Origin of the sequence: Nitrosomonas sp. HPC101, assembly GCF_009833125.1 — a bacterium.
Lineage (GTDB): Bacteria > Pseudomonadota > Gammaproteobacteria > Burkholderiales > Nitrosomonadaceae > Nitrosomonas.
Map to the genome: position 1 here is coordinate 173,014 of NZ_QRCC01000010.1, position 212,797 is coordinate 385,810.

The 212,797-nt window shown below is 49.9% G+C and carries 188 protein-coding genes, 1 tRNA gene, 7 pseudogenes and 3 riboswitches (1 of these 199 cut by a window edge); of the genes and pseudogenes, 110 read left to right on the forward strand and 86 right to left on the reverse strand.

Annotation, left to right across the window (positions count from 1 at the left end):
• Together zapD and ABO04_RS07810 are read left to right on the forward strand one after the other, a co-directional pair.
• Window positions 1–771, forward strand: partial view of a cell division protein ZapD gene (zapD, locus tag ABO04_RS07805; protein ID WP_240141476.1) — the 3' portion only. It extends 39 nt beyond the left edge of the window; 771 of the gene's 810 nt are visible here — the last part of the coding sequence; its start codon lies off the left edge, out of view; the stop codon is at window positions 769–771.
• Between the two features lie 16 nt (window positions 772–787).
• A complete protein-coding gene (locus tag ABO04_RS07810) occupies window positions 788–973 on the forward strand; it encodes a DNA gyrase inhibitor YacG (RefSeq protein ID WP_160810113.1) in 186 nt (61 codons plus the stop codon).
• Window positions 974–1,041: 68 nt separating this feature from the next.
• Here ABO04_RS07810 and argA read toward each other — a convergent pair whose 3' ends face one another.
• Window positions 1,042–2,385, reverse strand: coding sequence for an amino-acid N-acetyltransferase (gene argA, locus ABO04_RS07815; protein WP_160810114.1), 1,344 nt, complete (start codon window positions 2,383–2,385; stop codon window positions 1,042–1,044).
• A gap of 25 nt (window positions 2,386–2,410) precedes the next feature.
• Complete coding sequence (locus tag ABO04_RS07820) at window positions 2,411–3,169, reverse strand: 16S rRNA (uracil(1498)-N(3))-methyltransferase (RefSeq protein ID WP_160810115.1); 759 nt, start codon at window positions 3,167–3,169, stop codon at window positions 2,411–2,413.
• A gap of 105 nt (window positions 3,170–3,274) precedes the next feature.
• Between ABO04_RS07820 and ABO04_RS07825 the strand changes: the two genes are divergently transcribed.
• The gene (locus tag ABO04_RS07825) at window positions 3,275–3,832 is read left to right on the forward strand and encodes a thioredoxin family protein (protein ID WP_160810116.1); all 558 of its coding nucleotides are present in this window, start codon (window positions 3,275–3,277) and stop codon (window positions 3,830–3,832) included.
• 2 nt (window positions 3,833–3,834) lie between these two features.
• Window positions 3,835–4,638, forward strand: a complete 804-nt coding sequence (locus tag ABO04_RS07830; RefSeq protein WP_160810298.1) for an inositol monophosphatase family protein — start codon at window positions 3,835–3,837, stop codon at window positions 4,636–4,638.
• Between the two features lie 58 nt (window positions 4,639–4,696).
• Here ABO04_RS07830 and ABO04_RS07835 read toward each other — a convergent pair whose 3' ends face one another.
• Complete coding sequence (locus tag ABO04_RS07835) at window positions 4,697–6,307, reverse strand: multicopper oxidase domain-containing protein (RefSeq protein ID WP_160810117.1); 1,611 nt, start codon at window positions 6,305–6,307, stop codon at window positions 4,697–4,699.
• 261 nt (window positions 6,308–6,568) lie between these two features.
• Here ABO04_RS07835 and ABO04_RS07840 point away from each other — a divergent pair, with 261 nt between their 5' ends.
• Window positions 6,569–8,230 (forward strand): alginate export family protein, encoded by a 1,662-nt coding sequence (locus ABO04_RS07840; protein ID WP_160810118.1) that lies wholly within the window; start codon window positions 6,569–6,571, stop codon window positions 8,228–8,230.
• Window positions 8,231–8,273: 43 nt separating this feature from the next.
• A complete protein-coding gene (locus ABO04_RS07845; RefSeq protein ID WP_160810119.1) occupies window positions 8,274–8,594 on the forward strand; it encodes an NrfJ in 321 nt (106 codons plus the stop codon).
• A gap of 205 nt (window positions 8,595–8,799) precedes the next feature.
• Here the strand turns inward: ABO04_RS07845 and ABO04_RS12120 are convergent.
• The 8 genes and pseudogenes from ABO04_RS12120 to ABO04_RS07895 all read right to left on the reverse strand — a co-directional run.
• Window positions 8,800–9,529: pseudogene (locus ABO04_RS12120) on the reverse strand (IS3 family transposase); the annotation flags it as partial.
• Between the two features lie 29 nt (window positions 9,530–9,558).
• Window positions 9,559–9,870, reverse strand: coding sequence for a BON domain-containing protein (locus ABO04_RS07860; protein WP_240141477.1), 312 nt, complete (start codon window positions 9,868–9,870; stop codon window positions 9,559–9,561).
• A 413-nt stretch (window positions 9,871–10,283) separates the two neighbouring features.
• Complete coding sequence (locus ABO04_RS07865; protein ID WP_160810123.1) at window positions 10,284–10,679, reverse strand: PRC-barrel domain-containing protein; 396 nt, start codon at window positions 10,677–10,679, stop codon at window positions 10,284–10,286.
• A 467-nt stretch (window positions 10,680–11,146) separates the two neighbouring features.
• Window positions 11,147–13,531: a sucrose synthase gene (locus tag ABO04_RS07875; RefSeq protein WP_160810124.1), complete on the reverse strand. Its 2,385-nt coding sequence runs from the start codon at window positions 13,529–13,531 to the stop codon at window positions 11,147–11,149.
• A 10-nt stretch (window positions 13,532–13,541) separates the two neighbouring features.
• Window positions 13,542–15,680, reverse strand: a complete 2,139-nt coding sequence (locus ABO04_RS07880) for an HAD-IIB family hydrolase (RefSeq protein WP_160810125.1) — start codon at window positions 15,678–15,680, stop codon at window positions 13,542–13,544.
• A gap of 10 nt (window positions 15,681–15,690) precedes the next feature.
• Window positions 15,691–16,620, reverse strand: a complete 930-nt coding sequence (locus tag ABO04_RS07885; RefSeq protein ID WP_160810126.1) for a carbohydrate kinase — start codon at window positions 16,618–16,620, stop codon at window positions 15,691–15,693.
• A gap of 426 nt (window positions 16,621–17,046) precedes the next feature.
• Window positions 17,047–18,390, reverse strand: coding sequence for a 30S ribosomal protein S12 methylthiotransferase RimO (gene rimO / locus ABO04_RS07890; RefSeq protein WP_160810127.1), 1,344 nt, complete (start codon window positions 18,388–18,390; stop codon window positions 17,047–17,049).
• Between the two features lie 118 nt (window positions 18,391–18,508).
• The gene (locus tag ABO04_RS07895; protein ID WP_240141478.1) at window positions 18,509–18,781 is read right to left on the reverse strand and encodes a PepSY domain-containing protein; all 273 of its coding nucleotides are present in this window, start codon (window positions 18,779–18,781) and stop codon (window positions 18,509–18,511) included.
• 753 nt (window positions 18,782–19,534) lie between these two features.
• Between ABO04_RS07895 and ABO04_RS07900 the strand changes: the two genes are divergently transcribed.
• Window positions 19,535–20,707 (forward strand): type III PLP-dependent enzyme, encoded by a 1,173-nt coding sequence (locus ABO04_RS07900; protein ID WP_160810128.1) that lies wholly within the window; start codon window positions 19,535–19,537, stop codon window positions 20,705–20,707.
• Between the two features lie 91 nt (window positions 20,708–20,798).
• Here ABO04_RS07900 and fghA read toward each other — a convergent pair whose 3' ends face one another.
• From fghA to apaG, 4 genes are all read right to left on the reverse strand, one after another.
• Window positions 20,799–21,659 (reverse strand): S-formylglutathione hydrolase, encoded by an 861-nt coding sequence (gene fghA, locus ABO04_RS07905; RefSeq protein ID WP_160810129.1) that lies wholly within the window; start codon window positions 21,657–21,659, stop codon window positions 20,799–20,801.
• Window positions 21,660–21,662: 3 nt separating this feature from the next.
• Window positions 21,663–22,769 (reverse strand): S-(hydroxymethyl)glutathione dehydrogenase/class III alcohol dehydrogenase, encoded by a 1,107-nt coding sequence (locus ABO04_RS07910; protein ID WP_160810130.1) that lies wholly within the window; start codon window positions 22,767–22,769, stop codon window positions 21,663–21,665.
• Window positions 22,770–23,008: 239 nt separating this feature from the next.
• On the reverse strand, window positions 23,009–23,722 hold the full coding sequence (locus tag ABO04_RS07915; RefSeq protein ID WP_160810131.1) for an SAM-dependent methyltransferase: 714 nt from the start codon (window positions 23,720–23,722) through the stop codon (window positions 23,009–23,011).
• 9 nt (window positions 23,723–23,731) lie between these two features.
• Window positions 23,732–24,115 (reverse strand): Co2+/Mg2+ efflux protein ApaG, encoded by a 384-nt coding sequence (apaG, locus tag ABO04_RS07920; RefSeq protein WP_160810132.1) that lies wholly within the window; start codon window positions 24,113–24,115, stop codon window positions 23,732–23,734.
• 175 nt (window positions 24,116–24,290) lie between these two features.
• Window positions 24,291–24,372: riboswitch (cyclic di-GMP riboswitch) on the forward strand.
• 76 nt (window positions 24,373–24,448) lie between these two features.
• On the opposite strand from apaG, the gene ABO04_RS07925 reads away from it, so the two are divergent.
• The 3 genes from ABO04_RS07925 (at window position 24,449) to ABO04_RS07935 (ending at window position 27,986) form a co-directional block, all read left to right on the forward strand.
• The gene (locus tag ABO04_RS07925; protein ID WP_160810133.1) at window positions 24,449–26,323 is read left to right on the forward strand and encodes a S8 family serine peptidase; all 1,875 of its coding nucleotides are present in this window, start codon (window positions 24,449–24,451) and stop codon (window positions 26,321–26,323) included.
• 184 nt (window positions 26,324–26,507) lie between these two features.
• Complete coding sequence (locus ABO04_RS07930) at window positions 26,508–27,206, forward strand: PEP-CTERM sorting domain-containing protein (protein ID WP_160810134.1); 699 nt, start codon at window positions 26,508–26,510, stop codon at window positions 27,204–27,206.
• A 402-nt stretch (window positions 27,207–27,608) separates the two neighbouring features.
• The gene (locus ABO04_RS07935) at window positions 27,609–27,986 is read left to right on the forward strand and encodes a DUF393 domain-containing protein (RefSeq protein ID WP_160810135.1); all 378 of its coding nucleotides are present in this window, start codon (window positions 27,609–27,611) and stop codon (window positions 27,984–27,986) included.
• A 50-nt stretch (window positions 27,987–28,036) separates the two neighbouring features.
• Here the strand turns inward: ABO04_RS07935 and ABO04_RS07940 are convergent, their stop codons facing one another.
• The 4 genes from ABO04_RS07940 to ABO04_RS07955 are packed head-to-tail and all read right to left on the reverse strand — an operon-like array spanning window position 28,037 to window position 31,651.
• On the reverse strand, window positions 28,037–29,239 hold the full coding sequence (locus ABO04_RS07940; protein WP_160810136.1) for an ABC transporter permease: 1,203 nt from the start codon (window positions 29,237–29,239) through the stop codon (window positions 28,037–28,039).
• Window positions 29,240–29,242: 3 nt separating this feature from the next.
• Complete coding sequence (locus ABO04_RS07945; RefSeq protein WP_160810137.1) at window positions 29,243–29,914, reverse strand: ABC transporter ATP-binding protein; 672 nt, start codon at window positions 29,912–29,914, stop codon at window positions 29,243–29,245.
• Window positions 29,911–31,065, reverse strand: coding sequence for an efflux RND transporter periplasmic adaptor subunit (locus ABO04_RS07950; protein WP_160810138.1), 1,155 nt, complete (start codon window positions 31,063–31,065; stop codon window positions 29,911–29,913). Before ABO04_RS07950 ends, ABO04_RS07945 begins: the two co-directional genes overlap by 4 nt.
• 19 nt (window positions 31,066–31,084) lie before the next feature.
• Window positions 31,085–31,651, reverse strand: a complete 567-nt coding sequence (locus ABO04_RS07955) for a DUF2062 domain-containing protein (protein WP_160810139.1) — start codon at window positions 31,649–31,651, stop codon at window positions 31,085–31,087.
• Window positions 31,652–31,795: 144 nt separating this feature from the next.
• Here ABO04_RS07955 and ABO04_RS07960 point away from each other — a divergent pair, with 144 nt between their 5' ends.
• The 6 genes from ABO04_RS07960 (at window position 31,796) to ABO04_RS07985 (ending at window position 43,432) form a co-directional block, all read left to right on the forward strand.
• Window positions 31,796–33,451: a DNA mismatch repair protein MutS gene (locus tag ABO04_RS07960; RefSeq protein WP_160810140.1), complete on the forward strand. Its 1,656-nt coding sequence runs from the start codon at window positions 31,796–31,798 to the stop codon at window positions 33,449–33,451.
• A gap of 215 nt (window positions 33,452–33,666) precedes the next feature.
• Entirely contained in the window at window positions 33,667–34,770 is a 1,104-nt protein-coding gene (locus ABO04_RS07965; protein WP_160810300.1) for a 3-deoxy-7-phosphoheptulonate synthase, read from the forward strand.
• A 38-nt stretch (window positions 34,771–34,808) separates the two neighbouring features.
• Window positions 34,809–35,288 (forward strand): hotdog fold thioesterase, encoded by a 480-nt coding sequence (locus ABO04_RS07970; protein WP_160810141.1) that lies wholly within the window; start codon window positions 34,809–34,811, stop codon window positions 35,286–35,288.
• An 8-nt stretch (window positions 35,289–35,296) separates the two neighbouring features.
• Entirely contained in the window at window positions 35,297–39,055 is a 3,759-nt protein-coding gene (gene hrpA / locus ABO04_RS07975) for an ATP-dependent RNA helicase HrpA (RefSeq protein WP_160810142.1), read from the forward strand.
• Window positions 39,056–40,043: 988 nt separating this feature from the next.
• Window positions 40,044–42,251 carry a TonB-dependent receptor gene (locus ABO04_RS07980; RefSeq protein WP_160810143.1) on the forward strand — a complete coding sequence of 736 codons (2,208 nt, stop codon included), beginning with the start codon at window positions 40,044–40,046 and terminating at the stop codon, window positions 42,249–42,251.
• A gap of 62 nt (window positions 42,252–42,313) precedes the next feature.
• Window positions 42,314–43,432 (forward strand): alkene reductase, encoded by a 1,119-nt coding sequence (locus tag ABO04_RS07985; protein WP_160810144.1) that lies wholly within the window; start codon window positions 42,314–42,316, stop codon window positions 43,430–43,432.
• Between the two features lie 445 nt (window positions 43,433–43,877).
• Here the strand turns inward: ABO04_RS07985 and ABO04_RS07990 are convergent, their stop codons facing one another.
• Genes ABO04_RS07990 through ABO04_RS08000 form a run of 3 tightly spaced genes read right to left on the reverse strand, consistent with a single transcriptional unit; the run spans window position 43,878 to window position 46,788 of the window.
• Window positions 43,878–45,602 (reverse strand): TonB-dependent receptor, encoded by a 1,725-nt coding sequence (locus tag ABO04_RS07990; protein WP_160810145.1) that lies wholly within the window; start codon window positions 45,600–45,602, stop codon window positions 43,878–43,880.
• A 13-nt stretch (window positions 45,603–45,615) separates the two neighbouring features.
• On the reverse strand, window positions 45,616–45,954 hold the full coding sequence (locus ABO04_RS07995) for a TonB-dependent receptor plug domain-containing protein (protein WP_160810146.1): 339 nt from the start codon (window positions 45,952–45,954) through the stop codon (window positions 45,616–45,618).
• A gap of 15 nt (window positions 45,955–45,969) precedes the next feature.
• Window positions 45,970–46,788: a DJ-1/PfpI family protein gene (locus tag ABO04_RS08000; RefSeq protein WP_160810147.1), complete on the reverse strand. Its 819-nt coding sequence runs from the start codon at window positions 46,786–46,788 to the stop codon at window positions 45,970–45,972.
• A gap of 510 nt (window positions 46,789–47,298) precedes the next feature.
• On the opposite strand from ABO04_RS08000, the gene ABO04_RS08005 reads away from it, so the two are divergent.
• Both ABO04_RS08005 and ABO04_RS08010 read left to right on the forward strand, forming a co-directional pair.
• Window positions 47,299–48,618, forward strand: a complete 1,320-nt coding sequence (locus ABO04_RS08005) for a sialidase family protein (protein ID WP_160810148.1) — start codon at window positions 47,299–47,301, stop codon at window positions 48,616–48,618.
• A gap of 35 nt (window positions 48,619–48,653) precedes the next feature.
• Window positions 48,654–49,151 carry a hypothetical protein gene (locus ABO04_RS08010; protein ID WP_160810149.1) on the forward strand — a complete coding sequence of 166 codons (498 nt, stop codon included), beginning with the start codon at window positions 48,654–48,656 and terminating at the stop codon, window positions 49,149–49,151.
• 431 nt (window positions 49,152–49,582) lie between these two features.
• Here ABO04_RS08010 and ABO04_RS08015 read toward each other — a convergent pair whose 3' ends face one another.
• The 4 genes and pseudogenes from ABO04_RS08015 to ABO04_RS08030 form a co-directional block, all read right to left on the reverse strand.
• Window positions 49,583–49,840, reverse strand: a complete 258-nt coding sequence (locus ABO04_RS08015; RefSeq protein ID WP_240141479.1) for a Txe/YoeB family addiction module toxin — start codon at window positions 49,838–49,840, stop codon at window positions 49,583–49,585.
• 1 nt (window position 49,841) lies between these two features.
• The gene (locus tag ABO04_RS08020; RefSeq protein ID WP_160810150.1) at window positions 49,842–50,084 is read right to left on the reverse strand and encodes a type II toxin-antitoxin system Phd/YefM family antitoxin; all 243 of its coding nucleotides are present in this window, start codon (window positions 50,082–50,084) and stop codon (window positions 49,842–49,844) included.
• Window positions 50,085–50,226: 142 nt separating this feature from the next.
• Window positions 50,227–50,469, reverse strand: a pseudogene (locus tag ABO04_RS08025) (IS3 family transposase); the annotation flags it as partial.
• 55 nt (window positions 50,470–50,524) lie between these two features.
• Window positions 50,525–50,751: pseudogene (locus ABO04_RS08030) on the reverse strand (transposase); the annotation flags it as partial.
• An 11-nt stretch (window positions 50,752–50,762) separates the two neighbouring features.
• Between ABO04_RS08030 and ABO04_RS08035 the strand changes: the two are divergent.
• Window positions 50,763–50,900, forward strand: a complete 138-nt coding sequence (locus ABO04_RS08035) for a hypothetical protein (protein ID WP_160810151.1) — start codon at window positions 50,763–50,765, stop codon at window positions 50,898–50,900.
• Between the two features lie 288 nt (window positions 50,901–51,188).
• On the opposite strand, the gene ABO04_RS08040 is transcribed toward ABO04_RS08035, so the two are convergent.
• The gene (locus ABO04_RS08040; protein WP_160810152.1) at window positions 51,189–52,721 is read right to left on the reverse strand and encodes a hypothetical protein; all 1,533 of its coding nucleotides are present in this window, start codon (window positions 52,719–52,721) and stop codon (window positions 51,189–51,191) included.
• Window positions 52,722–52,730: 9 nt separating this feature from the next.
• Window positions 52,731–54,224 carry an MBOAT family O-acyltransferase gene (locus ABO04_RS08045; RefSeq protein WP_160810153.1) on the reverse strand — a complete coding sequence of 498 codons (1,494 nt, stop codon included), beginning with the start codon at window positions 54,222–54,224 and terminating at the stop codon, window positions 52,731–52,733.
• A 153-nt stretch (window positions 54,225–54,377) separates the two neighbouring features.
• Between ABO04_RS08045 and ABO04_RS08050 the strand changes: the two genes are divergently transcribed.
• Complete coding sequence (locus ABO04_RS08050; protein ID WP_240141480.1) at window positions 54,378–54,680, forward strand: transposase; 303 nt, start codon at window positions 54,378–54,380, stop codon at window positions 54,678–54,680.
• 399 nt (window positions 54,681–55,079) lie between these two features.
• On the forward strand, window positions 55,080–56,345 hold the full coding sequence (locus tag ABO04_RS08055; RefSeq protein WP_160810154.1) for an NAD(P)-binding domain-containing protein: 1,266 nt from the start codon (window positions 55,080–55,082) through the stop codon (window positions 56,343–56,345).
• Window positions 56,346–56,571: 226 nt separating this feature from the next.
• On the opposite strand, the gene ABO04_RS08060 is transcribed toward ABO04_RS08055, so the two are convergent.
• The 6 genes from ABO04_RS08060 to ABO04_RS08085 all read right to left on the reverse strand — a co-directional run bounded on the left by ABO04_RS08060 (window position 56,572) and on the right by ABO04_RS08085 (window position 64,446).
• Window positions 56,572–57,564 (reverse strand): multicopper oxidase domain-containing protein, encoded by a 993-nt coding sequence (locus ABO04_RS08060; protein ID WP_160810155.1) that lies wholly within the window; start codon window positions 57,562–57,564, stop codon window positions 56,572–56,574.
• Between the two features lie 249 nt (window positions 57,565–57,813).
• Window positions 57,814–58,347 carry a DUF2325 domain-containing protein gene (locus ABO04_RS08065; RefSeq protein WP_160810156.1) on the reverse strand — a complete coding sequence of 178 codons (534 nt, stop codon included), beginning with the start codon at window positions 58,345–58,347 and terminating at the stop codon, window positions 57,814–57,816.
• A 301-nt stretch (window positions 58,348–58,648) separates the two neighbouring features.
• The gene (locus ABO04_RS08070; RefSeq protein WP_160810157.1) at window positions 58,649–58,837 is read right to left on the reverse strand and encodes a hemin uptake protein HemP; all 189 of its coding nucleotides are present in this window, start codon (window positions 58,835–58,837) and stop codon (window positions 58,649–58,651) included.
• A gap of 116 nt (window positions 58,838–58,953) precedes the next feature.
• Window positions 58,954–61,044: a TonB-dependent hemoglobin/transferrin/lactoferrin family receptor gene (locus tag ABO04_RS08075; protein ID WP_160810158.1), complete on the reverse strand. Its 2,091-nt coding sequence runs from the start codon at window positions 61,042–61,044 to the stop codon at window positions 58,954–58,956.
• Window positions 61,045–61,353: 309 nt separating this feature from the next.
• Window positions 61,354–63,078: a CbiX/SirB N-terminal domain-containing protein gene (locus ABO04_RS08080; protein WP_160810159.1), complete on the reverse strand. Its 1,725-nt coding sequence runs from the start codon at window positions 63,076–63,078 to the stop codon at window positions 61,354–61,356.
• 51 nt (window positions 63,079–63,129) lie between these two features.
• The gene (locus tag ABO04_RS08085; RefSeq protein ID WP_160810160.1) at window positions 63,130–64,446 is read right to left on the reverse strand and encodes a DUF2325 domain-containing protein; all 1,317 of its coding nucleotides are present in this window, start codon (window positions 64,444–64,446) and stop codon (window positions 63,130–63,132) included.
• 264 nt (window positions 64,447–64,710) lie between these two features.
• Between ABO04_RS08085 and ABO04_RS08090 the strand changes: the two genes are divergently transcribed.
• Window positions 64,711–65,919: a sialidase family protein gene (locus tag ABO04_RS08090; RefSeq protein WP_240141481.1), complete on the forward strand. Its 1,209-nt coding sequence runs from the start codon at window positions 64,711–64,713 to the stop codon at window positions 65,917–65,919.
• Between the two features lie 62 nt (window positions 65,920–65,981).
• Window positions 65,982–68,480, forward strand: coding sequence for a TonB-dependent receptor (locus tag ABO04_RS08095; protein ID WP_160810162.1), 2,499 nt, complete (start codon window positions 65,982–65,984; stop codon window positions 68,478–68,480).
• Between the two features lie 88 nt (window positions 68,481–68,568).
• Here the strand turns inward: ABO04_RS08095 and ABO04_RS08100 are convergent, their stop codons facing one another.
• From ABO04_RS08100 to ABO04_RS08110, 3 genes are all read right to left on the reverse strand, one after another.
• On the reverse strand, window positions 68,569–69,786 hold the full coding sequence (locus tag ABO04_RS08100) for an amidohydrolase family protein (protein WP_240141482.1): 1,218 nt from the start codon (window positions 69,784–69,786) through the stop codon (window positions 68,569–68,571).
• A 129-nt stretch (window positions 69,787–69,915) separates the two neighbouring features.
• Window positions 69,916–70,188 (reverse strand): MoaD family protein, encoded by a 273-nt coding sequence (locus ABO04_RS08105; protein ID WP_160810164.1) that lies wholly within the window; start codon window positions 70,186–70,188, stop codon window positions 69,916–69,918.
• A 59-nt stretch (window positions 70,189–70,247) separates the two neighbouring features.
• The gene (locus ABO04_RS08110; protein WP_160810165.1) at window positions 70,248–70,691 is read right to left on the reverse strand and encodes a M67 family metallopeptidase; all 444 of its coding nucleotides are present in this window, start codon (window positions 70,689–70,691) and stop codon (window positions 70,248–70,250) included.
• 621 nt (window positions 70,692–71,312) lie between these two features.
• On the opposite strand from ABO04_RS08110, the gene ABO04_RS08115 reads away from it, so the two are divergent.
• The 3 genes from ABO04_RS08115 to ABO04_RS08125 all read left to right on the forward strand — a co-directional run bounded on the left by ABO04_RS08115 (window position 71,313) and on the right by ABO04_RS08125 (window position 75,331).
• Window positions 71,313–73,430, forward strand: a complete 2,118-nt coding sequence (locus tag ABO04_RS08115) for a TonB-dependent receptor (RefSeq protein WP_160810166.1) — start codon at window positions 71,313–71,315, stop codon at window positions 73,428–73,430.
• Between the two features lie 114 nt (window positions 73,431–73,544).
• Window positions 73,545–74,837: a sialidase family protein gene (locus tag ABO04_RS08120; RefSeq protein ID WP_240141483.1), complete on the forward strand. Its 1,293-nt coding sequence runs from the start codon at window positions 73,545–73,547 to the stop codon at window positions 74,835–74,837.
• Window positions 74,834–75,331 carry a redoxin domain-containing protein gene (locus tag ABO04_RS08125; RefSeq protein ID WP_240141484.1) on the forward strand — a complete coding sequence of 166 codons (498 nt, stop codon included), beginning with the start codon at window positions 74,834–74,836 and terminating at the stop codon, window positions 75,329–75,331. Before ABO04_RS08120 ends, ABO04_RS08125 begins: the two co-directional genes overlap by 4 nt.
• An 80-nt stretch (window positions 75,332–75,411) precedes the next feature.
• Here ABO04_RS08125 and ABO04_RS08130 read toward each other — a convergent pair whose 3' ends face one another.
• A complete protein-coding gene (locus tag ABO04_RS08130; protein WP_160810167.1) occupies window positions 75,412–75,582 on the reverse strand; it encodes a hypothetical protein in 171 nt (56 codons plus the stop codon).
• Between the two features lie 12 nt (window positions 75,583–75,594).
• On the opposite strand from ABO04_RS08130, the gene ABO04_RS08135 reads away from it, so the two are divergent.
• Together ABO04_RS08135 and ABO04_RS08140 are read left to right on the forward strand one after the other, a co-directional pair.
• Window positions 75,595–78,105, forward strand: a complete 2,511-nt coding sequence (locus tag ABO04_RS08135) for a 3-hydroxyacyl-CoA dehydrogenase/enoyl-CoA hydratase family protein (protein ID WP_160810168.1) — start codon at window positions 75,595–75,597, stop codon at window positions 78,103–78,105.
• A 69-nt stretch (window positions 78,106–78,174) separates the two neighbouring features.
• Window positions 78,175–79,377 (forward strand): acetyl-CoA C-acyltransferase, encoded by a 1,203-nt coding sequence (locus tag ABO04_RS08140; protein ID WP_160810169.1) that lies wholly within the window; start codon window positions 78,175–78,177, stop codon window positions 79,375–79,377.
• Between the two features lie 143 nt (window positions 79,378–79,520).
• Here the strand turns inward: ABO04_RS08140 and ABO04_RS08145 are convergent, their stop codons facing one another.
• Window positions 79,521–79,862, reverse strand: a complete 342-nt coding sequence (locus ABO04_RS08145; protein WP_160810170.1) for an MliC family protein — start codon at window positions 79,860–79,862, stop codon at window positions 79,521–79,523.
• Window positions 79,863–80,582: 720 nt separating this feature from the next.
• Here ABO04_RS08145 and ABO04_RS08150 point away from each other — a divergent pair.
• From ABO04_RS08150 to ABO04_RS08185, 8 genes are all read left to right on the forward strand, one after another.
• Window positions 80,583–81,947: a hypothetical protein gene (locus ABO04_RS08150; protein ID WP_160810171.1), complete on the forward strand. Its 1,365-nt coding sequence runs from the start codon at window positions 80,583–80,585 to the stop codon at window positions 81,945–81,947.
• Window positions 81,948–82,055: 108 nt separating this feature from the next.
• On the forward strand, window positions 82,056–82,670 hold the full coding sequence (locus tag ABO04_RS08155) for an SCO family protein (RefSeq protein WP_160810172.1): 615 nt from the start codon (window positions 82,056–82,058) through the stop codon (window positions 82,668–82,670).
• Entirely contained in the window at window positions 82,667–83,299 is a 633-nt protein-coding gene (locus ABO04_RS08160) for a DUF1292 domain-containing protein (protein WP_160810173.1), read from the forward strand. The genes ABO04_RS08155 and ABO04_RS08160 overlap by 4 nt, the downstream gene beginning before the upstream one ends.
• Window positions 83,300–83,595: 296 nt before the next feature.
• Entirely contained in the window at window positions 83,596–83,748 is a 153-nt protein-coding gene (locus ABO04_RS08165; protein ID WP_160810174.1) for a hypothetical protein, read from the forward strand.
• 488 nt (window positions 83,749–84,236) lie between these two features.
• Window positions 84,237–84,863 (forward strand): response regulator transcription factor, encoded by a 627-nt coding sequence (locus ABO04_RS08170; protein ID WP_160810175.1) that lies wholly within the window; start codon window positions 84,237–84,239, stop codon window positions 84,861–84,863.
• A complete protein-coding gene (locus tag ABO04_RS08175; RefSeq protein ID WP_160810176.1) occupies window positions 84,860–85,015 on the forward strand; it encodes a hypothetical protein in 156 nt (51 codons plus the stop codon). Before ABO04_RS08170 ends, ABO04_RS08175 begins: the two co-directional genes overlap by 4 nt.
• A 47-nt stretch (window positions 85,016–85,062) precedes the next feature.
• Window positions 85,063–86,037: a hypothetical protein gene (locus tag ABO04_RS08180; RefSeq protein WP_205012767.1), complete on the forward strand. Its 975-nt coding sequence runs from the start codon at window positions 85,063–85,065 to the stop codon at window positions 86,035–86,037.
• Window positions 86,038–86,141: 104 nt separating this feature from the next.
• Window positions 86,142–86,852 carry a hypothetical protein gene (locus ABO04_RS08185; RefSeq protein WP_160810177.1) on the forward strand — a complete coding sequence of 237 codons (711 nt, stop codon included), beginning with the start codon at window positions 86,142–86,144 and terminating at the stop codon, window positions 86,850–86,852.
• A gap of 285 nt (window positions 86,853–87,137) precedes the next feature.
• Here the strand turns inward: ABO04_RS08185 and lon are convergent, their stop codons facing one another.
• Together lon and ABO04_RS08195 are read right to left on the reverse strand one after the other, a co-directional pair.
• Window positions 87,138–89,483 carry an endopeptidase La gene (gene lon, locus ABO04_RS08190; RefSeq protein WP_160810178.1) on the reverse strand — a complete coding sequence of 782 codons (2,346 nt, stop codon included), beginning with the start codon at window positions 89,481–89,483 and terminating at the stop codon, window positions 87,138–87,140.
• Between the two features lie 147 nt (window positions 89,484–89,630).
• Window positions 89,631–90,080 (reverse strand): CBS domain-containing protein, encoded by a 450-nt coding sequence (locus ABO04_RS08195; protein ID WP_160810179.1) that lies wholly within the window; start codon window positions 90,078–90,080, stop codon window positions 89,631–89,633.
• 207 nt (window positions 90,081–90,287) lie between these two features.
• Here ABO04_RS08195 and ABO04_RS08200 point away from each other — a divergent pair, with 207 nt between their 5' ends.
• The 5 genes from ABO04_RS08200 to ABO04_RS08220 all read left to right on the forward strand — a co-directional run bounded on the left by ABO04_RS08200 (window position 90,288) and on the right by ABO04_RS08220 (window position 95,313).
• Entirely contained in the window at window positions 90,288–91,448 is a 1,161-nt protein-coding gene (locus tag ABO04_RS08200; protein ID WP_160810180.1) for an ABC transporter permease, read from the forward strand.
• Window positions 91,448–92,155 (forward strand): ABC transporter ATP-binding protein, encoded by a 708-nt coding sequence (locus ABO04_RS08205; RefSeq protein ID WP_160810181.1) that lies wholly within the window; start codon window positions 91,448–91,450, stop codon window positions 92,153–92,155. Before ABO04_RS08200 ends, ABO04_RS08205 begins: the two co-directional genes overlap by 1 nt.
• 181 nt (window positions 92,156–92,336) lie before the next feature.
• Window positions 92,337–93,299, forward strand: coding sequence for an HlyD family efflux transporter periplasmic adaptor subunit (locus tag ABO04_RS08210; protein WP_160810182.1), 963 nt, complete (start codon window positions 92,337–92,339; stop codon window positions 93,297–93,299).
• A 66-nt stretch (window positions 93,300–93,365) separates the two neighbouring features.
• Window positions 93,366–94,079 carry an arginine N-succinyltransferase gene (locus ABO04_RS08215; RefSeq protein WP_160810183.1) on the forward strand — a complete coding sequence of 238 codons (714 nt, stop codon included), beginning with the start codon at window positions 93,366–93,368 and terminating at the stop codon, window positions 94,077–94,079.
• A 52-nt stretch (window positions 94,080–94,131) separates the two neighbouring features.
• The gene (locus ABO04_RS08220) at window positions 94,132–95,313 is read left to right on the forward strand and encodes an NAD(P)/FAD-dependent oxidoreductase (RefSeq protein WP_160810184.1); all 1,182 of its coding nucleotides are present in this window, start codon (window positions 94,132–94,134) and stop codon (window positions 95,311–95,313) included.
• 152 nt (window positions 95,314–95,465) lie between these two features.
• On the opposite strand, the gene ABO04_RS08225 is transcribed toward ABO04_RS08220, so the two are convergent.
• Window positions 95,466–96,554 carry a DUF3644 domain-containing protein gene (locus ABO04_RS08225; RefSeq protein WP_160810185.1) on the reverse strand — a complete coding sequence of 363 codons (1,089 nt, stop codon included), beginning with the start codon at window positions 96,552–96,554 and terminating at the stop codon, window positions 95,466–95,468.
• Window positions 96,555–96,802: 248 nt separating this feature from the next.
• Complete coding sequence (locus ABO04_RS08230) at window positions 96,803–97,162, reverse strand: hypothetical protein (RefSeq protein ID WP_160810186.1); 360 nt, start codon at window positions 97,160–97,162, stop codon at window positions 96,803–96,805.
• A 388-nt stretch (window positions 97,163–97,550) separates the two neighbouring features.
• Here ABO04_RS08230 and ABO04_RS08235 point away from each other — a divergent pair, with 388 nt between their 5' ends.
• Window positions 97,551–99,038 (forward strand): helicase HerA-like domain-containing protein, encoded by a 1,488-nt coding sequence (locus ABO04_RS08235; RefSeq protein ID WP_160810187.1) that lies wholly within the window; start codon window positions 97,551–97,553, stop codon window positions 99,036–99,038.
• An 8-nt stretch (window positions 99,039–99,046) separates the two neighbouring features.
• On the opposite strand, the gene ABO04_RS08240 is transcribed toward ABO04_RS08235, so the two are convergent.
• From ABO04_RS08240 to ABO04_RS08260, 5 genes are all read right to left on the reverse strand, one after another.
• Window positions 99,047–99,283: a hypothetical protein gene (locus tag ABO04_RS08240; protein WP_160810188.1), complete on the reverse strand. Its 237-nt coding sequence runs from the start codon at window positions 99,281–99,283 to the stop codon at window positions 99,047–99,049.
• 639 nt (window positions 99,284–99,922) lie between these two features.
• Window positions 99,923–100,408, reverse strand: coding sequence for a CYTH domain-containing protein (locus ABO04_RS08245; RefSeq protein WP_164504301.1), 486 nt, complete (start codon window positions 100,406–100,408; stop codon window positions 99,923–99,925).
• Complete coding sequence (locus tag ABO04_RS08250; RefSeq protein WP_160810189.1) at window positions 100,386–101,129, reverse strand: AAA family ATPase; 744 nt, start codon at window positions 101,127–101,129, stop codon at window positions 100,386–100,388. The genes ABO04_RS08245 and ABO04_RS08250 overlap by 23 nt, the downstream gene beginning before the upstream one ends.
• Window positions 101,129–102,646 carry a CHAD domain-containing protein gene (locus ABO04_RS08255; RefSeq protein ID WP_160810190.1) on the reverse strand — a complete coding sequence of 506 codons (1,518 nt, stop codon included), beginning with the start codon at window positions 102,644–102,646 and terminating at the stop codon, window positions 101,129–101,131. The genes ABO04_RS08250 and ABO04_RS08255 overlap by 1 nt, the downstream gene beginning before the upstream one ends.
• A 132-nt stretch (window positions 102,647–102,778) precedes the next feature.
• Complete coding sequence (locus tag ABO04_RS08260) at window positions 102,779–103,489, reverse strand: SIMPL domain-containing protein (protein WP_160810191.1); 711 nt, start codon at window positions 103,487–103,489, stop codon at window positions 102,779–102,781.
• Window positions 103,490–103,781: 292 nt separating this feature from the next.
• Here ABO04_RS08260 and ABO04_RS08265 point away from each other — a divergent pair, with 292 nt between their 5' ends.
• Both ABO04_RS08265 and ABO04_RS08270 read left to right on the forward strand, forming a co-directional pair.
• A complete protein-coding gene (locus ABO04_RS08265) occupies window positions 103,782–104,102 on the forward strand; it encodes a type II toxin-antitoxin system RelE/ParE family toxin (protein WP_160810192.1) in 321 nt (106 codons plus the stop codon).
• Complete coding sequence (locus tag ABO04_RS08270; protein ID WP_160810193.1) at window positions 104,099–104,422, forward strand: helix-turn-helix domain-containing protein; 324 nt, start codon at window positions 104,099–104,101, stop codon at window positions 104,420–104,422. Before ABO04_RS08265 ends, ABO04_RS08270 begins: the two co-directional genes overlap by 4 nt.
• Before the next feature lie 43 nt (window positions 104,423–104,465).
• On the opposite strand, the gene ABO04_RS08275 is transcribed toward ABO04_RS08270, so the two are convergent.
• From ABO04_RS08275 to ABO04_RS08285, 3 genes are all read right to left on the reverse strand, one after another.
• A complete protein-coding gene (locus ABO04_RS08275; RefSeq protein ID WP_160810194.1) occupies window positions 104,466–104,714 on the reverse strand; it encodes a hypothetical protein in 249 nt (82 codons plus the stop codon).
• 80 nt (window positions 104,715–104,794) lie between these two features.
• A complete protein-coding gene (locus ABO04_RS08280) occupies window positions 104,795–105,151 on the reverse strand; it encodes a YraN family protein (protein WP_160810195.1) in 357 nt (118 codons plus the stop codon).
• Window positions 105,152–105,206: 55 nt separating this feature from the next.
• On the reverse strand, window positions 105,207–107,084 hold the full coding sequence (locus ABO04_RS08285) for an ABC transporter ATP-binding protein (protein WP_345853224.1): 1,878 nt from the start codon (window positions 107,082–107,084) through the stop codon (window positions 105,207–105,209).
• A 45-nt stretch (window positions 107,085–107,129) separates the two neighbouring features.
• Between ABO04_RS08285 and rsmI the strand changes: the two genes are divergently transcribed.
• Window positions 107,130–108,014 (forward strand): 16S rRNA (cytidine(1402)-2'-O)-methyltransferase, encoded by an 885-nt coding sequence (gene rsmI, locus ABO04_RS08290; protein ID WP_160810196.1) that lies wholly within the window; start codon window positions 107,130–107,132, stop codon window positions 108,012–108,014.
• A gap of 125 nt (window positions 108,015–108,139) precedes the next feature.
• Here rsmI and ABO04_RS08295 read toward each other — a convergent pair whose 3' ends face one another.
• The 5 genes from ABO04_RS08295 to ABO04_RS08315 all read right to left on the reverse strand — a co-directional run bounded on the left by ABO04_RS08295 (window position 108,140) and on the right by ABO04_RS08315 (window position 111,465).
• A complete protein-coding gene (locus ABO04_RS08295; RefSeq protein WP_160810197.1) occupies window positions 108,140–108,856 on the reverse strand; it encodes an RES family NAD+ phosphorylase in 717 nt (238 codons plus the stop codon).
• A 12-nt stretch (window positions 108,857–108,868) separates the two neighbouring features.
• Window positions 108,869–109,264, reverse strand: a complete 396-nt coding sequence (locus ABO04_RS08300; RefSeq protein WP_160810198.1) for an antitoxin Xre/MbcA/ParS toxin-binding domain-containing protein — start codon at window positions 109,262–109,264, stop codon at window positions 108,869–108,871.
• 224 nt (window positions 109,265–109,488) lie between these two features.
• Entirely contained in the window at window positions 109,489–110,952 is a 1,464-nt protein-coding gene (locus ABO04_RS08305; protein WP_160810199.1) for a putative sulfate exporter family transporter, read from the reverse strand.
• A 21-nt stretch (window positions 110,953–110,973) separates the two neighbouring features.
• Window positions 110,974–111,252: a DUF5395 domain-containing protein gene (locus ABO04_RS08310; protein ID WP_160810200.1), complete on the reverse strand. Its 279-nt coding sequence runs from the start codon at window positions 111,250–111,252 to the stop codon at window positions 110,974–110,976.
• A gap of 3 nt (window positions 111,253–111,255) precedes the next feature.
• A complete protein-coding gene (locus ABO04_RS08315) occupies window positions 111,256–111,465 on the reverse strand; it encodes a hypothetical protein (RefSeq protein ID WP_160810201.1) in 210 nt (69 codons plus the stop codon).
• 227 nt (window positions 111,466–111,692) lie between these two features.
• On the opposite strand from ABO04_RS08315, the gene pyrC reads away from it, so the two are divergent.
• The 4 genes from pyrC to ABO04_RS08335 all read left to right on the forward strand — a co-directional run bounded on the left by pyrC (window position 111,693) and on the right by ABO04_RS08335 (window position 116,634).
• Complete coding sequence (pyrC, locus tag ABO04_RS08320) at window positions 111,693–112,739, forward strand: dihydroorotase (RefSeq protein ID WP_160810202.1); 1,047 nt, start codon at window positions 111,693–111,695, stop codon at window positions 112,737–112,739.
• 215 nt (window positions 112,740–112,954) lie between these two features.
• Window positions 112,955–113,614: a DUF4198 domain-containing protein gene (locus ABO04_RS08325; protein WP_160810203.1), complete on the forward strand. Its 660-nt coding sequence runs from the start codon at window positions 112,955–112,957 to the stop codon at window positions 113,612–113,614.
• Complete coding sequence (locus tag ABO04_RS08330; RefSeq protein ID WP_160810204.1) at window positions 113,611–114,363, forward strand: PepSY-associated TM helix domain-containing protein; 753 nt, start codon at window positions 113,611–113,613, stop codon at window positions 114,361–114,363. Before ABO04_RS08325 ends, ABO04_RS08330 begins: the two co-directional genes overlap by 4 nt.
• Window positions 114,364–114,444: 81 nt before the next feature.
• Window positions 114,445–116,634, forward strand: coding sequence for a TonB-dependent siderophore receptor (locus ABO04_RS08335; protein WP_160810205.1), 2,190 nt, complete (start codon window positions 114,445–114,447; stop codon window positions 116,632–116,634).
• 268 nt (window positions 116,635–116,902) lie between these two features.
• Here ABO04_RS08335 and ABO04_RS08340 read toward each other — a convergent pair whose 3' ends face one another.
• Window positions 116,903–117,043 carry a hypothetical protein gene (locus ABO04_RS08340; RefSeq protein ID WP_160810206.1) on the reverse strand — a complete coding sequence of 47 codons (141 nt, stop codon included), beginning with the start codon at window positions 117,041–117,043 and terminating at the stop codon, window positions 116,903–116,905.
• Window positions 117,044–117,148: 105 nt separating this feature from the next.
• Window positions 117,149–117,841, reverse strand: coding sequence for a response regulator transcription factor (locus ABO04_RS08345; RefSeq protein ID WP_160810207.1), 693 nt, complete (start codon window positions 117,839–117,841; stop codon window positions 117,149–117,151).
• Window positions 117,842–117,985: 144 nt separating this feature from the next.
• Between ABO04_RS08345 and ABO04_RS08350 the strand changes: the two genes are divergently transcribed.
• Window positions 117,986–120,124, forward strand: coding sequence for a TonB-dependent siderophore receptor (locus ABO04_RS08350; RefSeq protein WP_240141486.1), 2,139 nt, complete (start codon window positions 117,986–117,988; stop codon window positions 120,122–120,124).
• A gap of 150 nt (window positions 120,125–120,274) precedes the next feature.
• Here the strand turns inward: ABO04_RS08350 and ABO04_RS08355 are convergent, their stop codons facing one another.
• A complete protein-coding gene (locus ABO04_RS08355; RefSeq protein WP_160810208.1) occupies window positions 120,275–122,347 on the reverse strand; it encodes a PhoX family phosphatase in 2,073 nt (690 codons plus the stop codon).
• Between the two features lie 300 nt (window positions 122,348–122,647).
• On the opposite strand from ABO04_RS08355, the gene ABO04_RS08360 reads away from it, so the two are divergent.
• The gene (locus tag ABO04_RS08360) at window positions 122,648–123,169 is read left to right on the forward strand and encodes a DUF1269 domain-containing protein (protein WP_160810209.1); all 522 of its coding nucleotides are present in this window, start codon (window positions 122,648–122,650) and stop codon (window positions 123,167–123,169) included.
• Window positions 123,170–123,522: 353 nt separating this feature from the next.
• On the opposite strand, the gene ABO04_RS08365 is transcribed toward ABO04_RS08360, so the two are convergent.
• From ABO04_RS08365 to selD, 5 genes are all read right to left on the reverse strand, one after another.
• On the reverse strand, window positions 123,523–124,341 hold the full coding sequence (locus ABO04_RS08365; RefSeq protein ID WP_160810210.1) for an alkaline phytoceramidase: 819 nt from the start codon (window positions 124,339–124,341) through the stop codon (window positions 123,523–123,525).
• Between the two features lie 102 nt (window positions 124,342–124,443).
• Entirely contained in the window at window positions 124,444–124,833 is a 390-nt protein-coding gene (locus ABO04_RS08370; RefSeq protein ID WP_160810211.1) for a PIN domain nuclease, read from the reverse strand.
• Window positions 124,830–125,024, reverse strand: coding sequence for a type II toxin-antitoxin system VapB family antitoxin (locus ABO04_RS08375; protein WP_160810212.1), 195 nt, complete (start codon window positions 125,022–125,024; stop codon window positions 124,830–124,832). The genes ABO04_RS08370 and ABO04_RS08375 overlap by 4 nt, the downstream gene beginning before the upstream one ends.
• Window positions 125,025–125,195: 171 nt before the next feature.
• Window positions 125,196–126,392 (reverse strand): tRNA 2-selenouridine(34) synthase MnmH, encoded by a 1,197-nt coding sequence (gene mnmH / locus ABO04_RS08380; RefSeq protein ID WP_160810213.1) that lies wholly within the window; start codon window positions 126,390–126,392, stop codon window positions 125,196–125,198.
• Window positions 126,385–127,434: a selenide, water dikinase SelD gene (gene selD / locus ABO04_RS08385; RefSeq protein ID WP_160810214.1), complete on the reverse strand. Its 1,050-nt coding sequence runs from the start codon at window positions 127,432–127,434 to the stop codon at window positions 126,385–126,387. The genes mnmH and selD overlap by 8 nt, the downstream gene beginning before the upstream one ends.
• Window positions 127,435–127,697: 263 nt before the next feature.
• Between selD and ABO04_RS08390 the strand changes: the two genes are divergently transcribed.
• From ABO04_RS08390 to ABO04_RS08405, 4 genes are all read left to right on the forward strand, one after another.
• Window positions 127,698–128,579, forward strand: coding sequence for an alpha/beta hydrolase (locus tag ABO04_RS08390; protein WP_160810215.1), 882 nt, complete (start codon window positions 127,698–127,700; stop codon window positions 128,577–128,579).
• Between the two features lie 181 nt (window positions 128,580–128,760).
• Entirely contained in the window at window positions 128,761–130,704 is a 1,944-nt protein-coding gene (locus ABO04_RS08395) for an ATP-binding cassette domain-containing protein (RefSeq protein WP_160810216.1), read from the forward strand.
• A gap of 153 nt (window positions 130,705–130,857) precedes the next feature.
• Complete coding sequence (locus ABO04_RS08400) at window positions 130,858–131,142, forward strand: cytochrome c (RefSeq protein ID WP_160810307.1); 285 nt, start codon at window positions 130,858–130,860, stop codon at window positions 131,140–131,142.
• 31 nt (window positions 131,143–131,173) lie between these two features.
• Window positions 131,174–131,500 carry a cytochrome c gene (locus ABO04_RS08405; RefSeq protein WP_160810217.1) on the forward strand — a complete coding sequence of 109 codons (327 nt, stop codon included), beginning with the start codon at window positions 131,174–131,176 and terminating at the stop codon, window positions 131,498–131,500.
• Between the two features lie 69 nt (window positions 131,501–131,569).
• Here ABO04_RS08405 and ABO04_RS08410 read toward each other — a convergent pair whose 3' ends face one another.
• Window positions 131,570–132,007, reverse strand: a complete 438-nt coding sequence (locus tag ABO04_RS08410) for a DUF1841 family protein (protein WP_160810218.1) — start codon at window positions 132,005–132,007, stop codon at window positions 131,570–131,572.
• Window positions 132,008–132,268: 261 nt separating this feature from the next.
• Between ABO04_RS08410 and ABO04_RS08415 the strand changes: the two genes are divergently transcribed.
• The 20 genes from ABO04_RS08415 to ABO04_RS08510 all read left to right on the forward strand — a co-directional run bounded on the left by ABO04_RS08415 (window position 132,269) and on the right by ABO04_RS08510 (window position 152,153).
• Entirely contained in the window at window positions 132,269–133,090 is an 822-nt protein-coding gene (locus ABO04_RS08415; RefSeq protein ID WP_160810219.1) for a class III extradiol ring-cleavage dioxygenase, read from the forward strand.
• 104 nt (window positions 133,091–133,194) lie between these two features.
• Complete coding sequence (locus ABO04_RS08420; RefSeq protein ID WP_160810220.1) at window positions 133,195–133,521, forward strand: cytochrome c; 327 nt, start codon at window positions 133,195–133,197, stop codon at window positions 133,519–133,521.
• 15 nt (window positions 133,522–133,536) lie between these two features.
• Entirely contained in the window at window positions 133,537–134,481 is a 945-nt protein-coding gene (locus ABO04_RS08425) for a hypothetical protein (protein WP_160810221.1), read from the forward strand.
• 12 nt (window positions 134,482–134,493) lie between these two features.
• Window positions 134,494–136,038, forward strand: a complete 1,545-nt coding sequence (locus ABO04_RS08430) for an FAD-binding oxidoreductase (protein WP_160810222.1) — start codon at window positions 134,494–134,496, stop codon at window positions 136,036–136,038.
• Window positions 136,039–136,087: 49 nt separating this feature from the next.
• Window positions 136,088–137,200 (forward strand): NAD(P)-dependent alcohol dehydrogenase, encoded by a 1,113-nt coding sequence (locus tag ABO04_RS08435; RefSeq protein ID WP_160810223.1) that lies wholly within the window; start codon window positions 136,088–136,090, stop codon window positions 137,198–137,200.
• An 830-nt stretch (window positions 137,201–138,030) separates the two neighbouring features.
• Window positions 138,031–138,462: a ribosome maturation factor RimP gene (rimP, locus tag ABO04_RS08440; RefSeq protein ID WP_160810308.1), complete on the forward strand. Its 432-nt coding sequence runs from the start codon at window positions 138,031–138,033 to the stop codon at window positions 138,460–138,462.
• A 52-nt stretch (window positions 138,463–138,514) separates the two neighbouring features.
• Window positions 138,515–139,987, forward strand: coding sequence for a transcription termination factor NusA (gene nusA, locus ABO04_RS08445; protein ID WP_160810224.1), 1,473 nt, complete (start codon window positions 138,515–138,517; stop codon window positions 139,985–139,987).
• Between the two features lie 115 nt (window positions 139,988–140,102).
• Window positions 140,103–142,745: a translation initiation factor IF-2 gene (gene infB, locus ABO04_RS08450; protein WP_160810225.1), complete on the forward strand. Its 2,643-nt coding sequence runs from the start codon at window positions 140,103–140,105 to the stop codon at window positions 142,743–142,745.
• A 53-nt stretch (window positions 142,746–142,798) separates the two neighbouring features.
• On the forward strand, window positions 142,799–143,152 hold the full coding sequence (gene rbfA, locus ABO04_RS08455; protein ID WP_160810226.1) for a 30S ribosome-binding factor RbfA: 354 nt from the start codon (window positions 142,799–142,801) through the stop codon (window positions 143,150–143,152).
• Between the two features lie 224 nt (window positions 143,153–143,376).
• Window positions 143,377–144,297 (forward strand): tRNA pseudouridine(55) synthase TruB, encoded by a 921-nt coding sequence (gene truB, locus ABO04_RS08460; protein ID WP_164504302.1) that lies wholly within the window; start codon window positions 143,377–143,379, stop codon window positions 144,295–144,297.
• Between the two features lie 133 nt (window positions 144,298–144,430).
• On the forward strand, window positions 144,431–145,045 hold the full coding sequence (ccmA, locus tag ABO04_RS08465) for a cytochrome c biogenesis heme-transporting ATPase CcmA (protein WP_160810227.1): 615 nt from the start codon (window positions 144,431–144,433) through the stop codon (window positions 145,043–145,045).
• Window positions 145,046–145,051: 6 nt separating this feature from the next.
• A complete protein-coding gene (ccmB, locus tag ABO04_RS08470) occupies window positions 145,052–145,711 on the forward strand; it encodes a heme exporter protein CcmB (protein WP_160810228.1) in 660 nt (219 codons plus the stop codon).
• A 99-nt stretch (window positions 145,712–145,810) separates the two neighbouring features.
• Window positions 145,811–146,554: a heme ABC transporter permease CcmC gene (gene ccmC / locus ABO04_RS08475; RefSeq protein ID WP_160810229.1), complete on the forward strand. Its 744-nt coding sequence runs from the start codon at window positions 145,811–145,813 to the stop codon at window positions 146,552–146,554.
• Window positions 146,555–146,583: 29 nt separating this feature from the next.
• On the forward strand, window positions 146,584–146,733 hold the full coding sequence (gene ccmD, locus ABO04_RS08480) for a heme exporter protein CcmD (protein ID WP_345853275.1): 150 nt from the start codon (window positions 146,584–146,586) through the stop codon (window positions 146,731–146,733).
• Window positions 146,730–147,167 carry a cytochrome c maturation protein CcmE gene (gene ccmE, locus ABO04_RS08485; protein ID WP_160810231.1) on the forward strand — a complete coding sequence of 146 codons (438 nt, stop codon included), beginning with the start codon at window positions 146,730–146,732 and terminating at the stop codon, window positions 147,165–147,167. The genes ccmD and ccmE overlap by 4 nt, the downstream gene beginning before the upstream one ends.
• A 49-nt stretch (window positions 147,168–147,216) precedes the next feature.
• Complete coding sequence (locus ABO04_RS08490; RefSeq protein ID WP_160810232.1) at window positions 147,217–149,274, forward strand: heme lyase CcmF/NrfE family subunit; 2,058 nt, start codon at window positions 147,217–147,219, stop codon at window positions 149,272–149,274.
• Window positions 149,271–149,795, forward strand: a complete 525-nt coding sequence (locus ABO04_RS08495; RefSeq protein ID WP_160810233.1) for a DsbE family thiol:disulfide interchange protein — start codon at window positions 149,271–149,273, stop codon at window positions 149,793–149,795. The genes ABO04_RS08490 and ABO04_RS08495 overlap by 4 nt, the downstream gene beginning before the upstream one ends.
• 7 nt (window positions 149,796–149,802) lie before the next feature.
• On the forward strand, window positions 149,803–150,312 hold the full coding sequence (locus ABO04_RS08500) for a cytochrome c-type biogenesis protein (protein WP_160810234.1): 510 nt from the start codon (window positions 149,803–149,805) through the stop codon (window positions 150,310–150,312).
• Between the two features lie 5 nt (window positions 150,313–150,317).
• Window positions 150,318–151,661: a c-type cytochrome biogenesis protein CcmI gene (ccmI, locus tag ABO04_RS08505; protein ID WP_160810235.1), complete on the forward strand. Its 1,344-nt coding sequence runs from the start codon at window positions 150,318–150,320 to the stop codon at window positions 151,659–151,661.
• A gap of 30 nt (window positions 151,662–151,691) precedes the next feature.
• Entirely contained in the window at window positions 151,692–152,153 is a 462-nt protein-coding gene (locus ABO04_RS08510; protein ID WP_160810236.1) for a peroxiredoxin, read from the forward strand.
• 55 nt (window positions 152,154–152,208) lie between these two features.
• Here ABO04_RS08510 and ABO04_RS08515 read toward each other — a convergent pair whose 3' ends face one another.
• The gene (locus ABO04_RS08515) at window positions 152,209–153,192 is read right to left on the reverse strand and encodes a malate dehydrogenase (protein WP_160810237.1); all 984 of its coding nucleotides are present in this window, start codon (window positions 153,190–153,192) and stop codon (window positions 152,209–152,211) included.
• Window positions 153,193–153,418: 226 nt separating this feature from the next.
• Between ABO04_RS08515 and ABO04_RS08520 the strand changes: the two genes are divergently transcribed.
• Window positions 153,419–154,834: a dihydrolipoyl dehydrogenase gene (locus ABO04_RS08520; RefSeq protein WP_160810238.1), complete on the forward strand. Its 1,416-nt coding sequence runs from the start codon at window positions 153,419–153,421 to the stop codon at window positions 154,832–154,834.
• A gap of 107 nt (window positions 154,835–154,941) precedes the next feature.
• On the opposite strand, the gene ABO04_RS08525 is transcribed toward ABO04_RS08520, so the two are convergent.
• A tRNA-Met gene (locus tag ABO04_RS08525) sits at window positions 154,942–155,017 on the reverse strand.
• Window positions 155,018–155,121: 104 nt separating this feature from the next.
• On the opposite strand from ABO04_RS08525, the gene ABO04_RS08530 reads away from it, so the two are divergent.
• A complete protein-coding gene (locus ABO04_RS08530; protein WP_160810239.1) occupies window positions 155,122–155,949 on the forward strand; it encodes an RNA methyltransferase in 828 nt (275 codons plus the stop codon).
• 79 nt (window positions 155,950–156,028) lie between these two features.
• On the opposite strand, the gene lplT is transcribed toward ABO04_RS08530, so the two are convergent.
• Window positions 156,029–157,294, reverse strand: a complete 1,266-nt coding sequence (gene lplT / locus ABO04_RS08535; RefSeq protein WP_160810240.1) for a lysophospholipid transporter LplT — start codon at window positions 157,292–157,294, stop codon at window positions 156,029–156,031.
• Between the two features lie 339 nt (window positions 157,295–157,633).
• On the opposite strand from lplT, the gene ABO04_RS08540 reads away from it, so the two are divergent.
• The 8 genes from ABO04_RS08540 (at window position 157,634) to ABO04_RS08575 (ending at window position 165,734) form a co-directional block, all read left to right on the forward strand.
• Window positions 157,634–157,879, forward strand: coding sequence for a hypothetical protein (locus tag ABO04_RS08540; RefSeq protein ID WP_160810241.1), 246 nt, complete (start codon window positions 157,634–157,636; stop codon window positions 157,877–157,879).
• 27 nt (window positions 157,880–157,906) lie between these two features.
• Window positions 157,907–158,704, forward strand: a complete 798-nt coding sequence (locus ABO04_RS08545) for a carbonic anhydrase family protein (protein ID WP_160810242.1) — start codon at window positions 157,907–157,909, stop codon at window positions 158,702–158,704.
• 231 nt (window positions 158,705–158,935) lie between these two features.
• A riboswitch (glycine riboswitch) is annotated at window positions 158,936–159,031 on the forward strand.
• A 151-nt stretch (window positions 159,032–159,182) separates the two neighbouring features.
• Window positions 159,183–159,280, forward strand: a riboswitch (glycine riboswitch).
• Between the two features lie 94 nt (window positions 159,281–159,374).
• On the forward strand, window positions 159,375–160,466 hold the full coding sequence (gene gcvT, locus ABO04_RS08550) for a glycine cleavage system aminomethyltransferase GcvT (protein ID WP_160810243.1): 1,092 nt from the start codon (window positions 159,375–159,377) through the stop codon (window positions 160,464–160,466).
• A 71-nt stretch (window positions 160,467–160,537) separates the two neighbouring features.
• On the forward strand, window positions 160,538–160,921 hold the full coding sequence (gcvH, locus tag ABO04_RS08555; RefSeq protein WP_160810244.1) for a glycine cleavage system protein GcvH: 384 nt from the start codon (window positions 160,538–160,540) through the stop codon (window positions 160,919–160,921).
• A gap of 142 nt (window positions 160,922–161,063) precedes the next feature.
• Window positions 161,064–162,419: an aminomethyl-transferring glycine dehydrogenase subunit GcvPA gene (gcvPA, locus tag ABO04_RS08560; RefSeq protein WP_160810245.1), complete on the forward strand. Its 1,356-nt coding sequence runs from the start codon at window positions 161,064–161,066 to the stop codon at window positions 162,417–162,419.
• A 75-nt stretch (window positions 162,420–162,494) separates the two neighbouring features.
• Complete coding sequence (gene gcvPB / locus ABO04_RS08565; protein ID WP_160810246.1) at window positions 162,495–163,946, forward strand: aminomethyl-transferring glycine dehydrogenase subunit GcvPB; 1,452 nt, start codon at window positions 162,495–162,497, stop codon at window positions 163,944–163,946.
• A gap of 36 nt (window positions 163,947–163,982) precedes the next feature.
• Complete coding sequence (locus tag ABO04_RS08570) at window positions 163,983–164,918, forward strand: carbohydrate kinase family protein (RefSeq protein WP_160810247.1); 936 nt, start codon at window positions 163,983–163,985, stop codon at window positions 164,916–164,918.
• 12 nt (window positions 164,919–164,930) lie between these two features.
• Window positions 164,931–165,734: a lysophospholipid acyltransferase family protein gene (locus tag ABO04_RS08575; RefSeq protein WP_160810248.1), complete on the forward strand. Its 804-nt coding sequence runs from the start codon at window positions 164,931–164,933 to the stop codon at window positions 165,732–165,734.
• Here the strand turns inward: ABO04_RS08575 and ABO04_RS08580 are convergent.
• The 3 genes from ABO04_RS08580 to ABO04_RS08590 form a co-directional block, all read right to left on the reverse strand.
• A complete protein-coding gene (locus ABO04_RS08580; protein ID WP_160810249.1) occupies window positions 165,676–166,482 on the reverse strand; it encodes a symmetrical bis(5'-nucleosyl)-tetraphosphatase in 807 nt (268 codons plus the stop codon). The genes ABO04_RS08575 and ABO04_RS08580 overlap by 59 nt on opposite strands.
• Before the next feature lie 75 nt (window positions 166,483–166,557).
• Window positions 166,558–167,364, reverse strand: coding sequence for a 4-hydroxy-tetrahydrodipicolinate reductase (gene dapB / locus ABO04_RS08585; RefSeq protein ID WP_160810250.1), 807 nt, complete (start codon window positions 167,362–167,364; stop codon window positions 166,558–166,560).
• The gene (locus ABO04_RS08590) at window positions 167,361–167,849 is read right to left on the reverse strand and encodes an outer membrane protein assembly factor BamE (protein WP_160810251.1); all 489 of its coding nucleotides are present in this window, start codon (window positions 167,847–167,849) and stop codon (window positions 167,361–167,363) included. The genes dapB and ABO04_RS08590 overlap by 4 nt, the downstream gene beginning before the upstream one ends.
• A 192-nt stretch (window positions 167,850–168,041) precedes the next feature.
• Between ABO04_RS08590 and fur the strand changes: the two genes are divergently transcribed.
• Together fur and ABO04_RS08600 are read left to right on the forward strand one after the other, a co-directional pair.
• A complete protein-coding gene (gene fur / locus ABO04_RS08595) occupies window positions 168,042–168,482 on the forward strand; it encodes a ferric iron uptake transcriptional regulator (protein WP_160810252.1) in 441 nt (146 codons plus the stop codon).
• A gap of 153 nt (window positions 168,483–168,635) precedes the next feature.
• Window positions 168,636–169,115, forward strand: a complete 480-nt coding sequence (locus ABO04_RS08600; protein ID WP_160810253.1) for a prepilin-type N-terminal cleavage/methylation domain-containing protein — start codon at window positions 168,636–168,638, stop codon at window positions 169,113–169,115.
• A gap of 489 nt (window positions 169,116–169,604) precedes the next feature.
• Here the strand turns inward: ABO04_RS08600 and ABO04_RS12255 are convergent, their stop codons facing one another.
• Entirely contained in the window at window positions 169,605–169,736 is a 132-nt protein-coding gene (locus ABO04_RS12255) for a hypothetical protein (protein ID WP_275689227.1), read from the reverse strand.
• A 293-nt stretch (window positions 169,737–170,029) separates the two neighbouring features.
• On the opposite strand from ABO04_RS12255, the gene ABO04_RS08610 reads away from it, so the two are divergent.
• Window positions 170,030–171,523, forward strand: coding sequence for a histidine kinase (locus tag ABO04_RS08610; RefSeq protein WP_160810254.1), 1,494 nt, complete (start codon window positions 170,030–170,032; stop codon window positions 171,521–171,523).
• A gap of 50 nt (window positions 171,524–171,573) precedes the next feature.
• Window positions 171,574–172,211 (forward strand): annotated as a pseudogene (locus ABO04_RS08615) (response regulator transcription factor).
• Window positions 172,212–172,285: 74 nt separating this feature from the next.
• Here the strand turns inward: ABO04_RS08615 and ABO04_RS08620 are convergent.
• Window positions 172,286–173,200 carry a LysR family transcriptional regulator gene (locus ABO04_RS08620; RefSeq protein WP_240141487.1) on the reverse strand — a complete coding sequence of 305 codons (915 nt, stop codon included), beginning with the start codon at window positions 173,198–173,200 and terminating at the stop codon, window positions 172,286–172,288.
• A gap of 156 nt (window positions 173,201–173,356) precedes the next feature.
• Here ABO04_RS08620 and ABO04_RS08625 point away from each other — a divergent pair, with 156 nt between their 5' ends.
• The 4 genes from ABO04_RS08625 (at window position 173,357) to ABO04_RS08640 (ending at window position 179,056) form a co-directional block, all read left to right on the forward strand.
• Window positions 173,357–174,223, forward strand: coding sequence for a pirin family protein (locus ABO04_RS08625; RefSeq protein WP_160810256.1), 867 nt, complete (start codon window positions 173,357–173,359; stop codon window positions 174,221–174,223).
• 30 nt (window positions 174,224–174,253) lie between these two features.
• Window positions 174,254–174,634 (forward strand): DoxX family protein, encoded by a 381-nt coding sequence (locus ABO04_RS08630; RefSeq protein ID WP_160810257.1) that lies wholly within the window; start codon window positions 174,254–174,256, stop codon window positions 174,632–174,634.
• A 220-nt stretch (window positions 174,635–174,854) separates the two neighbouring features.
• Entirely contained in the window at window positions 174,855–177,191 is a 2,337-nt protein-coding gene (locus ABO04_RS08635) for an acyl-CoA dehydrogenase (RefSeq protein ID WP_160810258.1), read from the forward strand.
• On the forward strand, window positions 177,188–179,056 hold the full coding sequence (locus tag ABO04_RS08640; RefSeq protein WP_160810259.1) for a long-chain fatty acid--CoA ligase: 1,869 nt from the start codon (window positions 177,188–177,190) through the stop codon (window positions 179,054–179,056). The genes ABO04_RS08635 and ABO04_RS08640 overlap by 4 nt, the downstream gene beginning before the upstream one ends.
• 124 nt (window positions 179,057–179,180) lie before the next feature.
• Here the strand turns inward: ABO04_RS08640 and ABO04_RS08645 are convergent, their stop codons facing one another.
• The 6 genes from ABO04_RS08645 to ABO04_RS08670 are packed head-to-tail and all read right to left on the reverse strand — an operon-like array spanning window position 179,181 to window position 185,843.
• A complete protein-coding gene (locus ABO04_RS08645; protein ID WP_160810260.1) occupies window positions 179,181–179,609 on the reverse strand; it encodes a type IV pilin protein in 429 nt (142 codons plus the stop codon).
• 16 nt (window positions 179,610–179,625) lie between these two features.
• Entirely contained in the window at window positions 179,626–183,054 is a 3,429-nt protein-coding gene (locus tag ABO04_RS08650; RefSeq protein WP_160810261.1) for a PilC/PilY family type IV pilus protein, read from the reverse strand.
• Window positions 183,055–183,073: 19 nt separating this feature from the next.
• Window positions 183,074–183,694: a PilX N-terminal domain-containing pilus assembly protein gene (locus ABO04_RS08655; protein ID WP_160810262.1), complete on the reverse strand. Its 621-nt coding sequence runs from the start codon at window positions 183,692–183,694 to the stop codon at window positions 183,074–183,076.
• Between the two features lie 24 nt (window positions 183,695–183,718).
• Entirely contained in the window at window positions 183,719–184,771 is a 1,053-nt protein-coding gene (locus ABO04_RS08660; RefSeq protein WP_164504304.1) for a PilW family protein, read from the reverse strand.
• Between the two features lie 8 nt (window positions 184,772–184,779).
• The gene (gene pilV, locus ABO04_RS08665) at window positions 184,780–185,223 is read right to left on the reverse strand and encodes a type IV pilus modification protein PilV (protein ID WP_160810263.1); all 444 of its coding nucleotides are present in this window, start codon (window positions 185,221–185,223) and stop codon (window positions 184,780–184,782) included.
• Window positions 185,217–185,843 (reverse strand): GspH/FimT family pseudopilin, encoded by a 627-nt coding sequence (locus ABO04_RS08670; RefSeq protein WP_240141488.1) that lies wholly within the window; start codon window positions 185,841–185,843, stop codon window positions 185,217–185,219. The genes pilV and ABO04_RS08670 overlap by 7 nt, the downstream gene beginning before the upstream one ends.
• A gap of 205 nt (window positions 185,844–186,048) precedes the next feature.
• Between ABO04_RS08670 and hslV the strand changes: the two genes are divergently transcribed.
• The 8 genes from hslV (at window position 186,049) to sucD (ending at window position 196,116) form a co-directional block, all read left to right on the forward strand.
• Window positions 186,049–186,570: an ATP-dependent protease subunit HslV gene (gene hslV, locus ABO04_RS08675; RefSeq protein ID WP_160810264.1), complete on the forward strand. Its 522-nt coding sequence runs from the start codon at window positions 186,049–186,051 to the stop codon at window positions 186,568–186,570.
• A 32-nt stretch (window positions 186,571–186,602) separates the two neighbouring features.
• Window positions 186,603–187,934 carry an ATP-dependent protease ATPase subunit HslU gene (gene hslU / locus ABO04_RS08680; protein ID WP_160810265.1) on the forward strand — a complete coding sequence of 444 codons (1,332 nt, stop codon included), beginning with the start codon at window positions 186,603–186,605 and terminating at the stop codon, window positions 187,932–187,934.
• Between the two features lie 10 nt (window positions 187,935–187,944).
• The gene (locus ABO04_RS08685; protein WP_160810266.1) at window positions 187,945–189,123 is read left to right on the forward strand and encodes an acetyl-CoA C-acyltransferase family protein; all 1,179 of its coding nucleotides are present in this window, start codon (window positions 187,945–187,947) and stop codon (window positions 189,121–189,123) included.
• Window positions 189,124–189,152: 29 nt separating this feature from the next.
• Window positions 189,153–190,787, forward strand: a complete 1,635-nt coding sequence (gene pgi / locus ABO04_RS08690) for a glucose-6-phosphate isomerase (protein ID WP_160810267.1) — start codon at window positions 189,153–189,155, stop codon at window positions 190,785–190,787.
• A 113-nt stretch (window positions 190,788–190,900) separates the two neighbouring features.
• Window positions 190,901–192,385, forward strand: a complete 1,485-nt coding sequence (glgA, locus tag ABO04_RS08695; RefSeq protein ID WP_160810268.1) for a glycogen synthase GlgA — start codon at window positions 190,901–190,903, stop codon at window positions 192,383–192,385.
• Between the two features lie 408 nt (window positions 192,386–192,793).
• Window positions 192,794–193,744: a CoA ester lyase gene (locus ABO04_RS08700; RefSeq protein WP_160810269.1), complete on the forward strand. Its 951-nt coding sequence runs from the start codon at window positions 192,794–192,796 to the stop codon at window positions 193,742–193,744.
• A gap of 283 nt (window positions 193,745–194,027) precedes the next feature.
• On the forward strand, window positions 194,028–195,200 hold the full coding sequence (locus ABO04_RS08705) for a malate--CoA ligase subunit beta (RefSeq protein WP_160810270.1): 1,173 nt from the start codon (window positions 194,028–194,030) through the stop codon (window positions 195,198–195,200).
• A 28-nt stretch (window positions 195,201–195,228) separates the two neighbouring features.
• A complete protein-coding gene (gene sucD / locus ABO04_RS08710; protein WP_160810271.1) occupies window positions 195,229–196,116 on the forward strand; it encodes a succinate--CoA ligase subunit alpha in 888 nt (295 codons plus the stop codon).
• A 147-nt stretch (window positions 196,117–196,263) separates the two neighbouring features.
• Here sucD and ABO04_RS08715 read toward each other — a convergent pair whose 3' ends face one another.
• On the reverse strand, window positions 196,264–196,959 hold the full coding sequence (locus tag ABO04_RS08715; RefSeq protein WP_160810272.1) for an FAD-dependent oxidoreductase: 696 nt from the start codon (window positions 196,957–196,959) through the stop codon (window positions 196,264–196,266).
• 428 nt (window positions 196,960–197,387) lie between these two features.
• On the opposite strand from ABO04_RS08715, the gene ABO04_RS08720 reads away from it, so the two are divergent.
• Window positions 197,388–197,831 (forward strand): CBS domain-containing protein, encoded by a 444-nt coding sequence (locus ABO04_RS08720; RefSeq protein WP_160810273.1) that lies wholly within the window; start codon window positions 197,388–197,390, stop codon window positions 197,829–197,831.
• Between the two features lie 1,755 nt (window positions 197,832–199,586).
• On the opposite strand, the gene ABO04_RS08730 is transcribed toward ABO04_RS08720, so the two are convergent.
• The 5 genes and pseudogenes from ABO04_RS08730 to ABO04_RS08750 form a co-directional block, all read right to left on the reverse strand.
• A complete protein-coding gene (locus tag ABO04_RS08730) occupies window positions 199,587–200,003 on the reverse strand; it encodes a hypothetical protein (RefSeq protein WP_160810274.1) in 417 nt (138 codons plus the stop codon).
• A gap of 428 nt (window positions 200,004–200,431) precedes the next feature.
• On the reverse strand, window positions 200,432–200,794 hold the full coding sequence (locus ABO04_RS08735) for a hypothetical protein (protein ID WP_193565789.1): 363 nt from the start codon (window positions 200,792–200,794) through the stop codon (window positions 200,432–200,434).
• A 251-nt stretch (window positions 200,795–201,045) separates the two neighbouring features.
• Window positions 201,046–201,291: a hypothetical protein gene (locus ABO04_RS08740; RefSeq protein ID WP_205012768.1), complete on the reverse strand. Its 246-nt coding sequence runs from the start codon at window positions 201,289–201,291 to the stop codon at window positions 201,046–201,048.
• 268 nt (window positions 201,292–201,559) lie between these two features.
• A pseudogene (locus ABO04_RS08745) lies at window positions 201,560–202,051 on the reverse strand (transposase); the annotation flags it as partial.
• 181 nt (window positions 202,052–202,232) lie between these two features.
• Window positions 202,233–202,421 (reverse strand): hypothetical protein, encoded by a 189-nt coding sequence (locus ABO04_RS08750; RefSeq protein ID WP_160810276.1) that lies wholly within the window; start codon window positions 202,419–202,421, stop codon window positions 202,233–202,235.
• Between the two features lie 169 nt (window positions 202,422–202,590).
• On the opposite strand from ABO04_RS08750, the gene ABO04_RS08755 reads away from it, so the two are divergent.
• From ABO04_RS08755 to ABO04_RS08785, 7 genes are all read left to right on the forward strand, one after another.
• Window positions 202,591–202,824 carry an MbtH family NRPS accessory protein gene (locus ABO04_RS08755; RefSeq protein WP_160810277.1) on the forward strand — a complete coding sequence of 78 codons (234 nt, stop codon included), beginning with the start codon at window positions 202,591–202,593 and terminating at the stop codon, window positions 202,822–202,824.
• Window positions 202,825–202,847: 23 nt separating this feature from the next.
• The gene (locus tag ABO04_RS08760; protein ID WP_160810278.1) at window positions 202,848–203,708 is read left to right on the forward strand and encodes a phosphopantetheine-binding protein; all 861 of its coding nucleotides are present in this window, start codon (window positions 202,848–202,850) and stop codon (window positions 203,706–203,708) included.
• Window positions 203,709–203,854: 146 nt separating this feature from the next.
• Complete coding sequence (locus tag ABO04_RS08765; RefSeq protein WP_160810279.1) at window positions 203,855–206,146, forward strand: TonB-dependent receptor; 2,292 nt, start codon at window positions 203,855–203,857, stop codon at window positions 206,144–206,146.
• A 16-nt stretch (window positions 206,147–206,162) separates the two neighbouring features.
• A complete protein-coding gene (locus tag ABO04_RS08770) occupies window positions 206,163–206,840 on the forward strand; it encodes a class I SAM-dependent methyltransferase (protein ID WP_160810280.1) in 678 nt (225 codons plus the stop codon).
• Window positions 206,841–206,925: 85 nt separating this feature from the next.
• A complete protein-coding gene (locus ABO04_RS08775; protein WP_160810281.1) occupies window positions 206,926–208,869 on the forward strand; it encodes a pyridoxal-phosphate dependent enzyme in 1,944 nt (647 codons plus the stop codon).
• Complete coding sequence (asnB, locus tag ABO04_RS08780) at window positions 208,811–210,691, forward strand: asparagine synthase (glutamine-hydrolyzing) (RefSeq protein ID WP_240141489.1); 1,881 nt, start codon at window positions 208,811–208,813, stop codon at window positions 210,689–210,691. The genes ABO04_RS08775 and asnB overlap by 59 nt, the downstream gene beginning before the upstream one ends.
• A gap of 169 nt (window positions 210,692–210,860) precedes the next feature.
• Window positions 210,861–212,357: an MFS transporter gene (locus tag ABO04_RS08785; RefSeq protein WP_160810283.1), complete on the forward strand. Its 1,497-nt coding sequence runs from the start codon at window positions 210,861–210,863 to the stop codon at window positions 212,355–212,357.
• A 79-nt stretch (window positions 212,358–212,436) separates the two neighbouring features.
• On the opposite strand, the pseudogene ABO04_RS08790 reads toward ABO04_RS08785, so the two are convergent.
• Window positions 212,437–212,541, reverse strand: a pseudogene (locus ABO04_RS08790) (IS481 family transposase); the annotation flags it as partial.
• Window positions 212,542–212,543: 2 nt separating this feature from the next.
• Here ABO04_RS08790 and ABO04_RS08795 point away from each other — a divergent pair.
• Window positions 212,544–212,666 (forward strand): annotated as a pseudogene (locus tag ABO04_RS08795) (IS3 family transposase); the annotation flags it as partial.
• Between the last annotated feature and the right edge of the window lie 131 nt (window positions 212,667–212,797).

Genomic DNA, 212,797 nt, shown 5'->3' on the forward strand with positions numbered 1-212,797 from the left:
GCCATCCTGTTTACCGTGATCTGTTACGAATTACCGCTGAACGAACGAATTCGCATGTTGCTGAGACTGGAGGATTTGTTCGATAAAATTGATTTTTTTTCGACCAGGGACACCTCTTTTGAGCACCATGCTGCTCTGGTTGCGCTGTTTGAAATTCTTGATGTGACCAGCCGCTCTGATCTTAAATCGGATCTTCTGCAGGAGCTGGACAAACAGCGAACCATGCTGGAAGGTCTGCAGGATAACCCGGATGTATCGGAAAAAGCACTCGTTCATATACTGCAGGATATTCGAGCAGCTTTTCGCGGATTGCTTGATATACCAGGCAGAATTGGCGGACATTTGCGGGATGACGAATGGCTGATGAGTGTCAAGCAGCGCATGAACATTCCGGGAGGAGCATGCGAATTTGATCTGCCAACCTACCATTACTGGCTGAATATGGCTCCGGAAACTCGCAGAACAGATCTCAGGAATTGGATTATACCGCTTGCCTCTATCCGGAACGGGATCAATATCGTACTGAACATGCTGAGAAATAGCGGAAAGAGTTTTTGCTACCTTGCTGTTCAGGGGGTGTTCCAGCAGGCCGGCTCAGAGCATCATGGACATCTGTTGCGTCTGCATATCAGTGATGAATTTTCATGTATTCCGGAAATCAGTGCCAACAAATATGCGATCAATATACGATTTGTTCCATGGCGGTCAGATCGCAAAACGGAGGTGTATGAAGAAGATATTCCCTTTGAACTGACTTTTTGTAGTCTATGAGAAATGGTGTGGTTGAATGGAAAAGCAACCAGGTAAATCTCCAGTCGTAAATTGTCCTCAATGCGGTGAGATTGTTGTATGGGAAAAATCAAGCAAATATCGTCCATTCTGCTCTGAGCGGTGCAAGTTGCTTGATTTGGGGCAGTGGGCCACGGATTCCTACCGGATACCGGATGAAGAAGAACCTCAGGAAGATAAATAATCCTCCAGGCTGATCTTGATGCATAACCCGCCCGATTTGCATCCTTGACGCCGGTTTTCAATGATCCATCAGATTGATTTGACGAAAACTTTTGAGCGTCGCTGGTAGTTGTAGAGATGCTGTTTTGATTGCGGAAGCTGGTCCGGGGTGGTTTCCGAAAAACCGCGTTCGACAAACCAGTGAGCGGTGCGGGTCGTGAGGACAAATATACGGTGATAGCCTTGTTCTCTGGCTTGTTCTTCCAGATGATCAATTAATATCCGGCCGATTCCTGCTTTGCGATAGGCTGGGTGTACCGTGACACAGGCCAGTTCGCATGCCTTGTCATCCGGGAAAGGATAGAGGGCTGCACAGGCAATGATCATATTGTCATGTTCGATCACGGTAAAACGCTCAATTTCCATTTCCAGCAATTCACGGCCACGCCTTACCAGCGTACCCGTATTTTCCAGCGGTTCGATTAATTGCAGTATGGCACCGATGTCTTGGATTTCAGCCTGACGGATACTCTGTAATGGATCACGTGTGATCATGCTGCCAATGCCACCGTGTGTGAACAGCTCAAGCAGCAGTGCGCCGTCAGTATGACGACTGATGAGATGAACGCGCTCCACCCCCAGTTCACAGGCGTGCAATGCCCATGGCAAGTAGAGGCGGATATCTTCATTTGGCTGATTTGGCGCAGTATCCATCGTATCCATTGCAGCAAGCAACGTTTTGCCTTGCTTGACAGTCAGCTCGTGCAACAATGTATTGCCTGATTCTGTTTGCTGTTGGATGCCGGGTGTATCCACTAGAAAAATCAGTTTGTCGGCTTTCAGGGCGATAGCGACTTCAGCGGCAGTATTTTCGACTGTCAGATTAAAAATTTCCCCCGTTGGCGAGTAGCCCAAGGGCGAAAGCAATACGACAACGTCTTGCTCAAGTTGATCAAGGATAGCTGTAGCATTGATGCGACGTACTTCTCCGGTATATTGCAGATCCACTCCTTCCAGTACGCCGATTGGGCGGGCAGTTACAAAGTTTCCGCTGACTACCCGAATGGCGGCATTGGCCATAGGGGAATTGGGTAGCCCCATTGACAGCAGTGCTTCGATTTCAACCCGGACTTTGCCGACAGCTTCTTTCACATATTGCAGCGCGGTAGCATCGGTGACACGCATGCCCTGTACGTAACTTGTTTCCTGCTGATCTGCCTGTAATCTGGATTCAATTTGCGGGCGGGCGCCATGTACCAATACAAGCCGGATACCGAGACTGGCGAGCAGGTTGCAGTCCTGCACCAGTTCAACGAATTTTCCATTCGCAACAACTTCGCCGCCGAAGGCAATTACGTAGATTTTTCCACGGCTGGTGTGGATATGCGGCGTAACGGAGCGGAACCAGGTGACAAATTCGATATCCGATTTCATTGTTAATCAAGGTGGAAGTGTGTTATCAATAATCGCCCCAAAGTGTCTGGGCGGCGGCAATGGCTGCCAGTGCCGCGCTTTCAGTACGCAGAATACGGTTTCCCAGGCGAATGGGAATAAATCCGGCGTGAAGTACAGCGCCCGTTTCTTCTTCGGTAAACCCGCCTTCCGGGCCTGTCAGCAATGTGATGCTTTCTCCGGATTCTGGAGGAGACAGCTCGGTCAAACGCAGGCGAGCAACAGGAGAGAGTATTATATCGTGCCCGGATGGGTTGTTATTTTTCTGTTTTCGCATCAGTTTTTTTTCCAGCCAATGGGATAGGGGGATGGCTGGTAACAGCTGGGGAATTCTGTTTCGTCCACATTGTTCACAGGCGGAAATAATGATTTTCTGCCAATGCAATCCACGTTTACGGGCGCGTTCTTCTGTGAGCCGGACGAGTGTCCGGCCGGTAATCAGAGGTTGTATACGGACGATTCCCTGTTCAACGGCTTTCTGGATGATCCAGTCCATTTTTTCATTGGCACAGACTGCTTGTGCGAGCGTGATTCTCAGAGGGGATTCACGCTCGATCGGCTGATAATGCTCGATTTTGACTACGCAGGCGGACTTGCTGATTTGTGCAATATAACCGAAAAATTCACCCCCCGTACCATCGAACAAGGTCACCCGATCCCCCTGCCTTAGCCGGAGTACCTGTGCAGCGTGGTGACTGGTATCACTGTCTAGCGTAATCTGTTCAGCACCATGGATGGAAGTGGCATGAAAAAAGCGTGCTGTCATATAATCGTCATATAAAGTGGGGATGATCCGGAGGAGAAAAGTAGCAAAATATTTCTATGATAGTATAAGCAGGCACGAGATTGATTAGTGAAAAGGAGGGGATGGATGGCAAGTCTTGAAACACCGGTTTGTGATTTTGGTTGGAAGGCAGTGGACTTCGATCTTCCTGGAGTGGATGATAAACGTTACAACCTGGCATCCGTGCGAGGTGAGAACGGGTTGCTGGTCATGTTTATATGTAACCATTGTCCTTATGTAAAGGCTGTGCGCGATCGAATTATTCGGGATGTCAAGGAACTTGCCGGGCATGGCATCGGCGCGATTGCCATTATGTCTAATGACCCGGCGGATTATCCGGAGGATTCATTCGAGAACATGGGTAAAATTGCCCGGGAATATGCCTATCCATTTCCCTACGTAATGGATGAAACCCAGGGAGTTGCCAAGGTATATGGCGCAGTCTGCACCCCTGATTTTTTTGGTTTTAACAATCGCCTGGAGCTGCAGTATCGTGGCCGGCTGGATGCTTCCCGCAAAGAGGCTGCGCCTGCTGATGTACGCCGCGATTTGTTCGAAGCCATGGTTCAGGTGGCAAAAACCGGGCGCGGGCCGGAGGAGCAGATTCCCAGTATCGGTTGTTCGATCAAGTGGCGAGCAGATTGAGCGTGCTGGAGCGCGTCGTCACGGCAGTGCGGGAGGTTGCACGCAAGGAAATTGTTCCGCGTTATCTGCAGGTAGAGCGTATCTATAAAGCGGATGGCAGTTTTTATACTGAGGCAGATCTGGCTGCACAAGATAGTTTGCTGGAAAGATTATACGAAATCTCTCCGGTTGCGATGCTTGGCGAAGAAATGCCGGAATCGCAACAGTTGGAACAATGGGAAGCGGGTCAGGATGGCGTATGGAGTATCGACCCGATCGATGGCACATCCAATTTTATGAATGGATTGCCTTATTTTGCTATTTCAGTGGCACTGATGCGGGAGGGTAGAAGCGTGCTGGGCGTTGTCTACAATCCTGCGACGGATGAAATGTTCTACGCTGAGCATGGGAAAGGGGCTTTTCTTAATGGTAAGGCGTTACCTTTTTCCAGGCGAAAAATTCCATTGAATAAAGCGATAGCCAATGTCGATTTTAAGCGGCTGGATCGCAGACTGGCTGTGGAAATCGTTTCCAGACCTCCTTATGCCTCGCAGCGTAACTATGGCACTTGCACGTTGGAATGGTGTTATACCGCAGCAGGATATTTTGATCTGTATTTACATGGAGGCCAGAAACCTTGGGATTATGCCGCTGGTTGCCTGATACTGGAGGAGGCAGGCGGTCATCGGTGCACGCTGGATGAAGATGATTACTGGGCGAGCTATCCCTGGCGTCGTTCGGTTATCGGTGCACTTGATCATGATTTGTTCATTCAATGGCGTGACTGGATCAGGGCGCGTTTGCCAGTTGCTGACTCTAGCCGCTGATTTAAGGATTCTATGGCTCTGTACACGCACGCCATCCGGATTCAGGGATCCGTTGAACTTAACTTACAAAGAAGTTGCGCATCATGCCCATATCCTCATGTTCCAGGTTGTGGCAGTGATAAAGAAATAACCCGGTATAGCCCATGAATGGCTTGATGATTTCAACTTCTTCTCCCGGCATTACCAGCACGGTATCTTTCCAACCGCTGTTGATAAATCCATCCTTGACCGTAGCATAAGCATTGTCAGCGTAACCGGGTTTACGTGACAGAATCTGGAATTGCTGACCGTGCAAGTGAATCGGATGCGGTTGTGCCATCATCATGCCCATCATTCCACCCCCCTGGCCGCCGCGCATTCCTCTTCCCATTCCTCTACCCATTGCCGGGTTGGCATTGGATATCCGCATTTTTTGCACGGTGTTCAACGGGATTTTTTCCTGTTCGGTGTAATTCAGCATCTCAAAGGTTCTGCCATTGAGATTGAAGGTCATGCGATGCATACCGATGTTGATCGGTACAGTCTTATCAGAATTGGAAATATCTTTTACGGTCAGGCGGCGCATGGGAACCAGGGCATCTGGCAATTCAGGTGAGTCACTGACTTGTTCTGTGATGGTGAATCTGATGAGCGTACCCTGACTGCCTTGTTCAGTTGCGCCACCTCTCACCCCCATTCCACCACCTCTGCCGCCTCCCATGCCCATGGCCGCTCCCTGAAACGGCAGTGTTCGCAGCGCCAGCTCGGTTCCGGTTTTGTATCCGCTGAAATCCACCCAGAGTTCCACTCGTTCAGCCGGAGCGAGCATGATGTAGGGGAGAGTTTCCGGCTTTTCCAGTAACCCGCCATCCGTGCCAATGGCGGTAAGCGGAGAGCCATCACTCCAGCCCAGTTTGTAGATGCGGGCATTGGAGCCATTCAGGATACGCAGGCGATAGGCACGTGTTTTTACAGGGATAACATGGTTACGTTGGCCATTGACCAGAATGGTATCGCCCAGGAAACCCTGCATGCGCTGATGCATGTTCAGCGCGTAATACAGTTGGTTTCCGGAGGTAAAGGCCCGATCCTGGATGATAAGCGGAATATCATACTCTCCACTGGGCAGATTTAGCCTGCGTTCGGTTTCATCTGTAATGGTGATGAGCCCGGCAAGTCCCTGGTACACCTGCCTGGCAGTCATTTCGTGCGTGTGGGAATGGTACCAGTTGGTACCGGCAGGGTTTTTTACCTCGAATTCATATACATACTGCTCACCCTGAGGGATGGCATATATCGGATGTCCATCCATGATTTGTGGCACATGCATACCGTGCCAATGAGTTACACAGGGTTCCGGTATTTGATTGTAGAAGAATATCCGGATTTTCTGTCCCTGTTCGAAATTGAGAATGGGCCCCAGATAGCTGGGCAGTTGTTTGATGGCAGTCTGCGGGCCTCTCAACAATTTCCCGGTGTATTTAAGTACACGAGTGGCAGCGCCTGGCAGAATCGGGATCTCGGCTGTTTGTGCAGTCAAGGCAATTTCGACATCCGGTTTAAATGCCCTGTCGGGTGCCTGATTGAGGTGACGGTTTACTGTGGATGCAAAACCCGGAATGGAAGTGGCGAGTGTTCCCAATGTTGCATATTGCAAGAACCGACGACGATTGAAATCGATATTTGTCATGGCAGTCAGTTGTCTATTTTAGATGATTGTTTGAATCTTTCATTTCCGGATATCAAGCATGACAGCTTACATAAAGGATGCATCGGCGTGGTGAAAAATCCATATAATCTCAGAAAACGTGGATTTCGCCTTCTGGTTTATTCCGGAATACAAAGCGAATACGTGTAAAATTTACGGAAAAATTGATTCCGGGATGTTTCAGGAGCTGGTGTCGTCACCGGGAGCTTGTGACGATCCTTTTTATAGGGTGATTATTTTAAAATGCATACAACTGACCCTGCAGGATGTCGTTCCAATCGGAACGGTTTGATCAGGAAGTTGCTGATAGCGTTTATCGGCAACTCATCTGGAGCAGTCAAAATCTGCCGGAAAGCGGTAATCGTTTCTTGTATCTTTGCAGCTGGAAGCAGCCCGCTATTTGCGAGCGAGGGTAGTCTCGCGGCAACCCAGGTGGACTGGGCCAAGGCACCACCGGTTACGACGCCTCCCCGCTCCGGTATTTTTGTCAAACCTCCAATGGGGCCGGGCTATTTTTCATTGCTGGATCTGGTCAATGGGCATGAACGGGAAAAGCCGCAAGTGGATCCTTTTCCTCCTTCCGCGCTGACCACGACCCCGGCTTACGATTTTGATTTTCGTTATCTTGAACAGCCGGGTCACGAAAAGGATTTTTTTGATCCGGTCAAACGGATTCATTTGGGTACTGACTGGCTGCTGTCCTTCGGCGGTAGTTTCTGGTATCGCTACATGCGCGAAACAGACAGTCGCCTGAATGCTACCGGAATCAATAATGACTACCATTTGTTGCGCACGCGGCTGCATGCCGATCTCTGGTATCAGGATCGCTTCCGGCTGTTTGCCGAGATGCTGGATGCCCGCGCTTTTGGATTGGATTTACCGAGTCTGGCGATCGATCGGAACCGTACGGACATGCTCAACCTGTTTGCCGATATCAAACTGGGGCAGGCCATGGATGGTTCGGCTTATCTGCGGGTAGGGCGGCAGGAGCTGCTGTATGGCTCGCAGCGGTTGATATCAACGCTGGATTGGGCAAATACCCGCCGGACGTTTCAGGGAGTAAAAACGTTTTGGCAAAACCCGACGTTTAATCTCGATGCTTTTTGGGTGCGACCGATGACAACCGAGCCCAATGATTTCGATAACTGGGATAAGGATCGCAACTTTGTCGGTTTGTGGGGAACCTATAAGGCCATTCCAGGACAGGTGTTCGATCTGTACTACCTGAACCTGATCGACAACCGTATGGTTTCTCCGGCCAATGTGGCTGTGGGCAATGTACTGCAGGGAGATTCAGTGTTGCATACCGTGGGTGCACGCTGGGTGGGAGACTACGAGCGTATTCTCTACGAGCTGGAGGGCATGTATCAGTTTGGCAGACGCTCTCATCTCGATATTTCGGCGTTCTCGATTGCGTCTGGAGTGGGTTATCAGCTACCGCTGCCGATGAATCCTCAATTCTGGCTGCGCTATGATTTTGCTTCGGGAGATAAAAATCCGGAGGATGGACGCAGCGGTACATTTAACCAGTTGTTTCCATTCGGTCATTACTATTTTGGATATACGGATCTGGTAGGACGACAGAATATTCATGATTTCAATGCCCAGTTCTCAATGAATCCGCAGCCATGGGTGTCGTTCACCGGGCAATACCATCGTTTTTATCTGGCAAACAAGCATGATTATCTGTACAACGCGGCAGGGATGGGGTTTGTGCGTGACATTAGTGGCCAATCAGGCCGCCATGTCGGCGATGAAATAGATTTTGTGGTCAATTTCCATATTGATCGCCATCATGATATTTTATTGGGCTATTCCAAACTTTTTACCGGCACATTCGTCAAAAATCAGCGCCCGGGCGTTTCGCCTGACTTGTTCTATGCGCAATATAATTTCCGGTTCTGATGAATGCGCCGGAAGATATTTCTTAATTTCAAAAAGGAAAAATATGTCCAAAACGCTGCCAGCTGTCATTCTGACTGCTTCGCTTATTTATCTGAGTCCTTCCTTTGTCCACGCAGAAGCAACTTATCCGGATAATGAAGGGGTTGTGACTTCTATGATTGATACCGCTGGTTATACCTATATGGAACTGGCAAATGGTGACAGAAAATTCTGGATAGCTGCACCAACCACCAAGGTTAAAGAAGGGGATCATATTCGTTTTGTGGAGAATATGAGAATGCATAATTACACCAGCAAAACGCTGAATCGAACATTTAACGAAGTAATTTTTGTTACCTCTACACAAGTGGAAGTAAAGAAGTAATTCAGACTCCGCGGGTGTATTTTTCAGGCTTTACGTCTTAATGATGTAGAGCCTGCTGAACCAATTTGTCGATCAACGGTCGTGGGAGATTGCTAAAAAGTGTGACCAGGAAGTAATCAGAATGGGTTACTTCTCTCAGATTGAGGAAACAGTAAGTAATTTAAACCTGTCTTCAGGGAAATACTGAAGACAGGTTGTGTAGTGGTCAACTAATTCCGGACACGGTTTTAAGTTTCTCTTCTGCCACTGTCGGAGCGAGTCCGCCATTAAAGGAATGGGGCCGCTGCTGATTGTAATACCCCATCAGATAGCTGCCGATATCCTTCCGGGCAGCCGCGAGACTGTGGTAGCCCATTGACGGTACCCACTCTGTTTTCAAGCTGCGAAACAGCCGCTCCATCGGCGCATTGTCCCAGCGATTACCTCAGCGGCTCATGCTCTGCACCATGCGATAACGCCAGAGCCGCTGCCGGAACTTGCGACTCACATACTGCGAGCCCTGATCCGAATGGAATATGATCCCTTCAGGGCGTCCACGCTGCTCCCAGGCATGCGGACGACCAGATCTGCATCTGCAGTCTCAGACACGGCCCAGCCGACCGCGTGACGGGCGTACAGGTCCAGCACTACCGTCAGATGGCTCCAGCGCTGCCCATCCAGATGTAGATGATGTCACCATACCAGCCCCGATCGGGCTGTTCCACATCAAACTTGCGATCCAGTTGGTTGAGAATATTCAGCCGCCCCACAGTTGTCCGCTTGTACGTATGGAAACCTGGCTGCTTGCAGACCAAGCCCAGCTCGCCTGTCACGTACGTTTCCAGGCGTCCGACATCAAGAGAGCGGTAGCTTTTTAGTATGGCTTTCTCTATTTTCAGGCGCCAGCATCGCTCTTCCAACTCCTGAATTCATTGCTGCTCTGGCGTCATTGCCTTACCGGTTGATTTATACGTTCATCAAGGCTTTACTTTACGATCAGATCGTTATGGACTTTGGTGACGCCTTTGACAGAACGGGCCAGCTCAGCTGCGCGGTTTTTTTCCGCTTGTGAGTTGGTAAATCCAGACAGTTGCACTTCACCGCCTTCTATAGTTTTGACGTTGATATTAGCCGCGGAGGTTTCGGAATCATTTGCCAATTTGGCTTTAACCTCTGTGGTGATAACCGACCCGTCTACGTATTCGCCCATAGACTCTTGATGCCGTGCGACTGAACAGCTGGAAACCATTACTATGGAAGTACTGGCAATAATCATGGTTGCAATTACACGAGACATTATCATGATATTTCTCCTTTTTGAAAAATGTTTCTGATTAAGCAATCTCTGCCAGCCGGATCACCCACAAAAGTTATGGGTCTTATCCGACTGCAGCCATGCGCAACTGAGTATGGAGTGTGCGCAGATCGAAATAAATGATTTTTAGAAGCTGATGGCATGGTAGCTTCTGCTTAATCTGTTTAACCTGGTCTTGAGATTGTCGAGTTCACTACCGTCACCGCAGTAAGGCAGGCCAGTCCATCAGTGAACATGATACTGACTACAACCAGATATATCTGAGTTTGTTGACTGATTGCATTCACCTTGAACCCCGAAACAGGGGTTGGTTTTGTGTACAGCGGATAGTCTTCCTTGCTCAGCGGGACGGCAGTGACAGTTTAAATTGAAATTGGATCTGATCCAGCTGTTTTTTACGATCCAACTCCATAGTAAGAATGGATATTACTCTCCCAGGCTTTGTCTGCCATGTCTGGCCAATCATCTTTATCGAATCCGGGTGCGTTTTTCAAACGTTCTTTATCCGCGTTAAGTATGAAGCGCTTATTTGTTGTATCGAGCGTTAACGCCTTCCAGGGGATGGCAAAAAGCTTTTCGCCTATTCCCAGTAAGCCGCCAAAGGACAATACAGCGTAGCGAACGTCACCGTCAGCTGTATCAAGCATGATTTCTTTGATTTTACCCAGATTTTCTTCTGCATTGTTACAGACTTCATTTCCAATCAGGGTATCAGCTCCCATTAATCTGGGTCCGGGTCCTTGATTATTATTTTTGTAAATACCATAAGTATCACGGTCTTCGTAATTCATATATACCTCGGTAATCCCCCATTTTTAACAGCACTCAGAAGTAGCAACGCTATGCAGCCATGGCCAGCTGCTGTTTTGGGGTGATTCCGCCCAATGCCATATTTGGACGCTCGTAATTGTAGGACCACATCCACCCGCTTGAGCGCTTCCATGATCTGACTATCCGTGAATCTCGACCGCTTCATCTTGTAGATCTCCTCAATAAGAAAATTCTACTTCCGAATGCTCCGCTTTTGCGGGCGGATTACCGAAGGAGAAAGCTGACGCGAGCATATAGGCTCGGCTAGCGCCATCCTTATGGCTATCTCAACGTCGATCCTCTGTGTTAATAGATATTTCTCTCTGATAGAGAAGAGAATATCTGCATCTGCGAAAAAATGTGCTGCAATAACTTGCAGGTGTAGTTCATATTGAGCAATCTAATGGGGGAATGATTGTTAATCCAGATATTCCCCTGGATGTTCTGATCAGACATGTCCGTTCAGTTTGTTTGCCAGTGGCCGGAACTGCAGGTGGTAGAACATGTTGAGGTAGCGATCGGTTTCTTCTCGCTCAAGTCCGCTGGCAAATTTCCAGAAACTGTATATGCGTGATAACGTCATCATGCGTTCCGCGTAGAGTTTCCAGGTGTAACGGCTGGCAACGCGGTCTAGCGCGCCTTGTGAAAGGCGTTCCCATTCCGCTGGATTTTCCTGGCTTTTTTCGAGAAAATCTGCAATCAGATCGGCAGTTTCTTCACTCTGATTGGGGTTGATATGAAAACCGGAACGATGGTGCTGGATGATTTCCAGCGGACCACCATAGCGGGTAGCGAAGGTCGGTAAGCCGGATGCCATGGCTTCGATGATAGTCAGGCCGAATGCCTCGAACAAGGCGGGTTGTACGAATACTCCGCGCTTGTCAGCAATGTAGCGGTACAGTTCTCCCGCCAGATTTTTGTCGAGACGCACGCCCAGCCAGCGAACCTGTGGGTCGAGCTGATATTCATCCATCAATTGATGCATCCGGTGTATCTGTGCCTGTTCTTCATGATCGGATGAGTGTTGCGGATCTGTTTTTCCTCCCACGACTACCAGGTTGGCAAGTGAGCGTAAGCGTGGCGAAGCGCCGTACAATTCCACCAGGCCGGTGATGTTTTTGATGTGGTCCAGGCGCGCCATGGTGAAGATCAGGGGCTTGTCCGGATCCTGCAATGCGCCTCGGGCCGAAAGGTTTGCGGCATCGTCAAAGAGCAGGGATTCAATTTCCGGGATCAGGCTGTGCAGACGTCTGGATTGATCAGTATAGGGAAAATAGACTTCTGCATCGGCACCCGGAGAAACGATATTGAATTTTGGATCGAACAAGTCAATTCCGTTAATGACCCGATAAAGACCAGGCATGGAAAAAGCCCGGTAGCTTTCGTACTGACCTTCTGCTTCTCGTGTTCCGGTGATTTCCTGATAGGTGCTTGTCACAATAAAGTCAGCAGCATTCATGGCCAGCAAATCTGCGGTGTACTGGCAGGAAAAATGGTATTTATCTTCATTTTCCTGCCAGTAAATGTCCGAGTGCAGATACTTGGTTTTCTCAAGTGCGTGTGCGATGTTGCACTGTGTAACGCCCAGTTTTCTGCTGAGCAGGGTGGCGACCAGATTGCCATCCGAGTAATTTCCGATGATGAGATCGGGGCGTCCGCCCAGTTCCGCCAGTGCTTCCCGTTCAACATCCAGCGCAAAGGTTTCGAGATGAGGCCATATCTCAAAGCGTGAGATCCAGTGTGGAATAACCTCTCCGTTTTGTTTGCGAAATGGAATGCGCAGAATCCAGGTATTGGTACAGCCGTTGACCTTTTCCAGTCGCTGATTACAAGCGGTGTCACCCGCGTCAGGAATCAAACGGGTGACAATCAGTATCTGGGGTTCGACCTGTACGCCTTGCAGTTGTAAACGATCGCGCATTTCCTGTTCCAGTGCGCGTACCTGATCAAGAATATAGACAACCTGGCCGCCAGTATCAGGCAGTCCGAGCACATTATCCTGGCCGAAATAACCATGGGGGGAAAGAATCAGCAGGCGGGAGATCATGGGGATACGTGCCAGAAACGCTTCGAGTGCAGAAGGGGAAGGTGCTTCCAGAATATCCATCAGCATGTTCATGGTTTCAGCCACCCGGGCAGCGTTATATCCCCAGCCTGGCGCAAATCCGAGCCTGCTCATTTTAGGTGCAAGTTCACTCCAGGGTGTTTCGTCATCCACTGTTTCCAGTATTTCCAGTGCCTGTCGCAGCTGGCTGCGCAGGGGGATGATACTGAGCGAATTGCTGCTGAACATTAATTGTTGTCCATCGATGGCATGAACTCCCAGAAAATGCAGCAATCCGGTATTGCCTGTTTCGATGCGGGCAAACATTTCACTGGATAGCTGGCGGTTGAGAAAGATCATTCCCTGCCCGATTGAACGGGATTCCTTCAGTTTGGGAAATCCCCGGTTAAATGGGCCGAAATCGACTTCCAGAACAGGTTCAGTGGTTTCACCTTTGATAATTGCTTCCTTGAATCCGAGAAATTCGCTAACTGTGATCTTTTCCGGGATCAGGTGTTCCTGATGGATACGTACGAATTCCAGTTTGGCAATATCGGGACGTAATGCCAGATAGGCCCAGGGAGAATTGAAGACACCTTCTTGCAGGCGGAATATAAATTTGTTGAGTGTATCAATCTGGCCACAATCTTTTTCCATTTCCAATAATTCGTATCGCAGGTCGGATTGCAGAAGTAGAGGACGATCCATTGAGAAATAGCGGCGCAGTAATGTATAAACAGCATCTCTGTTCTGCTGGGTACAAATGGCAAGGTTCTCAGTCGTGATCATGGCAAAATCCTTATTGTGCAAAATTGTAATGCTTCAGTCCCTCGAGGATTCCACGGGCATAAGTGTTGTTCGCAAAGTATATTTGCTCCAGTCCGCGTAGCGATTCCAATTCCGGGCTATGGTTTCCTACTACCACTCCCAGCGTATCGCCCACCAGCATTTCTTCATCGTTACCAGAATCTCCGGCGATCAGAAAATTCTGTAGCGACAATCCCCATTTATAGGCCAGATAACGTACTGCCAGGCCTTTGGAAGCGCGTGTCGGCAATACATCCAGGAATGTTTCGTGTGAATGGATCAGTTTGGCATGTAGATTTAGCTGGTGCAGATGTTGGTACAGTTGTTCAAGTGGAGGCATGTGTTCGGGGGTAGTCAGATAACTCAGTTTGAATTCGCGCTGGTTTTCCCGGGGTTGAAGCGTTAATCCCGGAATTTCCTGTAGTGCTTCAGCCAGTGCTTCCCGTCGCCATTGATGGCGGATGTGGTTACTCCAGCCTTGATCCGGTCGCAGGGATGGCCAGTAGTTAATTTCACTGCCAACCGAGGTGATCAGGATATCGGGCATGGGTACATGCCATTTTTTGAGAATTTTTACTGCACTTTCCACTGATCTTCCGGTAGCAATCCCAAATGAGACGGTGTTGGCATGTGCCCGCAGCCATCGCAACAGCTCTGCCAATCCCTGTTCATCACCGAGTAGAGTGTTGTCAATATCACTGATGAGCATTTTTCTTGTTAATGGAATAGGAGCCCGATCGGCATGTAGTGTGGCCGCAAGCTGGCGGCGCAGACGTTTGCGATCTTTGCGCAGCAATTTATTGACTTCCTTTATATATTTTGTGACATGAGCATCCCAGGTGTAGTGACGTCTGACGTTGGTGACACCGTTTTTGGACCAGTCGCGCCAGCGTTTTTTGTCGGATAGCGCTTCTTTCAGTGCATTGGCGATATCTGTATGGTTGAGTGTATTTACGAGCAGTCCGTTGCGGCAATTGGCGATGATGTCACGCGGGCCGCCATCTTCCGGCGCAATGATGGGCAGGCCACTGGCTGCAGCTTCAATCAGGGTCAGTCCGAAGGGCTCGGTCAGGGCGGGGTTGATAAAGACACCACGGCTCCGGACAGCCAGACGATAGATCTCGGGGATGTCTTCTGTCGTGAAATGTTTGGGGATTGCCACCATGCCCCATAAATCATAAAGATCAATATCGAGCAACAGATGCGTCATGACCTCGCGCTGAGATGTTTCCATCATCCGAATGTTTTCACGGGAACCGGCAATGATCACCAGATTGGCAATGTTCTGCAATGATTGATCCGAGCCGTATGCCTCGATTAGCCCATCGAGGTTTTTGCGCGTGTCCGGACGACAAATAGCCAGGATGACCGGTTTCCGGGGATTGCTGAGAAACCGGTCTACGCCTGCCTGTATGGCTGAATCAATGTGTTTACGCCCGGGTGGCGAGAAGCGTGAGGTGTCAGTTCCTGGCGGGATGACCCGGCAGCGGCGAGGATCGGTATTTTCATACATTCCGTACTGATCCTCGATTTCCTGAGAAGTGCTGGTGACGATCAGTGAAGCGTGAACCAGTACTTCTTCTTCGGCCGCAATGCGCCGGGAGAGGTTGAATTGTCGTTCAATTGCTTGCTCCTTGCGTCCGGCTGCGAGTAGACGCTCCCGTTTGGGGCGGCCAAGCGAATGGCCGGTATGTATTTGCGGAATGCCCAGTAGGTTGGATAGGTGCAGGCCTATGTAGCCAGCATCCGCATAATGTGTATGAATCAAGTCGGGCAGGTGTCCCTGTTGGCGCAGATAATGCAGGCAGCGATCCACCATCTGATCCAGATATGGCCACAATGATTCCTTGCGCAGATATTTGCGGGGGCCGAAAGGTAACCGGATGATGCGTGCCTTTGGTCCGAGCGCTTCGATGCCAGCTGCATAGTCGGGAGAGACTTTTGAGTCCTCAATCTGGCGTGTCAGCAGATCGACCTGAGCTATCTTGCCATTGCGCCCCAGTGCGCGTGCCAGTTCGACAACATAGGTAATCTGTCCACCGGTATCCGCATCCCGCCCCAGTTCCATATCATGACCACGTATCAAGCCATGTGCACTGATCATCAGAATGTAAAGTTTCTGACCTAACATCGTTTTATCATCATGGCAAGTTCCAGTCTTTGAGAAAAATATCATAGAATCCCGCTGTTTCCGGGGTGGCGCCACGTATCCCGCACAAGGCAGCGGCAAACCGGTTTGCGCGTTCCAATGTCAATGCGTTTGGCCAGCCGAGCAGCAGTCCGAGAATGAAAACTGCGCAGAATCCGTCTCCTGCGCCAACGGTGTCGATGACCGATACATGGGTGATACCGGCTATTTCAGTACGATTGTCAGCCTGGTCAAGCAGCCATGCGCCATCGCCTCCGCGCGTCACCAGCAAGGCTTTTAACCGGAAGTTTTCTATCAGGCGTAATGCAGTGTCGCGAGCGCTCAAGGTTTGCAGAGCCAGCAAGTCGGATAATTCGATCAGTTCGTCTTCATTGACCTTCACGTAATCTGCCTGGGTCAGTGAATACTGTATGGTTTCCAGGCGATACCAGGGTTTTCTTAAATTGATATCGAGCAGGTGGGGCGTTTGCAGGGTGCGTCGCAGGATTTCTTCCAGCGCCGCGCCGGATACCGGGTTGCGTTGCGCTAACGTTCCGAAATACACCAGCTCAGGTTTAACGGTCGAAGCGATATCACCAGCAGCATGCAGATCAATAAAATCGTAAGCCTGGTCTGCCAGGATTTCGAATATATGGCCGTCTTCACCGGGTTTGACCTGAACTTGTCCGGTGGGGTAGTGTGAATCACACTGGACACCGGCTACAGACATTCCGGCATCCTGCATCAGCTTGATCAGCTTCTCGCGAAGGGGATCGGTGCCTGTGCGTGTCACCAGGATGGGATACAGGCCGAAAGCTCGCAGATGATAGCCCACATTGAAGGGCGCTCCTCCCATTACCGGGCCATCGGGAAAAATATCTGCCAGTACTTCGCCAAACAGAATGACGTTCTTTGCAGATGTATTGTCGTGATCGGCAGGCATATTCTGTTGAGGCTCCTGTCAGTGGTCGCCGGTCATTTTCCGGCGTGTTGCAGATATGTTGCTTGTCTTGGAATCTGTGCGATACCCCGCTGCAGTGTGTGTTGTGGCGTTAAATCGAATTCGGAAGCTCGTTCGCATGCTTTAGGCATATTCCGCTCTCTCGTTCAATTTTGTCTTGCATGACTGCTCTTGATTGAGATCTTGAACAGCTTTCCGGAAAGTTCAGCATCTGTGGAAAACAGGGATGAAATCATCGTAAAGCGCTGTTTCCAGCCGGATGTCTTTTTTATTGTGGCATGGATAATGGATCTATGCAAAATTTAGCAGAGCAGGGATGTGCCCGACCAAAATGGGGAAATCAATGTTCAGGTGGGCTTGGGGGACGGCTGGAAGCGACCAATTGCCGGATTCAGGTGATAATGAGCTTCAGATTTTCTCTGCCCACAGGTCGTGAATATCCGTATCGGTAATGCGCACATCTGCCCAGTCACCCGGTTTGAGGGTGGTAGCATCGTCGATGTAAACGACACCGTCTATTTCCGGCGCATCGGCATAGCTTCTGGCGACGGCGCCATTTTTATCCACCGTATCTACCAGCACCCGTAGTACTTTTCCTTGTTTAGCAGCCAGACGTTTTTGGCTGATAATTTCCTGCCATTGCATTAATCTTTCCAGTCGCTCCTGCTGTACATCCGGCGGGACAGGATCAGGCAGAGCATTGGCAGCAGCCCCCTGGACCGGTGAATAAGCAAATGCACCGACTCGATCGAGCTGTGCTTCTTCCAGAAAGGCCAACAGTTCCTCGAACTCCTGTTCTGTTTCACCCGGAAAACCGACGATAAAGGTACTGCGCAATGCCAGATCCGGGCAGATGTTGCGCCATTGTCTAATGCGTGCCAGTACATTTTCACTGTTGGCCGGGCGCTTCATCAGCTTGAGTATTCGTTCATTGCCATGCTGAAAAGGAATATCCAGATAGGGCAGGAGCTTGCCTTCCGCCATCAGTGGAATCAGCTCATCGACATGTGGATAAGGATAGACATAATGCAGACGGATCCAGATTCCCAATTCTCCCAGCGCATGTGCCAGTTCGGTGATGCGGGTGCGGATGGGTCTGCCTTGCCAGAAGCCGGTGCGGTATTTGATATCTACCCCGTAGGCGCTGGTATCCTGCGAGATGATCAATAGCTCCTTGACGCCGGCATCAGCCAGGCTTTGTGCCTCCTGCAGCACACCTCCCACTGGCCGGCTGACCAGATCTCCACGCATGCTGGGGATGATGCAGAACGTGCAGCGATGATTACAGCCTTCAGAGATTTTGAGGTAGGCATAGTGCTTTGGCGTCAGCTTGATTCCCTGGGGTGGGATCAGATCAAGATGGGGATCATGTGGCTTAGGCAGATGATGATGGATGGCTTGCATTACTTCTTCGGTTGCCTGCGGACCGGTCACCGCCAGTACGCTGGGATGTACCTGCCGGATCACCTCTTCTTTTGCGCCCAGGCAACCGGTCACGATCACCTTGCCATTTTCTGCCAGTGCTTCACCAATAGTTTCCAGCGATTCCGCCACGGCACTGTCAATGAAACCACAGGTGTTGACGACAACCAGATCGGCATCAGCGTAGCTGGGTGAAATCAGGTAACCTTCGGCCCGCAGACAGGTCAGGATACGCTCGGAATCCACGGTGGCTTTGGGACAACCCAGTGATACAAATCCCACGCGTGGAATTCCGGAGCGTTGTGCTGTTAAAGATGGAGCAGATGCCATTCAGGTTTCTATATGCAATGATTTACCCGTCGCTGATTTTCCGGTTTCGGATAAAAGACGGTATGGTGCCACCAGGCAGCGTATTGCACAAGATGCATAAAATTCAACACAAGATTATTTACGGTATGACTGCATTTTCTGCCGGATCGATTTTTACTTTAATTTTCTTGCCATCAGCATTGATGATTTTGACCTCAACAATCAGTTTTCCCCGTTTTTGTTCAACTTCAACTTCGTGGATGTTTCCGGGATTTGCGGCAACAGCTGCCTGAATCGCAGAAATGACCTGATCTGCTGGCAATCCTTCGTCGCTAGCAAAAGCAAAAGCGTTATTGAACGAAAAAAGCATCGCTGCGGTGAGGATGGCAGCGCTGGTAATTTTTTTCATCATCACGATCTCCTTTCAGTTTGTTTGGGTATGCCGGTTCTTTTGCAGAGCTGGCTGTTCAAAATGTTAGTCTTGCGCTGCATCATGTGCAAGCGATTTGTGTCAAGAGTATTTTCGTCCCCAACTATCTATTTGATATATCTTGTTATTATGCGCCATGCAGCGTGCACCTCATCCCGTATAACCAGATTTCCGGAGATATCCCATGAGAATATTATCCGGATTTTCTTGTCTAATTTGCTAAGGAGTCTCTGAAAACGTCAGCGAGATAGTCAGCTCAAGGCAGAAATCGACGAAATGACGAAGTTTATATGTAATAAGTGAGCATTCTGAGCTGATTTTTAACGCAAAAATGGCAACGCAGGTGGTTTTGCCACACCTCAGTTTTGCAGACAGGCCGCAGCGTTGAACTCGTTGTGAAAGGGTCAACCATTCACTGCTTCGCTCACTTGCATTCCATCTACAGAACACAATGTGCAGCCATAGAGGACTTGATTAGAGGTTCCTTAAAGTAACTTTCAAACACAATAGAAATGATTTTGTCTTGTAACATTATGATTTTAAATCATTAATTTTGAGAAAAATAATGCAAAAAAATACTTGATTCTGAAAAAATCAAGCCTATAATGCGTCCCTTTAGAAATTTCAGTAGCCCCATAAGGAGGTCATCATGAAAAGCAAGATAAATCCGTTTGTTCCAACTGATTGGATTCAAATTCACATTCCCGAAACGTAGCGATCCCAGGAGAAACTCTTATGAAAAAACGATCCGCAGCCATACAGCAGCAAGCAGAAAACACTATTTTCGATACTCATCCCGAGGTTAGTATCGATCTCTCCCTGGTGAAAGCCAGATTAAAGCAAGGCTATCTGAAGCCTTTTTTAATGGTGGATACCGCCATCATTCGCAACAAGGCCCGACGCTTCAAGGCAGCCATGCCGCGCGTACACCCGCATTACGCAGCCAAAGCCAATCCTGATCCGCGTGTATTGAAGACATTGATTGAAGAAGGTGTGGGTTTTGAAATTGCATCTATTGCCGAGCTTGATCTTTTGATGAGTCTCGGTGTGCCGGCTGTCGAAATCTTTTACAGCAATCCGATGAAGTCGAGCGCCTATATCAAGTACGCTGCTGCGAAAGGTGTGGAATGGTACGTGCTGGACAGCGTTGAAGAGCTGCGCAAGATTGTTGGCATCAAACCGGATGCCAAGCTGTATCTGCGAATCGATACGCCTAACATCGGAAGTGACTGGCCACTGGCAGGAAAATTCGGAACACATCTGGCGGATGTGCGCGAAATTATTGATGAAGCTGTGAAGTTGGGTGCGGATCTGGCCGGTGTTACTTTTCATGTGGGTTCTCAATGCCGCAATCCGCAAAACTGGCGGGTTGGGATCGAGCGTGCCAAAACCGTGTTTGCCAGCATGCGCGAAGCGGGTCTTAACCCGCGGTTGCTGAATCTGGGAGGGGGCTACCCGGTACGTTACGTCAAACCGATTCCATCCATTGAAATCATTGCCGAGGTGATTAACGAGGCCATTGCCGATTTGCCGGAAGATATTCGGATCATGGCGGAACCCGGGCGTTATCTGGTATCCGATTCAGCGTGTTTTGTGTGTCGCGTGGTTGGTACTGCAACGCGCAATGGCAAACGCTGGATGTACTGGGATGCTGGAATTTTTGGTGGCATTATCGAGGTGAGTGAAGGGCTGCGTTACGAAGTCCTGACACAACGTACTGGTTCTTTGGTTCCCTGGTCAGTTGCCGGGCCTACTTGTGATTCTGTTGATGTATTGATGCACGATGAAATGCTGCCTGAAAATGTGCAGGAAGATGATTTCATCTTTATTCCCAATGCCGGCGCATACACAACTTCATACGCCAGCAATTTTAACGGTTTTCCATTACCGGAAGTCGTGGTTGTTTGATTATCCGAAAAATGTCTTCGCTATGGGAATGGCAGCTGTTGCAAGAGAACCTCTGATCAAGTTCTCCATGTGGGATTTAATCAGAGGTTCCTTAGCGGTGGTCTATTGTAAGCTGACTGTGATGGTGTCGCAGATGATCCTCAATGAAGGTGCTGATAAAGAAATAGCTGTGATCATACCCTGCATGGCGCCGCAGGATGACAGGTTGCCCGGCGTGCTGGCAGGCTGCTTCAAAATAGCTGGGATGCAGTTGTTCGGCAAGAAAAGGGTCATCCAACCCCTGGTCAATGAATGGTATTGACAACAGCCGATGGCCTGCTTCAATCAAGGCGGTGGCATCGTGTTTACGCCAGTTTTCCGGCGATTCTCCCAGATAGTGGCTAAAGGCCTTTTGCCCCCAAAGACAATGGGTGGGTGCTGCGATGGGTGCAAAAGCAGAAACTGACCGGTATAGTCCGGGATGCCGCAGCGCCAGGGTGAGCGCGCCATGTCCTCCCATTGAGTGCCCTGAAATACCGACACGCTCCGGATCCACCGGGAACCGATTCAGGATGATGTCGTGCAGCTCTCTCGTTATATAGCTTTCCATACGAAAATATCTGGACCAGGGCGCTTCCGTGGCATCGAGATAGAATCCAGCGCCTGATCCAAATTCCCAATCGTCCGCTTCACCCGGAATGCCCGTATTGCGCGGACTGGTATCCATACTGACCAGCACCAGTCCGAGTTCGGCAGCATAACGTTGTGCCCCCGCCTTGATCATGAAAGTCTCTTCCGTACAGGTCAGCCCGGCCAGAAAAAACAGCACGGGCAAACGTTGCTCACCCGCTTCGGGGGGGGTGTACACCGAGAAGCGCATGGGCAGGCCGATAATCTCGGAATGGTGCTGATAATAGCTCTGAATGCCACCGAAACAGCGGTGTTGACTGCGAGTTTCCAGTTTAATTGTCATAAGTCAGTAAACAATTACCGATCGAATCGATTCGCCAGCTTCCATCAATTTGAAGCCTTCGTTGATGTCTTCCAGCTTCAATGTGTGTGTGATCAACGGGTCGATGCTGATTTTGCCATCCATGTACCAATCGACAATGCGCGGCACATCCGAGCGGCCGCGTGCGCCACCAAAGGCAGAGCCTTCCCATTTTCTGCCGGTAACGAGCTGGAACGGACGGGTACTGATCTCGGCGCCGGCTTCTGCCACGCCGATGATGATGCTGCGCCCCCAGCCCTTGTGCGTACATTCCAGCGCCTGGCGCATGACCGTGGTGTTGCCGATGCATTCAAAACTGTAATCTGCACCACCGTCAGTCAGTTGTATCACCGCGTCAATTGTGTTTTCCACCTGGCCCGGATGAATGAAATGCGTCATGCCGAACTGGCGACCCAATGCTTCCCGCTCGGGATTGATGTCAATACCGATGATTTTGTCAGCACCCGCCATGCGTGCACCCTGAATCACGTTCAGACCGATTCCACCCAGTCCGAATACAGCGACGTTCGCTCCGACTTCTACTTTGGCAGTAAACAGTACTGCACCAATGCCGGTAGTCACACCACAGCCGATATAACAGGCTTTATCAAAAGGTGCATCTTCACGAATCTTTGCCAAAGCAATTTCAGGAACAACAATGTAATTGGAAAAAGTCGAGGTCCCCATATAGTGCATAATTGGTTTGCCGTTGAGCGAGAAGCGCGAGGTCCCGTCCGGCATCAGGCCGCGTCCCTGTGTTGTGCGAATCGCCTGGCACAGATTGGTTTTACGCGAGAGGCAGTATTTGCAGGCCCGACATTCCGGCGTATATAGGGGAATAACGTGGTCACCCGGACGGAGCGATTTGACGCCCGCACCGGTTTCAACCACGATACCGGCACCTTCATGGCCGAGGATGGCTGGGAACAGCCCTTCCGGATCCGCGCCGGACAGCGTGTAATAATCAGTATGACAAATCCCCGTCGCTTTGATTTCAACCAGCACTTCGCCTGCGCGGGGGCCGGCGAGATCGACTTCTTCAATGGTAAGTGGCTGGCCGGCCTGCCAAGCGACTGCTGCGCGTGTTTTCATGACGGAAAAGTCCTTATGGGAAGTTGGATGAAAGGGGTCATTGTATGTGACTGATGCGACCATGTAACCCGATTCTTTTAAGGAGCCTCTGCAAAAACCGTAGATGTGCCATGTGCACCATATTATTTACTAATCGGGAATTCAAGCATAGGGTAACGGCGAGGGTATGATGTCATTGCATGTCGTTTGGTAAAACTGCGGATGGTGGGCTTGTGTTTCAACATGGTGCCCGTCCGCTTTTACCCGTGTAGTAAAAATACCGTTGGTTTTTTTTGCATATCCGGCCAGTTGCCGGATCGCCACTCGCCTATTGTCCGGGTCAGAACCAGCTCATTGCTCTGTGTCAGGTTGCAGGCCACACATAAATCCGTTTGCGTGTGGCATTGCTGCGCCAGCGCCTCCAGCAATTTCAGGTTACGGTAAGGCGTCTCAATAAAAATCTGGGTTTCATCTGCCGCAATGGCGCTTCTTTCCAGTTCGAGAATCTTGCGATTACGCGAATCCCGGGCAACTGGCAGATAGCCATGAAAACGAAATCGCTGGCCGTTCAATCCAGAGGCCATCAATGCCAGCAGAATGGAAGAAGGGCCAACAAACGGCACCACTCGGATTTGCCTGCGATGCGCCAGCCGCACAAGCGCTCCGCCAGGGTCAGCAACCGCCGGGCAGCCCGCCTCGGATAACAAACCCACATCCTCCCCGGCCAGCAGAGGCACCAGCAACGCTTCCAGTTCGCCAGCCGGGGTGTGTTCATCCAACACTTCCAGCTTGAGTGTTTGCACTGCCCGCTGCGGGTTGATCAATTTGAGAAAATGGCGAGCCGTTTTCGGATGCTCAACAATGAACTGATCCAGCAAATTCACGCGCTGTATCACTTCTGTCGGCAGTATTTGAACGAGATCGCTTTCACCCAGGGGCGTCGGGATCAGATAAAGGGTACCGTGGGGCTTCACACTTGCCAATCAGTGCAGCACGCGCGGCACGCTCAGAATGAATTCCGGAATATCCGCCGAAAAATGGAGACCGTCTTCCGCCACCATCTGGTAGGAACCCTTCATTGTGCCTGCCATGGATGAAATAGCAGTGCCACTGGTGTATTCAAAGCTACTACCCGGCTTGAGCAAGGGTTGCTCGCCCACCACACCCAGGCCACGCACCTCGCGCACCTCTCCTTCTCCGTTGTTGATAATCCAGTGGCGACTCATCAGTTGCGCAGCCACGCTGCCGATATTGTGGATGGTAATAGTGTAGGCGAACACATGCTGTTCTGCCTCTGGATCAGACTGATCCGGCAAATACGTCGTGCGTACTTCCACCTTGATGTTATATTTCTGTTCGTTTGTCATGCGGCGTATTCCACACTATTTTGTGGCTGGCAGCAAGCCGTCCATCTGCCAAAGTTACTTGTCACATTACTGCAACGCAATTTTTCATCATGATATCAATATATTAGATTCAATTTCTAATCATGCAGTAAAGATTTCCAGTCCTCCTGCCGTACTCACGCCAGCAACATGCTGTAACCGACAAAGGCTAACCAGTCGTAAGGCTGGGGCGCAAAGTCACCGATCCTGATTGATCTCGGGAAAGCGGGGCTGCCGAAGTTTGCAACCATTGTTCAATCCGGTATGCGTGCTACAGAGTCGGTTTTTGTAATCCATCTCTACAAGGAGCCACGCATGTCAAATGCAAAAGTGACCCGCTTGCCGTTTTTCAGCGCTTTTCACAATGGCCATGCCATCATTTTTTATCGTTTTTTCAGCTTTTCTTTTCTGTTGATTCTCTTGATTGCTTTCTCCGGCAGCGTTTACGCCACCCCGGACAAGGAAATCTGGACAGCAGCCAAAGAGAAGTTTGCAGCGGCCAAAGTGAAATTTGTCAGTAAAGCGACTGCTGCTGCTTCCCGCTGGGCAAAAGGTCGTTTGTTAGTTATTCCGCGCGCCGGATTAACCGCAAAGGAATTTGATAAATCTCTCAAACTGTATGGCGTGAAATCCAGACACAAACTCGCCGGACTGAATGCACAGGTTTATGAACTGTCCGATGGCGTGGATGAAGTCAAGGTGCTGGAAAAACTCAAGAGAGATCGTCGTTTCAAAGCGGCTGAGCTGGATAGGCTGGTTGAACCGGCGCAAACTGTCACTGACCCCGCCTTCAACAACAGCTGGGCGCTCCCCAAAATTCAGGCACCCACCGCCTGGGATCTGGCCACTGGTGATGGCGTTACCATTGCCATCCTGGATACCGGTGTGGATAGCACACACCCGGATCTTGCCGCCAACATGATTCCGGGATGGAATATTTACAGCAATAACGAAGATACCAGCGATGTTTATGGTCATGGCACCAAAGTAGCCGGCGCAGCCGCTGCGGCTGCCAATAATGGCACTGGCAGTGTCGGAGTTGCCTGGAATGCGCGCATCCTGCCGGTACGTATTTCCATGCCTGATGGCCGCGCCTATTTGAGCGACATAGCCAGAGGTATTTACTGGGCGGCGGATAACGGCGCCAAAGTGGCCAATCTCAGTTACGGCGGCGTGGATAGTATTACGGTGCAATCCGCCGCCAACTACATGCGCAGCAAGGGGGGGGTCGTCGTCATGTCCGCCGGCAACTCCGGTACGCTGAACAGCTTTCCGCCCAGCGAAGCCATCGTCGTCGCCTCCGCTACGGATCGCAACGATGCCCGTGCCAGCTGGTCCAGTTACGGTCCTTATGTGGACGTGGCAGCACCCGGCGTCAGTATTTACACCACTACCAGAGGTGGTGGATATGCCTATGTTTCCGGTACTTCTTTCTCCAGCCCGATTGTGGCTGCCACCACCGCGCTGCTGTTTTCCATCAACCCGGATCTCGCTCCGGCGGATATTGACCAGATACTGGTCACCGCCTCGGAAGATCTCGGTGATCCCGGATTTGATCAAATCTTTGGCAACGGCCGCATCAATGCCGCCAATGCTGTTAACGCCGCTCACACCCGTCTGAGCGCGGACCAAATCGCTCCGGCCATCAGTATTGCTTCCCCCACGGGCGGCACTGCCTCGGGTAACGTACCGGTAGATGTCAATTATTCTGACAACAAAGGTGTGGTGCGTGTCGATCTGTATATCAACGACCGCAAAGCCATCGAAGACACCCAACCACCTTTTGCCTTCGCCTGGGACACTACCACCGTGGCCAATGGCAGTTATACACTGGTTGCGTATGCCTTTGATGCTGCCGGCAACCAGGGCGCCTCTTCCCCGGTAACAGTCACTGTAAAAAATTCCGACATCACCACTACCGAGCCGCTGACGAAAATTAGGCGATTCAACCTTAAGGATGGCCAGAAAGTCAGTCGTTATGAAAATATCAGGGTAGCTGCCGACAACAACGCCAGGAAAATCAACTTGAGAATCAATGGCAACCTCATCGCCACCGTTGACAATAAATCATTAAATTATCGCTGGAATTCCTGGGAAATTCAGCCGCTTGGCAGCAATATCGCCGTAACCGCAGAAGTACTCAATGCCAGTGGAGATATCGCCAGCGTAACAGCCATTGTCCAAAACTAGCCGCGCATTTTTCATCTCTCTCCTCAAACGCCCTGTTTCCGCAGGGCGTTTTTTGTCGGTGAAATTTACATTCACAAAATAAAATAATTGTAAAAGCCAATCAAAACAATAAATTATATTTTTGGCATGCTTTGTGCATTATGTTAGTTGAAATAATTTCAATAATATACAAGGAAAATTTTCCATGAATACAAACTATTTTGGCACGAGTTTGGCCACACTGATTGGCTCAGCCCTGCTGCTGGCCAATACGGCGTACGCAACGCCTTTCACCATCACGTCACAGCTGACGGGTGATCCGCGCCCGGGAAATCCCGATAACCTGATTGTAGATGTCACAATTACTGGCGATACTACCTCCAATCAAACTTCCTGGTTAATTGATATTAATTCGACAGCACACCCAAATATCAAGCTGGGTGCGTTTTACTTTAATCTGACCGGGTCATATGCTGACTATAGCTTTAGTGGCTTTGATCCAACAGGATGGGCAGTGACATCCGGCAGCAACGCAGCTGGATCGGGAAGTGCTGATTTCTTATTTGCAGCGAGTAAATCGACAGGAAACGTAGAAAATGTTACCAATATGCAGCCTCTAAGCTTTACAGCTACATATACTGGCGCTGGCGGTTTGTTCACCGAAGACATGTTTCTGAATGCCTCCAATGCAATCTCTAATGATACGGTTCTTGGCCAGGGACAATTAGGCGCGCACTTGCAAAGTCTTACCCCAGGACCAGGAGAGAGTACAAGCGGATTTGCCTTTGGGAATTATAGAGGCGGTATTACTGATCCTAAGGAGATTCCTGAGCCCACCAGCCTGTTGTTGTTTGGCGCTGGCCTGCTGGGATTGGGCCTGAGCCGCCGCCGCAAACAGGTCTGATCGAAACGGACAACTAATAATCATAAAAGAAACAAACACTCAGGCGCCGGGAAACCGGCGCTTTTTTTGTGCGTTTCGTTATTCTGCTCTGTAAAGATAGCGCACATTATTCCATTTCCAGGTCAAAACTGGCCTCGTCGGCTTCATCTTGCCGTATTATTCATACTGTCTGCAGTTTGCCTGCATGTCATTACTGACGAAGCAATCCAGTCACTTCATTTCTTTGAATAATGAATGCATCAGGAGAAAGGAATTGAATGTATTCGGGAGTTTTGAGCAAAATTTTACAGTGACGCAAAATCCATCCACTGCTTTTTCCGGATTGTGCGGAGAGGAATACAGGGTGCGATACTCAGGCTCAGGCCGGGGACTTGGCATGCCTGCCTGGATTGCCGTTCTTGCATGCCCGTCAAGCCGGAAATAAAGGTTTATTACAACTCCGCCTGTCCGGTATGCAAGGCCGGGATTGAGCGTCAGATGAAGAAAGGCAGCAACTGCGCGATCCAGTGGAACGATGTACACAAGAACAACGGTCTCGTTGCTGAAATCGACTCCGGTCCTGATCTCGAATTCGTCCGGGAACGTCTGCATGTGGTTGATGAGAACGGTAATGTCTGGACGGGTTTTGATGCCTTTCTCGTGATTTGGCGAAATTCGCCCGGCGAAGCCTGGAAATCAGCCGTGCTGGGCCAGCCCGGCATCCGGCATGCGTGTCGCGCTGTCTATAATATCTTTGCGGCAGCGCTGTACAGATGGAACAGATCAGAAAATCACTGGTAGCCCAACAGCATATTAGAGTAGTGCATATTCGCCGATCACGGTTTCTGGGCTCATCGCTTGCCGAGTGCATTGACTGGATCCAGCTTCGCTGCGCGGACTGCTGGCAATAATCCCGCCAGAATACCGGCCAGTAGCGCAACAGCAATCCCGGCAAAATTGGCCCAAAGAGGGGGCCAGGCGGGTAACTGTGGATATGCCAGACGCAGCGCCCAGCTGCCCGCCTGTCCCAGTATGAATCCGCCCAGTGCACCGGCCAGGGAGAGCCAGATGGCTTCAGCCAGAAAAATATAGCGAATGATGGCGGCTGGAGCGCCGATTGCCTTGAGCAGGCCGATTTCCGCCGTGCGCTGACTGACCGATACCAGCATGACGTTCATCACCAGAATGCCGGCAACAGCGAGGCTGATGATGGCGATGCCGGCAACTCCCAGTGTCAATGCGCGCAGGATGCGTTCAAATGTGGCCAGCACGGCGTCGTGGGCGATCACGGTGACATCGTCCTCGCCATCATGACGCTGGATGAGTGTTTGACGGATCGCTTCCCGAGCGCTGTCGATCTCATCGTGATAGCGGATTTCGACCAGCAGCCGGAACAGCGAGGTGGTGTTGAGCAATGTCTGGGCATGCTGGATTGGAATAATGACCAGTTCGTCCGAGTTGTATCCCATGGATTCGCCTTGCACGGCCATCACGCCGGTGACCAGAAAGCGTCGGTCACTCAGGCGAACACGCTGCCCCAGTGCATTGCCATCCGGGAAAAATTCCTGTGCGATCTTTGCACCTAATACAATCTGAGCACTGCTTTCACTGCTGCTAGAAAGAAACTTGCCCAGAGCAAGTTTCATGTGGCGAATCGGAAAAATATCAGCCGTGGTTCCCATCAGGGTAACTTCCCGCAGTTTGCCCGCAGCAGAAAGCTCAGCTACACCGACATTCAGGGGCGCGTAACGACTGACTTGCGGCAGTCTTCCCACCCAGTGTGCGTCATCCAGTGTCAGATCTCTGGGTGTCTGACCCATGACCGCACCCGGAAAACTGCCGGCCGTTTCGGCGCGGCCAGGCATGACAATGACCAGATTGGTGCCGATCGAGGAAAACTCATTGACGACATACCGGCGTGCGCCATCTCCCAATGCAGTCAGCATGATGACTGCAGCCACACCCAATGCCATGGCCAGTACGATCAGGAACGAGCGGGCAGGGTGGCTGGTGAGGGTTTTAAGGGAAAAGCGCAGCAGATCCTGGAATTTCATCACTCATCGCTCGTCGGTTTCGATGCGACCATCGCGCATGGCAATCCGGCGCCGGGCGCGTAACCCCAGTTCGCGATCATGCGTTACCACGATTAGCGTGGTGCCCGCTTGATTCAGTGCTTCCAGTAATACCATGACTTCCGAGCCGATGCGATGATCCAGGTTGCCGGTCGGTTCATCCGCCAGCAACGCAGTGGGGTGCAGGATAGTTGCGCGCGCAATGGCAACTCGCTGGCGTTGTCCGCCGGACAGTTCGGCCGGCCGGTGATGTGCGCGATCGCTCAGGTTGAATGCCTGCAATGTTTCCGCAATACGCGCTTTACGTTCTGCCGGAGACATGCCAGTCAGTATCAGGGGAACTTCAATATTTTCTGCGGCAGTCAGACGAGGAATCAGATGGAAAGATTGGAAAACAAAGCCGATTTTTTCCCTGCGCACTTGTGCTTGTTCTGTTTCCGACAGTGCAGTGACATCTTTATCATCCAGCAGGTAATGTCCGCTGTCAGGCCGGTCGAGCAGTCCGATGACATTCAGCAGCGTTGATTTACCCGATCCGGAGGGCCCCATGATGGAAATGTATTCGCCGGAGTCAATCGTCAGATCAATGTGATCGAGCGCATGGATCGCCTGATCACCCATGTGGAAAATGCGGGTGATGCCGGAGAGTTGTATCATGGCTGCGGCGGTTTGGGGGTGACGAGGGTGCCGGCTGTGATTTCTCCATTATCGCTGGACAGCAGCACCTGATCTCCTTCCGACAGCCCCGCAAGTATTTCGGTGTAGGCCCAGTTGGCCAGTCCGGTTTTCAGAGTGCGTTCTTCAAGCTGACTTTCCCTGTCCAGCGTCCATACCTTGTTATCCTGCCGAATGACCTGGGTGGGAACGCGCAATACATTTTCACGATGCTCGATAATGGCTTCGATATCGGCGCTGTAACCCACCAGCAGAGCCGCCTGATCAGGATTGACGAATTCGGCTTCTACATCCACTGTACGCGCCTGTTTCTCAACTTCAGTTACATAAGGTGCAATGCGGCGTATTTTTCCTTCAAAAGTCTGGCCGGGGAGGGCATCCAACATGATGCGTGCGGTTTGTCCCACACGAATTTTGGGTGCATCGACTTCATCCATCGGTGCACTGACATACAGACAGGAATCATCAATCAGATCGACTGCCGGCGGGGTTGGAATTCCCGGCGGGGAGGGTGTGACATATTCGCCCAGCTCTCCGGTAATCTGTGCAATGACTCCATCAAACGGAGCGATAAGCTGCGTTCGATCCAGATTGGCCTGACTGACTGCAATTTGTGCGCGGGCGCGTCTGGTTTCTGCGGTAGTAGCGGTACAGGCTGCCCGGTTGGCTCTGGCGGTGGCATTGGCATCATCGGCACGCTGTACGCTGACAAATCCTTTTTCAACCAGTTGCCGGGTGCGGATATATTCACGTTGCGCATTCTCAGCCAGGATACAGGATTCCTGCTGCCGACTTTCCGCTGTAGCCAATTGCTGTCTGGCCAGATCATATTGTGCCTGCAGATCAGCGTTCCATAACGCCAGCAGAACCTGTCCCTCCTTGACCCGATCTCCTTCTCTGATTTCCATGCGGATGACCTGGCCGCCTGCCTGGGGAGATAATTTGGCTCGCCGGCACGCCTTGATCGTGCCGGCGCGCGTATTGACCACGGTGGCTTCAACAGCACCGCGGCTGACGGTCGCCAGCTCCACTTCCAGAGGCTGGCTTCGGGTTAAATACCAGGCAAGATACCCGGCTACGGTAATCAGCAGAAGAATGCCTGCCGTGCGAAGCGATGAACGTGTTCCAGGCATGAGGATGAAAGGTCAGAAATTATTTATTAGAGTTGCGTCTGGCGCGCTTGTGCCAGGCATGAATGATGTAATAGCGCCAGAATACGCGCACTGCAAAGTAGCCACTGACAGATAACAGAGACGCTAGCGCAAACAAACCAATAATCAGTGGCCCCCCGAATGTTGCCAGATAATCTGTCAGGACGGGACCCCACTCGGAAAGATCTCTGTCTAGCAGATGCAGTTCCAGAGGGGGCAGATCATCTATGCTGCTCACGGTGCTGCCGGTTATCCAGCTGCCCAGAAAATACGCTGCCATATAAAGCGGTATGATTGTAAAGGGATTGGAATACAATGTCATAAATACTGCGATAGGCAGATTGACCTTGAAAATCACGGAAAACAAGGTGGCAAAAAAGAACTGCACCGGATTGCTGCCGGGAATCAATCCGGCAAACAGGCCGGCCGCTACACCTCCCGCAACCGAACGGCGATGGAGATGCCAGAGGTTGTGATGATGCAGCAGCGTGCCAAAGAATTTCACAAAACGGCTCTGCTGAATACTTTCGTGAGAAGGTAGATATTTTTTGAAAATCTTGCGCAGCACGATCTTGCCCGTAAAAATGAATGGTTGAACGTTGGATAATAAAGTCAGGAGATGGTTTTATCATCATTAATCCCTGCATGAGAGAGTAAAATCGTCTAAAGTTGCATGAACCGAGTCTAATTGCAACGTATCAATATACAAAATATGAATGATATATCACAAGCTGTTATCACCCCCGTCTGGCGTGGAAGCTTCATTTTGTCATCCGGCAAAAATCAGGCGCAGATACGGGATACGCAACCAACTGCAGAGAATTATGGAGCACTGGATGCCAAGACTTTTGCCGCGGTGGAAGCCGATGCTCTGTTTGACGAAATTAATCATGCACAGACTCGGGTAGGGCAATCTGTACTTTACCGTTCAATTGCACGCCCGGTCAGCGATGCTGCGTTATTGCAAAGCAAGCAGGAGGCGTTGCGTGAACTGGAATCCAATCCGGAGCTGCTGGATGCCCTGGAGAAATACATCAAGCGAATGGCGCTGGATGAAACCTCACTGTATCACCTGCTTTACGGCGAATTTGCGGGAGGATTCACGACTGATGATCCTAGGGATAAAGCGGGTAAGGAAAGGCTGGAATTTGGTGGATACGGCTATCGTCAGTTTATCGACGGGACCGGTTTCGTTGTGGATATGGTGGATCAGGCTGAAGCGCTTCCCACACCCACCAGCGATTATCTGCGTACACTGGTGCAAGCACTGCGTGACTTCGCCCGGACACACACGTATTCGCTGATGCACGGCCCCATCTACGTTTCGGAAGGGAAATTTCTGACCCGGACGGAGAAATCGCGTCTGCCTGTTCCACGTTTTCGCCCCTCCGTATTCAAATGGCCGTTTATCAGTCTTTTTTTGATTTTTATGGCCGGATTACTGTTTTTCTTTGAGAGTACGTTGAGCGAACTGGGTGCCAGCTATATTGGCTACGGGGTTCTGATCCTGCTTGTTCCGATCATTCCGATCATTTTGCAGGCGGTCAGTGCCTCCGACCGGGATTCGGTCATCTATCCGCTGCAAAAACTGTTCCGGCATAGCGAAGATCTGGCTCGGGCAATCGAAGCGCTGGGCATGATCGATGAATTGCTGGCACTGCGCCGGCATGGGCATTCCATACCAGGAGATTCTGTTCTGCCGGAGATTCACATGAATGAACGACATGCCCTGGTTGCTTCTGCTGCCAGAAATCCATTGCTGGTGCGGGCGCGTCCTGATTACGTGCCCAACGATATTACGCTGGATAACGATAAACGCCTGCTGATCGTGACAGGGCCAAACAGTGGTGGAAAAACCGCCTACTGCAAAACGGTAGTCCAGATTCAGCTGTTGGCACAAGCCGGAGCGTATGTTCCTGCTGCGCAGGCACGGGTAATCCCCGCGGAACATATTTTTTATCAGGTACCGGATCCCGGTCAGCTGGAGGAGAGCATGGGGCGTTTTGCACATGAATTGAAACAAACCCGTGAAATTTTCTTCAGTTCAACGTCACGCTCTCTGGTGGTACTTGATGAATTGGCAGAAGGCACCACATTCGAAGAGAAGATGACGCTGTCGGAATATGTGCTGAAAGGATTTCATCAGCTGGGCGCAACAACTATCCTGGTAACGCATAACCATGAATTGTGTGAACGTTTGCAGCAGGAACAAATCGGAGATTATCTGCAGGTTGAATTCGATTCGGATCAACCAACACACCGGCTGATCCCGGGTGTATCGCGTATCAGTCATGCGGATCGTATTGCCAGCGCGCTTGGTTTCAGCAAGGAAGATGTGGCCAGTCATCTGGCTTCATTACAGGAATGATGGAGATTGGCGCAACATCGCAGTAAAATATACCAATTTTGATAAATTAGTAAAACAGAGCCGAAATACTCATGTAAAGAAGCCTCTGAAAACGTCAGCGAGGTAGGCAACTCAAGCAAAAAAACGGTAAAAAAGCAGAGTTTCCTGAACATGGAGAGTGTGCTTTCGTGCAATACAAGGACAAATGGAGAGAAATCATCATCGAGGAATTATCAGTGGAACATAAGACTGACGATCGGCGTATTATCCGTGGGGATGAGCTGATTACGCCGGTAAAGCTGCTGCGTGAGCACCCCTTGACCGAACAGGCAACCGAAACCGTAGTCACTGCCAGGCAGGAATGTCACGATATTTTACGGGGGGAGGATGACCGGTTGCTCGTCGTCTGCGGCCCGTGTTCAATTCATGATGTGGATGCGGCAGTGGAATATGCTTCCCGGCTGAGTCGTCTGCGTCAGGAGCTGAAAGGCCAGTTACATATCATCATGCGGGTTTATTTCGAGAAGCCTCGCACCACAGTGGGCTGGAAAGGTTTGATCAACGATCCGGATCTGGATAACAGTTTCAACATCGATAAGGGATTGCGACTTGCCCGTGACCTGTTGTTGAAACTGGGCAATATCGCTATGCCGGCCGCAACCGAATTTCTTGATCTGATCAGTCCGCAATATGTGGCTGATCTGATCAGTTGGGCGGCTATTGGCGCACGGACCACGGAAAGTCAGGGACATCGTGAACTGGCCTCCGGTGTTTCCTGTCCGGTTGGATTCAAAAACGGTACCTACGGGAATCTGAATATTGCAATTGATGCGATCGGCGCCGCATCTCACCCACACAATTTCCTGTCGGTCACCAAGGAAGGACGGGTTGCCACTTTCACAACCAGAGGGAATGAAGATTGTCATATCATCCTGCGCGGTGGAAGAGCACCGAATTATGATGCAGAAAGTGTCGCCTTAGCAGTTGAGTCACTGCAGAAAGCTAAACTGCCGCCTTATCTGATGATCGATTGCAGTCATGCCAACAGCCACAAGGATTACCGGCGTCAGCCGGAAGTGGCAATCGAGGTTGCCCGGCAGATCACAGCAGGCAATCGTTCAATCAGCGGTGTCATGCTTGAAAGCCATCTGGTGGCGGGCAGGCAGAATGTGGAAGGCAGACAGCTAAAACAACTGGTCTACGGGCAGAGTATTACAGACGGCTGTATTGGGTTTGATACAACAGAGCAGGTACTTTCCGATCTGGCTGAAGCGGTGGAAAAACGTAGAGCCAAACAGAGTGCTGAGCCGGTATTGATTCACTCTGCGGCGTTTTCCTGAGTACTTGATCAGAGGTTCCTTAGGTACGTGGAGACAAAATGAATTCGAGTCAAACAGTCTGGTTTAAAAACTATACCATTGATTATCTGGAAGGGTTGCGTAATGCCAATATGGGTATACATATTGGCATTCAGTTCATGGAAGTCGGCCCGAATTTCCTCAAGGCCAGCATGCCGGTCGATCATCGTACCACCCAGCCTTTCGGTATTCTGCACGGTGGGGCCAGTTGTGTGCTGTCTGAAACACTGGGCAGTGTATCCGCCTGGATGACCATCGATCCCGAGCAGTACCGGGCAGTTGGTATCGAAATCAATGCCAATCATATCCGGGCGGTAGCGCAAGGCAATGTCATCGGGGTATGTACGCCGCTGCACGTCGGCAGGCGTACCCAGGTCTGGCAGACAGATATTACCGAGGAGGAAACCGGCAAGCGTGTCGCCATTTCCAGACTGACAGTCGCCATCATCGAACAGGGTACGCTCAGCACCCAGAAAGAAGCTGTCATCGTAAGCAAGTAGCACTTTTATTGGCACCTCCCTTCGAATCAATTATCCGTATCACCTACCCGGAAGATTTGCCGGTTGTCGCACGGCGCGAGGAGATTGCGCGTGCGATCAGCCAGCATCAGACCGTCATCGTCTGTGGCGAAACCGGATCCGGAAAAACGACGCAGTTACCGAAGATCTGCCTGGAACTGGAACAAAACATTGGAGAACAGGGCACCGGATATCTGATCGGCCATACCCAGCCGCGACGTATTGCCGCCAGAACCGTGGCAGCACGTATTGCCACAGAACTGAATAGCCCGCTTGGGCAACGGGTGGGCTACAAAGTACGTTTTTCTGATCAAACTCACCCTGACACCCGTATCAAACTGATGACCGATGGCATTCTGCTGGCAGAAACACAGCAGGATCCGTTGTTGCGCGCTTATCAGATCATCATCATTGACGAAGCGCATGAGCGCAGCCTCAACATCGATTTTCTGCTCGGCTATCTCAAGCAATTGCTGCCACGCCGCCCGGATCTGAAACTGATCATCACATCTGCCACCATCGATGCCCAGCGGTTTGCTTCTCATTTCAATGATGCACCTGTCATCGAGGTATCTGGCAGGCTGTTTCCGGTAGAGATTCATTACCGGTCATCTGATGATCCGACTGAGGGCGAGGATCGCGATTTGTCCCGGGCTATTCTCGGTGCGGTGGATGAGGCCATGCGCATGGGGGAGGGCGATATGCTGGTCTTTCTGCCGGGTGAGCGGGAGATACGGGAAACGGCCGAAGCATTGCGTAAACATACCTTTGCCAGCCCCGGAGGCAAGGCCGGTTTGGAGATCCTGCCGTTGTTCGCCCGGCTGTCTCATGCAGAACAGATTCGCATCTTTACTGCCGGCCGACAACGGCGCATCGTGCTGGCAACCAATGTGGCTGAGACCTCACTCACGGTTCCAGGCATCCGTTATGTAATCGATACGGGATTGGCACGAATCAACCGTTACAGCTACCGTAACAAGGTGGAGCAGCTTCTGGTCGAGAAAATTTCCCAGGCGTCGGCCAATCAGCGTGCCGGGCGTTGCGGGCGAGTGATGAACGGTGTGTGTTTCAGACTGTATTCAGAAGAAGATTTTGCTGTGCGCCCGGAATATACCGATCCCGAGATTCTGCGTTCCTCGCTGGCTGCGGTCATTCTGCGCATGAAATCACTGAAAATCGGGGAGGTGGAACAATTTCCGTTTATCCAGCCCCCTGCGCCGCGCATGATCGCGGATGGTTATCAGCTGTTGGCGGAGCTGGGTGCACTGGATGAGCGCAAGGGGCTGACGCAAATTGGCCATCAGTTGGCAAAATTCCCCACCGATCCGAGAATCGCCCGCATGATCATGGCGGCCAGACAGGGAAATTGCCTGAGCGAAGTATTGATCATCGCTTCTGCACTCAGCCTGCAGGATCCGCGTGACCGGCCGTTTGAACACCAGCAGGCTGCCGATCAGGCGCACCAGCCGTTCCGTGATGATCGCTCCGATTTCATGAGTTATCTCAAATTATGGGATTTTTATAACGAGCTGCTCAAGCATAAAAAATCCAATAAGAAACTGATCGAGCAGTGCCGGAAAAATTTCATTTCCCATCGCAGAATGCGCGAGTGGCGTGAAATCCACGGCCAGTTGCATATACTGATCAGTGAGATGGGGTTGCGCCCCAATCAGGTTCCCGCCGGTTATGATGAAATTCACCGTGCACTGCTGTCTGGGCTGTTGGGCAATATTGGTTTCAAATCGGATGAAAAAGGAATTTATGAGGGCGCACGCACAATCAAATTCTCGATTTTCCCCGGTTCATCCTTGAGAAAAAAACAGCCGAAATGGGTGGTGGCAGCCGAACTGGCGGAAACTACCAAGCTATATGCACGCTGTGCAGCGGCAATCGACCCGGCCTGGCTGGAAAGAATTGCCGGTAAATTGTGCAAAAAACACTATTTTGATCCGCACTGGGAAAAACAGCGTGCGCAGGCTGTGGTGTTTGAACAGGTTACCTTGTATGGCCTGATCATCGTTGCCAAACGGCGCATTGCTTATGGGCCAGTCAATCCGGCGCATGCCCGTGAGCTGTTCATTCGTGAGGCACTGGTGGCGGGGGAGTATGAAAGCGATGCACTGTTTCTCCGGCATAACCAGCAGCTGATCGATGAAATCCGCGCGCTGGAAAGCAAAGTGCGGCGACAGGATATCCTGGTCGATGAGCAGCAGATATTCGAATTTTACGCAGCGCGCATTCCGGTGGAAATTTATAGCGGCAATGCTTTCGAGAAGTGGCGCAAACAGGCAGAACAGGCCGATCCGCAATTGCTGTACCTGACGCGGGAAATCCTGATGCGCCAGTCTGCCGATGAAAAAACGCTTGAACAATATCCGGAAACATTGGTGGCAGCAGGTCACGTGTTATCCCTGGGTTACCGGTTTGATCCCGGGCACCCGCTGGATGGTGTCACTGTCACGGTGCCCTTGCCGTTGCTCAATCAGATCATGCCGTTTCATTTCGATTGGCTGGTGCCGGGGCTGATCCGGGAAAAAATTGCCTGGTATGTAAAAATGCTGCCGAAACTGGTGCGCCGCCACACCATCCCGGTACCGCAATTCACCACCCGTTTTCTGGAATGGCTGGATACGCACCCGGATCGGACAACTGTGCTGACTGAATCCCTGTCTGCGTTCCTTCACAAGGAAACCGGGATCAAGGTGCCTCTGGATACCTGGGATAACCAGCAGTTGCCCGCTCATCTGCAAATGAACATCAAAGTAGTTGACGATGGCGGAGCCACGCTGGGAATGGGATACGATCTGGCCACATTGAAAGCGCAGCTTGGCCAGACAGCACAGCAGTTGTTCACGCGTGATGCAGGCGCAGAACCGGATTCCATCGAACGTGAGGGCATGACCTGCTGGGATTTCGGCGAGCTGCCGCAGGAAACCAGTTTCAGCCGGGCGGGCAAACAGCTGACCGGCTACCCGGCACTGATTGACCAGAAGCAGAGTGTCGCCATTCGCCTCTTCGATACGCGGGAAGGTGCACAACGCAGTATGCGGGAAGGGGTGCGGCGCTTGCTCTGCCTGGCACTCAAAGACAGAATCAAACAACTGGAAAAAAACTCGCCGGCCGATCAGAAAACCCTTTTGCTTATGAGTCACCTGATCGAAATGAACAGGCTCAAGGAAGATGTGTACGCCGCTATTATTGATCTGGCACTGATCGGCGATGACCCGTTGCCGCGCAACGAGGAGGAATTCAATACGCAAGTGGTGCGGGCGCGGACACGTTTGGGAACCGTGACCCAGGAAATGGCCGGATTGATTCATACCATTGCCCAATCCTGCCAGGAACTGAAGAAACGGCTATCCGTTCTGGACAAATCGGCAGCTTCCCTGAAAAAGGATCTGGAAGAACAGCTTCATCACCTGATTTATCCGGGATTTCTGAGCGCGACCTGCTGGCAATATCTGCAACATCTTCCCCGTTACCTCAAAGGCATGCTGCTGCGTCTCGACAAATACAACAAAAATCCTGGGCGCGATCAGGAGCAGACAGAGATGATCAGCACACTGTGGAATCAGTACATACAACGCCTGAATAAGCACCACCAGGCAGAAATGGTGGATCCGAATCTGGAAATATTCCGCTGGCAAATCGAGGAACTGCGCATCTCCCTGTTCAGCCAGGAACTGAAAACCCCAGCGCCTGTTTCAGTGAAACGCTTGCAAAAGCTGTGGGAAAGCGTGCGTGAATAAACGACACTTATCCTGAAGCGCACATTTAATTTTGATACTATCCCCGTGCGTATCTGTTTGTCTGCCTGTCAGCTATCAGCCGCTCGCCAATGTGTTGTGCCTGCTGCCCAGCGTTGCCACCAGGTGTTCCGGTCAGAAGAAGTTGCCGGAGTAAATATGGGGATTGATCAGCATTCCAGTTCGGGATAGAGCGTCAGAAAGCTGCTCATCGCCCCACAATAATCAGAAAACCAGCCATGAGTAACCATCCCGTCCAGTGGTGCTATTATCCCATCAGCATCCTCGAGAAGTCGCAGGTCATGACGATCCACGGGGAAAACACCCGGCCGACTTTTATTATGTTGCAGCCGGACGGGTGGGGGTAGGGGAGGAGTTGCTCCTCTGGAGGGAAGTAATCGCGCACCAGCTGCATTTTGCTGCGGTTGGACGGAGAATACAGGTTAGGGGAGGAATTGCTCCTCCTGGCGGGGGAGTAATCGCGCGACGGCGATCAGGTTTGTAAATTGATCCGGATCAGTGCATGGGTGTAGCGGCCGATGCCGATTGGTCAGGGTATGCTGCAGAATCTTGAGTGCAGTATCAGGATCTTTCAATGTGCAGATTATCTTCACAAATTAGCCGGTTGGGAATGTGACAAATTGTCGCATCAACGTATCCCGGAGAGTTATGGGTACGGTTGGCTGGCAGATCGGGTGGGGCGTATTTCCCTGTCCGACCAGGAACTGAAAATTCCAACCTGTTGCAATTTTATCGCAGCCGGTGTCTCTTCCCGCGGGGTGGATTTGCCCGGGACTTATCCATTGCTTGACGCCTGCAATAAACATCATGCGTTCTCTTTTGACGCCATAAAAAGGCGCTGCAATTGTAAACAAGCCTTACATAGTAAATGGTCAATGTGACAATTTGTCGCATTGACGGCAATCAGGTTGGTGTTACAGACTCGTCCTTTAAAAAGTATTTTGAATACAATGAATAAGGGAGTGTCTGTATGGGAGTTCGGATTAATGCGGCTGATGCGGCGTGCAGGCTTGCGTATTATGCCGGTTGGGTTGCACGCTTCGCACGCAAGAAGTTTCTGTTGCTGACGCTTTGGTTACTGGTATTTCCGGCCGTTGCCCAGCAGCTTGCCCCCGAGCAGCCAACAGAATTCGATGCGATCAGTGTTACCGCGACACGCGAGGCACGTACCACCAAGGAAGTTCCACAGTCGATCAGTGTCGTGGATGAAAAACGGATTGAAGATGTACGCATGTTCAACATCAAGGATGCCATTCAGGGGCAAGTGCCGGGATTGCGCATCGAGAGCAATAACAATGCTTACGATGCCAAGATTTCGATTCGTGGTGCAGGGCTGAAGGCACAGTTTGGCGTACGCGAAATCAATCTGCTGCGCGACGGAGTGCCCATTCTGGATCCAGACAGTTTCGGCCGACTGGATTTTGTTGATCCGGATGATGTGGAGCGCATTGAAGTCACGCGCGGGCCGGGCGATCTCTACAGTGCGGGAACGGCTGGCGGAACCATCCACATTATTTCACGTTCTGCATTTGATGACCGACACAACGTTATCCGTGGCGGTGTCGGCAACTGGGGAACACATAACCTGCATACCCGGTTTGGCAAGGTATTTGATGAGCATGCGCTTGCTTTCACTTTTTCGCGTCGTCATACCGATAATGACTGGCGGCGGCATAACCGTTTTGCAAGTACCAATGCGGGACTCAAGCATGGCTGGCAGCTGGGCGAATCGACTCTGCTTGAAAGTGAAGTAACCTATAGCGATGTCAAAATGAATCTGCCCGGATCGCTCAACAGTGAACAATATGCCCGTTACCGTGATACCGGCAAGGCGCTGGAAACGCAGGATCCCTGGAAACACTCCGCGCGTGATTCACGCATTTTGTTTGTAAACAGCCGGTTGGAGCACCGTATGGGTGCCTGGTTATTCAAGCCGCGTATCTATTACAATCAGTGGAAACAATTTCATCCGGTTACCGGCCAGATCAATGATATGAATGGCTGGGAACGGAACTTTGGTCTTGATCTCGAAGGCAATTACACCCATTCCCTGTTTGGCATGCCGGGTTCGATGGTGATTGGAGGAACCTGGCGGCGCAACTGGAGTGACAGCGCACTGCAATACGCCTATGCGGATGTTGTCACCGCCAATGGCCGGATCGTGTCCACACTGTCGGACCGCAAAGGGCAGCTTAATTCACGCAGTCACTTTACCAATGATCTGTGGGGGATTTATTTTCTGGAGAGCCTGTCTCCGATTGATCGCCTGACAATCGATCTGCAAATGCGTTTTGATCAAGTCAGTTTTGATATCGAGCGCGATGAATTCCAGAGATACAATTTTGCAGCCGGGCGCTATGCACCGGGAAGAGGGTTGTTGCAGGTGAAGGAAAATTATGATCTGTTTGCGCCGAAAGCGGCGGTAACATACCGTGCAACCGACCAGATCAACGTATATGCAACCGTTGCGCATGCCAATCAAGTACCGGATTCTGGTGAAGTTCAAAATGCGATTGAATTTGGGCGTACGCTGAAATCCTCCGGCCATCTCAATTATGAAGCCGGGTTCAAAGGGCGCGGGCGTAACTGGTCGTTTGATCTTACCGGCTATCACACGGACGTCAGTAACGAGATTATTTCATTTGTGCAGAATTTCCAGACGTTGTATGTCAATGCAGGCAAGACCAACAAGAATGGATTTGAATTCTTTGGTAATTATGCTTTTGATTCCGGTGTGGAGGTGGGTGCCAGCTATACCTACACTGATCTGAAGTTTGGCAAGTTGACTGAACCACTGACGATCATTGGTCCTGGCGGTCAGCGTACTACCATCAATGCCGATCGTTCCGGCAATCAGATTCCCCGTTTTCCTGAGCACATGTATTTTGTTTACACGACGTACCGGCATCCAAGTGGTTGGCATGGACGGGTCGAAACGCGCGGACAGAGTGATTATTTTATTGATAATGCCAACACCGAACAGCGAGGCGGTTATCATTTCCTGACGAACCTTACTGCTGGATATAGCCGGAAGCATTGGGGAGTGATGTTCAACATCCAGAATCTGTTCGACAAACGGTATGCGGTGGATGTCAACAAGGATGCAGCAGGCACACGCACCAGCTTTACCCCGGGCATGCCCAGAACATTCATGGGGTATGTTTCTTATAAGTTCTGACTTTCTTCCGGACTTCCAATGCATTATAGTCATTGTCTGTGATTTGCAGTAATTAGGGAAACGTGGCTACTACACTTTTCGATCCATTCGATCTTTCCGGCTTAAAGCTTAATAATCGTATTGTCATGGCGCCACTAACGCGTAACCGTTCGCCTGGCGGCATACCTGGCCTTATGACTGCGATTTATTATGCTCAGCGTGCTAGTGCTGGTTTGATCATCACGGAGTCGACTGCAATTTCTTCACAAGGGCAAAGTTATGCCAATGTTCCCGAACTCTATTCTCAGGCTGCACTCGATGGCTGGTGCGCCGTCACGCGAGCGGTACATGCAAAAGATGGAAAAATATTCGTCCAATTGTGGCACGCGGGCAGAATTTCACATTTTAAGCTTCAGCCTGGAGGGCAGGCACCTGTGGCGCCATCCGCCATTCGCGCCCAGAGCAGAACCTATCTGGAGGATAGTAGTGGGCAAGGCAAATTTGTACCTGCATCTCAGCCACGCGCACTTGAAGCTGATGAATTACCAGGGGTTGTTGAGGAGTATTGTCGCGCCGCTCGCGCTGCCATGGCAGTCGGATTTGATGGTGTTGAAATACATGCTGCCAATGGTTATTTACTGGATCAGTTTTTACGCTCAAATTCTAATCATCGTCATGATAGCTATGGTGGCAGTATTGAAAACCGTGCGCGCTTTTTATTTGAAATCGTCGAAGCTGTCGCTCGTGAGGTTGGTGCAGAACGTACCGCTATCCGGCTTTCTCCCGTCACACCCACTAATGATGTGTTCGATTCGCAGCCTCAGCCATTATTTGAGTATGTGGTTCGTGGCCTCGCAAAATATGCACTGTCTTATGTTCATATTATTGAAGGTGCCACCAGCGGCCCACGCGATTATCGGCAGGGAGAAATACCATTTGATTACTCCGATTTGAAAGACGTTTACCAGGTAGTTGGCGGCCGTGCTGCCTGGATGCTCAACAATGGCTATGATCTCGCTCTCGCACAACAAACTGTTGCAACAAATCAGGCGGATTTAATTGCATTCGGCCACCTTTTTATTAGTAATCCTGATCTGGTTGAACGTTTACGACAAGGTGCTTCGTTGACACCGCCTGATAAAAGTACTTTTTACGGCGGCAACGAGCACGGATACACCGATTATCCTTTTATGAGCGGGTGAACACGTACAATCCGATTTTTATGTGAGGATGAGCCGGAATCAAGGAGGCTTTAATGATCATTGCCAGAGTTGATAGCGGGTATCCTGAACGCGCGAACAGGATAGCGTTCTTCGTCAAAGATTGAACATGTTTCAAAAACGAACGGCTGTACCCGCATAGAAAAAGCGTGCTTCCAGCATGACTGCAAAATACCGGCGCGTAAGTGTTACAACTGATTTCGGTTAGGCGGGCAGCAGTATTGAGTTCATCGTCACGTTTCATTTGGATTGGGTATTTCGGTCGATCGTGATCAGTAATTCCAGCATGTTCCGTGCCTGCCTCCAGGGATACCGGTTGGATTGATGGCTACAGCTACAGTCTCTGACAGCCGAAGCGGCAGGCAGCAATCGCCGTTGGGTGACACTTTAAGGTCATCTGTATCGGAGGCTTGCCAAGCATGGCAAGTTAAAACTCGGTACTTATCCCGGCAAGTATTGTAAACGGTAACTGAGCTCGTAAGGTGCGTGATCCATCAGTATTGTAGATGCGCCGATTCGTGATATTCAGAAAATTGACTTGAATCTTGAATGGCTGGTTATTGACGTCAAAGCGGTACCAGGAGGCTACATCAAACCGGGCGTACCCTGGCAACCGGAACGTGTTTGGCAGAGTGGCTTCGCGGTGACTCTCGATGCGCATGCCTCCCCCTATTCCGAGGCCATTTAAAAACGTGTAAGTTGTCCAAAAACTGGCGGCGTGGCGGGGCACACCCGCGACAAGGTTTCCAACTGGCAACCGATTATCTTTGATCACGCGAGCGAAGGTATAGGTATAGCTTGCGATAGTATTCCAGCCCGGCAGTATTTCACCTGAGACATCGAGTTCAACACCTCGACTCCGTTGTTTGCCAGATGCGACTCTAAATAGAGGATTGTTCAGATCCTGGGTTGGTATGTTAGTTTTAGTCAACTGATAGAAGGCTAGCGTGGCTTGCAGGCGCTTGTCTGGAGACTGTTGCTTGACCCCTATTTCGTACTGTTCCGAAGAACTGGGAGGCAATGCAGAGCCGTCTACTGTTGTGGCGGTTGTCGGAACAAAACTATTGGTCCAATTGAAATAGAAAGCCGTCGTCGCAACGGGTTTATAAGTCACCCCTACTGCTGGAGAAAACTTGCCCGTATGATCACTGTTCTTCACATCTGTCAACCGATTGAGACTTTTGGTCCGTGTAGTGTCGTATCGCCCGCCGATAAGGAGGCTCCAGTGAGGAGAAATGGTTATAAAGTCTTGAACATAACCGGCATAGTCATAGAAACTGGAACTGGTCTTGCGCGTGAGCTTGGGAGCGGCAATCGAAACACCATAGACTGGATTGAGAATATCCAGATTCGGCAAGATAACCTGATTGCCCGTTGCGTTGTTATCACTCCAGTAGGCTTCAACGCCTGCGAGCCATTGATGCCGCAGCGATTTCGTATCAAAGGTTCCCGATACTTCGTTTTGCCAATCGTAGTCTGTGATCCTCTGCGGGCCTGATTGTGCGACGCGCTTGATTGCATGGTCGTCAGAAAGAAGTGTCAATCGTGCCAGGCGATCGGTTCCGAACTTGTACTTCACCGTAGAAATATTGAAGCCGGATCGGAATTTCAGGCCGGAATCAAATAGGTGAGTCCATTCATAACTGAGGCGCTCGGCATCCTTGCGAGACTGATTCTGGTTAGGGTCATTGAAGCTGAATGAAAGAGGCAAGCTCAATGTGCGCTCTGTAAGCGGCGATTGGTATTCGCCATAACTAAAATCGCTGTGATAGTACTGAAACCGAAGCAATACTTCATCTTGATCACTTGGCTTCCAGCGTAAGCTGGGATTGATAAAGGTACTTCTGCTGTCGCTGAATTTCCGAAAAGAATCTGATTGATCATAGGCGCCATCAATTCGCAATTCCAACGAACGATCATCTGTCAGGCCGCGATTGATATCGAAAGTGGGGCGCACTCGCGCGAAGCTGCCTCCAGTCAAGCCAACGTGAGTGAAATTAGTAGACTCTGGTGATTTTGTGACAATGTTTACCACGCCTCCTGAAGCAAGTGCTCCACCATAGAATACGGAAACTGGTCCTTTCAGCACTTCAATGCGGTCAATTCCTTCAATGTCCTGTTGATTGCTGGTTTCACGGAAACCGTTACGCAAGTTTCCAGATCCATCAATGAAGCCTCGAATGAAAGGATTGGGAACCGGGAACGGCATTGCTGCTTGTGACGCTGCTGACCGTATCCAGCGCCTGGCGCACCGTGAGTGCTTGTCGATCTGCAATGATCGCCTGAGGCACTACTTGGACAGAAAGGGGAATGTCCTGAATCGGCGTCGATATCTTTAGGGTTGTGGTGGCTGTTTGCCGGGGATAGTACTCGGACTCCCATTGTCCTTGCACAGTAATAGGAGGAAGTTCGCTGATGTTTTGGGCATATGATCTCGGTTGCGGCGCGAGGATCGCAATTGTTGCCAACAACGCGATGCGGAATGGCAATCGTGAAAAAGACATTTTCGCGCTGGCTTCTTATCTCACTTTTAGCATCCGACCTGCGGCTTCAGCAGCAAGCCGAGCTTGTGCATCCATCCAGGTTCGACGCTTGCGCATCGCTGCCACACGCTCCGGGCCAGCTTCAGCCGGCGTTCCATTGCCAAACGGAGGCTCGGGTGAATATTCAAGAATAAGCTGAGTTCGTCGCGCAGCTTCCTCGTTGCCCAGTTCTGCGGCCAGTACCAAGCCAAAGTCGATCCCGGCCGTTGTTCCCGCACCCGTCATACGGTTGCGGTCACGTACTACTCGTTTATCGACCCGGCGCGCACCGAGTAAAGGTAGATGTTCAGCAACCGCCCAATGCGAGGTAGCGTCATAACCTTGCAGAAGTCCTGCAGCGCCAAGGATCAGGCTGCCAGTGCAGTCGCTGGTGACCCATTTGGCGCGCGCGCCTCGCTTTGAGACGAAGTCCAACACGGTGGTATCCTGCATGCACGCGATGGTGCCCATCAAGCCGCCAGGTACGAACAAAATATCGGGGTCGGCATAGGCCTCTGCGAAGGTCGTAGTCGCCGGAATCGAGATGCCAACATCGGTTACGACCGGCATCTTTTCTTTCCAGATGAGCTGCATATTCCAGCGCATGATCTTGAATACGCTCATTGGGCCAATCAGATCCAGCGCGATCATGTGGGGATAGACAAGTATCGCCACCTTGGGCGCAGTCGGGTCGGGAGCCATCATCGATTGCAAATGGCTTGCATGTGTTTCTTCACCCAATGCGGGAGTTACCGCCGCAAGGGCAGTCAGAGCGGTCAATTCCATGAAAGCACGGCGATCAAGTTTGTTTTGCATTTTACTATTCCCAGTTTTTCGCACCGTTTGCGCTTGATGTTGGCTCGGTGGCAATTTTGAATACAGGCTCAAATTTTCTGTAAATGTGTCGTGTTCTGTGCAATGGTAGACGGCGTTTTTTCGGGTAGATCCTGCGCTGACAACAGAGAGGAAGCTCCATCACCAAATAAAAGCAAACAAACAATTTCCTTATTCCACACCATAGTCTGTTTCGTTTTTTAATATCTGCGCCCATTCCGGCTACTCGGAATTTCTTACTCTTCTGCATATTTCCCGTCGGCACACTCCTGATTTGTAGAAATAACTTCTCAGATATGAAATCAGAAAGCAACGGCAAGATAGCGGTGGAAAATTGGGCTTTCCCAGATGTCGTTATTTCAGATCAGAAGAATTGAGATAACGGACATGGTAGTTAGCGCTAACTATTTGAGTCAATGCGACAAATTGTCGCATTGATAAATTATCGAATGACGCTAGAATGATGACTCTATTCAAATTAAACAGGAAAACATGAAGATTCGAACAAGCTCATCAAATATTAATTTGCCATATTTATTTGTTTTGATCCTGTTTGTGTCAGTTGCCGGATTAAATCCTGATCAGCTGCTGGAAGCTGCAGAAACTCAATATAAGAATGAAGCCACTCCTGCTGTGTCTGTGCAACCGGACGCACCGGCTGCAACCGGAAAAACGGAAAAGACCGATCACAGCAAACATAAAATGCCCCCTAAACCAGGTGGCGTGATCAGTCTTGATGTCGTTGAAAAAAAGGACAAAATTTATCTGTTGCTGGGCCTGAATGAGCAGGGCCAACAGTCTGTTGTGCTAAAAACATCTGAAGATCATGGCAGGACCTGGTCTGAGCCCGCTGCGGTTGATGCAGGCCAGATGCTGGAACCGTCCCTGGCACGCAGCAATGACGCACGTCTGGCAGTATCAGGCGATCATCTACTTGCTTTCTGGACAAGTCACAAAGAAGGAGCATCGCATAGCGCCGGGCCGATGGTCATCGCACGCTCGATCGATGGCGGTCAGCATTGGCAGCCTGGCAGCAGTCCGACTGACTGGGATGAAGGCTCTCATGCATTTTTTTCTGCTGATGGCGATGGTGAGCAATTACACCTGATCTGGCTGGACAGTCGCCATATACACGATGAGCGTGACAGAATCAGGGGTACGCAGGGAATGCGCCATGCATATTCTACTGACGGCGGTGTGAACTGGAGCAGCACGACCACGCTGGATGAAGTGGTTTGTGCATGTTGCTACACGTCAGCACGCTTACATCAGGGAATATTGCATGTGCTGTATCGCAACAAACAGCCTTCCGATATGTCATTTGGCACATTGCGCGGCCAGGATTGGCAACTTCTGAGTACGGTTGGTGAATTCGACTGGTTTTTTGAAGGCTGTCCACATATTGGTGGCGGTATTGCATTTGGACAGGGAGAACAACAGAATCATATTCATACCATTGTAGGAACCGGCCATCCCGAGCATAGCGGCATCTATTATTTTCAAAGTGAGGATGGCGGCAAGCAATGGTCTGAGCCGCTCAGAATGGGAGGTGACAACGGGCTGCACGGTGATATAGCCATAAACAAGAAGGGCAGACTGGTCGCTGTCTGGGACGGTTTCGCAGAAAACAAGCTGGTGATTTTTGCTGCTGAAAAAAATGACGATGGTACATTTAATGATCCGGTAAGAGTTTCACCCCCTGATGTCAGAGCCACATATCCACGCGTTGTCCCCGCCGGAGATCAATTTCTAATTGTATGGACACAAAGCACCGATGGCAAACGTGAAGAATTGGGCATGAAACATTTCTGACATCCGCCGATCAGGAATTAAATCAGGAATTAAAAATGAAAAATAGAGTTTTGTATTTCAGCTTGCTTGCAGTTAGTCTGTTGATGTCGGCAACTGCTTTTGCCAGCTCACAACAGCCCGTTATTCACCCTTTTACGACGGGCAGTTTCTCCCAAATCCAGGACAGGAATAATGGCAAGCCATTTTTACTGGCATTCTGGTCGGAAACCTGCAGTTACTGTATGGACGAGCTGACTTTGCTCGGGAGGATGCAAAAAATCTATCCCGGGCATGAAATCGTTATTGTTGCAGCCGATCCGTTTCTGGATGAAAGCATAATTTGGCAAACCATGATGACACATGATCTGCAACTTACCGAAACCTGGGTATTCGGCGAATATTTTCCGGAAGTGATCTACCGGGATGTCGATACACGCTGGCGAGGCGAGTTGCCACTGACATTTTTTGTAGATGCTCAGGGCAACAAATATAAACATACAGGTATCGTCAGCGAAGAAATGTTACATGCTTGGTTCAAGAAGCCAGAACTGTGATCAGGCCAATACCGAGAACTCTTGGCTAAATTTCCTGCTTGTTCAATCAACCCGTTACGGATAATTCGGGGATACTTTTTCAGTACAACAAGATGCGATTCGGTATGAGCCGCATCGCCATTTTTTTTCCGCCTGTCTGCAACAAATCCAATTATTTCATTTCCATTCAGCTTTGGATCTCTGTCCAATCCGACCAGCTTTGGATCTCTGTCCAATCCGACTTGATTATGCTGATCTGTTCGACGGGAATGATAAAACTGTAATTATTTTCTAGTCGCAATGGTGATTGTCGATGTGCTACGCCGCTATGGATTCAGAGAAGTGACGGAGAAAAATGCAGTGACCAAAGAAACTTTCTCGGGCTGTAGATTCGATGCCGTGCCTTCTAAAGCGGTGGAAAAATTGTCCGGCAACGGTGGCTGGTTATGGCATTATTCGTAGTGGCTCCAGAGCCGGAGAACTTTTACTACTTGTTCGTCCTCAAGCACTTGATACACCAGGCGATGATGAATGTTGATGCGGCGTGAATAGGTCCCCACAAGATCCCCAATGAGCTTTTCAAACGGAGGCGGCTTGCGGTAAGGATCTTCTGAAATCAGAACCAACAATTCTTGAGTTTTTGGCTTGAGGCCGCTGGAAGCCAATTTTTTGCATCTTTCTGGGCTTGCTTGGTGTAAACCAGCTTCCATGTCACCAGTTCAGCTCCGCATCGCATTTTTCCACAGGGGCATCCATCCCTGCGCGAATAGACTCCCGCATACCAGGTACGGAAAGCAGGTAAAGTGTTTCCTGAATGGCCAACCAATTTTCTTCCGATACCAGGATCGCTTTGTTCCGCTTACCCAGGATGACGATCGGCTGGTGGGATTCGGCAGCTTCATCAATCAACCGATAAAGATTGCTGCGCGCCTCTGTTGCAGTGATTCCGGTCATAACACACCTCTTGCGTATTCAACTCTTGGCCAATTGTACACTTACGGGACGTACGTCAAGAAGTACGTGTTGCATGACGCCTGAGCTTACCCGAGTGCGGAAGCGGTAATTGTCAACACAGTTGTCACTGATTTTAAAAATCTCAGGCCACCTGCCTGAGAATAGATGCTGCAGTTCTGGAGGTTGGAGATGTTTTCTCGGGGTTGAGGTAAACAGTTTCAACCGGATTCCAGTTTCTGGTTTTTCCCGACCAGCGTTGTGGATGGCGTGCACGCACAGCCTCATAAACAGCATGACGCTGTGCGAACAGGGCTTTGTCCTCGCCGCGGTGGCGTTGTTCTGGTGTGACAAACCGGATAGCGCTGTGACGATGCGTGGTGTTGTAATGACCTGCCCCCTGCTGGCGTACCAACTTGGAGTTCGGAAATCCGGCTGCAAGGTTAACTGACTTCCTTGTTTTGGTGATGCTGGGTTGGATCCATCCTTCTTTTCCGATGCAGGGCGGCGAACTTGGCTGGCGGCATGCGTTTGCAGCTACTGTGCTGACTTCGTTGTAATTCTGCCGCCAGTCCGTGATGGTGGCTCTGGCCTGCGGTAGCGTCTCGAACCAGTGCTCGTTCAGGCACTCGTCCCGGAACTTGCCGTTGAAGCTCTCGATATAGCCGGAAACGCTGAGGCGTGATGTTCAACGTCCAGAATCTGTTCGACAAACGGTATGCGGTGGATGTCAACAAGGATACAGCAGGCACACGCACCAGCTTTACCCTGGGCATGCCCAGAACGTTCATGGGGTATGTTTCTTCTTATAAGTTCTGATGCGGCCTTGCTTTGAGCCAGTCAATTGCAAAAAATACCGGAGCATTACGGTCTGCGGCACGGGCAGACGTGCCCGGTTACGGAAGCGATATATGGTGTTTTATAAACAAATCTGCTCAAGCAGCATCATCTTGAACAATCATCAGTGCATCAACGCTCCTGCTCGCTACTATGGATTGCTCGCACTTGCATAGCCTTGGTCGTAATCGCTTCCAATCAACCAATGTGCTTATCTTTATAGGTATTTTGCTTCAGTTAAATAGACTGTAACTTATTACATTTGAATATCTATTGATTCATTTCACCCCCCAAAGATAAAGAATTTAAATTGAAAGAGATGCAGAAATTCTGAGCATCAATATCTAAACGAATTCGGCGAATAACAGCAGTAGAACTCCATTTAGGTATCGTGCGAAGATCAATTAAATATTTTCCGGTGAGTAATGGAAATCTTGTGCTGTTTTCTTCATCGAAGGAAGAGCGCTCATCCCCAAGCCAGAATAGCTGTACAGGCACCGACGATGAATTATCGTCGCAAGTTAGATCAATATTCAGGTAGCGTACATCCGAAGAATTTATATTGTTCGATAAAGCAAAATCAATGAAGGGATCGTTCCCGTTAATTCTGAATTTGTGATTCAAGTGATCACTTAAAAGGTGATTTGATGCTACCGCGATAGTTGACTGAGTTTGCTTAAATCCATTTTTCATTGGGATCAGGGTTGGTGGTGGGTAAGCGGCAAACCATGGTGCTCTCGCTGTGCGCTCAACGACTGTTAAAAAAACGTAATCAGGTTTGAATTTTTCGACCAAATCTGCGAAACGTCCATTCGGCCTTAATGCTTCCGACCAATGCAATTGAAGCACCTCACTGAATGTTGCGGATATCAGGGGTGATATTGCGATTCCAAAAGAATCTCGCAGCCAAAGAACCTTTTTTTTATTAAGAGCCCCATCTGATTGGATCAGGACTGGTTTCAACGAAGGTTGGATGCGGGGATTACCACCTCGATAAATGATCTGCTTCGTGTCAAAATCCAGTTGTGTGGTTTGTATGGGAAGATCCGACGCATAAATGATCGGTTCGGAATCAGAAAGCTGTTTTGTAAGCCGAAGAAAATTTGCCAAATCTCCCCCGCCACGAGGGTCAATGTGCTTAAGTTTGTACGCATTTTGTGAAGGCCATTGTATTTCTGGTGCTGTTTCTTTCAGCTGCTGCGCAAATGCTTGAAAAGCAATTGCTGCGCCCAAGGCATTCCAGTGTGTATCTGTTTTGTAGTATAGCGGCGCTTGCTGATTGATCTTGGCCGCTAACAAGCTACTTCTTAAATCAACATAATGCTCCGTTCCTGTTTCGGAAAGTAAGGCATCGGTAGCGTTTGGCGTGTGTGGTTTGGCCCAGTTGGGCAGGTATTCCGGGTAAATAGTGCCTTTGTTTGGGCTGATCATAATCTTGAAAACTGCGACCCCTTTACTTGATAGATATGCGCTCCAAGCTTCGGTGGCCTTACTAATATCCTTGGCAAGAACAAAGTCGGCTCTGGATGGAGGTCGGCGATCTATCGTCCGGGTTTGTTCATATTGATCCCCAAGAAACAACCAATCTTCATGACCGATGATTACCTGTTCAGGATCCGTGCTGATTCCTAATGGATAAAGAAGCCTCGCGATCCATTCCGAGATAAAGTCCATGTTGTATAAGAATGTTCTTTCTTTCCATTTGATGGTGGCTTGATTCGGTGCGGAAAGAATATTGATACCAGGAACCGCTAACAGACCCATCAAGGCTATGGACAGAAAAATAAATACGCCATGTTTCATGGTGGACGTTCAGAAATTGAAGTAAAGAAATATGCTGCTAGTTGCTGCAAGCATGAAATACATTGCTGTTATAAAAAGAAAGATGCTATAGGTCAATTTTTGGGTTCCGATGCCCTCCTGCACTAGTTCTATAGAATTTTTCTGAGTAATGATTACAAATGCAGTAATGATGGCCAGATAGATGGGAATTTGCCCGATAAGGCTTGCAGGTGCCAGATTTATCAGGATATCGGACAGCCACCCGGCCCAGGCAAGATCTGATATTGGAATTGTTCCGGCCGTGCCTTCGGATGCAGAACGCAAATCAATCATTCCATGCAGTACACGCAATGCATCATCCAGTGTATTGGCACGAAAAAACACCCACGCGATATTCACAAACATGAAGGTCGTGGCCCATGCCAGAAAAGGAGGTAATGGGCGGTTTAAACGTTTCCAGAAACGATGAATTATGAGAGCGGCACCATGCAAGGCACCCCAAATCACAAACATCCAGGTCGCACCGTGCCATAGACCACCAAGAACAAAAGTAATGAAAAGGTTCAGATAGGTACGGTATTCACCACAACGATTTCCACCCAGGGGAATGTATAGAAGATCACGAAGAAAACTGCTTAAGGTGATGTGCCATCGGCGCCAGAAGTCTTGGATATCCAGCGACTTGTAGGGTGAATTAAAATTGATTGGTAACCAAATATTGAATAATAGTGAAGCGCCAATAGCCATGTCACAATAGCCGCTAAAATCAAAGTAGAGCTGGAAGGAATAAGATAGGCTTGTTGCCCAGGCAGTAAAAAAATCGAGTGTCTGCCCACTATCGAATCCAGCGGTTGCCCAAACAGCAAAACTATCAGCAATGACAACTTTCTTGAAAAATCCTATGGCAAAAATAAATAAACCTTTAAGAATGTTTGAATATCTGCGGGTTAGCGTCCAGCGCGAAGCAAACTGAGGCATGATCTGACCGTGATGAACAATGGGACCGGCAATCAAATGCGGGAAAAAGGTTACAAATAATGAATAATTCAGCAAGTCATATTCAGCAGTTTCTCCTCGATAACTATCTACCAAATAAACGATTTGCGTGAAAGTAAAGAAACTGATGGCTAGCGGCAGGATGATGTGAGGCAGGTTGAAGCTTGTGGTAAAGACAATATTGATGTTATCAAGCAAGAAATCAGTATATTTGTAATACCCGAGCAACATCAGATTGATTAAAATACCTGTTGCGAGCACTACTTTTCTATTGATGGCTTGTATTCCTCTCTCTTTGCGTGATTTGTCATGCGATTGGGCAAGTCCTGTGCCAATTGCAAAGTTTAAAAGAATTGATCCAAGGATTAGAGGCAGATACCGGATATCCCAATAAGCATAAAAGAACAAACTTGCGGTAATTAACCAGAGTTTTCCAGCAATAATCAAACGACGGTGATTCAGATAAAAATAAATAAAGAAGGATATTGGCAGAAAAAGAAAAATGAATTGCCATGAACTGAAAATCATGTTTGTCGAGTAAATTTGGATGTAGGGGAACCTCTGAACAACATCGTTCAGGAATGAGCTATGATTAAATCTGGCGTATGACAATGGAGAAGAGAGCGGTGTAATCTGTTGATAAAGATCTCGGCAGATCAATCAATAGAAGGAAACACCGCAATGAGAGATGATAATGTTTTAGAACTGAACGATCCAGAACAAAATGATCCGTCACAGGTAGTTTTGCGTGAAGGCGCCCGTAAGATGCTGGCGGCAGCGGTTGAACCGGAGGTAACTGGTTTTATCAATCAGTATGGCCGTTTAACAACGGATACGAGTAAAGCGGCAGTGGTCAGAAATGGCTATCTGCCTGAGCGTACTATTCAAACCGGACTGGGGGATATGGCAGTCAAAGTCCCGAAAGTACGGGATCGTTCTGGTTTTGGCATCAAATTCAGCAGCAGTTTGATCTTTTCTACTTGAAACGCACCCGAAATATGGAAGAATTTTGACCCTAGCTCTATCTGAGAGGTGTTTCAACGGAAATTTTCACCGAGAGGCGCTGAAACATCTGTTGGGATCTGATGCACTGGGTTGTCGCCGGTAACGATAGTCGCTTAAAGCGAGTCTGGGTCGGTATCATTGAATCTGTGACGGATTTTCGGCAATTCTCACCGTGGCCTGAACAGAGTCAAGGGAAATTACTTGGGCATGAAAGCTTATATCGGAGCCGATGCCAACAGTACACTGATCGCAGCAACATCAGTGCTTTCCGGGTTGTCTGGAGATTCTCGTGAGCGAGCCTGAAGTTTGTTTTGAGTCAGCGTTTAAGGGGATACTATATGAGGAAAACTCTGCAATCATCTGAATCACCATATAACCATGCGTATTGCCATTATCGGCGCCGGGTGTTCCGGTCTCACCGCGATCAAGCAGCTCGCTGCAGCAGGTTTGCACGATATCGTCTGCTATGAAAAAAATGGCTGGATTGGTGGAAACTGGGCGTATGCAGCTGATCCCGATTGTAGCAGTATCAGCCAGAAGACACACACCATTTCCAGTAAATCACTTTCCCAGTTCAGTGATTTTCCCATGCCGGAGGATTATCCAGATTACCCTGGGCACACACAGATACTCGCTTATTTCCAGGCATACGCCCGGCATTTCCAGCTGGAAAGCTATATCCGTTTCAACACCACAGTACTGCAAGTGGAAAAAACAGCAGAGGAACGCTGGCGATTGACACTGGAGGATGGCAGTCAGCCGGAATTCGATTGTCTGGTGATTGCAAACGGACACCTGACCATGCCGCGTCATCCAGATTGGAAAAAGGATTTCAGTGGTCAGTACCTGCATGCACGTGAATTCAAAACCGCGCAAGGGCTGGAAAACAAGAAAGTGTTGGTGGTGGGAGCGGGAAATTCCGGCTGTGATTGTGCAGTTGAGGCAAGCTATGTCGCCGCGCAGGTCGATTTCAGTTTACGCACGCCGCAGTACATTATTCCCAAGCTCATCATGGGGAAGCCGACTGACACCTATGCCGCCACCATGCAGTGGCTGCCGCAGCGTATTCAGGGCTGGCTGCAAAAGATCTCATTGCGTATCCAGATCGGGCATTACCGCGATTATCATTTGCCCGAACCGGATTTTTCTCCGACACAAGCACACCCGACCATCAATTCGGCAATTTTCGACAAGATCCGGCATGGCCGGATACACCCTCGTCCGGGGGTACAAAGTATTTCCGGACAAACCGTATTTTTTACCGATGGCTCGTCGGCGCAATACGATGTCATTATTGCCGCAACGGGCTATCAAATCAGTTTTCCTTTCTTTCCAGCCGATTTTATCCACTGGCAGGACGGCAATTCCATTCCGCTATATTTGCGTGTTTTTCATCCCGATCATCCCAGCCTGTTTTTTATTGGGCTGATCCAGCCGCAAGGTTGTCTCTGGACACTGACCGAAATGCAATCCCGCCTGGTTGCACGCTTGCTGGCTGGAGAAACGCAATTACCCGCTCACTGGCGGCAACTGGCTCTGGCAGAAGGGATAAGCTGGCAGCACCAGTATATCCATCGCCCGCGTCACATACTGGAAGTAGCATATTTCTCTTATCTGCAACGTTTACTGAAACTGATCCGGTAAGCATCCAGCGGCAGGAATGGGCGAACTGCCCCATCACACAACAGGGCAGTTATGAGGAGTACGTATGAATAAACAGCACGGATTGGCTGCCACATCGTTTCTCGGCATTATTCTGGGATTGGGTCGCTATACTGCTGGACCTTGGTTTAGTGATTTTCTTCACCCAGGCAAAAGTCGTGGCCTGATGCAATTCCTGGCTGCTCCAGGTGAAACAGTGCGATATCTGTTATTTAACCAGCCAGCGAGTGGACATTCCAGCCATCATGTGATCATTGACGTGACAATGAAACAACCAGTTACCTGGCGAACGGGGAACCATGTCAACAGATTTCATGCTGGCTGGCATGAGTTCGATGACATCGGTTCTGCGATCGTGATCCAGTACAGTTTGACCATGCCAATGTACAGTATGATTATCCACCTCATTACCCAGTGCCATCAGATGCCAGCGGACACGTTGTCCGAGTGTGGTCTCAAAGCCTGACAGATTACCGAAAATCCGGCCATTAATTGTATGCTTCAGGCCGCTTTCTTCGTCATTTTCTTCGTTGAATATCATGTAGAGCGCGATAAATTCCTGATCGATATCGCGCGGAACAGGTCCTTTGCTGTGGCGGGCTTTGTTAGCGGCAGTGATAATAATGGTGCCAATTAAGCCGAGATTGATTTCATGTTCTGGTGCGACATGTGAGTGGTAAAGCCAGGCAACGGATGAAGGGTCATCCGGACCGGGTCCGGCATCCCTATCGACGACCCAGGTATAAGTGTAGCGTCCGCCCGGAGGAACACTGCCGCCTGCTCCGCCATCGGCACCTTCATTATCCTTGTTATACATTACACCGTGAGGGTGGATTGAGAGTGGCAGATCGGTGTTGTTCAGAAAGTGGACTTGAATGGTATCGCCTACTACGGCACGGATGGTAGGACCCAGAATTCCCATCCATTCGGGTTGAGGCAAAGGCTGAGAGTAGCTGCTGTCGGTGTAGCCGATATAGCGGTATTTAGTATAAGCCAACGTATTTCCGTAAACCCCCAATCCCTCTTCCGGATCGATCTGGTTGCCACCGGACGGAGCGTAATTCCAGTCTGTTTTTTCTGCTGCGATCCAGTATTCCTGCGTACCCATGGCTTGTGCCGCATAAGATGTTGTAAACAGGATCAGAGGGATAAATAAAGTCGAACATAACCATGAGAATACGTGATCATTCTTTTGATGCATGACTGCGTTCCTTTGATTTTATTTTTGATATTTTGGATGTAATGCGATAAGTGGCAAGTATGCATTTATGATGATTAAGAAATCTCTGAAAACTACCTGCGTTGTCATTTCGACGTTAAAAGTCGACATCAAAATACTTATTTATTACGTATAAACTCCGCTTTTTCACCGACTTTCGCCTTGAACTGACTACCTCGCTGACGTTTTCCAGAGGTTCCTTAGGTTGCCAATGAATGAGGTGAGCTGGATTTACCCGGAACGATAACTTGGGTAGCAGTTATCCCGAGAAAGAATATTGACCGCCTTACGAAAAGTAGCCAGATCAGAACGTTCCAGCATCACACAGTTTTTACGGGCGTACTGACAATAGTGTTTGACGGTAAAAAAATCGTTGTGGCTGATACAGTCAGCCGGGCAAATGACGGTGTGGGCGCAGTCGAGCAAAGTGATCAGACAGCTCACATGATTCTGTGTACTGCTGCGGAAAGCCATAAAACGACCACCGGCAGCTTCGATTAGTCGACGATAATCGGCACGTCCGCCTACGCACAAAACAGGCTGATTGAGCAGATAACCTCGCTTTCTTTTAAGGCGATCCGTAGCCGCATTGAAAGGATACGGGTACGGTCGATCTGACTTGATCCAGCGCAAGCTGATATCGTTTTGTGTCTTTGATATATCGGGATTAACGTGACAGTCGATTAACGCTTTTGAATGGGTGAAATTTTTGAACGAGACACATGATAATGCTGAACGAATCAGGCTATACAGCTGTTTCAGCACGCGTCTTGAGCTTGCGGCCTGGAGTCTATGCTGATGAGGAAGTCTATTACAGGTTGTGTGATCCTGATGGATCCCGTGTGTTTTTACAAGGTTCGATTGCACTCCCTGACAGGCCGACACCCATGTGGTTCTTTCCAGAAATTTCATGATTATTCCATTTTAGAAAAAATGGCTGGCTTGCCCGGGAGGAGGGCTGGCTTGCCGTCACAAATCACTGGAAGAGGAGAGAGAGAACTGCCAGTGATCGCCGTGAACGTTAGTGTCTGTCAGCTTTGAGCGCAGATGGCGGCATGATTGCAGATCACTTCGTCAGGATCAGTTTGTCATTGCGCGTCAGGCGCAAGTGATACTGTTCCCCTCGATGCTGAATGAGTACTTCCTTGCTCATTCCAAACAGATTTTCACTGCTGATCAGTTTGATGGAAAACTGTGGAAGCAATTCGTTACTCGACTCGGGATCTGCGTGATATTTGATATCAACTGAGTTCATGCTACGCTCCATTCAAATGTATAAATGAGAATTGTTCTCATTGTAATGAGAAAAATAATTTATGCAAGCTTTTCTGGAAATATTTTTGAAAAATATTGCATGACGATAAATCCGGATCAGAATTGGTATGAAACGGCGAGTTTGTAGTTGCGTCCTGGATCTTTCAATACACTGAGATGGCGCCGGTAGTCTTTATCAGTCAGATTATCAATGCCGAGATCCAGCCGTACACCTTTGAACGAGCCGTTCTGCGGTAGCCAGGTGAGTGTCAGATCGTGCAGCGTATAGCCGGGGGTGGCTGTTCCACCTGTCGGCACACGATTCTGTGCTTCGACAATGCTGCTGCGCCAGCCGAGGGAAAGACTGTATGTCGGCCAGGTCAGACCAGCCATGATGATCCACTTGTCCGGCTGTATGTTGGACAATACCCCGCCATCCGTGCGGTTGTAGCCCCTGGTCTGGGCGTAAGAAAAGCCGGCATAGCCGTATTGGGCCGCGTAATTGGCTTCTATTTCAAATCCTTCCAGTACGGCATCACGCACATTGTCACTGGTCGTGATACCGCCTCTGCCAGGGTTGCCGGAAACCGGGAAGAATACAAAATCGACCATCAGATCGACGAAATCTTTGACCTTGTTATGGAAATAGGCTCCCCGGATAGCCAGGTGATCATTCTGATACAGCAGATCCGATTTATGGATGCGTGCGCCCACTTCTTTGTTGAATGCCGTTTCCGGTTTGAGATTCGGATTGGGGACGAACAGATTGGCGCAACCCCGGCCACAGCTGAAATGGGTGCCGGTGGTGAAGAGTTCACCCAGTGTCGGAGCGCGGAATGCTTCGTTGTAGCCACCGGTAATTGAAAACCACTCGGTTATTTTAAGTAATCCGCCGAGTTTGAAATTAACACGATCATTTGTATTGGTGCTGGCCCCGATACCATTTGCCTGGCTGCTGAAATAATCCCAGCGCACACCCGGGATAAGTGACAATCGCTCCCATAATGTGATCTCGTCTTGCAGATACACCCCGACTACATCTGCTTCACCTCGGGGAAATTCTGATCGTGGTACGCCGTTGCGTTTTCCTTTAGCTTCGTTGTGGTAATAATCGACCCCGTAGGTCAGCCGCTGGGTCGCGAAACTGGCTAAATTGAAATGCGAGCTGTTGCGCGCATTGATCCCGGTAGTGGAAAAATCCGTTTCATCGCGTCGTCGATCGAGCAGACGTTTCTCAAAGCTATAAGTGGTGTTGTGGTAGACGAGCACTTCGGGATTCAGTAAGGCGTTATCTGTTTCCTCGTAACGATAACGTAAGGTGTAGTTGCGTTGCTCGGTGTTCCGGTCCACCAGGGCGCCCGGGGTGGAAACGGCCTGCGAATTGGCAGGGATTTCTCCGGTTTGATCGAAAGTCTGTGTGGAAAATGTGAAGCGATGATCCCCCGGTGTCCAGTTGAATTTGGCCAGGCCGGCATAGGATTCAAACTGGGAATTTTGCAATCTGGAACCGTCACCATGGCGGATATCGCTTGCCGCATTGCGGTAGGAAAAGTCCAGCAGATAGTCGAACGATTCTCCAGCCAGACCGAACACACTGAGGCCCGGGATGTATTGCTCGTTCATGCTTTGAAATCCACCCCTGATTTTGGTGCCGAAACGTTCATCGCCGCGTAACAGATCGGTTGCATCCAATGTGGTAAAGGAGATAACCCCGCCGAGCGCACCGCTGCCCCATACAGTGGAGGCTGGCCCGCGCATGACATCTACGCGCTTGAGTAGCGATGGATCAGTGAAGATCCGAGCATTGTGCCCCCGGTTGAAATCCTGTCTGGCGCCATCCAGCAGAAATAGGATGCGGCCGTCACTCATGCCGCGTATGGTGGGGCTCAAGCCGAGATTGCGTGGTCCACCACCCAGTTCAATGTTAGGCAGATAGCGAAGCACATCCCCGATATCAGCTGCTTGCCGGGTTCGTATCTGCTCGGTATCAACGATACTGACTGATTCGGGTGTGTCGGCTACCTTCCGGCGAGTGCGGGTGGCGGTAACAGTGATTTCCCGCAGATCTGAGACAATGAGTTTATCCACCAGCTTTGTACCGGCAGCTGTGGTTTGTGCGTCGGCAGAGGCGGAGAACAGCGCCGATGTGCAGACAGTCGCAAGAAAAATTAGCCAGTTGACAGGGCGCCATTTGAATCTTGAAAACATATACCTTTCCCAGAAAATAAATTACTTCCGGCTGGCTGGCGCTATGCTGACTGACTGGATAAAACAGGTTTTCGATCAACCTGGGTTTTTATTGAATTCGGGTCGTGGCTGCAAATAGCCATGACCCTGTGTATTAAGGAAGCACCGATTTAATCGTAAGTTGTCATCCTATGCTTGAGCCCTCGTCTGCAATAGACGTATTTTAACGGTACACTTTGTGCACCATGTGGTGGTGATGTGAGTCGTAGAGTGCTCCCTACGACCCGTCACGTCGCTTTGTTCCTCGCGGTGACGGAATAAATCAGCGTCTCATTTTTCAGAGATTTCTTGACGAACCAGTGCATCTGCGTGCAGTTTGAGTCCTTGCTGAATCTGTTCATCAACCCATTGGGTAAACAGTGGATGAGGTGCAAAGCCTTCTCCCAGTTTAAACTTGAGATCGGACAGGAATTTTTTTTCCGGGCCAGTTGCAGTGGTGCGTGCCGGGATGACAATGGCTGTGTCTCCTTGCTGGCCGGCCTCGGTTATCATGGCTCTTATTTTTTTAACCCAGGGTGCGCGTTTTTCCGGCCAATCCTCACGCCAGGTGGCAACCTTAAATGCCCTGAAATTTTCGCCACCATTGTTATGCATCTGCTGGGCGATGCTTTCCAGATTTTGCAGCCACTCATTGTTGCGTTGATCATCGTGCATGCCGTGTGCAGTCAAAATAATGGTTTCTTTGGATGGGTCCCTGGAAAGCGCAAGTGCACGATCAAGCAGTGCTTTTGCAAACAGTGGGCTGTCCTCGTAACCTCCTGTCCAGATAACCGGCAGGGATGTCAGGATTCTGGGCGCGGCACTGGATGCTCCGTGTCCATCCTGTGCATGGCCATGGGCTGTATGTTGGTCAGCCTGGTGCGCTTCAATATCCATTCCGACCATGCGTGTGATTTCCTTGCGAAATGAATTTTTTGTTGCATAGGCACTGACGATTACTGCAGCTTTGGCGCCGCGCTGCTCCAGTTTGCGCAACGCGCGTTCAATCGTCAGGGGATCTGCCATGGAAAAGGCAAACTCGATTTTGTATCGATTCATCAGGGGCTGTACCGCGGTACGCAAATTTTCATTCCAGTGAAAATCCGAGCCATGTGCAAACAGGATGACGCCGGTATTTTCTGCGGTCAGGGGCAGGTTGCGATTGGCTTCTCGTTCCATCCACATGGTCAGGTGCTGTGGCCCGATCTGAAAATGATCAAGTATTGCATTTTTAGGCAGCAGCCATTCCAGACGTGCTTCGAGTGACATCATGTTGTCGTGTTTGGGACCAAGCGCAAATGCAATCACCCGGTTTCCGCTATTTTTGGCTGCTGATTTTGCTGGGGAGAATGCTCTGGCAAGCTGTTGTTTTATGGCATTGGAATAGTTTTCGGATGCTTCATCTTCTTTTTTCTCCAGAAGAATCAGCGGACTGGTGGAGCGAAAATTCATTCCTTGTGATGCTTGCCGGGTAATACGTATCCAATCGTTGTGCATGGCTCGCCTGCTTGTATCGTCCTGCGCACCGTAACCGACCACCAGCAGATGTTGGCGGGTGGCCGGTTCCATGGCGCGTAACCGGGAGGCAAGTGCCTCTACCGCGAAATAGCTTTCTCCGTAAGGGGGTGAAAAAACGGCAGGAACAGCCTGATTTTCTTTGGTTATCAGCTTGTGAACAAGTTGATAACGCGGTTCTGCAGTGGAAATAAATAAGGGCAACACTACGATACGGTTGATGTCGTGGTTCTGCAGGCTGGCAAGAGCGGATTGCAGTGTTTGCCGGGTGCGCTCATCGGTAACGAATACCAGTGCGGCCGGGTGATGGGTCGCGAATGATTCAAATGCATCCCGTATTTCCTCATTGCCGACAAACCCCCGATCGGCTGCAACTACCAGAAAACCAGTCTGGTCTGCCGCTTCTGCAGCGGTTGCGTGCGCTCCTCCGCTACCGGGCAGAACAAATGCCAGTAAATAAAACGATATAACAGTTTTCACTGTTTTAATTGCAGAAAACATGCTCTTCTCCGTGTCGTGAATCAAAGTACAAAAAAGCCAGTACTGGCCTGGCTATGTCGTGGTTTCAAGTGGTTTGACCGGATCGTTATTGATGCTGGTTTCGCCTGCTGCGATTTTTGATAGGGCTGTGGCAAAACTGGAAATACCCGTTCCTCTGAACAGCAGACAGGGTTTATGTCCCAGCCGGCAAAGTCTCTTGATCTGATAGTAGGCGGCATGGCTGACGTAATCGGTTGGGCAAATTACTGCAGTGGCACCGTATACCATTTCCGGCAAACGGGATAGCGCATCTTCCTGACCGCCATCGTGGTGTGATAATTTGAGGCCAAGCTGCCTGGCAAGTGCGTGATAGTGCGGCAGCTGTGCGGAGCGACCCCCCACGCATAGAATGCACTCGTGAGAGGCGTTATTGATATCAACTGGCTCGACGGATTTTTTGTCTGGGGTATTACTGGAATTAAAGGTCAGTAACAGATTTTCCAGTGTGTCCCGCTCGGTTTGCAGAACATCTCGTTCACGATAAAGTTCAGTCAGATTGTGACAGGCGTTTTTGAGTGCCTGTTTGAGTTCATCCGTTTGCGCAACCCTGATCTGCAGTTGTTCATTTTCCGTTGTCAGTTGCATCAGACGTTGTCCCATACTCATCATGGCGTGGCCGGATTCCAGCATTTCCAGGCGCTGGCGCAGTGCATTATCTTCCCGCCGGGATTGCTGTAATTGCCGGATTTCCGCGGCTGCCTGTTCCAGTCGCTGACGTAAGCGTGATTCGGTCTGCATGTGTTTCTCCCTGACCTGCTCCAGTTGTTCGGCCAGCGCCTTCAGTGTCTGTGCTGTCTGGTTTGCCCGATTCTGAGTGGCTGAAAGTTCAGCGACTGCTTCATGCATATGCATGTGAACCGTATCGTGAATCTGCTTTCGGGTATCAGGACTGGTGCGCTTGTGGGTAAGTGCTGCCCATAGTGGTCCGGCCACTTTTTTGCTGGCAAAGCAGCTTTCCCACAGTTTCAGTACCGCGTTGTCAGTTTTGGCTGTCTCGAATTGTCTGATATAGCTCTGATGTAATTTATCCAGCTGTTTATGGATTGCTTCCGATACAGTATTTCTGGAGGCTGCACGGCAGACGGCCTCAACGTGCAGATCATGCGCATTCTTGATGGAGGCTTTAAATTGGAAGCGTCTGGCAAGGCATTCGAGGTCTGCAGGTGGTAGGCAAAGGCCGATAACAGGACAGTGATGTGATCTATCCAACTCCCAGAGCCTGGTGCGCTTTACAGGAGGGGGTGTATCAATCATTGTGACTCCGGGCAATCTGTTTTCCGCTGATAGGGTGCTGGTTTCCGGCTGTCGCAGAATTGCAGGGGCATGCATACGGTATCTCCTCTATGGTGAAGTGTCAGTCCGGATCAAATTATCCCAAACATTATTGATAATAATAATGACTATCATTATCAACGTCAATCATGGTATTGCAATTGATCATGCGTAATTCATGTTCCGGGCCTGCGTCGAGAGATCAGGGTGCGACAATTTGTCACATTCTCATCCTTTTTGGAATCAGTTATTCTCCAAACTTTTTAGCGAACCATGAAGCAGTCGACGTACTCTTTTCCCGCGCTGGCCGGATTCTTTTTTATGCTTGCTTCTGCGGTCGCAGCCGGGTCAGGTGCCAGTGATTCAACCCGGCAATCCTCTGCCACACAAGCCTCAAAATCTGCCCGGACTGCATTGGCAGTGGGAGTAACACTGGATCAGGAAGGGCGGCTGTGGCTGGTAAAAGTGGTCGATCAGCACTTGCTGGTTTTCCGATCAGAAGATAATGGCAAGTATTTTTCCAGGCTTGCGACAATTACTCCTGTGCCGGAAAACATCGGTGGTGATGGCGAAAACCGTCCCAAGATTCAGGTGGCGCGTGATGGCACCGTGCTGGTTACCTGGACAGAGCTGCTGGTGGAAAAATATGCCGGCAATATAAAATTTTCCCGTTCAATTGATTCCGGCCGGACTTTCTCGGAACCGATCATCCTGAATGATGATGGGCGTGTGACCAGTCATCGCTTCGATTCTCTGGCAATCGACGGAAAAGGCAGGGTAGTGGTTGCCTGGCTGGATGCCAGAGACCGCGATGCAGCGAGGGAAAAAGGTGAGGCGTTCAGGGGCGTTTCACTCTACAGCAGCCAGTCGTTCGACAATGGCGCGCATTTCGAGCCTAACCGGCAAATTCATCCGCATACCTGTGAATGCTGCCGCACTGCGCTTGCCTGGACCAGCGCAGGGCCGGTCGTGCTGCTGCGGAATATTTTCGACACCAATACCCGTGATTTTGCCGTAGCCAGCCTGGATAAAGTAGAAGAAGGCGTCAAAAGAGTCACCCGCGACGAGTGGCAGATCGACGCCTGCCCGCACAACGGCGGCAGTCTTGCGACAAATGGCAAGGAACACTTGCATCTGACCTGGTTCACCAGCGGCACTGTTGCACAGGGGCAGTTCTATAAACGGATCAGCGACAACCAGGAATCAGAACCCATGGTATTGGGTGATATGGATGCACAGCCCAATCACGCTGCGGTGGTGGCGTATGGTGAAACCGTTCTTCTCACCTGGCGTGAATTTGATGGCAATGTCTATTCCACAATGATGATGTTTTCAAATGACAGTGGTGAAACCTGGAGTGAACCATGGCGCCTGATGTTGTCTGCCGGCGCAAATGACTACCCGATACCGCTCATCAGTGACAGTAAAGCGCTGGTGGTATGGAATACTGAAAACGAGGGTTTGCGGGTTATACCTGTTGAAAAGGTCATCAACCGGTCCAGTTACCAGACGATATTCGTAGAACAATAATAAGCGGCAATCATTGCTGCAAATACCAACTACTAATAAAAATCGAAAGGATGATTCAAATCATGAGGCAATTTCCTCTGGCGTTGTTCGGCCTGCTGTGCGCTGCCATCAGTTACCCTGCCCAGGGTGAGGGTGCGCTCGAAAAACAGACACCAGGTGAGAACAGGGAGTATGCAGGAGAGCGGCTGATGCGGGCTGCCGAATCGGGCAACGGTACCAGCACGGATAAGACAAAAGAGAAGAAAAAAAGGGTGGATGAGCCAGCCGCGCATAACGGAGCCGTTTTTAAGGAAATGGTGATTACCGGTGAAATAGAGCGGGATTCGCGTTTCACTTCGCCTTCGATGCGTGTCACCCGGGCGCAGGTCGAGCAGCAAAATGCGCAAACCACGGAAGAAGTACTCAAATACATGCCCAGCCTGCAGATTCGCCAGCGCTACGTAGGGGATCCGAATGGTGTGTTGGGAATTCGTGGCGCCGATATGTTTTCAACCGCGCGCAGCATGGTGTATGCCGATGGCCTGCCATTGCACAATTTTCTGCAGGCTTCATGGAACGGCGCGCCGCGCTGGTCGCTGGTCGGGCCGAACGAGATCGATTCGGTTGACATCGTTTATGGCCCTTTTTCAGCCGAGTACAGTGGTAACTCGATGGGAGGAGTGGCCAATATCCGGACACGCATGCCGCACAAGCAGGAGTTTTATTTTGAAGGCAGCCTGTTCATTCAGCCTTACAAAAATTACGGGACAGATAAAGGAACATTTATCGGGGACCGACAATATGTTTCCTATGGCAACCGGATACAGGACAGATTTACGGTGTTTCTGGCCTATAACCGGCTGGAAGCCCAGGGGCATCCGCAATCCTATTTCATTGATAATACCGGATTGTTCGATGTGCCGGGAGGAACGCCGGTGACCGGCGGGGTCAGAACGCCCGATACGCGCGGCACGCCCAGTATCATTTATGGTGATACCGGCCCCGAGAAGGTGAACACGCATCTGTTCAAGGGCAAATTCGGATACGACATTACGCCCGAACTGCAGACGCTGTTTACGGTGGCGTATGAAGAACGTACCCGCAACCAGAATCGCCCGGACAACTATCTGCGCACAGCAAACGGTGATTCTTTCTGGGGCGGTGCTGCTCCTGCTTGCGCACCCGGTGCTTCCTGTCGCAACCCTGAGGATGCCTTGGGCAATGCTTCGCTGGATGGCACCCGCTTCGATGTGGTGCAGAATGGTTTTGGTAGCAGCCGTGATAAACGCGAGACGCTGAATCTGGGTGTATCGCTGCGCGGCGCACTGACCCCGGGCTGGGATGTCGATACCACATTCAGTTATTTTGATGTGCTGAAGGATATTCGTGCGACAGCATTCTCCCATCGGAATGATCCGGGCAATACTGGTGTCGGGCAATTGCAGGATTTCCGTACATTCAACTGGTGGAATTATGACCTGAAACTGAGTACACCGAGGCTGCTGGGGTACGACAAGCTGTCGTTCCTGACCGGTTACCATTTCGACCAGTACAACCTCAGCTTCCGGCAATATGACCTGACCAGCTATGATGATCTGACACGGGGCGCATTGCAGGCCAAGCGCAACAATGATGGCCGTACCTCGACCCATGCGTTTTTTGCGCAATCCACGTTCCGGTTTATGCCGGACTGGGATGTTACCGCCGGTGTGCGTCAGGAATGGTGGGAGGCATCCAAAGGGGTCGTGTCCAGTGTAGCGGTGCCGAATCGTTCTGAGACAGCCACTTCTCCCAAGGTATCACTGGGCTATGAGCCCGGGCAGTGGAAGTTCCGCTATTCCTTCGGACGCGCGCACCGCTTCCCGGTGATCGCGGAGCTTTATCAATCGCTTGGTTCGCCGACCAGCATTCTGCAAGCCAATGCCATGCTCAAGCCGGAAAACGGTGTGCATCACAATTTCATGATGGAGTATGGACTGCCGAAGGGTTACGTTCGCGTCAACGTCTTCCGGGACGACATCAAGGACGCCATCCGGCAGATTACATCTGCCTCAGGCGTGCTGACTTCCTATGCATTCCAGAATATCGGCGAAGTGGGAACAACCGGGGTGGAGCTGATTTTCGAACAGCGGAATATTCTGGGCTCACGATTTGATTTCATGTTCAATGGCACCTGGATGGATTCGGAAGTGGAAGATGGGCCGATCGTGAAATTTACCGAATCAACCGGCGTGCCGGCTGACTATAGCCTGACCGGGAAACAGGTCATTCGTCTGCCGCATTGGCGTGCCAACTTTTTCGGGACATATCATGTAACGGATGCCTGGGATGTTTCCCTGTCCGGCCGCTATACCAGCGATTCCTATAATGATCCTGATAACAGAGATCATAAGCACAACGTATTCGGCGCCCAGAGCGATTTCTTCTTCATGGATTTTAAAACCAGCTACCGGCACCGGTTCAGTAATGGGTTGAAAAGCCGGCTCTCATTCGGCATCAGCAACCTCAACAACGATAAAGCCTGGGTATTTCACCCTTATCCACAGCGTACCTACCTGCTTGAGGCGGCGTTCAGCTATTGAACACCAGATAACTCATCTGCCGTTATCTGGTGTTATGACGCATAGCACTGGAGCACTGGATAACGGGCTACACACATCCGAAGGCATGTTACGGCAATGCATTGAAATGATTGACGACAATGCGTCCGCCGGAAATTACGAGATCAGGATACTCCAACCGTTTCAATTGTTGCTCAAGGTTACCGCGAATTGCAATCAGATCAGCCGGGGCACCAGGTTGTATTGTCCCCAGCAGAGGGATGCCCAGATACTGACCGGCTTTTGCTGTAGCTGCCCGCAATGCATCCGGCAACTGCATTTTTGCCAGATGCATCAGATACATCAGCTCCTGTGCATCGATCCCCCATGGAATATCGGGGTGAGCAATTTCCGCTCCGTACAGCAATTCACCCCCCAGTTCCGCCCAAACTGTTGTATTGTGCGCGATCCCGCCACATTTTGAGAGCGTATCGAGTGTACTGATGATCGTAACATTCTGTGCTCTGGCTTGTTGCAGCAACGGCTCAGGAATCAGATCACACGGCATGTGCGCCCATTCATCGACTCCGGCATTCAACGCTATCTGTACTCCCGATGACTCCGCCACATGCGCCGACACCTTGCGCTGATGCCGGTGGGCTTCATCGACAATAGCCTTGACAACGGACTCTGACAGCATGGGCCATGCCGGCTGATGATGCGCAGCGGTATGTGCATGATGACGAGAGTCTGCCTGCACGGTATGCGCAACATCATGGTGTGCGTGATCATGATGTGAAGACCAGGGCGCACCTGGTTCCCCGCCAGGTTCAAGCGCAATCTTGATGACCACTGCACCCTCACCAATCAGACGACGTACGGCTTCTCGTGCTTCTGCTTCGCTGGCAACAGGAATCGCCAGATCCTTGGCGCCCATGGTCACGATCGGGTACCCGTGCGGCGCAGTGATGATCTGGCCTGAAGTCAGCACACGCAAGCTGCTATCTCCCCCATAAGGTTGGTGCACAGGACCACCCACATCCCGCACCGTGGTCACCCCATGCCTCAACACGATATCTTCCGGTACTTTCTGGAAGGTCAAGTGTGCGTGTAATTCGATAAACCCTGGTAATAAGGTCGCCTCACCCAGATTGATGTCGATCGATGCGTCACCCGCCTCAAACGAGCCACGGGATGCGATTTTTGCAATTTTCCCGTCTTTCACCAGTACCGACACACCATTGCGCATTTCATTTCCGTCAAAAATCTGCGCAGCGTGCAGCAACAAGGAAGTAGATGCGATTTCCTGTGCATAAACCTGCACAGAAAAAAATATTACGATCGGCATCGCAATCAGTAAACAACGAACATGCTGTATGCAATTAGAAAAAGTATCAGTAAAGTTTGGTGTTTTCATTTTCTGTCTTCATCCGTAAAATCAGTCATTGCTCCGATATGCAGCTATGGCCAGATGAATTCAGCCTCCCGCTACCGCAGGCAGAATCGTCAATACATCGCCATCACGCAAACGGGTCGCCAGACCATCCTGGAAACGGATTTCATTATCATTGACGTAGATATTGATGAAGTGACGAGCATTGCCATTGACAACCAGTTTCTCCTTGATTCCAGGATATTGTTGATCCATCTGATCAATGATTTCAGAAACTTTATTGCCTTCTATATCAATATGTTTCTGCTGATTGGTAAGTGGCCTCAATATAGTTGGCACAATTACCGTGACGGACATAAATGCTATACCTTCCAGATAAATGTTTTTGCAATGAAAAAATTTTCAGAGCAGCGTGATCAGGCTACCATCTGAAATTCCAACTCAGGCTGATATTGCTGGACAATCCGTATCCTTTCTTCAATCGCGATCTGGTCAACAATGCGAAAGCTGCGGATTTCATTCTCATCGAGAGAGCGCGAAGGAATAATGACGTAATGCGCCTGTGGCTCGGCAGCCAGTTCAACATCACTGCGGTTCGGATAGGTTTCACCTGCAGTATGTGAGTGGTAAATAACTATTGGCTCTTCATGGCGTGCGTTCATTTCTTTCCATACCTGCAGCTGCTGTTGAGGATCGAACATAAAAAAATTCTCAGATTGCGCGGCATTCCGCATCGGAATTAAACGCAGAGGCAGGTTGGAATCAGCAGGACCGGCAATAATGCCGCAGGTTTCGATAGGGTGATCGCTCGATGCTTGTGCAATCATGGCACTGATAAGTCTGGTATGAATTGTCAGCATAATTTCTATCTCCGTAAGTTGTTGTTAATCATTACTGCTGTTCCTGTAATCCGACTGACTGCCTGTTGTTGGTAAATCAGCAGCGATTGGTCAGCTTTTCTGATCAAACCAAATGATTTGTTCCGGTTATTCGCATTACCGGCTATCTCTTGACAGACAAAAAGGGACAAAATATATCCTTTGTTTTTATCTCCTGAATTGCATAAAAATTATTCTTTGCAATCAGTTCCCGGGAAATCTAAACCCTAAACCAAAAAAATGAAATTGAAAATGTGACAAATTGTCGCATTGTTATGCACTTTCTCTGCCTTATGATGCGCGCCCTGCAATAACTGCAAGCGCTTTAAGGATTGCATAACAGGGATAAAGACATGAAGGAAACTAAAGTAGATATAAAAATCCGGCCAGAATGGCATGCTTCGGCAATAAGGTGTGCCAGGAAACCGGGAGAAATGTTATTTTCCGATTCTTTCTTGTTGGTCTTAATCCTGAATTAACACGTTAATCCATTTGTTTTTCATGCAAGGTGCGACAATTTGTCGCATTGAGCTCCCTTTCTGCCGGGCTTAATATTGATGATTTGCAATAATCACCAATATTAGTAATTCCAGAGAGAGAGAAATGAGGGAAAACAGGGTTGATCAGGCAGCGTTATGCCAGGCGATGATCGGGGAAATCATTGTCCGTAAACCGCTAGCAGTTGCAGTAGCCGGGGTGCTGACTGCCATTGCATCCAGTGGAATTTACGCACAGAACACGGATGAACCGATACAGCTGGAAACAATTCAGGTGATTGCACCGGAAGTGACCCCGGCGATTACAGTACCGAGCTTGCCGGAAGCAAAACGTGCTATGCGTAATATTCCGGGTGGGGCCAATGTGGTTGACAGCGAAACGTATGCCACCGGACGTGCCTCGACATTGCAGGATGCGCTGGGTTACTCGCCCGGGGTATTTGTTCAGCCGCGTGCCGGTGCGGATGAGTCACGACTGTCGATACGGGGTTCCGGAATTCAACGTACATTTCACTTACGTGGCATCAGGATTCTGCAGGATGGCTCCCGATTGAATCTGGCGGATGGCAGCGCGGATTTTCAGGCAATCGAGCCACTGGCGGCGCGCTATATCGAGGTATTCCGCGGGGGAAATGCACTGCAATATGGCTCGACCACGCTGGGCGGTGCCGTTAATTTTGTTACGCCTACTGGCTACGATGCCGAACGTTTTAGAGCGCGGGGAGAGGCGGGCAGTTTTGGCTATAACCGTCTGATGCTTTCTTCTGGTGGTGTGCACGGCTCGCTGGATTATTTTGCCAGTGTTTCCCGTTACAGTCAGGATGGTTTTCGTGATTGGGCTGCTACTGAAAACTGGCGTATGTTCAGTAACGTAGGTTATCGCTTCAACGCTGATCTGGAAACCCGTTTTTATCTGACGTATGTTAAATCTGATTCGCAGTTGCCGGGGAATCTGAAAAAGGCGGAACTGAGAGACAGCCCCAGGCAGGCAAACGCTATCAGTCTGAGAGATCGGTACAAACGTGACCTTGATCTGATCCGGGTGGCCAATCGCACTACGCTCAAGCTGGGGAACAGCCAGCAACTGGAGTTTTCTGCATTCTACTCGCACAAGGATTTGTGGCACCCAATTTATCAGGTGCTGGCTCAACCGACGCATGATTATGGTCTGGGGTTGCGCTATATGAATGAGATGCCGCTTGCAGGTTACCGTAACCGCTTCGTGCTGGGCTTCGAGCCGAGCTGGGGTACCGTGATGGATAACCGGTTCAGAAATATCAGTGGCAGAGCGGGGGCGCGTACTGCCAAATTTGATCAGAGTGCCAGCAGCTATGCCGTTTACGGGGAGGATCGGTTCTATGTGCTGCCGGAGCTTTCAGTGATAGTAGGCGCCCAGTACACCTATACAACACGTAAACAAAAAGATTTGTTTGGGGCAGGTGCTCAGGATAAAAGCAAAAATTACCAGCGTTTTACACCCAGGGCGGGGCTGATTTATGAGCTGAATCCGGAGATCCAGTTTTTTGGTAATGTCAGTACCAGTTTCGAGCCCCCCAGTTTTGCCGAGTTGACCAGCGGACCGACTCAGGCTCCGACGTTTGCGAAAGCACAGCGTGCCATCACCTTTGAAGTTGGTAGTCGTGGCCGATTGTTTGATATGGCCGAGTGGGATGTAGCATTGTACCGGGCGCATGTACGCAATGAGTTGCTTGCCCGGGTGGATCCTGTTACCAGTTCTCCGTTGGGTACGGTCAATGCCGGTAAAACCGTGCATCAGGGCGTTGAGCTTGGGCTGGATGTCGAGTTGGCAAAAAAGATCTATCTGCGCCAGATGTACATGTTCAATGATTTCAAGTTTGATGGAGACCCGGCGTTTGGCAATAATCAGCTGGCCGGTATTCCGCGGCATTTTTACAAAGCGGAACTGACTTACCGCCATGCTGACGGCTATTACATTGGTCCGAATGTGGAATGGTCACCCGAGAAGTACTACGTAGATCATGCCAATACAGTGCATGCGGACTCCTACGCGTTGCTGGGTTTTAAGATCGGCAAACGCAGCAGAACCGGTTTTTCCTGGTTCGCCGAGGCGCGCAATCTGACGGATGAAAAATACGCAGCCACTACCGGTGTGATTGAAAATGCCAGAGGGATCGATCAGGCGCAGTATCTGCCGGGAGACGGGCGCTCTTTCTTTGCCGGGCTGGAATATCGCACGTGGTAACGTATGTTACTGGCTGGACTGGCCGGTGGCATGCTACAAGCCTGGCTTGTCAACAAGAGCAGCGTCACAGGTAATTGATCTCTGGATCGATGGTTAATCCGGGATGCAATATGAATGGAGAAGCGAGATCCTGATCCGGTTGACGCTTTATTTGATGGAGGAACGATGTTGATAAAATATTTCATTACAATAATTTTTACCGTTGCAATGTCTGCGGCGCTTCCTTTTGCGCAGGCAGCAGAGCACGCACATGATACTCATGCCGCAAAACCCAAGCATGATATGAACAAGATGTGGGCAGAAATGCGTACCCGGGCGGTTGGCATGGCTGTTTCCATGGCGGCGGATGAAAAAGGAGGGCTGTGGCTGGTACGCATGCAGGAGGGTCATATCCGGGTGAGTCATTCGGAAGATGGCGGCAAGCATTTTTCTGAGGGTGTAACGGTCAACCCGCAACCAGAAGCGATTCTTGCGGAAAACCAGAACCGGCCGAAAATTGCAGTACGCAACGGTGTGATCGCCGTAACCTGGGTGCAGGCATTGCCAAAAGTGTTTTCCGGAAATATCCGCTTTGCGCGTTCAGTGGATGGCGGAAAAACCTTTTCAGCACCGGTGACAATTAATGATGATCATGAAGAAACCAGTCATGGCTTCAGCACATTAACGCTGGATGATAATGGCCATATAACAGTCGTCTGGTTTGATGGACGTGTGCGTGATGCGGCGGTTAAATCCGGACAGGAATACAATGGCAGCACAGTTTATTATGCGGTGTCGGAAGATGGGGGAGCAAGCTTTTCGGCCAATCGTAAACTGGCGGACCACGCTTGTGAATGTTGCAGAATCAGTATGACATTGGGTGTGAATGACACCCCGTTCGTTTTCTGGCGTCATATTTTTGATGGCGGCATGCGTGACTTTGCACTGGCGCGGCTGGATGCCCAGCCCAGGGTGGTTCGGGCAAGTGAGGATGGCTGGGAAATCAATGCCTGTCCACATCATGGTGGAGATATTGCAGCAGATGCCACAGGCAGCATTCATCTGGCATGGTTTACCGGCAATCCGCAACATCCCGGATTATTTTATCGACGGATTGATGGTGAAAAAATGACGACGACCCCCCCGCATGCATTTGGTGATCTTGATTTTCAGCCGGGTCATCCCGCTGTGTTTGCGCATGACAAACAAGTGTTTCTGGCCTGGCGCGAATTTGATGGCAACAATTACCGAATGATGACCTCCGTTTCGGCTGATCGGGGAGATACCTGGTCAGAAGCGCGTATCGTGGCAACTACCAGTGGTGCGGCGGATTTGCCTGTATTTGTAACAGATGCACGCGAACCGGTTATCGTGTGGAATAGTGCACAAGAAGGGATACGCCTTTTTGATGCAGGGGGAGATTTATGATGCATCGTTTACTGTTTGTATTGCTGCTGATGGTGGCAGGTATTGCTTCGGCTGCAGACAATTTGCGCCCCTTTGTATCCGGCAGCATGGCACAAATCCAGGAAGAATATGCCGGCAAGCCTTTTGTGATGTTTCTCTGGTCGCTGTCCTGTACTTATTGTCCAACTGAGCTGGAAATGCTCGGCAAATTCAAACAACAACACCCGGAGCTGAATCTGGTGCTGATTGCAACCGATACGCCAGAGGATAAGCCGGAGGTTGTCTCCCATCTTGCCGGTTATGGATTGAGTGAAATCAGGAGCAGCTGGGTATTTGCCGAGGATATGCCCGAACGCCTGCGTTTCGAGATCGATCGCCGCTGGTATGGTGAAGTACCACGCACCTATTTCTATGATCAAACGCATGAGCGCCTGGTCAGAACCGGTCTGGTTGGCGAGGCATTTGTCAAGGAATGGCTGGCACTTGTCAGCCAGGCACCATCGGGAGACAAGTAATTCGTAATATATTATCCATTGCCTTTTCGCAGGCTACTTCTGAAAATCCGGTTGTGCGGAATCAGTGCAAACGGGATGGATCAGACGAGCAGGCAATGATGTTTGAAAATACCCCATAACCGATCTGCAGCAGTTTTCATTCTTTCTGGCCGGGTGGCTTGCTCTTTGGGGCGCATGCTTGTAATCTTTTTGATCGGGCTCAATCCTGTCCCGGCTGCGGGCAGGGAGTGTCTGCCCTGAAATCCGATCATGCGGGAGGTATCTTGAGCAATCCATTCATCGTAAGAAAGGCTGCAGTACTGGGAGCGGGTGTCATGGGTGCGCAGATTGCGGCACATCTGATCAACGCGAACATCGAAACGTTACTGTTTGAATTATCAGCTGAATCGGGTAATCCCGATGCCAATGTGCTGAAGGCGATCGGGAAACTGAAGAAGCAGGAGCCTGCTCCCTTGTCGGTGATTGGCCGGGCAAACTTTATTGAGCCTGCCAATTATGAGCAGCATCTGGAAAAACTGGGTGATTGTGATCTTGTGATCGAGGCAATTGCCGAGCAGCTGGAGCTGAAATCCGAGCTGTACGAGAAAATCGCACCCTATCTGAATAATCAGGCCATTCTGGTCAGCAATACTTCCGGCCTTCCCATCAATCAGCTGGCGACAGCTGTCCCCGAGGCCTTGCGATCACGCTTCTGCGGCGTTCATTTCTTTAATCCGCCCCGTTATATGTATCTGGTAGAGCTGATTCCGAGTGAATACAGCGACCAGAGTGCGCTGGATATGCTGGAGAGTTTCCTGGTAACCAGTTTAGGTAAAGGCGTTGTTCGTGCCAAGGATACGCCCAACTTTCTTGCCAATCGGGTGGGTGTTTTCTCCATGTTGGCAGCCATGCACCATGCCCGCCAGTTTGGCCTGGAATTTGATCTGGTAGACAAACTGACTGGCACCTTGATCGGACGACCGAAAAGTGCAACGTTTCGCACTGCCGATCTGGTCGGGTTGGATGTGCTGATGCATGTTGTACAAACCATGCGGTACGGCCTGGAGAAAGATCCCTGGCATCTTTATTATGCTCTTCCGGATTGGCTGCAGAGGTTGGTGGATCAGGGTGCGCTTGGGCAAAAGAGTAGCAAGGGTATTTATCAGAAACAGGGTAAGGATATCCATGTGCTGCACCCGGATACGGATACTTATCAGTTGGCGCAGAGCGAGGTTGATGGTGAAGTCGAAGCACTGCTGAAACAGAAGGATCCTGTGGCACGGTTTGCAGCACTGCACGATCATCCTCATCCACAGGCGCAGTTTCTGTGGGCGATTCATCGTGATCTGTTTCATTATTGTGCTGTTCATCTGGAATCAATCGCTCATAATGCGCGCGACCTTGACCTGGCGATACGATGGGGATTTGGCTGGCAACGGGGGCCGTTCGAGCTCTGGCAGGCAGCGGGATGGAATACGGTGACCGATTGGATAGAAGCGGATAGTGCTGCGGGTAAAGCCATGGCTAAAACGCCGTTACCAGCCTGGGTTCGAGCAGTCGGGCAGGGCGCTGTTCCGGGAGTACATTCACCGAAAGGTTCCTATGCGCCGGTAACGGACAGTTTGCAGCCGCGTTCACAGTTGCCGGTGTATCGGCGTCAGCCGTTTCCGGACAGGCTGGTGGGCGAGGAAGTTGTTTATGGTGAAACGATTCTTGAAACGGATGCATTGCGCATGTGGCATACCGGGGATCGGATTGCGATTGTCAGCTTTAAAACCAAAAAACATACGATTGATAATCTGGTTTTGCAGGGGATGCAGCAGGTAATTGCCGAAGCCGAGCGTCATTTTCATGCGCTGGTGATCTGGCAGACTGAACCGCCGTTTTCGTTGGGTGCCAATCTGCAAAAAGCAACTGAAAAACCAAAAGTGGAAGCACCGCAAACCCCTCCGGCACCTCCTTCCACATTTGACCAGTTCGTCCGGAAATTCAAAAAATCTGCACAATCTACTATTTTGCAGGCAGCGCGCAGTCTGGATATGGCTGACAGGTTGATGGCTGGAAAACTGGCTGAAGTGGAAATGATGATTGCCCATTTTCAGCAGATCTCGCAGCAGCTTCGCTACAGCATAATACCGACTGTTGCCGCAGTCGATAATATGGCACTGGGTGGCGGATGTGAATTTGTCATGCACTGTGATCGTGCGGTGGCTACGATGGAGACCTATATCGGCCTGGTTGAGGCGGGAGTGGGGTTGTTACCGGCCGGAGGAGGGTGTAAGGAATTTGCTTTGCGTGCCGCACGTAACGCAGTCGATGGCGATCCTTTCCTGTATCTGAAACATTATTTCCAGACGGTGGCAATGGCACAATTAGCAAAAAGCGCAGAGCATGCGAAGGCGTTGTACTACCTGAAACCCGCTGATGTGATTGTCATGAATCGTCTTGAGTTGTTGCATGTCGCCAAGGCTCAGGCGCTTGCACTGGCTGAGGCAGGGTATCGACCACCTCTGCGTCCGCGTGAGATTGTGGTAGCGGGTGCAACCGGCGCAGCCACCATCAAGAGTAATATGGTCAATCTGCTGGAAGGTGGATTTATTTCTGAGCATGATTATCTGATCGGCAGCAAAATTGCGCATGTCATGTGTGGCGGCGATATCGTTGCCGGCAGCCGGGTAGACGAGGAATGGTTACTGAAACTGGAGCGGGCGGCTTTCATTGAATTGCTGGCAACCGAGAAGACCCAGGATCGTATTGCGCATACACTGAAAACCGGCAAGCCGCTACGGAACTGAGCAGGGTGATTCGACATTGCAGGAGATGAATGCGATGCAACACAAATTCAAGGATAGAAGGAGGAGCGCATGACCAGACAGGTGCAGGATGCTTATATCGTAGCTGCTACACGTTCGCCGGTAGGTAAGGCGCCACGCGGTATGTTCAAGGATGTGCGGCCGGATGATTTGCTGGTGCATGTACTGCGGTCAGCATTGAAACAGTGTGAAGGGCTTGATCCGGCAGCCGTCGAGGATGTGATCGTTGGTTGCGCCATGCCGGAAGCGGAGCAAGGGATCAATGTCGCACGTGTGGCATTGCTGCTGGCCGGTCTGCCGGTCAGCGTGCCGGGGGTGACGATCAACCGATTTTGTGCTTCCGGTCTGCAGGCCGTTGCCATGGCGGCCGACCGGATCCGGCTGGGAGAAGCGGATGTAATGATCGCCGGCGGGACTGAAAGCATGAGTATGGTGCCGATGATGGGGAACAAGGTCGCGATGAATCCGGCGCTGTTCAAACAAGGCAGTGAACAGGTGGCGATTGCCTACGGCATGGGAATTACGGCGGAAAAAGTGGCGGAGCAGTGGAAAATCAGCCGGGAGGAACAGGATGTATTTGCTCTGGAGAGTCATCACCGGGCGCTGCGTGCTATTGAGCAGGGAGAGTTCAGAGACGAAATTTCGCCTTATCCTGTTCAGGAAAACCGGCCAGATCTGAATACGCATGAAATCCACAATGCGTCTGTTGTCCGGGATACTGACGAAGGCCCCCGGGCAGATACCAGCCCGGAAGCACTTGCCCGGTTACGCCCGGTGTTTGCCGCCCGGGGATCCGTAACTGCTGGTAACAGCTCACAGATGTCGGACGGAGCAGGTGCTGTGGTGGTGGCAAGCGAAGCAGCATTGCAACGTTTCAATCTGACACCGATCGGTCGATTTGTTGGCTATACGGTGGCGGGTGTGCCTCCGGAAATCATGGGGATAGGCCCTGTCAGGGCAATTCCCAAAGTGCTGCAACAGACTGGAGTCCGACAGGATGAACTCGACTGGATCGAACTGAACGAGGCATTTGCTGCGCAAAGCCTGGCGGTAATCAATGATCTCGGACTGGATCGAGCGAAGGTTAATCCGCTGGGGGGCGCAATTGCTCTGGGACATCCGCTGGGCGCAACCGGCGCTATTCGGGTAGCAACATTGCTGAGCGGTTTACGACGTCATTCACTCAAATACGGTATGGTGACCATGTGCGTTGGCGGTGGAATGGGCGCTGCTGGTGTATTTGAAGCACTGTAATATACTTCTTTTAAACCGGGCGTTCGCCCGGTTATTCCATTTCTAGATTAAGGCTGACTTTGTCGGTCTCACCTTGCCGTATTATTTAGCCTGTCTGCGGCTCGCCTTCGTGTCATTCTTGAATTTGTAAATAGAATTATTCGTCAGTTATCAGATTGATGCTGTAACTTGCCCATGAACACCAGTTCACCCTTGACAGAATAACTGGCTCTCCCCTGATGCTCCCACCATTCATTTTCGCCGGAAACATAACGTGCGCCTGATGCGGAAACCGCAAGATTGAGCATCTCTGTTCTGCCATCCGGGAAGGTAAGCATTACCGTATCATCATCCCGGTAAACTGCCTGTATTGCCTGCCCGGAATCTGAAACAAAAGCCACTGAACTGATAACTGAAACCTTGGGGTTGGGTGTTGATAGCGGTGTGCAAGATGTAATTGTGGCAAAAAGAAAACCAAGGAAAAGTAGGGTGAACGTGGGTTTCATGGTGATCGTATATAAAGAAAATCAGATCCCTTGTCAGAGGGAGTATTGGTACGCTGGTTATAACATAAATGTAACGGCTTGGATTTAGAACTGAACCCACCCGCATTCAGCACGATTTTCGGCCAGAAATAACTGTGACTAACAGAACAAGGTTTGAGATCGGCAAGTCTGTAGCCAGTATGCGATCTCGTAATGCTGCCGTACGAACAGGATCCGGTTTCAACTCCGATCGCCCCTCATTGCGCATTTCGCTGGGGAAACAGAGTCACATCATACTCGATCAGTTGTATGGTTACCGCATGACTTCACAACGCAAAATTCATCTTCAATTGTTCAGAGCGTTTATTGCAGTAGTGCAATGTAAAAACAGATATCTTGCAACTCTTCAATGTAATGACAGATTAACTCATTGATCCGTATGACTAAAAATCACTTTATCAATGACGATATTCTATTTTTTATACTAAATATAAAAACTACTAAATAGTTCAGTTTAAATGCCGTTGTTCCCGCTCCGACCGGAAGTGGAATACATTCCCGGGTTTTCCGGATCTGAAGGGAGTTATTTTTTGGTGTAACCCTGTTGACGCGGTTGATACGGAATTAATCACGGACATGCGGCAGTCTGGTAATATGCCACGTGGATAATTTGAGTGATTAGTGCCGGTCATTCGAGTGTTCATCTATTTAAATAAATAGTTTAACTGTAGAGGTCATTAAATGAATTTGAAGAAAAAATGGTTCAGGGATGTTTCATTGGCGGCAGCATGCGTGTTCTCATTATCCTCCAGCGCGATTCTTGCTGAAGACAATCACCCGGCAGCATTACCGACGTATCAGTATCCTGATGTTTATAACAGCTATCTACAGCCGGTAGCAACTGCAATAGACTATCACTCCGGGATGGTTTATCTGTTCAATTATGTGAATGACAAGCTGATTATCGTTGATCCGACGGATCTCGCTGGCTGGCCCGGGACTGTTCCCTTACAACACACGCTTGTGTTTCCGGAAGGGGATAAGATTTTTATTACATCTGATAATACAGCAGAACATTCCGCCTACATTATCATTCTGAAGGTGAATAATATTGACTGGGATGCAGGAGCAGCCTCACTTGCTGTAGAAGCAGTAATTGCAGCGGATAGCCCTGGAACTCCCACAGAATTTCCGTTTGTTGAACCGGTCAACAACGTTCAGGCAATTCCCAACTGGCTGGTGGGCAGAGGGACAACTCAGATACATGGCCCCACACTGTTACCCTATTCAGATTTTATTTATCTGACTGAGCTCACTTCAGACAGGGTGCGTGTTGTCAACCATAAAACAAATGAATTCGTAAGCGGGGTGGATCCTATTGTTATCCCCGGTTATACGGAACAAACACATGGTATTAACTTCAATAAATCCGGAACCATTGGTCTTGGAACCGGATATTTTTTTGATAACAGTGTTATCGATGTTTACAAACCCAACAGAGAAACGGGTGAGCTGCAAACGATAGGCCAGATCAAGCTGGGTAATGAAAAGCACCATGCAGCGTTTACTCATTTTGTATACTGGCTGGATGAGCGTTATGCTCTGACTGCTTCCATGCAGTTTGATAAAACCTCACTTACACCTGCTACTACCAGTCAGATTATCCCGCCTAGTATATGGTTGCTTGATACACTTGAGGGAACAGCGGTAAGGATTCTTAAAAATACTAACAATTCTAATGGAAATGGGGTTTTTCGTTCCCCTTCTGACATAGCGGTAGTTAACGGTAAACTTTATATTGCGGAAGAAGATTCGCTTGATTATACGTTTGCCAATGATGGATATATTTCTGTATTTGATCTGACTGATCGTTATAAACCGCGGTTTTTGAAAAGACTTAAGCCTGGCCGGGAATTGCCTACCGGGTATGCAGTGGCACACACAATCAGTCCCACTCCGGATCATCGTTATCTGATTGTGGCAAGCTGGGTTTCAGGTTATGTACTTAAAATCGATACAGAGACAGATACTGTCGTCAGAGTCTGGGGACCAAATGATGGCCTGATCAAACCACATGGTATCCATACCGCCGGCGGTCTTCGCTAATCATCAGTGCAGCAGTTCTGACCTGTCTTCTTCTGTCTGGGATTTATCAGACAAAAGAAGACAGGTCAGCTAACAATATGCAGTACACGAAACAGTTCAGGATGATTCATGAAAGAAGCAGACAATACAAGATTAGGTATGTTTCAACGCCATTGTTTTTCATTCGTTATTATCGTACTCCTTGCTGTTGTACAAGCCGATATCAGAGCGGCGACCATTACACTGTCCCGTCCGGTGGCATTACAGGCTGAAACAGTTGCTCACTTGGAGCAGGTAAATACAATCAGTGCCAGCCAATGGAAACTGGTTGTTTTTGGTTTTACTCATTGCAAAGATATCTGCCCAATGTCACTCGCCAATTTATCCATGCTGATTAAAACGGCAACTGCTGAGCAGATCGATATCAGTGGGATTTTCGTCACGATCGACCCGGACAGAGATACAGCATCGATTTTATCCGACTATACGAAAAGCTTTGGTGCCGGTATTACTTACTTGCGTTTTGAAGGAGAAGAGCTCGAGCGTTTCAAGAATGCCTTCGAAGTGGAGGTTATCTTCTATACAAAAAATGCAGGCAATCAGACCAATTATCAGGTTGATCACAGTACCACCGCTTTCCTGATTGATCCGGCAGGAAGAATCAGGGTGATTTTCGATGCCCTGAAGGATGCGCCCGATGTAGCCAGAATCTTTCGCGACAACAGGGAGTTATTCAAATCATGAATAGAATTTTGGTATCAGTGGTACTGTTAATGGCGACGGGATTTGTATTCGGCATGAAAATAGATCCGGATCCCCGGGTGGTCGTCTCTTTTATGGATAAATCCATCTCACCCGAGCTGGATATTTTGCGTGTGACAGCAGATATTTCGCCGGATAACAGTCATCTTGTATTCCAGGTTAAAACGCGGGGAGAACGCGCCCAGGGAGACAACAGTGATTATCTGCTTCTTCATATCATGCACGGAAAAGCTTATGTGCTTCTCTTGCCCGTCAATAAGGATCAAGACAGCCCGATGCTGGTATATGAGCGCTTACCTCAAACCGGAAATAATGATGAATCTCCAGTCCTTGGCAAATTCAGGAAAAATGCACACCTGACGGATTTTGATACTGCGCCGGTTTTTCGGGGAGGGGAGTTCAGCGTGTCTCTCGACTGGATCGATTTCAATACACACTTCAGATTTGATGCTTACACCGTTCAGGCCCGGGTAAAAGGAGATACATTGGAAATTCAGAAAATATATGATCAGGCCAGAAAGGGAAAGGTGCACCGTAATGAGAAGCCGCTTTCTGCTATTGCATTGCTCAATAAGATCTGTACTCCGAGAAGTAATGATCAGAGACTCTGATTAAGCAGGGAAGCAGTCCATTCTGAACAACTCCTAACCTATTGATTTGGTGAATTAAATCTCACGTTTTTCTGACCCGGATTTACCGGAAATGAGAGAGTAACGCCTTGATTCCTTGCAAATATTCGTGAGTTTTTGATGGATCCGAAAGGCAAGCGTTCCGTGCATACTCCTTCGCGCCCTGGTAAATAGCGCTCAAGCAATGCCCATACCTTATCCGAAATATCATGTCTGTGATGTGATTGTGTCATATGAAATCCTTTTGTTTTTTAAAAGAGCCTCATGTTTTTGATCTCATGACTACACTATCTAACAGTACGGGATCAGGACATCAGTTTCGGGAAGCGGATGATTCGCTATTTTCAGGCAGAGCTTTTTATAAAGCGCGCTATATCGAAGTGCTGACCTATGTGCATGGGTTGAGCATTACGGAATGTAAGCAGGGATAACCAAAAAAGCTGATACCAGCATCGACTTGGTAGTCATCACTAAAGAAGACGGTTCCACACCATCCAGTACAAGAATTATCTGTGGGTATTGTATTCAAAAGCCAGATTTTGACAGCTTCTTTACTGTCTCTGGCAAAGCCTGTTTCTGTTATCAATCATTAAAATCTGGATTAAAGATTGTGGAAGCAGAACCACAACATTAACCATAGTGTTCAAGCCGATGGAAATCGCATAGGAAAAATGATTCCGATTAAGAGGCTGCAAGCTCCTGGCGGATGTCATCTTCGGCGTTAAGTTCGCCAATGGCGTGAAATAACAAAATGGAGATCATAAACAGGTAACCGCTTGGTTCTCTGTACATCAGATTTGACTATGTTCTGGACGTAGATGGGTTGTGATGAATGGAACAAGACAATACTTATCGGTTTATTTGAGTGAACCTTTGCTGATGGACTTTTGCAAGTTGTCCATTTCAGGAAAGATTACACATGCCTATAAAGGTTATATGCGCTGACAAACATGAAATATTTCGTCAAGGCTTGGCGGCTCTTCTGAATAACACGAAAGAAATCACCCTCATAGCCCAGACCGGCAATGGCCGGAAGGCATGGGAGCTGACCAAAAGGCTCAAGCCTGATATTGCCATAGTAGATATTCACATGCCAGAGATGAATGGCATCGAAGTCAGCCGCAAGATCTGTTTTTCAGATCTTGCAACCCAAGTAATCCTGCTGACTGCTCTGGAAGATCCGATCGTTGCTATTGATGCTCAAGAAGCGGGTGTTTTCGGTTACGTTCTCAAAAACAACTCTTTCGAGGATTTACTAACCGCTCTGCATACCGTGGTCGCCGGTGGTACTTTTTTATCTGCCACTATCCGTGCCAAACTCCGTGAGCGTCAACGGCTGGGCATAGCGACCGTGGGTCTTTCACCCAGGGAGCGAGAGGTGGTTCGGCTGATCGCCTTGGGGAAGAGTGGCAAGGAGATTGCTCGCATCATCGAGATTAGTCCACGGACGGTAGATACTTACCGCAACCGGTTAATGGATAAGCTGCAAGCACATAACGTGGTTGACGTGGTGCGTTATGCAATTCGTGCGGGGATGGTGGAATGAGACGCGGAGGTGCGGTCATGCCTGTAGGCTGTTTTACGGACACGTTTGTAGGGCGACTACTCGACATCGCGATAACTTGGTACCAGATAGTATTTGGCTCAAGGCATGTCGATATGAACATGAGTGGCGTGCCGATAGGGATCGAAGGATAAATCTTTCGATTGAATTAAGAAAACATTTCATATTTGAGGTAATTATCATGAGTAAGCTGCATATATACAGTAAAGTGAAGGAAGAGTGGAGCAACAAAACAGCCGATGGAGACGGAACTCTCAATAATCAGAACGTATTTGATGTAAATATCACTTGGGGTTCAGTTAGCAATGGGAAAACCTACCAGATCAGACAAGGGCAACAATCAGTTGGTGATTTTTACACTTGCAGAGCTGGGGCAAGTACGGGCGGGACTGCGTCTTTCGAGAAGGCACGCAATTTAGCCGTTAACACCTCGACGGAACTGGTAGCAACACCCTATGCTATTTCGGTAAACATGAATGAAGAAACAGTCCGCGGCTTGGAAAAAGGCGGTTTTTTCCTGTATGCCTTTAAAGGAGTCCAGAGTACACAGAAAGGTGGTGCCCCAACAGTGTGGTTTAAAACAGAGACCTTTTCAGCTTCGACAGAAATCACTTGGACCGAACAGTATCAGGCTTATTCTTCTACTAGCGAACTGGTGCCCAATGGCCAGATCAAGGCGAGTGCTGCCTATGATGTGATGCTGGGGCAGACGTTCAACATTACGAGCGATAAAGGGATCGGCGAGGTGGTACAGGATGGCACCAGCGGGGCTATATCTATTCTAAACCAAACACAGACCCAGTTCACCAGCGGCATATCGCAGAAGGTAGAAGGTAAGGACTCTCCATTGTGCGCGTTTCCCCAGTATGGCAACAATCTCAACATCATGGCTCCCATCCAGAAAGTATTGCTGATGTTTGCCACAAATACGCTCAATACCGGGACCGTGATTTACAAAGCTTACAGCCCTGGTGGCCTGTTCGACTTGACTGGTGAGACCTCGCGTGAAGTGTCGTATGACATTAACAAGGGATGGAGCTGGGGCGGAAGCACCTGGGGGCAGATAATCCCAGCTAATGCCGACCTTGTGCCACTGTTGATTGAGTCTAGCGCGGCGCTAGAAAAACGAGCCTTGGCTGCTCTTGCGGCGTGGTAGTCTGAGACCGATTTTTCAGCCCGCTCATGGTAACGGAGACCGATCATATCTCTCCGTTGCCATGAGCGGGGTTTTGCATTTCGTTGAGGTTTACAATCCTAACCATGACCGAAGCTGTTATCGTCACAATGGAACAAGACACCGTTTTAGCGCTTCAAAACGGAGGTTATCGCTTGTATGGGTTTCGGGCAACCCGTACCGAAAACCAGGCAGTACTGCCAGTGCTGTGGCTGGCAACAACGGCATACTCGACACGGACGATGGTCGCCCTGGAAGACGGTTACCATGTCTATACCTCGAATTCAGATCTTGGGCCAGGGCAGCGGATTTTTATGGGATTCACGGCATCCGTTGATTTGGGACAGTGCCTGATAGTGGATCAAGCCGGTATCGGCCAGGTGGTGCAGGGGCGGATCGGTTTCATGTCTGTTGACAATACAGGCTCTGCTACTTTCGTGGCAGGTCTTGCGCAGAGAGCCGTATTGAATGAAGGTACACAAACTGACGATCCGACGTCTTTCTTCGCGGAACCACTCTATGGCAAGCAGACCAATTTTTTTCAACCGACCTCCAAGATTCTTCTGGTCTTGTCCACTGAGGTGCTTACGCCTGGCACGGCGATTGATGCGCTGCCTTTGCTGCCCAAAGGGGAGGTGGCGGTACATGGAATGGCACAAACAAGCGGCATATTTATTGACGTTACTGCTACACGTATGGTGAATTTTGATATCAATCGGGGCTGGAGCTGGGGCGAGGCCAACTGGGCACGACTGGTCAATGTGAGTACCGATCTGATCGACACGTTAATTGAATAATACGAAAACGAAAGTTGAACTCCGTTCCGCTTTTGTATGGTTGCAGAAGACTCGTCCCTTTCTAGCGTGGAGACGATTTGGGCTTAACATTAAAAAGCCATTTCTGCTATCTGTTCCGATAGCGACGTGGGCAAGAAGTATGGACAGGAACGACGGCTGCATCGTACTGTCATCAGCGATTGCAATATCCAGCCATTACCAACGCTACGGCTTTGCGCAAGCAGGTCGCTGTTTATCTCATTCATCAACAGGCAGAAGCACAACTCCTGCCTGTCTTTGATTTGATCATGGTTCCGTGGAAACATCCAGAGCTGCCCGGATGGCATCATCTGCCGTTTCCATAAAAATAAACTGCATGGCTGTGCGCGTTGCTTCGGGAACATCGTGCAGATCCTTCTGGTTACGGGCAGGTAGCAGTACGACCTGAATTCCGGCACGTTGTGCTGCCAGTATTTTTTCCTTGATCCCGCCGACCGGCAGAACCAGGCCGCGCAGACTGATTTCTCCTGTCATCGCTACATCATGTCGTACCGGTTGATTGGTAAACAGCGAAGCCAGCGCGGTAAACATTGCTACCCCGGCACTTGGTCCATCTTTAGGGATGGCTCCGGCGGGTACATGCAGATGCACGTCGATACCGTCGAACATTGAGGCCGGAATGTTCAAATCGCTGGCGCGCGATTTGACCAGCGTGAGGGCTGCCTGGGCACTTTCCTTCATCACATCACCGAGCTGCCCGGTCAGGATCAGGCGGCCGCTGCCATTTACGCGTGTTGCCTCGATAAATAGGATGTCGCCACCCACCGGTGTCCACGCCAGGCCGGTTGCAACCCCGGGCAGGCCCGTGTGCAGCGCGAGTTCATGTTCATATTTTCCAGGTCCCAGGATATCTGCCAGATTGTTTGCATTGATTTGCACCGGTTGTTGTTCGCCTTGTGCGACTTTCAAGGCAGCATGGCGCATGATCCGGCCAATTTCACGTTCGAGTTGGCGTACTCCTGCTTCACGTGTGTAGTCGGAAATAATACTTTGCAAGGCTTCGGGCAACAATATGCACTGATCCGGTTGCAGACCGTTGGCCTCGCTTTGCCGCTGCACCAGATAGCGCTGTGCGATCTGCAATTTTTCTTCCGGGGTATAGCCCGGCAGATCAATAATTTCCATACGATCGCGCACCGGTGGCACAACCTGATCGATCACATTGGCTGTGGCGATAAACACCACCCGGCTCAAATCAAACGGGACACCCAGATAGTTATCGCGGAACGTTGCGTTCTGTTCCGGATCAAGAATTTCCAGTAATGCTGCCGATGGATCTCCATGTGCACTGGCGGTCATCTTATCGATTTCGTCCAGCATCATCACGCAGTTGCGTGCACCGGCCTTGCGCAGATTCTGCACAATATTGCCCGGAAGGGCGCCCACATAGGTGCGACGATGGCCACGCATTTCCGCTTCGTCATGTACGCCACCCAGCGATACCCGGACAAACGGGCGCTGTAGTGCGCGTGCAATACTTTGTCCGAGCGATGTTTTTCCCACACCAGGCGGGCCAACAAAGCACAGAATCGGTGCACGACCTTGCGGCTTCAGTTTCTGCACGGCAAGAAATTCAATGATGCGCTGCTTGATTCGCTCCAATCCAAAGTGATCCGCTTCCAGAATTGAACGTGCAGCATCCAGGTCGATCGGTATTTCTTCCGGTAACCGCCATGGCAATTCTGTCATCCATTCCAGGTAAGTGTGCAGCATGGAAAATTCGCTGGATGCAGCAGGCATCCGCTGTAATCGCTGCAATTCCTTGCGGGTTTGCTGCTCGATATCTTCCGGCATGCCGGCAGCAGCAATGGCTTCATCCAGTTCGATAATTTCCTGTTCATTTTCACCGTCTTCACCCAGTTCTTTCTGGATGGCTTTCAATTGCTCACGTAACAAAAATTTGCGTTCACGATCTTCCATCTGCTCCTTGGTACGCTCGCCGATTTCCTGGGAAAGTCGCAGGACTTCGATGCGCCGTGCCAGGATTTGCAATACCTTATGCAAACGTTCTTCAATATCGATTGTTTCCAGCAGCGCTTGTTTTTCGGCTACTTCGGTATCGAGCAGGCTGGCAGTGATATCGGCCAGATCAGCCGGTGCGCGTGTTGCCTGCAGAGCATGTGCCAGTTCGGCGGGTACGCCGGGCAGCAGTGACAGCACTTCCATTGCCCGCTCACGCAGTTGCAACGTGAGTGCTTCTACTTGCGTGGTGTCTGGTGTGAGTTCCGGGATACGTTCTATCCGTGCAGCAATGAAAGGATAGCCTTCAACCAGTTCTTTGATCCGGAAGCGTTCAACGCCCAGGCAGATTGCATGATGTGTACCTCCTTCGGATATGATGTGGCGTACTACGTTGGCAATGGTACCTACCTCGCAAAGCGCATCCAGTCCGGGTTCTTCAATTGCAGGATCTTTCTGCAGCACAATGCCAACGGGCGTCTTTGATTGCAGAACATGCTGAATCGACGCAATTGACCGTGCCCGACCCACCGTGACGGGCATAACGACATGTGGAAACAGTACAACATTGCGCATCGGCACCAGAGCGATGACGTCGGCGGGCAGTTCAAGCGGAGTTGCGGTGTGTTCCATGGTACTTCCTCTCAGGAATTGTGGACTGATCTCAATATTGAGCGCTTCAGCGAAATTTCAAGAGAGCGTATAGGAAGCAAGCAGTATCAGATCATTATCTGCGGTGTTGATGCCGGTTTGTACTGACTCATCGCTGATAAAAACCGGTCAGGAGCGATGTCGCTCTTCTTTCTTTTGCTCCCAGCGGATCAATTTTGTGAGATCAAGCATTTCTTCCGATAGTATTTCCATAACATCGTCTGTTGTGATGATCCCGACCAGCTCGCCAGTATCATTGACAATTGGCAGACGGCGGATAGTTTTGCGGCGCATGAAGTTGATTGCATCGTGTATGGCAGTATTTTCTTTTACGGCAAACAGTTCCTGCGCCATGATATCGCCGACGGTAATTGCTTCTTTATCCAGTCCGGTGGCCAGAACTTCCACTACCAGATCGCGATCGGTGATGACCCCGACCGGTACTACGCGGTTATTCTGTGTTTCAGTTACGACAAGCGCACCAACATGATGCTGACGCATCAGTCTGGCTGCCTCCCGCACGGACTCGTTGCGTTGAATGACTTTGACTTCCCGGTTGCAAATTTCACTGACAGTCATGGCAGCCTCCTGTATATGTTTTAAGAATGGACTGACAGGCATCATGAATTGCGCTACCCGTTGCATGCGCTGGATAGATGTCTGTGGTTACGATCAGAAAACTGTTATTTTGTTCATCTGTAGTCATAATACATTGTAGTGGGGGTGGTGTTTTTTTTTGTTTTCCAGAAACTGGAGAGATGCTCCTCCCGGCATTAAGGACACATCATGTATCACATCGCATTGAAAATGCTGACGGGGGATCGGGGCAAATATCTTGGCATTATTATGGGGCTGACTTTTGCCTCACTGATCATGACGCAGCAGCCTGCTATTTTTATCGGTCTGATGACCCGTACCTACAGTTTCATAACAGACGTGAGCCTGCCGGATATCTGGGTGATGGATTCCAAGGTGCAATTTGTTGATGACATCAAACCCTTGCAGGATACCGAGCTCTACCGGGTGCGGGGCGTGTCCGGAGTGGAATGGGCAACACCGATGTACAAGGGCTTATTGAGAGTGCGTTTGGCGAATGGCACGTTCCAGAGCTGTTTTGTTGTCGGGCTGGATGATGCTACGCTCATCGGCGGACCGCCTGTCATGCTGGAAGGCAGCATCGAGGATTTGCGTCGCAGTGATGGTGTTATTGTCGATATTGATGGCGCACGGGACAAACTTGCAAGGCCTTCGCGTGAGCCGGATGGGAAGTCGGTGCCCATCAAAGTGGGTGACAGTCTGGAAGTGAATGATCACAGGGCGATTGTTGTTGGCATCGCGAAAGTCTCCCGTACGTTCCAGGCGCAGCCCATTATCTATACAACCTATTCGAGGGCAAAAAGTTATGCGCCACGGGAGCGCAAGCTGCTTTCCTTTATTCTGGTCAAGGCAAAACCGGGGCAGGATTTGTCTGTGCTGACCCGTCGCATACGTGAATCTACCGGCCTGGCTGCCTACACCCGCAAGGAATTTATGGATCTGACTTATGACTATTTCATGAAAAACACAGGTATTCCAATTAATTTCGGGATTTCGGTGCTGCTGGGGTTCATGGTGGGCGCTGCGATTGCCGGCCAGACTTTTTACAACTTCACGCTGGATAATCTGCGCCAGTTTGGTGTATTGAAAGCCATGGGAACCAGCAACCGGGTTTTGCTGCAAATGATTCTGCTTCAGGCGGTGCTGGTGGGAGCCGTCGGTTACGGGCTGGGTGTGGGCTCGACCGCGCTGTTTGGCTATTTCATGAGTGACACCATCCTTGCGTTTAAATTTACCTGGCAGTTGCTGGTTTTCAGTGGAGTGGGCATCAGTCTTATCTGCGTATTTGCTGCAATCATCAGCATACTCAAGGTGATTCGTCTGGAACCTGCTGTTGTTTTCAAGAATTGATGGGTGCCGATGTGCTGGCAGTACGCTGCCGGAATGTCGTTAAAATCTACGGTACCGGTGGCCAGAAAGTGACCGCGCTTGGCGGTATTGATCTGGATATTGCAACCGGTGAACTCATGATGCTGGTAGGTCCGTCCGGATGTGGAAAAACCACCCTGATCTCAGTTATCGCCGGTATTCTTGATCAGGATGAAGGAAGCTGCGAGGTATTTGGTAAAGATCTGGCTGCCATGTCGGATCAGGAAAAGCTAAAGTTCAGAGCCAGCCACATTGGTTTTGTTTTTCAGGCGTTTAATTTGCTGCCGTCGCTTACAGTGGCTGAAAATGTGTCGGTGCCGCTACTCATCAATGGTGTCAGGCGTGCCGAGGCTGAGCGTAGAGCAGAACATATCCTGGAACAGGTCGGTCTCGGTGATCGCACCACTTTCCTGCCCTCCCAGCTATCCGGGGGACAGCAACAGCGCGTGGCAATTGCCCGGGCACTGATTCACGATCCCGGGCTGATTGTTTGCGATGAACCGACCAGTGCGCTGGATCATGAAACCGGACAAACAGTCATGCAATTGCTGAAGCGTACCGTGCTGCAAAAAAACCGGGCATTGGTTATTGTTACGCATGATGCCCGGATTTTCGATTTTGCCGACCGTACTGCCGAGATGGATGACGGTCGTATCCTGAGAATAGAAAAATCTTCAGTAACCAATTGAATATATGTTATTTTTATGTAATCAGAGCTTCTTCTGGAATCCGGCCATGCGGGATGAAATGTATAAGCTGCATGGGGTGAATGGCGGATCATATCAGAGGGCTGGGCGGGGGGGTGAGCACCGCACGACGCTGCGATTCGCCAGGAAAATCGGTTTCTGGAAGCATCCATAAAAAATCATCATGCAAATCAGACATACCCTGCCCATATTGGCAATCAGCGGATTTCTGTTCGCATCCTATACGATCGTCAGCAGCAATCAGCCGCTTCCGATAGCGCCTGTCGCGGCTGAGCCGGCTGCTTCGCCTTACAAATCATTTATTGCGGGAGCAGGTATTGTCGAGGCAAAAAGCCGGAATATTTCTATTGGTACCGCGTTATCCGGGCTTGTTACCCGGGTTGCAGTTGAAGTGGGAGATCAGGTTGAGGCAGGGACGCCCCTTTTTTATCTGGATGATCGTGAAGCGCGTGCGGAACTCGCCGTCAAAAAGGCGGATCTCGCCAGAGTCAGAGCCGGCCTGATAGAGGCCAGAGCCATGCTCAGGGACAGCAAATCGCTGAGTGATCTGGTTGAATCTCTTGCCGATCAGCGCGCTGTCAGCAGCGAGGAAGTACTCAGGCGGCATAATACTCTGCGCATCAGTAAAACCCGGCTGAACAGCGCGGAAACTGCTATACAACAAGCGGAGGCTCAACTGGCCAGCACGCAGACCACGCTAGATCTGCTGATTGTTCGAGCACCGGTGAGCGGCCAGATTCTGCAAGTCAATATTCGTCCAGGCGAATTCGCCCAGGCGGGCTTTCTGACCACTCCGCTGATGCTGATGGGTAATCTGGATCAATTGCATGTACGGGTGGATATTGACGAAAACGATGCCTGGCGTTTTGATCGGCACAGCAGAGCCGTGGCCTACCTGCGGGGAAACCGGGATTTCAGTGTTGAACTAACACCAGCGTATGTAGAGCCTTACGTCATTCCCAAGCAATCCCTCACTGGCGACAGCACCGAGCAGGTTGATACACGCGTATTGCAGGCACTTTACAGTTTTGATCGCAAGCAATTGCCTGTCTACGTAGGGCAGCAGATGGATGTATTTATTGAAGTGCGTAACCAGCCGGACAACAGTGATGATGCTGCTATCTGATTTTCAGCGTTATCTTCTGGCGTTGCCCCGGTATAATTTCCTGTCAAACCGCTTTCCCGGATACAGATGAATTCAACTGAAAATATGGATAAAAATACCACCATGCGTTTACCGCATGTATTGCTGATTATTCTGGCCACAATCGTATTGACCGTAGCTGGAACTTACTGGGTGCTCACAAGGTATATTTTTGTTTCGTCCTTTGAACCGGTTGAGTTGAGTCAACGGGAGGAGAAGACATTGCAGCAGAAGCTGCAATCAATTGGTTTGGATTTCCCGTTTGCTTCACCCCAAACAAAGCAGCAGGTAAGCCAGAACAATAAATATCAAGCTGAGATCGGCAAGGATGGTTTCCTGAAACCGGAGAGGTATTCCGAACAGGGCGCAAAGCGTGAAATCAGTTTCACTGAGCGGGAAGTGAATGCATTGCTGGCCAAAAATACCGATCTCGCACAAAAACTGGCGATTGATTTTGACGACAATCTCGTCAGTGCAAAACTGCTGTTGCCACTGGAGGAAGATTTTCCAGTGCTGGGCGGCAAAACGCTACGGCTGAACGCCGGCCTCGGCATGGCTTATCGCAACGATAGGCCCGTCATCATCCTCAAGGGTGTCAGTATCATGGGCGTTCCCATTCCCAATGCCTGGCTGGGCGGGTTGAAGAATATTGACCTGGTCAGTGAATTTGGTATGGACCCCGGGTTCTGGCAATCTTTCGCTGAAGGCGTTGAACACATTCAGGTGACTGACGGCAAAATTGATATCCGCTTGAAAGAGTAATTTCCGCATATGCCTCCGGATACGGCAGGCATGGCCGGATCAGATTTTACATATGGCCCATTCCTTTGATGTGATCATCATCGGTGCAGGTGCGGCCGGGTTGATGTGTGCCATCGAGGCGGGCAAGCGTGGGCGCAAGGTGTGGCTGATCGACCATAGCACCAAAATAGCCGAGAAAATCCGCATTTCCGGCGGCGGGCGCTGCAATTTCACCAATCTGCATACTCAACCCCAGTGTTACCTCTCGCAAAATCCGCATTTCTGCAAATCGGCACTCAGGCGCTATACCCCGCTGGATTTCATTGCGCTGGTGCGCAGACACGGCATCGCTTTTCATGAAAAAAAGCTGGGGCAGCTGTTTTGTGATGATTCCGCCAAACAGATCATCGCTATGCTGCTGACAGAAGCGCAGGATGCAGGCGTAAAACTGGCAAACCCGGTGCAGGTGCATGCCATCGAAACCATTGCAGGCGGTTATCAGCTCAACACCAGCCAAGGCGAACAGACTTGCGCTTCGTTGGTGATCGCGACGGGTGGGCTTTCGATTCCCAAGATCGGCGCGACCCCTTTCGGCTATCAGGTGGCCAAACAATTCGGATTGAATATCATCCCGCCGCGCCCGGCGCTGGTGCCGCTGGTATTCGATGGCGCGTTGCGGGAGCGCTGTCAGGCGTTGAGCGGGCTATCAGTCGAGGCGGAAGTGCGTTTCGGCAAACAGGGCTTTGCCGAAGGCTTGCTGTTTACCCACCGGGGACTGAGCGGCCCCTCCATTTTGCAAATCTCGTCGTATTGGGAAGAGGGCGAACCGATTGTGATCAATCTAGCGCCGGGTACGGATGTGCTCGCATTCCTGAAAGCGCAAAAACAAAGCCAGCCCAAACTGCATATCAGCAACGCACTGGCGGAAATCCTGCCCAGACGGCTGGCTCAAACTGTTTGCGATGAACACAACGACAGTGGGCCATTGGCCAATTTATCCGATGCCCGGCTCGTAGTGCTGGCCAGTGCGGTCAACGCCTGGCAGATTAAACCGGTTGGTTCCGAAGGGTATCGAACCGCAGAAGTAACGCGTGGCGGCGTGGATACCCGTGAACTCTCCTCGCAGACTATGGCAGCAAACAAACAACCCGGTCTGTTCTTTATCGGCGAAGTAGTCGATGTCACCGGCCACCTCGGCGGCTTCAACTTCCAGTGGGCCTGGTCCTCAGGGTACGTGGCTGGACAGTATGTGTAGGAGTGTTAGTCAAGAGATAAAGAAATCTCGGTACCTTTATCCGCTTCTTCAAAATAGGATTTGAGATAGGCCACCATTTTCTCCGGGGGCGAAGGTGTCGGCTGCCACTTTTTGTTAAATTTTTCCTCTTTCTTCTCTTCGCTTACAATTAATCACGACCTATACTCGTTCACATCAAGTTTCTTTCCTTCACGTACCATTTTCCGGATATCTGTCGGCGCGAAGCCGCCGGCTTGCATGAAGTGAACAAGGAATACTACCCATGCCTCTTGATAGACGTAATCACTATGGGCTTCGTCATACAGACAGAACTCCGCCACCGTCTCAAATGGGTCATCCGCTCCGCTGGGCGGCCTCACTGAAAATAGTTTGTATAGCTCAACGTGAAGATTGGAAGTCATCTTCACAACACCGTTAAGGGCCTCATTGACTTTTCGAACGACGTCAGAAGGCTTAAGTCGTCCAAGATTCGCCGCTTCTACCCGCACAGTTTTATCCTTAATGATTACGGATAGTTTCTCGTATGCATTCCGGTCTTCTTGATTCAATGCGTCCCAACGCACAAACTCAATCGCCGCATCTGCACGGTTTGTATTCGATATCTTCGGTATCTGAATAAGTTTGACGCTGTACTGCAGAGAGTTGTATGTATCATCATCAAGAGAGTCCCTGTACTTCGCAATAAACGACATGATGTCTGCCAAATCTCTTGACAGTGCAGATCTGCTAGCCAACTCCTGTTGCTCAGTTCTGATTTGTGAGAACTGTAAACTATAAACGAGTGCCTCATTTATAGAGTAGTTATCGCCAAAGAACTTAATAAGCTGACTTTCATAGTTAAAAAGCAGCGATTGACACTCGCCGAAGATTTGAGTGTCTACCTCCCTTTTCTCGATGTGTCTATGTTCAATTTTATTCCTCAGCTTGATAAAGAAGTTAAGATTGCGTTCAACAGCCTTATCTAGGGTTCCATGCTCCTTTATGCAGGCTGATAGCTCCCAAGCCTTCCTTTCTCCGTCAACAATATCGAATCGACCATTCTTTTTCTTGTAGTAGTATTTGTCGCCAATGGTTGTGTGGAAGTGTGCATGAAACAGGCGGGTCCACGCCATTATCATCATGGCAATGAAGCCTTCGCTTCGGAAAGTCGTTCGCGGCTTATTGTATATTTCTACTGCAAGCAGTGCAGAATCAATTGAGGCACCGAGAATGGATTTGGTCTTGCCTTTTCTTAACTTCAAGGGTTCTCCTCGGGCAATCTAACGCTTGAAATCAGCCGTGTCCGTTGCGGGCGTCGGCTGAATTGAATTGTTAGGAATTTCTGAACCATAGCCAATAGATAGATAGTGCCACAATAAGCTCAATGCCAACGATTGCAAGAGCAATGTATGCCGCCTTGTTAGTAAAAAGACGGTTGCGGATGTGTAATGGAATGAGCTTACCCAGTGTTTGGGTGTATTCGTTCCAGGCCTCTTGAAGGAAGCTGACTTTACGCACGATCAACTTCTTCACGAGTTGCATGTCCGCCGATTACAATTGCATCGCAAACAATAGCTCTGGCTATTGCTGCGTTTGTTTGATAGCCCTTCTCTAAAATCATTGATTGAACCGCCGGCGTGAGTTGCAAAATTGCCATTGATAACTCACCTGGTTGGCCAGTGTATTTTTCATGCATGATATGGCTCACGCGCAGCATACAATCGGCTATCAACGCTTTAACTCTTTCGTCTTTTGCTGTTGGGTCAAATACAGCTTCGTAAGCGGCTTTGGTTCCGACAAAAATCATCTTGATAAGGGTGAAAACAACGAAGCCAATCAAGAATATGACAAAAATTCCGGCACGCCCCATGTGTGGAACTCCTAACGTTTAGTATGCACCGCAAGTGGTACATATTTTTTTGTAAATAGGTATATAACGAAACTCATTATTCATTCTTGAAATTTAGAAATAAGGTTTCAGATATTCTGTTGCATTTGCGATTGATCTCAATTAACGAGTAAGGGAAGAATTATCTGTTTATTACGGTGAGAACGATGGTGACTGATATATCAGCAATCAGAATCCAGATCCTGGATGATGGATCGTTCATATTAAAGTTGTTGGCGTGTATGCTGATCATTTTTGAGTTCCCGTCTGCCGATTGTGACCCGGATTACCCGATAGTTCGTGGCAGGTGTCGTATAGTGACGTTTATCCGCTCAACTGAATTTTGAGTAACGATTTCAGGAATTTTGTTATGACCGAACCGCTTCTCATCGCTAAATCCGGCAACACTGAACTGGCCATCCTGCCGGGCATGGCCAACCGTCACGGGCTGATTGCCGGGGCGACCGGTACGGGCAAGACCATCACGCTGCAAAGTCTGGCAGAGCAGTTTTCACGTGCCGGGGTGCCGGTGTTCATGGCGGATGTGAAAGGGGATCTTTCCGGTATGTCCCAGCCGGGCGGGGATAATGCCAAGGTGAAAGCGCGTGTGGCGGAGCTGGGGCTGGAAGACTTCAACTATTCGGCTTGCCCGGTGGTGTTCTGGGATGTGTTCGGCCAGAAGGGGCACCCGGTGCGAGCGACGATATCCGACATGGGGCCGCTGCTGCTGGCACGCATGCTGAATCTGAACGATACCCAAAGCGGGGTGCTGACGGCGGTATTCCGTATTGCCGATGACAATGGCTGGTTGTTGCTGGATATGAAGGATTTGCGTGCGATGTTGCAGCATGCGGCGGAAAACGCCAGCAGTTACAGTGCGCAATACGGCAATATCTCCACTGCCAGTGTTGGCGCCATTCAGCGCGGGTTATTGCAACTGGAGCATGAGGGCGGCGATCAATTGTTTGGCGAGCCTGCGCTCAATTTTGATGATCTGATGCAGACTGCTGAAGACGGGCGTGGCGTAATCAATATCCTGGCGGCAGAAACGCTTTACAACTTACCGCGCACTTATGCCACGTTGCTTTTGTGGCTGCTTTCCGAGTTGTTCGAGAATTTACCCGAAGTGGGGGATATGGAAAAACCCCGGCTGGTGTTCTTTTTTGACGAAGCGCATCTGCTGTTCAACGATGCACCTGCCGCGTTGCTGTCCAGAATCGAACAAGTGGTGCGGTTGATCCGCTCCAAGGGGGTTGGCGTGTATTTTGTCAGCCAGAATCCACTGGATATTCCAGATGCGGTATTGGGGCAACTGGGCAACCGTGTCCAACATGCCCTGCGCGCCTTTACGCCGCGTGATCAGAAAGCGGTGCGGGCGGCGGCTGAAACCTTTCGCCCCAATCCGCAAATCAATGTGGAAGCGGCCATTACCGAGATGGGTGTGGGCGAAGCGTTGATCTCCTTTCTGGATGAAAAAGGACGTCCTCTTCCCGTGGAGCGCGGCCTGATCGTGCCGCCGGGCAGTCGGGTAGGGCTGGCCACCGAGGCTGAACGCCAGCAGATCATTCGCGCTTCCCTGCTGTACGGGCATTATGAACAGCTGGTGGATCGGGAATCGGCCTATGAAATCCTCAAGGCGCGCACCGCAACATCGCCGGAACAAGCGCCGGCTGAAGCTGACCGCGGCTTTAACTGGGGCGAGTTGCTGGGCGGCAGCACTGGACCACGCGGCGGGCGACGCGCAGGTATCGTGGAGACGATAGCCACAAGCACGGCGCGCACCATTGGCTCGCAGCTTGGGCGCCAGGTGGTCCGTGGCGTGCTGGGTTCCATTTTTGGTGGCGGACGACGGCGCTGAATTTGATTTTATTTTTTTATATTACAGAAAGGATAACAGCCAGCCTCTCCAGCCGGCACCCCGGTATCACCTTCTGCGAAGCACCCTCCATTAGGATTGATTCCATGCTCACATTCTATTTTTTCTCCAGCAAGAGCCTTTTCGTAATGCTCCCTGTCTCTTTCGGGAACGGTTGGATTTGGAGGTTTGCACGCGACAACCAGCAATGTTGATAGCAATAAGGTCATATAGATATTAAGACGCATAAAAATATCCTTAAATTATTATGGGAATTTAGATACTCGGGATATGTGAAACGGAGTAGAAGATGTACAAAACACTATATTTTCAGAGAATAAGCAAAGCAGCAGACTCTGTACAACCTTCGTGATTTTCCTGAAGATCCAGTACTTCATGTGATAACCCTACTATAAGCATTATTATATTATAAAAAGTAACCCTATTATTAATGCGCTTAAAGAGCGCAGATTTATTCTGTCATCTTGTGCTTGAACGCTCGTCTGGAATAGACATGTTTGAGTGGTAGGGTGCACCATGTGCGCCACATTTACTGTCTGTCGTTGTTGGTCGGTGCACATGGTGCACCCTACGGTTCGCCGGCGGTGAGCTCTCTGTGTGCCAACATAATCTTGAGTCAACCGATTTTCAGAGAATGCGGTGATATAAAAAATTCTGTATCAGATCAGTTCTGTTCGCAGCAACATCAGTGCTTTCTAGGTTGTCTGGAGATTCTGTCGATCGAACCTGAAGTTTGTTTTGAGTCAGCGTTTAAGGGGATGCTGTATGAGGAAAACCCTGCAATCACCTGAATCACCATGTCGGGCATACACCCGGCATTTTATTGCAGGTACAAGATATCTGGAGTTTTTACGATTTGTCATCGTTCAGGGAAGAGAGAAGGCGAGTGCTTTGTTTTTGTAACGCCCGTCCTCAGTTACTTCTTCTCCAAACCACGGTGGAGGTATGAATGCCCTGGCAGCATCCTCTGAGGGAAATTCCACTTCAACCAACATCAAGGGTGACAGATGCCCCGCAAAGACATCCAGTTCAAAAATCCATCCGTCAACCAGCTTTCCTTTGTATCGTGTTTTTTCTATACGGCGACCCGTTGTTGCGGGCCACAACGTTTCGAACTGATGTACTTCTACCGGAATTTCATACTCTTGCCGGGATAAGCCTCCCCCAGATTTCAGCGTCATGAAGTACTCCGCGTCTTGCTGACGCAGCCGTAGCTCAATCGAATCTGTAGGGGTGGTCAGGTAACCTTGACGCAGTGAAACAGCATGCAATTCGCTGTTGGAAGGAAAAGTCGTGACGAGAAATTTGCGCTCAATCTCGATCACGAGGTTATATCCGTTCGATAAGTTCATCAAACAATGCCTGGTAGGCCTTTCCTGCCGGACTGTTTGGTGTGGTAGCGAGAACGGGGGCGCGCGTTATTCCCATGCGTTCGATTTCAGAGGCGAAAGGAATTTTTGCTGCCATGATCTGTTTGGGGTAATTGCGTGTCAGTTCGACAATCATTTCTCCATGCAGAGTCTTTGCTCCCTGAACCATCGAGAAAAAAGCGTGAATTCTTTTTGTCGACAGATCGTGCTGCTGGAAGAACTCCAGCAGTTGCTCGAAGGTGCGCTGTGAGAGCGTTGTCGGAATAACGGGTATCACGATGGCATCTGCGGCGCGAAAAACATTTTCTGACAAAATAGAGATATTGGGAGGGCAGTCGAGCAGCACAACGTCGTAATCATTTTTCACTGCCTTCAGTGCCTTTTTCAGGCGCGAGCGTGTATCTTTCATGTGCGATAGAAAGATATCAAAATCACGAAAATTCATGTTTGCGGGCAGAATATCGAGATTGTCGTAATCGCTGCCACGGATTGACTTGACGAAACGTTCAGCGTCCTCGAAAAAACGTGCTTCTGTCAGTTTCTGCGATGGCTTTATCCGAAAGTAGAATCCCGACGCACCCTGTGGATCAAGATCGCATAACAATGTGTTTCGACCAGATGCCGCGAAAGCATAAGCGAGGTTGACGGTGGTCGCGGTTTTACCGACTCCGCCTTTGTTGGAATAACAGGCGACGATCTGCATCAGAGCTCCTTCTTGTTTTGGCATAATGTACGGAAGGACCGTTGTATCCGGTCGCTACTGAAGTGCGCAAAGGCATTCATGATTTTTTCACGCTCAGCGAATTGGCGCTGGTGCAAGATGGTGATTAGCGATCCAACACTTTGCGTGATGATGAATCTGTGCTGTTCATCACTGAGGCCGTCAACAAATGACTGAAGACTCAGTTGCTGAACCGAGCAGTCGTTGAACAGGCCCAGTGAATCTTGAAGCTGCTTCAGTGATTTCAGTATGCTGTCAAATAGTTCTTGTGGAAAAATAATCCCGAAGAATTCCATCAAATAACGCAGTTTCTTGCATTCAATGCGTAATGCATGGATTTCCTCGTCCGGGGTGGCGACATTTATGGTTGCGGCCAGGCGACAGATTTTACGATAGCGTTTCCAGATCAGTTCACAGGCAAGATCGTGGGACGCACGACTGGAATTTGGCCCCGGCTTTAATTTGTGTTTTTTTGAAAAGAGTTTTACAAGTGCCTTGATCTCTTTTTTGTAACGATGAGTCTTGAGATGTGCTGCCAGACGCGCCTGTTCTTCCATGCGTCTGTCAGCTATTAATGAAAACATGGCATCCAGCCCAGCATGCATCGTGTGAGGGACAAGCGTGTAGAAAGATGCCTGCTCCAGCAGATAAACATCCAGATCACGAAGTGCCCCTGTAGGAGCCATTAATGCGGAAAAGCGCATCTTGAGCTGAAGTGTCTGATTAACGTCGTAGGCGCCCTTGAGCAGGCTGAGTACCGAACGGATCTTGCGCAGGGAAACACGGTAATCGTGCAGAAACTCGGTGTCGAGATCATGAATCACACCGTACTCGTTTGCCCGGACAACAGGAAGATAAGTGGCGATCAGGTTGGTTGCTGTATCAAAGACGGTTTCCTCCGGGTGAATCTCGATGGCGGGCTTGGAAACATAATTAACACAGGAATGATCAATCATCCGGTACAGATTGCCTGCAGTCAGCGGTGTCCCGCCATGAGTTCGTATGTATGTGGTCAGGTCGCTCAGTGCTTGATCGTAACCGCGCAATCCCTGAGGGGTGACCAGTACGACTGCTTTACCGTTGGCTGGTATGAGTTTTTGCAGTTTGGCTCGCGCACAGGTTTTTTCCTCGTCATCGGTTAGTATGAGGGTCCCGGTTTTCATGGTGCCCGATGCTATGGTGAGAAGTGCACGCAGGGGTGAGAGATCAGCCAGCGCTTTTTTTACCGGCCCTTCCTCAAATTCAGCGACAAATCGGGTATTGGGTTTTACGTGTTGACTTAGAATTACGCCTTCTTCTGTCAGAAGTTCTACTTGCTCGTCGATTGCAAGTAATAATCTTCGTGATTTTCGCAAACTTTGCTCGAAACAATCAAGGATCGCAAAATTATGTTCATTTTCATCCCACTCCAGCGCCGGGGTCAGCCCCTGAATGCTGCTGATTGCCAGGTTATTCAGTTGTTCAACAGATATGTAGAAGTTTGTGGAGGTCAAATTCATGCTTTTGGCCTGTTTGAGTGAATTAAATAATCCCCGATGAGCATTTCAATTATTTTTTGCATACTCGTTTCTTTCGCGAAGAAGATCGCTGCTTCCTTAACTGGAGTGTCCGGCTTTACTGGACTACGTCACTTAATCAGCCAGATAGTATTCAACTGTTGATACTACTCTTATTTTTTTGAGGTATGGCGTGTTGGTGTCACGGTCTTCTATTGTAAATTGACCCTGATTCGCCCTTTTCAGCTTGCCTATTTGACTGTTTGCATCAGAGGCAAGCTTTTCTGCTGCGGCTCTGGCGTTCCGCGTTGCTTCTTCAATCATCGTCGGCTTGATATCATTCAGCCTTGTGAAGAGGAATTGTGTTTTCTGATTGTATTCATTTCCGCTGAGCGCAATCCCTTTTTTTCCGAGTTCGGCCACATTACCCTGCGAAGTTCTTACCCTGTCAATTTTGTCTGAATAAACGGTAATCACTTGCGCAGCCGCATAACGCATGGATACTTCCTGGCTGCCGTATTCCCGCGCAAGCTTGTCGGTTACGACCGGGGCTGTCGCTGTAATTTCTTCCATGGCAAATCCGGAAGCCTGCAAATAGGAAATGATCTGCTGCGTATTCACCTCCATGGAGGCATAGAGATCCGTCAGATCGTTACTTGCGGCTGTGAAGCTGATCGGCCAAACGGCAACATCTGCCGGCATTTCTTGCTCTGCCAGTCCCTTAACAACCACCACACGTTCATATTCCTTGAAGCGCAGCACACTTGAACTGATAATCAACCCCATTGCAATCAGACCGGCACAGACAAATGCACCGAGGATAAATGCCGATCGTTGTTCGTTCATCCGATAACCCCCTGTATTCTAGATACTAATCTGTCATTCAGTATACACATCACCCCTCGTTCCTGCGATCACGGCGAAAAAGGGGGCCGGTAAAGTTTGCCAATGAAGTAGGAGGGCAGGGTAGAGCGCGGTGCCCGATTAGGCAGCGCATCAGCTTTCATCAAACAAGTCATAGAAGTCATAGGGCCAGATCCAGAGCTAAGAAGATGAATAACAAGCGTTATTGATTATGGACCTGACCCCGGCTACTATATGATTTTACATAGAATCAATATTGCACTAATATCAACGCATGTATACCAGTTTCAAACGGCCCTTTGCCCAGTATATCAAGAAGGCACGCAAACCCTTGCGACTGGCGATCGAAGATGAAGTGGAAGTGGTGTGTGAGGCGCCAGAGACTGGTGAGCTCAAGGTGGGCGACCTGGCTGGGATTCGGGTTCACAAGTTCCGCTTTAATCGGCAGGAGTACCTGATGGCCTACCGGCCGCCGGCCAAGAACGTGCCCGTAGAGTTTTTGATCATCGATTTCTACCAAGTCGGCGTACATGAGAACTTCTACGACGAATTGAAGCAATATTTGCGACACGAAAAGCAATCGGGAGAAACATGATGAACCAAACCTTAACTGCCGAGGACCTTTACGCCGAGATGAAACGGATGTCGGTGAGCGAGCGGGTCCGGTTTTTTTCCATGCTGGCTAGCAATGCCTTCCGCGAAGATGATTTCACGCATGAGCAAGTGTTTGGCGAAACCCATCAGGAACCGTTTTCCGCTTGGGAAGCCGCTGAATATCTGGAGGTATCCCTGCCGACGCTACGCCGATACGTACAATCCGGAAAACTCGTCCCTAGCCACGTCGTAGGTCGCAATCAAATGTTCTCCACCCAAACGCTGCGGGCCTTCAAGCGTAGCCGTGGAGCGCGCAGATAAGTAAACTACCGGGTCAAATCCGGTAACGTCTTATCAGCGCGAGTCAGAGGATCAGATCCGGAACTAGAAGATGAGGCCGCTGGGCTTCCACATACGCTTTATTTGTTGCCATGCGGCTGAAAACAACAAACGTAGTAGACACGAAAGTACCTAAGCACGCAGCCACTGCAATCTGTGCACTGACGAGATCTGCATCCTTCATATCTGATCCGCTTGAGGACCAAAGTAGCCACGAAGCAAATACGGCGATCAAAAAGAGGATGATGGTTATGACGATTGGTATCTTGTTCACGGTGGTTCCGACTGGTGTCTCTTAATAGAATGAGGGGCGAACGCGGTATGTTTATTGGCTACAGCGTTGTGGGTAATCCATCAGCCTTCATCAAACGCGTTTTTGATCCATTCGATGTCATTTTCCCGTGTGCCGGAAATCAGAACTGCATCGAAGCGGCAAGGAAGATCATCATCCTGTCTCGCCAGATAATGACGGGCGGCGCGTGTCAGTCTGAGCTGCTTGGCAGGGGTGATGCTGGCAGCGGCGCCACCAAACCGATCACTGGAGCGCATCCGGACTTCAACAAATACCAGCGTATCGCCTTCTTGCATAATCAGGTCGATTTCACCAAAGCGGCAGCGGTAATTTTTTTCCAGCAGGATGAGTTTTTGCTGCTGGAGAAAGGTGGCTGCGCGCTGTTCAGCGGCACTGCCTTTGTTTTCTGTGGATGACATGGGAATGTCTGTAATTGTTGGCAAGGAGTTTTGCAATTGACCTGAAAAGCCAATTTCATGGATGCGCTTTCATTTTCTCCCCGGTTTGCACCAGCCACAGGTTGGCGTACAGACCATTGCGCGCCAAGAGTGCCTCGTGCGTGCCGGCTTCCACCACTTCACCCTTATCCAGCACATAAACGCAGTGGGCGTTGCGGATAGTGGACAGACGGTGGGCGATTACAATGGTGGTGCGGCCAACGGTAATCCGTTCCAGTGAACGCTGGATGGCAGCTTCTGTTTCGTTGTCCACCGCGGAAGTGGCTTCATCGAGTACCAGTACCGGCGGATTCTTGAGAACGGCCCGGGCAATCGAGATGCGCTGGCGCTGGCCGCCGGAGAGTTTCTGCCCGCGTTCGCCGACGACGGTCTGATAATCATCCGGCAGTTCCATGATGAAATCGTGAGCTTCGGCTGTTCTGGCTGCAGCGATGACGTCTTCCATGCTGGCGCCAAAAGAGCCATATGCAATATTTTCATACACGGTGCCGTGGAACAGGTAAACATCCTGGCTGACCAGGCCGATCGACTGGCGTAAGTCATGCAGACGCAAGTCGCGGATATCGTGGCCATCCAGCAGGATGCGGCCTTGTTGTGGTTCGTAGAAACGCAGCAGCAGTTTGACGATCGTACTCTTACCGCTGCCGGTGGCGCCTACCAGCGCAATCGTCTGGCCGGCAGGTACCGTCAGGGACAGGTGATTCAGTGTTGATGTGCGCCGCTCATAGTTGAAACTGATGTCGTCAAAAATGATTTCACCGTTGACCTGTGCAACAGGGAGTGTTTGCGGCCCGTCTGTAATGGTGGGTTGTGCCTGTAATAAATCCAGCACGCGATGGGTGGAGGCCATCGCGCGCTGGTACAGATCCAGTGTTTCTCCCAGGCGGGTGAGCGGCCACAGCAGGCGCTGGGTCATGAATACCAGAATACTGTAGGCGCCAACATTGAGTTCGCCATCGGCAGCCATTAGCCCCGCTGCAACCATGATGGCGCTGAAACCGAGTGCAATCACCATGCGGATAATGGGTACAAACGTGGCACTCAGGGCAATGGCATGCTGATTTTTTTCCTGATAGATCTGGCTTTCGCGCTCGATCTGGCTCAGTTCGTATTGCTCGGTGGTATAACTTTTGATGGTGGCGATGCCGCCGAGATTATTGGACAGGTAGCTGTTCAGAATACTGACCTGTTCGCGGACAGCCATGTAGCGCGGGGCAATGCGTTTCTGGAACAGCCAGGAACCAGCGACGACAAACGGCATGGGCAATAACGCCATCCACGCCACACCGGGCGTCAGGTAGATGAACATGCCGCCTACCGTGATAACGGTAGTCAGCAGCTGGATGAGGTCATTTGCGCCCACATCCAGAAACCGCTCCAGCTGATTGATGTCATCGTTCAGAATCGCCATCATTCCGCCAGTGCTGCGTTCCTCGAAATAGGCCAGCTCCAGTTTTTGAATATGCTGGTAGGCATCCAGGCGCAAAGTATGTTGAATATCCTGTGCCAGATTGCGCCAGCAAAGTTTGAGCAGATATTCCCAAATGGATTCAAACCCCCAGACAATGAGTGTGAGTGTAGCCAGTATCCATAACTGAGTGGAAACCTCCGGGAATCCGAACTGGGCAAAGATGGATGTCTGTTGATTGACGACAATATCCACTGCCATACCGATCAGCACGGGGGGCGCCAGATCAAACAGTTTATTAAGAATTGAATAGAGCGTAGCCAGCCAGATGCGGCTGCGGAACAGATGGCCATAGCGCAGCAGGCGAACCAGCGGAGCGGTTGTGTGACTGGGTGTCATAAAATATCGGATGGGTTGGTTAAACAGATTGGAACCTGGCTGGCCGTGCATGGAAAAAGCAGGGGAACTGCCGTATAGTGCGGCCACGCCCGTAAAAACCATCAGATCAGAACAGACGTTTATAACCAGAAAATGCCAACTGCTGCAGGAATAGCCAAAGGGACATTATATGTGGTTGGTACGCCCATCGGAAATTTACGTGATATTTCCCTGCGGGCGCTGGAGATATTGTCTGCAGTCGATTGCATTGCTGCCGAGCATGTCCAGCATGCGCAAAAACTGCTGGCAGGGCACATGTTGTCCGCCAGCCACACCCGTATCCTGCCACTGCATCAGCACAATGAAGGCAGCGCAGCGTACAAAATCATCGAATGGCTGGAGCAGGGCAAGGCAATCGCCCTGATTTCTGATGCCGGCACGCCGGGTGTCTCTGATCCTGGTGCCTTGCTGGTGCAGCAGGTGCGGGCGCGCAATTTGCCGGTTGTACCGGTTCCCGGTGCCAATGCGGCGTTATGTGCCTTGTCCGCTTCCGGCCTGATCGCGCCGCATTTTTTCTTTTACGGATTCCTGCCGACCAAAAGCGGCGAGCGCCAGCGCAAACTGGCTGGCCTGAAAACGTTGTACGCCTGCATTCTGATTTTTTATGAAGCGCCACACCGCATTCTCGAATGTGTAACGGATATGCTGGCTGTATTTGGCACCGGCCGTGAAATCACCTTTGCCCGCGAACTGACCAAGCTATTCGAGACAATTCATACCTGTCCGCTGGGAGAGGCGCTGGACTGGCTGCAGGCCGATGAAAACCGGCAGCGGGGTGAATTTGTGCTGCTGCTTGCGCCGCTGGAAGCGCCGCAGCAGGAGGAGATCAGCCCGCAGGCCATGCAGACACTGGCCACCCTGCAAAGAGAACTGCCTTTGAAACAGGCTGTGCAGCTGGCTGCAGAAATAACGGGCGAGAGTAGAAAAAAACTGTATGCCCGGGCGTTGCTGGAACAGAAAACGAAGAAATTGATCTGAGAGAACCACTGCAAAACGATCTGTGGTGTGTGGGAGACATGTAAAACGTAAAACATCCATTTTGCGCAGGTAGGCCCCGATATATTCCAATGACAGCCTCGCTATTTGAAGAGGAAAAGAGAATATTAACCAAAAGTCGCTATATCTATGGTGATCCACACCGTGCCCGGATGCTTTTCCACCTTGATCTGATCACCTTCGAGCCGATAGGTCAGCTGGCAGTTGTGCCTTGGATTGGATAACACGCCTGGATTGAATACGACCATATTTTCACCCGACGATCTGCGAACAGATTGAATCAACAGTCCCGGATGTCCTTCCCGATGAATGCGTGCGCCTGCTGACTGGGTCAGTGTGTAATCAGAAGGGTGTAACAAATCCGGGTATTCCGCGGTGATTTTTCGAAAATCCAGTAAGGCTGCCCTGCAGGCAACCGAATAAACTTTCCGCTCAGCCACAATGGCTTCATGTTCATATCCCGCATCGCTCAACAAGCCACGATACCAGTGATACGCCGACTCGTAGACCGTGGTTTCAATCAATTCTGAGCCGTACCAGACCCCGTGTGTTCCATCTGAAAATCGGCTGGATTGCCAATGTTTGAATGGCCAGGTTATGGCATTGAACCACTCAGCCTCTTCGAACGGTCGATCGATGATGGGGGTATATGATCGATACAGCGGTGGCCTGATCTCGGCTTCTACTTTCTGTGCCAGAAGCCATTCGGCCGAATCGTCTGTCAGATCATCGAACAAGTCTTGTGACTGACGCAGGGATACAATGTTTCGGGCGACATCCTGATGAACATCGACCAGCGTAAGTTGAGCGAACAGAGCATTCATGCAGTTCCCGATTCAAGCACCACGAGCACGATCCAGGTAGCTTCGCACCATCAGCAACCCGGCAAAGCCCCATTCCCTGATCACCTCGACCGGGGTCAGGTTGCCGAATGCTTTATTGCGAGTGGTCATCCAGCGGTACGCCAGATCCCGATTCTGCGGAAATAACAAACGCAGGTTTTTATGGATCCCTAACAGGTGGCCTACCCGCTCGTACTGGTCCCGGCTGGTGCCAATGGCCTCACCCTTGCGATAGCGTGCCAGTGCAGCCCGGTTACTGGCAGCGATACCCAGCAGGGCTGCCTGATCTTCCGTGCTCAATTGCCAGTGATCGAGCAATGTCATGACCATCCTGGCGAGTGCGCCGCGATCACGGGATGTACTTTCCTCTCGTCTGGTAATGGCTGTCATGGCCTGTTCCTCGTGTTGAACTGATGCTGTAGATCAGTATAGTGTATTTGTTGCTATTTATACAAAAAACGTATTTAACAAAACAATACTAGGCATAATGTAACGCTGACGCCGATACTGAATTGCCACGTCAGCTACGCTTTCTCGCCGACTTTTGCCTTGAGCCGACTGCCTTGCTAACGTTTTTCAGAGGTTCCCTGATTTGTTCTTGTGCAGCAATGCCTTCAGATAACAGGCGGCATCATGCCGCGATGAAATATCCATGCGACGCCGTAAGCAATTGGCGCAATGATGCCGAACAGCGCGATTGCATACAGCAGTGCCAGTTTGCCCATCCCTTTGAGTTTGCTGAAATCGGTGATGATGCCGATGCTGATAAAGGTGAGCATAAACATCATGTTACGCATTGGTCCTTCGACTGAGGCAGCAGCTTTATGCAAAGTTTCAGCAGCCTCTTCTCCGCTGGAGGCGAGCAGAATGTACGAAATCCAGACCAGCAGATAACCCAGAACAAATTTTGGGAAGCGATGCCAGATCTCCATCAGTCCGATTCTGGATTGACCAGGTTTGCGTTCCACTTTATAGACCCATACCAATGCCAGAACGAAGGCCCAGACACCAATAAACATATCGATCCAGATTTTCGTGGTCAGGGATGCCATCAGGATCCAGCCTTCTTTCCAGACGATACCCAGGTTGGCTTCGGCATTGGCGCGCATCAATTCATCCAGCATGGCACCGGCAGCCGCGTCGGCACCATCGGTTTTGACTGTCAGTCCCAGAGCAGAGCCGTTGACGATCGGTTGCTCCGGTGCGACCGCTGTATAAAATCCTGGCAGGATAATGAGTTCGAACATGGCAAAGATTACGACCAGGATCGAGACGAATACCGGGAGCGCCGGGCGGGCACGGATGGCACCGGCGGTGGCGATGGCAGCCGATATGCCGCAAATGGAAATGCCGGAAGAAAAGACTGCTGCGGCATCCCGTGACAAGTGGAATACTCTGCGGCCAAGTGCATAGACGATTGGCCAGAACAACAGATAGGCAACAAAGGTGGCAGCCATCCCAGTGATGACCAGCTCGGTAATGAAGCCGGCTGCTTCGATCGACATGATGCCGATTTTGATTCCCAGAAAAACAATGGCTGTTTTGATGAACCATTCCGGTTTGGCGGCTTCGCTGAGAAAGCGAGCGGTATTTTTGAAAAAATTGCCAATGATGAGCCCGACCAGCAGCGCCAGCAGGTAAGAGAAACCACTGCCAAGCGACAGCCCCCAGGATATACCGTACTTATCCATTTCATACACAGAGGCCTTGAAATGAGCTTCATGGCCGATGATCCAGATGATCCAGGTCATGGCGAACAGGATGCTCCAGCTGACAAAAAATTGTTTCAGGTCAAATTTCATCGACCATGCAGCCAGACAGGTCAGGGCAGTGAATACCAGATATGTCATCAAAAGTGACAATGCCGGATGCCATGGTGGTGTGCCACTGGATTTCAATACATTCTCCAGAGAGAATTCTCCCCATACCCAGGTTTCGGGCTTTGCCATCCAGCCGGTCAGCTCCCACCCCCAGAGAGAACTGACACTTGCCATGAACATGATCAATCCCAGCCAGACTGCCCACCAGTCTTCGGTTCTGGCCATGCCCGAATACCATTTGTCATTTATTGCGTACATTTTTTTTCTTATTCCTTGTGTTTATTGCACCAGTGCTACCGTTGATTTCAAATCCAGGCGGATGTGGCGATTGAAATAATGGTAGGCGTACTGGCGTATCCAAGCGGGAATGCAGCTGTGATCGAACACCATAAAGACCGTAACGCAGCTATTTTCCGGAAATAATTGCCTGTTCAACAGATGCCTGGCCAGATCTTCATCCAGCTCTGCCAGAGTGTGTCCGCAAGCTTTAAAATCCTGATGGTATGCAATCCAGCTGATGCCGTTATGGATCAACCGGACTTCCAGATCCGCTTTCATTCTTTATCCCGGAAGCAGGAACCAGTCCACCAGAATGCCCAGAATAATGAGCGCTGCGATACCGATGCCGATACTCCACAGGCACAGGCTGGTTTCCCAGCTTTCCCAGGGTTCGGGCTCTCCCAGTACGGATTGATCAGGTATCAGTTTGCTTGCGTTGTTCTCAGGGACAGGGTCATAAACCCCATTGTTGGTGTCATGTGTTGTCGTCATTGTCGTTCTCGCATAGAAAAATATTCCCGATCGGAAAATGCATGTCATTCGCGCTCAGGAGCTGTTTAACCTTAGCACACATAATCCCGCGTCCGAAGCGGCATGTCCATAGCCATCATGCGGGTCGATCTGAAGACTGGACGTCTCAGATTGCGTGCCGCATAGCGCTGGATGGCATATAGTGGCTGATTCTTATTCTGAATCAGCGAGGCAACAAATTGAACGATATGGCAGACAAACTGACTTTTACCCGTCCGGACGACTGGCATCTGCATTTGCGTGATGGCAATGCCATGCGGTCGGTGTTGCCGGATACCGCCCGGCGTTTTGCGCGCGCCATCATCATGCCGAACCTCAAGCCGCCCATCGTGACGACCGAACAGGCAGCTGCCTACCGTGCGCGTATTCTGTCTGCCTTACCGGCTGGGCTGGCCGGGCGGTTCGAGCCGCTGATGACGCTCTATCTGACGGATGCCACGCCACCCGAAGAAATTGCCCGGGCAAAAGAGAGTGGCTTTGTGCAGGCGGTAAAACTGTATCCAGCCGGAGCAACCACGCACTCCGATGCCGGTGTCACGGATATTGCGCGCTGCGGGGCAGCGCTGGCGCAAATGGAAAAACTCGATCTGCCTTTGCTGGTACACGGGGAAGTGGTCGATCCTGCGGTAGATGTATTCGATCGGGAAAAAGTGTTCATTGATCGCGTGCTGATTCCGCTGCAGCAACGCTTTCCGGGGTTGCGCATCGTGTTTGAACATATCACCACCCGGGAGGCTGTCGAGTTTGTCCAGTCAGCTTCCGGCCGGATTGCCGCCACCATCACTCCTCATCATCTGATGCTGAACCGCAACGCTTTGTTTACTGGTGGATTGCGTCCGCATCATTACTGCCTGCCGGTGCTGAAACGGGAGGTGCATCGCCAGGCGCTGTTGAAAGCAGCAACCAGTGGCCATGCCCGTTTTTTTTCCGGTACCGACAGCGCTCCCCATCCAGTCAGCGCCAAAGAATCCGCCTGTGGTTGCGCGGGCATTTACAGTGCGCATGCCGCCATCGAACTGTATGCTGAAGTATTCGAGCAGGTCGGCCGGCTCGATCGTCTGGAAGCCTTTGCCAGCTTTCACGGCCCCGATTTTTATGGGCTGCCGCGTAATAGCGAGCAGATCTCGCTGATCAGGGAAAGCTGGCAGATTCCGGCGCAAATCGAATTCGGCGAGGATGTGCTGATACCCCTCGGGGCGGGGGGGCAGGTGTGCTGGAAACTGGTGGGAAACTAATTAAATAATCTGCTGTTTTGCTGGATGAGGCGATCATTCAATCTGATATTTCGGGGGACAGCCTGATGAAACCAGTCGAGAACAACTACTTTGCGTGATTGGTTTCAGCTGCTTCTGACAAAAAACCGACATTTCAACGTGTATCATATACCGCTGTCGCAAACAGTAATTATTCTCCATTCGTTTATTATTCAATTCATAGAAAGTTAAATCTAATGAAATTTATACCAATCATTCCTGCTGTGGGTAGTGCTGTCATGGGTAGCCTGCTTGGTTTCAATGTGATGGCTCATGCGTTATGGCTAGAGAGTGATAATGCCGGAGCCAGACTTTATTTTGGTGAATATGCTGAGAATCTTCGTGAGACTTCTCCTGGCCGACTGGATGGCATCATTGATCCGGTAATTATGCTGATCGATACAAATGGTAAGGAGAAGCAGGCCGAAGCAGTTCTTGTGGATAACCATTTCACGATTTCCCGTACGGGTGATTCAGGTACTGCTGTACTGGCGCAATCGCTCAGGCAATCCATACGTGAGCCACAGGGTGAAGTTCCTTCTCCTGTGTACAGGCGATATCTTTATGCCCGCTTGGGCAAAGGTGGCAGCCTGCCGCTCGATATACAGGATGATGGCAATCTGCTGCGTTTGACCTTCATGGGCAATCCTGTATCCAATGTTGAAGTTATCGTTATCGCACCGAGTGGATGGGAGAAACATCTGCGTACGGATGAGAAAGGTGAGATCACTTTCCCCGGGTTGGAACCGGGCCTTCATGTAATCGAGGCGAAATATGAGCTGAATAAACCGGGTGAATTCGAGGGGAAAGCTTATGTCGTGGAAAGCCATAAAACGACACTGACGCTTTACCGGTGAGTACCTTGAACTCGGAAAACCAGGCAACTGCCAGTGCGGCAACATCCAGCCAATCGGTGGATCGTGTATCCGTCTCGCCGCATCCTGCCGGGCCGCGTGGCTATTTGTTCCTGCCGCAAGGAATGAGACAAGCCCGTTTCCTGGTCTGGCTGCGCCGTATACATGCCTGGACAGGTTTGTGGGGGGCAGTGCTGGGCTTGCTGTTCGGAACGACTGGTATCTTGCTGAATCACCGGAGTGAGATGAAGATCCCGCTTGCTGCGCAGCATGAAACACGCCATACGCTGACACCTCCTGCGGAGAGCCTGCAATCGCCTGCAACACTGGAGGCCTGGCTGCGTGAAAGATTCAAACTGTCCCACGCCAGATCCCGTATTCAGCAGAAACCGGCAGGGCCTGTGCCATGGGGAGGTGGGCAGATCATGCAACCGGAGAGCTGGCACATCATGCTGCTCACTCCTGATCTCAGTCTGAATGCAGAATACTGGAAAGGTGATGTGGATGCCCGTATAGAACAGAAAGAGGCGAATGCCTGGGCGACCCTGGCTAACTTTCACAAGGGAACCGGTATGTCCAATATCTGGATACTGCTCACGGATACGTTAGCCGGTGCTCTGCTGGTACTTGCAATAACCGGCACTTTGTTGTGGAGTCGCCTGCATGGTCCACGCCTCATGGCACTGGGCCTGGCCGGTACAGTTTTTACGGTGGCTGTCACGCTTATTTTCAGAGCGTTGTCCCTGTCATAAGAGTATTTATCCAAGCCAGCCAAAGCCATTGTTGCTTCCAGCCAGCTAATTATTAAAAAAGAAAAGAGGCTGGAGTAATCAATGAAAAGTTTATGCAGGTTTGAATTATTATCATTTCCTGTGGTTTTGCCGCTGATGTGGGGACTTACCTCATTCCATGTTGCTGCTCAGGCCCAGGAAAATATCGATCCACAGAAAAAAACGGAAAAGCAATCCAAGCTGCCGGAAATAAAGATTTCAACGGAACAGGTTCGTCCTGGCTCAATGGAAGATGTGGCAACGACAGGAAGCAAGACTGATACGCCTTCCCGGGATATTCCTGCCAGCATTGCTGTTGTACCGGCAACTGTATTGCGGGAGCAGGGAGCAACTGATATGAATGATGCGATGCGCAATGTCAGCAGTGTTCAACCGCATATGGGGGGAGGGTACGGATTTTCGAATGCTTTCACTTCACGCGGACTGTCGCTGAGTTTTCTGCGTGACAACATTCCTGATGGAGGGGCACAAAATAACTATTTTCGTACCATGTACGATGTCGACCGGATCGAAGTCTTGAAGGGACCGGGCTCTGCATTGTTCGGTGTGGCTGGTCCTGGAGGGGTCATCAACATGATTACCAGGAAACCGCAGAACAGGTTCGGCTTGTCTGTCGGTACCATGCTGGGCAGTTTCGGAACAGTCAATGGATTTCTCGATGCAACCGGTGCCATTCCCCATGTGCCGCAACTGGCTGGTCGCCTGATTGTCGATACGGAGCATACCAATGGTTATCGTGGGCTCGAGCGCGATATCGTCGAGGTATCTCCCAGTTTTATCTGGCACCTGGCGCCTGATAAAACGCTTCTGATCGATTACGATCATCGAGAGATAAAAATCAAGCCTGATAACTATGGCATACTTTTTGATGCGAATTCAAAAATAGCAGATGTTTCGCGCGGAACCCGTTATTACAGCCCGTTCAACAAGACGGATCAGACAATCAACCGTCTTGGCGTTACGCATGACTGGATAATATCGGATGCCCTGAGTATGCGCACTGCATTTGTTTATGATGCCCGGACACTTGCACTGGCGCGAAATGCCGGAGGAAATCAGTTCAATGCCATGGGCGTCAGTACATCCCGTACCGGATATCAGCAATTCGACGATGCCGGCTATACGACATTGCAGAATGAATTTACTTGGAAAACGGTCACCGGGCCGGTAAAACACACTTTCCTGGGAGGTTTCGAGTATAAGAATGTCGATATCGATGCCATGCGGAACTTATATCTGCTGCCCAATCTGCAGATCGGGCAGCCGGTGGTTGAAACGTCATTGAACGGACCTGAAGTGAACATCACACGTAGTTTTGACCGTCGGATCAGCAGTGATCAGGTTTCATTTTATGCTCAGGATCAAATTGACCTGACTGATCAGTTCAAGCTTCGGCTCGGAATCCGGAATGATCTCGTAGATTACAGTGACAAGGGTTTCCAGACCATTTCCGGCAATTATCAATATCGTGAAATTGCCCGGACGAAATCTATAACGACGTATTCAACCGGAGGCGTTTACCAGCCCACTAAGAATCTGGCTTTTTACGCAGGATATAGTACCGGAGCATTCATTAATCTTGCCACTGAGGCGCATGCGGTATCCACGGCTCCGGAAACATCGGATCAGATAGAAGTGGGGGCGAAAGCCACGCTATTGGATGGTAAGGCGGATCTGAACGTAGCATTGTTTCAGACTAATCGTGACAATTATTTTGTTACTCTGCCGGGTTCTGGCGGGATAGCCACTCAGGATGGAAAAAATCGGTCACGTGGCGTGGAGGTATCTTTGGATGTCCGTCCGCTGGATGGTCTCAGCATCATGGGTACCGGAGTATGGATGGATCCGGAAACCCTGTCCAGAAATGTGGCTACCAATTCCGTACTGGGGATTACCAGAAGTGTCTATGGAACTCGTCCCACCGGGGTTGCCACCTACATGGGCAACTTGTGGGCCACTTACCAGATACAAAGCGGTTTTGCGCGTGGTTTGACGTTTGGATTCGGAGCTACCTACAAAGGTGATTCCTATGCTGACAATTTGAATCTTCTGAAAGTCCCTTCTTATGTCGTGTTCGATGCAGCTGCTTCTTACAGCATCAAAAAAGTGGATCTCGCGATCAACGTAAAGAATCTGACCAACAAAACGTATTACACCAACCCGACATTTGCAGGCGCATTACCGGGTAATCCGTTGAGTGTGTTCGGCTCCATTCGTTTGAATTTCAATTGAAAAGTATGCCCAGACGAAGTTGCAGTAAAGTTGGGATGTGACAGGCTATCCGTTCGAATATAAGTGAGGTACTGGTCGCATGTTGAAGAATCCCAGCAACGGCTGCCAATCAACTGGCAGCCGTTTTGCGAGGATCAGGAGCAGTGAGATCAGGTTTTGCATGTATGCGCTTGCGCTCCACAAAATCATCGAGCTGAGCGAAGTAGGCTTTGAGCCATTCGGTAATGGCCCAGGCTTCTCCCGGCGCATATGGCTCGATTTGGATGCGCTATCCGTATTGGACGGGTGATAGTTCCGCCTTTTCCATGGGACTGGTATCCATTGTCATGAAATCGGAATCGGTGTGCTGACGTTCCTGGAAATGTCTCGAATCACCCTGTAGTAGCGACTCCTGGATGAAATGTTCCATACTCCTGATCATGGCGATGCCGTAAACCGTGATTCCGAATGAGAGCAGTAGCGTATATGCCAGTATTCCCAGTGGTGATCTTTCGTCGCAGGTTTTCAGTTGCCATCAGTTTTGTTCCTGCGCAGCAAGGCGATAACCGACACATCGGAGTGTGTGCAGCAGTTTTTCTTCCTGCGCTATGTCTATTACCCGCCGGAGCTCGTACATATGTGAGCGCAGAATATTTCCTTCCGGTGGTTCATCACCCCAAAGCGTTTCTTCGAGTTCGGTGCGGGAAACAACTGACGGACTTGCGCGCATCAGCACTTCCAGAAGCCGTCGTTCGCTTGCGGAGAGGTATATTTGCCGCGATCCGCGCCAGATGTGCTGCGTATCCAGATCGAATGAAAGGTTGCCTACAGTGAGCTTGCGCCTTCTGCCACGGCTCCGGGCCAGCAGTGCTTCGATGCGTACCTCAAGCTCTGCGAGCGCAAATGGTTTGGTCAGGTAGTCATCGGCGCCCGCTTTGAATCCGGCAATCTTGTCATCAAGATCGTCACGGGCGGTCAGCATGAGAATGGGTACGTGGTAATCCTGTGCACGCAGCGTGCGGATGACATCTATTCCTTCCTTCGTCGGCAATCCCCAATCAACGATCAGCGCATGGTAATTCCCCCGCTGTGCAAGCGTAAGACCTGCGAGGCCATCCTGGGCCGCATCCAGCAGGTATCCCCGTGGTTCCAGGTAGGCAAAAAGATTAGCAATGAGGCTGACGTTATCCTCAAGGATGAGAATACGAGCTTGAAAAGAAGGGTTCATGGTTTATTTCATATGTTGCTGACAAAACGACGACATTTCAGTTTGTATCATATCAAAATAAGAACGATTTTTGTTTATGTTTATGATATCAATATCGCGGGGAATGAGCATTTCTTGCTGACACTTTAAAACCGGAGTATTTGAATGAAATTGGTATTTCGCCGTATGTTGGGCGGCACGGGAATTGTTGTTTTTACCTTGTCTTTGACTCAGGTTACATGGGCTCAGTCGACAAGCAGTGATCTGACAGTGTTGCCTGCTGTTGAAGTTTCGGCAGATGCCGAGCCTAAGCCAACAGATGGTTATGTAGCAAAGAAAAGTTTCAGTGCAACCAGGACCGATACTCCTTTGCGTGATGTGCCCCAATCTATCACAGTGGTTACGCAGGACATGATTCGGGATCAGAACATGCTGAGTCTTACCGATGTTGTGCGGTACGTGCCGGGTGTTGTCGCTTCACAAGGAGAGGGTAATCGGGATGCGGTGATTTTCCGTGGCAATAATTCGACGGGTGATTTTTTTGTCGATGGCTTGCGCGATGACGTTCAATACTATCGTGATCTTTACAACATAGATCGCGTTGAGGTGTTGAAGGGTTCCAACGGGATGATTTTTGGGCGTGGTGGTGCGGGCGGGGTGATCAATCGCGTTACCAAAGAGGCTGATTGGACGCCAGTCAGAGAGTTTACCGGACAATTTGGATCTTTTGGCCATAAACGGTTTACTGCTGATATAGGGCAACCGATCAACAGTATGGTTTCCACCCGGCTCAATGCGATGTACGAACATTCGGACAGCTATCGGGATGGAGTCGAACTGAAACGCTGGGGGATAAATCCGACGGCCACCTTCATGTTGAGCGAGAAAACCAAAGTTGTATTGAGTGGGGAATATTTCTACGATCGTAGAACAGCAGATCGAGGTATTCCTTCATACGTGAATTCTGGTCGGCCGGTAGATATTGATCGATCCACATTTTTCGGCAATCCGGACGACAGTCCGACGCATGTAGATGCCTGGTCGCTTAATTCCCTGATTGAGCATACGTTTGACAGCGGTATTAAGTTACGTAACCGTACCCGTTACGCGAATTATGACAAGTTTTATCAGAATGTATTTGCGAGCGGACAAGCAACAGCTGAGGATGCAACAGGCACCGTATCCTTAGGGGCTTATAACGACGCAACCAAGCGGGAAAACATATTTACGCAGACAGATGTACTGTTCAAGCTGGATACATGGGGAATAGGGCATGAATTCATGACTGGCGTAGAATATGGCCGTCAGGTGACAGACTACTCTCGTAATAACGGTTATTTCAATAATACCAGCCGAAGTACAAAAGTATCTTTCCTAAACCCGGTTACGCACACGCCTATAACGTTCAGACCAGATGTTTCGAGAGACAATCATGGTGTAATCGAAGCAATAGGCGTCTATGCCCAGGATCAGATTACAATCATCCCGCAGGTTAAGGCAGTGTTGGGTATTCGTTACGATAATTTTGATGCCACTTTTGTGAATAATCATAGCGGTGAGAAAGTGCATTCCAGTGATGGGTTGATTTCTCCACGTGTGGGGTTGATCTATAAACCGATAGAACCCCTTTCCATCTACGGTAATTACAGTTTGGCTTACGTACCACGTGCGGGTGATCAATTGGGTTCTCTTTCGCTGAGTAATAAAGCATTGAAGCCGGAAAAATTCATGAACCTGGAATTGGGAGCAAAATGGGATATTCGTCCTGATCTGGCATTGACGGCAGCGTTGTATCAGCTTGACCGCAGCAATGTGATAGCGACCGATCCGACCGATCCGGGAGGTACGAAGAGCATGTTAGTAGATGGACAACGTGCTCGAGGAGCGGAGATAGGGCTTACAGGGCGAATAACTCCGCAGTGGAGCGTGATGGGGGGGTATGGTTACACTGATGCGGAGATTACAAAAAATATTACAGGCGCAACGAAAGGAGCGGCTGTAGCTCAGGTGCCAAAGCATACAGTCAGTGTCTGGAATCGTTATGATTTTACATCTTATCTTGGGCTTGGTTTAGGGGTAGTCCATCGCAGCAGCATCTATGCGTCAGTCGATAATACGGTACTGTTACCAAGCTATACGCGTCTTGATGCCGCGGTATTCGTGCAGCCCCACAAGAATCTTCGTATCCAGGCCAATATTGAGAATTTGGCGAATGTCGACTATGCCGCATCAGCGCATAATAATAACAATATTATGCCCGGGGCGCCCCGCATCTTCCGTTTGACGGCAATTGCGAACTTTTAGGAAAGTGCTGAATAAACCCGAAGCCATCTGCTTTGGATAAAATGCGCTTACCTGTAATACTCCGGGCTCAAGAATTAAGCAGCTCACTAAGGAACCACTGATTCAATCCCAATGCGACTCATGGAGGACTTGATCAGAGGTTCTTTAGTTTTATACCCCGATGATACCGCTATCCTCACGGGTAATGACAACCGTTGCCGAGCGGGGACGCGCCCCGGTAGGATTAGCAACAACCTCCGCATCCCCCGGATGTCTGAATACTGCACCACTATCCGGCCAGTTACTGGTGAACTGGTTGGGCTGTGAGCGATCACCCGGATGCTGGAAGTTGATAAACAGATTTTTACCATCCGGCGTTGAGGTAATCCCCGTTACTTCCTGATCATTCGGTCCACTCATGAAACGCTTGATTTCTCCTGTAATCGGATTGGCCGCCAACATTGAGTTCGCGCCAAAAGGGCCACTGCCTTGCTGAGAACCACTCATATCAGTCTGAATCCAAAGAATACCATTCTGATCAAACCACAATCCATCAGGACTGGCAAAAGTATTGTCCTGAGTCAGAGCAGGACCATTCTGCCCCGGTAAAACTTGACCTTCTCCTTCGGGACCTCCCAAAACAAAAATATCCCACTCGAATTTGGTTGCCCATGACTGATTGCCTTGCTCTCTCCAGCGGATGATATGACCATACGGATTGGGACTGCGCGGGTTGGGCGCATCAGTTGTGGTCCGATTGCTGTTATTGGTCAACGTCATATACACCTCCCGGGTTTGGGGATGAACCGCCCCCCATTCCGGTCGATCCATTTTGGTTGCGCCAACAACATCTGCCGCCAGGCGTGTATTAACCAGCACATCGGCCTGATCAACAAAGAAAATGCCTTTGTTGATTGCCGTGACGCGGAAAAAACGGTCATTAATGTCCAGCGGCAGCCACTCTCCGGTACCATCGTCATTGAAGCGGGCGACATACAGCGTGCCTTCATCCAGGATATCGCCGTTAACATGCTTATTCTTGTTGTAACGTGCTTTGGTGACAAACTTATAAATGTATTCATTCTGTGAATCATCACCAGCGTAAAAAACAATAGGTTTGCCATTTTTCGGAGGAGCAAGCAGACAGCCTTCATGTGCAAAACGACCCATAGCAGTGCGCTTGACGGGTCTGCTGTTCGGATCAAACGGATCAATTTCTACAATCCAGCCATGCGTATTGGGCTCGTTACGATAATCTTCGATAGCGCTATTGCCTTTTACTGACGCATCGAAACGAATATACTCATCTGCTCTCCCTTGTGCCGTTTCCCAGCGATAGCGCCCGGTACTTTGACTCACGCCATAGCGGCTGTGCTCTCTCGGAAGACCGGTGTGATTCACAAAATAACCTGCCCAGTTCTCCTCACAAGTCAGATAGGTTCCCCATGGAGTGTATCCGTTGGCACAATTATTAAAGGTACCGCGGGTTGCCGTACCCGTTGGGCTGTACTTGGTTCTAACCAGATCGCTGCCCCGGACAGGTCCCCGGATTTCCGCCGGAGTGTCAGCTGTGATGCGGCGGTTATAGGCTCCTCTCACGACGTTCCATTGACCGCCGGCTGATCCTTTTTTAATTTCAACTACACTGATACCGTGGGCCGCAACTTCCTTTCTGACTTCATCATCAGGCCACTGATCGTTTGCCAAAGTTGCTCCACCAGGATGAAATACATTTCCATCTATGTATTCATGGTTAACACATAATAAACCGTGATCGTTCGGATTATCCCGGAATGGGAAATAATGCATACCGTCATGATTCGAGCCAATTTGCTGTTCCTGCTCTTCCCCGGTATTGCCATCCGGATTGAACTCAGGATAGTCACCGGTAATTGGTGTACCCCAGGGAATCAGGGCCTGAGCCTTATAACCATGCGGAATGGTAGCAGTATCCGAACGAGTAATCGGGATCGCACTGAAATTCAATTTTGGATTCAGAGCAGCAGAGGGTCTGGATGATATTGCTGGCTCGGGCGTGAAAGGATGTTTTTCGATACCCATTCCTTTCACTAATTCTGGCAGACCTAATACACCAGCAACCGCCAGTCCGAAGCCTCCGGCTAAAACTTCACGACGGGATAATCTTCTTTCCAGAATAGACGAGAAATGAGCATTCTCTGAATGATTGCTCATGGGCTCATCGCCATTATCAGTTTCGATCTTGCATATTTGTGTGTCATCCATGGCATTTCCTTTCTAATTTATGGTCAAGGTACTGCCACCGTAAACAATAAAAGTTAAGTTATTATGAAGATCATATTTCAAACACATAAATTACAACGCTGTTTGTTTAGTGCTTCCCAAATAACCAGAATACGATACACAATATTAACCTGCAGATAAAAAGTGTAATATTTGTATGCCATACTCAACCACGATGACCCGGTTGAGTTGGTCATGGTGTGGGTCTGGTGATGATCAGCAACTACACTTGGTGTTGCACCAGATGCACGTGGATATTTCAAGATTTAAATTGGAGGAATCATGGCAGAATTGATCGTGGTTGGCTTTGAGAAGATTGATACGGCGGATCAGGTACTGCAGAAGTTACGCAGCCTTAAGCAGGAATACCTGATTGATCTGGAAGATGCGGTAGTGGTAACCCGCAACCAGGAAGGCAAGGTTGACCTGAAGCAGAGCATCAACCTGGTCAGTCTGGGTGCTTCCTCTGGATTGGCTTCTGGTGGCCTGTTCGGCGCCTTTATCGGCTTGCTGTTCTTTAACCCGCTGGCCGGCCTGGTCATCGGTGGAGCGGTAGGCGCCGGGGCGGGTGCATTGTCCGGTGCGCTGTCCGATTATGGTATCAATGATGACTTCATCAAGTCGCTGGGCAAAACCCTGCCAGCAAATTCCTCCGCCCTGTTCGTGCTGGTGCGTAAGGCTCAACCGGAAAAGGTGCTGGCCGAGTTATCCGGTCTGGAAGGTACGGTGCTGAAAACCTCGCTGTCCCCTGACCAGGAGAAGCGCTTGCAACAGGCACTGGCCAACAGTCTCACGGCTGAGTAATTTCATTCCCAAATCAAGAGTGGCATGAAGGCGAGCTGCAGACAGTGTCAATAATACGGCAAGGTGAAGCCGATAAAGTCAGTTTTGATTTGGAAATGGAATAAGCAATTGCATTGCCGTGAGTGAAGTAATGCGAAAGGTATGCTTTGCCTGTCGTCCAGGACCAGTGCGGGAGCCTGGCTCTGGACTTGCAATAACGAGCGATCCAACATAGCCTTGGGCGGCATTGCCTCCAGACAGAAATCAGTCCATCATTTTTTAGCGAATTCTACTGCTGCGTACTGTTAGAAACGGAGATTGCCGGAGGATTATCCAGGCTGCCATTTTCTCTGCGCAAGCAGAATATCCCACTTTCACCCAGAACTTATTTCATCATTTCTATTTGATGAACCGGGTAAATTTTCTACTCGCAATGTCCGTTTTTGTAGCATACGAAGCATCCAGTAGACAGCCAAACCTGCAAAAATATGTTTGAGCGTATGACCACTCACGATCTGACCAAGTTGGTAGATTTCCCTATCTAAAATTTCTGCCAGCTTGGCCAAACCATAAAGCGCAATCACGCCATAGATATCTGAGCCTCGTGTATAACGCGATGGAAATAAAATCGCCAATAACACAATCAGTAGTATCGAACAGAACTGAACTACAATATAAAAATTCAGATTTCCAATACCTTGCTGTTCACTCCAGTACCAATACACTACGCTGGTAATCCCAATCATGATTAGCACAGGCAATATCCGTAAGCCCAGCCTGACCCCAATGCGCTCAGTTACGGTTGCTGCTAATAAAGACATGATTCCTATCGCAATTGGTAACCGATCCCAAAACAAAGTACTGTTCTCTGGCCCCCAGTGGTAATAAACCGATCCAATACTTACCATCAGGACGCTTGTAAAAATGGCCAAATATGACCAGCATTCCGATGTAACAGCAAAGGTTTTTTGTACAGATAACGCGGATACTCGTTTCAGGAAAACCAAACCTGCCATGCCCACAAACAAAAAAATCAAATTCGAAGCGACATTGAAAAAATTAGGTATGAGCCAGAAAGAGCGCTGATCAGCAAATTGATGATATACAGAAGGTTGCGATATGGGTGGCAAGATCGCCGCAACCAGGAGTGCTGTGAAAAAAACGCCCAGCAGTATATAAAATCGAACTTTCATAGCTTTCAGCACAGATCATAAAATCATCTTTCAGATAAACTCGGAGCTGACATTTATTTTGGGAAAACGGGTTTACCTGTAATGCCCTGGATTGTCATTGAATCAGAAGCTCTTTAATCCAAGATATTTAACAAACGGATCAAAATCTCGATCCGAATATAGAAGCGGTAATTGATGTTCTATGCAGTAGGTCGCGATAATGACATCATTTGTTTTACGAACCGTAATTCCTTTTTTACGCAATGTCCGATAATTTTCGGCACATCGTTCAACCATAGTGCTATTTAAAATAGAGTATTGATCAAGTTTCGCTAAACGATCCCTTGCCCGCACATAGTCTTTGTCGTTTTTAAACCCCTGTAGAACTTCCAGGAAGATCAAATCAGCAATTGCCACGATGCCAGCGAAAAGGGCAGCATCCAGTTCATCTGTGTGCGCATTAATATTGCCGTTAACGTAATCAATCCAGACACTGGTATCAACCAATATCATTTGCCTCCTCTCATTTCATCCAGGTCGCCTTCCCACTTAAGCTTGCCTCTCAATTCACGGATGGCTTGCTGGTTGCTGCGTTGTATTATCAGCTTAAGTCCTTGTTCTACAACTTCTTTTTTTGTAGAAAGACCACTTGCCTTAATTGCTTCGGACATCAGTTCATCGTCAATTACAATGTTAGTTCTCATAGGGCATTGATGTGTATATAAACAATTAATTATACACATCCTGAAACAGGAAGAATATAAAGAGCTCCACAGCCTGTTTGTTCTTGCTAATTTGTTTTTCTGTAGATGAATGATTTGTGTCTTGATCAGGCAATTTACTCTGGGATCCGATCGGAGGTTCCCTTAAGTAATTCAAAATCGCTCTTGGCGAATTGCTTGATCTCTATGGTTCTGAAGATAGTGCAGTACGGCCTGCCTCGATCCTCTGAAACACGGATTGACCTGGCGGCGTTGCAGGGAGCCGAGATACAACGGGTCATAGTAGTATTTCACCAGTTTTGTGATCCAAATCCTGTTTGATTGAATTTCATTTCTGTTCAGAAAGTCGGATCGTGCGTTTTCCAGATCCTGTGATATTTCCTGAAACCGGACACCTCCCAGTTTTTTGCTGATCGCCCGCAAGGCAGCAGCGTACTTGTCGAATAACAGCAACGCTTGCTGATGCAGTATTGTCTGAATTTCCGTCGCTGAAGCCAGGGGTTGCATTATGCGTCGGGCCTGTTGTGTCTGACCGATCGGGGTGGCGAGAATATAGTCCTCAAAAATATTATCTACTCTGCTTTCAAGCGGCTCATCCACCCAGATGATTTCGGAACGGCGCATATGCTCGAAGAAACCGGCGGGTAAATATACCTTGCCAGTGTGCCGGCTTTCATCTTCCACCAGCACTTCTTTCATTGTGGGCTCCATCCGGATAGCGTGCTCCAGTTTAAGCAGATTGACTGCCAGCTGATTTTCAAAATCGATTTGTGTGGGCTGGGGGGCTGGCATGCCTCCAAAGGCCGAACCGCGATGCCGGGCGAGCGCCTCGATATCAAGCGCCGGGTAACTGTTCTTAATCTCCTGAATCAACCGGGTTTTGCCGCTGCCCGTCGGCCCGGTAATCACCAGCAATGTGTGGTGTTGACTGAACCGGTCAATTGTGTTGATCAGAAACTGTCGCGCCCGTTTGTAGCCACCAGTGATCAGGGGCCTGTCGACGCTGGCATCCCTCAGCCACTGTTGTGTGATCTGTGAACGCTTGCCGCCGCGGAAACAATACAGTATGACTTGAGGATGCTGCTGGATGAAATCAAGCCACTGTTGCAGACGATTGTGTTTGACCGGGCCCGAAATCATTTCGTAGCCCAGCTTGACAGCCGCTTCGGAACCCTGTTGTTTGTAGGTGGTACCGACGAGTGCACGCTCCTCATCCCTGAGGATAGGCAGATTAACTGCGCCGGGCAGGGATCCCTGCATGAATTCGACAGGCGCACGCACGTCGATGAGCGGCGTATCTGCGATGAACAAAGCAGTCAATTCATCGATGTCGATGTCCGGATTATGCAAATCGCACCGCTTTGTCTTGACGTGGTTGAACCGTTCCCACCATCACAGCAGATTTAAATCGGTTGTGCAGTGCCTGCAGCATGGGCTGGCTGGCTTCAGGTGCAACGCTTAATAACAGGCCTCCACTGGTTTGCGGATCGTGGATCAGGAGTTTGTGCAGCGCATTCAGCTTTGAATCATCGATGTGTGGTGTGGTGTATTCCGCATTTGTCCGGTGTGCCTTGGTCAGGAAACCGCTTTCCAGGCAGTGGAAAGCCTTATCAAACCGGGGAAGACTGTTGATTTCAATGCTGAGGGTGACATTGCTGGCATTTGCCAGTTGCATGGTGTGGCCGGAAAAACCGAAGCCGGTAACATCGGTAGCGGCGTGGACGGCAGCCTGCAAATCCGGCGACAGGGAGTCGATGGCATTATTGAGGGTTGTCATACTGTTGAGCGCATCAACGATGTCTTTCTCTTGCAGTTGTTGCCGTTTGATCCCGGCGGTCAGGGTACCTGTCCCCAGTGCCTTGGTCAGAATCAGATGATCTCCCGGCCGTGCGCCGGTGTTGGTCCATACCTGATGTGGATTGACAAATCCGGTGACCGACAGGCCGAACTTCAGCGTATCGTCATCAATCGAGTGGCCGCCCACAAAATTGGCGCCGGCCTCGGCAATCTTATCGCTGGCGCCTTGCAGGACATCGACAATGACATGTTCGGGCAGCACAGCCAGCGGAAATGCCAGAATACCCATGGCGGTTACCGGCCTGCCGCCCATGGCATACACATCACTGAGTGCATTGGCAGCAGCAATTTCACCAAAAAGCTGCGGAGTATCGACAATGGGTGTGAAAAAATCCAGCGTTTGCACCAGCGCAGTTGCTTCATTGATCTTGTAGATGGCCGCATCGTCGAAATACCGGCCATCCACCATCAATGCAGGGTGTGCGGTCGGAAAGCTGATTTGCTGCAGAATCTGGCGCAGTTCCGTTGCTGCCACCTTGGCGGCACATCCGCCTTTTTGTACCGTCTGGGTCAGTGCAATTTTTTCTGAGGGCATGGTTGTTCTCAAGGGAAAGCTTTTTTCAGGAAAAAGAAAGTATAACCTCGGGTGCTGTGGCTGGATGCATCCAATAGCCGGATTCAGGTTGAAAAACTATCCATTTTGTAAAAACAGGCTCAAAATGCGCATATGAGCAGATATAGACGCTGTTTGACAATCTTGTGCCATTTTTCATCGGCAATAGTGCACTGACGTGAAAAAATCTCTTCCTGAAACTCACCTGGTTCCTGACGATTCTGAATGCTGGCGGCTGTGCGGTGATGAACAAGAACATTCCTGGCTGGGCGCAATACCGTAATCCGGATCAAGGGCATGCATTTCAGCTGACACACCGGAGTGTTGGCGCTGGTGATCCGGTCTTGCTGATCCATGGCTTCGGTGCGAGCAGCTATAGCTGGCGGTATGTAATTGAACCACTGGCGCAGCAATACCGGGTCATCACGCTTGATTTAAAAGGCTTTGGTGATTCACCCAAACCACGTGATGACGCCTATTCCGTGTATGAGCAGGCCAGGCTGGTCAGAAACTTTATCCTTGAAAATAATCTGAAGCGTTTGCATATCGTTGGGCATTCCTACGGGGGTGGGGTCGCGCTGGTGACATCGATTTATTTATCTGCATCCCATCCCGGTCTGCAAAAGAGCCTGGTGCTCATCGACAGCATGGCCTATCCACAAGCACTTCCCGATTTCATAAAAATACTCGCAACCCCGGTGCTTGGACCCCTGGTAACGTATGGTCTGCCTGATGCCTTTCAGGTGAAGAATCTTTTGCAGAAAGTGTATTTTGATGATGCGCTCATCCCACAGGACGCCATCGATCACTATGCGACTGACCTGGGCAAACCAGGTGCAAAATACGCCTTGCTTGCCACCGCGAGGCAAATATTGCCCCCTGATTTGCAGCAATTTGTAAAGAACTATGCTCGTCTGGCTGTTCCCACCCTGATTGTCTGGGGCAAAGAAGATGAAATTGTACCTCTGGCTATCGGCAAACGCCTGCACGACACGCTGCCTAACTCAGAACTTGTTATTTTGGATGCTGTCGGTCACGCAGTTCAGGAAGAGAAGCCCTCCCTGCTGCTACCTTATTTATTGCATTTTCTTGCGATTGAATCACTGGCATCAAGGGTTTTTAGATGATCTCAGCTATTGCTGAGATATTAAAGAAAATAACTAATGCTGACCCGTTAGGCTGCCATGGCTGATTGAGCCAAGGCAGTGGCCGCCTGGTGCTGTGGGATCAAAGGGGTGGCAAGTAGTATAATAAGATTTTGTGGTTTCCAGTAAACGGGTTAATCCGCCTTGCTATGGGTGATTTTTCATGCCTTTTCTGACACTCGACAATGCCTGCCTGGCCTTTGGCCACCATGCCTTACTCAATCACGCTGCGCTGCAACTTGATCCGGGCGAGCGGGTCGGGCTGATCGGCCGTAACGGTACCGGGAAATCCAGTTTGCTACGTGCTTTGGCGGGAGAAATCAAGCTGGATGATGGGCAATTATGGGTGGCGCCTGGCATAAGTGTCGCCCATATTCTGCAGGAGCCGGTGCTGGATGAAAGTGGGACGGTGTTTGCCGAAGTGGCACGTGGTCTGGGAGCATTGTCACAAACGCTGCTGGAGTATCACGAAGTTTCTCATGCGCTGGGAGAGGCGGGTGCCGATACCGAAGATCTGCTTGATCGTATGCAATCCCTGCAGGGAGTGTTGGAAGCACAAGATGGCTGGAACATCCATCATAAGGTGCAAACAGCGATTAACCGACTGGAGCTATCCGAAGATGCAATCGTGGGGACTTTGTCGGGAGGAGGCAGAAAACGGGTGGCGCTGGCACGGGCGCTGGTTGTCTCGCCGGATGTGTTGCTGTTGGATGAGCCGACCAATCACCTGGATTTTTCATCGATCGAATGGCTGGAGGAAATGCTGCTGGGTTTTTCCGGTAGTGTGATTTTCATAACCCACGACCGCCGTTTTCTGGATAACGTGGCGACTCGCATCATTGAGTTGGATCGTGGTGAATTGAGGAGCTTTCCGGGTAATTTTTCTGCTTATCAGCAGAAAAAGGCGGAACAGCTGGAAACTGAGGCGGTGCATAACCGGAAATTCGATAAGGTGCTGGGGCAGGAGGAAGCCTGGATACGCAAGGGAATTCAGGCCAGGCGAACTCGTAATGAAGGCCGGGTACGGAGGCTGGAAGCATTACGACTGGAGCGCGCTGCCCGGAGGGACCGGATCGGCAATGTCAGCTTCCGGGTGGATGCAGGACAGCATTCCGGGCAGCTGGTTGCGGAACTGGCGCATGTAACCAAGCGCTACGGAGACAAAACCGTTATTCGAGATTTTTCCTGCCGCATTATGCGAGGCGATCGTGTCGGGTTGCTGGGTCCTAATGGTGTCGGCAAATCTACCTTGCTGAAATTGATACTGGGTGAGCTGCAGCCAGATTCCGGAACGATACGGCTGGGTACCAAGTTATCCATAGCCTATTTTGACCAGTTGCGGGCACAATTGGATGAGGACATGACGCTGATTGATTCGATCAGCCAGGGTTCGGAGTTTATCGAGATCGACGGTGCCCGCCGGCATGTCATCAGTTATCTGGAAGATTTTCTGTTTCCACCCCAGCGTGCCCGCTCCCCCGTAAAATCACTGTCCGGCGGTGAGCGTAACCGGTTGCTGCTTGCCCGCTTGTTTACGCACCCGGCCAATGTGCTGGTTCTGGATGAACCGACCAATGATCTGGATATCGAGACACTTGAATTGCTGGAAACCTTGTTGCAGGAATATAGCGGTACACTTTTTCTGGTGAGCCACGACCGTGCCTTTATTGATAATGTGGTCACCCAGGCCATCGTATTCGAGGGAGATGGATATCTGCGTGAATATGTGGGGGGGTATCAGGAATGGCTGCAATCCAGATCAGACGCAAAAACATTGCAGCAGGAAGCCAGTGGTTCTGTTGGGCCGGCGATCAAGCCTGCTCAGGCCAGGAAAGACAAATTGTCCGATTCTACCGGATTGAACTATCAGGAAACTAAAGAACTGGAAGCGTTGCCGGGAAAAATCGATACGCTTGAAAAAGAGCAGATAGTGGTCAGCCGGAAATTGAGTGATCCTGTTGTTTATAAAAATAACCATGATCTTGCAATGGTATTACAGGCGCGTGCTACTGAGCTGGAAGAGGTGCTTGCGGCACACTATTCCCGTTGGGAGGCGCTGGAAAACAAACGTTCCATGGCGGAAACGAGACACAGGGAAAACGGATAAAAATAATAGAAAATGAATTTCCCTATACACAACAGGGACATAGCTACAACCTTCATTGACTAAACAACACTCATCGTTTAAAGTGCGCTTTTTTGAGAGGAGGATGCAAAAGTGAAAAAGGCAGCTGCCGTTAAACTACTTATCGCTTCTGGCATGATTCTGTCGTTTTCTGGCGTGGCAGATGCGACCGGAAATACAGATTCGGTCAAGAGCAAGATCGCCATGTGCCAAGGCTGCCATGGGATTGAAGGATATCGTACCGCATATCCGTTTGTTTACCACGTACCAAAACTGGGTGGACAACACCTGCCTTACCTGGTCAAGGCACTGAAAGATTACAGATCCGGAGAGCGCAATCACCCGACAATGGTTGGTATTGCAGGAACACTTTCCGATGAGGATATTGATGCTCTGGCTGCCTATTACGCCGATAATTAATCATTCTTCTTAATCCAGGGAATATAAATACATGAAAAGCTATTTTGTAGCCGCAGTGAGCGGAGTGATGTTTCTTCTGTCGGGGCAGGTGATTGCAGCAGATATCGATGCTGGCAAAAAGAAAGCCGAAGAAGTTTGTTCATCCTGTCATGGTGTAGATGGCAATAGCCCGGTGCCGATGTTTCCGAAAATTGGCGGCCAGCCCAGAACCTATATCGCAAAAGTATTGAAAGATTACAAATCAGGCGCGCGTAAAGACCCGGTTATGGCAGGTATGTCAGCTGCCCTGAGTGCAGATGACATCGAAAATCTGGCGTTTTATTATTCCAGTCAGTCAGGCCTGCAAGTCAAAAGATAGTACGTCTGAGTTATCCTGTTACGGAAGCTGTGAGCGGAATGTGCCTGATATCGGGTACATTCCGCTTTTTTATTTGTTTCCGATTTGCCTGTTCATGCATTCCAGATAAATCCCGGCATCCGGCGGAGATTGATTGCGCTGTGACTGCCAGAGCATTTCTGCAAGGCATTCCATTGCATGATGCATTGCCTCGTGCTCATCTCCTTGTAGTCTAGTTTTTAGTTGTTCGAAACGCTGAAGAATACCGGTTGGCTGATTGATCGCAAGCTGTTCTCGGATGGCGACGTGCATGCTCATGTGCAAAAAAGGATTTGTTTCTCCCAGTTCAGGTGGAAAGTCCTTGTCGAGATACCGCTCAGTATCCTTCAGCATAGAATGGTATTCCGGGTGCTGCAGGATGACTTCCACTGCGATAGTTTCCATGCCGGATAGGGGCTCCTTGTGCTGATATTTTTGCCAGGTATCAAAAAATAGCCGGCGTGCCTGATCTCTTGATGGATTGAACATTGCTGCAGATCTTGTAAAGGGTGATACCAGAAAGTAACTAGACAACTCTGTCTGTCATCATACACTGAAGAAAACATGATTTCCGGTAAAGGTGGAGCTGCGTAATTTTAACCTGATTTGTGAGGGATGCATGAATATCCCAGCCCCGGTTTTTTCTGTATCCCCTGATTTGATCGGTAGATTTGAAGTATTTAACTTTCTTGATCGGTGGAGTATAGTGAACACAAAAATATTTGTGTTTTCTGTCAACGGATAGTTTTTATGATGAGTCAGGTATCGCGTGCACTTGCCCCCGTTTTGTTTTTGCCGCACGGTGGTGGGCCGTTACCCCTTCTGGGTGACAAGGGGCATGAAAAGATGGTTGCTTTCCTGAAAGAGATTGCGGTCAAACTGAAAGAGCCATCCGCTATTCTGATCATCAGTGCTCACTGGGAAGAGGAACAGGCCACGATAACGAGCAGTGATCAGCCTGGAATAATTTACGATTACTATGGGTTTCCTGCCGAAGCTTATGAAATTCAATACCCGGCACCGGGCAATCCCCAGCTGGCGAATGAAATTTATGCGCTACTGACAGCGAGTGGTGCGCCAGCGAGACTTGATAAGCAGCGTGGTTTCGATCACGGGATGTACGTACCGCTTAAACTGATGTTTCCACAAGCCCGGATTCCCTGTGTTCAGCTATCGCTGCTGAAAAATCTGGATTCCCGTATGCATATTGCTCTTGGCAAAGCTATTGCGTCTTTGCGAAGCAAGGATATTCTGATTATCGGCTCAGGTATGTCATTTCACAATTTGAAGGTATTTTTCTCGAGTACGATTGACAGTAACAGAGAAAATGAGGCATTTGATGACTGGCTGATTGAAACATGCACTCATTCAGAGATTTCATCCGAAGAGCGCGAACAACGATTAATCGAATGGGAAAAAGCTCCTTCTGCCCGGTTTTGTCATCCAAGAGAGGAGCATTTATTGCCTTTGCATGTTTGTTATGGCGTCGCTTGTGCTGCTGCTCCAGTAGCGCAGACTGTATTTAATGACGAGATTATGGGTAAGAAAGTAACAAGCTTTCTTTGGCAGTAAGTAGTACCGTTGATTATCTGATACATTGAATATGCCTACTTGTTTGCATTGAGCATTGTAGTATTATCAGCTTGAGTCGTAGTGAATCCAAATGGAGAATCTGCATGAAAAGACTAAAATTAAAAGCCTCTGCATTTTTTTTTATTTCTGCAGCCATGCTAATGAACAATGCGTGGTCAGAACAGGAATATAAACCCGATGCGGGTTTTGTATGGAAGGACGGTGCAGAAATTTATGCCAAAGTATGTGCCTATTGCCATGAAGCCAATGTCGGGCCCAAAATCCTTAATCGTGAGCTTCCTGTAGCCTATATTCGTGCGATCGTTCGTAGCGGAATCTTGGCTATGCCTGCTTTTCGATCTTCTGAAATTGATGATGAATCACTGGCAAAGTTGGCAAATTTCATTTCTCAGAAAGCATCTCAGCATTGAAGGAGGTTCTGTGCCATGGATGAAACCCGACGCAACTTTATCAAAGGGATGCTTGCCAGTGGAACCTTTCTGGCATCTGGTATATCTGGTGTTGCCCAGGTGGCATCGGCTGAATCATTTTTCAGCAGCGAGCGGAATTGTCGGCTGTTACTGGGAAATACGGCTGCTGCAGAATCATTTGTAAAAGGTGCGCAATCCGCTTACTCCGGTTGTGGCGGCCATCATTATAGTGCACTGCCGATATTCCAATTCGAGAATGGACGGTCAACCCATTTTCTGCATCTGGCTGATTTGTTGATGCAATCGCGAAATACACGCTGGATTGCCGTTATGGATCATGCCGATGCTGCTATATTTGCTGAATTGGTACGAAATTTTGCGGGACGTATGCTGGCATCCGGCGTGCATGCTTCCATGTCTGATGATCATGCTGCTTTGCCATTGCGCCATGTTTGGGCTACGGCATCACCAACGTACAGCGCGGGAGGGGCACTGGCGTCGATGCTGGCTCAGAACCAATATAGTTTCTCGATTATTGAGCGTTTTCTCGCGCGAGCAGAGGGAGAAAATACAATAAGTGATGCTTCGTTTCCAGAATTTCTGTCTTATCACCTGGCAGACCAGCCCACGGCTCACTTGTATTGTGCTGGCGTATCTCCTCCGGAGGCCAGTCGGCTGCTTGACTGGGAAATATCAAAAGATCAGGAATCTTCATTTTCCCGAGCCATTGCTCTTACTGCCGACCGGAATAGAATGGCAAGTAGTGCGACGATTGAATATCCGCAATCCAGTAACTGGGTTGAAGCTACCGGCTATGCAATTGCAGCAGCTGCACTGGGGATGAGAATAAACCGAGAATCATGTTCCGAGCGCGCATTTGTGTATCGATCGGATCAGCGTTATCGGAATCGTGAAGCATTATTGGGGATGCATTTCGTCTCGTTTGTAATCGACGTATAGAGAGGACACAGTATGGCCAGTAAATATATCGCCTTGCCAAAGGGGGTGTCAGAAAAAGATTTTGATGCAGCCATCGTAAAATTCCGCGAGATACTGGGTAATGATTCTGTGCTTACTAGTGCGGAACAGCTTGCGCCTTATACCAAAACCATGATGCCGGTTTCTGATGCTGAGCATACACTTTCTGCTGCATTGCTGGCGACAACGGTTGAACAGATTCAGAAAATCGTTGCAGTTTGTAATCAGTACAAGGTGCCGATCTGGACGATCTCCACCGGGAAGAATCTGGGCTATGGCTCGGCTGCTCCGGCAGAACGTGGCCAGGTGGTGCTTGATCTCAAGCGCATGAATCGTATCCTTGAAGTGGATAAGGATCTGGCTTTTGCCTTGGTTGAGCCAGGGGTGACCTATCAGCAACTTTACGATTACATCAAAGAGCATAAACTGGGTTTGTGGCTATCCATGCCTGCACCTACGGCTATTGCCGGACCGGTTGGCAATACGCTGGATCGTGGCGTTGGCTATACGCCTTACGGAGAACAATTTTTGTTTGCCTGTGGCATGGAAGTGGTGCTTGCCAACGGTGAGGTATTGCGTACCGGCATGGGTTCGATGCCTAACTCTAACACCTGGCAGGTATTTAAATGGGGATACGGCCCTTATCTCGATGGTATTTTTACACAATCCAACTATGGCATTGTCACCAAATTTGGTTTTTGGCTGATGCCCGCGCCACCAGCGTTCAAGCCATTTGCGATCCAATATCAGCATGAAGAAGATATCGTAGAAATTGTTGAAACAATCCGTCCATTGCGTATCAGCGGAGTCATTCCTAATGCCGTGGTCATCGCCCATGCGCTGTATGAGGCGCCCGTAACAGCCAAGCGCAGTGATTATGTGTCCGGGCCAGGCTCGATCCCAGATGAAGCGGTGCATCGGATCATGAAGGATCATAAACTGGGAATCTGGAATGTGTATGCGGCGCTCTACGGCACCCAGGAACAAATTGATGTGAATTGGAAGATCGTGATGGAAGCATTTTTACGATCAGGCAAGGCTAAAATCCTGACGGAGGAGGAGGTGGCAGAAGATGCTGCGTTTACTTACCGCGCCAAGCTCATGTGCGGAGAAATGACGCTCACTGAGTTTTCGCTGTATAACTGGCGTGGGGGTGGTGGGTCGATGTGGTTTGCGCCAGTTTCTCAAGCGCGTGGCAGCGAAACGCTCAAGCAGATGGCGCTGACCAAGCAGATACTGGCCAAATACGGACTGGATTATTCCGGGGAATTTATCGTTGGTATGCGCGATATGCATCATATCGTCGATGTGCTGTACGACAAAACTGATCCTGAGCAAGTGAAAGCGGCTTACCAGTGTTTCGATGAATTGCTGACCGAGTTTTCTGCACGTGGATATGGGACTTATCGTGTCAATACGGCATTTATGGATAAAGTTGCTGAAACCTATGGCCCGGTACAGAGAAATATTCATAAAACGCTTAAGAAAGCCTTGGATCCCAACGGGATTTTGGCACCCGGAAAATCAGGCATTCGTTAACTTTATTCTGCTTTGTGCAGGAACAGCCATTTCAAAGCGGAGGATATAAATGAAACGAATCAGAGCTGCAGTGATTCACCAGAAAGGCGACCCTTTTCAGATTGAAGATCTGATGCTGGAAGAGCCGCGTGCCGATGAAGTACTGGTGCGCGTCGTAGCAACCGGGATGTGTCATACCGATATGGTGGCTCGCGATCAGCTCTATGATGTGCCGCTTCCGGTAGTTCTCGGGCACGAGGGTTCGGGTGTCGTTGAACAGGTTGGTGAGCGTGTCAAGAAAGTGGCGGTGGGCGATCACGTCGTGCTTACCTACATGTGGTGCGGCCACTGTAGACCCTGTTTGCGTGGTGATCTGACTTACTGCGAGAATTTTTATGCACTGAATTTCGGTGGCGCACGTGAGGACGGCAGTACTTCGACTTATCGGGCAAATGATGCCCGAGAACCGATTCATGATCATTTTTTTGGGCAATCATCATTTGGCACATTTGCACTGGTGCATGAACGCAATGTGATCAAAGTGCCTAAAACTGCACCACTGGAACTGCTTGGGCCACTGGGTTGCGGCATTCAGACGGGTGCCGGGGCAGTTATCAATGCACTCAAAGTCAGCCCCGGGAGTAGCTTTGCGGCATTCGGCGGAGGGGCGGTAGGATTGAGTGCGGTGATGGCGGCGTATGCTGTCGGTGCTACGACGATCATTTCTGTCGATGTGGTTCCTTCACGCTTGGCATTGGCTACAGAACTTGGTGCAACCCATACTATCAATAGTCATGAAGTGGATCCAGTTGAAGCGGTCCACAAGATTACCGGAGGGGGTGCTGATTTCACTTTGGAATCGAGTGGACGCCCGGCCGTATTGCGCCAGGCCATCGATGCACTGGCAATCCGGGGAACATGCGGTATCGTCGGAGCCCCGGCTTTGGGTACGGAAGCAAGTTTTGATGTCAATGGCGTCATGACAGCGGGAAAGCGTGTTATCGGGATCATCGAAGGGGATAGTAAGCCAGATCTCTTCATCCCGGCGCTGGTCGAACTTTACCAACAGGGAAAATTTCCTTTTGATAAACTGGTTAAATTTTATTCTTTTGATCAGATTAACCAGGCTGCTGAAGACAGTGAGAAAGGTGTTACGATTAAACCGATCGTCCGCTTGCAATAATAGATTTATACTGCATTTTGTACTTCGATATCTGCACGGAACTCTACAATAGAGAGTAAAACTCTGCTCTTTTACCTAGTTTCTGACCATTTATCAATGGCCGGTGTGTAACGGGAAGGGACTGGATTGTTTTAGAGTGTGTCAACTCGTGCGACGTGATATGACTGTCAATATCGCGTTCCAACTTGATTTTGCTGCCCTGTTCTGCTTTGATGGATTTTTCTTTTCATTATTGTGTTTGATCAATGTGAGGGATTGTCTCAGCCGGAATATCTGCAGTATTTCCTGGAGGATTATCAATGGTTCAATAGCTGCCTTGTGAGGGAATGCATGAGGGTTCATATGCGCCAGTCAACAATTTGTTACATTGATTATTGGCCTTGAATCAGAAAAATAGCATACTTATGCTCAATTTCAAACAGTACAAAGGAATTGTAGTATTGTCGCCTCGATTTCATTGTCTGAAATTTTAAAATTAAACTACCTTCTACTGAAGTAGAGGGGTTAGTGTGCCATGGATGCAGATGACTAAAATAATTTTTTGCACCGAATTTAATGCATATGAATCAAAACATTATCTAAAAGGTGTTTTTTATCAAACGCATTGAAATAAACGACTTTATCTGTTCGTATAAGAGTGCTGACGCGTTCGTTTATGTTGATGTGATAAACCAGAACACTGGTATGTTTTTGAAGGAAAGATTTTGTAACTTATTGGAAACATTAGTGTAATATAAATTACTGTTTTTATGAGTTGCAATCCTTGTTATAATGCAAAACATGATTTTGAAGGTGGGCTGGCTAGCCCATTTTTTATTTGTGGTGAGGCTATGTCATTGTTTGAGCTGCTCGAACCGACGATTATGGGCATGGGATACGAGCTGGTCGATATCGAGCAGTCGGCTCCTGGAAGGTTGTTGCGGGTGTTTGTCGATAAAAAAGAAGGGTCGATAACGCTCGACGATTGTGTTGCCATCAGTAATCATTTGAGCCAGTTGCTGGCAGTCGAGAATATTGATTATAACCGGCTTGAGGTTTCATCACCGGGCTTGGATAGATCTTTGAAGAAGAGGGCTGATTTTATTCGTTTTGCGGGGGAATCTATCAGAATAAGGTTGCGAATTGCTTTACAAGGGCAAAGAAATTTTGTGGGGACACTGACTGAAGTGGGTAATGATACCCTGACGTTGGATATTGACGGGAAGTCGTTACAGTTTGAATTGGAAAATCTGGAAAAGGCTCGACTGATTCCAAAACTGTAATTCGGGTAAATCTGTCGATGGATTTAAGGTTGAAAAATAGAGCTGGAGGAATATGAGCCGCGAGATTTTACTGTTGGTCAATGCTTTGGCGCATGAGAAGAACGTAGATAAAAACATCGTTTTTACTGCGCTCGAAATGGCTCTGGCTTCTGCCGCCAAGAAGCATGCCCGGGACGATATTGATGTGTATGTTTCTATCGACCGGGATACGGGTGGATTTCAATGTTTTCGCAGATGGTTGATTGTTGCCGATGATGTGGTGGAACATCCTGAACGGCAAATTGCACTGGTTGAGGCTGTCAAGCGGAATCCACAATCCGTTCCGGGTGAGTATATAGAAGAGCTGATGGAGGGTGTTACATTTGACCGAATCGGGGCACAGGCTGCCAAGCAGGTTATTTTTCAGAAAATAAGGGATGCCGAGCGCGAACAGAATTTGAATGATTTTCTTGAGCGCGGAGAATATCTGGTAAGTGGCGTGATCAAGCGTATGGATCGCGGGAATGCAATTATTGAATTTGGCAAGATCGAGGCAGTGTTGCCGCGTGATCAGATGATTGCACACGAGAATCTGAGAATGGGAGATCGGGTTCGCGCTTATCTGCTCAAAATTGAGCGTGCTGTCAGAGGGCCGCAACTGGTGTTATCCAGGACTTCAGCAGATTTTTTGATCAAATTATTCGAGCTTGAGGTGCCAGAGATAGAGGAAGGTATTTTGGAGATCAGAGCGGCAGCCAGGGATCCGGGTTCCAGAGCAAAAATTGCAGTCAGATCGAATGATGCGCGTGTTGATCCGATTGGTACCTGTGTTGGTATGCGAGGCTCAAGAGTACAGGCAGTTACCAGTGAGCTGGCAGGTGAGCGGGTGGATATTATTCAGTGGTCAGACGATCAGGCTACGTTTGTTGTGAACGCGCTGGCACCTGCTGTGATCAGCAGTATAGTGATGGATGAAGACAAGCATAGTATGGATGTGGTGGTAGATGAGGAAAATTTGGCCCAGGCGATCGGGCGAGGCGGGCAGAATGTCCGGCTGGCATCGGAACTGACAGGCTGGCAACTCAATATCATGACAGTGGAGGAATCTCATGAAAAAAGTGCGGAGGAAGCCGCTTCCATTTGTGAATTGTTCATGGAAAAGCTTGATGTGGATGAAGATGTCGGGCGTATTCTGGTAGATGAGGGTTTTTCCACACTGGAAGAAGTTGCGTATATTCCGATTGAAGAAATGCTGGAAATTCAGGAATTTGATCGTGAGACAATTGATGAGCTGCGTAATCGTGCCCGTAATGTGTTGTTGACGGATGCAATTGTGACTGAGGAAAAAATTGGGCACGCATCTGAAGCATTGCTTGCATTGGAAGGAATGGATATTGGTCTCGTGCGTGAATTGGCTGCAAAAGGAATCAGCACTCAGGAAGAGCTTGCTGATCTGGCGGCGGATGATCTGGTCGAGTTGACAGGAGTAGATCTTGATCGGGCCAGTAAAATTATTATCAAGGCGCGCGAACCCTGGTTTAATTGAGTTTCGATATAAAGCAGACGAATCCCGTATTTTTTCGGAGCGGGATATGAGTTTGCTAAGGAAACTTTGATTGTGTTTTTATGATTTTCGTTGGATTTGGGGTAAAGGGTTGCTGATGACTCAAATGACTGTAGAGCAATTTGCACATGATCTGGGTATGCTGCCCGATCTGTTGCTGGAACAACTCCAGGCTGCTGGGGTTGCTAAGCGTTCCGCAACAGATTTTGTGACAGAGCAGGATAAGACGCAGCTTCTTGATTATCTGCGTAAATCACATGGTGGTAATGGATCGAGAACCAGGATTACTTTGGCGCGTAGACAAACCACAGAGATAAAACAATCAGATAGCGCAGGTAGACCCAGGACTATTGAGGTCAAGGTCAGAAAAAAGCGGATTCTCGCGCGCCAGGATGAACAGCCGGATACGGTTGATAAAAAAGCGAGTGAAGCATCTGTCTCTCTGAAAACAGCGGAAGCTTCGGAAGCTGTCGCAGTAAAATCCGTACTCGATGCTGAGCAGATTACTTTGCGTGCTGAAGAAGCCAGAAAGAGATCGGAATTGATTGCGCGTCAGACGGCGGAATTGAAAGAAAAACAGGAAAAACGGAGGCAGCAGGTAGCAGCGCAGACTGAGGCGAAGCAGGATTCTGTTCCGGCTGTACAGGAACCTGTGTCAGCGGTGGCTGTGCCGGAGTCTGTACCACCGAAATCTGTTGAAGCAACTGTTGCAGCTCCCGTTGCAGCGACTCAAACGGTTCCAGCGGCCAAGGAACGTGCTTTGCAGAAGCCGGTGATCAAGCCGGAGGAAAAAGGCGAGAAGAAAAAGAAACAAACCAGACAACAGGAAGCTTGGAAGGATGAGCCCGTTAAGCGTCGCGAATCAAAAGCACGCGGAGATATATCTGGTGGGCAGGAATGGCGCATGCGCAAGGATAAACATGGCAGAAACAGATCGGATGAGCAGCAATCCCAGCACGCTTTTTCGGCACCAACCGAGCCGGTTGTGCATGAGGTATTGATTCCTGAAACTATTTCAGTTGCCACGCTGGCACAAAGAATGGCGGTCAAGGCAGCTGAGGTTATCAAGGTGCTGATGAAAATGGGCAGTATGGTGACGATCAATCAGATGCTGGATCAGGAAACAGCTATGATTGTTGTTGAGGAGATGGGGCATATTGCCAAGATTGCCGCACCGGATAGTCCGGAAGCTTTTTTGGAAGAAATGGATTCATCCTCTTCTGATGAAGCCAGGATGGAACCGCGTGCTCCGGTTGTGACGGTGATGGGGCATGTTGATCATGGTAAAACCTCACTGCTGGACTATATTCGCAGAACGCGTGTCGCGGGGGGAGAGGCCGGCGGTATTACGCAACATATTGGGGCTTATCATGTAAAAACCACGCGTGGCGTGGTTACTTTTCTGGATACGCCTGGGCACGAAGCGTTTACAGCGATGCGTGCTCGCGGTGCCCAAATTACTGACATAGTTATTCTGGTGGTGGCGGCGGATGATGGCGTAATGCCGCAGACGATTGAGGCGGTGCATCATGCCAAGGCTGCGAATATCCCCATTGTTGTGGCAGTTAATAAAATGGATAAGCCGGAAGCTGATTTTGAGCGTATCAAACAGGAGCTCGTCAGTCATGGCGTCGTACCTGAAGATTGGGGCGGAGATGCCATGTTTATTGGTGTTTCTGCAAAAAGCGGCCAGGGAATTGATGAGTTGCTGGAAGCCGTTTTATTGCAGGCGGAAGTCTTGGAGTTGAAGGCTGTGCAGGATGCGCCGGCGAAGGGTGTCATAATTGAATCCCGCTTGGATAAGGGTCGCGGTCCAGTTGCAACCGTTCTGGTGCAATCCGGAACCTTGAGACGGGGTGATGTTATTCTGACCGGCGCTGTATTCGGCAAAATTAGGGCGATGCTGGATGAGCGAGGTAAGTCCGTTAATGAGGCAGGTACTTCAATTCCTGTTGAGATTCAGGGATTATCTGAGGTTGCTGCAGCGGGTGAGGTGTTCATCGCGCTGGATGATGAACGCAAGGCCAGGGAAATTGCTCTTTTTCGTCAAGGTAAGTTTCGTGATGTTCGGCTGGACAAGCTGCATGTGGCAAAAATGGAAGATGTGTTTGGTCATCAGGAAGATATCAGTACACTCAACCTAATCATCAAGGCCGATGTGCAGGGATCATGCGAAGCACTGGCTTATGCATTGAAAAAACTGGAAACCGATGAGGTGAAAATCAATATTGTGCATAACGGAGTCGGGGCAATTATCGAATCTGATGTTAATCTGGCTCTTGCATCCAAGGCTGTTGTCATAGGATTCAATTGCCGTGCCGATCTGGGCGCGCGTAAGCTGATTGCTTCGACCGGGGTGGATGTGCGTTACTACAACATCATCTATGAAGCAGTTGATGAGGTTAAAAAAGCCTTGTCGGGGATGATGACGCCAGATCGCAAGGAAAAAGTGCTGGGCCTGGTCGATATTCGCGAAATTTACCGGATATCCAAGGTGGGAGTTGTGGCAGGCTGTTACGTACTGGAAGGGTTGGTTCGACGTGATGCACCTGTAAGGGTGCTGCGTGACGGTGTTGTTATCCATAGTGGCAGTCTGGATTCCCTGAAACGGTTCAAGGACGATGTCAAGGAAGTTAAGGCTGGTTTCGAATGTGGGCTGTCATTGAAGAACTTTAATGACATCCAGCAAGGTGACCAGATTGAAGTGTATGAGATCGTTGAAACTGCTCGTGTATTGTGAGGTTATGGTGCCGGGTGTAATGAACGACTCATCTGATTGAAAAGGAGGTGGTCGTGTCCAAGGATTTTTCTCGTACCTTGCGGGTGGCTGACCAGGTTCAGCGTGAATTGGCCTTGCTGCTTCAGAATGAAGTGATGGATCCGCGGATTGGGATGATAACGTTAACCGGGGTAGAGGTGACACGGGATTATGCTTATGCCAAGGTTTTTTATACCACACTGGGTGGCGACGAAAGTACCCAGCTTGTAGAGGAAGGGTTGACACGGGCTGCGGGGTTTTTACGCAGTCAGCTAGCGGGTAAAATCAGGTTGAGAATTATTCCGCAACTACAGTTTGTTTATGACGAATCCGTCGAGCACGGCATGAAACTTTCCCGATTGATTGATGAGGCTGTAGGTAAAACCTGATCCTGATTGTTAATATTGGCAAGTTTGGTATTTCATGCAACCTGGCAATATAGTCTGAATGACATTTATCTGGTTTTTAATAAAAGGGATCGTATCCAGTTCACGTAATCAAGCATTGAGCTTCTATGGAAAATGTGAATGGGTGGCTGCAGATAGTTTTGCAAAGACTCCCTGGCTGAATTTTTTGGCCAAACTCAATATGGGCAGGATCTGTTCAATTCCAATTGGTTAACTGTAGCGGAGTTTTATTACTCAATAAGCCTGTTGGCATTTCATCTAATCGGGCGCTTCAGGTCAGCAAGCGTTTATTGTCAATAGCAAAAGCAGGCCATACCGGTACACTGGATCCGATGGCACAGGGCTTGTTACCGATTTGCCTTGGCGAAGCCACCAAATTTTCTTCGGTAGTGCTGAGTGTGGATAAAACCTATATCGCCTCTCTCAGGCTGGGTTACATCAGTAATACAGGTGATGCTGAAGGTGAGATCAGCCGTGTGGCTAAACCGGATGCATATCCGCCTGATCCGCAGCAAGTAATCGCAATTCTGCAGACATTTCTCGGCCGGTCGAATCAGATTCCGCCCATGTTCAGTGCGTTGAAGTTGCATGGCAAACCACTTTATCGATATGCGCGAGAGGGAGTTACAATTGCGCGCAAGGCGCGTGAAATTATAATTTACAATATATCGCTCAACGCTTTATCAGATTTTGAGATGGTGGTTGACGTGCGTTGTAGTTCGGGCACCTATATTCGTACACTGGCAGAAGATATTGGAAAGGCGCTGGGTTATGGTGGAGCTTACCTTACGGCGCTCTCGCGTACGGGTGTCGGTCATTTTGACTTATCGCAAGCTTGCAGTCTGGATCAGCTTGAATCCAGGCAACCTCCTGACCGTCTGAATTTGCTGTATCCAATCGACAGCCTTTTAAGCAGCATTCCTTCTATGGTATTTGATGACAAGGAGGTAGTGCGCTTGCAGCAAGGGCAGAAAATCAGAAAAAGCAGATCGCAATCCTTGTTTTTGACCGATAGCCGATTAAGACTATACGATAGTGAAAATATTTTTATAGGACTTGGGGAATGGGCTGATTCCGAGACCATCGTACCGAAAAGAATGATTGTGCCGACGAGTTTCTATAGATAAATCAATTGATTAGATGGGTTGACAGGAATATTTTGGTAATTTTTATATATGCTGGAACCGGCAATTCCACTAAGAAATCAGCAATACGCTATAATCTCCAGCTTTTGTAATTACAGCTTGACCACTGATTCAGATGCTGACAGCCAGGAACTTGGAATGTATACGAGGGGAGCATTCACTTTTTAGTGACATTTCCTTTTCAGTTAATTCCGGTGAACTGATGTTTGTTGGGGGGGCCAACGGTAGTGGCAAAACCAGTTTGCTGAGATTGTTGTGCGGGTTATCGTCACCTGATGGTGGCGAGATACTCTGGGATGGAATGGATATCCGGGAGTTGGGCGGGGATTATCGTGGCGTGCTGACCTACCTGGGGCATTTGGGCGGTATCAAGGATGATCTGACTGCTATCGAGAATCTGCGGATATCCTGTGCACTGGCTAATTGTGAGATTGATGAAGATCAGGCAGCAGATGCATTGGGGCAGATTGGGTTAGCAGGACGTGAAATGTTGCCTGCAAAAGTGCTGTCGCAAGGGCAGCGCAGACGGGTGGCCCTGGCACGGCTGCTGGTGGTACAAACCAAATTGTGGATATTGGATGAACCTTTGACCGCTTTGGATATTGCAGCGGTGGGGCTGATCAAGGAAATATTGGAACACAATCTGTCGAAGGGAGGGATGGTTATCATGACTACTCATCAGGAAATCGTCATGACTGCTGCAGCTGTGCATCATTTGACTTTATCCTGATTCGATATGATCTGGTGGATAGTTAAGCGGGATTTATTACTGGCAATGCGTCGGCGCTCCGATGTGCTGACGACGCTGTTTTTTTTCATAATAGTTGTCAGCCTGTTTCCATTGGGTGTAGGCCCCGAGCCCAACATACTGCGAGCAATGGCTTCGGGTGTGGTATGGGTGGCAGCCTTGCTGGCTTCGATGTTGTCACTTGGTCGTATGTTCTCCGGGGATTATGCGGATGGCACTTTGGAGCAAATGCTGCTTTCTCCTGCTTCCCTGGCTGCATTGGTTATGGGAAAAGCGATATCACACTGGCTGGTAACAGGAGTGCCTCTAGTGCTAATGGCGCCGGTACTGGGGATTCAATATGATTTGCCCGGAGAAGCACTGCTTGTGCTTACACTTTCGTTGCTGCTGGGAACGCCGGTGTTAAGTTTGATCGGTGCAATCGGTGCTGCATTAACACTGGGATTAAGAGGAGGAGGAGTGCTGGTATCGATACTGGTTTTGCCGCTCTACATCCCGGTATTGATTTTCGGTACAGGTGCGGTTGAGGCAAGTAGCGCTGGAATGGAGTTTGGCGCGCATTTTTCGATACTGGGAGCGTTTTTGCTGATTTCTATCGTTTTTTCACCTTGGGCAACAGCTGCCTCCCTCCGGATTTCCATGGGTTGATAGAAAAAATGTCCGGAAATAATGGCAAGGTGACATTTGTTGGTATGGTAGTAGAGTGTAATTTTATCTACTGGATCAATCAGAGAGAATATTCAGAACATGACAATCAATTGGTTTAAATATGCCTCTCCCGCGAGTTTTTACTTCTTGGCGGGTCGGATGATTCCCTATTTTTCAGCTTTGGCGATTATTTTTCTGGTCGTGGGTTTGTATATTGGTTTTTTTGAAGCCCCGACAGATTTTCAGCAGGGGGAGGCCTACCGGATTATCTTTATCCATGTTCCGGCTGCCTGGATGTCGATGTTTTTGTATGTGGTTATGGCATTCTGGGCTGGAATAGGACTGGCATTTAACACGCGGCTTTCATCCATGGTAGCGAGTGCCATTGCGCCGACAGGCGCCATGTTTGCTTTTCTTGCCCTGTGGACGGGAGCATGGTGGGGGAAGCCGATGTGGGGAACGTGGTGGGTTTGGGATGCTCGTCTGACATCAGAGTTGATTCTGTTCTTTTTGTATATCGGTTTTATGTCGCTACAGGCTGCTATTGATGATCCAAAACGTGCGGACAAGGCTGGAGCGGTGATTGCTCTGGTGGGGGTGGTGAATGTTCCCATTATTTATTTTTCGGTGCAATGGTGGAATACGCTCCATCAGGGGGCTTCTGTCAGCCTGGTCCAATCTCCCAAAATGGCGACCGCCATGTTATCAGGTATGCTGATCATGACTCTGGCGGCATGGATGTATTCAATTGTAATAATTTTGATCCGTACTCGTCTGATCATTCTGGGGCGTGAGCGCCACACGGCATGGGTATCGGAGCTGAAGGAAGGAGCATTGGAATGAAGTGGGAGAGTGTATCTGATTTTTTCGCTATGGGTGGTTATGGTCTATATGTCTGGGGATCCTATCTTGTTGCGATGCTATGCGTAATTGGTGAGATTGTATTGCTTCGTGGCCGTAAACGAACTTTATACAAGCACCTTGGTCAGAAAAGAAGGTCAAATTTGCGAGGAGAAAAATGAAGCCACGTCATAAAAAAATGGCTGTTATTGCATTGAGTGTCGGTGCACTGGCAGTCTCTGTTGCATTGGTATTGAATGCATTCCAGAGTAATCTGGTTTTTTTCTTTAGTCCCAGCCAGGTGGTTGCAAAAGAGGCTCCCATTGGAAAAAGCTTTAGGGTGGGTGGATTGGTGGAAGAAGGTTCACTCAAGCGAGATGGAGATGGCACAATCATGAAGTTTGCCATAACAGATACTGCCGAAGTGATTCGGGTGGTCTATACAGGGATTCTCCCTGATCTGTTTAAAGAAGGAAAGGGTGTCGTGGCACAGGGAAGAATGGCGGATGATGGTGTTTTTTATGCTGATGAAGTGCTTGCCAAACACGATGAAAATTATATGCCGCCTGAAGCTGCTGCTGCACTGGAACAAGCTGCCAAAGCGCGCGAAATTTAAGTTGTTTCGTCCCGTATTAGTAATTTAAAACAAGGAATAATTTTAAACCATGATTCCGGAACTTGGTAACTTTGCCCTCATACTTGCAATGTTGCTGGCCCTGATCCAGGGAACTCTGCCTCTTATCGGCGCAGCACGTGGAGTGCCCTCTTGGATAGCTTTGGCGCGTCCAGTGACGCAAGGCCAGTTTGTGTTTACCACCATTGCTTTTGGCTGCCTTGCCTATTCGTTTTTGAATAATGACTTCTCTGTATTGAATGTAGCGTCGCATTCAAATTCGGATCTGCCTCTACATTTTCGTTTTGCCGCCACATGGGGATCTCACGAAGGATCTCTATTATTATGGGTGACCATACTTGCCGGTTGGTCAGTGGCTGTAAGTGTTTTCAGCCGTCAGTTACCGGATGACATGGTGGCTCGTGTCCTGGGTGTTCTGGGATTGGTTAGCGCTGGTTTTCTGATGTTCCTTCTGTTCACTTCCAATCCTTTTGATCGGTTATTGCCTGCTGCAATTGAAGGAAATGATCTGAATCCGCTGTTGCAGGATCCCGGAATGGTTATGCACCCACCTATGTTGTATATGGGGTATGTAGGCTTTTCAGTTGCATTTGCGTTTGCAATCGCGGCGCTACTGGGTGGACAGTTGGACGCAGCTTGGGCCAGATGGTCGCGTCCCTGGACGATTGTTGCCTGGATTTTTCTGACTATTGGCATTATGTTTGGTAGCTGGTGGGCGTACTACGAACTTGGCTGGGGTGGCTGGTGGTTCTGGGATCCGGTTGAGAATGCATCATTCATGCCTTGGCTGGTGGGTACGGCACTGATCCATTCGTTAGCAGTTACTGAAAAACGTGGAAGTTTCAAGAGCTGGACGATACTGCTGGCAATTAGCGCCTTTTCACTGAGTTTGTTAGGGACCTTCCTGGTACGTTCTGGTGTTCTGACTTCCGTGCATGCTTTTGCGACGGATCCGACGCGCGGGATATTCATCCTGATCTACTTGTCGCTGGTGGTAGGTTGTTCATTAACACTGTTTGCATGGCGTGCCTCCAAAGTAGGTTTGGGCGGAAACTTTGAGATTGTCTCGCGTGAAACGACTTTGCTCGCCAATAACGTATTGCTGCTGGTTGCGGCAGGTAGCGTGATGCTGGGTACACTGTATCCCCTCCTTGTCGATGCGCTTGATCTGGGAAAAATTTCTGTTGGCCCTCCCTATTTTGAAGCAGTTTTTGTACCTTTGATGGCACCGGCTGTTTTTCTGATAGGGATCGGGCCGATTGCACGCTGGAAGAAAGCCAGTCTGCCTGCTCTGGTAGTACTGCTGAGGTGGGCGTTTGTGGTGAGCCTGATTGCCGCAGGAATCGCGCCGTTCATTATGGGCGAATGGAAACCTATGGTCAGTTTTGGATTGTTACTGGCCTTCTGGGTCATAGCCAGTATATTTGTCAATATCAGACATCGGCTTCGGAATAGTGGGGAAGGTGGAATAATTACCAAGTTGATAAAACAGCCGAGAAGCTATTACGGTATGCACTGCGCACATTTTGGTATTGCGGTGTTTGTCATTGGTGTTACGTTGGTTAATGGGTATGAAACTGAAAAAGATGTGCGTATGGAAGTAGGGAGTACCGTGACACTCAAGGATTATACGTTTCAGTTTAATGGAACGAAATCGGTTCCCGGTCCTAACTACACTGCATCTCAGGGACAAGTCGAGGTGTTCAAAAAAGGTAAGAAAATAAACGAACTACTACCTGAAAAAAGAACTTACACCGCCTCGGGTATGCCCATGACCGAGGCTGATGTTGATATGGGAATTTTGCGTGACCTGTATGTAGCACTGGGTGAGCCATTGGAGAATGGTGCCTGGATAGTACGGGTTTATCACAAACCTTTTGTTAACTGGATATGGTTTGGTTGCATATTGATGGCTTTGGGAGGCGCTTTGTCTGTCAGTGACCGGCGTTACCGTCTGGCTATTGGTAAAAAACTTAGCCGTAAGGCAACCGCAAGACCTGCAACACCCGATGCTGTAAATGTACCCGTTGCAGAAGATATTATCGTTACCAATTCCGTTGCTCTTTCGAAGGAAGGTGGTAAAGCATGATGCGTTTTTTACTGCCTCTTGCGGTATTCGTGGTGCTGGTAATTTTTCTGGGAGTTGGTTTGACGTTAAATCCGCGTCAGGTACCTTCTCCATTAATAGATAAACCAGCACCGGCTTTCCATTTGCAGCAACTCTATGATTCCAGCAAGACACTTTCATCCGAGGATAATCTTGGAAAAGTGTGGATGTTGAATGTCTGGGCTTCCTGGTGTGTGGCTTGCCGTGATGAGCATCCGGTGCTGGTGGAACTTTCGAAGTTGGGTATCGTGCCGATTTATGGTCTGAATTACAAAGATCAGCGTGATACTGCCATGCAGTGGCTTAAACAGTATGGAAACCCTTATGAAACCAGTATCGTGGATGCAGATGGGAAAGTCGGTATTAATTATGGGGTTTATGGTGTTCCAGAGACTTATGTGATTGATAAACAAGGAATTATCAGATACAAACATATTGGACCGGTAACAGTTGAATCACTGAAAGATAAGATTCTTCCTTTAATCCAGGAACTGAAGAGTTGAGTTGGCAATGATGAAACAGCGAATATGGATGAAAGTTGGCGCCTCGTTGAAACGTTGTTTAATGGTGATCATCTTGTCTTTTGTGGCCTTCCAGGGATATGCAAATGAGGCGGTACCCGTTGCAGAGGATCCTGAACTTGAAAACAGGCTGAATAACCTGGCAGAGAATCTGCGCTGTCTGGTATGTCAGAATGAAACACTGGCTGCATCACGTGCTGATTTTGCGAATGATATGAGGCGCGAAATCAGGGAACAGATGAAGATGAATAAGAGCGATGAAGAAATTGTGGATTTTCTGGTAGATCGCTATGGAGATTTCATTCTTTTTAATCCACCCTTTAAACCAACAACATGGCTATTGTGGCTCGGCCCGTTTACTTTGCTGCTGGGAGGTGGCCTTGCGCTCATTTTTTATTTGAGGCGTCGTCGTATTCGGATAAAAGAGAGTGAGGTACCGTTGACAGCCAGCCAGCGTCTGCAGGCTGAATCTCTTATTAAAGAAATGGACAAGGATTAAAGTATATGACGGTATTCTGGGTTGTGGTTGGTATATTCATTACAGCGGCATTATTGTTTGTTATACCTGCATTATTGCGCGGTAAAAAGCACGAATCTCGGGATCAGATTGAGCGTCAGGCTGCAAATATTACTATCTACCGTGATCAGCTTGCGGAGCTGGATCGGGATTTGCGTGATGATGTGCTTTCCGGGGAACAATACGAACTCAGCAAACAGGAGTTACAGAAACGGATGTTGCAGGATTTATCTGAGGATGATGAAACTGTGCGTACGGTTCCTGTCGATCGTCACGGCGCCGTCGTAAGTGTTATTGTTGCTCTGGTTGTTCCGCTTGCTGCTGTTTATCTTTATCTGACGATTGGAGATACTCGCGGATTGTTACCGCAGTTACAGCTGGCTAATGCTACGCAATTTCAGGGGGCTGGTACGGAAGGAATGCCGCCAGATCATGCCGAGATTAAAGCGATGGTTGACGGCCTTGCCGCCCGTCTTAAGGATAATCCGGATGACATAGAAGGCTGGGTAATGCTTGGGCGTTCTTACATAATTATGGAGCGTTTTGATGAAGCCAGCACAGTCTATGCCAAACTGGTTCAACTGGCTCCGGATAACCCCCGGTTTTTGAGTGATTATGCCGATATGCTGGCTATGGCGAATAATGGTCGTTTGCAGGGTGAACCTGCTGAATTGATCAGCAAGGCACTTGATATCGATCCGAATTATCCCAAAGCACTGGCTTTGGCGGGTACACTTGAGTTTGAGCGGGGGAAGTTTGATCAGGCCATTACTTACTGGGAACGTTTACTAGACGTCATACCTGCTGATGCAAAGGATACAAAATTTTATCAGTCTGTGAATGACAGTATTGCTCAGGCCAGAATGCTGACTACGGGAGATAGAAATGAACCTGCTCCGACACAGCTGACCCAGAATTCAAATGTGAGGACTGATGTACCGGAAAAATCGCTTTCTGGTAATGAAAAACCAGAGCCTTCCGGCGGCGTGCCAAGTGTTTCAGGTTCGGTTATCTTAGATGCTTCATTAGCGAAGAAGGTTTCGCCTGACGATACGCTTTTTATTTTTGCAAGGGCCAGCCAGGGACCTAAAATGCCATTAGCTATTTTGAGGTTGCATGTCAGAGATCTGCCTGTTTCATTTAAGCTTGACGATGATATGGCGATGACACCCGCAATGAAGCTCTCAAGCTTTTCAGAGGTAGTGGTGGGGGCGAGAATCAGCAAAACCGGACAAGCCATTCCTTCCACTGGAGATCTTGAGGGTCACAGTGTTCCCGTGAAAATTGGTGAAGAAAATATTTCTATCACGATTGATCATATTGTCCCGTAAATTTAATTGGTGAATGAGGCATCTATTTGTATGTCGGTTGATCTGGATTTGATCCCTGATTTTGAGTTGGCTTCTACGGGCGATAAGCAGTTTCGCCTGTCGGATGTAAAAAGCAGATACCTGATCATTTTCTTTTATCCAAAAGACGATACCCCAGGTTGTACTAATGAGAGCCAGCAGTTCCGGGATCTGTACCCGGAATTTGTGCAGGCAGATTGTGAAGTAGTCGGTATTTCCCGTGATAACCTGAAATCACACGAAAAATTCAAGGAGAAATATAATCTGCCCTACGATTTGTTGGGTGACGTCGATGAAACCGTGTGTGAATTATTCGGCGTTATCAAGCTGAAGAATATGTATGGTAAGCAGGTGCGCGGGATAGAGCGCAGTACATTTATACTTGATCGGGATGGCAAGTTGTATAAAGCGTGGCGGGGTGTTAAGGTTCCAGGCCATGCTGAGGAGGTTTTGACGTTTATCAAGCAAATATGATTTGATAAATATATGGAGAGATGCCATGAAAACCGTAGCATCTTGTTTTGTGATTTTAAGGTAGCAAGTGTCTGATGGAGTCCAATTCCTGAGTTAGCTCATTGTAGGCAGCATCTAGTCTCGTACGAGAAAAAGGATTAATTTCAAGTCCTTGTACAATGGTTCTTTTGCCATTCTTGCAGGCTACCGGGAAGCCGTAAATTACACCTTCCGGTATTTCGTAACTACCATCGGATAAAATCCCCATCGTGGTCCAGTCATCTTCTCCGGTTCCAAAGAACCAGTTACGCAGATGATCAATAATGGCGTTTGCAGCGCTGGCTGCACTGGATAAACCACGTGCCTCGATTACTACAGCCCCCCGGTTTTGTACCGTGGGGATAAAGTAATCCTCAACCCATGCCTGGTCTTCGATGAGGTTGATGATCTTGGTATTGCCGATCTCGGCGTGATACAAGTCAGGAAATTGAGTGGATGAGTGGTTGCCCCATACAATCATCTTTCTGATAGTGCTGACTGGCTGGTTCAGTTTCATTGCAACTTGTGATAATGCCCGGTTATGATCGAGTCGGAGCATTCCTGAGAAATTTTCAGCCGGTAAATCCGGAGCATTCTTCATGGTGATGAGGGTGTTAGTATTAGCCGGATTTCCCACCACCAGGATTTTTGCATTACGTTTGGCCACCTGATTCAGAATCCTGCCCTGATCTCTGAATATTTCGCCGTTAGTCTGCAGCAAATCTCTGCGTTCCATTCCCTTGCTGCGAGGGCGAGCCCCGACCAGTATTGCTATATCTGCCTGATCAAACGCTGTCATTGGATCGTGAGTGGCAATAATATTGGCCAGTAGCGGGAAAGCACAATCCTGGAGTTCCATGACTACACCGTCCAATATCTTTCCGGATTCCGGAATATCAAGGAGTTGAAGAATAACGGGTTGATTGCTGCCCAGCATATCTCCCGCAGCAATCCGGAATAACAAGCTGTAGCTGATTTGCCCTGCCGCACCGGTGACGGCAATACGAACGGGTGAAAGCACCAAATTCTGCTCCTTGAGTGTTGATATATTTCCTGACAGGAAAAGAGAATTGGTAAAAACGATTAGTAGGAATTATACCGATAAACTCGATTGACAAGAAAGGTAAGTATCACCCAGACTGTAGTTTCATGAGTTTTATAGCCAGAAATGAAAACGGTGAGCTGTTGTGGATACATAAATCGCAATGTGTTTCTATTATCCAATTCAACTGGAGGCTTGATTATTAATGCATAAATTTGATGTGATAATCATCGGAGCGGGGAGTGCAGGCTTATCTGCTCTGCGTGAGGTAAGAAAACGGACTGATAATTTTGTAGTGATCAACGATGGCCCCTGGGGTACTACCTGTGCTCGGGTGGGGTGCATGCCCTCCAAATTATTGATTGAGGCCGCCAATGCTTTTTATCGGCGAACCAGCTTTGATGAATTTGGGATTACAGGTGCAGATCAGCTGAAGCTGGATGATACAAAGGCTCTGCAGCGTCTTCGCAGGCTGCGTGATGATTTTGTTACCAGCACCCTTAAAATAACCAATGATTTGGGTGAGCGCGCAATATCAGGGCGTGCCCGTATCCTCTCGCCGGATCAAGTAATGGTTAATGGAAAAAAACTCTATACTCATAAAATCATCATTGCAACCGGCTCCCGGCCTGTTATACCCCAGGATTGGCCCAATCTCGGTAAGCGTTTGCTGACAACCGATACATTGTTTGAACTGGCTACGCTGCCGCAAAGTATGGCTGTCATTGGGATGGGCCCGGTTGGTCTGGAAATGGCCCAGGCACTATCCAGGCTGGGTGTACGTGTAACAGGCTTCGGATCTCGCAGCTTCATCGGGGGAATAAGCGATCCACTCATCAATCAGACAGCAGTGAAGCTGCTGTCAGAAGAATTTCCATTGCACCTTGGTGGCAGGGCAAGTGTTGTTTTAAATTCAGATAATGTGATTACTGTCCGCATAGAGAATATCGAAGTCGAAGTGGACAGTGTGCTGGCCGCATTAGGGAGGCAGCCAAACGTCGATGGTATGGGTCTTGATACACTGGGAGTGCCCCTTGATGATAGAGGACTGCCATCGGTCAATCCGATTACTCTGCAGATTGCAGATCTACCGGTATTCCTGGCAGGAGATGCAAATAAACGTCTTCCTCTATTACACGAGGCTGCAGATGATGGGCATATTGCCGGTTTAAATACAACAGAAGCAGAATTAATCTGCTTTAAACGCCGGGTACCATTGGCTATTGTGTTTAATGATCCCAATATCGCTATGGTTGGCCAATCCTATCGTTCACTTGAGCACGAAAGTATTCAAATGGGTGAAGTCTCTTTCACCAACCAGGGAAGGGCACGTTCAGCGCAATCCAATCGAGGCGCTTTACGTGTATATGCTGCCGCAAGCGATGGTCGGTTGCTGGGTGCAGAAATGTGCGCACCGGCCGGGGAGCATTTTGCGCACTTGCTTGCGCTGGCGATTGATCAATCCCTGAATGTATGGGATTTGTTGCGAATACCGTTTTATCATCCGGTGCTGGAAGAAGGTTTACGTACCGCACTGCGTGATCTGTCATCCAAGTTGCCAGCATGTAGTCAATCGGATCTGGCAGCTTGCGGTCCTTTTAATTCTGAAGCACTGGATTGATTTTTTAACGTGAAAATGGCAACGCAAGCGTTTTGCAGAGGCTCTCTGATCTGGATTAACTATGCCAGTCCGGAAAAAGATGTAAGGTAGTTGCTGAATAGTTGGAATGGTGGCGAATCAGGGATTTGAACCCCGGACCAACGGATTATGATTCCGCTGCTCTAACCACTGAGCTAATTCGCCAAAATCTGACTGAGTGACAGAGCGCGTATTCTGCCTTTTGCAGGAAAGGTAGTCAAGGCCGATTGCTTTTTCTTTGCCTTGGATAATGTGTAATCATAAGCAATATGCGTCATATAACTTCACGTGAGCATCCTTTGTTTAAAAAGCTGCTCAAGCTGCAACATTCGTCGCAACGGCGCCGCGATGAAGGACTTACTTTGCTGGATGGCATTCACTTGCTGCAATCTTGTTTGGCTTCGGGAGAAATGCCGGAATTGTTGATTATGAGTGAATCGGGACGTCGGCATACTGAAATTAATCAGTTACTGGACAGGATTAGCGCAGGTTCCGGAGTGGATTGTCTGATGTTGAGTGACGCGTTGTTCAACCAGATATCGCCAGTTAAAACGCCGGTTGGCATCATGGCACTCATTCGTATTCCCCGGCACACTCAGCTTGCCGGTTCCTATGAAAATTCTTTTTGTATCCTGTTGGAAGCTATTCAGGATCCGGGTAATCTGGGTTCGATTTTGCGTTCTGCAGCTGCTGCAGGCGTCAAGGATGTATTCCTGTCTGCCGGTTGTGCTGATGGCTGGTCGCCCAAAGCATTAAGGGCTGGTATGGGCGCTCATTTTTTTTTGAGAATACATGAAAATGCTGACCTGGTTCAAGTTGCCTGTCGGTTTAATGGAAATGTCATGGCGACTGTCCTGGCCGATTCCGGCAGTATTTATCATACGGATCTGCGAGGGGCGGTTATGTTTGCTTTCGGCAATGAAGGGAGTGGCGTGTCGGAAAAATTGCTGGGGGCTGTACACAAGCGTGTGACAATACCTGTTTCAAGGTGTGTCGAATCACTCAATGTTGCGGCTGCTGCTGCAATCTGTTTATTTGAGAAGGTCCGGCAGGAGAATTTTAGTGAAGATTCTTTACAGAGTGGTAAATGTCACTGACAAACGGCATGAGCTATCATCAATAGTCCTGCTTGTTTTCTTGTGGAATGTAAGTTGGTAGCAAAGTAAAAAATCAAATTCAGAGTTGTCGTTTCTGCGTTCCTATCAAGTGTAGCGAATCCTGTCTGCTCTGGTTATGCAAATGCCACTTGCGAACCATGATCATGGTGGAAGATACGAATAATCCAAACAGGGCGATTACGATATAAATGTGCACATCGAACCAGATCAGCAGTGCGTACAGCGACAACATGGCAAGAATGCCAAGGTTTTCATTGAAATTCTGCACTGCAATAGAATGTCCGGCACCCATCAGAATATGTCCACGATGTTGCAGCAGGGCATTCATGGGCACTACAAAGAACCCAGCCAGTCCGCCAATTATGGTTAGCAGAATAACAGCAGACCAGATATCCCGGACTGTGACGATGAGAATCACCACGATGCCCATAATAATCCCCAAAGGAATGACATCCAGTGACCGGCGTAGTGAAACCAGCTTCGCCGCCAGAATAGCGCCTAATGCAATACCAACTGCCACAACACCTTGCAGTAGTGCGGCCTTGTTGAGCGCATAGCCAAGTGCCACTTCGGCCCATTTCAACACGATGAACTGCAGTGTCGCCCCCGCCCCCCAGAACAGGGTTGTAACTGTCAGCGAAATCTGACCAAGCTTGTCAAGCCATAGTAGTTTTACGCAATGCACAAAATTGTGAAACAGGAAAACCGGATTTTTTTTGAGTATCCGATGATCAATTCCAGTATCAGGTATAAATAGATTGGTAATGGCAGCAATGATGTAGAACAGCATAATGATCACGATACTGGCGTCTACAGCGGTATTGATCAGAGGAAGGTTTGCAGCAAGCAGGGTGGAAGCAACAGAAGGAGTAATGAGCAGTCCTCCAATGACTGTACCGAGAATGATTGACGCAACTGTCAGTCCTTCCATCCAGCCGTTGGCAATGACCAGTTTCTCCGGAGGCAGAAGTTCGGTAAGGATGCCGTATTTTGCCGGGGAGTAAGCTGCTGCTCCTAATCCGACGATTGCGTATGCACCCAGTGCGGAAAACTGATGTGCAGCCAGAAACAGCAGGATACAGCCGATAATTTTGATTGAGTTACTGATGAACATGACCCAGCCCTTGGCCATGGAATCTGCGAATGCACCAACAAGAGGTGCGAGCAATACATAAAATAATACGAATACGAATTTGAGCATGGGAGTGAGATACTCGGGAGCATGCAGATCAATCAGCAAGGCGATAGCCACAACCAGCAGAGCATTATCTGCCAGCGATGAAAAAAACTGCGCTCCCATGATGATATAAAATCCACGTCCCAAACCGTTCTCCTTTCCTGCTTGTCAATAACCTGAAAACCTGATTCTGCCTTTTCTGCGCCAGGCTTTTTTGGCACAGCGGCTTTTATATCATGAAAATTGTACCGAGCGTATTTCGGCTTTTTAAAGTTTTCGGATTCTACGCGGAAAGATATAGTTTCAAGGCAGTATTGAGCCACGTTATTAGTAAAATTGACAGTAAGGATGCTTCAAATCCTGCATATTTTTCGATACAAATCTGTTGATCAGAGCAAAAAATTTTGAATCATCCCGTCCTGTTATTTTTATACTGGAGGGGTTGAATGAAATTTTGTTTTGCATATTTGTGAAAGGAGGAAAATAATGCGTATTAAGCTTGTTCTGGTTGCCGTGCTGAGTTTAAGTATTTCTTGTTTTGCTGAATCGGGGGAAGATCAATCCAAACCATTACCTGCTGCTGATCAGGTCGGGAATATTTCGACCGGGAATGAGCAACCGGTACAGATTAAGGTGGAAAAGAAAAAAAGCAAATCACAACCATCACAAGAAGAAATCAACGTGGATAAACAATCTTTGATGATCGACTATTGCAGAAAACATACCTGCTGATTCAATAACTATGACAGGAATAAACTCGTGAAAACTAACATACTGGTAAGTCTGGCCTCTATAATCTTTACAGGTTACGTAACCATGGCAGTTTCTGCCCCACCTCACTGGTCTTATGAGGAAGAACCTCACTGGGGAGCGCTTGAAGATGCATCTCAGGTAGTACCATTACGCTATCCCTATGCGGAATGTGGCATAGGCACACATCAGTCTCCGGTCGATCTGGCAAATGCACGGATCGTGAAGTCCGGACCATTGAACAAGCTCATGGCACGGTATGGTATTGACACGCCATCCTTCATTAATACGGGGCATGCCATACAAGTGAATACTTCCCCGGATTTCACGGGCGGATTAAAAGTCGGGAAGGAATTACTGCCGCTGATTCAACTGCATTTTCATGAACCGAGCGAACATGTTTTCGGGGATAAAAAATTTCCTGCGGAATTACATTTTGTACATGTCAGTCAGGATGGAAAAATTGCAGTACTGGCTGTGACCATCAATATCGGGGAAGAGAATGCAGTGTTCCAGACCATTCTGGATAATATGCCGTACGGAAGTGGCGAAGAAAATTCGACTTCAGGGGTCAGGTTCAAACTATCGAACCTGTTACCGTCAGGGATCAATACAGCCAATCTGGAATATCTAACGCTGGCAGGTTCACTGACGACCCCTCCTTGCAGCGAAGGTGTGCAATGGTATGTTCTGACAAAATCGATCGCAATTTCGTCAGCTCAACTGGAGCAAATGAAAACTTTTTACAGCAATAATGCCAGGTCGGTGCAAAGTTTGAATGAAAGATCGGTTCTTTCAAACCGGTAGCCCGATTATGCTATAAATTATATTTCCTACTTCCCCGGCAAACTGCTCTGGCATCCGGGGAAGACGCATTGTTTATCCGGATTTTGCTCAATTGCAGCAACTCAATTGCATCAATTTACATGGATGCCGGCTCGCCAAGCTACGGATTAAGCCTGACTTTTCCGTTTTTTCCGGATAGCTCCCACCTTGTCTTAATATCCCAAGCTGGAGTATAGTTCGACCTGCTGATATTTCATCCAGGCAGGAGAGTGCGTCGTGTCTGAACAAAAACGACGTTACCGAAGGCGTAACCCCCCGGAATCGCTCAGGTGTGGCTGCAGAAACCCGTTCAGAACTTGATCAGGGAGGCAGCGCAAGGCAGAATGAATGGAAAAGTGGAGCATAGAAGTGTGTGACATTTTGAGTTCGATTTTTTAGCCGCAATGCGCCGCCATCTGATTGGAATTGAACAGCTTTCAGGGCTTGAGTAACTGCTTGTGATCGGCAATCTGGAGAGTGCTGAAATAATTTCAGCCACCGAAGGGGCATGCGGAAGATATCCGTAAAACTCTCAGGTAAAAGGACAGAGGGGATAGTTGATGTCTGGTGGCCGCTGCAGCCATGAATAATATTGCATGGATGCAGAAATAGCACAGGTAAAAACTTTCCTTTTACTTTTGAGAGAGAATAAATGCTGAAGACGACTCCCCTGAATGCAGCACACCGTGCCATGCACGCAAAAATGGTGGATTTTGGTGGCTGGGATATGCCCCTGCATTACGGCTCCCAGCTGGATGAGCACCATTCCGTCAGACGTGATGCCGGCATGTTTGATGTCTCCCATATGTTGACAGTTGATCTTCGCGGTGAAACTGTTCGTCAGTTTCTGCGAGGACTGGTCGCAAACAATATTGATAAACTTACCCTTCCTGGCAAGGCGCTCTATACCTGTATGCTGAATCCGGATGGTGGAATTATCGATGATCTGATTATTTATTTCCTGTCCGAATCCTGGTTCCGTCTGGTGGTCAATGCTGGTACAGCGGATAAGGATATTGACTGGATTACCCTGCAATCCAGACAGCATGTATCTGATTTGACTATTACCCCGCGTCGTGATCTCGCCATGATTGCTGTACAGGGGCCGAATGCACGCACAAAAGTATGGACTGTTATCCCGGGTTCCAAAGCGGCCTCGGAGGACCTGAAGCCGTTCCAGTCGGTAACATTTGACAACTATTTCATCGCGCGTACCGGCTATACTGGTGAGGATGGCTTTGAAATTACACTGCCGGTCGATGAGGCTGAAGCTTTCTGGCACAAGCTGCACGTAGCGGGTGTGGCTCCAGCTGGTCTAGGGGCACGTGATACCCTGCGTCTGGAAGCAGGTATGAATCTTTACGGCCATGATATGGATGAAACAACCAGCCCGCTCGAGTCCGGGTTGACATGGACAGTAGACCTGAAAAGCGAGCGTGATTTTATCGGCAAACAGGCTCTGCTCAAACAGCCGGTTAATCAGCAACTGGTAGGGCTGGTTCTGCTGGATAAGGGAATACTGCGTAACCACCAGAAAATTATTACGCAGCACGAGGGCGCCACGGGCGAAGGAGAAATTACCAGTGGTGGATTTTCACCTACTTTAAATCAGTCAATTGCATTGGCTCGTATTCCGGTCGGAATTGCTGCGGGAGAGCAGGTGCACGTTGTTGTGCGGGATAAGCAGCTTGCAGCAAAAATCGTTAAATACCCGTTTGTACGCAACGGCCAGGCGCTGATCTGATTTTTTGTAAAGATATTGCAGATAAAGATATTTTAAATTTTTAGACCTAAATTTTTGGGAGTTACGGATAAATGAGCGTTCCAACAGAGCTGAAATATGCAAAATCACACGAATGGATCAGATTGGAAGCCGACGGTACTGTTACGGTAGGTATCACTCAGCATGCCCAGGAATTGCTGGGAGATATGGTGTTCGTTGAATTACCCAAGGTAGGGCGCACTCTGGCGCAAGGTGAAGATTGTGCAGTGGTGGAATCCGTCAAGGCGGCATCAGATATTTATGCACCGATTGGAGGAGAAGTCATTGCTGTCAACGCCGCGGTGGAATCCTCTCCGGAAAAAATAAATGAAGACAGCTATTCAGCCTGGCTGTTTAACCTTAAGCCGGCCAATACTGCTGAAATCAATGGATTACTCGATGCTGACGAGTATGAAAAACTGCTGGAGAGTGAGTGATACACCTGGCAGACTGTTGCAAAACAGAGCGAGGATGACTGGCTGCAAGGCGCATATTTTTCACAGCCTGCTAAAGCTTGCAGTCAACAGACGAACAGACATAACCTTTTTATGAGTTTTTCCGGATAAATTACAGCCAATCATGCCCTTTATTCCCCATACAGAAGAAGATGTAGCAGAAATGCTCGCCAGCATTGGTGCTGCATCCATAGACGAACTATTCGATGAAATACCTACCGAGCTCAAAAACGGTCAATTAACCCAGGTACCGGTCGGCATGAGCGAAATGGAAATTTCGCGCCTCATGTACGAACGTGCGCAGCAAGACGGATTCTATCTCAGCTTTATTGGTGCAGGTGCCTACGAGCACCATATTCCGGCGGCAGTCTGGCAGATAACGACCCGGGGGGAATTTTATTCTTCCTATACGCCGTATCAGGCAGAGGCCAGTCAGGGCACATTACAGCTGCTCTATGAATACCAGACCATGATGGCATCACTGACTGGCATGGATGTGTCCAATGCCAGTCTGTATGACGGAGCTTCTGCGCTGGCCGAAGCCGCCCTGATGGCTGTGCGTCAGCACAAATCATCCAGACGGATTCTGATTCCTCAGACAGTGCATCCGGTTTATCGCCGTGTGGTTCGCACCATTGTCAGAAATCAGGCCATTGAAGTGGTTGAAGTACCGTATGATCCTGCGACCGGGCAAGTGACCATTGATCAGCTTGATCAGTTTGCACAGGAAGAATTTGCTGCATTGATCATTCCCCAACCCAATTTCTTTGGTGTGCTGGAACAGGTCGATATGCTGGCTGACTGGGCGCATGACAAGCAATCCCTGGCCATTGCGGTGGTTAACCCAACTGCGCTTGCCATGTTGAAACCTCCTGGAGAATGGGGCCGTCAGGGAGCGGATATCGCTGTCGGAGAAGGTCAGCCCCTGGGTATTCCACTCTCCAGTGGCGGGCCCTATTTTGGTTTCATGGCCTGCAAACAGGAGCTGGTACGACAAATGCCGGGGCGGATTATCGGGCGGACGACCGACTTGGAAGGCAAGGAAGGCTTTGCCCTGACCTTGCAGGCAAGAGAACAACATATCCGTCGTTCAAAAGCAACTTCCAATATTTGTACCAATCAGGGATTGATGGTAACGGCAGCGACGATTTACATGTCATTGCTGGGACCTGAAGGATTATATCGGGTGGCCGCCCAATCTCATGCAAATACCCTGGCGTTAGTGGAACGACTGGAGAAATTGCCGGGTGTAAAAAAAGCATTCCACAGCCCGTTCTTCCACGAAGCCGTACTGCAATTGTCTGTCCCGGCTGATCAGGTTCTGGACAAGCTCAGGGCACAAGGTGTGCTTGGTGGTGTATTACTTGAGAATTACTACCCGGATCTGAAGAACATGCTGCTGATTTGCGCAACGGAAACTAAAACAGCAGAAGATCTGGATAAATACACTGAAGTGCTGCAACAGGCACTGACAGCCTGAAATCAGGCGTAAATCGGAAGAGAACAGCGTTTGCCCGTTCTGCACTGAATTCAATCTCACCTATTAAGATAAAACATGCTGATATTCGAACATTCCCGCAAGAATCGCCGGAATTATTCCCAGGCTCCGGCAGCTCGGCCGGCCAGAAACAATATTCCGGATAATCTGAAGCGCAGGTCCATCCCCCTGTTGCCTGAAGTTTCCGAAATGGATACGGTGCGTCACTATACCCGCCTATCCCAGAAAAACTTCTCGATAGATACGGAGTTTTATCCGCTCGGTTCCTGCACGATGAAATACAACCCGCGCGCCTGTAATGCGCTGGCCATGCTGCCGCAATTCCTGTCACGCCACCCGTTGGCACCCGAGGATACGGGACAGGGCTTCCTGGCATGTATGTATGAGCTGCAGGAAATCCTGAAAGATGTTACAGGCATGGCTGCGGTCAGTCTGACTTCCATGGCAGGGGCACAGGGTGAACTGATCGGTATCACGATGATTCGCGCCTATCATGAAGCACGCGGAGATACCGGGCGCACCGAAGTTATCATCCCGGATGCTGCGCATGGTACCAACCCGGCAACCGCTGTCATGTCTGGCTACAAGGTAATCGAGATTCCCACGAATCGCGATGGCGACGTGGACATGGACGCACTGAAAGCGGCAGTAGGCCCCAGAACAGCAGGTTTAATGCTGACCAACCCTTCCACACTGGGCGTTTTCGAGAAGAAAGTGGCGGAAATGAGCCGGATCGTGCATGAAGCCGGTGGCTTGCTGTATTACGATGGCGCTAACCTGAATGCGGTGCTGGGTAAAGTCAAACCGGGTGATATGGGGTTTGATGTCATTCATATGAATCTGCATAAAACCTTCTCGACCCCTCATGGGGGTGGAGGACCGGGTGCAGCACCGGTAGGTGTGGCGGATTGCCTGCTGCCTTATTTGCCAATCCCCATTGTGGCGCATGAGCAGGGTGTTTATCGCTGGCTGACAGAAAAAGACCGCCCGCAATCCATTGGCCGTTTATCCGCGCATATGGGGAATGCAGGTGTGTTGTTGCGTGCTTATATTTACGTTCGGTTGCTGGGCGCAGAAGGCATGTTCCGGATTGCGGAATATGCAACGCTCAACGCTAACTATCTGATGGCGGAATTGCGCAAACTGGGCTTTGAGATTGCCTATCCTGATCGCCGTGCCAGTCATGAATTCATTGTCACGATGAAGGAAATCAAGGACAGAACCGGGGTAACTGCCATGCACCTGGCCAAGCGCCTGCTCGACAAAGGTTTTCATGCGCCCACCGTCTATTTCCCGCTACTGGTGCCGGAATGTTTGCTGATCGAGCCGGCTGAAACCGAATCCAAAGAAACACTGGACCGTTTCGTTGTCGCGATGAAGGAGATTCTGGATGAAATTGATACCCAGCCGGAAATGGTCAAGGCAGCACCTCATAATATGCCGCTGCGGAAAATAGATGATGTTAAGGCTGCCCGTGAACTTGATCTGGTATGGAATCCGGCGGGTTGATCCGCCGTTTCATGCACATGATAATCTTGAGCTGATATGCATACACTGATTTGTGGCTCCATCGCCTACGACACAATCATGGTATTTGAAGACCGTTTCAAGCGCCATATTCTTCCGGACAAGATCCATGTTTTGAATGTGGCGTTTCTGGTGCCCGAAATGCGCCGGGAATTTGGCGGTTGTGCAGCAAATATTGCTTATAATCTGCAGATGCTGGAAGGCAAGGGGCTGATCATGGCGACAGCCGGAAGTGATTTTCAACCCTATGCCTACCGGCTGGAAAAGCTTGGACTGGCACAGACGCATATTCGCCAGATACAGGATACGTTTACGGCACAGGCGTTTATTACCACTGACCTGGACGATAATCAGATCACAGCTTTTCATCCGGGTGCCATGAATTTTTCACACCAGAACAGTGTGAAGGATACTGTGGACGTGAGCCTGGGCATTATCGCCCCGGATGGCCGGGAAGGCATGCTGGCGCATGCCCGGGAGTTTCATGAAGCCGGAATCCCATTCGTGTTTGACCCCGGTCAGGGAATGCCGATGTTTAACGGAGATGAACTGCTCGACTTTGTTGAAAAAGCGGATTACATTGCGGTGAATGATTATGAGGCTCAGTTGCTGCAATCCCTTACTGGCTATACGCTGAACAAGCTGGCTAGCCGAGTCAACGCACTGGTCGAGACCAAAGGAGCGGAAGGTTCAGTGATTTACGCACAGGGCAAACAATTCCGGATACCAGCTGTGCGCCCTCAGAAAGTGATTGATCCCACGGGCTGCGGAGACGCCTATCGCGCTGGATTACTCTACGGCATCGCCCAGGGTATGGATTGGCAGGAAGTCGGACAACTTGCTTCACTCATGGGCACGTTGAAAATTGCGAGTCGTGGTGGCCAGAATCATCGCTATGAGCGTAATGAGATCGGCCAGCGCTACCTTGAATCTTTTGGCAGCCGTCTATTTTAGAATCTGTTCGCCGTGGCTGTAACCCGGGTTAACAAACTGGTCAGAAGTGCCCGGTTTATCAGGTTGATGCTGCATATTGCTGCTGGGTTGCTGCAATCGCTGACTCTTCCCTGTGTCGATACAGCCCGGCGAAATCGCATGATCCAGAAATGGGCACAGAAATTTCTTCATATCCTGAATGTAAAGCTGTCTTCCAGCGGTACCCTGCCTGCCTGTCATCGGCAGGGTATGCTTCTGGTGGCAAATCACACCTCGTGGCTGGATATCATCATTATTCTGGCTGCATATCCTGTGCGCTTCGTTGCAAAGGCGGAAATCGGTTCCTGGCCCGCGCTGGGCTGGTTGTGCAGGAATGCCGGGACGCTGTTCATTGAGCGTAAAAAACGAGGGGATACGCTGCGGATCAATCAGCAGGTAGGTGATATTCTGCAAGCCGGGGGGTCAGTCGCCCTGTTTCCCGAAGGTGCGACCTGTAACGGTGAGGTGCTCCTGCATTTTCATGCTTCCCTGTTACAATCGGTTGTAACGACAGAAACGCTGCTGTGTCCAGTTGCGATTCGCTACAGTAATCGCGATGGCTCACGGAATACAAGCGTGATCTATGTCGATGTAACAATAGTGCAATCCCTGATGCGGATACTGGCGGAGCCGGAGATTCAGGCGGAACTGATTTTCAGAGAGCCCGTTCCCGGCGTAGGCAGAAATCGTCGTGAGCTGGCGCGTCTGGCAGAAAAGGCCATTGCCCAGACATTATCACTCAGGGTTGTGCACACGGTACCTGAAATACCTTTCTATCCTCCAGACGAACGGCCGTAAGGTAGCCCTGCCAGACACAGCCGGTATCCAGGCCAACAAGATTGGGTGTCAGATGTAATCCCAGCGCAGACCAGTGTCCGAATACAATTGTTGTATCCCTGCTGGCGCGCCCGGGGAGGTTGAACCAGGGCAGCAGACCGTGCGGAAGCGTCGAAAGGCCACCTTTATAGGCAAAATCCATTTTTCCTTCCGGCGAACAGATGCGCATGCGTGTCATGGCATTGATGATGACGCGCCAGCGGTTTTCTTCCCGCAGGGTATCCTGCCAGCAATCGGGCGCATTACCATACATTGATCGGGAAAATGTCTGGAATCGATCACTGTGAAGAATTGCTTCAACCTCTTGCGCCAGCATTGCTGCTTGTTCAGTGTGCCAGGCGGGTAATAGCCCGGCATGCACCAGGGCGTATTCATCTTCGTGATAAAACAATCGCTGATGCCTGAGCCAGTCAAGCAGAATGTTGCTATCAGGTGCGTCCAGAACCGGCTGCAGCGTATCGCCGGATTTTAGCCGGGCGGAACCTGCCGCAATCGCCAGCAGATGAAGATCATGATTACCGAGTACCATCGTAACGGCCTCTCCTAACGTCATCAGTGTGCGCAGTGATGAGAGAGAATCCGGGCCGCGGTTGACGATATCACCTACCAGCCACAACCTGTCGCGGGTAGAGTTGAAGCCGGTCAGATCGAGCAGTTCAAGAAAATGCCGGTGGCAGCCTTGCAGATCACCGATTGCATAGGTTGCCATCAGAAACCAGAGGGTCTTTGTAAAACAATTTGCATTACCATTGCTGCGTTAAAATTCAGAAATTCCTGACCGTACTTAACGTAGCCCCAGCACATCCTGCATGTCGAATAGCCCGGATTGCCGGGTGGCAAGAAAACGTGCTGCATGTAATGCTCCCGCTGCGAAGGTCTTGCGGCTGTTGGCTTTATGGGTGATTTCCAGACGTTCACCGATGCCGGCAAACAGCGCCGTATGATCGCCCACAATATCCCCGCCGCGAATGGTTGAAAATCCGATCGTATCTGCTGCACGTTCGCCGGTATTGCCTTCACGTCCGTAAATCGCGACCTGCTCAAGATTTTTCTGCTGAGCCTGAGCAATGATTTCACCCATGCGCAAGGCTGTGCCGGAAGGAGCATCCACTTTATGCCGATGGTGCGCCTCGATGATTTCGACATCGTACCCGTCCGGTAGCGCTTGTGCGGCCACTTCCAGCAATCTGAACAGGATATTGACACCCACGCTCATGTTGGGAGCGAGTACGATGGCGATATCCTTTGCAGCATCACGAATGGTTTCTTTCTCTTCTGCCGAAAATCCGGTCGTACCGATGACCATGCGGATCCCGGATTGACGACACACCGCAAGATGCGCCAGTGTACCGGCGGGGCGCGTGAAATCGATCAGCACATCGCTGCCAGTCAGTGCAGCCGCATAATCGCTGCGAATGGTAACTTTGCCGGGTGTACCGGTTAAACGGCCTGCATCCTGTGATAAATATGGGCTGTCAGGCTGTTCGAGCGCTGCGGATAACCGCAGATCCTGCGCTTCCGCAATGGTTTCCATGATAGTTCGACCCATGCGGCCGGTACTGCCGGCAACGGCTATGTTTAACGGTGTCATTGATCATCCTTGTAAAAATTTTTCTGGTTTTCCTTGAGGAAATCGATACCTTCTTGCTTGTCCGGTGCCTCGTCTTCCATGTCATCAATCCCCATGGGTGCTCCGTATCTGTTTTCGGGTACGGAAAAAGCCGGAGCAGGTTCGCTGAAGGCAGGAGGTTGCGGGAAATCCCCCTCGATGTGGGATAACCGCTCATCCTTGAAGAAAACAGTCAGTCTGCGTTCCTCGGTGACATCGCCGCTGGGCGCAAGACGATAGACGTAATCCCAGCGATTGCCGTGGAACGCATCTACTATCAATGGCGTACCCAGTGTAAATCGAACCTGCGAGCGCGCCATCCCCGGCTTCAGTCGGGCTACCATCTCTTCGGTCACGACGTTGCCCTGCTGAATATCGATTTGGTAAGGGAAGGGCGGCAGGTAACTGCAATAGGGCAGGAAGGGAAGCAATAACAGCAATAACAATCGAGGGCAGAGTGCGTGCATACCAGGTCAATATTTTTCAATCCATCCAGGATAGGATACTATGAACGGCTAGGGAACCGCTGATAAAGTGACTGTAATACGTATTTGGGTAGTGCGTCAGGGAAATTTTCCCCGGCTGAAGGAAACTCATGATGAAGGTTTATGCTTTTCAATTGTCTCACAGATACAGTAAATTTTTGGGGTAAATAACTTATGAATAAGCCGGAAAATCCGAAAAGTATAGATCTCAAAACAATGGGATTAAAGACAACGCTCCCGCGTCTGAAAATATTAAATTTGTTTGAGAACAGCACAATTCGCCACCTCTCGGCAGAAGATGTCTACAAGGAACTGCTGGGAGAGGGGGAGGATATCGGTCTGGCCACGGTTTATCGTGTTTTGACCCAGTTTGAACAGGCCGGGCTGCTTGAACGTCATCACTTTGAAAGCGGCAAGGCGGTTTTTGAACTGGCCAGTGGTAACCACCATGATCATCTGGTGTGCCTGCAATGTGGCCACGTTGAGGAATTTTTTGATCCGGAAATCGAAAAACGCCAGGTGGCCATTGCCAAGGAGCGGGGATTTATACTTCAGGATCATTCTTTGTCTTTGTACGCAGATTGCACCCGGGAAGACTGCCCGCATCGCAAATAAATACAGGGTACCTTTGGTACTTCTTCCTTGAAATACTTGGCTGGAAAATTTTGTTAAAGCCCGTGTTGCCGCAGTCGTTATACTCCCCATCAACATTGATGAAGCGTAACAAACGCATTTTGTTTATTTGTTAACCCGATGGAGAACGTAATCATGCAACACAACCAACAAGGCTTTACTTTGATTGAACTGATGATCGTGGTGGCGATTATCGGAATTTTAGCGGCGGTGGCGATCCCGGCGTATCAGGATTATACCGTTAAGGCTAAGGTGTCGAATGTATTATCTGCAGCAAATTCTATTAAAACAGCTGTCGCTGTTTGTATACAGGAAAACGGTGGTGTTTCTACAAACTGCAATGAAGGCAGCAATGGCGTTCCAACAGTTACAGCAACCAAAGAAGTTGCTGCTACCGGCAGCTCTATTACTGATGGCACCATTGTCCTTGCATTGGCTGATGGAATTGGAAAAGGAGTAAGTGGCACAATTACATTTAAACCTACTGTAACCAATAATGGTAGTGCTGTAACATGGACTAGCACACCAAGTTTTTCTGAAAGTGACAATCAAGCAGCTTACGATCTTATTACTAAGAATAATAATTCTGCCGCAAGCAGCAGCACCGGTGGTTAATTTGTAAGTTGTCCACGATTTATGTTTTCTGGAAAAGCACCTACAGGTGCTTTTCTTTTTCAGACCCGGAGAAAATCATGCCTGCCGCTTGGCGGATGCTATTCACTTTCGTCGCCGGCTTAAGTGTTTTTTATTTCATCGGTAGACTCGCATGCGGTGGGACATGAATGACATCGTTGTCCGTGCCTGCCTGCAGCACAGGCAGGCGAATGCTAGCAGGCGTGAAGCAACCCAGCGCAATGCTGACGAAATGCTGCGCAGCCCCTTCACCTCTCAAAATCCGATGGGATTGCCGCGCCGCTTATGCGGCTCGCAGAGACTGCGGGAGTCCCATCCTCTATCTTGCCGGATTACTTTGCTTCTCGATGCTCTCGGGACAATAAAGAAGGAAGTAACTGAATCGCATCCCTCCTGTTTCTGCAAATACCGGGAGAGCAGGGTCACAATAATACTGAATTAATATGTGCTCGGGAGTCTGCAGCCAGATGATCAGAGCTTGCAGTACCTGTTGGGCAGCTTCCGGAGCGCGGCTGTTTTCTCCAAACGAAACAGAGCAGCTGCCAGATTACGCAGGCTGGCCAGTTCATGTTCGCTGTAGCTGCCATCCAACAAGATATACACAAAATCCAGTCATTCCGGATTGCCTTTGCCCGCCAGATCGTTACATTTTGTCTACTCTGTTACACTGTTACGATAAGTGATTACAATCACAGGTATAAATTGCCACTTTCTCGTATCGGAAAAAATTAACAGCAGCTATATCAGAATATTTGCTGACACCTGTAGGCCATGATTCGCATTGCTGTGAATACCTTCACTATTATTTCCACCTATGTCAGGAGCATGAAAACATCCGGTTGCAGAGAGGCGAAGTGTTGCCGTTTGGTTGAGTGTGTAAAGGATTGAACAAGATTGTGGTGCGGACATTTACAATTCTGATGATCGGACATACAGCGGAAGCCGGACAGGTGTGTGATTTGCTGGAGCAGAACGGGTTATCGGCCAGGGTGCATTGTGCGGTGGCAGCAGAGACGTTATCAGTTGTATTGCTGCAAGGGTGGGATCTGGTGCTGGTGGATGATCAGTCCGATCCGGGTGCGGCGCAGGTGCTGGATTCATTGGTAGCGTTGAAGTTGGATATTCCGGTGATTGCGCTGGTTTCCCGGCAGGATGAACAGGCAGCGGCACGTTTGTTTGCTGCGGGAGTGCAGGATGTACTGCTGAAGTCGGACCAGGTGCGATTGATGGCGATGATTCGGAACTGTCAGCGTTATATCGGACATTTACAGGATTTATGCGAAACGCAATCGGCACTGGAAAGAAGTGAAGCCCGTTTTCGTGCGATTGCTTCCAATTTGCCGGGGCTGGTGTTCCAGTTTGTACTGGAATCCGATGGCCGTGTTTTTTTTCCTTACGTCAGTGAGAGTTCCAGGACGTTGCTCGGGCTTTCCCCTGATCATCTGCAGAAGAATCCGGATGCATTTGCCAGTCTGATTCTGGCGGAAGATGCAGCAGACTACGATCAATCGTTATGGAATTCGTTTGAACAGCTTTCGGCGTGGAATTGGGAAGGGCGCGTTCAGGTAAGGGGAGATGTGGATGTGAAATGGATCAGCCTGCGGGCCACACCACGCCGGACACCGCGTGGTGCGGTATTATGGGATGGAATCATACTGAATATTACGCGCAATAAACAGATTGAGCTGGAAATTGCCCGGTCACGTGCACAGCTGGAAGAACTTTCGGCGTATTCGCAAAAGGCAAAGGAACAGGAGCGAACACGGATTGCGCGTGAAATTCATGATGATATTGGTGGAACTTTGACAGCGATCAAGTGTGAACTGGTGCCTTGCCTGGATAATTCCAGCCGCGCGCCGGCGTTTTATCGCAGCAAGGCTGCGGCTGTGGAATCGCTGGTGGACATGGTGATAGACAGTACGCGTCGGATTGCACTTGATCTGCGGCCAGGTGTGCTTGATTGCGGGATTGTGGCGGCAGTACAGTGGCAGGCGCGTGAATTCAATCAACGCACTGGCATTGCTTGTGCCGTGGTGTGTGATGAGGAGGAGATTTCACTGGACGGGGATCTGGCGGTAGCCATTTTTCGGATTTTTCAGGAAGCGCTGACCAATATCGCCAAGCATGCGAGTGCATCGGAAGTGCAGGTGAAACTGGCTGAAACGGATGAACAGATGTATCTGGAAGTGGTGGACAATGGTTGTGGCGTTACGCATCCGGATATGGAGAAAGTAAATTCATTCGGCATACGCAGTATGCGCGAGCGCTGCCAGCAGCTCGGCGGACGGTTTCATATCCAGGGAGAAACTGCGGTGGGTACGGCAGTGATGATCTGGATTCCGGTCAATCGTCCATCTTTATTAACTCGCCGGGATGAATGGCCGGGTTGAGAGATGGGTATGCGGCAAGAACGATCGGCTGACAGCGTAAAGGTGAAATCATGATTAGGGTGATGATCACGGATGATCACGCGATTGTGCGTCAGGGACTCAAGCAAATTCTGAGCGAGACGAGAGATATCAGTGTAGCCGGAGAGGCGGAAAGCGGTTTTCAGGCGGTGAGAGTTGTGCGACAGCAGGCGTTTGATGTGATGTTGCTGGATATTTCACTACCGGACCGGACCGGAACGGGCTTGATGTGCTCAAACAAATCAAGAAGGAATGCCCGGATCTGGCGGTACTGATGTTGAGTATGCACAATGAAAGTGAGTTTGCGATCCGTGCCCTCAAGGCGGGAGCAGCCGGCTACCTGAACAAGCAGAGCGCCCCGGCGCAACTGGTTACCGCGATTCGCCAGGTTGCATCCGGACGAAAATTCATTACCCCTGCGCTGGCAATGGAGCTGGCGAACGCAATCACCACAGATACGAATCGGCCGCTGCACGCTGCGTTATCCGATCGGGAATATCAGACGCTGTGCCTGATTGCCTCCGGTAAGGGGCTTTCCGGAATTTCGGAGGAAATGTGCCTGAGCCCGAAAACTGTCAGTGTTTATCGCGCCCGCTTGTTGGAGAAACTGAAGCTGACCAACAACAGCGAATTGATTCGCTATGCCATCATGCACAATCTGGTTGATTGATTGCCCCTTTGTTGTGCCTTGCCTGACATTGCGATAAGAGAATCGACAGACGCATCCAGCTGCCGGATTCAGGATCATGAAATCTTTCCTGCATTGTGCAGGCAAACATCCCAGTAAGGCATTTCCTCAAACCGCTTGCCCAGAAAATCGACGAACGCTCTGACGCGCTGTGAGAGGTGGCGGGTTTGCGGGTAGATGGCATAGGCGGTCAGTTGTGCGTAGTGGTATTGGGTTAATACCGGTATCAGTGCGCCACGTTCGATTTCCCGGTAAACAATGAAACCCGGCAACAGTATGATGCCTAGCCCCTCAACGGCTACATCCCGAAGATATTCGCCACTACTGGCTTTCAGGTAAGGAATGATTCGGGTTTTGGTCAACTGTCCCGCAGCATCATAAATATTCCAGTGGCTTGTATTGCCGATCAGGTTGTATACCAGGCAGTGATGCTTTATGAGCTCTTCTGGCGCTTGTGGTCTGCCCATGCGTTCGAGATACGCTGGACTTGCGCACATGATGAATTGAATCGATGCAAGACGGCGCGCAATCAGACTGGAATCGGGCAGATCGGCAATGCGGATGGCAAGGTCAAAACCCTCCGCCAGTAAGTCAACCTGCCGATCGCTGAAATCCAGATCGAACTCAATATTCGGGTGAGTTTGCAGAAATGCAGTGATGGCCGGGCCCAGATGCATCAACCCGAAACTGAGTGGAACTGCCACCTTTAGACTTCCCTGCAGCGCACCGTGAGATTGCGATATGGCGTGTTCAGCTTCGAGAATATCAGCGAGAATCCGCACGGATTGCTGATAAAAAGTCCGTCCGCTGTCGGTGAGATTCAGCCGCCGGGTGGTGCGGTGGAATAATTCAACTCCCAAGTGCGCTTCGAGTTCCTTCAAACGTCGGCTGACAACAGATTTTGCCGTATTCATGCGATCTGCTGCGGCACTGATACTGCCTGCTTCCACGATACGTACAAACGTATTCATATTTTCAAATCGATCCATTGCATTGCCTTGCTTGCTGTTATTGTTGCTTATACAGGAACAATTATTTCTGTAAAGTTATCTTTATTCCTATTGTAACAACTACGATAATGTTTTCAGCAGACAGAAGTTATCAATACTTCACAGGAGGAAGAAACAATGAATACATCAGTGAACGCAGTACGAATTATTCCCGCAACGGCTGTACGCGAAGGGGCAGGTGTAATGGTGCATCGCACGATTGGTACGCCGACATTGCGTAATTATGATCCTTTCATGTTGCTGGATCACATCGGCAGCGAGAATCCGAACGATTACATTGCTGGTTTTCCGTCACATCCGCATCGGGGATTTGTCACTTTTACTTATATGCTGGACGGTCGTATGCAGCATCAGGACAGCATGGGCAACACGGGTAATCTTGAGCCAGGTGCGGCGCAATGGATGAAAGCAGCCAGCGGAGTTATTCATTCCGAAATGCCAAAACAGGAAAATGGCCTGCTGCGCGGTTTTCAGCTGTGGATCAACCTGCCGGCCGCTCATAAAATGGATCATCCGGAATATCAGGAATTTCCCGCAGCTGCTTTCCCGGTTGTAGAAACAGGAGATTACCGGCTGAAAGTGTTGATTGGCCGGTTTGGTGATGTCGTTGCGCCAATTCAGGATGATCTGACGCAGGTGACTTACTTCGATGTCGAGCTGCGGCCTGGGCGGCATTTTCAGCACTGGCTGCCGGTGCAGAATACCAGCTTCATTTATGTATTCGAAGGTGATGGGCAGTTTAATGGACAAAATGTCGCATTACATTCGCTGGTCACAGCAGATACGGATGAGGGTGCTTTCGATTTTGTCGCAGGCAAGGAGGGTGCGCGTTTTATCGTGGTCAGCGGCCAGCCGGTTCGTGAGCCGATTGTGCAGTACGGCCCGTTTGTCATGAACACACGTGAAGAAATCGATCAGGCACTGGCGGATTATCATTCTAATCAGCTTGTACGGGATCGGGCGTGGGTCAAACGTAAACAATAAGTTGGCTATTCATTAACGAGGGAGGCTTACATGGGAAAAGTCAGTGAATTTATCGCCCGCTTGTTTCTGGCACAGATATTTCTGCTTTCGGGCATTGCAAAAATCGGTGACTATGCCGGTACACAAGGCTATATGGAAGCGATGGGTATACCAGGAACACTATTGCCGCTGGTAATAGCGCTTGAGGCTGGGGGTGGCCTGGCAATCATTGTTGGATGGCAAACCCGGCTGGTGGCTATCGCACTGGCATTGTTTACACTGGCAGCTGCAGCGATTTTTCACAATGATTTTGCCGATCAGGTGCAAATGATTATATTCATGAAAAATATTGCCATCGCGGGTGGCTTCATACTGCTGGCCGTACATGGTGCTGGTGGCTACAGCCTGGATAGCCGTTGCGGCAAATCCTGATGAAATTGTGGATTGTTCAGGATTGACTGAAAACCCGGCTGCATGCAGCCGGGTTCTTTAATTGACGTGCGGGTATACTGCTTACTTATGATCTCATTTGAATGCGGATCATAGTCTGGCGACTTCCATCCACAAAAAATATGGCATAAACAAATCTTGACAGTGCCCTGTTCTCGGGTAGTGTAACGATAAACAATCACTAAAAAACATGGAGAAGGTCATGTCCGAGTTTCTTTTTTTCCTGTTCGTCGCGTTGCTTGTTCTTATCGTGGCGTTATTCACAGTGCCATTCCTGCGCCGTAATATTGTCTCCAATCTTGCCTTGCGAATCTTTAGCAAGCTGCTTCCGCAGATTTCACAAACTGAGCAGGAGGCGCTCGATGCCGGTACAGTCTGGTGGGAAGGCGAATTATTCAGTGGCAAACCGGACTGGAACAAACTGCTGGCCTATCCCAAACCTGTTTTGAGTGCAGAAGAACAGGCTTTTCTCGATGGCCCGGTCGAGCAGTTGTGTGCCATGCTGGATGAATGGCATATCACGCATGAGCGGCGTGATCTTCCTCCGCATGTCTGGCAATTCATCCGGGAGAACCATTTTTTTGCCCTGATTATCCCGAAGGAATATGGCGGACTTGGTTTTTCCGCGCTGGCACATTCGGAAGTGGTGATGAAAATCAGCTCGCGCAGTAATACCGCAGCAGTCACAGTCATGGTGCCTAATTCACTCGGCCCCGCCGAATTGCTGCTGCATTATGGAACAGAGGAGCAGAAAAACCACTACCTGCCGCGCCTGGCCAATGGTTCCGAAATTCCCTGTTTTGCGCTGACCGGGCCGGATGCCGGCTCGGATGCGGGGGCAATGCCCGATACAGGTGTGGTCTGTCGCGCCGAATTTAATGGCCAGCCCGATGTGCTGGGGATACGCATCAACTGGGAGAAACGCTACATCACACTGGGGCCGATTGCTACACTGCTGGGAGTCGCCTTCAGGTTACATGACCCGGATGGGTTGCTTGGAAATGAAAAAGAAATCGGTATCACGCTTGCGCTGATTCCGACCAATATGCCGGGCATCAGCATTGGCCGCAGGCATTTCCCCCTGAATGGTGTTTTTCAAAACGGACCCAACTTTGGCAAGGATGTTTTCATTCCAATGGACTGGATCATCGGCGGGCAGGATAAAGCGGGGCAGGGCTGGCGCATGTTGATGAACAGCCTCTCCGTTGGACGGTCAATTTCACTGCCGGCTACCAGTGTCGGCGCAGCCAAGCTTGCTGCCTGGAGCAGTGGCGCCTACGGCCGGGTACGTGTGCAATTCAAATTGCCGGTTGGTTATTTTGAAGGTGTGGAAGAAGCGCTTGCCCGTATTGCCGGTAACACCTACATGATGGATGCTGCGCGGGTAATGACTGCCGGTGCGGTGGATCTGGGTGAAGAACCTTCGGTGATTTCTGCAATTGTCAAATATCATCTGACCGAACGCAGCCGGCAGGCCATTAATGACGCTATGGATATTCACGGCGGCAAGGGGATCTGTCTCGGGCCCTCCAATTATCTGGCAAGAACCTATCAGCAGACACCAGTAGGCATCACGGTGGAAGGCGCAAATATCCTGACACGCAACCTGATCATCTTCGGACAGGGCGCGATTCGTGCCCACCCTTTCATACTGCGGGAAATCAGCGCAGTCTGGGATCAGAGCAGGAAGCGCAGTCTGCAAGCGTTTGATAAGGCATTGACCGAACATGTTACCTTTACCTTACGCAATGCAGTCTGCAGTCTGGCTTTTGGTATCAGCCAGCGACTGATTAAAGCAGTACCGGCAGATGCGGCGGATGAAACAATAAATTACTACCGGCAGCTGACTCGTTTCTCCGCTTCCTTTGCGCTGCTGGCGGATAGCGCCATGTTGAAGCTGGGTGGCGTACTCAAACGGCGTGAACGCTTGTCTGCCCGTCTGGGCGATATTCTTAGTATGTTGTACCTGTGCTCAGCCACGCTCAAGCGTTTTGAGGATGATGGTCGTCCCGTTGCGGATCTGCCATTTCTGCACTGGTCCATGCAGGATGCGTTGTATCGCATGCAGCAGGCCTTCCATGAATTCCTGCTTAATTTCCCGGCAGGCAGGATAATACGGGGGGGACTGCGATTCATGATTTTTCCGCTCGGCATGCGCTGCCTGCCGCCTGCTGATGCACTCTCGCACGAAGTTGCCCGGCTCATCCTGACTCCCGGAGCGGCACGTGACCGTCTGACAGCAGGTATCTATTTGCCCACCGCAGAAAATGATCCACTTGCATTACTCGGACAAGCCATGGCATGTGCTGTTGAGTGCGAACCGATTGAGGCCAGGCTGAAACGGGCAGTCAAAGATAAAACATTGCCCTCCGATGAAGAGGAGCAAATCAGCAAGGCGCTGGCACAAGGCATTATTACCGATAGTGAAGCTGCTTCGCTTGAACGCATGCAGATCTTGCGTCGCCGTGTCATTATGGTGGATGATTTTTCTCCCGACTTACGGCAGGTGGACGATCAACAGGGAGAAACGCCCGTATGAACCATACAACTGCTGCAATACCTTCCTGCAATGTGGATATGATCTCCATTGAAACGGCCCGGACACTCGACGGATTGTTCCGAGAACGGGTTCGCTGTTCTCCCTGGGCAATCGCTTATCGGGACTACGATGTCAGTCAGGAAATCTGGCAGGATTACACGTGGGAAGAAATGGCTGCCGCTGTCAGGCTCTGGCAGACTTCGCTTTCCCGGGAAAATCTTTCTCCTGGTGACCGGGTGGCTATCATGGTGCGTAATTGCCCGCAGTGGGTCATGTTTGAACAGGCTGCACTTGGATTGGGACTGGTGGTTGTGCCGCTTTATATCGAGGACAGGGCTGAAAATGCTGTCTGGTGTCTCGATAATGCGGGCGCAAGCCTGCTGTTGCTGGAGAATATGGTACGGTGGGATGCATTAAGCGGAGTGGCCGAACAGCTTCAGCAATTGAAGCGTATCGTCATTATGAATGCCACGTCAGAAGATGTGCGTCAGACGGGTGATCAGCGTGCAATCGCACTGCAAGACTGGTTGCCAGAGGAGCCGGGTGATATTCCTGCCATTGAAAATCAACCCCATTCCCTGGCGACCATTATTTACACTTCCGGAACAACCGGGCGCCCGAAGGGCGTTATGCTGAGCCACCATAACATCCTGTCCAACGCACACGGCTGCGCACAAGTTGTCACCGTGACACCGGATGATATATTGCTGTCCTTTTTGCCGCTGTCCCACACATTCGAACGTACTGCCGGCTATTACACCCCTATGCTGTGTGGTGCTGCAATCGCTTATGCCCGATCTGTCCGCCAGTTGCAGGAAGATTTACTGATCATTCGGCCGACTATCCTGATTTCAGTGCCCAGAGTCTACGAGAAAATCTATGTGGGTATCCAGGAAAAACTGGCCGCGGGCCCTGCGATTGCCAGAATGTTGTTCAAGCTGGCTGTCGAGGTGGGATACAGTCGGTTTGAATATCAGCAGAAACGCACTGGCTGGCGTATTTCACACCTGTTGTGGCCGCTGCTTGATCGACTGGTTGCCCGCAAGATCATGGAAAAACTGGGAGGACGTTTATGGCAGGTCATGAGTGGTGGCGCGGCACTATCACCGGAAGTATCCCGTGTCTTCATCGGCCTGGGATTACCCGTCCTGCAGGGTTATGGTCTGACTGAAACCAGTCCGGTCGTCTGTGCCAATCGGCTGGATGATAATGTTCCGGCAAGTGTCGGCAAACCTGTTCCCGGAGTGGAAGTCAAGCTGGGTGAGCAGAATGCCCTGCTGATTCGTGGTCCGAACATTATGCTCGGTTACTGGGATAACCCGGAAGCAACTCGTGCCATTTTATCCGTAGACGGATGGCTTGATTCCGGAGATACCGCGCAGATCGACGAACAGGGAAGAATTACCATTACCGGTCGGCTGAAGGATATTATCGTCACATCCACCGGTGAAAAAATACCACCCACTGACATGGAAGCGGCTATTTTGCATGATCCGATCTTCGAGCAGGTTATGGTCGTTGGTGAAGGACGTTCCTATCTGAGTGCGCTGGTTGTCCTGAGCAAGTATGGATGGGAAGCAGTTGCTACGCACTGCAATGCCAAGAATGATCCACGTGCACTGATTTGTGACGAATATGCCGAGGAAATTATCCTGGAAAAGATTGCCCGGCAGATCAGTGAATTTCCCGGTTATGCCAAAATTCATCGTGCACTGCTGATTGCCGAACCCTGGACGATTGATAACGAAATGCTTACGCCCACCCTCAAACTGAAGCGAAAAAAGATTTACGAGCATTACCAGACCGAAATTGACAAACTTTATGTCAGTCGTCAGGCAAATCCGAATAACCTTTTCCGCTCGTAATAATGATGACTCGCATCTGTTTCTGTCAGCAGACGAGGCAGATCACAAATTCAGTTCAACCTGAATCCGGCAGCGGGGCGCATCTATCAGGATGGCAGGATGCGGCTTGATGAAAAATCCTGGTTTATCGCTGCCAGCATTCGGCATCAGTCAAGGTAGCTCCACTTACGCCACTGACACCCGTTTGGGTCAGCGTTAACGTCCCACAGGCATCTCCTGCCATGGAGCCTTTCGGCACGGCTTCCAGCGTATAAGTATTTTGTGTTGGCGTACCTTCTGCAAACTGAATAGCGTATTTTGCTGTTCCTGTTCGAGGAGATTGCGTAACTGGCAGCGCAAAATTTTTGTAGCTGTTGGCTTCGGTAAAGTTCCGCTCCAGCAGTTGCGCCATTTCCAGCAGGATACCTCTGGCTTCGGTGCGATTGGCACGTCGAACATATTCCTGGTAAGACGGATAGGCAATCGCTGCCAGAATTCCGATGATGGCCACGACCACCATCATTTCGATCAGCGTGAATCCGCTGTTTCCTGTATGTCTCCGAGTTTCACTCATTTAACGGATTCTCCTGCTACTGTAGTTGTTTCCAGGATCGGCGCGAGGGTGATCCACCATTATTGATGGTTATCTTCTCAATCGCACCGGTCGTTGTGGCTGCAATCAGATGGGTCAGACTACCAGCATTGATCGCGGCCGATTCACTGCGAATACCATCAGAGCTGATTCCGGAAATTACCCGATCTCCACTGTCCAACTTACCATCATGATTCACATCGAACTGTGGCAAAGACATCATCCCGCCGTTTTCAGCATTCAGCAGCATCAGCCAGTTACGTCCACCCGCTTCACATGGATCCGTAGAAGGAATCAGCGTGGTGAAAATAATGCGGCCGAAATTCAGCATGGGCATGATGACTGCACGTTCTGCTGGTTCAGTATCTGACTGTGGCAAATCAATATACCAGCCGCGTTTGGTTTCCCAGTCGATCGAATGATCGGAAATAGTGCGCTCAAAAGGCGGGATGGCTGTTTCAGCAGTAATGGTTTGCTGCTGCAGCACACTGCGATTTGTTTCCGCAATCAGGCTGCCTTTGTCCCAGATGCCATACAGACTTTGTACCTTCGTGTCGGTGGCATCGCCAGAAGCAATGAATTGGCCGGTACCAAAGAAAACCATATAGCCTCCTTGTTTATGGAATCCCACCTCCACAGGAGAAGTGATAGGTTGTACCTCATTGCTGGCATTTCTGGCAGTAAAGAGCGGTAAGCCGGTGCTACCGGATTTATATGCTACATCCCATTGGTTAGTATCAGATTGAGACAGATCAAATTTCCAGATATTGCCCTGCAAATCACCCGCATAAACAACATCAATGATCTTGTCATTATTGGTATCGATCAGCGCTGGGCTAGAGAGACCGTTGTTTATACTGGTATTGGTCGGGATTTTTTTGATCAATGCGCCTGTCCGTAGATTAACTATAAATAGAAAAGCTTTATCATCCGTACTGTTATAACCATTGCCGATAATTGCTGCCCAGGAGCCATCGTTCAGCCGGGCAATTTTGGCCTGGCCGTGGACGAAGCCCAAGTCAGCATCAGTAAATTCCCACAGTACATTTGATGCGTAAAAATTGACCGGATCGGTAATATCCAGTGCAAACACACTTTTGCCACCACCGCCCAGCGTTCCCAGCAATACCGTTTTCCAGGCGGGTGTTACACCAATGTAGGCATCCCCGGCATAGGCGTTGCCGTCGACATAATAACGATGTGTATAACCGGGATCAGTCAGCTTGTTCAGTTGAAGATAAACGGCAGCGGGAACATAAGCGAACAGCTCTTCCCCGGTTTCTGCATTAAATGCATGCAGCATGCCATCGTTGGCGCCGGTATACACCACTGGAGTGCGACTATTACTGGCCTGTCTGTAACTGTGGTAGGACGCCTTCCCGGGTACCTCATCCGGCAGCAAATCATAGCTGAAATCGAGTGATTTGATATACAGCAGATCCGAGTTGACGATATCACCGAGTACGCCGTTGTTCCGGTTGCGGAAACTTCCTCCCTGACTGATTTCACCACTTTGATCACCTCGCAGCCACCCGGCGCGGAGCATGCCTTGTTTATCACTGATGCCTGATGGATTCTGATCCAATGCTGTTTGTTGTGTTGCAGACAGTGAGGAAAAATTGGCAGCAGTGAATGCCAGGCTGGTCGTCCCGTTATGCGTGAAAATTTTCCGGGCAGCATGTGCCGGCAATTGTCCGGAAGCTTCCCATTGCAACGCACCCAGCGATCTGTCGGATTCCAGATTGAACGCCAGTAGCTGCCCGCTCCAGTTGGCACTGTTGAACTTTGCCTGATAAATCTGCGCGCCGGTGTTGAGCCGACTGGTATTGGTGGTGACTGCAGCCGCAGAACTGATTTTGGCCGTAATATTGGTCAATGTGTTACTCAATCCACTGGCGAAAGTGGCTGGATTCTGAGCACTGAAGAACTCACCTCGGCTGTTGACTGCGGCGTGCCAGAGATCATCGATCTTCTCTTTCCTGGCTGTATTGGTTGTTGGATCCGGCCAGCTGTCCGAACTACTCGGCAGACTGGACAATGTCCCCTCGACCCCCAGCCCAACTGTAAAATTCACCATGTGCTGCCAGAAAGCCGGGTCTTTGGCGTTGGTCGGTACCTTGTTGTCCAGATCAGGGCGCAGATCAGTTTTCCAGTAATGCATTGCTACATCAGCGAGGGTATTGCTGTATTTATCCGAGTAGGGTAAAGCCGGTTTGTACTGATAAGTTACCGGTGCTGCGTTGGGAAAATGATTGGTAATGATGTCACCAACAGCATTATCAGCATTACCGATACCCGTTGGACTGGCTCTGCCACTTTCCCAATAGCCATCTGTCATCAGAATATGATAATTTTGTCGGCAAATCGGCTGAACACCGCCGCTTTGTCCCGGCGTATCACTCCATGGTCCCTGATCATCATTACGCATCAGATATTCACCAACACCTTGCATGGCGGTGCGTAACGGTGTACCAGCAGCTGGAATAGTGTGCTGATAAAGCTTGTCGAAGAAATCAGCTTTATTCGCAATAGAAAACGGTCGAACACCTGTGATGAGTGTATTTGTGGATTTGCCATCTATGGTAGTACTTCCCTTATTAATCGCTCCAAATGCAACCCGCATGTTTTTACTTTGTGCCGCAAATGCACGGCCGACACCGGCACGTGCCAGCAACACCCGGGAGCGGTAATAGGTGTACCAGTTAGCAAAATTCTGGATTTCTTCGTCGTAGGTACATGTCGGAGCAGCTGCACAATCCTTACGATCCGGGCCACCTGTATAGGTTGGTGTGCTGGATTTGATTTCTATCTGCGTGTAGCTGCTGGCTAAATCGGTGTTGCCACTTCCTTTGTATTGAAAATAGACCGCCGGGTAGAAAGTTCGAGATTCTGTTTTTAGGGTATTGTTATTTTGAAGCCAGCCTGCACTTTGTGTATTGTTCGCAGTTAAGTCACGGCAATCTTTAGTAGAGTCATTTTTATTGGGGATGGACCATGGATTATGAGGTGCACAGGTAATGCTGGCGTTATCCATCAAGGATCCATCTGCTTTGCTCCATGGCAGGTAGCGTACCTCCGGGTTGTAGTAAATTTTATTGACATGGCTGGAGCGCAAGCTGGCGGTAAACTTATTATCTGCATCAAAGCCAACCACATAGTTGCCATAGGTGTCTCCACCATAAGTCCCTGATCTGACGGGATAAACAAAACGTACGTTATTGTTAATCAGCTCATCCGGCATGATCTCGAACTGCATCGAACCGGAGTCATCCAGTGTGAAAATGATGTTGGGATCAACAGCGGTTGTCAGGAACAGGGGCGCATCGGACAGATTCAGCGTTGCACCCACATTTTCAATCCGGATCAGCATGCAGAGCAAGCATGCCGTGAACACCCGCGCGTTTGTCGCGCCATGTGCTGTTTTCATAATCGGATTCTTTCCTTTTCTAGCGTCGGTATGTGCTTTGTAGCAGAACAGTGGTGGCTGTCGTGCCACCCGTACCTTGTGCCACAATGCGGAACATAATTGCATTCAGCGATGCACCGGATTGCTGGGCACTACCACTGTCCCCCATCAGCGGGACGCTGGGGAGTTGCTCGATAATGTAACGAGGCTGGCTGGTCACACCATCTATGACGACATCAGCTGTTTTTCCACTGGTTTCCCAATCTTTCCAGTTAACGAGATCAGGAGCCGGAGAATCCGCATAGTGATATAACCCGTCCGAACCATTGAATTCCGGAAGGGTGACCTGCTCAAGAAAGCGCTCGCCCGATCGCAATGCCGCTTCTGCCGCCTGAAAAGCGAGCGTTTCATCGCGCAGGTTGCCTGCCATTTTTTCTTCCAGCAAGGTGCTCTGCAGAGCGGTTGTCCCGATCAATGTCAGGATCACCAGAAAAATCAGTCCGGTCACCAGCACGGCCCCCCGCTGAGAAAAAGCTATAGCCGCTTCGTCATTGATATGAAAGCGCCGGATCACTATTTGCCACCTGCTGTCTGTCGCCTGTTTAGGCTTAAAAAACGGATCTTTGTTACTGCCGGAATCTGCTGAAGAAATTGTGTCCATGTTTCTTGTTCTGCCGAGGAGTAGTCAGGGAGCGCGGTTGCGCAGTGAAATGACAGTGGAAAATGCCTGGCGCAGTCGCCGGTCGGCAGGTGTTACCGTGTTGCCATTGAAAGTATAGGTTTGTGGTTGGCTGGCAATACCATCTTCCACAGATTGCAGCAGCAGCTCGATACGCACGCTGACCACGTTACCCCAGTTGGTCACTTGATTTGCTGTCCGATAAATATCGGCTGCCCGGTCTTCATTGGTATCTTCACCGTATTGAATCTGCATATTCTCTATGCCTTCAACCAGTTCCTCAGCATCGCTTTCTCCTTTTTTCCAGTAAAGTGAAGGAATACCTCCGGAGTTTGTCCGGATGTAGTAAGACCTGGCACTGACCCGCATCACTTCTCCGCCTGTGAATACCCGGCCAAGATCCTCCTTGGAATTGAGCTCACCCTTGTGTTCAAGAGTTATCCGATCAGATGCACTGCCGATACCTGTCACCTGGAAAACAGCGGCACCCTGACAATTATTTACCAGAGCTAAAAAGACATTCTTTGGGTCTTTAAAATGGTTTGTCAGTTCTTTTGCAAAATCCTGATCACTTTTACTGCTTTTCGGCTCGCTCTCTGACGCAATCTCAAGACTGGCAGAGGCTGATGCATGCGAAATCACCCTGGCATAACTGCCTTCCACACTTCTCGCCACAATAAGATCTCGCCCTTGCAGTGGAGAAGTCACTTCAGAAGGTATACTTGCGTTGGTTGCTTCAAATCCCTCCAAAGGTTGATCAAATCTCCATAAAAAGCCAGTGTTATTGTTGAGTACGTTGGTTACCGCGATTCCATCGCCCATACAACCTTGGTATCCTGCCATGCGGACATCACGGGATAAAAGCTGGAAGGCATAGCGTGCATTTTCCTGCATTCTTGCCAATGCTTCGTTGACACGGTAGGTGTTCTGGCTGGAAGACAACACTGTTACCATTCCGCCCAGCAGTACCAACCCGATAGTCATGGCAACCATCATTTCCACCAGTGTCAGGCCCTGCTGATTCCGGCTGAATGTGTGATTGATCTGTATGCTTTTCATATCGGCTGTCACAGCCGGGTGGTCATGACAAACTGCTGCGCAGCCAGTGCGCCACGGCTATCGTCCCACTGAATGGTGATGGTTACTTTATTGTCGATATCCACATCAACTGTGCCAGTACCCTCTGGCAGACGCAGCGCAAGTTCTTTCAGCCAGGCTTTCATATCCTGTTCCGGAAACGCCAAACTTTCTGCTTTTGTTTCCGTCCCGGCAGAATCTTTAGCTGGAGCGTAGCCACCTTCTCCAGCCGCGACCCGATTGGCTCGCATGCTGTCCAGAATGCTGTACGCCATCATGGAAGCAATCGAGCGGAAATTGGCGCTCTGGTTGTGCTTGAGGCCGACTGTCTGTAATCCTGCCAGCCCAAGCAATCCGATTGACAGAACGATGATCGCTACCAGCACTTCGACCATGCTGATACCCGTTTGGTAACGTTGATAAGTATTCAGCATGATGCCACTTTCTCCACTCTTGGCCGGCCGGCCTTATTCACTTTAATGTTGCGGCCACTGGCCTGGTTACATAGACTGAATGTTCCATTAGGCAGATTGCCACTCCCCTGGTTACGCCCATTGGGCAGATAGGAAATCCAGTTGGCAAAATTGGATCCTGTAGTGAGCGTACTGCCTTTCAATCCCGGGAAGACCCGCAATACTTCATCTGCGCCATCGACCGTGCCGGCCGTGCCTGCGTCACTATCACTGAATATCAGCCAGCCATCTTTCCAGCTATCCCCGTTACAAGTTGCGCCGTCTGCACTTTTACAGAGGGTGACTCGCACGCCACGTTTTACGGCTTCGGAGCGGGCATAATGCAGAGCGGTCATCAATTCATTTGCCTGTGTGGTCAGGCGCGATTCCCGCATCAGGGATTGATAGCTCGGCACCGCCACGGCGAGCAAAATGGAGGCAATACTGATGGTGATCATCAGCTCGACCATGGTGAAACCCTTGCTGACAGATACAGTCATTTCGTTGTTTCCATAGATAAAACTGTTTTTGTCCGGCCGGGTAATATCTATCTGGATGATGAGCCAGTTAGCTGTATTTCTTCCGGTTGTACCCCGGATCAACGGCTGCTATCCGTGGAAACTTTAGAGTGTTCGCGGGAGGGGTCCACTGAAGGGTATATTTTGCGTCAAACGAATATTGTGAGGTCGCCTGCATATTGGATGGTGTTCGCCTTCTTGCCTGTTTCGCCGATATGTCCTGGTCAGCCAGCTGAATTTCATCGCAAAACGGCGCTATAATCAGGATTTTCGCCATAAACACAAAAATATGACTACGATCGTATCAGTCCGGCGCGGACAGCAGGTAGCATTGGGCGGTGATGGCCAGGTGACACTCGGTGCTGTCGTCGCCAAGGCCAGTGCACGCAAGGTACGCAGGCTTTATCACGATAAGGTGCTGGCTGGATTTGCGGGCGGCACGGCAGATGCCTTCACGCTGTTCGAGCGTTTCGAAGCCAAATTGGAAAAACATCAGGGACATCTCACGCGATCTGCGGTCGAGCTTGCCAAGGATTGGCGTACCGACCGCATCTTGCGTCGTCTGGAGGCAATGCTGGTGGTGGCGGATCATGAAGCCACTCTGATTATTACAGGTGCAGGTGATGTGATCGAGCCGGAGCAGGGCATTGCAGCTATCGGCAGCGGAGGATCCTACGCACAGGCAGCGGCGCGAGCTCTGCTGGAAAATACCGATCTGAACCCCAAGGAAATCGTTACCAAGGCGCTTACAATCGCTGGAGATATCTGCATCTATACCAATCAGGTGCATGTTATCGAGCAGCTTGATTAAACAGAAATCATTCCATATCAGGAAACCCCATCATGTCGCATATGACTCCGCAGGAAATTGTCCATGAACTGGATAAACATATCATCGGACAGGACACAGCCAAGCGTGCTGTCGCAATCGCACTGAGAAACCGCTGGCGCCGGCAGCAGGTGGATGAACCCCTGCGCCATGAAATCACTCCCAAAAATATTCTGATGATCGGTCCGACCGGTGTGGGCAAGACCGAAATTGCCAGGCGACTGGCCAGACTGGCTGATGCACCCTTCATCAAGATCGAAGCGACCAAGTTTACCGAGGTAGGCTACGTTGGACGAGATGTCGACTCCATTATCCGCGATCTGGTGGAGTCAGCCATCAAGCTGGCGCGCGAGCGTGAAATCAGAAAGAACCAGCCGCTGGCTGAAGATCGTGCAGAGGAACGGATACTCGACGCATTGCTGCCACCTGCTCGCGACTTGGGTTTTGAAGCCGGCTCCAGCGAGGAAAGCAACGCGACGCGCCAGAAATTCCGTAAAAAATTACGTGAAGGTGATCTGGACGACAAGGAAATCGAGATCGAGATCGCCATGACACAAACCAGCATGGAAATCTTCGCTCCGCCGGGAATGGAAGAGCTGACTTCCCAGATTCAGGGTATGTTCCAGAACATGGGCGCTGGCAAAAAAAAGATGCGCAAGCTGCATATTCGTGAAGCCAGAAAGTTGCTGACCGAAGAAGAAGCTACCCGCCTGATCAACGATGAAGAGTTGAAGCTGGGTGCGGTACAGAATGTCGAGCAGAACGGCATCGTCTTCCTCGATGAAATCGATAAAATTACCAGTCGCTCGGAAATCTCCGGTTCCGATGTTTCACGTCAGGGTGTTCAGCGGGACTTGCTGCCACTGGTGGAAGGGACGACTATTTCCACCAAACACGGCATGATTCGTACCGACCATATTCTGTTTATCGCCAGCGGCGCGTTTCACCTGACCAAACCATCGGATCTGATCCCTGAACTGCAGGGTCGTTTTCCAATCCGGGTAGAGCTTGAAAACCTCAGTGCCGAGGATTTCAAGCAGATACTCACCAACACCGATGCCTGTCTCACCCGCCAGTACCAGGCATTACTGAAAACCGAGGGAATCGAACTGAATTTCTCGGAAGATGCCATTGGCCGACTGGCCGAAATTGCTTTCTCGGTCAATGAAAGAACCGAGAACATTGGTGCCAGAAGGCTGCATACCGTGATGGAAAAACTGCTGGAAGATATTTCATTCAATGCCACTCGTCACAGCGGGAGCACACATGTCATCGATGCTGCCTATGTCGATGAACGTCTTGGCAAACTCTCGCAAAGTGAAGATCTGGCGCGTTATGTACTGTAACTGCATCTAAATGAGAAATGTCGTTGTTCTCAGTGCTGCAAGAACTGCGATCGGTGATTACGGCGGCGCGCTGAAGGATCTGGTGCCCGCCACGCTGGCAGCCATAACGATCCGGGAAGCGATTACCCGTGCCAGCGTTGATCTCAACAAGATCGGGCACCTCATCACTGGACATGTTATTCCCACTGAAGCGCAGGATATGTATCTGGCACGTGTAGCGGCACTGGAAGCCGGTCTGCCACAGGGTGTGGCGGCGCTTACCCTGAATCGTGTTTGCGGCAGTGGGCTGCAGGCTATTATCTCTGCTGCCCAGGCAGTTCAACTGGGCGATACAGAAGTAGCTGTTGCTGCCGGTGCCGAATCGATGAGCCGGGGAGGGTACTTGCTCCCCGCGCTGCGCTGGGGACAACGTATGCGAGACAGTACCGCGATCGACATGATGGTGGGGGCACTGACCGACCCGTTTGACCAAGTACACATGGGAATTACTGCGGAAAATATCGCTGAAAAGTGGGGTGTTACCCGTGCGCAACAGGATCGATTCGCACTGGAAAGTCATCGGCGTGCCATTCGTGCTATTCGCAGTGGCCATTTTCGCAAGCAGATCGTACCCGTTGAAATTTCTACCCGAGAGGGTGAAGTGATGTTTGATACGGACCAGCATCCGCGCGACAACCTCAGCATGGAAATGCTGGAAAAACTGCGTCCTGTTTTTCGGGCAGACGGCACAGTCACGGCTGGTAACGCATCCGGCATCAATGATGGCGCTGCTGCGCTGGTGCTGATGGAGGAACGCGCAGCCGAAAGGGATCATCAGCAGCCAATGGCACGTCTGGTCGCCTATGGGCATGCCGGAGTGGATCCGCGTTACATGGGAATCGGCCCCGTGCCCGCAGTCAGACAGGCACTGAAGCGTGCTGGGCTCAGTCTGGCTGACATGGATGTCATTGAATCCAACGAGGCATTTGCTGCCCAGGCATGTGCGGTCGCCCGGGAACTGGATTTCGACCCGGATACAGTCAATCCGAATGGGGGTGCTGTAGCACTGGGGCACCCGATTGGTGCGTCCGGTTGTATACTGGTCATCAAGGCCATTTATGAGCTGCAGCGTATAAATGGCCGCTACGCGCTGGTCACCCTGTGTATCGGTGGCGGACAGGGGATTGCCGCAATTTTTGAAAAACTCTGATCTGGCTGCCTATCCTATGGAGAACAGATATGTCCACACTGACCCGATCCCCTGCCTGGCTGGCGTTGAGTGCACATCAGACGAAAATTGCCAAGCGCCCGCTGCGTGCACTGTTTAACGAGGATTCACAACGCTTCGACAAATTTTCGCTGCAATTTGGTGATTTGTTATTCGATTACAGCAAGCAGCCCGTCGATGCAACTACCGTCCGTCTTTTGCTGGCATTGGCAGAGCAGCAAGGGCTGGCAGACTGGATCACCAGGATGGCTGCAGGTGAAAAAATCAATTTCACGGAAAACCGGCCAGTTTTACATATTGCATTGCGTGCAAACACGCCGATTTTTTCGGATGGCAAAGAGGTCACACAGGAAGTTAAACGTGTCCTGCAACAGATCGAACAGTTTGTTGAGAAAATCCACAACCAGTCGCACCGGGGTTATTCCGGGCTGCCGATCACCGATATCGTCAATATTGGGATAGGAGGTTCTGATCTGGGGCCGGTCATGGTCACTGAAGCACTCAGGCCCTACCATGTTCCACAGCTGCGGGTGCATTGTGTTTCCAATCTTGACGGAGCACATCTATCTACCACTTTGCAGTCTCTCAATCCTGCCACTACGCTGTTCATCATCGCCTCCAAAACGTTTACTACTCAGGAAACGCTGACCAATGCACGCTCTGCCCGAAGATGGTTCCTGGAAAATGGCGGCAATGAGCAAGCGGTTGCAGCGCATTTTGTCGCTGTTTCCACCAATCGAGAAGCAGTCAGTCAGTTCGGAATCAATCCGGATAATATGTTTGAATTCTGGGATTGGGTGGGCGGGCGCTATTCATTATGGTCAGCCATCGGGCTGCCGATTGCGCTGGCAGTGGGAATGGAACATTTTCGCTCACTGCTGGCCGGCGCGCGCGCAATGGATAATCATTTTCTGACTGCGCCTTTCGAGCAGAATCTGCCGGTCATGCTGGGTTTGATTGGTATCTGGCAGATCAACTTCTTTCATATCACCAGCCAGGCTATTTTGCCTTACGATCAGTCTATGCATCGTTTCCCGGCGTATCTGCAACAACTGGAAATGGAGAGCAATGGCAAGCATGTCACCCGAAACGGAGAGGCTGTTGATTACAGTACGGGTGTGATCATCTGGGGTGAGCCCGGCACCAATGGCCAGCATGCCTTTTATCAATTACTGCATCAGGGTACTCAGCAGTTCACCGCTGATTTTCTGGCGCCGTGCCAATGTCATCACCCGTTATCCAGGCATCATCCCATGCTGCTGGCTAATTTTTTCGCACAAACCGAAGCACTCATGCGCGGCAAAACTGAGCAGGAAGTCCGGTCCGAGCTGACAAATCAGAATTTATCCGCTGATCTTGTGGAATATCTGCTTCCCCATAGGACTTTTCCAGGAAATCATGCCACGACCTCGATTTTGTTCAAAAAACTCGATCCAGCAACGCTGGGTATGCTGATCGCGCTGTATGAGCACAAAGTATTTGTCCAGGGCATTATCTGGGAAATCAACTCATTTGATCAGTGGGGCGTGGAACTCGGCAAGCAACTGGCCGGCAGGATTCTTGCCGAACTGGCCCTGGATAAACCGATAACCGGACACGATGCTTCCACCAACGGCCTGATCAATTTTTACCGGGCGCAGCAATGAGGTTTCCTGAACCATTTTCAGTAATGTTCAAGAGGTAATCCGGCAGGGCTGGTAAATTTGTTTTTTACTCCAGTCGGAATATAATAAAAAAATTCGGGATAAATCTGAAAACCATGCCTTCATCTTCTTCCCACAAAAGCCCACGGGTGTTGTTTGTCACACCTGAAGTGTTTCCGTTATGCAAAACCGGTGGATTGGGCGATGTCAGTGCCGCATTGCCTGGCGCACTGCGTGAATTAAAAACGGATGTGCGTCTGCTTGTGCCCGGTTACCCGTCGGTGCTGTCCGGGATCAAACACAAACGTAAACTGGCGGAATGCAATCTTCTGCCATACTTCCCTCCGGCCACATTGTTCTCTTCCCGGTTACAGGTCAATGAATCCGTTAGCGTGCCTTTGTACGTCATCCACTGTCCGGAACTCTATCAGCGGCCAGGCGGCATCTATCTGGACGAGGATGGAAAGGACTGGCCGGATAATGCACAGCGCTTCGGCTTGTTATCAAAAATGGGAGCGCTCCTTGCCAGTGATGCCAGCCCGCTTGCCTGGGTGCCGGATATTGTCCATTGCAATGACTGGCAAAGTGGGCTTACTCCGGCTTATCTCCATTTTCATTCGGGAAAGAAAGCAGCCAGCCTGATGGCGCTGCATAATCTGGCTTTTCAGGGAAAATTTCCGTCGGATCAGGTTGCAAAGCTTGGATTGCCAGCGGAGAGTTTCAGTGTGGAGGGGGTCGAATACTACGGTAATCTGTCATTCCTCAAGGCGGGAATCTATTACGCCGACCATATTTCCACAGTCAGCCCCGGTTATGCCCGGGAAATCCAGCACGAGCCGTTGGGATTTGGTTTGCAGGGGCTTCTGGCCAAACGCAGTGACGATATCACCGGAATCATCAATGGTATCGATACTGCCGTCTGGAATCCGGCGACTGATCCGTACATCGTCAAAAAATATTCAAGTCGCACTTTCCTATCCGCCAAAAAAGTCAACAAGCTTGTTCTGCAACGGGAGATGGGGTTGGAAGAAAACGGGACGATTCCGCTGTTTGCCGGGATCAGCCGCCTCAGTTACCAGAAGGGTTACGATATTCTGCTGCAGGCTGCATCTGCGTTGACGAATTTTCCTGCCCAGCTGGTGTTGCTGGGAAAAGGAGATCCATCGCTGGAGGAACAGCTTATTTTGCTTGCGCAAACTGATCCCGCCAGAATCGCTGTCCGCATCGACTACGACGAAGCGCTCTCGCATCGGATTACTGCCGGTGCGGATTGTTTTCTGATGCCTTCCCGTTTTGAACCCTGTGGTTTGAATCAGATGTACAGTCAGCACTACGGTACCCCGCCTGTTGTACATGCTACCGGGGGGTTGATGGATACAGTGGTGGATCTGACGCCTGAAACGCTGGCCAGAAAAAGTGCGAGCGGCTTCCATTTTCACGAGATGACCACTAGCGCCTTCATGGAGGCAATCGGGCGTGCAGTTAATGCTTATTGCGATGCCGGGCTCTGGAAAAAACTGCAGCGCAGTGGTATGCAAAAAGATTTCAGCTGGCAGGCAAGCGCTTCGGCGTATCAATCTATTTATTCACTGCTCATGTAGCAAAACAGGCTGGCCGGCATATTGTAAAGATCAGGATTGAATCAGAGGTTCCTTAAAACCGAATCAGCGCCAGTGCTATAATTCCGCATCTGTCAGTGAACCGCTTCCGATCGTTCCAACGTCCACGTGAACATCAATTTTCACTACTCCGACTGGGCGAGCACGTTAGTTGACAAGTGTATCCGGCTGTCAAGTTCAGGATAATTTCGCTGATCTGGCGGATAATGCTGTTAAATTGCTCAAAAATATCAGTTCTGTGTATCTGATTTTACCCCTCCGGGGAATAGTTTATTTCCGGTTTGAATTTCACACACCTGACAATTTTATGGCTGGCTGTGACATTTGCGCACAGCGCACCTGCATTTACTATTTACACAATAACATTGTATTTAATCTGTTGGAGGAAGCATGAGTCATACCTTGTATGAAAGCAAAACACCGCGTGTACAACGCTGCGAACTGGCTGTTCCCGGTTCCCGCCCTGAAATGTTTGAGAAAGCACTGAAAAGCGGTGTGGATTTCATATTTTTAGATCTGGAAGATGCAGTTGCACCGGATGACAAGCTTCAGGCGCGGAAAAATATCATCCAGGCGATTAACGATCTGGACTGGAGAGGGCATGGTGTCACTCTTTCGGTACGCATCAACGGTCTGGATACTCAGTACATGGTGCGTGATGTGGTTGATCTGGTTGAACAGGCCGGCCACAAGATTGATACGCTGTTGATCCCCAAGGTCGGTGTTTATGAGGATGTCTACATGGTGGAAGCCATGCTCAGTCAGCTTGAAATGCAACAGGGGCTGAAAAACCGGATCGGAGTGGAAGCACTGATTGAAACTGCATTGGGTATGGCCAATGTTGAAGATATTGCTCGTAGAGGAACTGTGGGGCGCCTGGAAGCACTGCATTTCGGCGTAGCTGATTACGCCGCCAGCAACCGCGCCCGCACGACTAATATTGGAGGACTGAACCCAGATTATCCAGGTGATCAATGGCACGCTGCTATCAGCAGAATGACTGTTGCCTGCCGCGCGTTTGGTCTGCGACCTATCGACGGCCCCTTCGGTGACATCCAGGATCCGGAAGGATTCAAACTGGCAGCTAAACGGGCTGCAGCACTGGGTTGTGAAGGGAAATGGGCAATTCACCCCTCCCAGGTTGCGTTGGCCAATGAAGTCTTTACCCCGCCGGCAGCCGAGATCGACAAGGCCAAACGAATACTGGCAGCTATGAAGGAAGCGGCTGCTCAGGGAAAAGGTGCAGCAGCGCTGGATGGAAAGCTGATCGACGCCGCGTCGGAACGGATGGCAAATAACATCGTTAAAATGGCAGAAGCGATTGCTGCCAAAAGCAGATAAGCATTTGAGAACCGTTCAGGATCCCGCTGAAGAGGCGCATATGGCATTATTTGAGAGCCCGAAATATGCTTGTTCAACTCTGCCTTGCATAGTCTTCCTGACCGGGATCCTGTACAGATTCCAGGGGAGCTCCGAAAAATAATTGCACTGAAATCATGAAGTGCGCTACAACCTGTGTGAATTGTACTTTTTCGGTTAATTGCGCTTTATCTGGCTGTTATTCGCATATTTTTCAGAGTTTCCCTTAAACCCAACCATTCCATAAAACTCAAGGGAGAAGATATTGGATATTCATGAATATCAGGCCAAGGAAATCCTGGCTGAATACGGGATCAAACTGGCCGAGGGCGGATTGGCGTATACGGTGGAAGAAGCTGTGCAACGCAGTCGGGAAATCGGTGGTAATGTCTGGGTCGTCAAGGCACAAATTCATTCCGGGGCACGCGGTAAGGCAGGCGCTATCAAAGTATGCCGGTCACACGAAGAAATCGAAGCGGCAGCTGAAGCACTGTTGGGGAAAAAACTGGTGACACACCAGACCGGTCCGGCAGGCAAGCTCTGTTTGAAGCTGTATATCGAAGCCGGTACTGATATTGCCCGGGAAGTGTATCTCGCTTTCATGATGGATCGCAGTCATGAACGTATCGTCATGGTGGGTTCCGCTCAGGGAGGAATGGATATTGAAACGCTGGCCACCACGAATCCGGATGCCATTAAGAAAATCCATATCGAACCGGCTGTCGGTTTGCAGGATTTTCAGGCAAGAACTATGGCTTTTGCCTTGGGATTGAATGGCGAACTGCTTAATCACACTATCAGGACCATCAGGGGTTGTTACCGGGCACTGCGGGATCTGGATGCCAATATTCTTGAAATCAACCCGCTGGTGGTGACCAGCAATAATGAATTGTTCGCGCTGGATGCGAAGATGAGCTTCGATGAAAATGCATTGTTCCGGCGCCACCGGATTTCTGAGTTGCGCGATAACACGCAGATTGATCCACGCGAAATCGCTGCGGCAGAAGCAGGTCTCAGCTATGTCGGACTGGACGGAGATATTGGTTGCATGATCAATGGTGCCGGGCTTGCCATGGCCACCATGGATATGATTAAGCTGGCCGGCGGCGAACCCGCCAATTTCCTGGATGTCGGTGGTGGCGCTTCTGCTGAACGGACTGAAAAAGCATTCCGACTGGTGCTGGCAGACAGCAATGTAAAGGCCATGCTGGTCAATATCTTTGCCGGTATCAACCGCTGTGACTGGATCGCCGAAGGGGTCGTCCAGGCGGTGCGGAATATCGGAACAACCATTCCTCTGGTTGTACGCCTGTCCGGCACCAATGTGGAAGAAGGCCGCCGCATTATCGCTGACAGTGGACTGCCCATCATTACTGCAGAAACCCTGGCAGAAGCTGCCGAGAAAGCAGTACATGCACGCAACCAGGCCGTAGCCTGAATAACAAATCAGAAAGGGGAACAGAAAAGTGGCAATTCTCATCAATGAGCGGACGCGGATCATCGTACAGGGTTTTACCGGCCGGATCGGCACTTTCCACGCTCAGGAAATGATCGACTATGGCTCTAATGTGGTAGGTGGCGTAACACCCGGTAAAGGAGGGCAGAAACACCTGGGACTACCGGTATTTAATACCGTACAGGAAGCCGTCGAACAGGCTGGCGCGGAAGCCAGTATCGTATTTGTACCACCAGCATTTGCAGCCGATTCGATCATGGAAGCGGCTGATGCCGGTATCAAGTACTGCGTATCCATCACCGACGGCATTCCGACCCAGGACATGATGACGGTCAAGAATTTTCTGCGTCTTTTCCCAAAGAAAAACCGAATGGTACTGACCGGTCCCAATTGTTCAGGCACTATCAGTCCCGGACGTTCGATGCTTGGCATCATGCCGGGGCATATTTACAGCCGTGGAATCGTCGGCGTGGTAGGCCGTTCCGGTACATTGGGTTATGAAGCAGCTGACCAGATGCGGCGACTGAATATCGGTATTTCCACTTCAGTCGGCATTGGTGGAGATCCGATCATCGGCAGCTCGCATCGGGATATTCTGGAGAAACTGGAAGAGGATCCGGAAACCAGAGTCGCGATGATGATTGGTGAAATTGGTGGTCCGATGGAAGTGGAAGCAGGGGTGTTTGCCAAAGAAAACATGAGCAAGCCACTGGTTGCCTACATTGCCGGATTAACGGCGCCCCCTGGAAGAAGAATGGGGCATGCCGGGGCAATCATCTCCTCAGCAGGTGAAAGTGCGGCAGAGAAAGTGGAGCGACTGAAAGAACTGGGGGTCACCATCTGTCCGACGCCATCGTTGATGGGCGAAACCGTTGCACAAGTTCTGGCTGGACTCTAGTCTGGTTGAGATATTTCTACTTGGTTGGCATTCTGCCTGAATTTCCTCGCTTTTAATGACAGCAGCGCCTATGTTGTGTCATTAAAAGCGAATTGAGAGTTCGTGTGGCCCGGTAAAGTCGCCGTGAACTGTTTAGTCCCACCCGGATCAATACCCCTCAAACTCCTCTGTCCTGATGTTGTCTTCATCAGCACCAATTTCAAGCAGCAATGCGCGCATGGCTTTAACCATGCTCTCCGGTCCGGATAAGTAGTAGCGCGACGCGGCAATATCGGGCACATGTTGTCTGATGAGATCCGCGTTGACGTGACCCTGAGTTGATGTATACACCGATACAAAAGTGAAGTTTTCATTTTCTGCAGCAAGCCGTTCGAGCTCGTCAATATAAGCTGCCTGTGCGAGCGTGCGGTTGGCATAAATCAGCGTGATTTTATGATTTGTCCTGTCATGCGTGGCTTGCGCGATTATGCTGCGCACCGGTGTAATGCCGATGCCTCCTGTGATGAACACCACCGGAACAGCTTCGTTTTTTTGCAGCGTAAAATCACCCCACAACGCAAGCAATTGCACCATGGCACCTTCCGGAACTCTGGCTGCTGCTCTTTTGTAGAGTGAATCACGCATGCGTGTGGCCATACGCAGTGTGCTTTCGAATGGGGCACTGACAAATGAAAAACCATGTTTGTTATTACTGTCATCCAATCCGGTTGAAGGCGGTAATACCAGATCGCCATATTGACCGGCACGGTATTCAAAGCCCTTCGGCTTTTCCAGGGTAAACTCCATGGTTCCTTCGGCTATCTCTTTTTTTTGCAATAACATGACATCGTAACTGGTTGGCATGATCGAATTTAACCTCCTGTAAAATTTGAATACCGGCCTGATCAAGAAAATATCCCGTAGTTGATGTTTCTTTTGTCTGCTAACCCGGGAATCCCGAATGTTCGAAAAGTGATGGATAATTGAAGAGGCAGCGCTTTCTATTATTTATGATCAGAATCATAAACCTCTTACCCTATCTAAATCCTGATTTTAAGCACTTTTGAGCATGATTGTTCTGATGCAGTTATTCGATTTTCTTTGTACCAGTAAACCGTTACCATAACAGAGCAAGTGGGATATTGGGGCTATCCACTTTTGATCAGGCTACACAATGCCTGGAATTCGTTCAGACTGAACTTGTCGATGTCAGAATGCCGTTTGACATACTCAGAGCAGACAGTGTTGAGATTTTGCCGGATCAGATCAATCACAACAAGAAGGAAATTACCATGAAAACTGTTAAACATCTGCTACAGGAAAAGGGACATACTGTAGTGACTATTGATTCGGAAGATTCAGTACTGAGTGCTATGCAGAGAATGGCTGCCAATAATATTGGTGCGCTACTGGTTATGAGCGGCGGGCAATTGGTCGGTATTTTTACAGAACGTGATTTTTCCAGAAAAGCATATTTATTGGATAAACCGGTAAAAGATACGCTGGTAAAGGAAATTATGACCCGCAAAGTGTTTTATGTCAGACTGAGTGATACCAATGAAGATTGTATGGCTCTGATTACAGAAATGCGCGTTCGGCATTTACCCGTTATAGACGATGATAAGGTTGTCGGCCTGCTTTCAATCGGAGACTTGGTCAAAGACGCTATTTCTCAATGTCAGTTTGTCATTCATCAGCTTGAGCGTTACATTTACGATACGCCAGGAAAAATTTGACAGGAAGATTTTTACACATCAAAGCAATGAAAGCATTGCTTAAAATACTGCCCGATGTATTTAATTAAGCCTTTCTCTCGTATGAGCTTGGAAATTCTTGTCATCAGTAAATCGATGTGGCAGCTTGCAACGTTTGATAGGCTAGCCCAACTTTGATGTTATGAGCGACGGCATCGCATTAACATAATTGGACGAATAAAGTTTCTTTCTTTAATTATACTGACCAGGCTAAACAAGGTGCTGGATCTGCCTATCAGTGGTGATGAACCGGAACAATGCTGTATATGCTGCTGCAATACGTCATGTGGCCTTGGTAGGAGTGGATATATCGATCTGAAACGTGACTATGAATGTAGCGGAGGGCGACAAGACCATTGCCATTCACTGGGGGTCAGGCACACATTGTTGTCGGTCGTGCTTCAGCCGGATGAGCAGAAAAAAGAAGCGACCTTCTCCGATATTCTCTGGATAAACTATCGGATCTGACCTGTGAGCGGGCTTAGAACCTGTTTATAATCTTTCCCCATCGCCAAGAATTAAGGGCAGATACCGGATATTTCAATAAGCATAAAAGAACAAACTTGCGGTAATTAACCAGAATTTTCCGGCAATTTTCACTGCGTGGTCTGAATAAGGTCAAGGGAAAATGAACCTCGGTTTGTCTGGGCAGTGGTTGATCAATACGGCAAGGGTAGCGTTATAGCCCGATTATCGCCTCATGGATTTCACCTGGATTATGACCAGCTGCCCGATCCACCTCCTGTGCCGGTCACAGTAAATACTGAGCCCGACTGAAAATGTCCGAGAAGTGTATTTTCAGAATCCCGGAAATAAAGTACCGTATAGTCTGGGGTGGCTGTGAAAGTAAAGCTTGTGGTTCTTTTGTACAGATCATCCAGAGATGAAGACGCATTTGATAAATATACATCACCAAATAACGCCCCTCCTCCGAGGAAGTTGACGCCTCAAGTGCTGCCATTGAACGATTTTCCTCCATTAATATTACACTGTGCTTTAACGTAGCCAACTAGGCTGGTAAGTGATCCGTTTGCAGAAAATGATTGAGCAGTTTTCAACTTGGTTTCAGTAATCTGCTCAAGATTTTTATTTATCACTTCAACACTTAATTATTCTTTTAAACACTGTTTAAAGTCATCTGCTAACTGAGTACTACTCAAGGCATCCTCTTGGTAAATTAATTCTGGAGACTGAATGCAAGACAGACCGACAAGTCTCTTTATCAGAACGGACGAATTTAAATTTTATAACAAAGATAAGAGCAATGAAATCCTCTCTTTTTTTGCGATCATAATTTTCATTGGGCAGTACTATGTGTGTGCGAAGTCATTATTTGCTCCTCGCTCTACCTCCCTGTTAAGGTATTTCTCCTGAAATGCTTTCTTTGGCAGGGGGAATGTAGTAGATGTACCCCCGCCGGTTCCCTCATTTCCGGCGGGTTTTTATTTTTGTATCTGTCAAGCACATCGGCCATCTTTTCCTATGACAGAGGGTTTCTTTGTGCAAGTAAGTAGTTCTTACTTACCCTATATTCCCGATCCGTCCATGCCTGCTTTGCAGCGGCGCAAATGCCTCATGCTCTGAGTGATACAACTCAAGGCTCTGTCTATCTATCGCGATCCATTCCGTCACCAGCAACTTTTCAGGAGCGGTTAAGGCATCCCACAAAGGATTACCCACTTCACGCGACAAGTTTCTCGCTCATGCCTTCTATTTGGTAACCAGGTTTTTCTGTGCTCACGATATTGCGAATGGAATCTCTTCCGGCAATGGGCTGGCTATGTCCACTTCAGCCGGGGGAAGAGTACTCAAAGCAGGTGCAGGCAGGGCTTTCACTTTCTTGTCCGGCATGGAGGGGATATAGCAGCAGGCTTCGGCAAACTTGCTGGCCGGCAGATTTTTGTAACTGCTGATCATAAAGTGACGATTGAACCAGCTCCAGCCATAAGGGTGGTCTTTCCCTTCCGGGAATCGGATTGCTATCAGGTTGAAGATAATTCCTTCCTGTTCCTTGGAGACGAACTGGCCCGCAACGCAGTCATTTCGATCGACAATAATCTTTCCGCGCTTTTCGAGTAACTCTCGATATTTTTCCGGGGTTAATGCGCCTTCTGAGGGTTGAGTTTGCCGATCTAGGAATACCCGAAAAACCATGGCTGACGGGCGCGGGCTATCCGCTGTAGGAGAGTGTGTTCAGCACCTGAGTGGAGGATAAGCCGGACGGACAACCCCTGCCAATTTTTAGGCTGTGTCATATTCCAGAAATATCTGGAGGTTAGTATGGTTGCGTAACTTTCTCATAGCCTTGTTTCCTCCTACGAGCATAGGCCCTTAAATCCCTGCCCACTCCCTGGTAGCAGGGATTTTTTTTTATCAATGATTGATAATCAGATCATTTTTGTGGCGTTGCGAAAATGATGATTGAGGTTGGAAATGTTGATCAAACATGCAAAATTCTCACTTAAAAATAAGCATAAATGGGCATGGTTTGGCATAGCTTGGGCAACAATTTTTGTGATTAAATTATAAGAGGGGCATTCGTAAAAATGGGTTGAAGATGGATCAAAGTTCGCCCGTCTCGATCATGCGGATGAGTGTTGACAATTACCGATGTTGTTCTGGATGTTCGAGACGATGCAGCGCGGTTTGGTGATGATGTAGATTATTTCGTCGTTGCCCATCCACTTCGGCGTCTCGAAACGGACGGTTTGCTCAAGCTCGTTGATGTAGTCACAGAAGATGTTGCGAATTGTCCCTTCGACCACACTGGTTTCGTCGGCCAGTGCTGTGAAGGTGCGCATCAAGCTCTGCTGCCCGATCCATTTTACCAGCTGCTCGGTCATCATCCGGTTCCCGGCTAGCAGCGCCTGCGAGAAGGTCTTGCCGCAGACTTGGCAGTGTATCCGCTGGGTGTCGGTGTAGATACCCATGCGCTTGCCGTGCATGGGCAAGTCCTTGAACACCTGCGGGTGCCTCATAAGGTCAGACGGTCGGATTGGCAGTGAGGGCAGGCCGAGGTCACGAGCACCGGTTCGGCGGTGACGTGGTAGTCGTGGTCGGATTCCTTAACCCGCAGCATTCGGTACTGCGGGAGGTTCAAGATATTGGCGGGCATGATCAGGTCCGCCGCATGTATTCAAAGAGGTGATCGCCGTAAGTTGTATAAGTTGTACTGCCACTGCAGCCAACTTGCCAGTCATACAAACTTTCGCACAGGCAAGGGCGGAACATGATCTACGCTCGACAGATCAAGGCGGTAGTGCCAGTAGGCCCAAGAGCGTTCGTTGAACTGACCTGCTTCAGCGTGCGTCAGGACTTCGCGAAGTGCCTCATCGCCAACTTGCGAGATAAGGGTCTGAACGTCAGCGTAGTCGCCGATGTTCATGGCTTGAGTAATCACATGCTCAGGCATGACTACAGCTTCTTCCAGTGTTTTTTCCACCAGATGTATTTGCTGGCAAACGGTTTAAATGATTCCTGGCTGATCCGGATCATGATGGCATCTCTCCAACGCACTTTTACGATTTTGGACAAATGAAATGGACCGTACGCCAGGAGAGCCAAAGGCGCAACACGCTTTTTGTCTGAACAACATGAAACAGCATTTTGTTGAAAAAGGTGTCAAAGAGGTCGTTTTTGACAGTTTTCCCTCTGTTTTTTGTTTGATTTCCCATTTGAAGATGCAATGATGAGGCCATGCGTTTCAAATTTCATGCCAGGCAAACTGAGGTCCATTCTCCCTTGACCTTATCCAGGCCACGCGGTGAGAATTGCCGTAATCCCATTGCGGATTTGATAGTGCCAAACATGGGTTCGACAGTTTGTTTGCGCAGTACGTACAGTTTGTGTCCAGCAAAGCCGTTGTCGGTTAGTAAATGTTCGATCTTCCTCAGTGTGGCAGGTAATTTTGTCAGCCGATCGAGCATCGGCTTGACCTGTTCCCGGTCGTTACAAGCTTGTTTGATTGTCGGTGCAATAATCAGCATGTTGTCTGTATCAACGATCGCTTGGGCATTGTAAGCCTGCTCAAATCCACCGCCAGAGGTAGGCATAATGCGTGACGCTTCGTTTGTCAGATTGATCTAGTCTTCGTTTGTTGGCCCGGCTGCAGGCGGTGCAGGTGGTTTCCAGCCCAGTTTTTTGCCGTTTGTTCTGGCTTTTTCTTCCCGCCGTGCCAGTTTATTCTGATATTCAGCCAGTTCAACAGTTTCACTTCATCCGGTATGCCAGCGCCTGATTTAGCTGCATTCTCCTCTTTTGATTTTCATCGGTCAGGAGCGTTGTCGCCTCAGCTACTACTTCTTTGCACTAATAAATCCTCATTTTTGTTATTAACAACAAACGCATAAAGGTGACGATGTAAAAACACTATTTTCTAATCCTTCATTCAACCTGGAAACCGCGGTTGGATGCGTCCGAGTATGCATTTGGCGTGCTGTCTGGCAAGGCGTGACGAGGCGCATGATCATTCCCTGCAACGAGGAGCAACGGAGCCAGGCGGGCAAGCGGGTGCGTAGCGGTCTCACCCACCAGGTTAGCATGAGCGAAGGCAGAAAGCTCACTATCCATCATGGTTTCCTGAGGCTGATAAGCGATCAACTGCGGTTTTCAGGTTCATGTTCATTACGCTTGACAATAGGTGCGACAAATTGTCGCGCGACAATTTGTCACATTGACGGTATGAATTTCCGGGTTTAACTTCTAAAAAGGATATTCAATTGAAATACTGAAAGGTGGCTCCATGGTTTTGAGCAATGAAGAAGATACAACAATTTATCACGTAGCCATTAATCATGAAGAACAGTACTCAATATGGCCTGAGTATAAGGAAATACCGAATGGGTGGCATTCTGCAGGCAAATCCGGAAAGAAAGATGATTGCCTTGCCTATATTGAGGAAGTATGGACGGATATGCGCCCACTGAGTCTCCGTAAGCAAATGGCTGAGACAGAATCTCAAATCAACCCCCGATAATTCCACGGTTTACCTGGTTAAAGATGATTCAGGCTCAATATGTTCTGGATAGGCACTTCAATTTGCAACCGATCGGTGTGTCGGGTGAATTGTATATTGGTGGTGCAGGTTTAGTTCGAGGCTATCAGAATCGAGCAGCACTGATAGCGGAGCGGTTCATTCCCAATCTATTTAGCAGGCAGCTGCTGGGTGAGCGGCTGTATCGTACGGGTGATCTGGTACGTTATCGTGCGGATGGGAATATTGAATATCTGGGGCGTACTGATCATCAGGTGAAGATTGGTGGATTCCGGATCGAGCTGGGTGAGATCGAAGCAGCGTTATTGCAGCATGAAGGAATCGAAGAAGCGGTCGTCATCGTACGTGAAGACAACCCGGAAGATAAACAGCTGGTGGCTTATGTTGTGAGCACTGAATCGGTACTGGATATTGAAGTACTTCGCACTCATCTTAAAACCAGTCTGCCGGATTACATGGTTCCGTCAGCATTTGTGTTTCTTGACCATTTTCCTCTGACACCCAATGGCAAGCTGGATCGCACAGCCTTGCCTGCTCCCGATATCGATCATCAGCTGACACGTGAATATGTTGCATCGCGCAATCCGACTGAAGCAATCCTGGCTGAGATCTGGGCTGAAGTGCTTGGTGTTGAGAAAGTCGGTATTCACGACAACTTCTTCGAGCTCGGCGGTCATTCTTTGTTGGTAATGCAGATGGCATCGAGGATTCAAGCCGCACTTCAAATCAAAATATCGCTTCATACCTTATTTGAGGAAATGACAATAGAAGCGCTGGCAGAGACTATTGAAGTCGTTCAGTGGCTAGGTGAGCAGAATAAAGATGATATTGGAAGTAACCAGAGCTATGAAGAATTTGAATTATAAAAAGCTAGCAAATAGCTGTGTTTGTAAGTAGGTATATTTAAAAGAGAGTTTTTAAAGTGAATAATAGATCACAAGAATCTATCAGGTTTACTGACGCCTCGTACAGAGGGTTATTTCAATTTATTTTTGCCGTTGTGCTGCTCACTATGAGCGCATTGCTCTATGCCGCATCGGCGGTACTTGATTTGCCGGCTGCGCCATTACCACAGGCGTTAGACCGGTTGGCTCAGGTTATGGATCTGCAGATTAAGAAACCCGAGCGGATATCCGAGCAAATAGCACCTGCGTTGAAAGGCGACTATACCGCGGAGGAAGCGCTTACTTATTTGTTGGCGGACAGTGGTTTTCAGGCTCAGAAAACAGAACAAAGTCGATACTTGGTGCAGGCATCGGAAAGTGCAGGAAGAGTACAGCAGCTACCTGAAATGACTGTCACCGGCGCCTCTGCCAATCCCGAATTGAGCGGCTACACTACTAACCGCGCTGACAGTCTCACCAGGACGGATCTGCCTCTGAGCGACATCCCCGTCTCAATCCAGGTGGTACCGCATGAAGTGTTGCGCGACCGCGCAGTGAGCCAGCCCGGCCAACTGCTAGAAAACGTCAGCGGTGTGCAGGCTGAAGCCAACTACGGTGGAAATCGCGGAATGTTCTTCAATATACGCGGTTTCACTACCCACAGCAGCAGTCGCGATGGATTCCAATACAACGGCAACCTGGTTACTCGCGATGTGCAGAACATCGAACGGATCGAAGTGATGAAAGGGCCGTCCGGTACACTCTATGGCGGTGTTGGTTCGCTAGGTGGCCAAGTCAACACGGTTTCAAAACGGCCGCTCGACTACAATTATGGTGCAATCAATCTGCTGTGGGGGAATTACCAACAATGGCGACCGACTTTTGACATCAACCACGTCCTGGGTAAAGGTTTTTCCGTGAGATTGAACGGTGCGTACGAGAACAACGATACCTTTCGTGATGGTGGCAGTTTCGAATCATATTCCCTAGCTCCGGCAATATCCTGGCAAGGGGAAAGAACCAGTGTCGAGTTACTAGGGGAATACAATCGCTTCGACCAGGATTTATTCGACTTTGGCCTGCCTAATCTGCCGAACTTCCGCCACCTCTCCCGTACCCGTTACTTCGGGCTGCGCAAAGGAGACTACCCTGACCTTCCAGGCGATAGCGGACTCAACGAGACTTACGTGGGTACTGCTATCCTCCATCACCAGTTGAGCCAGACCTGGGGTCTTCGGATCGCCGCACAGTACCACAGAGCCACTCAGGACTCGACCCAGTCCTTTCCTGACAACTACCTGTACACTGGCGATAATAAGCTACACTTTACCCATTACATGAATGGCCATGAGTGGTCTCGTGGACATGCCGTTCAAGCTGAGTTGCGCGGACAGGTCCATACCTGGAGCTTTGAGCACAACTTGCTGTTCGGCACGGAATACAGAAAGGTCGTAAACGGATTCAACAATACCGACCAAACGGGTTTTATCCTCGACCTGTTTGATCCTGGCATGCGTTCTGCTCATCACGAGCCTATCATTCTGGGCGAAGGTTATAATGAGGGCCGGGGAGACGATATTGGAATTTATGCACAGGACCTCTTGACACTGACATCTGCGGTGAAGCTGTTAGCCGGTCTTCGACTGGATCGTTTTCATAACGAAGCCGAGAGCAGCGGTTATACGAATAGCGCGAACCAGATGACGCTGTCTTGGCAGGTCGGTGCGGTGTGGGAGTTAAATCCGACAACTGCGTTGTTCACCCGTGTGGGTCGGTCACACTCGCCAAATATTACACGAAGCATCGATGCCAGCGTGTTTAACGCCGAAGTTGGTACCCATAAAGAAATTGGTGCCAAATTTAACTTTTTTGACCGGCGACTGAACGCTACGCTAGCAGCCTACCAGCTAACCCGCCGTAACATTCTGACCAGCGATCCGAACGACCCCTTACGAAACATCCTTGCAGGACGTCAATCCAGCCACGGCTTCGAACTTGATGTCAGTGGTGAGTTGACACGGCGCTGGAAGGTAATTGCCAGCTATGCCTATACCCACGCCAAAGTGAAAGCGGATGGCTTCTTCCCGGTCGGCGATAAGCTGCCCGATGTGCCTCGGCACAGCGGCAATCTGTGGACGACCTACGAACCCGGTGGTGCTCTGCAAGGCCTCGGTGTGGGCGGTGGCATTTATGCTGCCTCATCGCGCCAGGCAACTCTGCCGAATTCCCACAAACTGGGTGCCTACGTACGCATGGATACCACCGCCTATTACGACACTGGTAACTGGCGTGCCCAGTTTAACGTCAACAATCTGTTCGACACCAAGTACTACTACGGCGGCTCGAGCGGTGTCTACAACTACACCCTAATCCCCAATCCGCGGCGCACATTTTTACTAACGCTGTCTTACCGCTTATGAAAAGGAGATATAACTCATGAAAATGATTGAACAGTGGTGGACTGAACCCGATGTTGGTGACCAGTCGATGGAGGACGAGCATGGCGAGTTCTGGGAACGCGTTGCCTTGCAGACCTTTGACGTCAGCCTTACGGACAAAATCCTGCTGGATTTTGGTTGCAACCAAGGTGGATTCCTGCGCAAGCTGTACGACGAGCACAAATTCCGCCAAGCCGTTGGCATCGATCTGGCCCGCAGTTCGATCGAAGTCGCCCGTTCGCGATGTGGTGATCGTCCGATCGAATACATTGCCACCGACACTATGGTCGATTTTGAGAACCGGTTCGATATTGCCATCAGCACGGCGGTGATCTATCTGATAGAAGATCTGAGAGACCATGCTCAACAGATATACCGGGCACTGAAGCCGGGTGGTATCTATTTCGCCACACACCCAGACTACATGAACGACGCTGCCGGTACCGAAATACGAACGGCGATCAATCGCTTCGCTGCCATCAAGGTCAAGGAGCACACCCTAGATGATATCGCGGATGCCTTCATCGGGGCCGGCTTCAAGACCAGCATCAAGCGCATCGTGCCCAAGGGCTACACCTCGCTCTCCAAGCCGAGCGCATGGTACCAGAAGGTTATTAATCATGTCGACGCGGAGTATGTCCACAACTATGCCTTCCGCTGTGAGAAGGTACGATGAAAGGGACTACGCAGGTCTTTAGTGACCACCTCCTTGTGCCATTTTCACTCCCATCATCTTAAACAGGATTAGCGAGTTACCGATTATGAAAAACATTTATCTATCTGACAGCACCGTCGATCTGAAACGGCGCATCCTGGAAGCTGGAGAATGCATACTCGCATTCGGTGCTTGTGGTCCGGAGAATGCGCAGTTTCATCAAGCCCGCTACAAATTGTACTCCATCGCTAGCTCCGACGTGTCGGTTAGCGACGCGAGCGTGATCGCCGCTGACGCGGACGTTCTTGCGCTGGCCCGCGACGTCTTTCCTATTTCCTGCGACGCCGGTGTTCTCGAAGAATGCCGGATTGCAGAAAATTTATTAGGGGAATCTAACCTGACCTTCGGCAAGATCTATCGTGCCTACCATGGACAAATTTACCAGAGCCTGATGGAGGACGAGCTGACCTGGCTCGAACGAGAAGGCCAGCTGCACTCCTGTACTGAATCTACTTATCCGCCCGGTGCCACTCAATGTTGTCGCGTTGGCTACATAGGCGGTGGCGCGCTGCCGCTCCCGGCCATGCTGTTAGCGCAACGACTCGGCTATCAGGTGGTGGTGTTGGATCCTCACGCCAGATCCGCCGCCTTCGCCACGGAGTTGATTGCCAAGGTGGGGTTGGACCATCTGGTCCGCATGATTTGTGTTGATGGCAGTAAGTACGATTTCAGCGATTGCGACTTGGTGTTCGTGTCGAACTGGATCGCCGACAAGCAACCTTTGTTACGCCATCTGCGGAAGTTCACCAATATCCAGCACTTCATCTTCCGCAGCGCGCCCTGTAATAGCCTGGGTTTCATTATCAATGACATGATTGATCCCAATCGAGTCTGCGAGCATGGTTTCAGGTTCCGATATCAGACAGAGAAACGGCCAGGCCTCTCTCTGATCTCGCTGATATTCAGCCTGCTGAGGCAATCGGAAGCCACCGATTCGACAGAGACCATCTGTCGTGCCGATGACAAGCCAGCCAAGATGGCCACTAGCAGGAAACGATTGGTGGCCGATTCGATCACCGATCTGATCGGTAATACGCCGATCTTGAAATTGAACCCAGCCAAGACTAGTCTGACGAATATCGACTTATACGCCAAGCTCGAGCATCTCAACCCGTTTGGCTCGATCAAGGATCGGACGGCATGGGCAATGCTACGCCCGCACTTGGGCACTCTGCAGTCCAGTAACAAGCAGCTGTTGGAGCTATCGAGCGGCAATGCAGCGCGTGCGCTTCAGGCCGTGGCATCTATCCATGGCAGCGCCCTCGAAACCATTACCAACCGTATCCGTATTCAGGAGATGCGCCGCATGCTGGTAGTACAGGGCGCCAAGGTTTCACCGATGGCGAGAGATGTCGATCCCACCGATGCCATGGCAGCCTTACTGTACGTCGATGCGCGCGCATGCGAACAGCGCGATCGTTATCTCTATACCGATCAATACCGCAATCCCAACAATGACTGCACCCACTACGCCACCACGGCACGGGAGATCCTGGAAGATCTTGGCCCGGTCGACTACTTTTTTGCGCCAGTCGGCACTGCGGGTTCCAGTATTGGTATCAGCCGACGCCTTCGGGAAGCGAACGAGAAATTGAAAGTGTCCGGTATCGTTTCGACCAAAGACAGCGCCATTCCCGGCATCCGTCACATGGATGAGATGTTCTACGTTGGCCCCTTTGAGGAACAAAAGTATGACCAGTTGGTCGGCATCACGGCGAGCGAGGCACTTGATGGCATGCTCGCCCTAATCCGTGACTATGGAGTGATGGCAGGTCCTTCCAGTGGCGCCACCTATCTAGCTGCACTGCGCTACCTGCGAGCCATTGATGCCAAGCAAACAGAGCGCAAGAGTGCTGTAATCATCGTCTGTGATCGGGTGGAACTGTATCTGAGCTGGATCGAGCAGATGCGTCCCGCGCTGTTCGAGGGTTATGAGACACCCGAGGCAGAGCACGCCACCGTTGCAAACTCTGCGGCACTGGGGGCTTGAGGTGTGCGGAATCGCTGGATTCGTTGGTCGCGAGACCCCGGCAACCTTGCGCATTGGGGTAGTCGAGGACATGGTGCGAACGGGTGCCATGCAACGTCGCGGGCCGGATAGCCGAGGCACAGTGATCGCGGACGAACGAGTCGTACTGGGCAATACTCGTCTGCGCGTGAACGATATGCGTAATTCTGAGGCAGACATGCCGATGCAGAGTGCCGACGGCATGCTGACTCTGACCTTCAACGGCAAAATCTACAATCATATCGATCTGCGGCGCTTGTGTCCGGACTATCACTTCCGTACCAAATCGGATGCCGAGAGCCTGCTCGCCATCTACCAACGTCATGGCCTGGACATGCTAAGTATGCTCGAGGGCATGTTTGCCTTCTGTCTGCACGATCGGTGGGCCAGACGAACGCTGCTGGCTGTGGATCCAACGGGACAAAAGCCACTGTACTACACGCTTGGGACCGGAGACGAACTGTATTTTGCCTCGGATATTGAGACCATTTTGCGTGTTCCGCATCTCAACTTCAGCTGGGACCGCGAAGGTTTGGCCCAGGCCGCTGGCATCATGTTCGTGTTTGGCCCTCATACTCATATCCGTGAAATCAAGAAGCTTGAGGCTGGATGTTACCTGGTCGTAGAGCAGGGTGAACGCCCGCGTCATCGGCGCTATCACAAGATCGTCATACGTGATGAATCGCAACAGGATGTCACCGCAGTCACTGAACGTATTCGGGACGCAGTGGCTGCAGGCTGCACGCGCTGTTTTGACCTGGAGGTTCCGTATGCCTATTTATTAAGCGGCGGCATTGATTCGTCCAGCGTGGTAGCCCGAGCTAGGAGCCAGGGCTTGGAACTACACACCTATGCTATCGGCTTTCCCGAATCTGGGTTGAGGACAGGTGCCATCATGCATAACGAGTTCAGCTACTCTCGGCTGGTGGCCGAGGCCTTCGGCACGGAGCACCGGGAAATCGAGGTGACGAGCCAGACCTATTGCGAGGCCATGGATCGCTGGTGGTCGCTGTGCTGCGAACCGAACGGTGCGCCCGAGGCGGTCTGTCTGTTCATGCTGTTCGAGCAAATCGCCGGCGACGGTCATCGCGTGGCGTTTTGTGGCAGCGGTCCGGATGAGGTATTCGATGGTTACAGCCATGGACACAGGCTGAAAACCACCCCCTCGAGGCTGTTGGCAGGTGCCTATTTCGATTATTTCAATGCGGTGGGAGATATTGACCTCGGGCAACTGATGCCCGAGGTCGATGCCCGCGCCGCCTTCATCTCCGCCGTGCAACCCTATCTCGATCTGTACGCGCATGATACGCAGGACAGTCAACAGCTCATCTGCCTGCTCGATTATCACGGCGAGTGCGTAGTCTCCGAATATCGTCAAATAGACATGGCCAGCATGGCGCACAGCATTGAAGTCAGAAATCCACTAGCCGACCAGCAGGTCATTCAAAGTGCGTTTTCCTTTCTACCGAGGCTTAAGCACTATGAAGATTCGGAAAAATGGATCTTCAAGCAGGCGATGTCGCCCTGGCTCCCTGGCGCAATCTCGAGCCGAAAGAAGATCGGCTTTCCAGTGCCGCAGATGGTATATGCGTCGCCCGAATTTGAGGTGCGGATGGAGAGTTCGTTGGAGTCGGATAGCGGCCTTGATAAGCTTGGGCTCTTTGACATGGCCTATCTCCGACGGGCTTGGCGCGAGCGAGGGAGCCACGGCTATGACATCTTCTATCGCCTGCACGGCATGGATGTCATCGCACGCCGCCACTCGTCTTACCTAAGTCGCAAAGAACAGCCGCCACACCAGTAATGAATATCACTCAATTCAGCGTAAATGGGGGCACCCGGAAAGGCCGGCTCGATCTGATGTCAGTGATGTCTGCGTTATTCTTATGCGGATTACGGCACCGACGGCAAGTCGAGACTGAGCTTCTGGCAGTCAAGCTTTACCAGAGGTGGCCGCCCAAGCTGACTATTCCGTGTCCAGCATAGCGGCCAAGGCCACGCGGCGCGAATGGATCGGTTTAGCAGTGATCACCCTGCCATGTCTGCTGTACTCCATGGATCTGACAATCATGACCTTGGCACTGCCGACCATCAGTGCAGCGTTGTACGCCACTAACGCACAGATGCTATGGATGGTGGATATTTATGGCTTCATGGTTGCCGGCTCCCTGATCACCATGGGTACTATCGGCGACCGCATCGGGCGACGGCGACTGTTGCTGATTGGTGCAGCGGCTTTTGGCATCGTCTCGATCCTCGTTGCACTGGTCAAAAGTGCCGGTGCCTTGATTCTTCTTCGCGCCTTGCTCGGAGTGGCTGGCGCAGCGCTGGCACCGTCCACGCTCTCGTTGATTCGCAACATGTTTCACAACAAGAACGAACGGACGACAGCTATCGGCATCTGGATGGCTAGCTTCTCGGCCGGAGCGGTGATTGGCCCCTTGCTTGGCGGGATACTGATTACACATTTTCATTGGAGCTCGGTATTTCTCATTTCCGTACCTGCGATGTTGCTGTTGTTGGTACTGGGTCCCTGGTTGCTGCCTGAATATCGCGATCCGGCCCCGGGCCGTGTCGACCTGTGTAGCGTACTGTTATCGCTAGGCGCCGTACTGGCTGTTGTGTACGGTATGAAAGAGGGGGCAGTACAAGGCTTGAGCTGGTCGCCTGTTTTGTCGCTGGTCGTTGGTGTGGCGCTGGCCGGAGTATTTCTGCATCGTCAGACGCGACTGGCCTATCCCATGGTGGATCTACAGCTGTTCAGCAGATCTGGCTTTTCCGCGGCCATGCTCAGCTACGCATTCGGCTTCTTTGTGTTGTTTGGACTCTCAATCCTTCTGACTCAGTACTTGCAACTAGTGCTCGATCTTTCGCCATTCACGGCTGCCTGCTGGCTTGCGCCCTGGGGAGGTGCCTTCATGATTGGTTCCGTCACAGCGCCGCGCATCGCACGCTACTGGCATCCCCGCCTCATCACCACCTGTGGCCTGCTGCTGTCGGCATTGGGATTTGCCCTGTTGACGCAAGTGGGTGGTTCGTCTGACAAGGAAGTAATTATCACTGGGACAGTGATATTGGCGCTGGGGCTGACACCGCTGTTCACCTTCAGCGTCGAGCTGATCATCGCTCAAGCCCCTTCGGAGCGGGCGGGAGCTGCGGCAGCCTTGTCCGAGACAGGCTCCGAACTCAGTGGTGCGCTGGGCATCGCCCTGTTGGGCAGCCTCGCTAGCCTGATCTACCGCATGGAGTTTCCGCCTGAGTCATTATCGGGCGTGCCGGAAGGCGCTCTCGCATACGCAAATGATTCCCTGAGCGCGGCGATCGCCATTGCTGACGAATTACTTGAGCCCGCAAGGATCGAGTTGCTTGCCGCCTCACGGTACGCATTTACCGTCAGCATGCAATTCATTGCCGCAACGTCGATGCTGATCGTGCTGGCGGCGGCAATGATTTCCTGCCGCACATCTTGAGTTGCGGCAGACGCGCTTAGATGTTTAGTCCCACAGTGTGCTGGAATGGGTCAAAGATAAAACGATCTGGCTCATTTGTCTAGATTTTGCAGATGTATTCATAGGGCGTTAGGCCCTTGAGAGTTTTTAGTCTTTTGGCAAAGTTATAAGCCATCACAAAGCTATGGAGACGGGCCTTCAACTGAACCACCGCCAAGTCTGATTGTACATTCGGATCGTGGGTCGCAGTATGCCAGCAAAGCATACTGCAATCTGCTGAAAGCAGATGGTTTTATTGGCAGCATGAGCCGCCGAGGTAACTGCTGGGACACTCAGTCCACAATACGTTTAGAACGTCGCTCCGATCTGACCCGTGCTGGGATTGGCTAAATTGCCTTTGCATTGACCTGTCGATCGGTTTTGGCGTTCCCCGAGCATGCCGGGCCCAGCTTGTGACCTGA

Excerpts from the sequence above, each read along its gene's own strand:
- ABO04_RS07810 (WP_160810113.1), top strand. The coding sequence starts at position 788 with ATGGAAAAGCAACCAGGTAAATCTCCAGTCGTAAATTGTCCTCAATGC.
- argA (WP_160810114.1), bottom strand. The coding sequence starts at position 2,385 with ATGAAATCGGATATCGAATTTGTCACCTGGTTCCGCTCCGTTACGCCG.
- ABO04_RS07820 (WP_160810115.1), bottom strand. The coding sequence starts at position 3,169 with ATGACAGCACGCTTTTTTCATGCCACTTCCATCCATGGTGCTGAACAG.
- ABO04_RS07825 (WP_160810116.1), top strand. The coding sequence starts at position 3,275 with ATGGCAAGTCTTGAAACACCGGTTTGTGATTTTGGTTGGAAGGCAGTG.
- ABO04_RS07835 (WP_160810117.1), bottom strand. The coding sequence starts at position 6,307 with ATGACAAATATCGATTTCAATCGTCGTCGGTTCTTGCAATATGCAACA.
- ABO04_RS07840 (WP_160810118.1), top strand. The coding sequence starts at position 6,569 with ATGCATACAACTGACCCTGCAGGATGTCGTTCCAATCGGAACGGTTTG.
- ABO04_RS07845 (WP_160810119.1), top strand. The coding sequence starts at position 8,274 with ATGTCCAAAACGCTGCCAGCTGTCATTCTGACTGCTTCGCTTATTTAT.
- ABO04_RS07860 (WP_240141477.1), bottom strand. The coding sequence starts at position 9,870 with ATGTCTCGTGTAATTGCAACCATGATTATTGCCAGTACTTCCATAGTA.
- ABO04_RS07865 (WP_160810123.1), bottom strand. The coding sequence starts at position 10,679 with ATGAATTACGAAGACCGTGATACTTATGGTATTTACAAAAATAATAAT.
- ABO04_RS07875 (WP_160810124.1), bottom strand. The coding sequence starts at position 13,531 with ATGATCACGACTGAGAACCTTGCCATTTGTACCCAGCAGAACAGAGAT.
- ABO04_RS07880 (WP_160810125.1), bottom strand. The coding sequence starts at position 15,680 with ATGTTAGGTCAGAAACTTTACATTCTGATGATCAGTGCACATGGCTTG.
- ABO04_RS07885 (WP_160810126.1), bottom strand. The coding sequence starts at position 16,620 with ATGCCTGCCGATCACGACAATACATCTGCAAAGAACGTCATTCTGTTT.
- rimO (WP_160810127.1), bottom strand. The coding sequence starts at position 18,390 with ATGGCATCTGCTCCATCTTTAACAGCACAACGCTCCGGAATTCCACGC.
- ABO04_RS07895 (WP_240141478.1), bottom strand. The coding sequence starts at position 18,781 with ATGATGAAAAAAATTACCAGCGCTGCCATCCTCACCGCAGCGATGCTT.
- ABO04_RS07900 (WP_160810128.1), top strand. The coding sequence starts at position 19,535 with ATGAAAAAACGATCCGCAGCCATACAGCAGCAAGCAGAAAACACTATT.
- fghA (WP_160810129.1), bottom strand. The coding sequence starts at position 21,659 with ATGACAATTAAACTGGAAACTCGCAGTCAACACCGCTGTTTCGGTGGC.
- ABO04_RS07910 (WP_160810130.1), bottom strand. The coding sequence starts at position 22,769 with ATGAAAACACGCGCAGCAGTCGCTTGGCAGGCCGGCCAGCCACTTACC.
- apaG (WP_160810132.1), bottom strand. The coding sequence starts at position 24,115 with ATGACAAACGAACAGAAATATAACATCAAGGTGGAAGTACGCACGACG.
- ABO04_RS07925 (WP_160810133.1), top strand. The coding sequence starts at position 24,449 with ATGTCAAATGCAAAAGTGACCCGCTTGCCGTTTTTCAGCGCTTTTCAC.
- ABO04_RS07930 (WP_160810134.1), top strand. The coding sequence starts at position 26,508 with ATGAATACAAACTATTTTGGCACGAGTTTGGCCACACTGATTGGCTCA.
- ABO04_RS07935 (WP_160810135.1), top strand. The coding sequence starts at position 27,609 with ATGCCCGTCAAGCCGGAAATAAAGGTTTATTACAACTCCGCCTGTCCG.
- ABO04_RS07940 (WP_160810136.1), bottom strand. The coding sequence starts at position 29,239 with ATGAAATTCCAGGATCTGCTGCGCTTTTCCCTTAAAACCCTCACCAGC.
- ABO04_RS07945 (WP_160810137.1), bottom strand. The coding sequence starts at position 29,914 with ATGATACAACTCTCCGGCATCACCCGCATTTTCCACATGGGTGATCAG.
- ABO04_RS07950 (WP_160810138.1), bottom strand. The coding sequence starts at position 31,065 with ATGCCTGGAACACGTTCATCGCTTCGCACGGCAGGCATTCTTCTGCTG.
- ABO04_RS07960 (WP_160810140.1), top strand. The coding sequence starts at position 31,796 with ATGAATGATATATCACAAGCTGTTATCACCCCCGTCTGGCGTGGAAGC.
- ABO04_RS07970 (WP_160810141.1), top strand. The coding sequence starts at position 34,809 with ATGAATTCGAGTCAAACAGTCTGGTTTAAAAACTATACCATTGATTAT.
- ABO04_RS07980 (WP_160810143.1), top strand. The coding sequence starts at position 40,044 with ATGGGAGTTCGGATTAATGCGGCTGATGCGGCGTGCAGGCTTGCGTAT.
- ABO04_RS07995 (WP_160810146.1), bottom strand. The coding sequence starts at position 45,954 with ATGTCTTTTTCACGATTGCCATTCCGCATCGCGTTGTTGGCAACAATT.
- ABO04_RS08000 (WP_160810147.1), bottom strand. The coding sequence starts at position 46,788 with ATGCAAAACAAACTTGATCGCCGTGCTTTCATGGAATTGACCGCTCTG.
- ABO04_RS08005 (WP_160810148.1), top strand. The coding sequence starts at position 47,299 with ATGAAGATTCGAACAAGCTCATCAAATATTAATTTGCCATATTTATTT.
- ABO04_RS08010 (WP_160810149.1), top strand. The coding sequence starts at position 48,654 with ATGAAAAATAGAGTTTTGTATTTCAGCTTGCTTGCAGTTAGTCTGTTG.
- ABO04_RS08015 (WP_240141479.1), bottom strand. The coding sequence starts at position 49,840 with ATGGAAGCTGGTTTACACCAAGCAAGCCCAGAAAGATGCAAAAAATTG.
- ABO04_RS08020 (WP_160810150.1), bottom strand. The coding sequence starts at position 50,084 with ATGACCGGAATCACTGCAACAGAGGCGCGCAGCAATCTTTATCGGTTG.
- ABO04_RS08040 (WP_160810152.1), bottom strand. The coding sequence starts at position 52,721 with ATGAAACATGGCGTATTTATTTTTCTGTCCATAGCCTTGATGGGTCTG.
- ABO04_RS08045 (WP_160810153.1), bottom strand. The coding sequence starts at position 54,224 with ATGATTTTCAGTTCATGGCAATTCATTTTTCTTTTTCTGCCAATATCC.
- ABO04_RS08050 (WP_240141480.1), top strand. The coding sequence starts at position 54,378 with ATGAGAGATGATAATGTTTTAGAACTGAACGATCCAGAACAAAATGAT.
- ABO04_RS08055 (WP_160810154.1), top strand. The coding sequence starts at position 55,080 with ATGCGTATTGCCATTATCGGCGCCGGGTGTTCCGGTCTCACCGCGATC.
- ABO04_RS08060 (WP_160810155.1), bottom strand. The coding sequence starts at position 57,564 with ATGCATCAAAAGAATGATCACGTATTCTCATGGTTATGTTCGACTTTA.
- ABO04_RS08070 (WP_160810157.1), bottom strand. The coding sequence starts at position 58,837 with ATGAACTCAGTTGATATCAAATATCACGCAGATCCCGAGTCGAGTAAC.
- ABO04_RS08075 (WP_160810158.1), bottom strand. The coding sequence starts at position 61,044 with ATGTTTTCAAGATTCAAATGGCGCCCTGTCAACTGGCTAATTTTTCTT.
- ABO04_RS08080 (WP_160810159.1), bottom strand. The coding sequence starts at position 63,078 with ATGTTTTCTGCAATTAAAACAGTGAAAACTGTTATATCGTTTTATTTA.
- ABO04_RS08085 (WP_160810160.1), bottom strand. The coding sequence starts at position 64,446 with ATGCATGCCCCTGCAATTCTGCGACAGCCGGAAACCAGCACCCTATCA.
- ABO04_RS08090 (WP_240141481.1), top strand. The coding sequence starts at position 64,711 with ATGCTTGCTTCTGCGGTCGCAGCCGGGTCAGGTGCCAGTGATTCAACC.
- ABO04_RS08095 (WP_160810162.1), top strand. The coding sequence starts at position 65,982 with ATGAGGCAATTTCCTCTGGCGTTGTTCGGCCTGCTGTGCGCTGCCATC.
- ABO04_RS08100 (WP_240141482.1), bottom strand. The coding sequence starts at position 69,786 with ATGCCGATCGTAATATTTTTTTCTGTGCAGGTTTATGCACAGGAAATC.
- ABO04_RS08105 (WP_160810164.1), bottom strand. The coding sequence starts at position 70,188 with ATGTCCGTCACGGTAATTGTGCCAACTATATTGAGGCCACTTACCAAT.
- ABO04_RS08110 (WP_160810165.1), bottom strand. The coding sequence starts at position 70,691 with ATGCTGACAATTCATACCAGACTTATCAGTGCCATGATTGCACAAGCA.
- ABO04_RS08115 (WP_160810166.1), top strand. The coding sequence starts at position 71,313 with ATGAGGGAAAACAGGGTTGATCAGGCAGCGTTATGCCAGGCGATGATC.
- ABO04_RS08120 (WP_240141483.1), top strand. The coding sequence starts at position 73,545 with ATGGAGAAGCGAGATCCTGATCCGGTTGACGCTTTATTTGATGGAGGA.
- ABO04_RS08125 (WP_240141484.1), top strand. The coding sequence starts at position 74,834 with ATGATGCATCGTTTACTGTTTGTATTGCTGCTGATGGTGGCAGGTATT.
- ABO04_RS08130 (WP_160810167.1), bottom strand. The coding sequence starts at position 75,582 with ATGATCGGATTTCAGGGCAGACACTCCCTGCCCGCAGCCGGGACAGGA.
- ABO04_RS08140 (WP_160810169.1), top strand. The coding sequence starts at position 78,175 with ATGACCAGACAGGTGCAGGATGCTTATATCGTAGCTGCTACACGTTCG.
- ABO04_RS08145 (WP_160810170.1), bottom strand. The coding sequence starts at position 79,862 with ATGAAACCCACGTTCACCCTACTTTTCCTTGGTTTTCTTTTTGCCACA.
- ABO04_RS08150 (WP_160810171.1), top strand. The coding sequence starts at position 80,583 with ATGAATTTGAAGAAAAAATGGTTCAGGGATGTTTCATTGGCGGCAGCA.
- ABO04_RS08155 (WP_160810172.1), top strand. The coding sequence starts at position 82,056 with ATGAAAGAAGCAGACAATACAAGATTAGGTATGTTTCAACGCCATTGT.
- ABO04_RS08160 (WP_160810173.1), top strand. The coding sequence starts at position 82,667 with ATGAATAGAATTTTGGTATCAGTGGTACTGTTAATGGCGACGGGATTT.
- ABO04_RS08165 (WP_160810174.1), top strand. The coding sequence starts at position 83,596 with ATGACTACACTATCTAACAGTACGGGATCAGGACATCAGTTTCGGGAA.
- ABO04_RS08170 (WP_160810175.1), top strand. The coding sequence starts at position 84,237 with ATGCCTATAAAGGTTATATGCGCTGACAAACATGAAATATTTCGTCAA.
- ABO04_RS08175 (WP_160810176.1), top strand. The coding sequence starts at position 84,860 with ATGAGACGCGGAGGTGCGGTCATGCCTGTAGGCTGTTTTACGGACACG.
- ABO04_RS08180 (WP_205012767.1), top strand. The coding sequence starts at position 85,063 with ATGAGTAAGCTGCATATATACAGTAAAGTGAAGGAAGAGTGGAGCAAC.
- ABO04_RS08185 (WP_160810177.1), top strand. The coding sequence starts at position 86,142 with ATGACCGAAGCTGTTATCGTCACAATGGAACAAGACACCGTTTTAGCG.
- lon (WP_160810178.1), bottom strand. The coding sequence starts at position 89,483 with ATGGAACACACCGCAACTCCGCTTGAACTGCCCGCCGACGTCATCGCT.
- ABO04_RS08195 (WP_160810179.1), bottom strand. The coding sequence starts at position 90,080 with ATGACTGTCAGTGAAATTTGCAACCGGGAAGTCAAAGTCATTCAACGC.
- ABO04_RS08200 (WP_160810180.1), top strand. The coding sequence starts at position 90,288 with ATGTATCACATCGCATTGAAAATGCTGACGGGGGATCGGGGCAAATAT.
- ABO04_RS08205 (WP_160810181.1), top strand. The coding sequence starts at position 91,448 with ATGGGTGCCGATGTGCTGGCAGTACGCTGCCGGAATGTCGTTAAAATC.
- ABO04_RS08210 (WP_160810182.1), top strand. The coding sequence starts at position 92,337 with ATGCAAATCAGACATACCCTGCCCATATTGGCAATCAGCGGATTTCTG.
- ABO04_RS08215 (WP_160810183.1), top strand. The coding sequence starts at position 93,366 with ATGAATTCAACTGAAAATATGGATAAAAATACCACCATGCGTTTACCG.
- ABO04_RS08220 (WP_160810184.1), top strand. The coding sequence starts at position 94,132 with ATGGCCCATTCCTTTGATGTGATCATCATCGGTGCAGGTGCGGCCGGG.
- ABO04_RS08230 (WP_160810186.1), bottom strand. The coding sequence starts at position 97,162 with ATGGGGCGTGCCGGAATTTTTGTCATATTCTTGATTGGCTTCGTTGTT.
- ABO04_RS08235 (WP_160810187.1), top strand. The coding sequence starts at position 97,551 with ATGACCGAACCGCTTCTCATCGCTAAATCCGGCAACACTGAACTGGCC.
- ABO04_RS08240 (WP_160810188.1), bottom strand. The coding sequence starts at position 99,283 with ATGCGTCTTAATATCTATATGACCTTATTGCTATCAACATTGCTGGTT.
- ABO04_RS08245 (WP_164504301.1), bottom strand. The coding sequence starts at position 100,408 with ATGAACTTATCGAACGGATATAACCTCGTGATCGAGATTGAGCGCAAA.
- ABO04_RS08250 (WP_160810189.1), bottom strand. The coding sequence starts at position 101,129 with ATGCAGATCGTCGCCTGTTATTCCAACAAAGGCGGAGTCGGTAAAACC.
- ABO04_RS08255 (WP_160810190.1), bottom strand. The coding sequence starts at position 102,646 with ATGAATTTGACCTCCACAAACTTCTACATATCTGTTGAACAACTGAAT.
- ABO04_RS08260 (WP_160810191.1), bottom strand. The coding sequence starts at position 103,489 with ATGAACGAACAACGATCGGCATTTATCCTCGGTGCATTTGTCTGTGCC.
- ABO04_RS08265 (WP_160810192.1), top strand. The coding sequence starts at position 103,782 with ATGTATACCAGTTTCAAACGGCCCTTTGCCCAGTATATCAAGAAGGCA.
- ABO04_RS08270 (WP_160810193.1), top strand. The coding sequence starts at position 104,099 with ATGATGAACCAAACCTTAACTGCCGAGGACCTTTACGCCGAGATGAAA.
- ABO04_RS08280 (WP_160810195.1), bottom strand. The coding sequence starts at position 105,151 with ATGTCATCCACAGAAAACAAAGGCAGTGCCGCTGAACAGCGCGCAGCC.
- rsmI (WP_160810196.1), top strand. The coding sequence starts at position 107,130 with ATGCCAACTGCTGCAGGAATAGCCAAAGGGACATTATATGTGGTTGGT.
- ABO04_RS08295 (WP_160810197.1), bottom strand. The coding sequence starts at position 108,856 with ATGAATGCTCTGTTCGCTCAACTTACGCTGGTCGATGTTCATCAGGAT.
- ABO04_RS08300 (WP_160810198.1), bottom strand. The coding sequence starts at position 109,264 with ATGACAGCCATTACCAGACGAGAGGAAAGTACATCCCGTGATCGCGGC.
- ABO04_RS08305 (WP_160810199.1), bottom strand. The coding sequence starts at position 110,952 with ATGTACGCAATAAATGACAAATGGTATTCGGGCATGGCCAGAACCGAA.
- ABO04_RS08310 (WP_160810200.1), bottom strand. The coding sequence starts at position 111,252 with ATGAAAGCGGATCTGGAAGTCCGGTTGATCCATAACGGCATCAGCTGG.
- ABO04_RS08315 (WP_160810201.1), bottom strand. The coding sequence starts at position 111,465 with ATGACGACAACACATGACACCAACAATGGGGTTTATGACCCTGTCCCT.
- pyrC (WP_160810202.1), top strand. The coding sequence starts at position 111,693 with ATGGCAGACAAACTGACTTTTACCCGTCCGGACGACTGGCATCTGCAT.
- ABO04_RS08325 (WP_160810203.1), top strand. The coding sequence starts at position 112,955 with ATGAAATTTATACCAATCATTCCTGCTGTGGGTAGTGCTGTCATGGGT.
- ABO04_RS08335 (WP_160810205.1), top strand. The coding sequence starts at position 114,445 with ATGAAAAGTTTATGCAGGTTTGAATTATTATCATTTCCTGTGGTTTTG.
- ABO04_RS08340 (WP_160810206.1), bottom strand. The coding sequence starts at position 117,043 with ATGGAACATTTCATCCAGGAGTCGCTACTACAGGGTGATTCGAGACAT.
- ABO04_RS08345 (WP_160810207.1), bottom strand. The coding sequence starts at position 117,841 with ATGAACCCTTCTTTTCAAGCTCGTATTCTCATCCTTGAGGATAACGTC.
- ABO04_RS08350 (WP_240141486.1), top strand. The coding sequence starts at position 117,986 with ATGAAATTGGTATTTCGCCGTATGTTGGGCGGCACGGGAATTGTTGTT.
- ABO04_RS08355 (WP_160810208.1), bottom strand. The coding sequence starts at position 122,347 with ATGGATGACACACAAATATGCAAGATCGAAACTGATAATGGCGATGAG.
- ABO04_RS08360 (WP_160810209.1), top strand. The coding sequence starts at position 122,648 with ATGGCAGAATTGATCGTGGTTGGCTTTGAGAAGATTGATACGGCGGAT.
- ABO04_RS08365 (WP_160810210.1), bottom strand. The coding sequence starts at position 124,341 with ATGAAAGTTCGATTTTATATACTGCTGGGCGTTTTTTTCACAGCACTC.
- ABO04_RS08370 (WP_160810211.1), bottom strand. The coding sequence starts at position 124,833 with ATGATATTGGTTGATACCAGTGTCTGGATTGATTACGTTAACGGCAAT.
- ABO04_RS08375 (WP_160810212.1), bottom strand. The coding sequence starts at position 125,024 with ATGAGAACTAACATTGTAATTGACGATGAACTGATGTCCGAAGCAATT.
- selD (WP_160810214.1), bottom strand. The coding sequence starts at position 127,434 with ATGCCCTCAGAAAAAATTGCACTGACCCAGACGGTACAAAAAGGCGGA.
- ABO04_RS08390 (WP_160810215.1), top strand. The coding sequence starts at position 127,698 with ATGAACAAGAACATTCCTGGCTGGGCGCAATACCGTAATCCGGATCAA.
- ABO04_RS08395 (WP_160810216.1), top strand. The coding sequence starts at position 128,761 with ATGCCTTTTCTGACACTCGACAATGCCTGCCTGGCCTTTGGCCACCAT.
- ABO04_RS08400 (WP_160810307.1), top strand. The coding sequence starts at position 130,858 with ATGATTCTGTCGTTTTCTGGCGTGGCAGATGCGACCGGAAATACAGAT.
- ABO04_RS08405 (WP_160810217.1), top strand. The coding sequence starts at position 131,174 with ATGAAAAGCTATTTTGTAGCCGCAGTGAGCGGAGTGATGTTTCTTCTG.
- ABO04_RS08410 (WP_160810218.1), bottom strand. The coding sequence starts at position 132,007 with ATGTTCAATCCATCAAGAGATCAGGCACGCCGGCTATTTTTTGATACC.
- ABO04_RS08415 (WP_160810219.1), top strand. The coding sequence starts at position 132,269 with ATGATGAGTCAGGTATCGCGTGCACTTGCCCCCGTTTTGTTTTTGCCG.
- ABO04_RS08420 (WP_160810220.1), top strand. The coding sequence starts at position 133,195 with ATGAAAAGACTAAAATTAAAAGCCTCTGCATTTTTTTTTATTTCTGCA.
- ABO04_RS08425 (WP_160810221.1), top strand. The coding sequence starts at position 133,537 with ATGGATGAAACCCGACGCAACTTTATCAAAGGGATGCTTGCCAGTGGA.
- ABO04_RS08430 (WP_160810222.1), top strand. The coding sequence starts at position 134,494 with ATGGCCAGTAAATATATCGCCTTGCCAAAGGGGGTGTCAGAAAAAGAT.
- ABO04_RS08435 (WP_160810223.1), top strand. The coding sequence starts at position 136,088 with ATGAAACGAATCAGAGCTGCAGTGATTCACCAGAAAGGCGACCCTTTT.
- rimP (WP_160810308.1), top strand. The coding sequence starts at position 138,031 with ATGTCATTGTTTGAGCTGCTCGAACCGACGATTATGGGCATGGGATAC.
- nusA (WP_160810224.1), top strand. The coding sequence starts at position 138,515 with ATGAGCCGCGAGATTTTACTGTTGGTCAATGCTTTGGCGCATGAGAAG.
- infB (WP_160810225.1), top strand. The coding sequence starts at position 140,103 with ATGACTCAAATGACTGTAGAGCAATTTGCACATGATCTGGGTATGCTG.
- ccmA (WP_160810227.1), top strand. The coding sequence starts at position 144,431 with ATGCTGACAGCCAGGAACTTGGAATGTATACGAGGGGAGCATTCACTT.
- ccmB (WP_160810228.1), top strand. The coding sequence starts at position 145,052 with ATGATCTGGTGGATAGTTAAGCGGGATTTATTACTGGCAATGCGTCGG.
- ccmC (WP_160810229.1), top strand. The coding sequence starts at position 145,811 with ATGACAATCAATTGGTTTAAATATGCCTCTCCCGCGAGTTTTTACTTC.
- ccmD (WP_345853275.1), top strand. The coding sequence starts at position 146,584 with ATGGGTGGTTATGGTCTATATGTCTGGGGATCCTATCTTGTTGCGATG.
- ccmE (WP_160810231.1), top strand. The coding sequence starts at position 146,730 with ATGAAGCCACGTCATAAAAAAATGGCTGTTATTGCATTGAGTGTCGGT.
- ABO04_RS08490 (WP_160810232.1), top strand. The coding sequence starts at position 147,217 with ATGATTCCGGAACTTGGTAACTTTGCCCTCATACTTGCAATGTTGCTG.
- ABO04_RS08495 (WP_160810233.1), top strand. The coding sequence starts at position 149,271 with ATGATGCGTTTTTTACTGCCTCTTGCGGTATTCGTGGTGCTGGTAATT.
- ABO04_RS08500 (WP_160810234.1), top strand. The coding sequence starts at position 149,803 with ATGATGAAACAGCGAATATGGATGAAAGTTGGCGCCTCGTTGAAACGT.
- ccmI (WP_160810235.1), top strand. The coding sequence starts at position 150,318 with ATGACGGTATTCTGGGTTGTGGTTGGTATATTCATTACAGCGGCATTA.
- ABO04_RS08510 (WP_160810236.1), top strand. The coding sequence starts at position 151,692 with ATGTCGGTTGATCTGGATTTGATCCCTGATTTTGAGTTGGCTTCTACG.
- ABO04_RS08520 (WP_160810238.1), top strand. The coding sequence starts at position 153,419 with ATGCATAAATTTGATGTGATAATCATCGGAGCGGGGAGTGCAGGCTTA.
- ABO04_RS08530 (WP_160810239.1), top strand. The coding sequence starts at position 155,122 with ATGCGTCATATAACTTCACGTGAGCATCCTTTGTTTAAAAAGCTGCTC.
- ABO04_RS08540 (WP_160810241.1), top strand. The coding sequence starts at position 157,634 with ATGCGTATTAAGCTTGTTCTGGTTGCCGTGCTGAGTTTAAGTATTTCT.
- gcvT (WP_160810243.1), top strand. The coding sequence starts at position 159,375 with ATGCTGAAGACGACTCCCCTGAATGCAGCACACCGTGCCATGCACGCA.
- gcvH (WP_160810244.1), top strand. The coding sequence starts at position 160,538 with ATGAGCGTTCCAACAGAGCTGAAATATGCAAAATCACACGAATGGATC.
- gcvPA (WP_160810245.1), top strand. The coding sequence starts at position 161,064 with ATGCCCTTTATTCCCCATACAGAAGAAGATGTAGCAGAAATGCTCGCC.
- gcvPB (WP_160810246.1), top strand. The coding sequence starts at position 162,495 with ATGCTGATATTCGAACATTCCCGCAAGAATCGCCGGAATTATTCCCAG.
- ABO04_RS08570 (WP_160810247.1), top strand. The coding sequence starts at position 163,983 with ATGCATACACTGATTTGTGGCTCCATCGCCTACGACACAATCATGGTA.
- ABO04_RS08580 (WP_160810249.1), bottom strand. The coding sequence starts at position 166,482 with ATGGCAACCTATGCAATCGGTGATCTGCAAGGCTGCCACCGGCATTTT.
- dapB (WP_160810250.1), bottom strand. The coding sequence starts at position 167,364 with ATGACACCGTTAAACATAGCCGTTGCCGGCAGTACCGGCCGCATGGGT.
- ABO04_RS08590 (WP_160810251.1), bottom strand. The coding sequence starts at position 167,849 with ATGCACGCACTCTGCCCTCGATTGTTATTGCTGTTATTGCTTCCCTTC.
- fur (WP_160810252.1), top strand. The coding sequence starts at position 168,042 with ATGAATAAGCCGGAAAATCCGAAAAGTATAGATCTCAAAACAATGGGA.
- ABO04_RS08600 (WP_160810253.1), top strand. The coding sequence starts at position 168,636 with ATGCAACACAACCAACAAGGCTTTACTTTGATTGAACTGATGATCGTG.
- ABO04_RS08620 (WP_240141487.1), bottom strand. The coding sequence starts at position 173,200 with ATGAATACGTTTGTACGTATCGTGGAAGCAGGCAGTATCAGTGCCGCA.
- ABO04_RS08625 (WP_160810256.1), top strand. The coding sequence starts at position 173,357 with ATGAATACATCAGTGAACGCAGTACGAATTATTCCCGCAACGGCTGTA.
- ABO04_RS08630 (WP_160810257.1), top strand. The coding sequence starts at position 174,254 with ATGGGAAAAGTCAGTGAATTTATCGCCCGCTTGTTTCTGGCACAGATA.
- ABO04_RS08635 (WP_160810258.1), top strand. The coding sequence starts at position 174,855 with ATGTCCGAGTTTCTTTTTTTCCTGTTCGTCGCGTTGCTTGTTCTTATC.
- ABO04_RS08640 (WP_160810259.1), top strand. The coding sequence starts at position 177,188 with ATGAACCATACAACTGCTGCAATACCTTCCTGCAATGTGGATATGATC.
- ABO04_RS08645 (WP_160810260.1), bottom strand. The coding sequence starts at position 179,609 with ATGAGTGAAACTCGGAGACATACAGGAAACAGCGGATTCACGCTGATC.
- ABO04_RS08650 (WP_160810261.1), bottom strand. The coding sequence starts at position 183,054 with ATGAAAACAGCACATGGCGCGACAAACGCGCGGGTGTTCACGGCATGC.
- ABO04_RS08655 (WP_160810262.1), bottom strand. The coding sequence starts at position 183,694 with ATGGACACAATTTCTTCAGCAGATTCCGGCAGTAACAAAGATCCGTTT.
- ABO04_RS08660 (WP_164504304.1), bottom strand. The coding sequence starts at position 184,771 with ATGAAAAGCATACAGATCAATCACACATTCAGCCGGAATCAGCAGGGC.
- pilV (WP_160810263.1), bottom strand. The coding sequence starts at position 185,223 with ATGCTGAATACTTATCAACGTTACCAAACGGGTATCAGCATGGTCGAA.
- hslV (WP_160810264.1), top strand. The coding sequence starts at position 186,049 with ATGACTACGATCGTATCAGTCCGGCGCGGACAGCAGGTAGCATTGGGC.
- hslU (WP_160810265.1), top strand. The coding sequence starts at position 186,603 with ATGTCGCATATGACTCCGCAGGAAATTGTCCATGAACTGGATAAACAT.
- ABO04_RS08685 (WP_160810266.1), top strand. The coding sequence starts at position 187,945 with ATGAGAAATGTCGTTGTTCTCAGTGCTGCAAGAACTGCGATCGGTGAT.
- pgi (WP_160810267.1), top strand. The coding sequence starts at position 189,153 with ATGTCCACACTGACCCGATCCCCTGCCTGGCTGGCGTTGAGTGCACAT.
- glgA (WP_160810268.1), top strand. The coding sequence starts at position 190,901 with ATGCCTTCATCTTCTTCCCACAAAAGCCCACGGGTGTTGTTTGTCACA.
- ABO04_RS08700 (WP_160810269.1), top strand. The coding sequence starts at position 192,794 with ATGAGTCATACCTTGTATGAAAGCAAAACACCGCGTGTACAACGCTGC.
- ABO04_RS08715 (WP_160810272.1), bottom strand. The coding sequence starts at position 196,959 with ATGCCAACCAGTTACGATGTCATGTTATTGCAAAAAAAAGAGATAGCC.
- ABO04_RS08720 (WP_160810273.1), top strand. The coding sequence starts at position 197,388 with ATGAAAACTGTTAAACATCTGCTACAGGAAAAGGGACATACTGTAGTG.
- ABO04_RS08730 (WP_160810274.1), bottom strand. The coding sequence starts at position 200,003 with ATGGTTTTTCGGGTATTCCTAGATCGGCAAACTCAACCCTCAGAAGGC.
- ABO04_RS08735 (WP_193565789.1), bottom strand. The coding sequence starts at position 200,794 with ATGCACGGCAAGCGCATGGGTATCTACACCGACACCCAGCGGATACAC.
- ABO04_RS08750 (WP_160810276.1), bottom strand. The coding sequence starts at position 202,421 with ATGATGGATAGTGAGCTTTCTGCCTTCGCTCATGCTAACCTGGTGGGT.
- ABO04_RS08755 (WP_160810277.1), top strand. The coding sequence starts at position 202,591 with ATGGTTTTGAGCAATGAAGAAGATACAACAATTTATCACGTAGCCATT.
- ABO04_RS08760 (WP_160810278.1), top strand. The coding sequence starts at position 202,848 with ATGATTCAGGCTCAATATGTTCTGGATAGGCACTTCAATTTGCAACCG.
- ABO04_RS08765 (WP_160810279.1), top strand. The coding sequence starts at position 203,855 with ATGAGCGCATTGCTCTATGCCGCATCGGCGGTACTTGATTTGCCGGCT.
- ABO04_RS08770 (WP_160810280.1), top strand. The coding sequence starts at position 206,163 with ATGAAAATGATTGAACAGTGGTGGACTGAACCCGATGTTGGTGACCAG.
- ABO04_RS08775 (WP_160810281.1), top strand. The coding sequence starts at position 206,926 with ATGAAAAACATTTATCTATCTGACAGCACCGTCGATCTGAAACGGCGC.
- asnB (WP_240141489.1), top strand. The coding sequence starts at position 208,811 with ATGAGACACCCGAGGCAGAGCACGCCACCGTTGCAAACTCTGCGGCAC.